Annotated in this window: 181 protein-coding genes, 2 rRNA genes, 1 pseudogene and 1 riboswitch (1 of these 185 only partly in view); of the genes and pseudogenes, 58 read left to right on the top strand and 126 right to left on the bottom strand. The window is 71.4% G+C overall.

What is annotated here, in order from left to right; all coding sequences use genetic code 11:
• The 9 genes from cobO to PKF00_RS16020 all read right to left on the bottom strand — a co-directional run.
• Positions 1-49: the start of a cob(I)yrinic acid a,c-diamide adenosyltransferase gene (gene cobO, locus PKF00_RS15980; protein ID WP_271218476.1), read on the bottom strand. 554 nt of this gene lie to the left of the window's left edge; the window shows 49 of its 603 coding nt (coding positions 1-49); the start codon lies at positions 47-49; its stop codon lies off the left edge, out of view.
• 73 nt (positions 50-122) lie between these two features.
• Entirely contained in the window at positions 123-2,261 is a 2,139-nt protein-coding gene (locus PKF00_RS15985; RefSeq protein ID WP_271218306.1) for a putative cobaltochelatase, read from the bottom strand.
• The gene (locus tag PKF00_RS15990; protein WP_271218307.1) at positions 2,258-2,818 is read right to left on the bottom strand and encodes a histidine phosphatase family protein; all 561 of its coding nucleotides are present in this window, start codon (positions 2,816-2,818) and stop codon (positions 2,258-2,260) included. The genes PKF00_RS15985 and PKF00_RS15990 overlap by 4 nt, the downstream gene beginning before the upstream one ends.
• Positions 2,818-3,564: a CbtA family protein gene (locus PKF00_RS15995; RefSeq protein WP_271218308.1), complete on the bottom strand. Its 747-nt coding sequence runs from the start codon at positions 3,562-3,564 to the stop codon at positions 2,818-2,820. Before PKF00_RS15995 ends, PKF00_RS15990 begins: the two co-directional genes overlap by 1 nt.
• A gap of 7 nt (positions 3,565-3,571) precedes the next feature.
• The gene (locus PKF00_RS16000; RefSeq protein WP_271218309.1) at positions 3,572-3,766 is read right to left on the bottom strand and encodes a CbtB domain-containing protein; all 195 of its coding nucleotides are present in this window, start codon (positions 3,764-3,766) and stop codon (positions 3,572-3,574) included.
• An 18-nt stretch (positions 3,767-3,784) separates the two neighbouring features.
• Positions 3,785-3,916, bottom strand: a riboswitch (adenosylcobalamin (AdoCbl) riboswitch).
• A gap of 179 nt (positions 3,917-4,095) precedes the next feature.
• Entirely contained in the window at positions 4,096-5,613 is a 1,518-nt protein-coding gene (dop, locus tag PKF00_RS16005; RefSeq protein WP_271218310.1) for a depupylase/deamidase Dop, read from the bottom strand.
• Positions 5,614-5,699: 86 nt separating this feature from the next.
• Entirely contained in the window at positions 5,700-6,878 is a 1,179-nt protein-coding gene (locus PKF00_RS16010; RefSeq protein ID WP_271218311.1) for an acyltransferase family protein, read from the bottom strand.
• A 217-nt stretch (positions 6,879-7,095) separates the two neighbouring features.
• Positions 7,096-8,859 carry a proteasome ATPase gene (gene arc / locus PKF00_RS16015; RefSeq protein WP_271218312.1) on the bottom strand — a complete coding sequence of 588 codons (1,764 nt, stop codon included), beginning with the start codon at positions 8,857-8,859 and terminating at the stop codon, positions 7,096-7,098.
• Positions 8,860-9,064: 205 nt separating this feature from the next.
• A complete protein-coding gene (locus PKF00_RS16020; protein ID WP_271218313.1) occupies positions 9,065-9,943 on the bottom strand; it encodes a tRNA (adenine-N1)-methyltransferase in 879 nt (292 codons plus the stop codon).
• Positions 9,944-10,082: 139 nt separating this feature from the next.
• On the opposite strand from PKF00_RS16020, the gene PKF00_RS16025 reads away from it, so the two are divergent.
• Positions 10,083-11,186, top strand: a complete 1,104-nt coding sequence (locus PKF00_RS16025; RefSeq protein ID WP_271218314.1) for a GNAT family N-acetyltransferase — start codon at positions 10,083-10,085, stop codon at positions 11,184-11,186.
• Between the two features lie 155 nt (positions 11,187-11,341).
• Here PKF00_RS16025 and PKF00_RS16030 read toward each other — a convergent pair whose 3' ends face one another.
• Complete coding sequence (locus PKF00_RS16030; RefSeq protein ID WP_271218315.1) at positions 11,342-12,565, bottom strand: aminotransferase class III-fold pyridoxal phosphate-dependent enzyme; 1,224 nt, start codon at positions 12,563-12,565, stop codon at positions 11,342-11,344.
• An 11-nt stretch (positions 12,566-12,576) separates the two neighbouring features.
• Positions 12,577-13,524: a carbohydrate kinase family protein gene (locus PKF00_RS16035; protein WP_271218316.1), complete on the bottom strand. Its 948-nt coding sequence runs from the start codon at positions 13,522-13,524 to the stop codon at positions 12,577-12,579.
• Between the two features lie 75 nt (positions 13,525-13,599).
• Between PKF00_RS16035 and PKF00_RS16040 the strand changes: the two genes are divergently transcribed.
• The gene (locus PKF00_RS16040) at positions 13,600-14,199 is read left to right on the top strand and encodes a TetR/AcrR family transcriptional regulator (protein ID WP_271218317.1); all 600 of its coding nucleotides are present in this window, start codon (positions 13,600-13,602) and stop codon (positions 14,197-14,199) included.
• Here PKF00_RS16040 and PKF00_RS16045 read toward each other — a convergent pair.
• A complete protein-coding gene (locus PKF00_RS16045; protein ID WP_271218318.1) occupies positions 14,181-14,969 on the bottom strand; it encodes a serine/threonine-protein kinase in 789 nt (262 codons plus the stop codon). The two genes, PKF00_RS16040 and PKF00_RS16045, sit on opposite strands and share 19 nt — an antisense overlap.
• Positions 14,970-15,080: 111 nt before the next feature.
• Here PKF00_RS16045 and PKF00_RS16050 point away from each other — a divergent pair, with 111 nt between their 5' ends.
• A complete protein-coding gene (locus PKF00_RS16050; RefSeq protein WP_271218319.1) occupies positions 15,081-17,144 on the top strand; it encodes a cation:proton antiporter in 2,064 nt (687 codons plus the stop codon).
• A gap of 73 nt (positions 17,145-17,217) precedes the next feature.
• Here PKF00_RS16050 and PKF00_RS16055 read toward each other — a convergent pair whose 3' ends face one another.
• The 4 genes from PKF00_RS16055 to PKF00_RS16070 form a co-directional block, all read right to left on the bottom strand.
• A complete protein-coding gene (locus PKF00_RS16055; protein ID WP_271218320.1) occupies positions 17,218-18,738 on the bottom strand; it encodes an FHA domain-containing protein in 1,521 nt (506 codons plus the stop codon).
• Positions 18,735-19,172, bottom strand: coding sequence for a hypothetical protein (locus tag PKF00_RS16060; protein WP_271218321.1), 438 nt, complete (start codon positions 19,170-19,172; stop codon positions 18,735-18,737). The genes PKF00_RS16055 and PKF00_RS16060 overlap by 4 nt, the downstream gene beginning before the upstream one ends.
• A 36-nt stretch (positions 19,173-19,208) precedes the next feature.
• Positions 19,209-20,744, bottom strand: a complete 1,536-nt coding sequence (locus PKF00_RS16065) for a hypothetical protein (RefSeq protein ID WP_271218322.1) — start codon at positions 20,742-20,744, stop codon at positions 19,209-19,211.
• 210 nt (positions 20,745-20,954) lie between these two features.
• Positions 20,955-22,046, bottom strand: coding sequence for a site-2 protease family protein (locus PKF00_RS16070; RefSeq protein WP_271218477.1), 1,092 nt, complete (start codon positions 22,044-22,046; stop codon positions 20,955-20,957).
• A gap of 169 nt (positions 22,047-22,215) precedes the next feature.
• On the opposite strand from PKF00_RS16070, the gene PKF00_RS16075 reads away from it, so the two are divergent.
• The 3 genes from PKF00_RS16075 to PKF00_RS16085 all read left to right on the top strand — a co-directional run bounded on the left by PKF00_RS16075 (position 22,216) and on the right by PKF00_RS16085 (position 25,064).
• The gene (locus PKF00_RS16075; RefSeq protein WP_271218323.1) at positions 22,216-23,085 is read left to right on the top strand and encodes a RecB family exonuclease; all 870 of its coding nucleotides are present in this window, start codon (positions 22,216-22,218) and stop codon (positions 23,083-23,085) included.
• Between the two features lie 96 nt (positions 23,086-23,181).
• A complete protein-coding gene (locus PKF00_RS16080) occupies positions 23,182-24,381 on the top strand; it encodes a sensor histidine kinase (RefSeq protein WP_271218324.1) in 1,200 nt (399 codons plus the stop codon).
• Positions 24,381-25,064, top strand: coding sequence for a response regulator (locus PKF00_RS16085; RefSeq protein WP_271218325.1), 684 nt, complete (start codon positions 24,381-24,383; stop codon positions 25,062-25,064). The genes PKF00_RS16080 and PKF00_RS16085 overlap by 1 nt, the downstream gene beginning before the upstream one ends.
• Positions 25,065-25,200: 136 nt before the next feature.
• Here PKF00_RS16085 and PKF00_RS16090 read toward each other — a convergent pair whose 3' ends face one another.
• The 11 genes from PKF00_RS16090 to metH form a co-directional block, all read right to left on the bottom strand.
• Positions 25,201-25,683 (bottom strand): hypothetical protein, encoded by a 483-nt coding sequence (locus PKF00_RS16090; protein ID WP_271218326.1) that lies wholly within the window; start codon positions 25,681-25,683, stop codon positions 25,201-25,203.
• A 139-nt stretch (positions 25,684-25,822) separates the two neighbouring features.
• Positions 25,823-26,050, bottom strand: coding sequence for a LysR substrate-binding domain-containing protein (locus PKF00_RS16095; protein ID WP_271218327.1), 228 nt, complete (start codon positions 26,048-26,050; stop codon positions 25,823-25,825).
• Positions 26,051-26,176: 126 nt separating this feature from the next.
• A complete protein-coding gene (locus PKF00_RS16100) occupies positions 26,177-26,461 on the bottom strand; it encodes a hypothetical protein (protein WP_271218328.1) in 285 nt (94 codons plus the stop codon).
• A gap of 88 nt (positions 26,462-26,549) precedes the next feature.
• Positions 26,550-27,602, bottom strand: a complete 1,053-nt coding sequence (locus PKF00_RS16105) for an ABC transporter ATP-binding protein (protein WP_271218329.1) — start codon at positions 27,600-27,602, stop codon at positions 26,550-26,552.
• A gap of 61 nt (positions 27,603-27,663) precedes the next feature.
• A complete protein-coding gene (locus PKF00_RS16110) occupies positions 27,664-28,707 on the bottom strand; it encodes an ABC transporter ATP-binding protein (protein ID WP_271218330.1) in 1,044 nt (347 codons plus the stop codon).
• Positions 28,704-29,717 carry an ABC transporter permease gene (locus PKF00_RS16115; protein ID WP_271218331.1) on the bottom strand — a complete coding sequence of 338 codons (1,014 nt, stop codon included), beginning with the start codon at positions 29,715-29,717 and terminating at the stop codon, positions 28,704-28,706. The genes PKF00_RS16110 and PKF00_RS16115 overlap by 4 nt, the downstream gene beginning before the upstream one ends.
• A 78-nt stretch (positions 29,718-29,795) precedes the next feature.
• On the bottom strand, positions 29,796-31,574 hold the full coding sequence (locus PKF00_RS16120; protein WP_271218332.1) for an ABC transporter substrate-binding protein: 1,779 nt from the start codon (positions 31,572-31,574) through the stop codon (positions 29,796-29,798).
• Positions 31,575-31,645: 71 nt separating this feature from the next.
• On the bottom strand, positions 31,646-32,656 hold the full coding sequence (locus tag PKF00_RS16125; protein WP_271218333.1) for an ABC transporter permease: 1,011 nt from the start codon (positions 32,654-32,656) through the stop codon (positions 31,646-31,648).
• A 262-nt stretch (positions 32,657-32,918) separates the two neighbouring features.
• The gene (locus PKF00_RS16130) at positions 32,919-33,443 is read right to left on the bottom strand and encodes a cellulose synthase (RefSeq protein ID WP_271218334.1); all 525 of its coding nucleotides are present in this window, start codon (positions 33,441-33,443) and stop codon (positions 32,919-32,921) included.
• Between the two features lie 132 nt (positions 33,444-33,575).
• The gene (locus PKF00_RS16135; protein ID WP_271218335.1) at positions 33,576-34,226 is read right to left on the bottom strand and encodes an HAD family hydrolase; all 651 of its coding nucleotides are present in this window, start codon (positions 34,224-34,226) and stop codon (positions 33,576-33,578) included.
• Positions 34,227-34,249: 23 nt separating this feature from the next.
• Positions 34,250-37,714, bottom strand: a complete 3,465-nt coding sequence (gene metH, locus PKF00_RS16140) for a methionine synthase (RefSeq protein WP_271218336.1) — start codon at positions 37,712-37,714, stop codon at positions 34,250-34,252.
• 324 nt (positions 37,715-38,038) lie between these two features.
• Here metH and PKF00_RS16145 point away from each other — a divergent pair, with 324 nt between their 5' ends.
• Together PKF00_RS16145 and PKF00_RS16150 are read left to right on the top strand one after the other, a co-directional pair.
• Positions 38,039-38,893, top strand: coding sequence for a PAC2 family protein (locus PKF00_RS16145; protein ID WP_271218337.1), 855 nt, complete (start codon positions 38,039-38,041; stop codon positions 38,891-38,893).
• Positions 38,894-39,082: 189 nt separating this feature from the next.
• Positions 39,083-39,730 carry a hypothetical protein gene (locus PKF00_RS16150; RefSeq protein ID WP_271218338.1) on the top strand — a complete coding sequence of 216 codons (648 nt, stop codon included), beginning with the start codon at positions 39,083-39,085 and terminating at the stop codon, positions 39,728-39,730.
• On the opposite strand, the gene PKF00_RS16155 is transcribed toward PKF00_RS16150, so the two are convergent.
• The 7 genes from PKF00_RS16155 to PKF00_RS16185 form a co-directional block, all read right to left on the bottom strand.
• On the bottom strand, positions 39,717-40,418 hold the full coding sequence (locus PKF00_RS16155) for a sirohydrochlorin chelatase (protein ID WP_271218339.1): 702 nt from the start codon (positions 40,416-40,418) through the stop codon (positions 39,717-39,719). The two genes, PKF00_RS16150 and PKF00_RS16155, sit on opposite strands and share 14 nt — an antisense overlap.
• 28 nt (positions 40,419-40,446) lie before the next feature.
• On the bottom strand, positions 40,447-41,616 hold the full coding sequence (locus PKF00_RS16160; protein WP_271218340.1) for a uroporphyrinogen-III synthase: 1,170 nt from the start codon (positions 41,614-41,616) through the stop codon (positions 40,447-40,449).
• Positions 41,613-41,966: a nitrite reductase small subunit NirD gene (gene nirD / locus PKF00_RS16165; RefSeq protein WP_271218341.1), complete on the bottom strand. Its 354-nt coding sequence runs from the start codon at positions 41,964-41,966 to the stop codon at positions 41,613-41,615. The genes PKF00_RS16160 and nirD overlap by 4 nt, the downstream gene beginning before the upstream one ends.
• A gap of 136 nt (positions 41,967-42,102) precedes the next feature.
• A complete protein-coding gene (gene nirB / locus PKF00_RS16170; RefSeq protein WP_271218342.1) occupies positions 42,103-44,547 on the bottom strand; it encodes a nitrite reductase large subunit NirB in 2,445 nt (814 codons plus the stop codon).
• Positions 44,544-45,947 (bottom strand): FAD-dependent oxidoreductase, encoded by a 1,404-nt coding sequence (locus PKF00_RS16175; protein WP_271218343.1) that lies wholly within the window; start codon positions 45,945-45,947, stop codon positions 44,544-44,546. Before PKF00_RS16175 ends, nirB begins: the two co-directional genes overlap by 4 nt.
• Positions 45,944-48,019: a molybdopterin oxidoreductase family protein gene (locus PKF00_RS16180; RefSeq protein ID WP_271218344.1), complete on the bottom strand. Its 2,076-nt coding sequence runs from the start codon at positions 48,017-48,019 to the stop codon at positions 45,944-45,946. Before PKF00_RS16180 ends, PKF00_RS16175 begins: the two co-directional genes overlap by 4 nt.
• Before the next feature lie 135 nt (positions 48,020-48,154).
• A complete protein-coding gene (locus PKF00_RS16185; protein ID WP_271218345.1) occupies positions 48,155-49,477 on the bottom strand; it encodes an MFS transporter in 1,323 nt (440 codons plus the stop codon).
• 233 nt (positions 49,478-49,710) lie between these two features.
• Between PKF00_RS16185 and PKF00_RS16190 the strand changes: the two genes are divergently transcribed.
• A complete protein-coding gene (locus tag PKF00_RS16190; RefSeq protein ID WP_271218346.1) occupies positions 49,711-50,187 on the top strand; it encodes a peptide deformylase in 477 nt (158 codons plus the stop codon).
• Positions 50,188-50,398: 211 nt separating this feature from the next.
• Positions 50,399-50,602, top strand: a complete 204-nt coding sequence (locus tag PKF00_RS16195) for a cold-shock protein (RefSeq protein WP_271218347.1) — start codon at positions 50,399-50,401, stop codon at positions 50,600-50,602.
• Between the two features lie 284 nt (positions 50,603-50,886).
• On the opposite strand, the gene mshC is transcribed toward PKF00_RS16195, so the two are convergent.
• The 5 genes from mshC to PKF00_RS16220 form a co-directional block, all read right to left on the bottom strand.
• Positions 50,887-52,110 (bottom strand): cysteine--1-D-myo-inosityl 2-amino-2-deoxy-alpha-D-glucopyranoside ligase, encoded by a 1,224-nt coding sequence (gene mshC, locus PKF00_RS16200; RefSeq protein WP_271218348.1) that lies wholly within the window; start codon positions 52,108-52,110, stop codon positions 50,887-50,889.
• 101 nt (positions 52,111-52,211) lie between these two features.
• Positions 52,212-52,928: an NRDE family protein gene (locus tag PKF00_RS16205; protein WP_271218349.1), complete on the bottom strand. Its 717-nt coding sequence runs from the start codon at positions 52,926-52,928 to the stop codon at positions 52,212-52,214.
• Between the two features lie 33 nt (positions 52,929-52,961).
• Positions 52,962-53,723, bottom strand: a complete 762-nt coding sequence (locus PKF00_RS16210) for an SCO1664 family protein (protein ID WP_271218350.1) — start codon at positions 53,721-53,723, stop codon at positions 52,962-52,964.
• Entirely contained in the window at positions 53,720-54,295 is a 576-nt protein-coding gene (locus PKF00_RS16215) for a DUF3090 domain-containing protein (protein WP_271218351.1), read from the bottom strand. The genes PKF00_RS16210 and PKF00_RS16215 overlap by 4 nt, the downstream gene beginning before the upstream one ends.
• Before the next feature lie 10 nt (positions 54,296-54,305).
• Positions 54,306-55,004, bottom strand: a complete 699-nt coding sequence (locus tag PKF00_RS16220) for a histidine phosphatase family protein (protein WP_271218352.1) — start codon at positions 55,002-55,004, stop codon at positions 54,306-54,308.
• A 65-nt stretch (positions 55,005-55,069) separates the two neighbouring features.
• Between PKF00_RS16220 and PKF00_RS16225 the strand changes: the two genes are divergently transcribed.
• Positions 55,070-56,014 carry an aldo/keto reductase gene (locus tag PKF00_RS16225; protein ID WP_271218353.1) on the top strand — a complete coding sequence of 315 codons (945 nt, stop codon included), beginning with the start codon at positions 55,070-55,072 and terminating at the stop codon, positions 56,012-56,014.
• Positions 56,015-56,179: 165 nt separating this feature from the next.
• The gene (locus PKF00_RS16230) at positions 56,180-57,157 is read left to right on the top strand and encodes a hypothetical protein (RefSeq protein WP_271218354.1); all 978 of its coding nucleotides are present in this window, start codon (positions 56,180-56,182) and stop codon (positions 57,155-57,157) included.
• Between the two features lie 7 nt (positions 57,158-57,164).
• On the opposite strand, the gene fabI is transcribed toward PKF00_RS16230, so the two are convergent.
• Both fabI and PKF00_RS16240 read right to left on the bottom strand, forming a co-directional pair.
• Positions 57,165-57,929: an enoyl-ACP reductase FabI gene (gene fabI, locus PKF00_RS16235; RefSeq protein WP_271218355.1), complete on the bottom strand. Its 765-nt coding sequence runs from the start codon at positions 57,927-57,929 to the stop codon at positions 57,165-57,167.
• Between the two features lie 2 nt (positions 57,930-57,931).
• The gene (locus tag PKF00_RS16240; protein ID WP_271218356.1) at positions 57,932-58,636 is read right to left on the bottom strand and encodes a beta-ketoacyl-ACP reductase; all 705 of its coding nucleotides are present in this window, start codon (positions 58,634-58,636) and stop codon (positions 57,932-57,934) included.
• A 77-nt stretch (positions 58,637-58,713) separates the two neighbouring features.
• On the opposite strand from PKF00_RS16240, the gene PKF00_RS16245 reads away from it, so the two are divergent.
• The gene (locus PKF00_RS16245) at positions 58,714-60,213 is read left to right on the top strand and encodes a TldD/PmbA family protein (RefSeq protein WP_271218357.1); all 1,500 of its coding nucleotides are present in this window, start codon (positions 58,714-58,716) and stop codon (positions 60,211-60,213) included.
• 136 nt (positions 60,214-60,349) lie between these two features.
• The gene (locus PKF00_RS16250; protein ID WP_271218358.1) at positions 60,350-61,717 is read left to right on the top strand and encodes a metallopeptidase TldD-related protein; all 1,368 of its coding nucleotides are present in this window, start codon (positions 60,350-60,352) and stop codon (positions 61,715-61,717) included.
• Between the two features lie 96 nt (positions 61,718-61,813).
• On the opposite strand, the gene PKF00_RS16255 is transcribed toward PKF00_RS16250, so the two are convergent.
• Positions 61,814-62,026, bottom strand: coding sequence for a dodecin (locus PKF00_RS16255; RefSeq protein WP_271218359.1), 213 nt, complete (start codon positions 62,024-62,026; stop codon positions 61,814-61,816).
• A gap of 109 nt (positions 62,027-62,135) precedes the next feature.
• Here PKF00_RS16255 and PKF00_RS16260 point away from each other — a divergent pair, with 109 nt between their 5' ends.
• Positions 62,136-62,411 (top strand): DUF3099 domain-containing protein, encoded by a 276-nt coding sequence (locus PKF00_RS16260; protein ID WP_271218360.1) that lies wholly within the window; start codon positions 62,136-62,138, stop codon positions 62,409-62,411.
• Between the two features lie 179 nt (positions 62,412-62,590).
• Here the strand turns inward: PKF00_RS16260 and PKF00_RS16265 are convergent, their stop codons facing one another.
• From PKF00_RS16265 to moaA, 3 genes are read right to left on the bottom strand one after another with little or no spacing between them, the layout of a single operon-like run.
• Complete coding sequence (locus PKF00_RS16265) at positions 62,591-62,839, bottom strand: DUF6457 domain-containing protein (RefSeq protein WP_271218361.1); 249 nt, start codon at positions 62,837-62,839, stop codon at positions 62,591-62,593.
• 51 nt (positions 62,840-62,890) lie between these two features.
• Positions 62,891-63,460 (bottom strand): molybdenum cofactor guanylyltransferase, encoded by a 570-nt coding sequence (mobA, locus tag PKF00_RS16270; protein ID WP_271218362.1) that lies wholly within the window; start codon positions 63,458-63,460, stop codon positions 62,891-62,893.
• Complete coding sequence (gene moaA, locus PKF00_RS16275; RefSeq protein ID WP_271218363.1) at positions 63,457-64,446, bottom strand: GTP 3',8-cyclase MoaA; 990 nt, start codon at positions 64,444-64,446, stop codon at positions 63,457-63,459. Before moaA ends, mobA begins: the two co-directional genes overlap by 4 nt.
• Before the next feature lie 698 nt (positions 64,447-65,144).
• Between moaA and PKF00_RS16280 the strand changes: the two genes are divergently transcribed.
• Complete coding sequence (locus PKF00_RS16280; RefSeq protein ID WP_271218364.1) at positions 65,145-65,537, top strand: hypothetical protein; 393 nt, start codon at positions 65,145-65,147, stop codon at positions 65,535-65,537.
• Positions 65,538-65,587: 50 nt separating this feature from the next.
• On the opposite strand, the gene PKF00_RS16285 is transcribed toward PKF00_RS16280, so the two are convergent.
• The 3 genes from PKF00_RS16285 to PKF00_RS16295 all read right to left on the bottom strand — a co-directional run bounded on the left by PKF00_RS16285 (position 65,588) and on the right by PKF00_RS16295 (position 70,051).
• Complete coding sequence (locus PKF00_RS16285; protein ID WP_271218365.1) at positions 65,588-66,775, bottom strand: RtcB family protein; 1,188 nt, start codon at positions 66,773-66,775, stop codon at positions 65,588-65,590.
• A 202-nt stretch (positions 66,776-66,977) separates the two neighbouring features.
• The gene (locus PKF00_RS16290; RefSeq protein ID WP_271218366.1) at positions 66,978-68,891 is read right to left on the bottom strand and encodes a WD40 repeat domain-containing protein; all 1,914 of its coding nucleotides are present in this window, start codon (positions 68,889-68,891) and stop codon (positions 66,978-66,980) included.
• 248 nt (positions 68,892-69,139) lie between these two features.
• Positions 69,140-70,051: a UbiA family prenyltransferase gene (locus tag PKF00_RS16295; protein ID WP_271218367.1), complete on the bottom strand. Its 912-nt coding sequence runs from the start codon at positions 70,049-70,051 to the stop codon at positions 69,140-69,142.
• A gap of 107 nt (positions 70,052-70,158) precedes the next feature.
• On the opposite strand from PKF00_RS16295, the gene PKF00_RS16300 reads away from it, so the two are divergent.
• From PKF00_RS16300 to PKF00_RS16310, 3 genes are read left to right on the top strand one after another with little or no spacing between them, the layout of a single operon-like run.
• Complete coding sequence (locus PKF00_RS16300) at positions 70,159-71,238, top strand: type III polyketide synthase (RefSeq protein WP_271218368.1); 1,080 nt, start codon at positions 70,159-70,161, stop codon at positions 71,236-71,238.
• A gap of 7 nt (positions 71,239-71,245) precedes the next feature.
• On the top strand, positions 71,246-71,791 hold the full coding sequence (locus tag PKF00_RS16305) for an isoprenylcysteine carboxyl methyltransferase family protein (RefSeq protein ID WP_271218369.1): 546 nt from the start codon (positions 71,246-71,248) through the stop codon (positions 71,789-71,791).
• The gene (locus PKF00_RS16310) at positions 71,788-72,801 is read left to right on the top strand and encodes an NAD(P)/FAD-dependent oxidoreductase (RefSeq protein WP_271218370.1); all 1,014 of its coding nucleotides are present in this window, start codon (positions 71,788-71,790) and stop codon (positions 72,799-72,801) included. The genes PKF00_RS16305 and PKF00_RS16310 overlap by 4 nt, the downstream gene beginning before the upstream one ends.
• 109 nt (positions 72,802-72,910) lie before the next feature.
• Here PKF00_RS16310 and PKF00_RS16315 read toward each other — a convergent pair whose 3' ends face one another.
• The 3 genes from PKF00_RS16315 to PKF00_RS16325 form a co-directional block, all read right to left on the bottom strand.
• Positions 72,911-73,402 (bottom strand): hypothetical protein, encoded by a 492-nt coding sequence (locus PKF00_RS16315; protein ID WP_271218371.1) that lies wholly within the window; start codon positions 73,400-73,402, stop codon positions 72,911-72,913.
• A gap of 162 nt (positions 73,403-73,564) precedes the next feature.
• Entirely contained in the window at positions 73,565-74,503 is a 939-nt protein-coding gene (locus tag PKF00_RS16320) for a hypothetical protein (protein WP_271218372.1), read from the bottom strand.
• 104 nt (positions 74,504-74,607) lie between these two features.
• Positions 74,608-76,443, bottom strand: coding sequence for an AMP-dependent synthetase/ligase (locus PKF00_RS16325; protein ID WP_271218373.1), 1,836 nt, complete (start codon positions 76,441-76,443; stop codon positions 74,608-74,610).
• Positions 76,444-76,621: 178 nt separating this feature from the next.
• On the opposite strand from PKF00_RS16325, the gene PKF00_RS16330 reads away from it, so the two are divergent.
• Positions 76,622-78,124 carry a peptide MFS transporter gene (locus tag PKF00_RS16330; RefSeq protein WP_271218374.1) on the top strand — a complete coding sequence of 501 codons (1,503 nt, stop codon included), beginning with the start codon at positions 76,622-76,624 and terminating at the stop codon, positions 78,122-78,124.
• 38 nt (positions 78,125-78,162) lie between these two features.
• Positions 78,163-78,774 carry a trimeric intracellular cation channel family protein gene (locus PKF00_RS16335; protein ID WP_271218375.1) on the top strand — a complete coding sequence of 204 codons (612 nt, stop codon included), beginning with the start codon at positions 78,163-78,165 and terminating at the stop codon, positions 78,772-78,774.
• Positions 78,775-78,798: 24 nt separating this feature from the next.
• On the opposite strand, the gene yczR is transcribed toward PKF00_RS16335, so the two are convergent.
• Positions 78,799-80,232, bottom strand: coding sequence for a MocR-like transcription factor YczR (gene yczR, locus PKF00_RS16340; RefSeq protein ID WP_271218376.1), 1,434 nt, complete (start codon positions 80,230-80,232; stop codon positions 78,799-78,801).
• Between the two features lie 75 nt (positions 80,233-80,307).
• Between yczR and yczE the strand changes: the two genes are divergently transcribed.
• From yczE to PKF00_RS16360, 4 genes are all read left to right on the top strand, one after another.
• Positions 80,308-80,913: a membrane protein YczE gene (gene yczE / locus PKF00_RS16345; protein WP_271218377.1), complete on the top strand. Its 606-nt coding sequence runs from the start codon at positions 80,308-80,310 to the stop codon at positions 80,911-80,913.
• Positions 80,913-82,715, top strand: coding sequence for a glycoside hydrolase family 15 protein (locus tag PKF00_RS16350; RefSeq protein ID WP_271218478.1), 1,803 nt, complete (start codon positions 80,913-80,915; stop codon positions 82,713-82,715). The genes yczE and PKF00_RS16350 overlap by 1 nt, the downstream gene beginning before the upstream one ends.
• A gap of 192 nt (positions 82,716-82,907) precedes the next feature.
• Entirely contained in the window at positions 82,908-83,156 is a 249-nt protein-coding gene (locus PKF00_RS16355; protein ID WP_271218378.1) for a hypothetical protein, read from the top strand.
• A 96-nt stretch (positions 83,157-83,252) separates the two neighbouring features.
• The gene (locus PKF00_RS16360) at positions 83,253-84,368 is read left to right on the top strand and encodes a nucleotide exchange factor GrpE (RefSeq protein WP_271218379.1); all 1,116 of its coding nucleotides are present in this window, start codon (positions 83,253-83,255) and stop codon (positions 84,366-84,368) included.
• 5 nt (positions 84,369-84,373) lie between these two features.
• Here PKF00_RS16360 and PKF00_RS16365 read toward each other — a convergent pair whose 3' ends face one another.
• Positions 84,374-84,922, bottom strand: coding sequence for an RNA polymerase sigma factor (locus PKF00_RS16365; RefSeq protein WP_271218380.1), 549 nt, complete (start codon positions 84,920-84,922; stop codon positions 84,374-84,376).
• Positions 84,923-85,001: 79 nt separating this feature from the next.
• On the opposite strand from PKF00_RS16365, the gene PKF00_RS16370 reads away from it, so the two are divergent.
• From PKF00_RS16370 to PKF00_RS16380, 3 genes are all read left to right on the top strand, one after another.
• Entirely contained in the window at positions 85,002-85,235 is a 234-nt protein-coding gene (locus tag PKF00_RS16370; RefSeq protein WP_271218381.1) for a hypothetical protein, read from the top strand.
• A complete protein-coding gene (locus tag PKF00_RS16375; RefSeq protein WP_271218382.1) occupies positions 85,232-87,058 on the top strand; it encodes a dynamin family protein in 1,827 nt (608 codons plus the stop codon). Before PKF00_RS16370 ends, PKF00_RS16375 begins: the two co-directional genes overlap by 4 nt.
• An 84-nt stretch (positions 87,059-87,142) precedes the next feature.
• Positions 87,143-89,068, top strand: coding sequence for a dynamin family protein (locus PKF00_RS16380; RefSeq protein ID WP_271218383.1), 1,926 nt, complete (start codon positions 87,143-87,145; stop codon positions 89,066-89,068).
• Between the two features lie 235 nt (positions 89,069-89,303).
• Here the strand turns inward: PKF00_RS16380 and PKF00_RS16385 are convergent, their stop codons facing one another.
• The 3 genes from PKF00_RS16385 to PKF00_RS16395 all read right to left on the bottom strand — a co-directional run bounded on the left by PKF00_RS16385 (position 89,304) and on the right by PKF00_RS16395 (position 94,034).
• Entirely contained in the window at positions 89,304-91,898 is a 2,595-nt protein-coding gene (locus PKF00_RS16385) for an Hsp70 family protein (protein WP_271218384.1), read from the bottom strand.
• A gap of 216 nt (positions 91,899-92,114) precedes the next feature.
• The gene (locus PKF00_RS16390) at positions 92,115-93,047 is read right to left on the bottom strand and encodes a hypothetical protein (RefSeq protein WP_271218385.1); all 933 of its coding nucleotides are present in this window, start codon (positions 93,045-93,047) and stop codon (positions 92,115-92,117) included.
• 39 nt (positions 93,048-93,086) lie between these two features.
• Positions 93,087-94,034 carry a S66 peptidase family protein gene (locus tag PKF00_RS16395; RefSeq protein WP_271218386.1) on the bottom strand — a complete coding sequence of 316 codons (948 nt, stop codon included), beginning with the start codon at positions 94,032-94,034 and terminating at the stop codon, positions 93,087-93,089.
• Between the two features lie 30 nt (positions 94,035-94,064).
• Between PKF00_RS16395 and PKF00_RS16400 the strand changes: the two genes are divergently transcribed.
• Entirely contained in the window at positions 94,065-94,946 is an 882-nt protein-coding gene (locus PKF00_RS16400; RefSeq protein ID WP_271218387.1) for a sulfotransferase, read from the top strand.
• Positions 94,947-94,956: 10 nt separating this feature from the next.
• Here the strand turns inward: PKF00_RS16400 and PKF00_RS16405 are convergent, their stop codons facing one another.
• The 5 genes from PKF00_RS16405 to PKF00_RS16425 all read right to left on the bottom strand — a co-directional run bounded on the left by PKF00_RS16405 (position 94,957) and on the right by PKF00_RS16425 (position 100,614).
• Positions 94,957-96,831 carry an ABC transporter ATP-binding protein gene (locus PKF00_RS16405; RefSeq protein ID WP_271218388.1) on the bottom strand — a complete coding sequence of 625 codons (1,875 nt, stop codon included), beginning with the start codon at positions 96,829-96,831 and terminating at the stop codon, positions 94,957-94,959.
• A gap of 51 nt (positions 96,832-96,882) precedes the next feature.
• On the bottom strand, positions 96,883-97,692 hold the full coding sequence (locus PKF00_RS16410; protein WP_271218389.1) for an enoyl-CoA hydratase/isomerase family protein: 810 nt from the start codon (positions 97,690-97,692) through the stop codon (positions 96,883-96,885).
• Positions 97,693-97,831: 139 nt separating this feature from the next.
• Positions 97,832-98,047, bottom strand: a complete 216-nt coding sequence (locus PKF00_RS16415; RefSeq protein ID WP_030507271.1) for a helix-turn-helix domain-containing protein — start codon at positions 98,045-98,047, stop codon at positions 97,832-97,834.
• Between the two features lie 114 nt (positions 98,048-98,161).
• Positions 98,162-99,760: an ABC-F family ATP-binding cassette domain-containing protein gene (locus PKF00_RS16420; RefSeq protein WP_271218390.1), complete on the bottom strand. Its 1,599-nt coding sequence runs from the start codon at positions 99,758-99,760 to the stop codon at positions 98,162-98,164.
• A gap of 239 nt (positions 99,761-99,999) precedes the next feature.
• Positions 100,000-100,614, bottom strand: a complete 615-nt coding sequence (locus PKF00_RS16425; protein ID WP_271218391.1) for an acVLRF1 family peptidyl-tRNA hydrolase — start codon at positions 100,612-100,614, stop codon at positions 100,000-100,002.
• Between the two features lie 178 nt (positions 100,615-100,792).
• Here PKF00_RS16425 and PKF00_RS16430 point away from each other — a divergent pair, with 178 nt between their 5' ends.
• Together PKF00_RS16430 and PKF00_RS16435 are read left to right on the top strand one after the other, a co-directional pair.
• Positions 100,793-101,893, top strand: coding sequence for an EAL domain-containing protein (locus PKF00_RS16430; protein ID WP_271218392.1), 1,101 nt, complete (start codon positions 100,793-100,795; stop codon positions 101,891-101,893).
• A gap of 276 nt (positions 101,894-102,169) precedes the next feature.
• Positions 102,170-103,024, top strand: coding sequence for a siderophore-interacting protein (locus tag PKF00_RS16435; RefSeq protein ID WP_425582216.1), 855 nt, complete (start codon positions 102,170-102,172; stop codon positions 103,022-103,024).
• A 192-nt stretch (positions 103,025-103,216) separates the two neighbouring features.
• On the opposite strand, the gene PKF00_RS16440 is transcribed toward PKF00_RS16435, so the two are convergent.
• The 17 genes from PKF00_RS16440 to PKF00_RS16520 all read right to left on the bottom strand — a co-directional run bounded on the left by PKF00_RS16440 (position 103,217) and on the right by PKF00_RS16520 (position 119,217).
• Complete coding sequence (locus tag PKF00_RS16440; RefSeq protein WP_271218393.1) at positions 103,217-103,822, bottom strand: response regulator transcription factor; 606 nt, start codon at positions 103,820-103,822, stop codon at positions 103,217-103,219.
• Positions 103,819-104,976 carry a sensor histidine kinase gene (locus PKF00_RS16445; RefSeq protein ID WP_271218394.1) on the bottom strand — a complete coding sequence of 386 codons (1,158 nt, stop codon included), beginning with the start codon at positions 104,974-104,976 and terminating at the stop codon, positions 103,819-103,821. Before PKF00_RS16445 ends, PKF00_RS16440 begins: the two co-directional genes overlap by 4 nt.
• Before the next feature lie 47 nt (positions 104,977-105,023).
• On the bottom strand, positions 105,024-105,761 hold the full coding sequence (locus PKF00_RS16450; RefSeq protein WP_271218395.1) for an ABC transporter permease: 738 nt from the start codon (positions 105,759-105,761) through the stop codon (positions 105,024-105,026).
• Positions 105,758-106,642, bottom strand: coding sequence for an ABC transporter ATP-binding protein (locus PKF00_RS16455; RefSeq protein ID WP_271218396.1), 885 nt, complete (start codon positions 106,640-106,642; stop codon positions 105,758-105,760). Before PKF00_RS16455 ends, PKF00_RS16450 begins: the two co-directional genes overlap by 4 nt.
• Positions 106,643-106,968: 326 nt before the next feature.
• A complete protein-coding gene (gene hisG, locus PKF00_RS16460; protein WP_271218397.1) occupies positions 106,969-107,814 on the bottom strand; it encodes an ATP phosphoribosyltransferase in 846 nt (281 codons plus the stop codon).
• 58 nt (positions 107,815-107,872) lie between these two features.
• Entirely contained in the window at positions 107,873-108,136 is a 264-nt protein-coding gene (locus PKF00_RS16465; RefSeq protein ID WP_110705733.1) for a phosphoribosyl-ATP diphosphatase, read from the bottom strand.
• A gap of 201 nt (positions 108,137-108,337) precedes the next feature.
• Positions 108,338-110,077: a DEAD/DEAH box helicase gene (locus PKF00_RS16470; RefSeq protein WP_271218398.1), complete on the bottom strand. Its 1,740-nt coding sequence runs from the start codon at positions 110,075-110,077 to the stop codon at positions 108,338-108,340.
• Positions 110,078-110,459: 382 nt separating this feature from the next.
• Positions 110,460-110,825 (bottom strand): metal-sulfur cluster assembly factor, encoded by a 366-nt coding sequence (locus PKF00_RS16475; protein WP_271218399.1) that lies wholly within the window; start codon positions 110,823-110,825, stop codon positions 110,460-110,462.
• Positions 110,822-111,259 (bottom strand): Fe-S cluster assembly sulfur transfer protein SufU, encoded by a 438-nt coding sequence (gene sufU / locus PKF00_RS16480; RefSeq protein WP_271218400.1) that lies wholly within the window; start codon positions 111,257-111,259, stop codon positions 110,822-110,824. Before sufU ends, PKF00_RS16475 begins: the two co-directional genes overlap by 4 nt.
• 19 nt (positions 111,260-111,278) lie before the next feature.
• Positions 111,279-112,538 (bottom strand): cysteine desulfurase, encoded by a 1,260-nt coding sequence (locus PKF00_RS16485; protein WP_271218401.1) that lies wholly within the window; start codon positions 112,536-112,538, stop codon positions 111,279-111,281.
• The gene (sufC, locus tag PKF00_RS16490) at positions 112,538-113,269 is read right to left on the bottom strand and encodes a Fe-S cluster assembly ATPase SufC (protein ID WP_271218480.1); all 732 of its coding nucleotides are present in this window, start codon (positions 113,267-113,269) and stop codon (positions 112,538-112,540) included. Before sufC ends, PKF00_RS16485 begins: the two co-directional genes overlap by 1 nt.
• 44 nt (positions 113,270-113,313) lie before the next feature.
• Positions 113,314-113,631, bottom strand: a complete 318-nt coding sequence (locus tag PKF00_RS16495) for a Rieske (2Fe-2S) protein (RefSeq protein ID WP_271218402.1) — start codon at positions 113,629-113,631, stop codon at positions 113,314-113,316.
• A complete protein-coding gene (gene sufD / locus PKF00_RS16500; RefSeq protein ID WP_271218403.1) occupies positions 113,628-114,746 on the bottom strand; it encodes a Fe-S cluster assembly protein SufD in 1,119 nt (372 codons plus the stop codon). Before sufD ends, PKF00_RS16495 begins: the two co-directional genes overlap by 4 nt.
• The gene (gene sufB / locus PKF00_RS16505; RefSeq protein ID WP_271218404.1) at positions 114,746-116,158 is read right to left on the bottom strand and encodes a Fe-S cluster assembly protein SufB; all 1,413 of its coding nucleotides are present in this window, start codon (positions 116,156-116,158) and stop codon (positions 114,746-114,748) included. Before sufB ends, sufD begins: the two co-directional genes overlap by 1 nt.
• A complete protein-coding gene (locus tag PKF00_RS16510; RefSeq protein ID WP_271218481.1) occupies positions 116,155-116,946 on the bottom strand; it encodes a helix-turn-helix transcriptional regulator in 792 nt (263 codons plus the stop codon). The genes sufB and PKF00_RS16510 overlap by 4 nt, the downstream gene beginning before the upstream one ends.
• Positions 116,947-117,051: 105 nt before the next feature.
• Positions 117,052-118,287, bottom strand: coding sequence for a multidrug effflux MFS transporter (locus tag PKF00_RS16515; RefSeq protein WP_271218405.1), 1,236 nt, complete (start codon positions 118,285-118,287; stop codon positions 117,052-117,054).
• Between the two features lie 114 nt (positions 118,288-118,401).
• Positions 118,402-119,217, bottom strand: coding sequence for a VOC family protein (locus PKF00_RS16520; RefSeq protein WP_271218406.1), 816 nt, complete (start codon positions 119,215-119,217; stop codon positions 118,402-118,404).
• A gap of 194 nt (positions 119,218-119,411) precedes the next feature.
• Here PKF00_RS16520 and PKF00_RS16525 point away from each other — a divergent pair, with 194 nt between their 5' ends.
• The 3 genes from PKF00_RS16525 to PKF00_RS16535 all read left to right on the top strand — a co-directional run bounded on the left by PKF00_RS16525 (position 119,412) and on the right by PKF00_RS16535 (position 122,149).
• Positions 119,412-120,320, top strand: coding sequence for an ABC transporter ATP-binding protein (locus PKF00_RS16525; protein ID WP_271218407.1), 909 nt, complete (start codon positions 119,412-119,414; stop codon positions 120,318-120,320).
• A 127-nt stretch (positions 120,321-120,447) separates the two neighbouring features.
• Positions 120,448-121,164 carry an ABC transporter permease gene (locus tag PKF00_RS16530; protein WP_271218482.1) on the top strand — a complete coding sequence of 239 codons (717 nt, stop codon included), beginning with the start codon at positions 120,448-120,450 and terminating at the stop codon, positions 121,162-121,164.
• A 55-nt stretch (positions 121,165-121,219) separates the two neighbouring features.
• Positions 121,220-122,149 (top strand): EamA family transporter, encoded by a 930-nt coding sequence (locus PKF00_RS16535; RefSeq protein ID WP_271218408.1) that lies wholly within the window; start codon positions 121,220-121,222, stop codon positions 122,147-122,149.
• A gap of 5 nt (positions 122,150-122,154) precedes the next feature.
• Here the strand turns inward: PKF00_RS16535 and PKF00_RS16540 are convergent, their stop codons facing one another.
• The 7 genes from PKF00_RS16540 to PKF00_RS16570 all read right to left on the bottom strand — a co-directional run bounded on the left by PKF00_RS16540 (position 122,155) and on the right by PKF00_RS16570 (position 129,461).
• Complete coding sequence (locus PKF00_RS16540; RefSeq protein WP_271218409.1) at positions 122,155-122,835, bottom strand: GntR family transcriptional regulator; 681 nt, start codon at positions 122,833-122,835, stop codon at positions 122,155-122,157.
• Between the two features lie 372 nt (positions 122,836-123,207).
• Positions 123,208-124,638 (bottom strand): aldehyde dehydrogenase family protein, encoded by a 1,431-nt coding sequence (locus tag PKF00_RS16545; protein ID WP_271218410.1) that lies wholly within the window; start codon positions 124,636-124,638, stop codon positions 123,208-123,210.
• Complete coding sequence (locus PKF00_RS16550; RefSeq protein ID WP_271218411.1) at positions 124,635-125,636, bottom strand: proline racemase family protein; 1,002 nt, start codon at positions 125,634-125,636, stop codon at positions 124,635-124,637. The genes PKF00_RS16545 and PKF00_RS16550 overlap by 4 nt, the downstream gene beginning before the upstream one ends.
• On the bottom strand, positions 125,633-126,541 hold the full coding sequence (locus PKF00_RS16555; RefSeq protein ID WP_271218412.1) for a dihydrodipicolinate synthase family protein: 909 nt from the start codon (positions 126,539-126,541) through the stop codon (positions 125,633-125,635). The genes PKF00_RS16550 and PKF00_RS16555 overlap by 4 nt, the downstream gene beginning before the upstream one ends.
• A 9-nt stretch (positions 126,542-126,550) precedes the next feature.
• Positions 126,551-127,921, bottom strand: coding sequence for an FAD/NAD(P)-dependent oxidoreductase (locus tag PKF00_RS16560; RefSeq protein ID WP_271218413.1), 1,371 nt, complete (start codon positions 127,919-127,921; stop codon positions 126,551-126,553).
• On the bottom strand, positions 127,918-128,322 hold the full coding sequence (locus PKF00_RS16565; RefSeq protein ID WP_271218414.1) for a (2Fe-2S)-binding protein: 405 nt from the start codon (positions 128,320-128,322) through the stop codon (positions 127,918-127,920). The genes PKF00_RS16560 and PKF00_RS16565 overlap by 4 nt, the downstream gene beginning before the upstream one ends.
• Positions 128,319-129,461: an NAD(P)/FAD-dependent oxidoreductase gene (locus PKF00_RS16570; protein ID WP_271218415.1), complete on the bottom strand. Its 1,143-nt coding sequence runs from the start codon at positions 129,459-129,461 to the stop codon at positions 128,319-128,321. Before PKF00_RS16570 ends, PKF00_RS16565 begins: the two co-directional genes overlap by 4 nt.
• Before the next feature lie 250 nt (positions 129,462-129,711).
• Between PKF00_RS16570 and PKF00_RS16575 the strand changes: the two genes are divergently transcribed.
• The gene (locus PKF00_RS16575) at positions 129,712-130,707 is read left to right on the top strand and encodes a COX15/CtaA family protein (RefSeq protein ID WP_271218416.1); all 996 of its coding nucleotides are present in this window, start codon (positions 129,712-129,714) and stop codon (positions 130,705-130,707) included.
• A gap of 100 nt (positions 130,708-130,807) precedes the next feature.
• Positions 130,808-131,539: a SanA/YdcF family protein gene (locus tag PKF00_RS16580; RefSeq protein ID WP_271218417.1), complete on the top strand. Its 732-nt coding sequence runs from the start codon at positions 130,808-130,810 to the stop codon at positions 131,537-131,539.
• Here the strand turns inward: PKF00_RS16580 and PKF00_RS16585 are convergent.
• Together PKF00_RS16585 and PKF00_RS16590 are read right to left on the bottom strand one after the other, a co-directional pair.
• Entirely contained in the window at positions 131,521-132,837 is a 1,317-nt protein-coding gene (locus PKF00_RS16585; RefSeq protein WP_271218418.1) for a PrsW family intramembrane metalloprotease, read from the bottom strand. The two genes, PKF00_RS16580 and PKF00_RS16585, sit on opposite strands and share 19 nt — an antisense overlap.
• A 280-nt stretch (positions 132,838-133,117) precedes the next feature.
• Positions 133,118-134,071 carry a heme o synthase gene (locus PKF00_RS16590; protein ID WP_271218419.1) on the bottom strand — a complete coding sequence of 318 codons (954 nt, stop codon included), beginning with the start codon at positions 134,069-134,071 and terminating at the stop codon, positions 133,118-133,120.
• A gap of 383 nt (positions 134,072-134,454) precedes the next feature.
• Between PKF00_RS16590 and tkt the strand changes: the two genes are divergently transcribed.
• The 6 genes from tkt (at position 134,455) to pgl (ending at position 142,857) form a co-directional block, all read left to right on the top strand.
• On the top strand, positions 134,455-136,488 hold the full coding sequence (tkt, locus tag PKF00_RS16595; protein WP_271218483.1) for a transketolase: 2,034 nt from the start codon (positions 134,455-134,457) through the stop codon (positions 136,486-136,488).
• Between the two features lie 2 nt (positions 136,489-136,490).
• Positions 136,491-137,594 (top strand): transaldolase, encoded by a 1,104-nt coding sequence (gene tal, locus PKF00_RS16600; protein ID WP_271218420.1) that lies wholly within the window; start codon positions 136,491-136,493, stop codon positions 137,592-137,594.
• Between the two features lie 5 nt (positions 137,595-137,599).
• Entirely contained in the window at positions 137,600-139,228 is a 1,629-nt protein-coding gene (locus tag PKF00_RS16605; protein WP_271218421.1) for a phosphoglucose isomerase-related protein, read from the top strand.
• Positions 139,229-140,932 carry a glucose-6-phosphate dehydrogenase gene (zwf, locus tag PKF00_RS16610; protein WP_271218422.1) on the top strand — a complete coding sequence of 568 codons (1,704 nt, stop codon included), beginning with the start codon at positions 139,229-139,231 and terminating at the stop codon, positions 140,930-140,932.
• The gene (locus tag PKF00_RS16615) at positions 140,933-141,844 is read left to right on the top strand and encodes a glucose-6-phosphate dehydrogenase assembly protein OpcA (protein WP_271218423.1); all 912 of its coding nucleotides are present in this window, start codon (positions 140,933-140,935) and stop codon (positions 141,842-141,844) included.
• Between the two features lie 239 nt (positions 141,845-142,083).
• Positions 142,084-142,857, top strand: coding sequence for a 6-phosphogluconolactonase (gene pgl / locus PKF00_RS16620; protein WP_271218424.1), 774 nt, complete (start codon positions 142,084-142,086; stop codon positions 142,855-142,857).
• Between the two features lie 142 nt (positions 142,858-142,999).
• Here the strand turns inward: pgl and PKF00_RS16625 are convergent, their stop codons facing one another.
• A complete protein-coding gene (locus PKF00_RS16625) occupies positions 143,000-144,229 on the bottom strand; it encodes an MFS transporter (protein ID WP_271218425.1) in 1,230 nt (409 codons plus the stop codon).
• Positions 144,226-144,492 carry a hypothetical protein gene (locus tag PKF00_RS16630; RefSeq protein ID WP_309298406.1) on the bottom strand — a complete coding sequence of 89 codons (267 nt, stop codon included), beginning with the start codon at positions 144,490-144,492 and terminating at the stop codon, positions 144,226-144,228. The genes PKF00_RS16625 and PKF00_RS16630 overlap by 4 nt, the downstream gene beginning before the upstream one ends.
• A gap of 112 nt (positions 144,493-144,604) precedes the next feature.
• On the opposite strand from PKF00_RS16630, the gene PKF00_RS16635 reads away from it, so the two are divergent.
• On the top strand, positions 144,605-145,204 hold the full coding sequence (locus tag PKF00_RS16635; RefSeq protein WP_271218426.1) for a helix-turn-helix domain-containing protein: 600 nt from the start codon (positions 144,605-144,607) through the stop codon (positions 145,202-145,204).
• A gap of 61 nt (positions 145,205-145,265) precedes the next feature.
• Here the strand turns inward: PKF00_RS16635 and add are convergent, their stop codons facing one another.
• Positions 145,266-146,276 carry an adenosine deaminase gene (gene add, locus PKF00_RS16640; RefSeq protein ID WP_271218427.1) on the bottom strand — a complete coding sequence of 337 codons (1,011 nt, stop codon included), beginning with the start codon at positions 146,274-146,276 and terminating at the stop codon, positions 145,266-145,268.
• A 232-nt stretch (positions 146,277-146,508) separates the two neighbouring features.
• On the opposite strand from add, the pseudogene PKF00_RS16645 reads away from it, so the two are divergent.
• Positions 146,509-146,934 (top strand): annotated as a pseudogene (locus PKF00_RS16645) (Clp protease N-terminal domain-containing protein); the annotation flags it as partial.
• A 195-nt stretch (positions 146,935-147,129) separates the two neighbouring features.
• On the opposite strand, the gene PKF00_RS16650 reads toward PKF00_RS16645, so the two are convergent.
• Positions 147,130-148,161 (bottom strand): GNAT family N-acetyltransferase, encoded by a 1,032-nt coding sequence (locus PKF00_RS16650; RefSeq protein ID WP_271218428.1) that lies wholly within the window; start codon positions 148,159-148,161, stop codon positions 147,130-147,132.
• A gap of 166 nt (positions 148,162-148,327) precedes the next feature.
• Here PKF00_RS16650 and PKF00_RS16655 point away from each other — a divergent pair, with 166 nt between their 5' ends.
• Complete coding sequence (locus tag PKF00_RS16655; RefSeq protein ID WP_271218429.1) at positions 148,328-149,728, top strand: NAD(P)/FAD-dependent oxidoreductase; 1,401 nt, start codon at positions 148,328-148,330, stop codon at positions 149,726-149,728.
• Between the two features lie 80 nt (positions 149,729-149,808).
• Positions 149,809-151,422 carry an amidohydrolase gene (locus tag PKF00_RS16660; RefSeq protein WP_271218430.1) on the top strand — a complete coding sequence of 538 codons (1,614 nt, stop codon included), beginning with the start codon at positions 149,809-149,811 and terminating at the stop codon, positions 151,420-151,422.
• 425 nt (positions 151,423-151,847) lie between these two features.
• Here PKF00_RS16660 and PKF00_RS16665 read toward each other — a convergent pair whose 3' ends face one another.
• Complete coding sequence (locus tag PKF00_RS16665; RefSeq protein WP_271218431.1) at positions 151,848-153,224, bottom strand: helix-turn-helix domain-containing protein; 1,377 nt, start codon at positions 153,222-153,224, stop codon at positions 151,848-151,850.
• A 248-nt stretch (positions 153,225-153,472) separates the two neighbouring features.
• Between PKF00_RS16665 and PKF00_RS16670 the strand changes: the two genes are divergently transcribed.
• The 3 genes from PKF00_RS16670 to PKF00_RS16680 all read left to right on the top strand — a co-directional run bounded on the left by PKF00_RS16670 (position 153,473) and on the right by PKF00_RS16680 (position 158,728).
• Positions 153,473-154,075, top strand: a complete 603-nt coding sequence (locus PKF00_RS16670; RefSeq protein ID WP_271218432.1) for an ATP-binding protein — start codon at positions 153,473-153,475, stop codon at positions 154,073-154,075.
• Between the two features lie 115 nt (positions 154,076-154,190).
• Positions 154,191-155,519, top strand: coding sequence for an SWIM zinc finger family protein (locus PKF00_RS16675; RefSeq protein ID WP_271218433.1), 1,329 nt, complete (start codon positions 154,191-154,193; stop codon positions 155,517-155,519).
• Entirely contained in the window at positions 155,516-158,728 is a 3,213-nt protein-coding gene (locus PKF00_RS16680) for a DUF6493 family protein (RefSeq protein ID WP_271218434.1), read from the top strand. The genes PKF00_RS16675 and PKF00_RS16680 overlap by 4 nt, the downstream gene beginning before the upstream one ends.
• Here the strand turns inward: PKF00_RS16680 and PKF00_RS16685 are convergent.
• Positions 158,698-158,940, bottom strand: coding sequence for a hypothetical protein (locus PKF00_RS16685; protein WP_271218435.1), 243 nt, complete (start codon positions 158,938-158,940; stop codon positions 158,698-158,700). The genes PKF00_RS16680 and PKF00_RS16685 overlap by 31 nt on opposite strands.
• A 167-nt stretch (positions 158,941-159,107) precedes the next feature.
• Here PKF00_RS16685 and PKF00_RS16690 point away from each other — a divergent pair, with 167 nt between their 5' ends.
• Positions 159,108-159,512 carry a transposase gene (locus PKF00_RS16690; protein WP_271218436.1) on the top strand — a complete coding sequence of 135 codons (405 nt, stop codon included), beginning with the start codon at positions 159,108-159,110 and terminating at the stop codon, positions 159,510-159,512.
• A 255-nt stretch (positions 159,513-159,767) separates the two neighbouring features.
• On the opposite strand, the gene PKF00_RS16695 is transcribed toward PKF00_RS16690, so the two are convergent.
• From PKF00_RS16695 to PKF00_RS16705, 3 genes are all read right to left on the bottom strand, one after another.
• Positions 159,768-160,520 carry a class I SAM-dependent methyltransferase gene (locus PKF00_RS16695; RefSeq protein ID WP_271218437.1) on the bottom strand — a complete coding sequence of 251 codons (753 nt, stop codon included), beginning with the start codon at positions 160,518-160,520 and terminating at the stop codon, positions 159,768-159,770.
• A 251-nt stretch (positions 160,521-160,771) separates the two neighbouring features.
• Entirely contained in the window at positions 160,772-161,941 is a 1,170-nt protein-coding gene (locus tag PKF00_RS16700) for a UDP-N-acetylglucosamine--N-acetylmuramyl-(pentapeptide) pyrophosphoryl-undecaprenol N-acetylglucosamine transferase (protein ID WP_271218438.1), read from the bottom strand.
• A 324-nt stretch (positions 161,942-162,265) separates the two neighbouring features.
• On the bottom strand, positions 162,266-163,006 hold the full coding sequence (locus PKF00_RS16705; RefSeq protein WP_271218439.1) for an SDR family NAD(P)-dependent oxidoreductase: 741 nt from the start codon (positions 163,004-163,006) through the stop codon (positions 162,266-162,268).
• Positions 163,007-163,146: 140 nt separating this feature from the next.
• Here PKF00_RS16705 and PKF00_RS16710 point away from each other — a divergent pair, with 140 nt between their 5' ends.
• Positions 163,147-163,773, top strand: coding sequence for a TetR/AcrR family transcriptional regulator (locus tag PKF00_RS16710; protein ID WP_271218440.1), 627 nt, complete (start codon positions 163,147-163,149; stop codon positions 163,771-163,773).
• A 121-nt stretch (positions 163,774-163,894) separates the two neighbouring features.
• Here the strand turns inward: PKF00_RS16710 and PKF00_RS16715 are convergent, their stop codons facing one another.
• The 6 genes from PKF00_RS16715 to sigJ form a co-directional block, all read right to left on the bottom strand.
• Positions 163,895-164,242, bottom strand: coding sequence for an RNA polymerase-binding protein RbpA (locus PKF00_RS16715; RefSeq protein WP_012892502.1), 348 nt, complete (start codon positions 164,240-164,242; stop codon positions 163,895-163,897).
• Positions 164,243-164,322: 80 nt separating this feature from the next.
• A complete protein-coding gene (secG, locus tag PKF00_RS16720; RefSeq protein ID WP_271218441.1) occupies positions 164,323-164,553 on the bottom strand; it encodes a preprotein translocase subunit SecG in 231 nt (76 codons plus the stop codon).
• 129 nt (positions 164,554-164,682) lie between these two features.
• Entirely contained in the window at positions 164,683-165,444 is a 762-nt protein-coding gene (gene tpiA / locus PKF00_RS16725) for a triose-phosphate isomerase (RefSeq protein ID WP_271218484.1), read from the bottom strand.
• A 157-nt stretch (positions 165,445-165,601) separates the two neighbouring features.
• Positions 165,602-166,789, bottom strand: a complete 1,188-nt coding sequence (locus tag PKF00_RS16730) for a phosphoglycerate kinase (RefSeq protein WP_271218442.1) — start codon at positions 166,787-166,789, stop codon at positions 165,602-165,604.
• Entirely contained in the window at positions 166,789-167,793 is a 1,005-nt protein-coding gene (gene gap / locus PKF00_RS16735; protein WP_271218443.1) for a type I glyceraldehyde-3-phosphate dehydrogenase, read from the bottom strand. The genes PKF00_RS16730 and gap overlap by 1 nt, the downstream gene beginning before the upstream one ends.
• Before the next feature lie 430 nt (positions 167,794-168,223).
• Positions 168,224-169,159, bottom strand: a complete 936-nt coding sequence (gene sigJ, locus PKF00_RS16740) for an RNA polymerase sigma factor SigJ (protein WP_271218444.1) — start codon at positions 169,157-169,159, stop codon at positions 168,224-168,226.
• 145 nt (positions 169,160-169,304) lie between these two features.
• Between sigJ and wrbA the strand changes: the two genes are divergently transcribed.
• The gene (gene wrbA / locus PKF00_RS16745; protein ID WP_271218445.1) at positions 169,305-169,913 is read left to right on the top strand and encodes an NAD(P)H:quinone oxidoreductase; all 609 of its coding nucleotides are present in this window, start codon (positions 169,305-169,307) and stop codon (positions 169,911-169,913) included.
• Between the two features lie 207 nt (positions 169,914-170,120).
• Here wrbA and whiA read toward each other — a convergent pair whose 3' ends face one another.
• From whiA to uvrA, 7 genes are all read right to left on the bottom strand, one after another.
• Entirely contained in the window at positions 170,121-171,101 is a 981-nt protein-coding gene (gene whiA / locus PKF00_RS16750; RefSeq protein ID WP_012892507.1) for a DNA-binding protein WhiA, read from the bottom strand.
• Between the two features lie 91 nt (positions 171,102-171,192).
• Positions 171,193-172,128: a gluconeogenesis factor YvcK family protein gene (locus PKF00_RS16755; protein ID WP_271218446.1), complete on the bottom strand. Its 936-nt coding sequence runs from the start codon at positions 172,126-172,128 to the stop codon at positions 171,193-171,195.
• Positions 172,125-172,997 carry an RNase adapter RapZ gene (gene rapZ / locus PKF00_RS16760; RefSeq protein ID WP_271218447.1) on the bottom strand — a complete coding sequence of 291 codons (873 nt, stop codon included), beginning with the start codon at positions 172,995-172,997 and terminating at the stop codon, positions 172,125-172,127. The genes PKF00_RS16755 and rapZ overlap by 4 nt, the downstream gene beginning before the upstream one ends.
• Positions 172,994-175,099 carry an excinuclease ABC subunit UvrC gene (gene uvrC, locus PKF00_RS16765; RefSeq protein WP_271218485.1) on the bottom strand — a complete coding sequence of 702 codons (2,106 nt, stop codon included), beginning with the start codon at positions 175,097-175,099 and terminating at the stop codon, positions 172,994-172,996. Before uvrC ends, rapZ begins: the two co-directional genes overlap by 4 nt.
• 256 nt (positions 175,100-175,355) lie before the next feature.
• Positions 175,356-175,820, bottom strand: a complete 465-nt coding sequence (locus PKF00_RS16770; protein WP_271218448.1) for a Rieske (2Fe-2S) protein — start codon at positions 175,818-175,820, stop codon at positions 175,356-175,358.
• A 133-nt stretch (positions 175,821-175,953) separates the two neighbouring features.
• Entirely contained in the window at positions 175,954-176,376 is a 423-nt protein-coding gene (locus PKF00_RS16775; protein WP_271218449.1) for a Rieske (2Fe-2S) protein, read from the bottom strand.
• Positions 176,377-176,460: 84 nt separating this feature from the next.
• The gene (gene uvrA / locus PKF00_RS16780) at positions 176,461-179,301 is read right to left on the bottom strand and encodes an excinuclease ABC subunit UvrA (protein ID WP_271218450.1); all 2,841 of its coding nucleotides are present in this window, start codon (positions 179,299-179,301) and stop codon (positions 176,461-176,463) included.
• Positions 179,302-179,524: 223 nt separating this feature from the next.
• Here uvrA and PKF00_RS16785 point away from each other — a divergent pair, with 223 nt between their 5' ends.
• Together PKF00_RS16785 and PKF00_RS16790 are read left to right on the top strand one after the other, a co-directional pair.
• On the top strand, positions 179,525-180,331 hold the full coding sequence (locus tag PKF00_RS16785; RefSeq protein ID WP_271218451.1) for a maleylpyruvate isomerase family mycothiol-dependent enzyme: 807 nt from the start codon (positions 179,525-179,527) through the stop codon (positions 180,329-180,331).
• A complete protein-coding gene (locus PKF00_RS16790) occupies positions 180,328-180,969 on the top strand; it encodes an MBL fold metallo-hydrolase (RefSeq protein WP_271218452.1) in 642 nt (213 codons plus the stop codon). Before PKF00_RS16785 ends, PKF00_RS16790 begins: the two co-directional genes overlap by 4 nt.
• A 79-nt stretch (positions 180,970-181,048) precedes the next feature.
• Here PKF00_RS16790 and pssA read toward each other — a convergent pair whose 3' ends face one another.
• The 12 genes from pssA to PKF00_RS16850 all read right to left on the bottom strand — a co-directional run bounded on the left by pssA (position 181,049) and on the right by PKF00_RS16850 (position 193,742).
• Positions 181,049-181,885: a CDP-diacylglycerol--serine O-phosphatidyltransferase gene (gene pssA / locus PKF00_RS16795; protein WP_271218453.1), complete on the bottom strand. Its 837-nt coding sequence runs from the start codon at positions 181,883-181,885 to the stop codon at positions 181,049-181,051.
• A complete protein-coding gene (locus PKF00_RS16800) occupies positions 181,872-182,519 on the bottom strand; it encodes a phosphatidylserine decarboxylase (protein ID WP_271218454.1) in 648 nt (215 codons plus the stop codon). Before PKF00_RS16800 ends, pssA begins: the two co-directional genes overlap by 14 nt.
• A 128-nt stretch (positions 182,520-182,647) precedes the next feature.
• On the bottom strand, positions 182,648-183,643 hold the full coding sequence (locus tag PKF00_RS16805; protein ID WP_271218486.1) for a TerC family protein: 996 nt from the start codon (positions 183,641-183,643) through the stop codon (positions 182,648-182,650).
• A gap of 226 nt (positions 183,644-183,869) precedes the next feature.
• Entirely contained in the window at positions 183,870-184,985 is a 1,116-nt protein-coding gene (locus PKF00_RS16810) for a glycosyltransferase family 4 protein (protein WP_271218455.1), read from the bottom strand.
• Positions 184,978-186,627, bottom strand: a complete 1,650-nt coding sequence (murJ, locus tag PKF00_RS16815; protein ID WP_271218456.1) for a murein biosynthesis integral membrane protein MurJ — start codon at positions 186,625-186,627, stop codon at positions 184,978-184,980. The genes PKF00_RS16810 and murJ overlap by 8 nt, the downstream gene beginning before the upstream one ends.
• Complete coding sequence (locus PKF00_RS16820; protein ID WP_271218457.1) at positions 186,627-187,490, bottom strand: hypothetical protein; 864 nt, start codon at positions 187,488-187,490, stop codon at positions 186,627-186,629. The genes murJ and PKF00_RS16820 overlap by 1 nt, the downstream gene beginning before the upstream one ends.
• A gap of 4 nt (positions 187,491-187,494) precedes the next feature.
• Positions 187,495-188,460, bottom strand: coding sequence for a copper transporter (locus PKF00_RS16825; RefSeq protein WP_271218458.1), 966 nt, complete (start codon positions 188,458-188,460; stop codon positions 187,495-187,497).
• Entirely contained in the window at positions 188,457-189,668 is a 1,212-nt protein-coding gene (gene steA / locus PKF00_RS16830; RefSeq protein ID WP_271218459.1) for a putative cytokinetic ring protein SteA, read from the bottom strand. The genes PKF00_RS16825 and steA overlap by 4 nt, the downstream gene beginning before the upstream one ends.
• Positions 189,669-189,975: 307 nt before the next feature.
• The gene (gene recN, locus PKF00_RS16835; RefSeq protein ID WP_271218460.1) at positions 189,976-191,688 is read right to left on the bottom strand and encodes a DNA repair protein RecN; all 1,713 of its coding nucleotides are present in this window, start codon (positions 191,686-191,688) and stop codon (positions 189,976-189,978) included.
• 133 nt (positions 191,689-191,821) lie between these two features.
• Positions 191,822-192,727 carry an NAD kinase gene (locus PKF00_RS16840; RefSeq protein WP_271218461.1) on the bottom strand — a complete coding sequence of 302 codons (906 nt, stop codon included), beginning with the start codon at positions 192,725-192,727 and terminating at the stop codon, positions 191,822-191,824.
• 26 nt (positions 192,728-192,753) lie between these two features.
• Positions 192,754-193,572, bottom strand: a complete 819-nt coding sequence (locus tag PKF00_RS16845; RefSeq protein WP_271218462.1) for a TlyA family RNA methyltransferase — start codon at positions 193,570-193,572, stop codon at positions 192,754-192,756.
• The gene (locus tag PKF00_RS16850; RefSeq protein WP_271218463.1) at positions 193,569-193,742 is read right to left on the bottom strand and encodes a hypothetical protein; all 174 of its coding nucleotides are present in this window, start codon (positions 193,740-193,742) and stop codon (positions 193,569-193,571) included. Before PKF00_RS16850 ends, PKF00_RS16845 begins: the two co-directional genes overlap by 4 nt.
• A 438-nt stretch (positions 193,743-194,180) precedes the next feature.
• Between PKF00_RS16850 and PKF00_RS16855 the strand changes: the two genes are divergently transcribed.
• Positions 194,181-194,528 (top strand): SCP2 sterol-binding domain-containing protein, encoded by a 348-nt coding sequence (locus PKF00_RS16855; protein WP_271218464.1) that lies wholly within the window; start codon positions 194,181-194,183, stop codon positions 194,526-194,528.
• Between the two features lie 130 nt (positions 194,529-194,658).
• Here the strand turns inward: PKF00_RS16855 and PKF00_RS16860 are convergent, their stop codons facing one another.
• Both PKF00_RS16860 and PKF00_RS16865 read right to left on the bottom strand, forming a co-directional pair.
• Positions 194,659-195,678: an HAD-IIA family hydrolase gene (locus PKF00_RS16860; protein WP_271218465.1), complete on the bottom strand. Its 1,020-nt coding sequence runs from the start codon at positions 195,676-195,678 to the stop codon at positions 194,659-194,661.
• Between the two features lie 25 nt (positions 195,679-195,703).
• Positions 195,704-196,045, bottom strand: coding sequence for a tetratricopeptide repeat protein (locus PKF00_RS16865; protein ID WP_271218466.1), 342 nt, complete (start codon positions 196,043-196,045; stop codon positions 195,704-195,706).
• 210 nt (positions 196,046-196,255) lie between these two features.
• Here PKF00_RS16865 and PKF00_RS16870 point away from each other — a divergent pair, with 210 nt between their 5' ends.
• Together PKF00_RS16870 and PKF00_RS16875 are read left to right on the top strand one after the other, a co-directional pair.
• Positions 196,256-197,842, top strand: coding sequence for a DUF1015 family protein (locus PKF00_RS16870; RefSeq protein ID WP_271218467.1), 1,587 nt, complete (start codon positions 196,256-196,258; stop codon positions 197,840-197,842).
• A gap of 795 nt (positions 197,843-198,637) precedes the next feature.
• Positions 198,638-199,591, top strand: a complete 954-nt coding sequence (locus PKF00_RS16875) for an MBL fold metallo-hydrolase (protein ID WP_425582215.1) — start codon at positions 198,638-198,640, stop codon at positions 199,589-199,591.
• Between the two features lie 52 nt (positions 199,592-199,643).
• On the opposite strand, the gene PKF00_RS16880 is transcribed toward PKF00_RS16875, so the two are convergent.
• Positions 199,644-200,630, bottom strand: coding sequence for a hypothetical protein (locus tag PKF00_RS16880; protein ID WP_271218469.1), 987 nt, complete (start codon positions 200,628-200,630; stop codon positions 199,644-199,646).
• Between PKF00_RS16880 and PKF00_RS16885 the strand changes: the two genes are divergently transcribed.
• Positions 200,577-202,172, top strand: coding sequence for a hypothetical protein (locus PKF00_RS16885; RefSeq protein ID WP_271218470.1), 1,596 nt, complete (start codon positions 200,577-200,579; stop codon positions 202,170-202,172). The two genes, PKF00_RS16880 and PKF00_RS16885, sit on opposite strands and share 54 nt — an antisense overlap.
• A gap of 557 nt (positions 202,173-202,729) precedes the next feature.
• On the opposite strand, the gene rrf is transcribed toward PKF00_RS16885, so the two are convergent.
• Both rrf and PKF00_RS16895 read right to left on the bottom strand, forming a co-directional pair.
• Positions 202,730-202,846, bottom strand: a 5S ribosomal RNA gene (gene rrf, locus PKF00_RS16890).
• Positions 202,847-203,024: 178 nt separating this feature from the next.
• A 23S ribosomal RNA gene (locus PKF00_RS16895) occupies positions 203,025-203,104 on the bottom strand; the annotation flags it as partial.

Here is a 203,104-nt window from a genome sequence, read left to right on the forward strand (position 1 = left end):
TGGTGGTCAGCCCGTCCTCGGGAACGCTGACCGGCTTGCCCTGCGGCATCGTCATCCGCCTTTCGGTCTCGTACGGTTCACTTCGGCGTCTCCGGCCGCGACCCCGGCCCTGAGGCTCCCCGTCATGCGGCGGACCTCCGTTCACGGACCATCCCGGCGAGGTCGGTGAGGTCGTCGAGACGCACGCTCTCGGCCCCCATCCGGCGCGCGAGGGTCCCGGCCAGGCCGAGGCGGACGTGCCCGCCCTCGCAGTCCACCACCACGGTGGCCACCCCGGTCAGCAGTCCCGCGGCCCTGTGGGCGTCCTCGACCGTGCCCGAGGTCGCCCGCCCGTCGGTGACCAGGACCAGCAGCGGGCGCCTGGACGGGTCGCGCAGGCGTTCGACCCGCAGCACCTCGGCGGCGCGCAGCAATCCGGCGGCCAGCGGGGTGCGGCCGCCCGTCGGCAGGTCGCGGAGCCTGGCCGCGCCCGCCTCGACCGAGGAGGTCGGCGGCAGCACCAGGTCGGCGCGGGCGCCGCGGAAGGTGACCAGCCCGACCTTGTCTCGGCGCTGGTAGGCGTCGAGGAGCAGGCCGAGCACGGCGCTCTTGACGGCGCGCATGCGCTGCCTGGCCGCCATGGATCCGCTCGCGTCGACGACGAACAGCACCAGGTTGCCCTCCCTGCCCTCGCGGGCCGCCTCCCTGAGGTCCTCGCGTCGCAGCAGCAGGCCCGGCCCGTTCCTGCCGCGCCCGGCCTGGTGCGGCGCGGCCGCCTCGACGGTCGCCCGCAGGTGGAGGGAGGAGGGCCGTCCCTGGGGCAGACGGGCCCCGGTGACACGGCCGAGGGGGGTGGCGGCCCTCGACCGGCGTCCGGGGGCTCCGGCCCCGAGCCCGGGGACGGTGAACAGCCTGGTCCGCCGCGCCGGATCGGCCGCCACGACCTGCTCGCGCCCCGCGACGGGTTCGGCGGGCGCTCCCGTGGAGGCGGTCGGTCTCCGTTCCCCGTCCTCGCCCGCGGGCGGGCCCGCGGGAGGCGCGCCGACGTCCCGGCCCGCGTCGGGGACGTCCGGCTCCGCGGAGGGCGGAGCGTCTCCTTGCGGAACGTCCGCGTCCGCGTTCCCGTCTCCGCCCTCGCCCGAGTCGCCTTCGCCGGGGCCGCCCTCAGAACCGCCCCCGGGACCGCCCTCGGGGCCGCCGGGACCGTCCTCGGGGTCCTCGGGGTCCTGGTTGAGGAGATCCTCGAGCTTGGCCTCGTCCAGGCCGGGCGCGTCGAAGGGGTCACGGCGGCGGCGGTGCGGGAGGGCGAGCCTGGCGGCCTCACGGACGTCGTCGGCGGTGACGGCGGCGCGCCCCTGCCAGGCGGCGTGCGCGATCGCCGCCCTCGCCGTGACCAGGTCGGCCCGCAGCCCGTCCACCTCGAACGCCGCGCAGACCGTGGCGATCCGCCGCAGCGCCGCGTCCGGCAGGACGACGTCGGCCACCCTGGCCCGCGCCTCGGCGACGCGTGCCGCGAGCGCCCGCTCCTCGCCGTCCCACAGGGCGGCGAAGGCGACGGGGTCGGCTTCGAACGCCAGCCTCCGCCGTATCACCTCGGCCCGCTGGGACACCTCCCTCGACGCCCTGACCTCCACGGTCAGCCCGAACCTGTCGAGCAGCTGAGGGCGCAGCTCGCCCTCCTCGGGGTTCATGGTCCCCACCAGCAGGAACCGGGCGGCGTGCCGTACCGAGACGCCCTCGCGTTCGACGTAGCAGGTGCCGAGTGCGGCGGCGTCGAGCAGCAGGTCGACCAGATGGTCGTGGAGCAGGTTGACCTCGTCGACGTACAGGACGCCCCGGTGGGCGGCGGCCAGGAGCCCCGGCTCGAACGCCTTCACCCCCTCGGTGAGGGCCCGTTCGAGGTCGAGCGAGCCCGCCAGCCTGTCCTCGGACGCTCCGACCGGCAGCTCGACCAGCCGTGCGGGCCGTACGGCGCCCGGCTGGGAGGCCCGCGAGGACCCCGTGCCCGCCTCGTGGGGCCCGTCGGGGCACTCGGGGTCGGGCGAGGCCGGGTCGCAGGAGAAACGACAGCCGCGGACCGTCTCGACCGGCGGCAGCAGCGCCGCGAGCGCCCGCACGATCGTGGACTTGGCCGTGCCCTTCTCCCCCCTGACCAGGACGCCGCCGACGCCGGGGGACACGGCGTTCAGGATGAGGGCGAGTTTGAGGTCCTCAGAGCCGACGATCGCGGTGAAGGGATAACGCGGGTCACGCACCTTCGGAGTCTCCTTGGGTTTCGTCATGCGGGGTGGCTCAGCCGCCAGCGCCCGCCGCGCCCGGTGAGCGTGACACGGGCGAGCGGCGCGACGTCGACGCGCCAGAAGGACTGGGCCGGGGCGCCGAGGGTGTGGACGACCGCGGCGCGAATGACCGCGGCGTGGGTGACCGCGACGGTACGGCCGGGCTCGAGGCCTGCCAGCCAGCCCGCCACCCTGCCGAGGAGCGCGACGATCGACTCCCCTCCGTGCGGCGCGGCGGCGGGATCGGTGAGCCAGGTCGCCAGCGCCTCGGGTTCGGCCGCCTCCACCTCGGCGAGCGTCCTGCCGCTCCACCTGCCGTAGTCGCAGTCGGCCAGCAGCGGCTCCGGCTCCGCCGGCAGGCCGAGCGCCTCGGCCGTCTGCGCGCAGCGCAGCTCGGCCGCGCGCACCGCTCGTCCCGGAAGGGTCAGCGGGGCCATGGCTCCGGCGCGGCGCAGGCCGTTCCCGTCGAGAGGCTCGTCTCCGGGAAACGCGGCCCGCGCCGTCGCCGGCGTCGAGGCATGGCAGACCAGCAGCAGGCGTGCGACCCCCGAGGGGGTCATCACACCGGGCTGCGCCTGCGCGCGGCGAAGGCGAAGAGCGCGCCGACGCCGAGCCAGAACACCGCCTGGGTCCCGAGGGAGGCGACGCGGAAGTCCCACAGGAGGTCGGCGGGGAAGCCCTCGGGCACCTCGCTGATCCCCGGCAGGAAGATCCAGGCCGCCGCGACCGGGACCAGCAGGGCGGCGCCTCCCGCCAGCCAGCGCAACCAGGGCTCGCTGGAGGAGGCGTACCGGTGGGCCGCGACGCCCGCGCCGACGGCGAGGATCCCGATGACCACCGTCGTCAGGTAGAGCACCGTGCGCTGGTTGATCGTCTCGGGGTCGCCGACGGCGGGCGGGTTCGCGGGATACTTCAGGAAGGGCACCAGGACGATCGCGACGAACGCCGCCGCCGCGAGGGCGACCGCGAGCACCGGTTCCGATCTGGGGCCGACCCTGCCGCGCACCGCCGCGTAGGCGAGGGCGAACAGGCCGCCGACGGCGAGGCCGTACAGGGCGAGGGCGAGGAAGAGCCCGAACCGCTGGCCGTCCCTGCTGACCAGCGCCTCCCCCTCATCGTGGGAATGGGCGGGTTCGGCCGCCTCGTGGGAGTGAGCCTGCGCGCTCTGGGGGGCGGCCGCGGCCGCCTCCTCGAGCGCGATGGCCCTGTCGATGCGCGGCTCGCCCGCGGTGTAGGCGAAGACCGCGGCGAGCAGCCCGGCGAGCAGCCCGACGAGCATGCCCCTTACAAGGAGTTTGGTGATCACTTGTGGCTCAGTGGCACGGAACGCCGAGCAGGTGACGACCGTCGTGCATGAGTTCGTGCAGGTAGTTACCGGTCTGCGAGATCGCTCCCTGGTCGAAGGCGACCAGGTAGGCGACGAGCAGCAGCACCGGCACGGCGAGAAGCCAGGGGGTGAGCGAGCTGAGCGGAATGGGCTGGGTGCGCGGAGCCGAGATCTGGCTCACGGCCACCTCCTTCGGGGATTGACGCGTCCCTCTTCGTAGGTCGGTGGCGGTCGAGTGACCTGGCTTCCAGCCCCGAGGGGCCAGTTACAGTGGCGCGACCGCACCGGAATCTCACCGGATTTCCCTCGCACCGCCACAAAACAACCGGAACGTACCCCGGTTTCCTACCGCCCGTCAATCCGGACGGGATCAAACATTCAGCCGAAACCCATTGCCGCCCCCGCCGTCACCGCGCGACGGCATGGCGACGACGGGGACGGCGGAAGCTTGCGCGGGCCGGCCGTCCCGCGCCGGACGCCCCTGGAGGGGCCTCCCGCGCGGGCGGCGGGTCACTGCTCGCCGGTGAGGGCGACCACCAGGTCCGAGGCGGTGCGGCAGCGGTCGAACAGCTCGCCGACGTGCGCCTTGGTCCCGCGCAGCGGCTCCATGGTCGGGACGCGTTGCAGGGACTCGCGCCCCGGGATGTCGAAGATGACCGAGTCCCAGGAGGCGGCCGCGACCGACTCGCTGAACTGGCTCAGGCACCGCCCCCTGAAGTAGGCCCGGGTGTCGCTGGGCGGCGCCTCGATGGCCCGCTGGACCTCGTCCTCGGTCACCAGGCGCTGCATCCGGCCTCTGGCGACCAGCCGGTTGTACAGCCCGCGGTCGGGACGGATGTCGGAGTACTGCAGATCGACGAGCTGCAGGCGCGGGTGGGACCAGGCGAGGCCGTCTCGCGTGCGGTAACCCTCGAGCAGTTCGAGCTTGGCGACCCAGTCGAGCTCCCGCGACAGCTGCATCGGGTCCTCCGCCAGGCGGGTGAGCACGGACTCCCAGCGGTCCAGGACGTCCTTGGTGAGCTCGTCGACGCCGTGCCCGCTGCGCTCCTCGGTGTACTTGCGCGCCAGCTCCAGATATTCCATCTGGAGCTGCACCGCCGTCAGCTTCCGGCCGTCGCGCATCGAGATCTCGTATTTGAGCGTCGGGTCGTGGGAGACCGCGCGCAGCGCCTGGACGGGGTTGTCGACCGCGAGGTCGCGGGTGAAGTAACCGTCCTCGATCATGGCGAGGACCAGCGCGGTCGAGCCCAGCTTCAGGTAGGTCGAGATCTCCGACATGTTGGCGTCGCCGATGATGACGTGCAGCCTGCGGTACTTCTCCGGGTCGGCGTGGGGCTCGTCCCTGGTGTTGATGATCGGCCGCTTGAGCGTCGTCTCCAGCCCCACCTCGACCTCGAAGAAGTCGGCCCGCTGGCTGATCTGGAAGCCCTCACCGCGCGAGTCCTGCCCGATGCCGACCTTTCCCGCGCCGGTGACGACCTGCCGGGAGACGAAGAACGGGGTCAGGTGCCTGACGATGTCGGCGAACGGCGTCGCCCGCCGCATCAGGTAGTTCTCGTGGCAGCCGTACGAGGCGCCCTTGTTGTCGGTGTTGTTCTTGTAGAGCTGGATCGGGGCGTTGGTGGGGATGGCCGAGGCTCGGACCGCCGCGTCGTGCATGACGCGCTCCCCCGCCTTGTCCCAGATCACCGCCGCTCGCGGATTGGTGCATTCGGGAGTGGAGTATTCGGGATGGGCGTGGTCCACGTACAGCCGTGCCCCGTTGGTGAGGATCACGTTGGCCAGCCCCAGGTCCTCGTCCGTGAGCTGGCTCTGGTCCGCCACCTCCCTGGACAGGTCGAAGCCCCGGGCGTCGCGCAGCGGGTTCTCCTCCTCGAAGTCCCATCGCGCCCGCCTGGCTCTGGCGGCCGAGGCCGCCAGGTAGGCGTTCACGACCTGAGAGGAGGTCACCATCGCGTTGGCCCCCGGCTGTCCGGGCACGGAGATGCCGTATTCGGTCTCGATGCCCATCACCCGCCGTACCGTCATGCGCACCCTCTGTTCATCCGGGACTGACTTCTCCGCCGTATATATCCCCGACCCTAGACCCTTCACTATCCCCGGTGGCCAGACAGTTATGGCACAGAGGCCTTTTCGCCCGTCGCGAAGGGGTCGGCCGCGGGCTCGGGGACAGGACCGGGAACAGCCGGGAAGCCGGGCGGGACGGCGGGTTCCGGGGCCCGCACGGCCCCGCGACGCCGCCTGGCCTTGACGAACTCCTGAACGGGCCGTTCGGCGAGCCGGTAAACCGCGTAGGACAGGGCCGTCGTGGCCAGCAGGGTGACCAGGGCGGTCAGCCAGGGCGGCAACGTGTCGCGCAGGACGGGCACGAGCACAGCCGCCACCGTCGAGTGGAACAGGTAGACGGGGTAGGTGAGCGCGCCGAGGACGACCAGGCCGCGCCAGCGCAGCCACCCGAGCCAGCCCAGCGCCACCAGCGCCATGAGCACGTAGAAGCCGACGACGACGGCGACCACCGTCCAGGGGGGCACCGGCATCGCGTCGTAGCCGACCGCCTTGATCCGGCCCGCGACCCTGGTCAGGGCCGCGTCGACGGCGAGCCCCCCGCTGATCCCGACCACGCACCACAGGACCAGCTTGGGCCCGTGCCTGGTCATCAGGAAGAAGGCCATGCCCGCGACGAAGTACGCCGCGTACTTCGGCATCACGATCAGCTGCACCCACTCGTTCTCACTGCCGGCGAAGAACCCCGCCGCCAGCAGCCACACGCCCATGAAGACCAGGCAGCGCGCGAACGTCACCCCGACGATCACGAGGACCGAGATCAGCAGGTAGAAGCGGAGCTCGGCCCAGAGCGACCAGTAGACGCCGTTGGCGTCGTAGACGTCGAAGGCGCGCTGGAGCATGGTCAGGTTGACCAGGTAGTCCCGCGCGCTCAGCTTGGGGTCGAGGGCGGTGGCCGCGCCCAGCCCGTAAACCACGGCGACGAGGCCCACGCTGATCCAGTAGGCGGGGAAGAGCCGCACCAGGCGGGAGAGCGCGAACGCGCCCAGGCTCCTGCCCCAGACGCTCATCAGGATCACGAAGCCGCTGATCATGAAGAACAGCTCGACGCCGAGGATGCCCAGGCCGGACAGCGTCGCCGTCGCCGGGAACAGCTTGGCCGGGCGCTCGCCCCAGACCGAGGCGAAGGCGACGAGGTAGTGGAAGGAGACGACCGCCAGCGCGGCGACGAACCGCAGGAGATCGAGCTCGGCGAGTCTGCCCTTCCCCCGGACCACCGTGCCGGTCATGTGACGACCGGGGCGAGATCTTCATGCACGCATCTTTGACGGCACTTCGATCATCCGGGTTCCCTCCCCGGAGGTTTCGTTTTCCGCCGTGTTCTCCGCGGAGCCCCGAAACTCCTCCCGCGCGGGCGCGGGGCCCCCGACGCGCGAAGGCGGCGCGTGCCCCGTTCCGGGGACCTGCGCCGCCTTCGGGCGCGACCGAGGCCGCTGGGGATTTCTGTCAGAGGTACTGGCCGGTGTTGGCGACCGTGTCGATGGACCGGCCCGCCTCGGTGCCCTGCTTGCCCGTCACGAGGGTGCGGATGTAGACGATCCGCTCACCCTTCTTGCCGGAGATGCGGGCCCAGTCGTCGGGGTTGGTGGTGTTGGGCAGGTCCTCGTTCTCGGAGAACTCGTCCACGCAGGCCGCCAGCAGATGCTGGATCCGCAGGCCCTTCTGCCCGGAGTCGAGGAACTGCTTGATCGCCATCTTCTTGCCCCGGTCCACGATGTTCTGGATCATCGCGCCGGAGTTGAAGTCCTTGAAGTACAGGACCTCCTTGTCTCCGTTGGCGTATGTCACCTCGAGGAAGCGGTTCTCCTCGCTCTCGGTGTACATCCGTTCGACCACCCGCTGGATCATGCCGGAGATGGTCCCCCCGCGACTGCCGCTGTGCTCGGCGAGGTCGTCGGGGTGCAGCGGAAGGTCCTCGATGAGGTACTTCGAGAAGATGTCCTTGGCCGCCTCGGCGTCGGGCCGCTCGATCTTGATCTTGACGTCCAGGCGGCCGGGCCGCAGGATCGCCGGGTCGATCATGTCCTCGCGGTTGGAGGCGCCGATCACGATGACGTTCTCCAGGCCCTCGACGCCGTCGATCTCCGAGAGCAGCTGGGGAACGATGGTGTTCTCGACGTCGGAGGAGACGCCCGAGCCTCGGGTCCGGAAGATCGAGTCCATCTCGTCGAAGAAGACGATCACCGGGGTGCCCTCGGAGGCCTTCTCCCTCGCGCGCTGGAAGACCAGGCGGATGTGCCGCTCGGTCTCGCCGACGTACTTGTTGAGAAGCTCGGGACCCTTGATGTTGAGGAAAAAGCTCTTGCCCGACTGGCCGGTCTTCTCCGCGACCTGCTTGGCCAGGGAGTTGGCGACGGCCTTGGCGATCAGCGTCTTGCCGCAGCCGGGCGGGCCGTACAGCAGCACGCCCTTCGGGGGACGGAGCTTGTGCTCGCGGAAGAGGTCGGCGTGCAGGTAGGGAAGCTCGATGGCGTCCCGGATCTGCTCAATCTGCCGCATGAGGCCGCCGATCTCCTCGTAGGAGATGTCGGGCACCTCCTCCAGCACGAGTTCCTCGACCTCGGACTTGGGAATGCGCTCGTAGACGTAGCCGGAGCGCGGCTCCAGCAGCAGTGAGTCGCCCGCCCGGATCGGCTGGTCGAGCAGCGACTCGGCCAGTCTCACCACCCGCTCCTCGTCGGCGTGCGAGATCACCAGCGCGCGCTGGCCGTCCTCAAGGAGCTCCTTGAGCATCACGATCTCGCCGAGCTCCTCGTATCCGAGGGCCTCGACCACGTTGAGCGCCTCGTTGAGCATGACCTCCTGGCCACGCTTCAGCGATTCGACGTCCACCGCTGGACTGACGTTCACTCGAAGTTTGCGACCGCCGGTGAAAACCTCCACCGTGCCGTCTTCCCTGGCCTCGAGGAACACGCCGAACCCGGATGGCGGCTGCGCCAACCGGTCGACCTCCTCCTTCAGTGCGACGATCTGGTCCCTGGCCTCCTTGAGGGTGGCCACCAGACGCTCGTTCTGGCCGGTTACGGCCGCGAGGTTCGCCTGCACTTCATGGAGACGCTCTTCGAGGATCCTGGCCTGCCGGGGAGACTCCGTCAGCTTCCGACGTAGCGCGGTGATCTCCTCCTGCAGGAAGGAGACCTGTGTTGTGAGGTCAGCGACCTCCCGTTCGCGCTGCGCGGCTCGAGCCTCAGCGTCGTCGCGAGCTGCCACGGCGTCACCTCCTTCCCAGTCGAGACCGACTACTCAAAACCCTACCCATCTGGGGGCTGTCCCTTACCTGGCCGAACAGTGTTCGTATGGCTACATTAAGTAGGCAATGAATAATCCCTTATGGTGCGTTTAGTCCATGGAGCATAAGAACACGGGAATCTGTTCCCGCGTCACGCCCTGACGCACCCTCGTGGCTGAATCGTCATCAAGTGGTGGAAGACGCGGAAGATGCGGCCTCTTCGCCATATGCCCCCTTTGCCGGACGCCTGCGACGGGGTGGTGGCGTCACCCCGTCCGCCATGCGACGTGCGGTGACGAGAAAGCCGGTGTGGCCGACCATCCGATGATCGGGCCGTACGGCGAGGCCCTCGACATGCCAGTCGCGAACCAGGGTCTCCCACGCATGGGGCTCGGTGAAACTCCCGTGTTCGCGGAGAGTTTCCACGGTGCGGGACAACTGGGTAGTAGTCGCCACATAACAGCAGATGACGCCACCCGGTGTGAGGGCCTTGGCCGCGGCGTCGACGCACTCCCACGGAGCGAGCATGTCCAGGATGATCCGGTCGACGTCACTCTCGTCGAGCGCGTCCACGAAGTCGCCGACGACCAGACGCCACTGGTCCATCGGCCCGCCGTAGAACTTCTCCACGTTCTTGGTGGCGACCTCGGCGAAGTCCTCGCGCCGCTCGTAGGAGGTGACCCTGCCCTCGGAGCCGACGGCGCGCAGCAGGAAGCAGGTCAGCGCGCCCGAGCCGACCCCGGCCTCGACGACGCGGGCGCCGGGGAAGATGTCGGCCATGGCGACGATCTGGGCCGAGTCCTTCGGATAGATGACCGCCGCGCCGCGGGGCATGGACAGCGTGTAGTCCTGGAGCAGGTGCCGGAACGCGAGATACTGGGTGCCGCCGGACGAACGCACCACCGAGCCCTCAGGCTGACCGATCAGGTCGCTGTGCGGGATGCCGCCCTTGTGCGTGTGGAAGACCCCGTCTTCCTTCAGCGTCACGGTGTGACGCTTGTTCTTGGGGTCGGTGAGCTGAACCTGATCCCCGGCCTGAAACGGCCCATGCCTGCGAAAACCCATGCCCGCAAGGTTATCGGCGCGTGGCCGTCGCCCGTCCCGTTCCCGGCGCGCGGCCGTGCGCCGCGACGCCGCCCCGGGCGGGGAGCGGCGGCCGGGAAATCATTGGTCCGGGTCCGTCATGAGCTGATAGCACTTGGGGATGTTTCCACGAGATGTGATCCTCGCCGGTCAGATCGTCCTGCGCCCGCTGACCCCCGGCGACGTCGGGGCGATGGTCCGCGCCTGCGCCGACCCGCAGATCCGGCGTTTCCTGCCGAGCCTGCCGGTGCCGTACACCCGTGACGACGCGCTCGCCTACCTGAGGACGGCCGAGCAGGACTGGGAGTCCGGCGGCGCCGCGTTCGCCGTCGCGGACGCCGAGACGGACGAGTGGCTGGGGAACGTCGGGCTCAAGCGGCTCGACCCCCGGGGCAACGGCGAGGTCGGCTACCTGGTCGCGCCCTGGGCTCGGGGGCGGGGGGTGGCGACGGCCGCGGCCAGGGCGCTGACCGACTGGGCCTTCGCCCTCGGGGTGCGGCGCATGGAGCTCCTGGCGAACGTGGAGAACCTCGCCAGCCAGCGGGTGGCGATGGCCGCGGGCTTCCAGCGCGAGGGCGTCCGGCACTCCGCGGAGGCCCTCAGGAACGGCGCCAGGGGCGACCTGGTGGCCTTCGCCAGGCTGTACGGAGACCCCGGCGAGCGGGTGCGCCCCTTCCTGCCCGGCTTTCCCGGCGGCTCGCTGTCCGACGGGGTGGTGCGGCTGACGCCGCTGGGCCCGCGCGACGCCCGTGACTACCACGCGCTGGAGAACCTGCCCGACGTCGTGCGTCACAGCGTTCCCCCCGAGGGACCCGACACGGCGAAGGCGGAGCGTCTCTGCCGCGAGGCGGGCATGCGCTGGCTGGCGGGCGAACGGGCCGAGGTGACGATCAGGGACGCCGAGACGGACGCCTTCGCCGGGCACATCCAGCTCACCTCGATCGTGCCGCCGCTGGGCCAGGCGATGACGGGCTACAGCGCGCTGCCGGAGTTCCGCGGCAGGGGCCTGACGACCAGGGCGGTGAACCTGCTGGTGAACTGGGCCTTCGAGCACACCCCCCTGACCAGGATCGTGGCGGGCACCTCCCCCGCCAACCTCGCCTCGCAGCGGGTGCTCGAGCGTGCGGGCTTCACCCGGGAGGCCCTCATCCGCGGCCTGCTGCCGGGTCCGGACGGCACGCGCCTGGACGACCTGCAGTGGTGCAGGCTGCGCCCGCGGGGGTAGGCCTCGTGGAAACGGCGTGGAGGCGGCGCGCGACCTGACCGCGCCGGCCGCCCGCCGCAGGAGGGGTCGCAGGACGGGGGCCCGTGGGCGCGGCGCGCGGCCGCCCCCGGTTCGGCCTGTGCTCAGTCGGCGCTCAGTCGGCGCTCAGTCGGCGCTCAGTCGGCGCCGAACTCGGCCCTGAGCCTGGCGAACGCGGCGTCCGTGCCCTGCAGGGCGCGGTCGATGTCGGCGTCGGTGTGGGCGGCGGAGAGGAACCAGTTGTGCCAGGGGTGGAGGTAGACGCCCTCCTGGAGGCAGGCGGAGGCCCAGAACACGCCCTTCTCCAGGGTCGCGTCCCCCTCGAAGGAGAGCCAGGGGATCTGCGCGGGACCCGTCTGGCTGACCGTGAACCCGTGTGAGGCCGCCTGCGCGGCCAGGCCCTCGCGCAGCCGGACGCCCGCGCGCTCCATCAGGGCGACGCCGCCGATGTCGCGCAGGGTCTCGATGGTGGCCTTGGCCGCGGCCATCGGGGCGGCGTTGAACCAGAAGGACCCGGTCGAGTAGATCGTCTGGGCGGGGCCCCGCAGCGCGTCGACGCCCGTGACCGCGGCGATCGGGTGTCCGTTGGCCATGGCCTTGCTGAAGGCGTACAGGTCGGGGCGGACTCCCAGCGGCTCCCACGAGCCGCCGAGGTCGAGCCTCCAGCCGCCCCGCACGTCGTCGATCACGAGCGCCGCGCCGATCCGGTCGGCCAGGGCCCGCAGGCCCAGGGCGAAGGCGGGGTCCGCGAGCTCCTGGTCCTCGAAGGAGTCGTGCTTGAAGGGCGTCACGATGATCGCGGCGACGTCGCCCTCGGCCCCCGCGGCGGCCTCGTGCGCGCTCGCCAGGTCGTTGTAGACGTATTCGACCAGGTCGGCGCGTTCGTTGGGCGTGGTGCCCGACGGGCTCGGCGTGCACCAGGGGTCGGCTCCGTGATAGGAGCCGTGGGCCACGAGCACCTTGGTCCTGCCCGTCGCGGCGCGGGCGACCATCAGGGCCTGGGTTGTGGCGTCGGTGCCGTTCTTGGAGAACATCACCCAGTCGGCCTGCGGGACGGTCTCCACCATCAGCTCGGCGAGCTCGACGTAGACGGGGCCGGGGCCGTTGAGGCAGTCTCCCGTGGCGAGGCTCGCGGCGACGGCCGCCTCGACGGCGGGGTGGCGGTGGCCGAGCACGACGGGACCCCACGAGCACATCAGGTCGACGTACTCGCGGCCGTCCGCGTCGATCTGCCTGCACCCCCGCCCCCCGACGAAGAACTGGGGGTAGCCGGGACCGTGCAGGGCCGCGTTGAGGTGGCCGTACATGCCGCCGGGAACGACCCTGGCGGCACGTTCCCTGAGGGTGGCGTCGATGGACATGTCTCGCCCTTTCAGAGTCTCTCGGAGCTTTCAGGGTCTTCCCCGCCGCTGGAGGCCCGCAGCCCGGCCGCCTCGCCGAGTCCCGCGTCGGAGCCGAGGCCCCCCGCGACGCGGGCGGCGACCGCGGCGCCGAGCCTGGCGGCCTCGACGACGTCGCCCCCGTCGACGAGGCCGGCGACGAAGCCCGCGCAGTAGGCGTCGCCGCAGCCCGTGGTGTCCACGACCGGGACGTCGAGGGCGGGGACGCGGGTGAGGCCCGAGGCGGTGGCGACGAGACTGCCCTCCTCGCCCATGGTGACGAGCACGGCCTTCGGCCCCTGGCGCAGCAGCGCGACGGCGGCCTCCTCGACGCCGGTCGCGCCGCTCATCGCGAGGGCCTGCTCCTCGTTGGGCAGCAGGTAGTCGACGTGCGGCAGGAAGACGTTCGCCGCCCGCAGCAGGTCGGGCATGTTGGACAGCGGGTCCATCGTGACGATCGCGCCCGCCGCGCGCGCCTCGTCCAGCAGGGCGAGGAAGCCGGGGTCGTGCAGACCCCAGGTCACGTCCATGCCGCCCAGGTGCACCGCCGCGGCGCCGACGACGCGCCCTCGGTCCACGTCGGCGGGAGACAGGCCCAGGTTCGCGCCGGGCACGTGGAAGGAGGGACGCCCTCCGTCCAGCCTGATCGGCAGGATCGAGGCGGCGGTCTGCTCGCCGGCCCTGCGGACGACCCCGGTGACGTCCACCCCGCGCCTCTTCATGATCATGAGGAGGAGGTCGCCGAGCTCGTCGTCGCCGACCGCTCCCACCGAGGCGACGGGGACGCCCAGCGCCGCCAGGTCGACGGCGGTCCCCGCGGCCGCGCCCGCGGCGGTGACGCGGATCTGCTCCAGCAGGTGGGTGTCCTGGCCTTCGGGAAGCGCCTCCACGGGTCTGGCGAGCACGTCCACGATGTGCACGCCGAGCGTGACGACGGTCATAGTGAGCCCTCCTCATGTCTTGAGCGGATAATAGACGGGCGACCGAATACCATGTCAACGACCGGGGAGGACGGATTGCCGAAGATCGTCGATCATGAGGGACGCCGCGAGGAGGTCGTCGAGGCCGCCCGCCGCGTCATCCTGCGCGAGGGCATCGAGGCGGCGACGACCAGGGCCATCGCCAGGGAGGCCGGCTACTCCAACGGCGTGCTGACCCACTACTTCGCCGACAAGGACGACATCATGCTCTCGGCGCTGCGCTCCTCGCACCGCCGCGTCGCCGAACGGCTGCGGGCCAAGCTGGGGGGCCTGCGCGGAATGGCCGCGCTGCGCGAGCTACTGCTGGACAACCTGCCGCTGGACGACGAGCGCGCCGGGGAGAGCGGGCTGGAGATCGGCTTCTGGAGCCGGAGCCTGAGCAGCCCGGCGATGCTGCGGGCCCAGCGGGCCGACGCCGAGGAGCTCCGCTATCTGGTGCGCAGCCTGCTCGGCGCGGCGGCCGAGGCCGGGGAGATCGAAACCTCCGAGGACCTCGGCGACGTCACGGAGCGGCTGCTGGCCCTGGTCGACGGGCTGAGCGTGCACCGGCTGCTGTACCCGGAAAGGCTCGGCGCGGAACGCGTGGAACGACTGCTCCGCGCCGAGCTGGACCGGCTTCAGGCCAGCAGCGCGTAGAGGCGGTCGGCGACCCCCCTGGCGGTCGGCCGCTTGGCCGCGTCCCCGATGCACGCCTGGACGAGCTCCGACAGTTCGGGCTCCAGGTCGCCGTTGACCGACGGCGGCGTGGCGTAGACCTTGCGCAGGGTCAGCAGCGGATCGTGGACGGGCAGCTCGCCGTACAGACCGGCGCGGGTCACCGCCCAGTGCAGCGTCGCGCCGAGCGACCACACGTCCCCCGCGGGGGCCGGCCGTTCCCCCTGCAGCAGCGCGGGGTCGGTGAACTCGACCGACCCGATGTCGCCCATCCCCGTCACCGTCGCCCCCGGCGACAGCACCTGCGACAGGCCCAGGTCGGACAGCTTGCCCCCGGTCTCGGTGAGCAGCACGTTGCCCGGGCGGATGTCACGGTGCACGATGCCCTCCTCGTGCAGCGCCTGGGCGGCGTGGGCCGCGCACGCGACCGCGCGCAGCACCCGCTCCCGCGACGGCGGCTCCGCGGGCCGCCCAAGGGAGCCGCCGGGGAGATACTCCATCGAGTAGTAGAACACCCCGCCCTGCTGCCCGGCGTCGTAGAGCGTCACGAGGTACGGCGAACGCACCGCGGCGAACGCCTTAAGCTCTCTGGTCGCCCGCCTGAAGGCGTCCGCTCCCGTTCCTCCGACCACTTTCACGGCCACCAGGTCGACCTCGACCGGCAGCCGCTTCGGCCTTCTCGCCAGATAGAACTCGCCATGGTTGCCCGCCCCCAGCGGACGGACGAACTCGTAGTCGGCGATGCCCTCCACCACGTCTCCCCTCGACGTATCACATGACGCTCGCGGCGACACTCCACAGACGGTAACGTCACCTTGGTCATTCTCAGGGCTTTTCGTTACTCAGGGGAAGCGGGCCGGTCAGTGCTCCACGTCGATCTGCTGCTGCTCGACCTCGTGGTCGTCCTCGTCTCCGCGCGGCTGTTCGGGGCCGTCGCCAGACGGCTCGGCCAGCCGCCGGTCGTCGGGGAGATCGTGGCGGGCATCCTGCTCGGGCCGACCCTGCTCGGCCCCGTCCTGGGCGAGCGGCTGTTCGGGCCCGAGATGCGGCCCCCGCTGCAGGCCCTGGCCAACGTCGGGCTGGTGCTGTTCATGTTCGTCGTCGGCCTCGAGCTGGATCAGAAGCTGGTCAGGGGCAAGGGCAGGATCGCGGTCACCATCGCGCTCGGCTCGACGATCGTGCCGTTCGTGCTCGGCTGCGCGCTGGCCTGGGGCATCTCGGGCGACCACGTGAGCGGTGGCAAGACGCTGCCGTTCGTGCTGTTCATGGGCGCCGCGATGGCGGCGACCGCCTTCCCCGTGCTGGCCCGCGTCCTCACCGACCGGGGCATGCAGCGCATCACCATCGGCGGTCTCTCCCTGGCCTCCGCCGCCGTCATCGACGTGCTCGCCTGGACCGTGCTGGCCGTGGTCGTCGGCCTCGCGGGCGCGGGAGAGGGCGAGGGGCAGTGGAAGGTCATGCTGGCCGTGCCGTACGCGCTGGTGATGTTCCTGGTGGTCAGGCCGCTGCTGGCCCGCATGGTGCCCGCCTACGAGAAGGCGGGCAGGCTGACTCCCGGGCTGCTGTCGCTGGTGCTCATCGGCCTCATCTCCTCGGCCTGGGCCACCGAGTGGATGCACGTGCACTTCATCTTCGGGGCCTTCGTCTTCGGCGCCGTGATGCCCCGCACGGGGGCGGAACGCCTCAACCACGAGATCCTGGAACGTCTCGAACAGCTCGCCGTGCTCCTGCTGCTGCCGATGTTCTTCGTGGTCGCCGGGCTCAACGTCGACCTCCGCGCGCTGGACCTGTCCAGCCTGGGGACGCTGGCCGCGATCCTGGCGGTCGCGATCGGCGGCAAGCTGCTGGGATCGTACGCCGCGGCGCGGACGCGGCTGCCCGGCCGCCAGGCGTGGGCGATCGCCACCCTGCTCAACACCCGGGGACTGACCGAGATCGTCATCCTCAGCGTCGGCCTGCAGAAGGGCGTGCTCGACAACGAGCTGTACTCGCTGATGGTGGTGATGGCGCTGCTCACCACGGCGATGACGGGGCCGCTGCTGCGCAGGATCTACCCCGACCGCCGGGTGGCCCGCGACCTCGAGGAGGCCGAGCGCGCCGCCCTCGGCGCGACCGCCGCCCACCGTGTGCTGCTCGTCGTGCCCGACGCTCCCGGCGAGCGGGCTCCGCTGGCCGAGCTGGCGGCCACCCTGGCGCGGGTCTCGTCCCCCTCAGAGGTGATCCTCGCCCACCTGCGGCCCTACCCGAACGGCCGTCTCGAGCTCGGGACGGGCCTGTCCTCCGAGCTCGCCGAGCTGGCCGAGAGCCTTCACGAGCTGGAGGCCCTCGCGGGCGTCGTCCGCGCGCACGGCTGCGAGGCCAGGGTGGTGAGCCGGTTCAGCGCCGACGTCGGCGCGGAGCTGCCCGAGCTGGTCGCCGGGGTCGGCCCCGACCTCGTGCTGCTGCCCGCGGGAACCCCCGGCCACGCCGAGATCCGCGACGGGGCCGTCTGTCCCGTGGTGACGGCGTCCTCGCCCGGATTCCCCTGGCCCTCACCCGGCCTGCCCGCGGGGCCGGTCGCGGTCCGTCACGGCTCCGGCGGCGAGAGCGCCGCTCGTGTGGCGCTCTCCCTCGCGCTCCTGGGCGGACGCCCGTTGGTCGTCGAGGGCGGAGGGCGGGCCTCCGCCCTGGCCAGGCGGCTGGCCAGACTCGGGGTCGCCGCGACCTCGGGACCGGTCCCCGACGGCGCGCTGGTCGTGGCCCCTGACCCGGGCGGGGCCGGCGGGGAGCCCGGTGAGGGCGCGCACCTGCTGGTCCGCGCCGAGCGGGACGCCGATCCGGTCGACTGGACGGCGTTCGTCTCCGCCCTCTCCGCCCCGCGTGCGCCGGCCACGCGGGACCAGGACGCAGCGGCCCCGGTTCCGGCGGACGTCTCTCGCGGAGGGTGATCCGCCGACGGGCCGCTGGACCCGCTGTGCCTCTGCGGGCCTCTGTCGGCCTCTGCGAGCCTTGCGGCGCCCGCTAGCGGTTGCGGTGCGACTCGTAGCGCATCGTGCGGGAGACGCCGATGCGGACGGTCGTACCGGGCAGGATGGCGACCGGTTCGTTCGGCGGGATGTCGTAGAAGTTGGGGTCGCCGGGCGGCTGGATCTGGGTGCCGTTCACCGAGCCCAGGTCCACCAGGTTGACGTCCCATCCGTCCAGGGCCACTCGCAGGTGACGCCGGGAGACCGAGCCGTCGGGGCTGGTGACCTTGGCGGGGCGCACGGAGCCGTCGGCGGTCTCGGGAGCCCGCTCCGGGTCGCGCCCGACCAGGTAGTCGGTGTCGAGGCGGAGCGTCATGCCGTCGTCGAGGAGGAGCACGCCCAGCGGCGGGCGCGGCCCCTTGTAGGGAACGAGCGTGCGCTGCACCAGCGCGATGCCGCAGACCGCGCAGTACGGCACGCGCGGGTCGTTGAAGTGGTCGTTCTTGCAGTCGACTCCGTAGACGAGCGGCCTCGACTCGGGCTGCTCGTCCTGCTGCCCCTGCGGGGCCGGGGAGTCCGCCGGGCTCTGCTGGGCGCCCGGCGTCAGCAGTTCGTACTCGAAGGGCTGGTCCCGGACGTCCGCCGGGTCGCCGCCCGCCCTGGCGGGCTCCACGTCCTCGTGCTGGATCATGCCGGAGCCGTGGCCGGGCGCGGTTCCCTGGAGGGGGAGCCCCGGCACGGGCTCGGAGTGCCACGACTGGGGCGCGGCGGGCTGCGGCGGAGCCGAGGCGTAGTGGTCGGCGGACCCCATCGGATAGGGGGCGGGCGGTGCGCTGTCCACCGGAGACGCCGACCACTCCGGGTAGGAAGAAGGAGCGGAGGAGGGGGCCGACCAGTCGGAGGGAGAGGAGGCGGGCGGAGGCGCCGACCAGTCGGAAGGGGAGGAGGCGGGCGCGGACGCCGCCTCCGGCTGTGCAGAGGACCGCTCCGCGGCGGGCGGGACGGCCTCCGCCTGGGGCGCCTGCGGCTGGGCGGCCTGCGGGACGGGCTCGGCCCGCGACTCCGCCCTGGGCTCGTGGCGCTGGACGCCCGGGGTCTGCGCTCCCGCCTCGGCGGGATCGCACACGACACCGCCGCCGGCGATCACGCCGCTGTCCAGCCGGACGAGCGGATGGGCCTCGCCGGCCTCCGGAAGGCGCAGCTCGACCCGGCTCACCGGACCGGGCACCAGCCGGTCGGACCAGGTGAGCGCGTCGCGCCCGGCCAGCTGGACCTCACCGGCCGAACCGGTGACCGAGGCGAACGCGGGACCGCTGACCAGGACGGCCACTCCTCCCGACACCGGACCCGCGACGGCGCACGCGACGGGCTCGCCCATCATGACCGCCAGGACCTGCGCGACGCGACGAGCCAGCGCACGACCGTCCCCTCCTGAGGCCGCGGTCTCCCTGAGCGCGCCCAGCAGGTCTTCCACGACGGCCTCGGCCGCGTCACACACCAGCAGCAGGCCACCCACATGGGCGACCAGGCCGTTGCCCGGAAGTGGACGCACCACTCCGAAGCCCTCGTCGGTCACAGAACTCTCCCTCCCCGAAAACGCCATCGGATGAACGGCACCCGCATCGGCCCGTTCGCCACCAGCCACACACAGATCCAGACGACGGTGAAATGCATCCAGAACGCGGCAGATGGGACCGGGTCAATGAAATCAACCGCACCGGACCGTAGCAAAAAGTACAGCAGAAGGCCTTCAGGAACGAGCGTCAGCAAACCGAACAGCGTCGGCCAGTCCTTCTCCCACCTGAACTGCATGAGGAAGTGATAGATCAGCTCCCAGACGACCCCTAGCACGGCCACCGCCAGCAGGATCAGCAACGCGTTGACGTAACGGCCGCCGAGCGGCCTCGCGGGGCCGGGCAGCAGGGGAACGATCAGCAGTGTGACGATGACGCCCACGGTGGCGAGCAGGAACAGGCGCGTCTGGATGCGCCCTGACAAAGTCGGAACCACGGGGGAACTACTCTCCTTACGGCGGCGTAGGACCGCTCACAGCGGCGTGTTGAAGGCCCATTTGAACCACTGCGACGTCGACCGCAACGGTCCCATCTTCCTGACGAAGCCCCGCCTCGCCAGATCGTCGGCGATCTCCTGGGCCGCGACCTGCAGCCCGAGGAAGGTGTCGACTCCGGGGAAGTAACCGCCGAGCGTGGCGGACCCCGAGGCGTAGAGGGCGCCGTCGCCGCTGGCCGTGCCCTTCACCTCGAAGTGACGCTCGACCTCGAGCCTGCCGACCGGGTTGCGGTGGGCGCCGCTGTTCTGGAGCAGGTCCGCGAAGATCCTGTGCTCGGAGATGTCGGCCTCGAGACCGGTGCAGTCGATGATGTAGTCGGAGACCGGCTCGCGGACGATGCCGTCGCCGCTGCGCACGTAGCTGACCAGCCGCCCGTCCTTCGAGCGTTCCACGCGGTCGACGGTGCCCTGCACGGGGTGGTAGTAGCCGCCGCTGCGGCCCGCGCGCATCTGCTCCTGCCAGTGCCTGCGGTAGGGGGTGTTGGTGCCGCCCATCTCCTTGTACTTCGCGGCGCGCTCGGCGCCCTCCAGCTTGCGCATCTGCGCCTTCAGCTGGCCGCCCCACACCGACTTGGGGTAGTTGAAGCCCTGGTAGGCCCAGCCGTCGCCGCCCTTGCGGCGGGCCCAGATGTGCGGGCCGTGCGAGCCGGAGACGAAGGTCCGGAAGATGTGCACGATCTGGGTCTGGAGACCGTACTTCTTCCTGTCGTCGAACAGACGTTGCAGCACCCGGGAGGCGACGATGCCGCCGCCCCTGATGACGACCGTGCCGGGGCGGGTCTTGAGGAACTCGTAGACCTGCTCATGGGGCTCGTAGGCGTTCACGACGTGCTGGTAGTCGTTGTGCTTGGTCCGGAACTCCTGCAGGTCCGGCAGGAACTTCAGGCCCGGGTAGCCGACCGCGAGGTGCACGAAGCGCGAGCGGAAGATGATGCGCTTGGTCGGCGCCGCGCCCTCGGGCGGGGTGACGACGGTGAAGTAGCCGCCGCCCACCCTGCGCCTGACCATCCGGACCTGGCCCTTGACCAGCATGTCCCAGTAGCCGATGCGCTTGGCCTCGCGTTCGAGGCTCTCGAAGACCGTGCCGGCGCGCGGCGTCCAGTAGTCGTTCAGCAGCGGCTCGGTCAGCAGCTGCCACAGGTAGGCGGGGGTCTTGTCCTTCCAGGTCTCCTGCAGGCCGTAGGAGGGGAAGCCCCAGATGTTGTCGGGGCGCGAGGCCGAGTCGGAGCGGATCCGCTCACTCCGGGGGATCTGCGAGCACCTGGTGAGGAACTCGTAGGTCTGCCACGGGGTGTCGATGTTGGAGACCACCTTCATCTGGGAGGTGGGGACCCCGTAGATCCGCAGGTAGTCGAGCGTCACGAAGGAGCCCATGCCTCCGCCGACCGTGAGGAAGGGGATGTCGTACATGGGGATCCCTGCGGCGGCGACCATCTGGTCGCTCCATTCGGCGGCGCCGAGCAGCTCCGGGGTCAGGTCACCGGCCGGGGCCGGCGTGTTGGGGGGTGCCAATTGTGCTTCCCTTGGATACATGGCAACCGGGTGGGTTGGCCAGAACACTAGTCGTGGTGCGCGCCGAAAACGAGAGGGCCGGACCTGTCCGACTCACTTCGGTCCGCCGTACCGTATCGGTGCACACCAAGTCAGACGTCCGAAGACCCTCAGTGGTTCGCGCTGGTCTTCTCGTCCTTCGGATGTTTCGCCCGCGCCGCGCAGCGGGGGCTAGACCCCGCTGAAGACCCGGTTCACGTCCGAGGTCGCCAGCACCCCGAAGATCTCACCGCCGCGCTCGACCAGGAGGTACTCCCCCGCGGGCGCCTCGCGCATGGCGTCGATCAGGGCCTCCCCCGACAGGTCGGCGGCCAGCACCAGGGACGGTTCGAGGTTGCGCGCCAGTGAGCCCGCCGTCACCCAGGGACGGCGGTTCTCCGGGGTGGCCTCGACCGCGACCTCGTTGACGATCCCCGTGGGGCGGCCCTCGTGGTCGACCACGACCATCGCCCCCGCCTGCGCCTCCGCGGCCCTTCGCAGCGCCTCGGCCAGCGGCACGTCACCGGTCACCGGGATGGCGCGCCTGGCCAGGGCACGGGCGTTCACCTGCGGGATGCGCGCCCGCACCCGGGCGCCGCGCAGCGACTGGGTCGCGCCGAGCCAGATGAAGGAGGCCAGCAGGATCGACCAGATGAGCATGCTCGGGCTCGGCGCCTGCCCGCTGATCAGCGCCAGGCCGACGGGCACCGCGACCAGGGCGACGGCCAGCACCCGGCCGACCCAGGCCGCGACCACGGTGCCCGAACCCGCGTTGCTGGTGGCCTTCCAGACTCCCGCCCGCAGCATGCGTCCGCCGTCGAGCGGCAGCCCCGGCAGCAGGTTGAAGATCCCGACGATCAGGTTGGCCCACCACAGCTGCAGGACGAGGACGCCCGTGATGCTGGCCGGGTCGATGAACCGGTAGGCGAAGAAGCCGACGGCGGCCAGCCCCAGGGAGAGCAGCGGCCCGGCGAAGGCGACCATGAACTCCCTGCCGGGGGTCTCCGGCTCGCGCTCGATCTCCGAGACGCCGCCGAGCAGGTAGAGGGTGATGCGGCGGACGGGCAGGCCGTACATCCTGGCGACCACGCAGTGCGCCAGCTCGTGCAGGAGCACCGAGAGGTACAGCAGCACCGCGAAGGCGAAGGAGACGACGTAGGTCAGCGGGGTGCTCAGGTCCGGCAGCCACGAGCTCACCAGCTGCTGGAAGGTGAAGGTGATGAACGCCGCCACGATGAACCAGGTCGGCGAGACGTAGACGGGAATGCCGAACGGCCGCCCCATCCGCAGTCCTGGGTTGTCCTGGCGTGGGCTGTCGCTGCTCACCGCTGGCTCACCGTTCCTCGCTCACTTCGCCTTCAGGCCTCGATGCTACGCGCCCTCGCGCCACCGGCAGACGTCCCGAGGCCAACCTCGGGCCCAAACTGTCGTCACCGTGACCTACAGTGCGGACATGTCACTGACCGAGCCCACGATCATCGGAGCGCTGTCGCCGTCCCGCGCCGGTGACTTCATGACGTGCCCGCTGCTCTACCGCTTCCGGGTGATCGACCGGCTGCCGGAGCCGCCGTCGCCGGCCGCGGTGCGCGGCACGATGGTCCACTCGGTGCTGGAGCGTCTCTACGACCTGCCCGCCGGGGAGCGCACGGTGGGCGCGGCGCTCGGGCTGCTCGAACCGCAGTGGCACAGGCTGCTGGCCGAGGAGCCCTCCTACGGCGACATGTTCGCCGACGAGGCGGAGCGGACGGAGTGGCTCTCCCAGGCCCGCGCCATGCTGGAGCGCTACTTCACGCTGGAGGACCCCACCTGTCTGGAGCCCGCGGAGCGGGAGCTCTACGTGCAGGCGGTGCTGGACAACGGCCTCATGCTGCGCGGCTACATCGACCGCCTCGACGTCGCGCCGACCGGCGAGGTGCGCGTGGTCGACTACAAGACGGGCAGCGCGCCCGGCCCCGCCTTCGAGGCCAAGGCGCTGTTCCAGATGAAGTTCTACGCGCTGACGCTGTGGCGGCTGCACGGGGCCGTGCCCCGCCTGCTGCAGCTGATGTACCTCGGCGGCGGAGGCGAGGTCCTGCGCTACGCCCCGGACGAGGCGGACCTGCTCGCCACCGAGCGCAAGGTGCGGGCCCTGTGGACGGCCATCGAACGGGCGATGGAGACCGGCGAGTGGCCCCCGAGGCCGAGCCGCCTGTGCGACTGGTGTCATTACAAGGACCTGTGCCCGCAGTACGGCGGCACTCCCCCGCCGCTGCCCGAACGGCAGCCCGGCGACACCGTGCGCAGCACCAGGCGCGCCCCCAGGGCCGCGACCGACGAACTCTGAGCGGCCGGGCCCGGCCCGCCGGGTCATCCGCGGGTATGAGGGCGATATCCACCCGCAGCAGGGTGGTCGCGGGGGTGGGACGCCTACATTGATTGTGTGCGCAACACCCCAGGCGGCCCGCGGGCCTGGCTCCGCGACCACCCGTTGGTCCCCGACGCGGCTTTGGCGGTGGTGTTGGCGGCGTCCGCGGCGCTCTACGCCTCCCCCCTCCCTCCCGCCGCCCAGGGGCGCCCAGGAGAGCCCGGCGGCCTGGGGCTGGGCCTGGCCGTGGCGGGCTGCCTGTCCCTGACCCTGCGCCGCCGCAGGCCGTTCCCCATGCTGCTCCTGGTCGGCCTGGCGAGTGTCGCCACGGCGTCGCTGGGCCTGGGCGCCCTTCCGCTCTGGCCCGCCGCGCTGGTGCTGGTCTACACCGTCGCCGCCCACCGCGGCCTGGCGCTCAGCCTGGGCGCGCTGGCGTGGAGCCTCGCCTGTCACGTCGCCTCCACGGCGGCCGACGGCGGGCTCGGCGACTGGACGGTCCACCTGCTGGCGGCCGTCCTCACCGTCACGGTATGGATCACCGGACGGAGCGCCAGGCTCCGCAGGGCCTACATGGCGGAGCTGCGCGACCGGGCCGAGCGCACGGAACGGGCCAGGGAGGCCGACACCCGGGCGGCCAGGGTCGAGGAGCGCTCCCGCATCGCCAGGGAACTGCACGACGTGGTCGCCCACCACGTGAGCGTGATGACCGTCCAGGCCTCGGCCGCGCGCCGGGTGCTGGCGACCAACCCCGACGGGGCCCTGGAGGCGCTGTCGGCGATCGAGGAGATGGGCCGGACCGCGATGGCGGAGATGCGCAACATCGTGGGCGTGCTCAGGACCGACGCCGCGCCCGCCGAGCGGAACCCTCAACCGGGGGTGGGCGAGATCCCCACGCTGGTCGAGCAGATGCGCGAGGCCGGCCTGCGGACGCAGCTGTGGATCGAGGGCGAGCGGGGAGCGTTGCCCCCCGGCGTCGACCTGGCCGCCTACAGGCTGGTCCAGGAGGCTCTGACCAACAGCCTGCGGCACGCGGGCCCCCTCGCCCGAGCCTGGGTCACGGTACGGCACGAGCACGGCCAGCTGGCCGTACGGGTCGAGGACGACGGTCAGGGGGCCGGCGGCGCGCGCCCCGGTGAGCAGACCGGCGAGCGGACCGGTCACGGGTTGGTCGGCATCCGCGAGCGCGTGGCCCTCTATGGTGGAGTCCTGAGGATCGGCCCGCGTCCAGAGGGTGGATTCGAGGTCAATGCCCGGTTTCCCCTCAAGGACGTGTGATGACGATCAGAGTGCTGCTGGTTGACGACCAGCCACTGCTGCGCACCGGTTTCCGCCTCATCCTCGAGGCCGAGCCCGACGTCACCGTGGTCGGCGAGGCCGGGGACGGCAAGGCGGCCCAGGAGCAGTCACGGGCGCTGCTGCCCGACGTGGTGCTGATGGACATCCGGATGCCGGGCGTCGACGGCATCGAGGCGACCCGGCGGATCGTCCGCGAGGCGACGGGCGGGGCGCACGTGCCCAGGGTGCTGGTGCTGACGACCTTCGACCTCGACGAGTACATCGTCGAGGCGCTGCGCGCCGGGGCCAGCGGCTTCCTGCTCAAGGACGTCCCGCCCGACGAGCTGGTCCAGGCCATCCGGGTGGTCGCGGCCGGGGAGGCCATCGTCGCGCCGAGCGTCACCCGCAGGCTGCTGGACAAGTTCGGGGCCCGCCTGCCCTCGGCCTACCAGCAGTCCACCCCCGCCCGCCTCGACCGGCTCACCGAACGCGAGCTCGAGGTGCTGCGGCTGATCGCCAGGGGCATGTCGAACGCGGAGATCGCCGCCACGCTGGTGGTGAGCGAGACGACGGTCAAGACCCACGTCGGCAACGTGCTGACCAAACTCGGCCTGCGCGACCGCGTCCAGGCCGTGGTCCTCGCCTACGAGACGGGCCTGATCACCCCGGGCGCCATCCCCTGAGGCGCTCCTTGGACCGGGCCGCCGCCGAAACCGACGGCCGCCGCACCGGAGGGGACGTTCGCGCCCGGCGCCGGGCCGTACGGGACCGAAGACGCGCAGGCGACGGAAACGACCTGCCACGGAGCCGGGGACCGGCCTATCGGGGAACCAGCGCGCGCAGTTCCTTCCGCGCGTAGAAGACCGACCCCGCCAGCAGCACCAGCCCCGACAGCACCCCACTCACGAACGGCACCCACTCCACGGCCTGCGTCCACACCATGACGAGTCCCGCGAGGCCGAGTGCCACGAGCCCGATCCCGGGGATCAGGATGCTGACCTCCCGCCATACCGGCCAGAGCGCGACGAAGTGCACGCCGACGACCAGCGCGGTCCAGGCCACCCCCGCCTGCGGCGCCCATCCCAGGAGGCGCAGCACCTGGATGCCGCCGAACAGGGCCACCGCCTCAAGCACGACGATCACGACATATCTGCGATTGAACATGCCGCCGCGGCTGTCGCCCCCGGCCTCTCCCGTCGCGGTCGCACCCCTGGTCCGCCGCCCCGCGAGGAACCACATGACGATCACGCTCACGAGCCCGAGGCCCGCACCCCAGCGAAGGACGGTTCCAACGACGGGCACAAGAGGATCATGCGCATTGATGGCTACAAATACCATCCCAAAGACGGCACCAATCAACACTCCACTCAAACGTTGCATGACTGGCGATCTTAGCGTCAATGTCCCCATCGGCCCGAAATCCTGTACGGCAGGCTTCGGATCAGAGGACGTCACCGCCGTCCAGAGCCTCCAGGGCACGGGCCAGCACAGGACGGGTGTCGCGCCGCCAGGCGACGGCGGTGGTGCACGTGAGGCCGCCTGACAGCAGCACGAAGACCACTCCGGCGCGAGCGTAGTGCTCGTCGGTCCCCTCGGAGAGCAGCGCGACGCCCCGGCCCGCCGCGACCAGTTCCAGGGTTTCCTCGATCGGGTCCGGGCTGCGCGGCACCACCCAGACTCTGCCGTCCAGGTCGGCGGCCGGCCACGGCGAGCCCGGCGAGCGGGTCGCCGACCGGCACGGCGACGGCGCGTCTGTCCTCGGCGAGGAGCCGCGTCTCCAGGCTGTCTCCCGTGATCAGCGGCGGCCACACCACGGCCACACCACGGCCAGGTCGCTGGCCCCCGTCAGCAGCCCGCAGGACGGGTCGTCGAAGTCGAAGCGGCGCAGCCGTATCTCCCTGCCGGAGGCGCGCCGTGCCCCGTCGAGCAGGCGGGAGGTGAGCGTGCCCGCGGCCTCGCCCATGAAGCCCACGGTCAGCCCGGAGGCCTCCCCCGCCAGAAGGGCCTCGAACTCGTCGACGACGGTCGTCACGACCACCGCGTGGGCGAGCAGCAGGCCGCCCAGCTCGGTCGGGCGCACGCCGTCGCGGTCGCGGACCAGGAGCCGCCGCCCCGGGAAAGCGGCCTGTCCCGTACGGCCGGGCCGTACGGGACAGACATGCGGCGGGTCAGGCGGAGACGGTCACCGCGGGCGTGGTCTCGCCCACGTCCGGAGCGTTCTCCGGGAAGTGGCAGGCCACCTGGTGCCGGGGGGCCAACTCGAGCAGCGGCGGCTCGACCGTCTTGCAGATCTCCTGCGCCTTCCAGCAGCGGGTGTGGAAGCGGCAGGCGGACGGCGGGTTGAGCGGGCTCGGCACGTCGCCCTGGAGCCGGATGCGCTCGCGGTCCTTGCGGCGGGCCGGGTCGGGCACCGGCACCGCCGACATCAGGGCGTTGGTGTAGGGGTGCATGGGCGAGTCGTACAGGGACTTGCGGTCCGCCAGCTCGACGATCTTGCCGAGGTACATGACCGCCACCCGGTCGCTGATGTGCCGGATGACCGACAGGTCGTGCGCGACGATGACGTAGGTCAGGTCGAGCTCGTTCTGCAGGTCCTCCAGGAGGTTGACCACCTGGGCCTGGATCGACACGTCCAGCGCGGAGACCGGCTCGTCGGCGATGATGAGCTTGGGCTTGAGCGCGAGCGTGCGGGCGATGCCGATGCGCTGACGCTGGCCGCCGGAGAACTCGTGCGGGTAGCGGTTGTAGTGCTCGGGGTTGAGGCCGACCAGCTCCAGGATGTCCTGGACCGCCTTCTTCGTGCCCTGCTCGGACTTGATCCCCTGGATGCGGAAGGGCGCGCCGACGATGGCGCCGACCGTGTGGCGGGGGTTGAGCGAGGAGTAGGGGTCCTGGAAGATCATTTGCACGTCGCGGCGGAGCGGGCGGATCTTCGACTGCGACATGTGGGTGAGGTCGTGCCCCTCGAAGAGGATCTTTCCGCCCGTCGGCTCGAGCAGGCGGGTGATCAGCCTGCCGGTGGTGCTCTTGCCGCAGCCGGACTCGCCGACCAGGCCGAGCGTCTCACCCTTGCGGACGTCGAAGCTGACCCCGTCGACGGCCTTGACCGCGCCGACCTGGCGGCGGAGCAGGCCCTTGGTCACCGGGAAGTGTTTCTGGAGCCCCTGGACGGACAGCAGGACCTCGGGACCGGCCGCGCCCTTCTCGTCTGCGGAGGTCACGCGCCCTCTCCCGTCACTCGCGGGCATCCCGTGCGCCCACCTGCTCGCTGGCTACGCTCGCTCACGTGCTCTCCATCATCGGCTTGATCTCGTTGTCCCAGATGGACCGCCGCTCCGTGCGGGGCAGGTGGCAGCGGACCAGGTGACCGCCCTCGGTCTCCAGCAGCTCGGGCACCTGCGAGGTGGACTTCCCCTCGGTACGGTCCGCGTAGACGCACCTGGGGTTGAAGGCGCAGCCGGACGGCACGTTGATCAGTGAGGGCGGGGTGCCCTTGATCGGGAGCAGGCGCTCGGTCGGCTCGCGGTCGAGGCGGGGCATCGATCCCAGCAGACCCCACGTGTAGGGGTGCTCGGGGCGGTAGAAGATGTCCTCGGCCGAGCCGTACTCGACGCACTTGCCGCCGTACATCACCAGGATGTCGTCGGACAGCTCGGCCACCACGCCGAGGTCGTGGGTGATGATGATCAACGCGGAGTTGAACTCGCGCTGGAGGTCGGTCATGAGGTCCAGGATCTGCGCCTGGACGGTCACGTCGAGGGCCGTGGTCGGCTCGTCGGCGATCAGCAGCTCGGGGTCGCAGGAGAGCGCCATGGCGATCATCGCGCGCTGGCGCATGCCGCCGGAGAACTGGTGGGGGAAGTCGTCGACCCGCCTGTCCGGCTGCGGGATGCCGACCCGGCCGAGCATGTCGATCGCGTGCTTGCGGGCGACCGCCTTGCTGACCTTGTGGTGGATCCGGTAGGCCTCGACGATCTGCGCCCCCACGGAGTAGTAGGGGTGCATCGCGGACAGCGGATCCTGGAAGATCATCGCCATCTTCTTGCCGCGCAGCGTCCGCACGTGGTCGGCGCTCGCGCCGACCAGCTCCTCGCCGTCCAGCCAGATCTCACCGGAGATCTTCGCCCTGCCCCCCTTGTGCAGGCCCAGGATGCCCAGGCTGGTCACGCTCTTGCCGGAGCCCGACTCGCCCACGATGCCGAGGGTCTTGCCCCGCTCCAGCTTGTACGACAGGCCGTCGACGGACTTGACCAGGCCGTCCTCGGTCGGGAAGTGGATGCGCAGGTCGCGCAGTTCGAGGAAGGCCTCGGGTGCCGGAGACGTCATGAGAGCCTCACCCTCGGGTCGACCACCGCGTACAGGATGTCCACGATGAGGTTGGCCAGGACGATGAAGAAGGCCGCGAACAGGGTCACGCCCAGCACCACGGGCAGGTCGTTGCCGCGGATCGCGTCGATGACCAGCTTGCCGACGCCCTGGATGGAGAAGGTGCTCTCGGTGAGCACCGCGCCGCCCAGCAGCAGGCCCAGATCGAGGCCGAAGATGGTGAGGATCGGGGTCAGCGTGGCGCGCAGGGCGTGCTTGGTGACGACCGTGCTCTCCTTGAGGCCCTTGGCGCGGGCCGTGCGGATGTAGTCCTCGCCCATCGTCTCCAGCATGCCGGCCCTGGTGAGCCGGGCGTAGAGGGCGGCGTAGAGGAAGGCCAGGGTGATCCAGGGCAGCACGAGCGCCTGGAACCACATGACGGGGTTCTCCGTGATCGGGGTGTAACTGCCGCCGCCGGGGAAGATGCCCAGCGTGTAGGCGAACACCGACAGGGAGACCAGGCCGGTGAAGTAGATCGGCAGCGACACGCCCGCCAGCGCCACCGTCATGGCCGCCCTGTCGAGGACGCTGCCGCGTTTCAGCGCGGAGACGACGCCGATGCTGACGCCGGTGACGAGCCACAGGACCGCCGCGCCCAGGGCGAGCGAGAGCGTCGCGGGAAGGCGGTCGACAAGCGTCGGCCAGACCGGCTGGTTGTTGTTGAAGGAGAAGCCGAAGCAGGGCGCGGGGCACTCGGCCTTCTTCGGGCCGAGGGAGTAATCCTCACCGGCGACGATGCCCTTGGCGAACCGTCCGTACTGGACGATGAGCGGATCATCCAGATGCAGCCGCTTGACTGCTCCCTGAATCGCCTCAGGTGTGGCGTCCCGCCCGACGTAACGCGACGCCATGCCCTCGGGGGTCTGCCCCAGGGCGCGCGGGATGAGGAAGAAGATCGCGAAGGTGGCCATGCTGACGACGGCGAGCATCAGCACGGCGGCGATCACGCGGCGGACGATGAAAGCGACCACGATCGTTCGGCCGGGGTGCCCGGGAGGATCGCTCCCGGGCACCGTCAGGCCTTCACCTGCCTTTGGCTTAGAGAAGGACTACTGCTTGACGCCGAGCCACGTGTAGTCGTACATCCCCCAGGCGGGGTGCACGTACACGTTGGTCAGGTTGGACGGACGGAAGATCAGCGTCTTCTCGTAGACGAACGGCATGAAGGCCGCCGACTCCATGACCTTCTGGTCGACCTGCGCCCAGATCTCGTTGCGAGCCGTGGCGTCGGTGGTCTGGATGCCCTTGTCGAGCAGCTCGTTCACCGACGGGTCGTTGAGCTCCATCATGTTGTAGTTGCCGGAGGCCTTGATGAAGCGGCCGTCGACGATCTGCGACAGGAAGCCGAAGCCGGACGGCCAGTCGGCGCCCCAGCCTGCGATCATGATGCCCAGGTTGTTCTTGTGCACGAAGTCCGGCTTGCCGGCGTACTGCGCGCTCCAGTCACCCGAGGGGTACTTCTTGATGGTCAGCTTGATGCCGACCCGGTCGAGCGAGGCCTGCAGGGCCTCGGCGACCTGGACCTCCTTGGTGCGGTCACCGCGGACCGCGACGTTGGCCTCGAAGCCGTTCGGCTGACCGCAGGCCGCCAGGGCCTCCTTGGCCTTGGCCAGGTCACCCTTGTGGTCGGCGCCGTTGGGGTACAGGTCGAACGCCTTGTAGCCGACCGTGGTCGGGGTCATCGCGGTGGTGCCGATCTCACCGCCGAGCGGGCCGCCCCACGGCGCCTGGGTGGCGACCTTGTCGGTGGCGTACTGCACGGCCTTGCGGCAGTCGATGTTGTCGAACGGCTTGACCTTCGTCGAGATCATCGCGTACCGGTTGAACGGCGTGAAGGGGTTGTCCGTGGAGTCCTTCAGCTTGGCGTCGTTGACGATCTTGGCGCGGCCCGCGGACTGCAGACCCGTGCCCGCCAGGTCGACCTGGATCTGCCCGGCGATCAGGCGGTTGTCGATGTCCTCGGCGTTCTGCTTGAACTGGACCTCGATGCGGTCGGGCAGCTGCTTGCGGACGCTGTCGGTCGCCGGGTCCCAGTTCGTGTTCCTGACGAGGTTGAGCTGCTTGCCGACCTCGTGGCTCTCGAACTTGTAGGGACCGGTCGAGACGACGGCCTTCTCGTAGTCGACGCCGGTGTCCTTGGCCTGCGGCACCGGAGCGGACTGCGGGTTGGCGGCCAGGAAGTCGAACTCGGAGAACGGCGCCTTCAGCTTGAAGACGACGGTGTAGTCGTCGGGGGTCTCGACGCCCTTGAAGTTGTTGAGGTCCTTGTCCTTGTAGGGACCCTTGTAGTCACCCGAGTCGAGGTACTGCGCGAAGTACTTCGGACCGTCGGTGAGCTCGTCGGTGAAGTTGCTGCGGGCGATGGCGTACTTGACGTCGGCGGCCTTGACCTCGGTGCCGTCGTCGTACTTGATGCCCTTCTTGAGCTTGTAGGTCCAGGTCTTGCCGTCGGCGCTGACCTCGCCGGGGGCCTCCGCCAGGTCGGGGACCAGCTTCAGGCCCGCCTCGCCGGGCTGGGCGGTGTAGGTCATCAGGGGACGGGAGTACAGACGCGAGAAGTTCCAGTTCCAGGCGTAGTAGGTGTTGCCCGGGTCCATCGAGTCCGGCTCGTCGGACAGCGCGTACTTGAGCGTGCCGCCCTTGGCGTCCGAGGGGTTGACGACCTTGGTGTAGGCGTCGTTGTGCTTGGCGGCCGAGGCCGCGTCACCAGTGGCGTTGTTCCCGGAGGACGTGTTGCCACCGCCACCGGCCGTGCCGCCGCAGGCGGCAAGCCCCATGGTCAGCACGGTACCCAGCGCGGCGAGCGCCAGGGCGTTGGTTTTCCTCATCGTGGTGGTACACCCCTTGTCATGAGTGGCGGTGATTTAGGGAGATGAGATGCGCGACGGTCGCGTTTCGACTACCGGGCGCGCGGGTCGAGGGCGTCCCGAAGCCCGTCGCCCAGCAGGTTGAAGGCCATCACGGTAATGAAGATCGCGAGACCCGGGACGATCATGAAGTGGGGAGCGATCTGGTAGTAGTCGACCGCCCGGGTGAGCATGCCTCCCCATGAGGCCTGGGGCTCGTTGACCCCGACGCCGAGGAACGACAGCGCGGCCTCGAAGAGGATGTTCGTAGGGATGAGCAGCGTCGCGTAGACGAGGATCGGAGCCACGAGGTTCGGCAGCATCTCACGGAAGATGATGTAGCCGTTGCCGGCCCCCAGCGACCGCGCGGCGTCCACGAACTCACGCTCGCGCAGCGACAGCGTCTGGCCTCGCACGATGCGCGCGATGTAGGGCCAGCTGAAGAAGCCGATGATGAACACGATGACCGCGATCCGCAGACCGTTGCCCGAGAGGCCGAGAGCCCGGTCGGGCAGCGCGCCCACGATGGCGATGGCGAACAGCAGCAGCGGGAAGGCCAGGAAGACGTCCATCAGCCTGCTGATGACCGTGTCGACCCAGCCGCCGAAGAACCCGGCGAGCACGCCCATCAGCGAGCCGACCACCACCGACAACAGCGTCGCCAGGAAGGCCACCAGCAGCGAGATCTGGGCGCCGGACAGGATCCTGGCGAAGAGGTCCCGCCCGTTGACCGGCTCGAGGCCGAACGGGTGCTCCAGGCTTATCCCGCCCCACGCTCCGATGGGGGCGCTGGTGAGCGGGTCGATGAGGTCGTTGTTCGGGATGTTCGGCGAGTCGCCGAACAGCGCGATCAGCCCGCCGAAGGGTCGCTCGGCGAAGATGGCGACCAGGGTCAGGAAGAGCACGACGAAGGCGCCGATGATCGCCGCCTTGTCGCGCTTGAGACGCATCCACGCGATGCGGCCGAGCGAACGGCCTTCGATGGCCTTTCCGCCCGCCCCTTCAAGAACGGCCTCGGGCTTGGCCTCCATGGCCTGCCCTGAGACATCGAGCGGTGCGGTCATACCAGTGGCCCCCTGGATCCCAGACGACATTGTCCGATAACGCGTCCCCGGGTCGGGTAGCGCGCCTGAAGTCTATGGGCCGTTTGACGGTCCCGTGACGCAGAATCTATGGGCTGATCTGCGCTGACTAGTCCCCTGGCACGCTATGTGGCTCAACTGTGATTCATGCGAAATTCATTTGTTTTGATCTTGAAGGGAATGTCTGGGAGCCGTTCTGCTTGTGTCTCGGATTCGTGACACTGCACCGGAAGGTGACGCTGAGTCATCCGATCCCGCGGCGCTTGAGAATGGCTTCGATATCGGAGAAATCGTCATCGGCGGCAGGCTTCGCCGCGGGCGCGGCCTTGCCCGCCCGGGGCTGGGGCTGGGGCTGGGGCTGCGAGCGTGATCCGGGCAGTGCCCCCGCGGCCCCCGCGGCCCCCGCGGACGCGGCGGCCCCCGGCTTGGCGGTCACGGAGGGCCCGGCGGCCGCGGGAGCGGGCGAACCGCGGCGGCGCAACACACCGGACACCAGGAAGAGCACCGCGGACAGCGCGGTCACGGCGACCCCCGCCCACACCAGCGGGCTGAGGACGAGACCGGCGAAGAACCCGACAACCGCGGTGCCGACCTGCCAGAGGGCGGGCAACGCGCCGGTCAGATAGGCCGCGAGGGGCAACAGCGACCAGGCCGCGCCACGCAACCCCGCCGCCGCCCCCCGGCGACGCAACAGCAGGAAACTCAGCACCAGCCCCACACCGGTCACCCCGGCGCAGAGCGGCAACCACGCGATCTGGTCGAACGACATAGCGGACCGCCCCTCGTATCGGCTTACCAGATCCATCCTGGCACGCGGGACGGGAGCCGTTCCTCCTCCCAGGGGAGGGATCATCCCCTAAGGGTCCTCCCCCGCCCTCTCAGGGACAAGACCCCCTTCCGCTCACAGTTCGGCGGCCGACAGCCTCCGCAGCACCTCGACGTCGACCTCCCGCAGGGAGCGGACGACCAGGCGGCCAGGCGCCGCCGGGATCGGCAGCACGCTGGGCACCGCCACCACCCGACAGCCCGCGGCCGTGGCCGAGGTCACCCCGTTCGGGGAGTCCTCGAGCACGACGCAACGGGCCGCGGCCACCCCCAGCAGGCGGGCGGCCCTCTCGTAGGGCTCGGGGTCGGGCTTGGTCCTCATGACGTCGTCGCCGGTCACCACGTGGTCGAAGTTGTGCCTGCCGATGCCGTCGAGGCACGCCTCGGCGATGGGCCTGACCGAGGAGGTGACCAGCGCGGTCGGCAGACCGGCGCGCCGTACGGACGACAGCAGCTCGGCCGCGCCCGGCATCATCTCGACCCCCTCGGCGAGCCTGGCGGTCATGCCCTCCAGCATCCACGCCGCCACGTCGCCGGGGTCGGCGTCGGAGCCGGAGGCCCTCAGCATGTAGGCGACGGTCGACGGCATGGAACCGCCGACCAGTTGTTCCTGGTCGGCGGGCCCCCAGTCGCCGCCGAGCCGTTCCATCACCTCGGTCTCGACCTGGAACCAGACCTTCTCGCTGTCGACGAGAAGCCCGTCCATGTCGAAGAGAACCGCGTCCATTCCCGGAGAACCCCCTGCGATCGTCAGACGTTGAAGTAACTGGCCTCGGGATGGTGGACGATGAGCGCGGAGGTCGACTGCTCCGGGTGGAGCTGGAACTCCTCCGACAGGCTCACGCCGATCCTGCCGGGATCGATCAGCTCCATGAGCTGGACCTGGTCCTCCAGGTTGGGACAGGCGGGGTAGCCGAAGGAGTAACGGCAGCCGGTGACGTTGACCTTCAGCATGTCCTCCAGCGACTCGTCGCCGCCGATGCCCAGCTCGGAGCGGACCCGCGCGTGCCAGTACTCGGCCAGCGCCTCGGTGAGCTGCACCGACAGACCGTGCAGCTCGAGGTAGTCGCGGTAGGCGTCCTTCGCGAACAGTTCGGCGGCGGCCTCGGAGACCCGGTTGCCCATCGTGGCGACCTGGAAGGCCACCACGTCGACCTCGCCCGAGTCCTTCGACCGGAAGAAGTCGGACAGGCACAGGTGCCGGTCACGACGCTGGCGCGGGAAGGTGAACCTGGTGCGCTCGTTGCCCGCCTCGTCCAGGATGATCAGCGAGTCGCCGTCGCTGACGCACGGGAAGTAGCCGTAGACGACGGCCGCCTCCAGCAGGCCCTCGGTCTGCATCCGCTCCAGCCACATCCGCAGGCGCGGCCTGCCCTCGGTCTCGACCAGCTCCTCGTAGGAGGGGCCGCTGCCGCCCCGGGCCGCCTTGAGGCCCCACTGGCCCATGAACGTCGCCCGTTCGTCCAGGAAGGCGGAGTAGTCGGCCAGGGAGACGCCCTTGACGACGCGGTCGCCGTAGAAGGGCGCCTTCGGCACCGGGTTGTCCGCGGCCACGTCCGAGCGGGCGGGCAGGTCCTCGACCGGGGTCCTGACCAGCTTCGCGCCGCTCTTGACGCGCCGCTCGCGCAGCACGGGCAGCGCCGCGCCCTCCTCGCCGCGTTTGACCGCCATGAAGGCGTCCATCAGGCGCAGGCCCTCGAAGGCGTCGCGGGCGTAGCGGACCTCGCCCTGGAAGAGCTCGGCGAGGTCCTGCTCGACGTAGGCGCGGGTCAGCGCGGCGCCGCCGAGCAGCACGGGGTACTTCTCCGAGATGCCCCTGGAGTTCATCTCCTCCAGGTTCTCCTTCATGATGACCGTGGACTTGACCAGCAGCCCCGACATGCCGATGACGTCGGCCCTGTTGTCCTCGGCCGCCTCGAGGATCGCCGAGACCGGCTGCTTGATGCCGAGGTTGACGACCTCATAGCCGTTGTTGGACAGGATGATGTCGACGAGGTTCTTGCCGATGTCGTGCACGTCGCCCTTGACGGTGGCCAGCACGATGCGGCCCTTGGTCTCGCCCTCGACCCGCTCCATGTGGGGCTCGAGGTAGGCGACGGAGGTCTTCATCACCTCCGCCGACTGGAGCACGAACGGCAGCTGCATCTGGCCTGAGCCGAACAGCTCGCCGACGGTCTTCATGCCGTCCAGCAGCACGTCGTTGACGATCTCCAGGGCGGGGCGCTGGGCGAGGGCCTCGTCGAGGTCGCCCTCGAGGCCCTTGCGCTCGCCGTCGACGATGCGGCGCTTGAGCCGCTCCCACAGCGGCAGGCCGAGCAGCTCGGCGGCCCTGTCGGCCTTGACGGAGGCTGCGTCGACGCCCTCGAACAGCTCCATGAACCGCTGCAGCGGGTCGTAGCCCTCGCGGCGACGGTCGTAGACCATGTCCAGGGCGACCTGGCGCTGCTCGTCCGGGATGCGTGACATCGGCAGGATCTTGGAGGCGTGCGCGATGGCCGAGTCGAGGCCCGCGTTGACGCACTCGTTGAGGAAGACGCTGTTGAGCACGATGCGCGCGGCCGGGTTGAGGCCGAAGGAGATGTTGGACAGGCCCAGGACGGTCTGGACGGCCGGGTAGCGCCGCTTGAGCTCCCTGATCGCCTCGATGGTCTCGACGCCGTCGCGCCGGGTCTCCTCCTGCCCGGTGGCGATGGGGAAGGTGAGGGTGTCGACGATGATGTCCTCGACCCTCATCCCCCACTCGTTGCGCAGGTCCTCGATGGTCCGGACGGCGATCCTGACCTTGTCCTCGGCTGTGCGGGCCTGGCCCTGCTCGTCGATGGCCATGACGGTCACCGCGGCGCCGTGCTCGCGGACCAGCTTCATGATCTTGTGGAAGCGGGAGTCGGGGCCGTCGCCGTCCTCGTAGTTGACCGAGTTGACGATCGCGCGACCGCCGAGCATCTCCAGACCGGCCTCGAGCACGGCGGGCTCGGTCGAGTCGAGCACGATCGGCAGGGTCGAGGCGGTGGCGAAGCGGAACGCCAGCTCCCGCATGTCGTCGGCGCCGTCGCGGCCGACGTAGTCGACGCACAGGTCCAGCATGTGGGCGCCGTCGCGGGCCTGCGCCCTGGCGATCTCGACGCACTCCTCCCAGTTGCCCGCCAGCATCGCCTCGCGGAAGGCCTTGGAGCCGTTGGCGTTGGTGCGCTCGCCGATGGCCAGGTAGGAGGTGTCCTGGCGGAAGGGGACGCTCTGGTAGAGCGAGGAGGCCCCCGCCTCGGGGCGGGGGCGGCGCGCGGCCACCTCGTGGCCGCGCACCCGCTCGACCACCTGGCGCAGGTGCTCGGGCGTGGTGCCGCAGCAGCCGCCGACGAGCGACAGGCCGTAGTCACGGGCGAAGGTCTCGTGGGCGGAGGCGAGCTCCTCCGGGGAGAGCGGGTAGTAGGCGCCGTCCGAGGTCAGCACGGGCAGGCCCGCGTTCGGCATGCAGGACAGACGCACGCGCGCGTGGTTGGCCAGGTAGCGCAGGTGCTCGCTCATCTCGGCGGGACCCGTGGCGCAGTTGAGCCCGATGACGTCGACGCCGAGGGGCTCGATCGCGGTGAGCGCCGCGCCGATCTCCGAGCCGAGCAGCATCGCGCCGTTGGTCTCGATGGTCACCTGGGCGATGATCGGCACGTCCCTGCCCGCGTCGGCGATGGCCCTCTTGGCCCCGACGACGGCGGCCTTGACCTGGAGCAGGTCCTGGGAGGTCTCGATGATCAGGGCGTCCGCCCCGCCGGAGATCAGCCCCGCCGCGTTGTCGTAGTAGGCGTCGCGCAGTTCGCGGTACGGCTTGTGCCCGAGCGTGGGCAGCTTGGTGCCGGGGCCGATGGAGCCGAGCACGTAGCGGGGCCGGTCCGGGGTGGCCCAGTGGTCGGCCGCCTGCCTCGCGACGCGGGCCCCCGCCTCGGAGTACTGGAAGACGCGTTCCGGGATGTCGTATTCGCCGAGGGCGGCAAGGTTGGCGCCGAAGGTGTTGGTCTCGACGCAGTCGACGCCGACCTCGAAGTAGGCGTCGTGCACGGCGCGGACGATGTCTGGACGGGTGACATTGAGAACCTCGTTGCAGCCCTCATGGCCCTCGAAGTCGTCGAGGGTGACGTCGTGGGCCTGAAGCATCGTCCCCATGGCCCCGTCGGCGACCATCACGCGCTCGGTCAGGACTTCACGGAAAGACGGAGTGCTTGTCATGGAGACAAGGGTACTGGGAACCGTTCAGCCGACACTGTTCATGATGACATTTGAGCATTTAGCACGATCAATCCCCTATGGGAGCCGCGACAACCCGTCGTGCCGTCGCCGCGGGGGGTCGGAACGCCTCGCCCCGGGCCCCGTCCGCCCTCTCAGTGCCCTCTCAGGGCCCCTGCCGGGCCCGCGCGACGGGCACGCCGCCCCCCTGGGACGGCCCGTGACGTCCTGATCGCGCGCACCGCTCCGGGAAGGTGACGTAAAGCCCCCCTCACCGCATAGGCTTAGCGGGATAGTACGGCGAGGAGAACCAGGAGGAGGCCGCGCGTGATCGAACTCGAAGGTCTACCCGAGCTCGTCGACCCGGTGCTGATCGCCGCGTTCGAGGGGTGGAACGACGCGGGCGAGGCTTCGAGCGGAGTGATCGCACACCTCGAGGACGAGTGGAAGGCGACCCCGCTGGTCTCCTTCGACCCCGAGGAGTACTACGACTTCCAGGTGACGCGCCCCATCGTGGAGATGGGCGAGGGCCTGACCCGGTCCATCACCTGGCCGACGACCAAGCTGTCCGTGGCCAGGCCGCCGGGCGTCGACCGGGACGTGGTGCTGCTGCGCGGCATCGAGCCCAACATGCGGTGGCGCGCGTTCTGCGAGGAGATCATCGTGATCTGCCGCGAGCTGGGGATCGAGCTGGCCGTGCTCCTCGGCGCCCTGCTCAACGACTCCCCCCACACCCGGCCCGTGCCGATCGTGGGTTCCGCGACCGACGAGGGCCTGGCCCGGGCGATCAACCTGGAGCTGAGCCGCTACGAGGGGCCGACCGGCATCGTCGGCGTGCTGCAGCACGCCCTCGGGACCGCCGGGGTGCACGCGGTCTCGCTGTGGGCCTCGGTGCCGCACTACGTCGCCCAGCCCCCCAACCCCAAGGCCACCATGGCGCTGCTGAGCCGCATGGAGGACCTGCTCGACATCCCGATGCCGATGGGCACCCTGGCCGAGGAGGCGCGGGCGTGGGAGCACGGCGTGGACGAGCTGGCCTCCCAGGACAGCGAGGTGGCCGACTACGTCAAGGAGCTCGAGGAGCGCAAGGACGCCGCAGAGCTGCCCGAGGCCAGCGGCGACGCCATCGCCGCGGAGTTCGAGCGTTACCTTCGCCGCAGGGACCGCGACGGCGACGGCTGAGACACGCGGCACATAGTTATAGTTATTTACTCCTTTCTCCACTGATTTAGAGTGATAATCGATGCCCACCCCGGTCCACCCGGATCACACCGGGTTGGAAGACCGGCTCGCAACGATTGGACCCGCAGCAGAAACACCGTTCTGTAAACACCGGTGAACGAGCCCGTCACCGCGCCGAACATTGTCCACGTGACAGCGCACGTTAGGGCGATCATGGCCACTCCACAGCTCGACCCGCACCAGAAAGCACAGGAGGCGCGACGCCGCGTCCTAGAGATGGCCGTATTCATGAAACGTGAGGACGGTGAGAACGCCCCCTCGTACCCACGGATGCGGGGCACCACCCCAGGGCAGGCGGTCGACATGTTCCTCGCCCTGCTGCAGGACCGGCTCCCGGTCTGGCTGCGCATTCTCGACGACCTGATGTACCTCGTCGGCAAGGGGAGAGTGAACGACAACCTGCTGCCCATCGTGCGCGCGGGCATCGACTACTACTCCGAGGTCCAGTCGGTGGCCCTGCCCGCCTTCACCTCGCCGTCGGTCACGGTCCGTTTCCGCGAGGCGATGCGCGACAGCGAGCTCGGCCCCATGTCCGAGGTCGTGCCGCTGGCCGAGTACCTCGCGGCGGAGCAGCGGATCGGCCGGATCTCGTCGGAGGCCGACCCGCTCGCCAGCGCCCGCCTGCTGCTGGCCGGATGTTTCCGCCACGCCTACTACGAGATGTTCGTCGGCGCGGGTTTCCTGCCCTCGCGGGACGACAGCGCCGAGGAGATCGTCCGGGAGCTGAGGCTGGAGCGCGCCCCCGGAGAGGGTGAGCCGCCCGTCACCCCGGGATGACCTCGCGGGCCGCCCTCCTTCGGAGAGCGCGGTCGAAACGGGCCCAGACCAGCGCGGCCAGGTCGGCGTGCGCGCCCAGCGGCGCGCCGACCAGGTCCGCGCCGCACGCCTTGAGGCGGTCCTGGAAGAAGCCCGGCGCCAGCAGGTAGGAGGCGACCGCGATCCGGGACGCGGAGCCCGCCCTCAGGCGTTCGACGGCCTGCTTTGGCGAGGGGCCGCCTGTGGCGGCGAACGCCGCGGCGACCGGGCGCGAAAGCCGTACGGCCAGCAGTCCGGCGGCGGCCCGCACGTGCGCCTGCGCCGCCGGGTCGGCGGATCCCGCGGCGGCCAGGACCACCGAGTCGGCGCGGCGCAGTCCCTCGGCCGCCAGCCGGGCGGCCAGGACCTCCGACAGCAGGGGGTGCGGCCCGAGCGGGCCCGCGACCGCCGCGTCGGGGCGGGCCCCCGCGACCACGGAGGGCAGGTCGACGTCGACGTGGTAGCCGCCCGTCAGCAGCAGCGGGACCACGACCACGGGACCCGGCAGCGCGGCGAGCGCGCCGGCGAGCGACGGCGAGCTGATCTCCAGGAAGGCCAGCTCGACCCGGACCTGCGGGCGGGCCCGCCGTACCAGGTCCCGCAGCCCGGCGAGCGTCTCCTCACCCCGCGCGCTGCGGGTCCCGTGCCCCGCGAGGACCAGCGTCGTCACCTCGCCCCCCGTCCCGCCGCGGGCCCGTTCACACCGTGTTCCCCGAGATGTTCCCCGAGAGGCAGGCCAGGCGGTAGCCCCGCTTGAAGACCGTCTCGACCACGCCGGAGGGGCCCAGGGCCCGGCGCAGGCGGGTCACGGCCATCTCGACGGCGTGTTCGGCGGAGTCGCGCGCGGGCCCGCCGGGAAGCACGCCCCGCAGCTCGGAGCGGGCCACCACGTGGCCCGGCCGGTCGGCCAGCCGTTTCAGCACCGCCATCGGGGCCGGCGGCAGCGGCCTGAGCTCGCCGTCGACGGTGACGGCGTGCCCGCGGATCTCCAGCTCGTGGCCGCCGGCGACCAGGCGGGTGACGCTGTGCTCGGGCAGGTGCCGGGCGATCGTGCGCGCCAGCGCGCCCAGGCGGGCGCGCTCGGGCTGTACGGCCCGCACGCCTCGCGCCAGCAGCGGCGCCGCGGTGACCGGGCCGACGCAGGCCACGACGACCGGCCCGGCGAGCGCCGCGACCAACGCCTCCTCGAGACCGTCCGCGCGCGCCGCGTCGAGTGTGGCCAGCACGGCGGGCGCGCTGGTGAAGGCCACCGCGTCGACCCCGCCGGAGATCACCTGACTGATCAGCCTGCGCAGCGGCGAGGTGTCCCGGTAGGGCAGCCACCGGTAGACCGGTATCTCGACGACCTCGGCGCCCGCCTCGCGAAGCGCCGCGGTGAACCCGGCCAGCGGCTCCCCGTGCAACTGCACGGCGACGCGGCGGCCGCGCAGGTCCTGTGCGAGCAGGTACCGCTTGACCTCCTCGCACGACTCGCCCGAGGGCGTCCAGTGGTCGTTCAGCCCGGCGGCCCTGACCGCGCCGCGCGCCTGCGGCCCCCGGGCCAGCAGGCGCGCGGCGGTCAGGTGCTCGACCAGGGCGCCGGACAGGCCCCAGCCCTCCGCGGCGGCCATCCAGCCGCGGAACCCGACACCGGTCGTGACGACCACGTCGTCGATCGGCCCTGACAGCGCGACCCGGGTCGCGGCCAGCAGGTCCGCGTCCTCGGCCAGCGGCACCAGCCGGATCGCCGGGGCGCGGACCACCCTCGCGCCCCGCCGCTCGAGCAGCGCGCAGAACTCCTCGCGCCGCCGGGTGGCGGTGACCCCGATCGTGAACCCGGCCAGCGCGTCCGGCGCGGTCTCGGGCGAGCCAGCGCGGTCGTGGCTCATCCGACGCCCACCTCGACCGTGCCGTGGGCGACCCTGACCGGATAGGTCGGCACCGCCGCCGAGGGGTCGTCCATGCAGACCCCGGTGGCCAGCGAGAACACCTGCTTGTGCATGGGCGAGGCGACGGTCGGCTCACCCGCCCTGGTGCCCACGATCCCCCGGGAGAGAACCTGGGCGCCGCTGAACGGGTCGTGGTTGCCGACGGCGAACAGCCGTCCTTCGAAGGTGCGGAACAGCGCGATCTGGCTGCGCCCCACGAGCGCGCAGACACCGCGCTCCGGCAGCAGGTCGGCGTAGGCGCACACCGGGGTCCAGCCGGTCGCCCGCACGTCCTCACGCGGAATCCTCATCGGGGAGAACACCATCCCTTTCTGGTCTCTTCGAGCGGCACGACGGCCCTTCGCCGGCGCGGCGGCCCTTTTCCGCCGACGGGCGGTCCCGGAGGGCCGGCGGGCGGCCTTCCGGGTCCGCGCGCCGGTCGGGACGTCAGGATCGGACCGCCTCGAGCGGGATCAGGACCGGCTTGACCTGGTCGCGTTCCCTCTCGAAGGCGATCGACGGGTCGGGGGTTGCGGGGGCGTTCACGAAGGAGACGAAACGCCTCAGCTTCTCCGGGTCCTCGATGGCCGCGCGCCACTCGTCGGCGTAGGCCGCGACGTGCCGTTCCATCTGGGCGTCCAGGTCCGCGCAGATCCCGAGGGAGTCCTCCAGGACCACCTTCCTGACGTGGTCGAGGCCCTGTTGCTCGAGCCAGGCCGAGGTGCGCTGCAACCGGTCGGCCGTGCGGACGTAGAACATCACGAAGCGGTCGATGGTCCGGACCAGCTCCTCGGTGCTCAGGTCCGCGGCGAACAGGTCGGCGTGCCGCGGGGTGAACCCGCCGTTGCCTCCGACGTAGAGGTTCCAGCCCCGCTCGGTTGCGATGACGCCGAAGTCCTTTCCGCGGGCCTCCGCGCACTCGCGGGCGCAGCCGGAGACGGCCGACTTCAGCTTGTGGGGCGAGCGGAGCCCCCGGTAGCGCAGCTCAAGGGAGACGGCCAGGCCCACGGCGTCCTGCACGCCGTACCTGCACCAGGTGGAGCCCACGCAGGACTTCACCGTGCGCAGCGCCTTGCCGTAGGCGTGCCCCGACTCGAACCCGGCGTCGACGAGGCGCTTCCAGATCAGCGGCAGCTGCTCGACGCGCGCCCCGAACAGGTCGATCCGCTGCCCGCCGGTGATCTTGGTGTAGAGCCCGAAGTCGCGGGCCACCTCGCCGATCACGATCAGCCTGTCCGGGGTGATCTCCCCACCCGGGATGCGCGGCACGACCGAGTAGGTTCCGTTGCGCTGGATGTTGGCGAGGAAGTGGTCGTTGGTGTCCTGCAGCGCGGCCTGCTCGCCGTCGAGGATGTGGCCGTTGCCGAGCGAGGCCAGGATCGAGGCGACGACGGGCTTGCACACCTCGCAGCCGCGCCCGGCGCCGTGTTCGGCGACGAGCTGGGAGAACGTCGTGACGCCGCGCACCCTGACGATGTCGAACAGCTCGGCCCTGCTGTGCTCGAAGTGCTCGCACAGCGCCTTGGAGGCCTCGACGCCGGCCTCGGCCAGGATCCGCCTGAGCGTCGGCACGCAGCTGCCGCAGGCGGTGCCCGCGCGGGTGCCGGCCTTGATCCCCGCCACGTCGGTGAGACCGTCCTCGGCGATGGCCGCGCACACCCGCCCCTTGGTGACGTTGTTGCACGAGCAGACCTGCGCGTCCTCGGGAAGGTCCGCGTTCGCCTGGCCCGCGCTGAACAGCAGCTCTCCGGGGACGCCCGGCAGATCGCGCCCCACGAAGGGCCTGAGGGTGTCGTACGGCGTGGCGTCGCCGACGCAGACGCCGCCGAGCAGGGTGCGGGCGTCGTCGCTGACGAACAGCTTCTGGTAGACCCCGCTCACCGGGTCCGTGAAGGTCACGTCGAGGGCGCCGTCCATGGCGCCGAACTGCGCGACCTCGACGCCCATGAGCTTGAGTTTGGTGGACGGGTCCGCGCGGGCGAAGACCGCTCCGCCGCCGAGGATGCGGTCCGCGGCGACCTCGGCCATCGTGAGGCACGGCCCGACCAGGCCGTAGAGCGTGCCGTCGTGCAGGGCGCACTCCCCCACCGCGTAGATCGCCGGGTCGCCGGTGCGCATCCCGTCGTCCACGGCGATCCCGCCGCGCGCGCCGACCTCGAGCCCCGCGGGCCCGGCCAGCTCGTCGCGTGGCCTGACCCCGGCGGAGAAGACGACGACCTGGGCCTCGACCGTCTCCCCGTCCGCCTTGACCAGGCCCGCGACCCGCCCGTCGGGTCCGGCGACGATCTCCTTCACCCCGGCTCCGGTGTGCACGCCCAGGCCGAGCGCCTCGATGTGGCCGCGCAGGACGGCGCCGCCGCCCTCGTCGACCTGGCGGGGCATGAGCCATCCGCCCATCTCCACGACGTGGGTCGTCAGGCCGAGCCCCCGCAGGGCGTCGGCGGCCTCGAGACCCAGCAGCCCGCCGCCGACGACGACGCCGCTCGTGGCCGCCGCCGAGGCCTCCCTGATCGCGTCCAGGTCGTCGATCGTGCGGTAGACGAAGCAGCCCTCCAGCTCCCCGCCCGGCACCGGCGGCACGAACGGGCTGGATCCGGTGGCCAGCACCAGCACGTCGTACGGCTCCACGTGCCCGTCGGCCGTGGTGACCTCCCGGCTCTCCCTGTCGATCCCGGTCACCCTGGAGCCGAGCCGCAGGACGACCCCCTCGGGCACCGGGTAGGTGAGGTCCTCCACGCTCCTGCCCGCCAGGTAGGAGGTCAGCGCCACCCGGTCGTAGGCGGCCCTGGGTTCCTCACCCAGGACGGTCATCCGTCCCTCGAACCCCCTGGCGGCCAGTGTCTCGACCAGCCGGCTCGACGTCGGCCCATGCCCGACCACGACGACTCTCATGCCGGGATCCCTTCCTGTTCGCAGAGCCAGCCGACGATGCCCTCGACGGCGTCGCGGCAGCCGCCGCAGCCGGTCGTGGCGCGCGTGGCGGCGGCCACCGCCTCGACGTCCCGGGCGCCTGACTCCCAGCAGCCCCGGATCTGGCCCTTGGTCACGTTGTTGCACTGACAGACCTTCGCCGCGTCCGGCATCCGCACCGGACTGTCGACGACCACGCCGCCGGAGACGCCGGGGAACAGCAGCCCCGTCCGGTCCGCCGGCACCGGCCCGCCCCGGTCGAAGAGCTGGGTGAGGGCGCCGACCGCCGACGTCTCGCCGAGGAGGATCGCGCCGACCAGGCGCCCCTCACGGATGACGAGCTTGCGGTAGGCGCCCCGCGCCCTGTGGCTGAACCGGACGATCTCGGCCTCGTCGTCGGTCAGGTGGGTCTCGCCCATCGCCGCGAGCTCGACGTTCCTGGCCTTCAGGCGGGTCACCAGCCTCGATCCCCGGTAGCGGGAGGTCTTGTCGGCCCCGGTCACGAGGTCGGCGACCACGGCCGCCTGTTCCCACACGGGGGCGACCAGGCCGTAGACCGTGCCGGCGTGCTCGGCGCACTCCCCGATCGCGAAGATCGACGGGTCGTCGGTCCGCATCTCGTCGTCGACGACGACGCCGTGCGCCACCTCGAGTCCCGCGTCCCTGGCCAGCCCGGTCACCGGGCGGACCCCGCAGGCGAGCACCACCAGGTCGGCCTCGACCGTCCCGCCTCCCGCGAGCCGTACGCCGCCGTCGAGGATCTCGGTCACGACCGCGCCGGTGCGGGTCTCGACGCCCAGCTCCGTGAGGGTCTCCTCCAACACCAGCCCCGCCTCCGCGTCGAGCTGGCGGTCCATCAGATGGCCCGCCCTGTGAAGCAGCGTCACCGGCAGCCCCCGTCCGGCCAGGCCCCTGGCGGCTTCGACGCCGAGCAGTCCGCCGCCGACCACCGCCGCGCGCCGTGCCGTTCGGGCGGCGTCGAGGATCGCCCCGCAGTCGTCCAGCGTCCTGAACGCGACGGCCCTGTCCGCCCCCGGCACCGGCGGCACCACGGGCCTGCTGCCGGTCGCCAGCACCAGGACGTCGTACGGCTCGCGCCTGCCGTCGGCGGTGAGCACGGCCCTGGTCTCCCTGTCGATCGCGGTCACCTCGACGCCGGGCACGGCCGTCACCGAGTGGTCGGCGTACCAGCCCCGGTCAAGCAGCCTCACCTGGTCCGGCGTCATCGTCCCGGCGACCACGTTCGACAGCAGCACCCGGTTGTACGGCTGCCACGGCTCGGCCCCGAACACCGTCACCCTGAGGCTCCCGTCCCTGGCGCGGACCTCGCTCACCAGGCGCGCGCCCGCCATCCCGTTCCCCACGACGACCAGTCCGCTCATCCGGCACGCTCCAGCCTCACCGCGCAGACCTTGAACTCCGGCATCCGCGACACCGGGTCGAGGGCGGGGTTGGTGAGCAGGTTGACGCCGGGCCAGTGGAACGGCATGAACACGGTGTCCGCCCGGATCGCCGGGTTGACTCTGGCCACGCCCTCGGTCACGCCCCTGCGGCCGACCACCCGCAGCCGGTCGCCGGACGAGACCTCCATGCGCTCGGCCAGGTCGGGGTGCAGCTCGACGAACGCCTCGGCGACCACCGCGTTCAGGGCGGCGACCCTGCGGGTCTGGACGCCGCTCTGGTAGTGCGCGAGCACCCGCCCCGTCGTCAGGTACAGGGGGTAGTCCCCGTCGACGTCCTCCCGCGGCGGCCGGTGCTCGACGGGGACGAACCTGGCGCGCCCGTCGGGGGTGGCGAAGCGGTCCAGGAAGGGCCTGGGGGTGCCGGGATGGTCCTCGGCGGGACACGGCCAGAACACGCCGGTCTCCGCGGCGATCCGTTCGTAGGTGATGCCCGCGTAGTCGGCGGTCCCTCCCGCCGAGGCCCGGCGCAGCTCGTCGAAGACCTCGCGCGGGTCCGTGGGGAACCCCTCGGCTCCGCGCAGCCGTACGGCCAGGCCCCTGAGGATCTCGAGGTCGCTGCGGACCCCGGCGGGAGGGACGGCCGCCTGGCGGCGGAGCAGGACCCGGCCCTCGAGGTTGGTCACGGTGCCGCTCTCCTCGGCCCACTGGGTCGTGGGCAGCACGACGTCGGCGAGCGCGGCCGTCTCCGACATGAAGAGGTCGGAGACCACGAGCAGGTCGAGGGAGCCGAGCCTCTCGGCGACGTGCCCGGCGCGGGGCGCCGAGACCACCGGGTTCGAGCCGAACAGCAGCAGGGCCCGGGGTCCGCCCCCGGCGCCGAGCGACTCCAGCAGCTCGTAGGCGGAACGGCCCGGCCCCGGCAGGTCCTCCGGCGCGATCCCCCAGACCCTCGCCACGTGGGCGCGGGCGGCGGGGTCGTCGATCCTCCGGTATCCCGGCAACTGGTCGGCCTTCTGACCGTGCTCGCGACCGCCCTGACCGTTGCCCTGCCCGGTGACGCAGCCGTAGCCCGAGCCCTCCCTGCCCGGCAGCCCGAGCGCGAGCGCGAGGTTGATGAACGCGCTCACCGTGTCGGTGCCCTTGGCGTGCTGCTCGGCGCCGCGCCCGGTGAGGATCGCCGCCCTGGCCGCGCCGCCGAGCATCTCGACGGCCAGGCGCATCCGGGCGACCGGCACGCCGGTGATCCGCTCGACCCGCTCGGGCCACCAGGCCGCGACCGAGGTGCGGACCGCGTCGAAGCCGCTCGTACGGCGGGTCACGTAGTCCTCGTCCACGTGCCCTTCGGCGATCACGATGTGCAGCAGGCCGAGCGCCAGCGCCAGGTCCGTGCCGGGGGTCGGCTGCAGGTGCAGGTCGGCCTGTCCGGCGGTCGCGGTGGCCCGGGGGTCGACGACGACCAGCCTGCCGCCCCTGTCGCGCATCGCGGCGAGGTGCCGGACGAAGGGCGGCATGGTCTCGGCCACGTTGCCGCCCGCGATCAGCACGGCGTCCGCCGCGGCCAGGTCGGTGATCGGGAAGGGCAGCCCCCGGTCCATGCCGAAGGCCCGGTTGGCGGCCGCGGCGGCCGAGGACATGCAGAACCTGCCGTTGTAGTCGATCTGGCTGGTCCGCAGCACCATCCGGGCGAACTTGCCGAGCTGGTAGGCCTTCTCGTTGGTGAGCCCGCCGCCGCCGAACACGGCCACGCCGTCGGGGCCGTGCTCCCGCTGGATCTCGCGGATCCGCTCCGCGACGACGTCGAGCGCCTCGTCCCAGGTGGCCGCCTCGCCGTACAGGAGCGGGGTGGTGAGCCGCTCGCCGCTGGTCAGCGGCTCGCCCGCGGTCCAGCCCTTCTGGCAGAGGCCGCCCGCGTTCGCGGGAACGTCCTGCCGGGGAACGATCGTGACCGTCTCCCCCACGGTGACGCGCATGCCGCACTGCAGCGCGCAGTAGGGGCAGTGCGTCGCCGCTCCCGCCTTCACAGGCGTTCCGGCGGAAAGTGAGATCGGCATGCGTCCGATGGTGCTTTCAGGCGGTTTCACTGCTGGGTCTCCCCTGTTACCGATGTGCTACAAGCCGCTAACCGTGTTCACATTCGCGATGGGCCAGGTGTGAGCCAGGTGTGAGCCGGGCGTCGGCCGAGGCCCTCACACGCGGGCGGTCACCAGGCTTGGAGCCGCGCCCGCGGTCCTCAGGTAGCAGGCCCAGGTGAGCGCCGCGCACGCCGCGTAGAAGCCGGCGAAGGCCGCCAGCGCGACGCCCGCGCCCCCGGTCGCGGCGATCGAGGCGCCGAATCCCCGGTTGACGAAGAAGCCGCCGAACGCGCCGATCGCGGAGACGATCCCGATCGCGACTGAGGCGTCCCGCCTGCCCGCGGCCAGCGCGGCGTCGTGGGCGGGCGTGCCCGGGGCGGCGCCCGCGGCGGCCCGGGCCAGGAAGACTGCCGGGATCATCCGGTAGGTGGAGCCGTTGCCGACGCCGGTGGTGGCGACCAGGAGCATGTACGCGCAGAAGAAGAGCGTGAAGTCGTGGCGGGCCAGACCCTGCCAGACCAGTGCCGCCGCGACCGCCATGGCCGCGAAGTTGACGAGCGTCACCCTGGCTCCGCCGAGCCTGTCGGACAGCCATCCTCCGGCGGGGCGGACCAGCGAGCCGAGCAGCGGGCCGAGGAAGGCCAGCGCGACCAGGGACGCCCGTTCGGGGAACTGGCTCTTGATGAGCAGTGGGAACGCCGTCGAGTATCCGATGAAGGAGCCGAAGGTGCCGATGTAGAGGACCGCCATGATCCAGGTCTGGGCCCGTCCCGCGACTCTCAGCTGGTCCCTCGGGTCGGCCTTGGCGCAGACCAGGTTGTCCATGAGGAAGTGGGCGCAGAGCGCGGCGGCCAGGATGAACGGCACCCAGAACAGTCCGGCGGCCGCCGGCCCGAAGGCGCCGATCACCAGCGGCATGAGCAGCTGCACTGAGCTGACGCCGATGTTGCCGCCCGCCGCGTTGAGGCCGAGCGCCGCCCCCTGCCTGGCCCGGGGGTAGAAGTGGGTGATGTTGGCCATGCTGGAGGCGAAGTTGCCGCCGCCCAGGCCCGCGGTGGCCGCGATCAGCAGGAACGCCCAGTAGGGCGTGCCGGGGTCGCTGACCGCGACGGCCAGCAGCACGGCGGGGACGAGCAGGAGCAGCACGCTGAGCACGGTGAAGTTCCCGCCGCCGAACCTGGCGGGGGCGAAGGTGTAGGGGATCCGCAGCGCGGAGCCGACCAGGCTGGGCAGCGAGACGATCCAGAAGAGCTGGTCGGTTGAGAACCCGTGGGAGCCGAGGTGCACGGCCACGATGCTCCACACCGTCCAGAGCGTGAAGCCGAGGTGCTCGGCGAAGATCGAGAAGACCAGGTTCCGCCGGGCCGTCCCGCGTCCCTCACGCTCCCAGAAGGCGGGGTCGTCGGGCCGCCATTCGCTGATCCAGCGCTTCGCCATCGTTCCTCCTGCGTTTTCCCGGGGGTTCGATCCCGAAAGCTAGGAGGGGGAGGTTACGCACATTCACTGTCTGTGATGGTGCGCGGGTTACATGTGACCAACCTCTGAAACGCGCGATGCACACGCCGCACGGACGCGACGCCCCGGAAACGTGTCGGACCCCTCGGCCAGGGTTGAGCCCGCGCGGCAGCGGGCATCGTGTGCGTGTCCGTCCGTCGCCTCGGGGAGTGTGTGTGGCCGTCCAGCCGATCCGACTGTTCGCCGATCCTGTGTTACGGGCCGTCGCCGAGCCGGTGACCGACTTCGACCGGGAGCTGCGCGGCCTGGTCAAATCGCTCCAGGCCACCCTGCGCGCGGGCGCGGGCCGCGCGGGCCTGGCCGCCCCGCAGATCGGCGTCTCGCTGCGGGTCGTCGTCTACGAGCTGGACGGCAGGTCGGGGCACCTGGTCAACCCGCGTCTCGAGCTGTCGGACAGGAGGATCGTGGCCGACGAGGCGTGCCTGTCCGCGCCCGGCGTCTGGTGGCCGCTGGAACGCTCCTACATGGCCACGGCGCGCGGCCGCGACATGTTCGGCAAACCCGTCACCCTCCGCGCCCTGGGGATGCTCGCCCGAGTCCTCCAGCACGAGGTCGACCATCTCGACGGCACTCTCTTCGTCGACCGCCTCCCCGAGGAGGAGCGGGAGCGCTTCCTGACCGCCCTCTCGTGACTTGCGCGTGAGGAAGGAGTTCGATAGAGTCAATTGGTTGCAGTCGTAGTTCTCAGTCAGCCTTATCATCTCAAGTGCTCAATGAGGTCCGCCGGCAGCGGGCGTTCCGGTTTCTCCCGATGGTTTCCGCGGGTGCAAGGCAAGGCCCGCCATGCAGCCCCGAACCGCCGACCTGGCGATTCGGTGAGGCTCCCAATGAGGAGAAGTAGTTTTGTCTGAAGGCACCGTCAAGTGGTTCAACGCCGAAAAGGGTTTCGGATTCATCGCGCCGGATGACGGCAGCGCCGATGTGTTCGTGCACTACTCGGCCATCAACTCCGGGGGCTACCGCTCCCTGGAGGAGAACCAGCGGGTCAGCTTCGTCACCACGCAGGGCCAGAAGGGCCCGCAGGCCGACCAGGTTCAGGTCATCTGACACTGGGCTGAAAACCCAGGTCCTGTGACCTGGTCCCATGCCTCGTTCCGGGCCCGCACCGCTTCGGCGGTGCGGGCCCGGTCGCTTTCACGCCCGCCCCCGCCGGGTCCTTGGACTTCCGGTGGGGGCGGCGCGAGGCCTGCGCCCGAGGGCCTCGCCCCCGGGCCGCAGCCCCCTCCGGGGCCCCGTGGGGCCCAAGCGCCCGCCAGACACGTCTGTCCGGCCTTTTCCCGCCGTCCTCGCCTATACTCCGCCCGGACCTCAGGAACCGCTCAGGCTCACGTTCAGAGCCCGACGCCGAGCAGCGCGTCCACGAAGGCCCTGACGAGAGCGGGAGCCTCCGGGTCGGTGCCGCCCTCCGCCAGCGCCCGCTCGGCCCAGCCGTCGACGACGGCGAGCGCGCCGGGAGCGTCCAGGTCGTCGGCCATCCTGGCCCTGACCTCGGCGAGAGCGCTCTCCGCCTCGGGGCCGGTCTGCAGCCCGGTCGCCGAACGCCAGCGGGCCAGCCGCACCTCGGCGGAGGCCAGCTGCTCCGCGGTCCACTCCCAGTCGGCGCGGTAGTGGCGCGCCAGCAGCGCCAGGCGGATGGCCATCGGGTCGGCCTGCCGGCGGAGCCGGGAGACGAAGACCAGGTTGCCCTTCGACTTGGACATCTTCTCGCCGTCGAGGGCGACCATGCCCGCGTGGACGTAGGCCTTGGCGAAGGGCCACTCGCCGCAGGCCACGTGACCCTCGTGGGCGCCGCACTCGTGGTGCGGGAAGATCAGGTCGGAGCCGCCGCCCGCGACGTCGAACCCGCTGCCCAGGTTGGCCAGGGCGATCGCGGTGCACTCGACGTGCCAGCCGGGCCTGCCCGGGCCGAGGCGCGATGGCCAGGACGGCTCGCCCGGGCGTTCCGCGCGCCAGAGCAGCCAGTCGAGCGGATGCTTCTTGCCTGGCCTTTCCGGGTCTCCCCCGCGCTCCCCGAACAGGGTGAGCATCAGCTCCTCCGGGTATCCGGAGACGGCCCCGAACTTGGGCGCGGCCGCGACGTCGAAGTAGACGTCGCCGTCGAGGTCGTAGGTCGCGCCCTTGTCACGCAGGCGCTCGATCAGCTCGGCGACCTGGTCGACGACCTCGGTCACGCCGACGTACTCGCGCGGCGGGAGGATGCGCAGCGCCTCCATGTCGGTCCTGAAGAGCTCGATCTCGCGCTCGGCCAGTCTGCGCCAGTCCTCCCCCGTCTGCTCGGCCCGCTCCAGGAGGGGATCGTCCACGTCGGTGGCGTTCTGGGTGTAGTGGACCTCGTGCCCGGCGTCCCGCCAGGCACGGTTGACCAGGTCGAAGGCGAGATAGGTGTTGGCGTGCCCCAGGTGGGTGGCGTCGTAGGGCGTGATGCCGCATACGTACATCCGCGCCGTGGGGCCCGGCCGGGTGAGGCTGACCTCTCCCGAGGCGGTGTCGAACAGCCTCAGCGGGACACCGGCACCGGCGAGCCGGGGGACTTTCGGCGCAGACCACGATCTCATGTGTTGAGCCTATCCAGCAGACAGACCGCCCCGGTCAGGCCGGGACGGTGGGCGGTACGGGGCACTTTCTCAACCGCGGGAAGCCCACGGATCATTCCGGCTCATTCCGGCAGGACGCGGCGGAAGGCCGCGGGGTCGCGGGGATCTCCGGTGAAGTCGTAGCGGACTCCCTGCGCGGACAGGCCGAGCAGGGAGACCGACAGGGAGCCGAAGACCCGCCCTTCGGGCAGTTCGTGTCTGACGATCATGGCCCGGGAGTCGTCGAAGGGCAGACCCGCCCCGGTGGCGAGCTCCCGCCACTCCTGCCAGGGACCGTCGATCGCGTCGGGCCTGCCCGCCTTGGCGAACAGCGGGCGGAAGAAGGCGACCCTCTCGTTCTCCTCACCCCGCTCCCAGCCGCTGTTGACGATGACGTGCGTCCCCTCGGGAAGCTCCTCCTCGCGCATCTCGATCCCGTCCCAGTGCCACAGACGCGCCCCCGCCGGATCGGCCATGACCAGGTGGAAGGGGTCGTAGGGGGCAGGGTCCAGGTCCGCCACGCCGCCCTCGGCCGCCACCGCCAGCGGCAGGCCCCCGCGCGACAGGCGGCCCCGCTCGGGAGCGAGCACACCCCGGCCGTTGAGCAGGGCTCCGACCCGCCTGGCCTCGGGGTCGACGGCCAGCCACGTCCCGCCGGCCAGAAGGTCGCGCCCGCCGACCAGGCCGGGCCAGTGCGGTCCCGGGGGAAGCCACGGCCTATCGGTGAACTCGTCGCGCACCCCGACCAGGATCAGGGGGATCTCCGCGCTCGGATCGATGCTGACGACAACCGTGCACATGCCCGGCAGGCTACGCCCCCGCCGGGAGCCGCCTCAGATCGGGGGCCAGGGAATGGCGGGCCAGTCCTGGGAGGGAAGGGGGTGCAGGCCGGTGTCGAGGAGCCTGCGGACCCGGGACCAGGTCGCCTCGACCTCCGCGAGGGTGAGGAGCTCGCGGAGGCGGCGGCCCAGACGTCCCTGCTCCAGGTCTCGCTCGAGGCGGGCCAGGACGTTCACGGCCTCGCGGGACAGCGGTTTGCCCCGCCACTGCCAGAGCACGGTGCGCAGCTTGTCCTCGGTGGAGAAGGAGACCCCGTGGTCGACGCCGTAGATGTGGCCGTCGGCGAGCGGCAGCAGATGGCCGCCCTTGCGGTCGGCGTTGTTGACGACGGCGTCGAAGACCGCCATCCGCCGCAGGGCGGGCTGGCGGCTGCGGATCAGGACCATCAGGTCGACCTCCGGGTCGGTGTCGACCCACAGCTGGCACATCCCCGGCCCGAAGGGGCCGTCCCGGTAGACGGTCGGCGGGACGATCCGCCAGCCGGTCGCCACGGAGACCTCGAAGGCCGCCACCTCGCGGGAGGCGAGGGTGCCGTCCGGGAAGTCCCAGAGCGGTCGCTCGCCGCGCACGGGCTTGTACACGCAGGCCGCCGAGAGGCCGCCGAGACGGACGGAACAGTAGAGCGTCATGTTGCTCGCCTCGACCAGGCGGCCCGCGACCTCGAGGTGACCGTCGCGGAGCAGGCGCAGAGCGGTCTCGTCGTCCAGTCCCGCCGCGGACGCCGCGCTCAGCGTGAACTCGCTCTCGGCACTCATTCGCCTCCCTCGCCCTGTGAAGTGCCACTACCCCGGTAACCATTGAGACGCACGCAAATATGCCCGTCCGCGTCGAGCGGCTGGCCGCAGAGCGGGCAGGGCGGACGCCCCGCCGCCACGAGGGCCATGGCGCGTTTGGAGAAGGCCCTGGCGACGCCGGGGTTGAGGTGCACGCGCAGGACCGCGGGCTCGGAGAGCGGGGACGGCTCGAAGTCCTCCTCGTCCTCCGCGACGGCCTCCTGCGCCTCGATGACCACCCGCGCGGTGTCGGCGTCCCAGGCGAGCGCCATGGTGCCCACTCTGAAGTCCTCGCTGATGGGCATGTCGAGCGGGTCGTTGTCCGTGAGCGCGGCGGGGGCGGTCGCGGGCACCTGGGCCCCGACGCCGCGCCGCACCACCTCGTCGAGCAGCTCGTCCAGGCGGTCGGCCAGCGCGGCGACCTGGAACTTCTCCAACGCGACGGTGGTCAACCGGCCCTGGCCGCGGGCCTGCAGGAAGAACGCGCGTGATCCCGGTTGCCCCACGGCACCGGCCACGAATCTCTCGGGTGGGTCGTAGTCGAAGACCGGCATAGCCCCGACCTTACGTGGTCCCGGCTCCGCCGCCGACCGCGGCGTCGCTCCCGGTGAGTTTTTGTCCCCCGTCCTCGCCGGGCGAACCCTCCGGGGGTCGCAGTCCGGCCACGTCTCCGCCCAGGTCGTTGAGCCTGAGCACGAAGGGACGCAGGGGGGTGTAGCGGATCGCGGTGAGCGACGCGGGGTCGGCGGTTATCCGCTGGAACTGGTCCAGGTGCAGGCCCATCGCGTCCGCCACGATGGCCTTGATCACGTCTCCGTGGCTGCAGACGAGGTAGACCGCGTCGGGGCCGAGGCGTTCGTTCCACTCCCTGACCGCGCTCACCGCCCGGTGCTGCACGGCGGCCAGCGACTCCCCTCCGGGGAAGGTCACGGCGCTCGGGTGGGTCTGCACGACCTTCCAGAGCGGATCCTTGGCGAGCTCTCCGATCGGGCGGCCCGTCCAGTCGCCGTAGCCGCACTCTCCGAACCGGTCGTCGGTCAGCACCTCGGTCTCCCGGCCCGCGGCGACGGCCTGGGCCGTCTCCTGGCAGCGTTCGAGCGGGCTGGAGACGATCGCGTCCAGCTCCAGCGAGGCCAGCCGCAGGGCCAGGGCCTCCGCCTGCGCCTGGCCCGCCTCGCTGAGATGGACGTCGGGGGTCCAGCCCGCCAGCACGGGACCGGTCAGGTGGGTCAGGCCGTGTCTGGCCAGCAACAGGGTCGTCACGCGGGCAAGTCTTGCAGGCCTCGCTCCACTACTTTTAACTGGCCGGGCGGTACCCTGGCCGGATCATGGAGCAGCGCTATGTGGGCCGGAGCGGCCTGTCGGTATCCCGTCTCGGACTGGGGACGATGACATGGGGACGTGACACCGGCGCGGAGGAGGCCGCGGCGCAGCTCCGGACGTTCGCCGAGGCCGGCGGCACCCTCATCGACACCGCGGACGTCTACACGGGCGGCGAGGCGGAGAGACTGCTCGGGCGGCTGATCCGCGACGCGGTGCCCCGCTCCGAGCTGGTGCTGTCGACCAAGGCCGTGCTCACCCCCACGGGACGCAGGCCGCGTGACGCCTCCAGGAAGCACCTGATCGCGGCGATCGACGCCTCGCTGGCCCGTCTCGGCGTCAACGAGGTGGACCTGTGGCAGCTGCACGCCTTCGATCCGGACGTTCCCCTCGAGGAGACCCTGGCCACGGTCGACGCCATCGTGTCCTCCGGCAGGGCGGCCTACGCCGGGGTCTGCGACTACACCGGCTGGCAGCTGGCGGCGGCGGCCGTCAGCCAGCGGGCGGTTCCCGGGCGGGTGCCGATCATCGCCGCCCAGGTCGAGTACTCCCTGCTGGCCCGGGAGGCGGAGCGCGAGCTGGTCGCGGCGGCCGAGCACGTCGGCGCCGGGGTGCTGGCCTGGTCCCCGCTGGGCAGGGGGGTGCTCACCGGCAAGTACCGCACGGGCATCCCCGCCGACTCCCGGGCGGCGACCCCGCACTTCGCCGACTTCGTCACGCCCTATCTGGACGAGAGGTGCCGCCGGGTCGTGGAGTCGGTGACGACCGCGGCCGAGGGGCTCGGCGTCTCGCCGCTGTCGGTCGCCCTGTCCTGGGTCCGCGACCAACCCGGGGTGACCTCGGCCATCGTCGGCGCCAGGACCTGCGCCCAGCTGACCGGAGCGCTCCAGGCGGAGGATCTCAGCCTGCCGGTGGAGATCAGGGAGGCGCTCGACGACGTCTCCGCCGAGTGAGGGCGGGACGACGGGCAGAACGAGAATCCATCTCGCGTATCACTACTCGATACCGAATGGCAACTTTACGTGGAAAAACCTGGCCTCCCCACAAAACTGTCAATGGTGACAGGAGGGGCGCCCAGGTGTCAGGGAAGTTCCGTCACCGATGTGCAAGGGGGACAGTTGCGAATTGCGATCTATGTCGGCGCCCTGGCGCTGACGCTGGGCGGCGGGCTGCCCGTTGTCGCGTTGACCCCCGTGAACGCCGCCCCCCGGGTGGGCGACTGCGAGGGCGGCGGGCTGCTGGGCGGGCTGACCGGCGGGCTCTGCAAGACGGTGGAGGCCGTGGGCGACACCGTGAACGGAATAGCCGGCACGCCGCCTCCGAGCACCGGCCCCGACTACGGCCATACCACGGAAACCACGATGAATGATGAAAAAGACAGGAAAGACAAAAAAGGCGGAAAAAGCGAGAAGCACGAGAAAAGCGGAAAAGGGTCGAGCGGCGCCGACGGCCTGAGCGGCACCGGCTACCTCGGCCAGGAGAACGGGCTCGAGGGCCCCCTGGGGCTCACGGCCCCGACGCTGACTCCCGAGATCTCCGCGGCCCCGGCGGCCGAGGAGGACGAGGGCGTCGACCTGCTGCCCAAGGACCTCGACAGTGTCTGCCCCCCGATGACGGGGTCACCGGAGTGCGCGAGCAGCACGGCGATCTCCACCCCGGAGGAGACGGTCTCCCCCTCGGCGGCCCCGCGTCCGAGCCCCTCGCACAAGGACAGGCCGGAGTTCAGGGGAGACCATGAGACGGCGCCTCTGCCGAAGGAGCCGCTGCGTCCCGTGGAGACCCGAAGGCACGCGGCCGACAGGGACCGCGACAGGGGCCGGCACGGGCGGCAGGAGGGCGACACCCCCTCCGACCCGGTGCCCGTGATCGACGCCGAGGCGCCCCGGCTCGAACTGCTGTGGCCGACGGGCCCGGTCATGCGGAAGTTCCAGCGGACCGTCACGCCGACCAGGTCTCCCGACCCGCTGGGCACGGCGCTCACCGCGGCCCTGCTGGTCGCGGCGATCCTCGCCGTCCGCCTGCTGTACGCCAGGCGGATCGGCGAGGAGTCCATGCCGCTGGAGCCGCTCAGGATGAGGCGGCAGCGCACGGCCTGAGGGTCGCTCAGGAGCCGACCGCGTGCACGCCGCCGTCGACGTGCACGATCTCACCGGTCGTGGCGGGGAACCAGTCGGACATCAGCGCCAGGCACGCCCTGGCCGCGGGCAGGGTGTCGTTCAGGTCCCAGCCGAGCGGGGCCTTCTCCGGCCAGCTGTCCTCGAACTCGGCGAAGCCCGGGATGCTCTTGGCCGCCATCGTGCGCAGCGGCCCCGCGGCCACCAGGTTGACGCGGATCCCGTGCTTGCCGAGGTCGCGGGCGAGGTAGCGGGAGCAGGACTCGAGACCGGCCTTGGCCACGCCCATCCAGTCGTAGACGGGCCAGGCCCTGCTGGCGTCGAAGTCGAGGCCGACGACCGCGCCGCCCTCCTTCATCAAAGGCAGGCAGGCGACGGCCAGCGACTTGAAGGAGTAGGTCGACACGTGCAGGGCGGTCGCCACGTCCTCCCACGAGGTGTTGAGGAAGTTTCCGCCGAGACAGCTCTGCGGGGCGAAGCCGATGGAGTGCACCACGCCGTCGAGGCCGTCCAGGTGCTCGCCGACCCGGTCGGCCAGCGAGTCGAGGTGCTCGGTGTTCTGCACGTCCAGCTCGATCACCGGCGGCGGCTCAGGCAGCCGCTTGGCGATGCGCTCGACCAGGCTGAGCCTGCCGAACCCGGTCAGCACGACCTGCGCGCCCTCCTGCTGGGCCAGCTTTGCGACCGAGAACGCGATCGAGGAGTCGGTCAGGACGCCGGTGACCAGAATGCGCTTGCCTTCGAGGATTCCCATTTTCAGTGCCCCATTCCCAGGCCGCCGTCGACGGGGATCACGGCCCCGGTGATGTAGGCGGCGTCCTCGCCGGCCAGGAACCTGACCACGCGTGCGATCTCCTCCGCGCTGGCGTAGCGGCCGAGCGGGATGCTCTTGCGGATCTGCTCCTGGTAGGCCTCCTCGAGCTCGGCCGTCATGTCGGTCTCGACGAACCCCGGGGAGACCACGTTGACCGTGATGCCCCGCGAGCCGAGCTCCCTGGCCACGGACCTGGCGAAGCCGATCAGCCCCGCCTTCGAGGCGGCGTAGTTGCTCTGCCCCGCCGAGCCGAGCATGGCGACCACCGAGGAGATGAGCACGATCCTGCCGCGCTTGAGCTTGAGCATGCCGCGCGTGGCGCGTTTGGCCACCCGGTAGGCGCCGGTCAGGTTGGCGTCGATGACGTCGGTGAAGGTCTCCTCCTTCATCATCGGCAGCAGCGTGTCCCTGGTGATGCCCGCGTTGGCGACGAGCACCTCGACCGGGCCGTGCTCGGCCTCGATCTTCCCGAACGCCGCGTCGACGTCGGCCGTGCTGGTCACATCGCACCGCACGCCGAACAGCCCCTCGGGGGGCTGTCCTGAGCGGTAGGTCACGGCGACGGCGTCACCGGCCTTGGCGAGTTCGCGGGCGATCGCGAGGCCGATGCCGCGATTGCCGCCGGTTACGAGAACAGATCGAGCCATGAAGCCGACGCTATCGGCTACCGGGGGGTAAACCTCTTGTCCGTGAGGGACAAGATCACAGGGCTAGGATCGTTGACATGCGCCAGATCGATCCCGACTTCCTCGCCCTGCCGATGAGACGGCTGGCGGACGCGGCCCTGCAACGCGCCCGTGACCTCGGCGTGGAGCACGCCGACTTCCGGTTCGAGCGCGTCCGCGCCGAGACCCTGCGCCTGTCCGACGCCGCGCTCGAGGGCTCGAGCGACGCCGACGACCTCGGCTACGCCGTACGGGTCGTCAAGAACGGCACGTGGGGTTTCGCAGCCGGGATCGAGCTCACCGCGGAGGCCGCGGCGCGGGTCGCGGAGCAGGCGGTCGAGGTGGCCGTCGTGTCGGCGGCGGTCAACCGTGAGCCCGTCGAGCTGGCCCCGGAACCGGTCCACTCCGACGTCACCTGGGTCTCCGCCTACGACGTCGACCCGTTCGACGTGCCGATGCGCGACAAGGTCGCCCTGCTCGCCGACTGGTCGGACGGCCTGCTGAGGGATCCGCGGGTCGACCACGTACAGGCCTCGCTGATGCAGGTCAAGGAGCAGAAGTTCTACGCCGACACGGCCGGGACCTCGACCACCCAGCAACGGGTGCGTCTGCATCCCCAGCTCGAGGCGATGCGGACCGAGGACGGCAGGTTCGACTCGATGCGCACGCTCGCCCCGCCGGTCGGCCGGGGGTACGAATATCTCACCGGCACCGGCTGGGACTTCCCAGGCGAGCTGGCCCGCATTCCCGAGCACCTGGCGGAGAAGCTCAGGGCCCCCTCCGTCGAGGCGGGGCGCTACGACCTGGTCGTCGACCCGTCCAACCTGTGGCTGACGATCCACGAGTCCGTCGGGCACGCCACCGAGCTCGACCGGGCCCTGGGCTACGAGGCTGCCTACGCGGGCACCAGCTTCGCCACCTTCGACCGGCTCGGCACGCTGGAGTACGGCTCGCAGGCGATGAACGTCGTCGGCGACCGCACGACCGAGCACGGCCTGGCGACGATCGGCTACGACGACGAGGGCGTGGCGACCAGGCGGTTCGACATCGTCTCCGAGGGCGTCCTGGTCGGCTACCAGCTCGACCGGCGGATGGCGCTGCTGAAGGGGCTCGGCGCCTCCAACGGCTGCGCCTTCGCCGACTCCCCCGGGCACACGCCGATCCAGCGGATGGCCAACGTCTCGCTGCTGCCCGCCCCTCAGGGGCCGTCGACCGAGGAGCTCATCTCCGGGGTCGAGCGCGGCGTCTACGTGGTCGGCGACAGGAGCTGGTCCATCGACATGCAGAGGTACAACTTCCAGTTCACGGGGCAGCGGTTTTACAAGATCGAGAACGGCAGGCTCGCCGGCCAGCTCCGCGACGTCGCCTACCAGGCGACGACCACCGACTTCTGGCGGTCGATGACGGCCGTCGGCGGCCCGCAGACCTACGTGCTGGGCGGAGCGTTCAACTGCGGCAAGGGCCAGCCTGGCCAGGTCGCCCCGGTCAGCCACGGCTGCCCCTCCGCGCTCTTCCGCGACGTGCGCGTTCTCAACACCCTCCAGGAGAGCGGCAAGTGAGCGGGCCGACCGGCGAGCGCGGCGTCCGTGACCGGGGGCTGCCCACCGCCGGTGGGGAGGCCGCGTCCGCGAACGGGTCACCGACGAACAGCGCGCTCCGGGGGACGACCCGGAACGCCACCCGGCAAGGAGTGGGATGAGTCCCCAGGAAATCATCGAGAAGGCCCTGGACCTCTCCACGGCCGACGACATCGTCGTGATCGTGGACGAGAGCTCCAGCGCGAACCTGCGGTTCGCGGGCAACACGCTCACCACCAACGGCGTGACCCGCTCCTCCCAGCTCACCGTGATCTCGATCGCGGGCCGGGGGGTCGGCGTGGTCTCGCGGGCCGCGGTCCGCCCCGAGCAGCTCGCCGACGTCGTCGCCGCCGCCGACCACGCGGCCGAGGACGCCCGGCCGTCCGAGGACGCCAGGCCCCTGGTCGAGGGCGGCCGCTCCGCGGACTGGGACGTGCCCGCCGAGCCCACCTCCATCGGGGTCTTCGGCGCGTTCGCCCCGGCGCTCGGCGAGACGTTCGCCACCGCGGAGGCGAACGGGCGCAAGCTGTACGGCTTCGCCGAGCACCTCGTCACCACGACCTTCGTGGGCTCCTCGACGGGGACCAGACTCCGCCACACCCAGCCCACGGGACGCCTGGAGCTCAACGCCAAGTCGCCCGACATGAAGCGTTCGGCGTGGACGGGCGTGGCCACCCGCGACTTCTCCGACGTGGACGTGGCCGCGCTCGACGCCTCGCTGGCCCGGCGCCTCGAGTGGGCGAGGAACCGCGTCGACCTGCCGGCGGGCCGCTACGAGACGCTGTTGCCGCCGACGGCCGTGGCCGACCTGATGATCTACCTGTACTGGACGGCGGGCGCCAGGGACGCCCTGGAGGGCCGTACGGTCTTCTCCGGGCCCGGCGGCGGCACCCGCGTCGGGGAGAGCCTCTCCCCCCTGCCGCTCCGCCTGCTCAGCGACCCCGCCGCGCCGGGCGTGGAGTGCACGCCGTTCGTGGTGGCGCACACCTCCAGCAGGCAGAGCTCGGTGTTCGACAACGGCCTGCCGCTGGCCTCCACCGACTGGATCGCCGACGGGAGGCTGGCGCACCTGCTGCAGACCAGGCACTCGGCGGAGCTGACCGCGCTGCCCGTCACCCCGGCGACGGACAACCTGATCATGACCGGGGCCGAGGGCGGCCGGTCGCTCGAGGAGATGATCGCCTCGACCGAGCGCGGTCTGCTGCTCACCTGCCTGTGGTACATCCGCGAGGTCGACCCGCAGAGCCTGCTGCTGACCGGTCTGACCCGTGACGGCGTCTACCTGGTGGAGAACGGCCGGGTCGTGGGCGAGGTGAACAACTTCCGTTTCAACGAGAGCCCGGTCGACCTGCTCGGCCGCGTCACCGAGGTCGGGGCCGCCGAACGGACCCTGCCCCGCGAGTGGAACGACTACTTCACCCGCGCGGTCATGCCCGCGCTCAGGATCCCCGACTTCAACATGTCGACGGTCAGCCAGGCCAGCTGACGGGGCGAGCGCCCCTCGGTCCTTTCCCTGACCGCCCTCCGCCCTCCGCCGGGGGCGGGGGGAGCCGGGCGAAGGGCTGTGGAGGCCCGTGACGGATCAGGTGTCCTCGAGGCGGAACCCGACCTTCATGCCGACCTGGAAGTGCCCGACCTCCCCGTCGACGATGTGCCCCCTGACCTCGGTCACCTCGAACCAGTCGAGGTGACGCAGGGTCTGCGAGGCGCGCCGGACGCCGTTGCGAACGGCCTCCTCGACGCTCTCCTCCGACGTTCCCACTATCTCGGTCACCCGGTACGTACGATCCGTCATCGCATCCTCCTTGCCGAAGGCCATGGTCGCACGCACTTTCACACCCGCCTGAGGCGAGGTCTAGGTTGGATGTGTGAAGAGATGGCACAGGCGGCAAGTGGTTCACCAGGTGACCGACGCGCGGCCTTCGCTGAGCGAGGACATCGGCAAACGGGAGAAGAGCTACTTCATCAAGATGGGAATCCGGCTGGTCTGCCTGGTTCTGGCCTTCACCGTGCCCGCTCCGCTGCCCGTCCGGCTGCTGCTCTTCGCCGGTGCGATCTTTTTGCCGTACGTTGCCGTGATCGGGGCCAACGCACCACGACGCGAGGCTCCGGATGCCTTCGACGTTACGGATGACAGCCAGAACGAGATTCCACGCCACCGACGCGAGATCGGGTCGTGACTAAGTCTTGACGCATCTCAGGGGTTGGAGGTGTACGCTTTAACCAAGTGCCCTGGTCCCCCGTCGGGGCACTGGTGCCGGCGTTCCGGGCCCCCGTCGGAACGCCGATGAAGCGACGCCGGGTGGTTTGCCCCCGTAACCACCCGGCGTCGCCCTTTTCTCCAGGCTTTCAGTGGCTCCTAGCTGTCGCTTCCCGCCTTGTTCTCCCAGTCCCGGGCCAGCGCGGTCAGCCGCTCCACCGCGTCCTCACCGGCCGAGCCCGCCCCCTGAGCCAGACCGAGCAGGTAGGCCGTCAACGGCGCCGCCGGACGCGTCACCCCGTGGGCGACCTCCTTCGTCAGGTCCAGCAGGGCGTCCCTGTCGACCTTCGCCGGGTCGATGCCCAGTTCCCGGCAGACCAGTTCGGTCCATTCCGCCAGCACGTTCACCGTTCGCTCCTCGTCTGCGACCTTCCGGCGGGGACCTCGTGTCCCCGCCGGTCACGCCCGCGCCGAGGCGTCCGGCTCGCCGCTTCTGGCGCGCCGTAGATCCTCGGGCGTGTCGCAATCGAACCACGGCGTTCCGGGAAGGGTGATCCTGACCGGGTCGAGGGGGGCGAGCAGCCCGTGCAGCGACCGTCCCTCGTAACGGGCCAGCGCCCGTGTGAGCTCCGCCGTGCGCCAGACGCCGACGAGCCACTGCTCCCTGCCGTCGCCGTCGACGAGCACCGCCCCCGTCCCCGCCGCCTCCAGCAGTGCGCGGACGTGCTCCGGGGCCAGGAACGGCAGGTCCGCCGCGAGCAGCGCCACCCACGGCGCGCTCACCGCGGTCAGCCCCGCCCGCAGCGCGGGCACGGGCCCTCCTCCGGGCGGGTCCTCGCGCAGGAAGAGCGCCCCCGGCAGCCCCGGACGGGGGGATCCGACGACGATCAGCCTCCCGGCGTCGGGCACGGCCGCCGCGACCCGCTCGACCAGCGGGCGTCCGCCGACGCGCAGACCCGGCTTGTCACACCCTCCGAGCCGTCTGGCGAGGCCGCCCGCCAGGATGCACGCGTCGTGACGGACGCTCATCCGCCGATGGCCGACATCGGGCGGGACGGCTGCAGGAAGGACGGGTCGTCGATGCCGTGCCCGGCCTTCTTGCCCCGGACCGCGGCCAGCCAGCGCCCGGCGAGCTCGTCGTCGTCCGCGCCCGAGCGCATCGCGGCCCTCAGGTCCGACTCCTCCGTGGCGAACAGGCAGTTGCGGATCTGGCCGTCGGCGGTGAGCCGGACCCGGTCGCAGGCCCCGCAGAACGGGCGGGTGACCGAGCCGATCACCCCGACCCTGGCCGGTCCGCCGTCGACCAGGAACAGCTCCGCCGGGGCGCTGCCGCGTTCCACGGGGTCGTCGGCGGTCAGGTCGAAGGCCTCCCGCAGGCTTCCGAGGATCTCGTCAGCGGTGATCATGTTCTCTCTGCGCCAGCCGTGCTGGGCGTCGAGCGGCATCTGCTCGATGAAGCGCTGCTCGTATCCCCGTTCCAGGCAGTGGCGCAGCAACGCGACGGCCTCGTGGTCGTTGACCCCGCGCATCAGGACCGTGTTGACCTTGACCGGGCGCAGCCCCGCGGCGTCGGCGGCGGCCAGGCCCTCCAGCACGTCGGCCAGCCGGTCGCGGTGGGCGAGCCTCACGAACGTCTCCCGGTCGAGGGTGTCGAGGGAGACGTTGACCCGGTGCAGCCCGGCGGCGGCGAGAGGCTCGGCCAGCCGGGCCAGCCCGATGCCGTTCGTGGTCAGCGAGACCTGCGGCGCGGGACGGAGCCCGGCCGTGCGCGCCACGATGTCCACCAGCTCGCGGCGCAGCAGCGGCTCGCCGCCCGTGTAACGGACCTCGGTGATGCCCAGCCGTTCCACACCGATGGTCACCAGCCTGACGATCTCGTCGGCGGTCAGCAGCTCGGGTTTCGGCAGCCAGTCGAGGCCCTCCGGAGGCATGCAGTACGAACAGCGCAGGTTGCAGCGGTCCGTGAGGGAAACCCGCAGATCAGTCGCCACCCGGCCGAACGAGTCACGCAACACGGGCGTCACCTCCTCACATCCATCCGCTCCGGGCAGGGGGCCCAGCCTAAGGCCCGCTCCCGTCAAGCCCACAAGCCAGGCTCCCTCCGGCGACAACATCATCACCGGGTGGTTGATTCCTCGAAGGCAGGGCCTGTCGCGTCTCACGGGGTCCCCGGTCCCGCTCAGGGCCGCGGCGGGAGGACGGCCGCCGGGAGCGCCGTCCTCTGCCCCGCCGCCTCCTGCCACCCCCACGAATGCGGAGATAAGTTCACAGGAAACCATTCAGGTGATTCATGGATATATGTCTAATTATCGCATAACGCTTTGATGCCAAGGACCTACAAGGTCACGGAAATCCCGACAGTCGCGTTCATAATCCGTAGCGACAACCTCCGGAACGTGAAAGGAGCCGGACCTACGTGAGCCTGGTACCGGACAAACGCATACGCGGGCTGATCCTCGCGGCGCCTCTGCTCGTGACCATTCCATGCACTCCCGCCAACGCGGCCGGCGCTCCTTCCGGCCTGTTCACAGGGGCCCTGCCCGTCGTGAGCGGCGATCGCGTCCCCGTCGCCCCCGGAGAGCCCGGCTTCGTGAGAACGGCACCGCTGACCCCTCCCGCGGAAACCACGGCGAACTCTCCGGGGAAATTCACGGGAAGGCTCGGCGTCATTTCGGAGAGACGACGTCCCGCGAGGACTTCTCAGGGGAGTCCCGTGGCCGCCGGGCACGTGGCCGCCGCGGAGGACACGGGCGGCACGGCGGGCGGCCCGACGGCCACGCGTGCGCGCCCGGGCACGGCGGGAAGAGCGGCCGCGGCACCGCGGGACACCGCGCCGCGAAGCGCCGGGAACGGCGAGGAGTCGATCCAGACCGTGCCCTTCCTCGTCGGTTCCGGACTGATCCTCCTCACCGTGGCCCTGGTGTTCCACGGGACGCTGCACGCCGACCGGAAGATGGAACGCACCAGGAGGTCCCGTCTGCGGCGGAGGTTGGAACGTTCGAACGACGGGCTCGCCCGGCCGGTCTCCGCGGGGGAGGAACCACGTGAGCTCGACGCCCCCGAGTCCGAGGCGGAGCCGGGAGCGCAGCCGGGGCCCGTCGCCTGAAGGCTCCGGCCTGCCGCCCCGGGCCGCGACGGCCCCGGGCGGCAGGCGGGTCAGCCCTTGACGCAGACGAGCTGCCGCAGGTGGGCGACCACCTCGACCAGGTCGGTCTGCGCCGCCATGACCGACTGGATGTCCTTGTAGGCGCCCGGGATCTCGTCGATCACTCCGCTGTCCTTACGGCACTCGACGCCGTCCGTCTGCGCCTTGAGGTCCGCCAGCGTGAACGTCTTCTTCGCCTTGGTCCTGCTCATCCTGCGGCCCGCGCCGTGCGAGGCGGAGTTGAACGCCTCGGCGTTCCCCAGGCCCTTCACGATGTAGGTGCCGGTCGCCATCGAGCCGGGGATGATGCCGAACTCGCCCGATCCCGCGCGGATCGCGCCCTTGCGGGTGACGAGCACGTCCACGCCGTCGTAGCGCTCCTCCGCGACGTAGTTGTGGTGGCAGGAGATCGGCGCCTCGAAGGCGATGCCGCGCAGGTGCCGCCGCAGGACGTCGCACACCAGGGCCATCATGACCGCCCTGTTGCGCCGTGCGTAGTCCTGCGCCCAGAACAGGTCCCTGCGGTAGGCGTCCATCTGCGGCGTGCCGCCGACGAACACCGCGAGGTTGCGGTCGGGCAGGTCCTGGTTGTGCGGCAGCCTCTGGGCCTGACCGATGTGGAACTCGGCGAGTTCCTTGCCGATGTTGCGCGACCCCGAGTGCAGCACGACCCAGACGGCCCCCTCGTCGTCGGCGCAGATCTCCAGGAAGTGGTTGCCGCCGCCCAGGGTGCCCATCTGGACCTCGGCGCGCTCCCTCCTGGAGCGCACGGCCGGAGCGAGGGTCTCGAAGTCCCTCCAGAAGTCCGCCCAGTCGGCGGTCTTGAACCCGTGCAGCCTGGTCGGGTCGACCGGCGTCCTGTGGTGTCCGAACCCGACGGGAACGGCCTGCTCCAGCTTCGAGCGCAGGTGTCCCAGGTCGTCCGGCAGGTTCTCCGCCCTGAAGGAGGTCTTCACCGCGGTCATCCCGCACCCGATGTCGACGCCGACCGCCGCCGGCGAGACCGCGTCCCGCATCGCGATGACCGAGCCGACCGTCGCGCCCATCCCGTGGTGCACGTCCGGCATCACCGCGACCCCCTGCACCCACGGCAGGTTGGCGACGTTGCGCAGCTGCTGCATCACGTTCGGCTCGACCTCGGCGGGGTCGGCCCACATGCGGATCGGCGCGCGGCCCCCCATCACCTCGTTGTACGTCATCGTCGCGTCGCCTCCCTCCGACCGGACCTGATCCGGATCTCCGCCGGCCGACCGGCCGACGACGTCAATGACGCCAGAACCCCCTGACGCCTCGCAACCCAATTAAGATCTTCCGTCCGCCGGGAGGGCCCGTCGAGCGGCGCGGCCGCCCCTGACCGCCGCCCGGCCACGCGGGGCGCGGCCCCCTCCGCGGCCCGCCGCCTCACCCCGTGAGGCAGGGCGGGCGCACGGCGGCCACGTCGTGGCCGAAGGCGACCAGCAGGACGCCGCGGGGAGCCCAGGCGAGGGCCCGCACCGGCTCGGGGAAGCGCGCCGCGGGGCAGAGCCGCTCACGGGTGCGCAGGTCCCACAGGCTGACCTCCCCGTAGGCGCCCGCACGGGCTCCGGTGGCCAGGACGGGCAGGCCGTCCACCTCCGTCACGGCCAGCGCGTTCACCTCGCCCGCGTCGACGGGCGGGTGCAGCCGCCGTCGGGCGCGCAGGTCCCAGACCCATACTGGACCGCCTCCGCCACCGGTCACCCCGACGGGCCCGCCGTCCAGCGTCGCGGCCGTCACCGCGCCGACCTCGCCGGCCGCCCCCTCGAGCCCCGGCGCCAGCCGCTCACCGGTCCGCACGTCCCACAGGCCGACCGATCCCGCGCGGTCGCCGGTGAAGGCCGCCAGGACGCCGTCCAGATCGATGAGGGCCACCTTGGGCGTGCCCGCGAAGGGGCCGAGAGGAGGGCCGAGGGCGGGACCGGGCCGCGGCCCGCCGAGAGCGGCGTGCAGGGTCACTCTCCGGCCCTCGCCGACCACGACGCGCACGGCCAGGTCCTCCGCCTCCGTCGCGGCCACCGGCTCCGCCCGGCCGACGGGCTCGGCGAGGTCGACGGGGTGCCCGGTCAGCGCGTCGCGGACGCACACCCCGCCCTCGCCGTCCCTGCTCACGACCGTCGTACGGCCGTCCCCCGCCACGGCCAGCTCGCGCACCTCCGCGGTGTGGCCGGGCAGGGGCAGCTCGGGCAGCCGGTCCGCCTCGACGTCCCACACCCGGATCCGGCCGTCGGAGCCGCCGGTGACGACGACCGCGCGACCGTCGCAGGTGGCGGGGTGGACGCCCCACGACAGGCTCGCGTACGGGATCGGCGGCCCCGAAGGGCCGCCGGTGCGGGGGTCGCGCAGCCGCAGGCCGCCCTCGCACTCGACGGCGACGTCGCACCAGGCGGGTGCGGGGACCGGACCCTCCGCGGGAATGAGCGGGTCGCCCGCGCGCAGCCACCAGACCCGCCTGCCTCCCTTCCCGTGGGTGGTCACGACGACCGCCCTGCCGTGACGGACGGCCGTGGCGGCGTGCACCGTGTCGGTGCCCAGCAGCGGGGGGCAGATCTCCTCCCCGGTGAGCAGGTCGCGCACCTCGACCGCGCGCTCCCAGCCTGTGGTGACGACCACGGCCCGCCCGTCCACGACGGCGGTGGCCACACCGGTCAGGCCCGCGGCGTGCCCGGTCGGGACCGAGCCCACGTGCTCCCCCGTGCCCGCGTCCCACATCTCGACCGTGGGCACGCGCCCGTCGGGGGCACGGCCGTCGGCCACCACGACGGGGCGTCCCGCCACCTCGGCCACGGCGACGGAGGTCAGGGCGGGCGGCGGGCCCGGCGGTGTGAGACGCCTGCCGACGCTCTCACCGGTCCTGAGGTCGCGCAACGAGGCCGTGTCCCTGCCTCCGGCCACGACGAGCGTCCGGCCGTCGACCGTGACCACCGCCTCCGCCGAGGCCCCCCATGACGCCTCGAGCCACGTCAGCCGAAGGCGGCCGTCGACCCTGGCCCCCGTGGCCCACAGGGGACGCCATCCCCTCCGTTCCCCGGTCGGCTCACAGGTCGGCTCACAGGTCGGCTCGGAGGTCAGCTCGGAGGTCAGCTCGGAGAGCAGGTCCGTGGCGCCCCAGCGGGCCGAGTCCAGGCTGAGCAGCCACCTGCGGTCGCGGGGATGGGCCGAGTGGGCGTCGAGCGAGGTGCGGTAGACGGCGGCCTCGAGCCTGGCCCGCGGGCCGCCGACGAGGTCCAGCAGGGGCGACAGGATGCGTGGGTCGGCGTGCAGCAGCGCGTCCAGATCCCACGGTCGATCGTCGGACATGAGCTCCCTGATCGGTCTGTCGGGTGGGGCGACGGATCCACGCCACGTGCGGCACGGACGAGCTCGTGTGATCCGTGCGGACTCATGAGCCTCCGTGGGGACGTGGGTGATCCGGTGCGTGTCCGTACGACTCCGTACGGACACCGAAGGGCGGATTCGTGAGATATTGCCGTGTCGATCGCTCCCCTGCAATATCGCGAGAACCCGGCGCCCGGAAGCGCGCGCCACGCCCCGGCGGCGGGCGCGGCTCACGGCGATGTGATCACGGGGCCCAGGGCCAGCAGGAGCACGACGTCGACGGCCGCGACGGCGACGGCCGCGGCGAAGGGGGCCCTGGGCGAGCGCCCTTCCAGCAGCAGGCCCCCCAGGGCGAACGCCGCCGCCGCGGCGAGCGCCCCCCACCCCCACGGCCCCGGCGGCCGCCCAGGCCCGAAGACGAGCAGCCCGGTCGCCAGCAGCAGGGGCAGCGGGACCAGGGCGCGCACCCGGGCGGCGCCGAGCCGTTGCGGCCAGCCCCGGACCCCGGTCGCGAGATCGCCGGGGATGTCGGGCAGCACGTTGGCCAGGTGTCCCCCGCACCCCAGCAGCGCGGCGGCGGAAACCGCCCACCACGCGGGCCACGGCTCCCCCGGCAGGCCGAGGGTCACGAACGGCGGCAGGACGCCGAAACCCACGACGTAGGGCAGCCACGACAGGACGGTGGCCTTCAGCCAGAGGTCGTAGGCCCAGGCCGCGGCGACGCCGGCGAGGTGGACGGCCCCCGCGGCGAGCCCCGAGGCCAGCGAGAGCGGCACACAGAGCGCGAGGGCCGCCAGGGCCGCGGCCCACACCGTGCGCGCGCCCACCGCGCCTTCGGCGACCGGCTTGCCCGAACGGCCCGCGGCGGCGTCCCGCGCCGCGTCCACCGCGTCGTTGCACCAGCCGATCGACAGCTGGCCCGCCAGCACGGCGGCCGCCACCAGGACGCATCCCGCCGCGTCGCGTCCGCAGGCCACGGCCAGGGCGGTCACCAGCGCGGTGACCGCCACGGTGGGCCCCGGATGGCATGCCGACGCCAGCGCCACGGCGGCCGCGAACCCGGCCCTTCCGCGTGCCCCTTCCCCCGTTCCCGGCCGTCTTTCCCCGGTCGCCCGCTCCCGGCCCCGCTGTCGGCTCGTCACGGAACCGATGCTAAGCGTGCCAACGGCTCTCCAGGAGGCATGCCGTACGCGCAGACGGGCAAAAGCCAGGTGTCCGCGCCTTTCTTACGCCTGGGAGTAATCCTCATATGACGCGAATCGCCGCTGTCCGCGGTGCGCTCCCGCCGAACCGCCATTCCCAGGCCGAGATCACCGACGCGTTCGCGCGGCTGTGTCTTCCTGAGGGCGCCGACCGGCGGCTGCTCGACCGGCTGCACGCGGGCGCCCGGGTGGAGTTCCGCCACCTGGCGCTGCCGCTCGACCAGTACGCCAAGCTTGACGGGTTCGGGGCGGCCAACGACGCCTTCGTCGAGTCCGCCGTCGGGCTGGGGGCGGAGGCGGTCGGCGGGGCACTCGAGGCGGCGGGGCTCGCCCCCGAGGACGTGGACATGATCATGTTCACGTCGGTGACCGGCATCGCCGCCCCGTCCGTCGACGCCAGGCTGGCGGGCCGCCTGGGTCTGCGCCCCGACGTGAAGCGGGTTCCGGTGTTCGGGCTCGGCTGCGTGGCGGGGGCGGCCGGGATCTCCCGGCTGCACGACTACCTGCGCGGCTGGCCCGGCCACGTGGCCGTGCTGCTCTCGGTCGAGCTGTGCTCCCTCACCCTGCAGCGCGGCGACGCCTCCGTCGCCAACCTGGTGGCGGGAGCGCTGTTCGGCGACGGCGCGGCCGCCGTCGTCGCCTGCGGCGACGAGCGGCCCGCGACCGGCGCGGACGCGGGAAGCGGGCCGCCGGGCCCCTCGGTCGTGGCCACCCGCAGCCGCCTGTATCCCGGTTCCGAGCACGTGATGGGCTGGGAGGTGGGCGACACCGGCTTCCGGGTCGTGCTCGACGCGAGCGTCCCCGACGTGGTGCGGACCCATCTGGCGGACGACGTGGACGGCTTCCTGGCCGACCACGGGCTGACGAGGGGGGACGTGACGGCCTGGGTGTGCCATCCGGGCGGCCCGAGGGTGCTCGAGGCCGTGGCGGAGACGCTCCGCCTGCCCTCCGGCGCGCTGGACCTCACCTGGCGCTCGCTGGCGGAGGTCGGCAACCTGTCCTCCTCCTCCGTCCTGCACGTCCTGCGGGACACCCTCGCGACGCGTCCGCCGCCCCGGGACACGCCGGGGCTGCTCATCGCGATGGGGCCCGGTTTCTGTTCCGAGCTCGTCCTGTTGCGCTGGTAGGAGAACGGTGACCTGGTACCTGCTGCTCGTCATGCTCGTCGGGGTCGAACGGCTCGCCGAGCTGGTGGTCGCCCGCCGCAACGCGCGCTGGAGCCTGGCCAGGGGCGGGGTGGTCCACGGACGCGGCCACTATCCGTGGATGGTCGCCCTGCACACCGGGCTGCTTGCCGGGTGCCTGCTCGAGGCGGCCCTGGCCGGACGGCCCTTCGTCCCCGCCCTCGGCTGGCCGATGCTGGCCCTGGTCGTCGCCGCGCAGGGGCTGCGCTGGTGGTGCGTCGTCACGCTCGGCAGGCAGTGGAACACCGAGGTGATCGTGGTGCCCGGCCTGCCGCCCGTGACGCGCGGCCCCTACCGGCTGTCCTGGCTGCGGCATCCCAACTACGTGGCGGTGGCCCTCGAGGGCGTGGCGCTGCCGCTGGTGTACGGCGCCTGGATCACCGCGCTGACCTTCACCGCGCTGAACGGGGTGCTCATGGTCGTGAGGATCCGCTGTGAGGAGGCCGCCCTCGGCGCTCTCGCCCCCGCGCCGTCTCCCGGACGGACCCCGGCGTGATCGACGTCCTGGTCTCGGGCGGGGGTCCCGCGGGCCTGGCGACCGCCATCCACGCGGCGCTGGCCGGCATGGAGGCCGTGGTGGTCGAGCCGAGGCCTGGGCCCGTCGACAAGGCGTGCGGCGAGGGGCTCATGCCCAGCGGGGTCGCCGCGCTGCGGTCACTGGGCGTGCGGGTCGAGGGCAGGGCGCTCGCGGGGATCCGCTACGTGGACGGCCTCGTCCAGGCCCAGGCGGCGTTCAGGGAGGGCCACGGCCTCGGGGTGCGACGCACCGCGCTGCACACCGCCCTGTCACGGCGCGCCGCCGAGCTGGGGGTCCGGGTCGTGCGGGGCAGGGTGGACGGGGTACGGCAGAGCCACGACGGCGTCGAGGCCGCGGGGCTGCGGGCCAGGTGGCTGGTGGCGGCCGACGGCCTGCACTCCCCGCTGCGCGCCCAGCTCGGGCTCCAGCTGCCGGATCACCGGCCGAGGCGGTACGGCCTGCGACGGCACTACTCCGTCGCCCCCTGGACGGACTTCGTCGAGGTGCACTGGGCGCGGGACGGCGAGGCGTACGTGACGCCGGTGAGCGAGAACCTGGTCGGGATCGCGGTGCTGAGCTCACGGCGGCGCGGTTACCTAGAGCACCTGGCGGACTTCCCCGACCTCGCCGACCGGCTCGAGGCGCCGGCCGCCACCCGGGTCAGAGGGGCGGGACCGCTGCGCCAGCGGGTGCGCTCCCGGGTCGCGGGACGGGTGCTGCTGGTCGGCGACGCGGCGGGCTACACCGACGCCCTCACCGGCGAGGGCGTCTCGCTCGCGCTGTTGTCCGCGCAGACGCTGATCGGCTGCCTGCGGGCGGGCGCGCCCCATGCCTACGAGAGCGCCTGGCTGCGCCTGTCCCGCAGGCACAGGCTGCTCACCGGGGCGCTGCTGGAGACACGGCGGCACAGGGGGGCCGCTCGCCTGATCGTCCCCGCGGCCAGGCGGCTGCCCGCCCTGTTCGGAGCCGTGGTGCACGCGCTGGCGTGAGGGACGGCGCGCGGAGGCAGGGCGTGAGAGAGCGGACCGCCCGGCCCCTGGGGTTCACCGAGGGGCCGGGCGGTCCTGGATCTCGCCGAGACGCTCGGCGGGCGTCAGGTCAGCGGAAGACCTTGACCCAGTCGCTGTCCTCCGAGGGGGACAGACCCCTGGCGCCCTCGAAGACGACGCGCCAGGTGCCGGAGGTGTAGACCGGGACCTTCGTGAAGAAACGCCCGTCACGACCGGTCTCGATCGTGTCGACGAACTCCCACTTGCTCCTGCCGCCCGCGCGGAACAGCACCACGATCTTCTGCCAGCCGGCCGAGCCGGTCCACTGCGTCCTGCTGTCGCCGCACGGGTTGTGGCGGGTCGCCAGGCCCGAGCCGCGCTCGTGCGGGTTGCAGTCCTCGCCGACCTGAAGCTGCCCCTGCAGCGAGATGTGCTGGTGCCTGCGGGCCGGGTTGGGGGCCGCGTGGAAACCCGCGATGCGGGTCTCGGTGTAGGCCCGGTCCGCGACCTGGGCCGACGCGGCCTGCGCCGGCACGGTGACGGCGAGCGCCGTGGCGCTCAGCGTCGCCGCCGCCAGAACCGCGGCGATGCGTCGCAACATGTGAGAACTTCCTTCCCCGTTGAAGAGCGCACTCCGAGACGGAGCGCGCCTACCGTCAAAGACGCTTCAACATAGGGAAAAGTTGCCAGAAAAGAGAAATAACCAGGTCCCAATTTGAAAACAAATGCGGAGATTTGTCCTGATTAATGCATCAAAAGCGACTTATAGGGTTGTTGGGTGGATGATGCTGCGCCTGGCGGCGTAGCGTCCCGTCCCGCCGAACCGGATCCGCCACTCCCCCTCCCCCGTGTCCGGCACGTTCCTGGCGAAATGGCCCCGCTCGTCGGTGGTGGCCGAGGCCACGTTCTCCCAGGCGTCTCCCCTCGCCCGCCGGTACATGATGTCGAGGGGCCGGCCGGGGAAGGGGGCGTAGTCCAGGTACCCCTGCGGGTCGACCCGGTTCAGGACCCCGCTGACCCGGACGCCCGATCCCCTGCCGACCGCCTGGACCGCGCTGAACCTGGTCTCACGCCTCAGCCAGAAGGCGGTGCGCTCGGTGGCCACCGCGCCGTCCGCGCCCCTGGCCCGCACGGTGACGGTCCAGCGTCCCGCCGGGTACCAGCGGGTGAGCTCCTTGTCCGGCAGGAACCTCCAGGTCTCCCACTCCCGCCCGGCACGCCGCGCGACTTCCTGAGCCGGGACCCCGGTCGCCCGCCTCCCCGGCGCCCCCGGAGAGAGCGGCCCTCCGGTCCAGGAGACGGAGGCGGGGGCCGTCTCCTCCGCCCCCCGCGGCTCGCCTGCCGCCGGACCCGGGCCGACGCCGGGAACGGGCGCGGGCGCGGGAACGGGTGCGGGAACGGGGACAGGAGCAGTGCCCGGATCGGGGAGGGGAACGGGAGCCGGGAGCGGGGCGGGCGCGGGGGCCGGCTTCGCCCCGCCCTTGGGGGGCACGCCCGGTTCGACCTGGACGGTCACCCCGTCCGGCCCCGTGACCCCGGCGGCGACCACCTCGATCACCAGCCGCACGGCCCCGACCGGCCCGACGACGGGAGCGTCCGGGCTCAGGGTCACGGAGCGGATCACCGGATCCTCCGCCACGGCCCCGGCGGGCACGGGCAGGACGGTGGCCCCCGCCACCAGCATCGCGATAAGGACTCTCATGAACCAGGACGCTAAAAACCGTCCGGTAATGGCCGAGGAGAAGACACGCGCCCGGTTGGGCAAAACGCCGCCGTCCGTCGCGGGGAACCGTCCCCGTAGAGCGGTCAGCTCGAGTACAGGCCGTCGATGACCTCGGCGTATCTCGCGTGGACGACCCGGCGCTTGAGCTTCAGGCTCGGCGTGAGCTCCTGGGTCTCCGGCGTCCATTCGACCGGCAGCAGCCGCCATCGCTTGACCTGCTGGACACGGGCGAGCCTCTCGTTCGCGGCGGCGACCGCGCCCTCGATCTCCTTCAGGACCTCGGGATGCTCGGCGAGCCCGGCCAGGGTGGTGAACTCGATGCCCCTGCTCAGCGCCCAGCCGGGGGCGAAGTCGCCGTCGAGGGTGAGGATCGCCACGGGGTACGGCCTGCCGTCGCCGTACGCGAGGGCCTGGCCGACGAGCGGGTGCTCCTTGAGGTGGTTCTCGATGTTGGCCGGGGAGATGTTCTCGCCGCCCGCGGTGATGATGAGCTCCTTCTTGCGGTCGAGGATGCTGACGAAGCCGTCCTCGTCGACGGACCCCACGTCGCCGGTGTGCAGCCAGCCGTCCTCGTCCAGCAGTTCGGCGGTCGCCTCGGGGCGGTTGAGGTAGCCGCGGGCGTTCGCCGGGCTCCGGGTGACGATCTCCCCGTCGTCGGCGATGCGGACCTCGACGCCGGGCCCCGCCTGACCGACCGTGCCGAGCTTGAAGCGGTCCGGGGCGTTGGCGGTGAACGCCCCCGACGTCTCCGTCATGCCGTAGACGTCGAGCACGCACAGGCCGAGTCCGGCGAAGAAGCGCTGGACCTCCGGCGGCATCGGCGCCGCCGCGCTGCCCAGCCAGCTCGCGTTGTCGAGGCCGATGAGCGAGCGGACGACGGACAGCAGCTCGGCGTCGGCCCGCTCGTACGCCGCAAGAACCTCGGGGGAGGGCGTGCGCCCGTACTGACGGGCCTCGACGTAGGCCAGGCCCGCCGCCATGGCCTGCCGCGCGCCCTCCTGCCGCTCCTGCGGCTGGGTGGAGGTCAGGGCCTGCAACCGGGCCATCATCTTCTCCCAGACCCGGGGGACCCCGAAGAACAGCACCGGCCTGACCTGGCCGAGGACGGCGCCGAGCTGGGCGAGGTCGGTGCAGAAGTAGGTGTGGGAGAACTTGAACAGCGGCAGGTAGAGGCTGAGCACCCGCTCGGCGATGTGCGCGTAGGTCAGGTAGGAGATCTGGGTCCCCCGCTCCGGCAGGCCGGCCATCCGGTCGGTCATGGCGACCTCGAAGAACACGTTGGCGTGGGTCAGCGGCACGCCCTTCGGATTGCCGGTCGTGCCGGAGGTGTAGAGCACCGTCAGGGCGTCGTCCGCGGTCACCGTGCGCCAGCGGGCCTCGATCGAGGCCGGGTCCTCGGCGAGCCGCTCGCGGCCCAGGGCCAGGAAGTCGTCCCAGCCGACGAAGCGGTCGTCGGCCGGCGCGCCCTCAAGCATGACGATCCTGCGGAGCCCGGGAAGGTCCTGGAGCACCGGTTCCCACCTGGCCAGGTCCTCGGGGCCGCCGAGCACCGCGATCCTCGCGCCCACGTCGCCCGCGACGAAGGCCACCTGCTCCGGAGCGAAGGTGGGGTAGACCGAGCACGAGACACCGCCCGCGTGCACCGCGCCCAGGTCCGCCAGGACGTGCTCGCTGCGGTTGACCATCATCAGCGCGACCGCCTCGCCCCGCCCGAGCCCCAGGGCCACGAAACCCGCGGCGATCTCCAGGACCCGCCGCCTGGCCTCGGCGTAGCTCAGGGTCGTCCAGCCCCCCTCGACGGGGTCGGAGTAGGCGGGGGCGTCCGCGTCGCGCTCGGCCGCCTCCTCCAGCTGGGCGCAGACGGTACGGCCCGCGATCTCCCGCTCGATCGCCGCACGCTCTTCAAGGACACCGGCCATGGACGCGCCTTTCGGAAGTGCTCATTTGCACGAGTGGCATGCATCGCATCACACGGGATACGGAGGAACAAGCCCCGCGGCCAGAAGAGGCCGCCACGACGCGCGGCCTCCCTTCGAGCCGTACAGGAATGCACACGTAGAGTTGTGATGCGATCACATCGCGATGCCGGGAGGCGACATGACATCGAGGACACGCGCTCACGAGAAGACCTTCTTCGGGCATCCGCGCGGTCTGGCGACTTTGTTCGGCACCGAGATGTGGGAGCGCTTCAGCTGGTACGGCCTGCGGGCCATCCTGGCCACCTTCATGGCCGCCTCCCCCGCCGTCGGCGGCCTCGGGCTGAGTCAGGGGACCGCCCAGGCGATCGTCGGCGTCTACGGCGCCCTGATCTATCTGGTCGCCCTGCCCGGCGGCTGGGTCGCCGACCGTATCCTCGGCGCCCGCAGGGCGGTGCTGTGGGGCGGCTTCGTCATCATGTGCGGCCACATCAGCATGGCGGTGCCCGCCAGGTCGGGCGTGTTCGTCGCCCTGGGCCTGCTGCTCATCATCGCGGGAACGGGACTGCTGAAGCCGAACATCTCCGCCATGGTCGGCAAGCTCTACCCCGAGGACGCCGACGCGCGCAGGGACGCGGGCTTCTCCATCTTCTACCTCGGCATCAACCTGGGCGCCTTCATCGCCCCCATCGTGGTCGGCCAGCTCGCCGAGGGCAACCGGTGGCACCTGGGCTTCGGGGCCGCGGCGGTCGGCATGGCCCTGGGCCTGGTCCAGTACGTGCTCGGCCGCTCCCACCTCAGGGGCGTCGGCGACGAGCCCGGACACCGGCTGACGCCCGGCGAGCGCAGGCACTTCGGCGTCGTCTCGATCGCCGCCGTCGTCGTGGTCGCCGCCGCCCTGGCGCTCTGGGCGGCCTCGGGCACCCTCACCCTCGACGCCTTCGCGCTGGCGGTGACGGTGGTGATCCTGATCGTCCCGGTGGCCTACTTCGGCTACATCCTGCTGGGCAGCCACAACCTGACCCCGGAGGAGCGCGCCGGGATGCGAGCCTACATCTGGCTGTTCGTCGCGGCCGCCATCTTCTGGATGATCTACGACCTGGCCCCCACCGTGCTGCTGTTCTTCGCCCAGGACCACACGGACCTGTCGCTGTTCGGGATCCAGATCACCGCCGCGACCACGCAGTCGTTCAACCCGCTGTTCATCATGATCTTCGTGCCGGTCTTCGCGGCCCTGTGGGTCAAGCTGGGCAACCGGGTGACCGCCCCGCAGAAGTTCGCCTTCGCGCTGCTCATGGTGGGCCTGAGCTTCGTCATCATGGCGGCGGCCTCCCGGCTGGCCGGGAGCGGGAAGGTCTCGGTGTGGTGGCTGGTGCTGGTCTACCTCGTGCAGGTCTTCGGCGAGCTGGCGCTGAGCCCGGTCGGCCTCTCGGTCACCAGCAAGCTCGCCCCCCAGGCGTTCAAGGGGCAGATGCTCGGGATCTGGTTCATCGCCACCTCGGTCGGCGACGCGGTGGGCGGGCAGACCGGCAGACTGAGGGAGTACATGTCCGACCCCGCGTACTTCCTCGTCCTGGCCGCGATCGCCCTGGTGGCGGGCGTGCTGCTGTTCCTGTTCACCCCCCGGCTGCGCACCCTGATGCGGGAGCACGACCACGTGCCCGCCGGGACATCGCAGACATAAGGGAAAATGCATAGAGCGGGTCATGGGATGATTTACCGGTGAACCAGCTGCTCGACCTTGTCGGAATCTTCGTCTTCGCGCTCTCCGGGGCTCTCGTGGGCGTCCGCAAGCGGCTGGACGTGGTCGGCATGGCCGTGCTGGCGGAGATGACCGCGCTGGGCGGCGGGATCCTGCGCGACCTGATCCTCAACGTACGGCCCGCCGCCTTCTTCAGCGTGGGATACGTGCTCGTCCCCGTGGCCGCCACGGCGATCGTGTTCTTCTGGCACCCCCACGTGGAGCGGGTGATGCCCGCCGTCAACGTGCTCGACGCGGCGGGCCTCGGCCTGTTCTGCGTGGTCGGCACGGAGAAGGCGATGAACTACGGCCTCAGCCCGCTGCACGCGACGCTGCTCGGGGTCACCACGGGGGTGGGCGGCGGCGTGCTGCGCGACGTCCTCGCCGGGCAGATCCCCAACCTGCTGTACGACCGCCAGCTCTACGCGGTGCCGGCCATGCTCGGCTCGGCGATGATGGCCACGCTCTACACCTTCGACCTGCACGGCTGGCCCGCCACGCTGGCCGCGGCCGTGCTCGCCTTCGGGCTGCGCATCGCCGCCATGCGGCTGAGGTGGCGCGCGCCGCTGGCCAGAGGCGTCGCGCCGGAGTAGCCCCGGCGTCCGCGGCCGGGGGTGTCAGAGCGTCGGGGTGAGCGGCAGAGCCGGGCGGGCGCCGTACGCCCCCCTGAGCCTGGCCTCCGCGATGCGGCCGACCGCCTCGGTGACGACCTGCGGGGGCTGGGTGAAGGGCAGTCTGATCCTGCCCTCGAGCGTCCCGTCGACGCCGAACCAGGTGCCGGGTGCGAGCCGTACGCCGTGACAGGCCGCCGCGTCGGCCAGCGCGCTGCCGGAGAGCTCGGGCAGCCGCACCCACAGCGAGCCTCCGCCCGAGGGCACGGTGAAGCTCCAGTCGGGCATGTGCTCGGCCAGCGCGGCCACCAGGGCGGCCCGGGAGGCCCCGAGGGTGCGGCGGCGTTCCGCCCTGGTCTCCTCGATGTCCTCGAACAGCCTGGCCACCACCAGTTGCTCGAACAGGGCACTGGCGATGTCCACCGTGGAGCGGAGCACGGCCAGCCGGCGGACCATGGCGGCGCTGGTGCGGATCCAGCCGATGCGCAGGCCTCCCCACCACAGCTTGGAGGCCGACCCGACGCTGATCACCCGCCCGTCGGTGTCGAACGCCGCCAGCGGCGCGATCCTGGGCATCTCGTCGATGTCCAGTTCGCTCCAGGTCTCGTCCACGATCAGCGTGGTGTCGTACTTCCTGGCGGCGCTGACCAGTCCGGCGCGGGTCGCGTCGTCCATCAGGTGCCCTGTCGGGTTCTGGAAGTCGGGGATGACGTAGGCGAGGCGGGCGGCCGACTGGCGCATCGCGCTGGTGAGGAGGTCGAGGTGCCAGCCGTCGTCGGGGATGCCGACCGGGACGATCCTGGCGCCGCGCAGCCTGGCCGCGTCGATCGCGTGCGGGTAGGTCGGCGACTCGAGCAGCATCGGGTCTCCCGGCGACAGCAACGCCGTCGTCAGCAGGTGGAGCGCGTGCTGGGCGCCCGCGGTGACCAGGATCTGTTCGGGCCTGGTCGCCAGGCCGCGCGCGGTGTAGCGGGCGGCGACCGCCTGCCGCAGCGGCGCCAGGCCGACGGTGTCGTAGCCCATGCCGAGGGCGTAGCGCGGGTAGTGCTCGCTCGCGGCGGCGACCGCCTCGGGGAGCGCCCTGGTCGCCAGGGGGGCGGCGCAGTGCAGCGGCAGCAGTCCGTCGTCCTCCGTGACGATCCAGGGGTTCTCCGTGCCCAGCGAGCCCGCGTCGGGCAGCGCCGTCCAGCTTCCCGCGCCCTGCCTGCTCTCCAGGTATCCCTGCTCGCGGAGCCGGTCGTAGGCGGCGGTCACGGTGGTGCGGCTGACGCCCAGCGCCTCGGCGAGGTGCCTCTCGGCGGGGACCCGCACCCGCACGGGCAGCCTTCCGTCGAGGATCAGCGACCGCACGGTCTCGGCCAGCGCCCTGTAGTACGGCCTGGCGTCGGGGTCGATCGCCAGGAGGCGGGCGAGCTGGACGCCACTCAGATACCGGTCCATGCAGACCACTATAAGGCCACTTATCGTGATTGGCCCTTTTGCTAGAAGACAATGGCCTGAAGGATAAGGGCCATCATGAGCGAAATCTCCCTTCCCACCCTCGGCTCGTTCCCCATCCGCCTCCTGCGTCTGTACGCCGGCCTGGCGCTCTACGGGGTGGGCATAGCCCTGCAGATCGAGTCCCACCTCGGCGGCAGCCCCTGGGACGTGTTCCACCAGGGCCTGTCCATCCACATGGGCCTGTCGATCGGCATGTGGATCATCCTGGTCGGCGCCCTGGTCATGCTGCTGTGGATCCCGCTGAGGCAGCGTCCCGGCATCGGCACCGTCAGCAACGTCCTGTTCCTCGGCGTGTTCGCCGACGCCGCCATGTGGCTGGCCCCCACCCCGGAACCGCTGGTCGCGCGCTGGGCCTACCTGCTGCTCGGCGTCGTCGCCACCGGCGCGGCGACCGGCATGTACATCGGCGCGGGCCTCGGCCCCGGACCGCGCGACGGGCTGATGACCGGCCTCAACCGCCTCGGCCTGTCCATCCGCTCGGCCAGGACGATCATCGAGGCCACCGTGCTGGCCGCAGGCTGGCTGCTCGGCGGCACCGTGGGACTCGGAACCGTGGTCTTCGCCCTGGCGATCGGGCCGCTGAGCCAGTTCTTCATGCCCCTGATGCGTCCCAGAGGCTGATCCGGGCCGCGTGGACGCGTGGAGGAGTTAGCGTCAAGCACATGCGGATCGAGGACTACGCGCTCATAGGCGACATGCAGTCGGCGGCCCTGGTCGGCCGCAACGGCTCCATCGACTGGCTCTGCCTCCCCCAGTTCGACTCCCCCGCGTGCTTCGCGGCGCTGCTCGGCGACAAGCACCACGGGCAGTGGTGGCTCGGCCCCGCCGACGCCCAGCGGCCTGAGGCGACCCGGCGGGGATACAAGGGCGAGTCCCTGGTGCTGGAGAGCGAGTGGGACACCCCGGACGGCACGGTCCGGGTCACGGACTTCATGCCGACCAGGCACGTCAACCCCGATCTGGTCAGAATCGTCGAGGGCGTCTCGGGCACGGTCGAGATGGCCACCGAGATCCGCATCCGCTTCGACTACGGCCGGATCGTGCCCTGGGTGCGCCGCACCGACGGCCTGCTGCAGGCCGTCGGCGGCCCCGACTCGGTCTGGCTGCACTCCCCCGTGCCGCTGCACGGCGGTGACTACGCCCACAAGGCGAGGTTCCGCGTCTCCGAGGGCGACCGTCTGGCCTTCGTCTTCACCTGGCATCCCTCCCACCAGAGCAGGCCCGTCGAGATCGACCCCTTCGAGCAGCTGGCGGAGACCGAGGCGCTGTGGAAGGAGTGGGTGGCGCAGTGCACCTACCAGGGCCCGTGGCGTGAGGCCGTGGTCCGCTCGCTCATCACGCTCAAGGCGCTCACCTACGCCCCGACCGGCGGCATCGTCGCCGCTCCGACCACCTCGCTGCCCGAGGACCTCGGCGGAGTCCGCAACTGGGACTACCGCTACTGCTGGCTGCGCGACGCCACCATGACGCTGGAGGCCCTCATCGGCGGCGGTTACCTGGACGAGGCCCGCGCCTGGCGCGCGTGGCTGCTGCGCGCCATCGCGGGCCGCGCGCAGGACCTGCAGATCATGTACAGCGTGACCGGCGAGCGCAGGCTGACGGAGCTCGAGCTGTCCTGGCTGCCCGGATACGAGGCCTCCCGCCCGGTCAGGATCGGCAACGACGCGGTCACCCAGCTCCAGCTGGACGTCTACGGGGAGGTGATGAACTCCCTGTACCTCTCGCGCGCCTCGGGCATGGAGCCCGACCACCGGGCGTGGACCATCCAGCGTGAGCTCATCGGATACGTGGAGACCCACTGGGACGAGCCCGACGAGGGCCTGTGGGAGGTCAGAGGGCCGCGCAGGCACTTCACCCACTCCAAGGTGATGTGCTGGGTCGCCCTGGACCGGGCCATCAAGCAGGTGGAGCAGTTCGGCAGGACGGGACCGGTCGAGCGCTGGCGGGAGCTGCGCGACCGGATCCACGCCGAGGTCTGCCACAAGGCCTTCGACTCCGCGCGCGGCACCTTCACCCAGTCGTACGGCTCCGCCGAGCTGGACGCCTCGCTGCTGCTGATCCCGATGGTCGGCTTCCTTCCGCCGGAGGACCCCAGGGTGGTCGGCACCGTGGAGGCCGTCCAGCGCGAGCTGACGGTCGACGGCTTCGTGCTGCGTTATCCGGTGGACGAGGACAACGACGTGGACGGGTTGCCGGGACGCGAGGGCGCGTTCCTGGCCTGCAGCTTCTGGATGGCCGAGGCGCTGGCGATGATCGGCCGCAAGGAGGAGGCCGTCGAGCTGTTCGAACGCCTGCTGTCGCTGCGCAACGACCTCGGCCTGCTCGCCGAGGAGTACGACCCCCGCTACGGCCGCATGGTCGGCAACTTCCCGCAGGCCTTCAGCCACGTCCCGCTGATCCACACGGCCCGCGCACTGAGCTGAGACCCCGCCCCTCACCGCCCCTCACCGCCCCTCACCGCCCCGCCCCGCCCCTCACCGGCCGCGTCCGCGGGGCGGGAGATCGGGCAGGTCCGGAAGTCCCGAAAAGTCGTGAAAAAATTTTTCCCCTCAGGTGCAACTAATCCCGGCGCAGGCCACTCTCATCTGTTGAACACCACCTGAAAGGAACGAACCATGAGCGACTTCGCCACCTCCGACCTGGTCGACTACGACGGCGACGGCGGCACCGACGCCCAGCTGATCGACTACGACGGCGACGGCTACGCCGACGAGGAGCGCTACGACACCGACGGCGACGGCGTGACCGACGTCGTCTACCTCGACAACGACGGCGACGGCTACATCGACGAGGCGCGGGTCGACATCGACGGCGACGGGATCTCCGACTACACCCAGACCCAGGGGCCCTTCCCGACCGCCTGAGCGCACGACCCGGCCCAGCCCGTGTGATCCAATGTGATCTCACCAGGGGGGAACCCGGTCTCTGATCACACGGGCCGCCGACGAGGAAGACAACCGATGAAACACCGACGTGTGCTCCTGCCTCTGCTGCCGCTCCTGGTCGGCTTGGCGCTGACCGGCTGCGGTCTGCTGGGGGGAGGGACAGGCGGGGAGGCGGCGCCGGCCGCCACGTCATCGGAACAGGCCAGGACCGGCGTCACGGGCAAGGATCCCGCCCGGCCCCTGCGCGAGAAGGGGCAGGGGATCACCCCCGTCGAGGCGGGGACGCCGGGCGGAGCGAAGAAGACGTCGCCGGTGCCGCCGCCGTCGCTGCCGATCCCGCTGCCACTGGCACTCGCGCTGGCGGCGGGTGTCATCGTGGCGGCCGCCGCGGCCGTCTACCTGTGGGCGCGCAACCGGCAGGCGGGAGGGCGAACGACCGCCTGGCAGGGCGGTCCCGGAACGTCGGGACCCGCGGGCGTTCCCGGAGCCCCGGGCCCTTCCGGCTTCCCCGGGACGCCGGGACCCTCGAACCTCCCGGGAGCACCGGGCCTCTCCGGCCCTCAGGAGCCACCCGGCCCCGCAGGCTCAGCGGGCGCGTCCGTCACGTCACCCGTGCCACCGCCCGGCATCGCGCCGACGCCCATGCCGCCCGCGCCGCCGGACAACGCGCCGACCGCGGCGTACCCCGTTCCGGGGGCGCAGCGGCCCCCGTGGCAGCCACCGGCCGCCGTACCACCGTCCGGACCTCCGGCGCGGGCCGGGGAGGGACAGCCTCCGCCCGCGTCCGACCCGCTGGCGGACGCCCTGGTGGAGGTCGCGGGCAGCGGGATCAGTCAGGCGCTCACCCAACAGGTGGAGCGCCTCTTCGCCGAGGGCCATCCGGGGCGGGAGGCCCTGGTCGAGGCCTGCATCGGCTGTCGGGACCAGATCGCCGAGCGCCACCCCCAGCTGTCCGGGACGCTCCTGGACGGGCTGAACAGGGCCGGGATCCAGGAGATCGTCGCGGACGGGCAGCGCTTCGACCCTCGGCTGCACGAGGCCTTCGGCACCGAGCCGACCGACCGGCCGGAACTGCACGACGTCGTGGCGGAGACCGTCAAGCGAGGGTACGCCGACGGCGGCCGGATGATCCGGGTGCCGAAGGTCGCCGTCTACCGTCACGAGACTCCAGGGAGCGAGACCTCGCCGTGAGGCGCTCAGTCTCCGGTGAGTCCGGTCCGAAGCCGCCGCCTGGCCCGGTGGATCCAGGCCCTCACCGTGTTGACCGGCGCCCCGAGCGAGAGGGCCACCTGCTCGTAGGTGAGCCCGCCGGCCCACAGCAGCAGCGCCTCCCGCTGGGAGACGGGCAGCGTGGCCAGCGCCGCGCGAAGGTCGGCCAGCCGGGCGACCGAGTCCTCGAAGGGCTCGACGACCATGACCTCCTCCGCCAGCTCCGCCAGGAACTCCGCGTGGGGAGGACGGCGCCGGATCACCGCGTGGGCGGCGTTGCGCGCGATGACCAGGACCCAGGCCCTGAAGGGCGCCCTGCCCTGGAAGGCCGCCAGGCCCCGCCACGCGGCGAGCTGCGTCTCCTGCAGCGCGTCGAGCGCGTCGGCGCGGTTCCCGGTCAGGTGATAGCAGACGCCGAAGGCCTGGCGTCGCGCCGCCGACCACAGCTGGGCGAAGGCGGTCTCGTCACCCGCCCGCGCGGCGGCGACGAGAAGGCTCTCGTCTTCCACGGCACTGCTCAGCGACACGCTCGTCATCGGTCACCCATCCTCCCGGGGTGGAAAAATCAGCCAATGACATCACGTCGCACGATCGCCCGGTATGAGGTGGTCTGCCATGATATTGGACCGTGATAATCCAAGCTTCCGGGCAACCGGTGACGAGTCAGACGACCTGACCAACCTGCGTCGACTTCTCTTCGAGGCGGCCGGGGAACCTACCGAGGAGGAGAACCTGTACATGCTGGCGCGGACGTTCTCGTCGGATGACGCCGACCTCTCCCTGCTGCCCGATCCCGCCGTCTTCGCCCTCGCCCGCCGCGGGTGGCGCGTCCGCGGCGGTGACGCGTGACCACGGGACCCGCCGACCTGCTGCGCCGTCTGTGCGACACCACCGCGGCCAAGCTCGCGGGGGCGGAGCTGCGTGAGCGGGTCTCGCAGGTGCGCGCGAGCCTCGACGCGCCACTGCGGGTCGCGGTCGCGGGCGCGGTGAGCAGCGGGAAGTCGACGCTGGTCAACGCGCTGCTCGGGCTGCCCGTCGCCCCGGTGGACGCGGGCGAGTGCACCTTCGTCGTCACCCAGTACGAGTACGGCGAGGACGACGGCCGCATCACGATCGAGCTGACCGACGGCGGCGTGGCCCACTCCCGCCTGCTGCCCGGCCACCGGCTCCCCTCCGAACTGGGCGTGGACGTGGCCCGGATCCGGCGGCTGCGCGTCACGCTGAACCTGCCGTCGCTGCGCACCGTCACGATCGTCGACACCCCCGGCATGAACACGGTGACGGCCGCGAACGAGCGGGCCGCCCGGAGCATGCTGTTCGGCTCAGGGGACGAGGACGACCGCGCCCAGGCGATGATCTACGTGCTGCGTTACGTGCAGAAATTCGACGACACCACCCTCGCCGAGTTCCGCGGCCTCACCGACGCGTGCGGCATGAGCTGCGTCAACACCCTCGCCGTGCTCGGCCAGGTCGACCGGCGCGGCGACGAGGACGACCCGTGGCCGACCGCCCGCAGACTGGCGGCCAAGGGCTACCAGGACCTGCGGACCTCCGTCTTCGACGTGGTCCCGGTGATCGGCCTGCTGGCCGAGACCGCGCGGGCGTGCCCGCCCGGCGCCGACGAGTTCGAGGCCCTGTCCGTGCTGGCCGGACTCGACGAGGACGACCTCGAGGACTACCTCCTCGACCTGAACGACTTCCGCTCGGCCTCCGACCTGCCCGTCCCCGCCGAGATACGGCAGCGCCTGGTCGAGCGACTGCACCGCTACGGCATCGCGACCGCGGTCGAGGCCCTGCGGGCCGGCGAGGTCTCCGACGCCGCCGCGCTCGCCGCCCACCTGCTGGAACGGTCGGGATACTCCTCGGCGGGACGGGCGGCGACCGGCTCCGTGGCCGCGGGCATCGCCCACTTCGCCCGCCGCGCCGACCAGCTGAAGGCGCTGGACGCCCTGACCCGGCTCCGTGGGATCGCCCGCACGCCCGCGCTGGGCTCCGACCGCGCCACGCTGGACGCGCTGGCGGCCCAGCTCGACGAGAACAGGCCGATCGCGACCGCGCTGGGCAGCCTGCGGATCTTCGCCGCGGCGGAGGCCCTCGGCAGGGGAACGCTCGTCCTGAACGAGGAGATGACGGCGGAGCTCCTGCGCATGGCCCGCCACGACGAGCCCGCCGGACAGCTCGGCCTGCCCAGGGAGGCCTCGAAGACGGAGATCGCCGCCGAGGCCACCGCGGCCTCGATGCGCTGGCGCACGCTCGCCATGATGAGCGAGGGCCGCACCGGCGGGCACCGGGCCAGGGACGTGCTGACCGTCCTCGAGGACATCGTGGGCGACGCCCTGGCGGAGGACTCAGGCCCCGCCGTCGGGGGCGGCGACCCGCTTCCCCCGGTCAGCGTGGACCGTGGGGCGGTCGAGGCGTTGCGCGCCTCCCCGATGGTCCCCGCGGCCGACCGGCAGGCTCTGGAGCTCCTGCTCGCGGGCGCCGAGCTCGCGACCCAGCTCGGCGCGCCCCCCTCGTCCCCGCGCGCCGAGGTCGCGGGCTACGCCGCCGCGCTGGCCGCCAGGTTCCGCGTCCTGACCCACAGGCCGCTCCCCATCCGGCAGCGCAGGGCCGCGGAGACCCTCTGCGAGGCCTACGAGGCCATCTGGTCGCACTGCCAGAACGGCTCCTAGAGACCCCCTCGAACAACGCGCCGCCGGAACGGCTCCCGCGCGCGACGTGCCACCAGCAGATCCCCCGACAGGAGAGAACGGCAGATGACGACCCCCGACCCGACGAGCCCGGTGGCCCGGCTGCTGCGCTACGCCAACGAGGTCCACGCGCTGGCGGGCCGGTGCGGCAGGCCCGACCTGGCCGAGGTGCTGGCCGCGAGCGCGGCCAGGTGGAAGGACGAGTGCACCGACATCGTGGTCGCCGGAGCGCAGAAGCGGGGCAAGAGCCGGCTGCTCAACACCCTGGTCGGCCACCCCGACCTGGTCCCCGTCGACGCCGACGTCGCGACCAACTGTTTCCTGTCGCTGCGGCGCGGCCCCCGTCTGACCGCCGTCGTACACCGCAGCACCGACAAGGGCCCCGTCCAGACCCCGATCACCGTCGAGTCGATTCCCGACTACGCCTCGATGCGCGGCGACGCGGGAAAGCGGCGCGACGTCGTCAGCGTGGACATCACCCTCGACAACCCGCTGCTCGACGGCCTGCGGCTGCTCGACACCCCGGGCGTCGACAGTCTGACCGTCGGCCACCGGCAGGTGACCGTGGCCATGCTCCAGCGGGCCGACGCCCTGCTGTTCACCCTCAGCGCGCAGGACCAGCCGGTGCTCAGGCACGAGCTGGAGTTCCTCGCCGAGGCCGCCGAGCGGGTCCAGGCGATCGTGTTCGTGCTGACCAAGGTGGAGGACTCCACCAACTGGCTGAGCCTGCAGGAGGAGAACAAGGCCCGTCTGAGGACCTTCGTCACCGAGGCGATCACCGCGAACCCCGACAGGACCGCGACGCTCGCGCCGCTGCTCGAGGCCCCCTGGATCCCGGTGAGCTCCAAGCTCGCCGAGGCGGCGGCGGCCAAGCGGCGGGAGGGACGCGTCGAGCGCGCGGACACGCTGCGGGCCCGCAGCGGCATGGACGTGCTGGAGCGGCACCTGCGCGGGTTCGCGGAGGGCAGGGAGTCCGCGCGCGGCGCCACCGTGGTCGCCGCCGCGCTGTCGGTGCTCGGCTCGCTGACGACGGGGGCGAAGGACGACGTCGCCGTGGGCTCGGACGACGAGGGCGACCTCACGACCCGGCTCGCCGAGGTCGACGCCGAGCTGGAGGCCCTCACCGAGCTGGCGGGCCGCCGCAGGGCCGGGATGGTGGCCAACACCTTCCTCGGGCGCGAGGTGGGCGGGATCGTGGCGGCGCGGGTCGCCGAGATCCGCCAGCCGTACGAGAACGTGATCGCCACGCTGAAGAAGCAGGAGCAGGTCGACAGATACATGGCGGAGCTGCCGGAGAGCGTGCAGCGATCGCTGGAGGCCGCCTGGTCGCAGATCGTCTACGACGTGGAGACTCTGGCGAGGACCACGCTGAACTCCTTCGCCCGCGACCTCGGGCTCGACCCGGTCGAGTTCGCCGCCGACAGGCGGACGATGCCCAACCTGACGCAGGTCCAGATCAAGGGAGACCAGTCCGCCAACGAGCCGGTCAACGTCGACATGGTGCGGGACGTGCTGCCCTCGGTCTCGATGGGAGTGTCGTTCGGCGGCCTCGCCGCGGCCATGCTGGGGCCGATCGGCTTCCTGCTCATCGCCCCCGCCATCGGCGCGGCCATCTTCATGGGGCGGCGCTCGCTGGAGAAGGTGCAGCGCAGTCAGGCCGCGGTCAGGGGAGCGCTGCGCGACCAGTTCTCGGTGATCGCCAGGGAGATGACCCTCGACCTGGAGCGGATGGTGGCCACCTGGCGGGTCGGCGTCGAACAGGCCGCCGACGACAGCCTGCTGCGGCGGCGCAAGGAGCTGGAGACCAGGCGCGCCGAGCTGAAGTCCGCCTCGGCCCGCTCGGCCGCCGACCGCCAGAAGGCGCGGCAGTCGGGCCAGGACCGCATCACGGCGATCAACACCCTCACCGCGCGCGGCCACGAGCTCCGCAGCGAGCTCGCCGCCGCGGTGGCCGCCCTCGGCGCGGGCCCGGCCACGGCGCCGCAGGCCTGAGGCCGTCTCGCGGCGGCGAGGTCTCCAGGACAGGTCTCTGAAAGGCCCGGGGACGTTCTCGGACGGTCCGGGGACGTCTCCGGCCCCGGCCCTCCGGACGGGGCCGGTTCCCCTTCCCCAGGGCCGTCGCCTTCCCCGGGCCGTCACCGGCGTGACGGCCGCCAGGAGGCCGGTGCCACGGCGGCCGGTGTCGCGACGGGCGGTGTCGCGACGGGCGGTGTCGCGACGGGCGGTGTCACAGCGGCAGGTGCACCAGGACGGCGGGCTGGTCGCGCGTCGCCCCCGTCGTGTCACCGGGACGGTGCAGGCAGAGCAGGCCCGTCGAGACCCGGGCGACCGGCTCGAACATCCCCTGGGTGCGGTGCACCTCCCGCGCTCCCGTGGGAGTGACGTGCAGGAGCCTGCTGCGGCCCGCGTCCAGCATGGTCATCCACATCGAGTCGCCGTCGGCGACCAGGCGCGGGCGCTCCCAGCGGTGGCGGGAGGTGAGGTGACCGGCCAGGGTCGCCGACTGCTTGCCCATCAGGAACTCCAGCGTGTGCGTCCGCTGGTCGAAGATCCCCACGGACCAGCCCCTGGCGGGGCTCACCTGGTCGGTGCCGACCGCGTAGATCTGGCCGCCCGCGGGGACCCAGCGCAGAGCGCCCGTCCTGGGACGCGGCATGACCAGCTTGGTCCTGCCGTCGGCGGTGTCCGCCTCAAGGCCCGCCGAGCTCGAGGTGAACCACCTGCCGTTGTGCAGGACGACCTGGTGGAGCCAGCTGCGCCCCGGCTCCCGCACCGTCGGGCGCACGACGCCGCCCGGGTCGACCAGGCACAGCACCTGCCACGGCCTGAAGTCGTGGTGCCTGTTCTGGAACATCGGCTTGTTGCTGTTGAACTGCCCGAGAACCACCGTGCAACCCGGCGCGCCCACCGAGGGCGACGGCTCGTTGCCGCTCGGCCCCTCCTGGTCGACCAGCCGCCGCAGCCTGTTGTCCTCGTTGAGGAACCACTGGGCGTAGGGCCCCAGGTCGCGCGGCTGGGGCGGCTGGAACATGAACCCCCCGCCCAGGTCGAGCTCGATCATCGCCAGGTGCCCGATCTCCCCCCAGGGCAGGCCGACCGAGGTGTCGACGGGGGTGGCCTGCCGGGGCTGGAAGAAGACCCACGCGGCACGGCCCTGCGCGATCACGGTGGGGTTCCCCCACACCTGGAGCGGGTGGGTGCCGCGGATGGCGAGGTCCGGGGTGAGCGTGCGGACCAGCACCTGGGCGGGCCCGACCTGCTCGACGGCGGCGACGCCATCGCGCGACACGGCCCACTCGACCAGTCTGCCGAAGCCGAGCTCGCGGTCGTACCTGCCCTCGATCCCGTCGAGCCTGCGCAGGAAATGGCCGGTCTCGAAGGCCTGGTGAACGAAGACCCTGCCGGCCTCCGCCCGCGCCTCGAGCACGCCGTCCATCACCTTCTCGACCCCGGCGACGACGGGTCCCGCGGCGGGGGCGCCGCCCGCGCCCCTCTGCCCGGGGCCCTGGCCGTCCCCCTGCGCGCCGAACGTCCGGTGACCTCCGGTGTGGCCGCCGTCGGGGCCGGTGAAGGCCCGGTGGCCCTCGGCCGGCCCCGCCTGCGTCCCGGCGGGGAACTGCTGGGCGCCGGTGGGCCCGCCGGTGAAGGCCTGCTGGGGGACCTGCTGGGAAACACGGTTGCCCGAGACGCTCTGGCCCGTCGTGCCCGTCGCGAGGCCGACGCTCTGCTCCGGGTCGCGGTGCTCGACCTTGAGCTTCCAGGCGAGCTGGGCCGCGCCGTACGCGACGACGATCTTCGGGTCGTCGTAGGTCCGCACCCGGTCTCCGAGCCGGTCGCGCACGGCCTGCTGGACCAGGGGCATCCGGCTGGCGCCCCCGGTCATGAACACCGCGGCCAGCTCGTCCTGCGGGATGCCGGCCCCGCGGATCGTCTCCTCCAGGATGTCGACCGTCTTGACGATCTCGTTGCCGATGAGGTCCTCGAGGTCCCCCCTGGCGATGTGCACGTCCTCGTTGATGCCGACCACGTAGTGGGAGGAGGTCTCGAACTTCGACAGGGCCTCCTTCGCCTCCCTGGCCATCTTGAGCAGGTCGGCGGCATAGCTCACGTAGCGGCGTTCCGGGTTGGTGGTCACCTGCTCCCACCACTCGGCGTCGAGCCGCTCGATCTGCGCCCCGATGAAGGCGAACACCTGCTCGTCGAACACCTCCCCGCCGATCTCGTCGCTGCCGCCGGGCTCCCCGACGACCTTGAAGTCGCTTCCGTCGACGGTGAGCACGGCCGCGTCGAACGTGCCGCCGCCGAGGTCGTAGACGGCGAGGTGCGACCCGCCCGTGGCACGCCCCGCGGAGGCGAAGTAGCGGGCGGAGGCGACGGGCTCGTCGATGAGCACGATCCGCACGCCGCGCACGACCTGCCTGGCCGCCTCGAGCAGCACGGCCTTGCGGTCCGGGCCCCAGGCGACCGGATGGGTCAGCGCGATGCAGTCGGGCGCCGCCCCGTCGAACCGCCGCCTGCCCTCGCTCACGAACAGCTCCAGCAGCGCGGCCATGGCGTCGGCCACGGCGACCGGCACCCCGCCGAGCAGCATCCGGCCCCGGCCCACGTAGCGCTTGGGGTTGCGCTCGACGCGTTCGGGGCTGATCGCGATCCCTCGCTGGGCGATCCGGCCCGCGACCAGCGTCCCGCGCTCGTCGAGCATGACGGCTGAGGGAATGCGCCGCTCTCCCTCGACCTCCAGGATGTCGAAGCGCCCTTCGGCGGCTATGACCCCGGCGGAGAAACTCGTCCCGAGATCGACACCGAGGCACCACTGCGCCATTTGCCACTCCTCGTAGATGCGAACCCGATCATCCCGCACTCACAGGCCGTGTCCCGATCGCGAGGGGCGCACCAGGAACGATCCAGGGTGCGCGGGAGGATCATCGGGGTGAGTACGGGGCGGGAAGGCACCATCTTACGGTTCCCAGCGGGTCCACGGGGGGCCGCGGCCGGTCCGCGGGAGTCCGTGAGGGCGCCGCCGCCCCGCGGGACGGTGTCAGCTCCCGGGATCGCCGGTCTGCGGACGGGCCGCCAGGGCGGCGAGCACCTGAGCGAACTCCTGGGGCGGAGCGACGACCAGGCGCGTCTGGCCCTCCTGGGTGACGAGGTCGGCTTTGATGAGGGTGAGTCTGTCCTCGTGCCACCAGTAGACCTGGGAGCTGAGCCCGCCGGCCCGCAGGTCGCACTCGCGCTGGGCGAACAGCCGCAACCGCTCGATCGCGCGGACGACGCCGATGCCCTCGACCGGATGGACGACCATCGTGGCGGGGTCGGGCAGCGCCACGAGCACGCCGTCCGCGGGCACGGGCAGGTGGTCGCCCAGGTGACGCAGGTGGGCCGCGACGCTCGCGGTCGCACCGCTCAGCCTCAGGACCGCGACGCCGCCGAGGTCGGCCTCGGTGACGGAGAGCCGCTCATGACGGTGGGCGTTGCGCAGGGCCTCCTCGAGCGCCTGCGCCGCGGTGATCGGCCAGCAGCCGACCTCCTCCGGACGGACCGGCCTGGCGGCCTCGCCGTGTCCGACGGTGAGCACCTCGACCAGGTCGGCGGTGAGATGACGGCCGACCACGCCCGCCGCGCCCAGTTCGTCGTCGAGCTGGAGCCTGGTGCGCAGCAGCGGGCGGGCCTGGAACAGGTCACAGGCGTCGAAGGGCTCGTCCGCCGTGGCCAGGACGTGGGACAGGTGCTCGGAGACGAGCACCGGCCAGTCCTCCCTCGAGCGTCTGCGCGCCTCCGCCCGCAGTCCGGCCAGCCGCACGGTGAACCGGCGGGGGCCGGAGAGGGTCAGCGTGCCGCCGTCGGCGGCGAAGGCGCAGGTGTAGCCGAGGGTGTCGGCGACCAGGGCGAGGAGGGAGTCGAGATCGACGTCTTCGACCGGACGCGCGGGTCTCCTGGTCTGCCGGTCACGATGCCGCCGGAACAGCCTCACGCGTCCATCCTCTCTGCCGGTTTCCTCCTAGGTCCGCACCTAGACTGCCTCCACGGAGACGGTGATTGAGCCGGTCAGAGAGCACAATTGTGCATCAATAGCACCAAGTGCCCCCAGTAGCACACTGAACTGTGGTGTCCCGTGCCCGATCGGAAGACCCGCGATCACCGGCACTCCGAGCGGCGCGAGCCGCTCCTCCAGCGTCGGGTACGGGTCTCCGCAGCCGACCCAGGAGCCCAGGACGAAGCCCGCGGCCCCGTCGAGCGCCCCCGACATGATCAGCTGGGTGAGCATCCTGTCGATCCGGTAGGGCGCCTCCGCGACGTCCTCGAGCAGCACGATCATGTCCCGCGCCTGCAGTTGGTACGGCGTGCCGCACAGCGCGGCCAGCAGGCTGAGGTTACCGCCGGTGAGCGGGGCGACGACATCGCCGGGAACGATGACCCGGTCGCCGAAGACCGGCGAGGGGGCGTCGAACAGGGCCGAGGCGAAATGCTCGAACGTACGGGGCTCCGGTCCGCCCGGGTCGCTGATCGTGGAGCAGGCGGGCATCGGGCCGAACAGCGAGGCGACCCCCAGCTCGACGGCGAACGCCCTGTGCAGCGCGGTGACGTCGCTGGAGCCGACCAGCGTCTTGGGGCCCGCGGCCCGCATGACGTCCCAGTCGAGCAGGTCCACGGTCCGGGTCGCGCCGTAACCGCCCCTGGCGCAGAACACCGCGGCCACGGCCGGGTCGCACCACGCCTCCTGCAGGTCCGCCGCCCGCGCCGCGTCCGAGCCCGCCAGGTAGCGGTCCCGGTCGAGCACATGGGCCCCGGTGACGACCTCCAGTCCCAGCTCCCGCAGGATCCGGACGCCGCGCTCCAGGCGCACCTGGTCGGGAGGACCGCAGGGGGCGACGACCGCCACCACGTCGCCGGGACGCAGCCTGGGCGGGACGACCGCGCCCTCCGACGAGATGGGAATGGGCGTGGCCGGTTCGTTCATCCACCAAACGGTGCCACACTGGGCTCACATATGCGACCTCCGACCCACATCCTCGTGGTCAACGGCATCAAGGTCCGCAAGCCGGTGTTCGTGCTCGCCGCCCCCCACTCCGGCTCGGACCTGCTCGCCCGCGCCCTGAAACGCTCCCCCGGCTTCCACGTCACAATGGGGCGCGCCTCGGTGGCGCACGTCGTGTACGCCTTCGCCAGGCGCCCGTCCATCGCGGGGCGGGGCACGGGCGCGACCCGGGTGCTGCGCGACGCGCTGGCCGAGTCGTGGCAGATCGTCCCCGGCGCGTGCATGGAGTGTCCCGCCCCCTGCAGGGAGGCGGGAGGGGTGACCGGGGCGGGCCCGTGCGCCGCCTCCGGCGCCGTCGCCAGGTTCGGCGACGCCAGCCCCGACCTGCTCTACAGCGCCTCCGTGCTGCTGCAGGCCTTTCCCGACGCCAGGTTCGTCCAGCTCATCAGGGACGGCCGCGACGTGGCCGCCGACATGCTGGCCGACCCCGCGGCGCTGTCGTGGTTCAGGCCCGCCATGCTGAGCGAGGAGACGGAGTTCCCCAACCCCTTCCTCGGCGTCAAGTCCGGTGAGCACGGCGACCGCTGGAAGGCCATGCCGACGGCGGGCAAGTGCGCGCTGCGCTGGCGCAGCGCGGTCCGCCTGTCGGCCGCGCTCCACCAGGAGCTTCCCCGCGAGCAGCTGATGACCCTGCGCTACGAGGACCTGGCCGCCGACCCCGCGGAGGCGGTCCGGGGACTGTCCGACTTCCTGGAGACCAGGGTCTCCAGGGTCGCCCTGTACGGCAGGAACGCGCCGAAGGTCGGCATCTGGCGCAGCAGGCTGCGCGGCTCGGACGCCGAGCTCGTGGAGAAGGTCGCCCGCGAGGAGCTGGCCCGGCTGGGCTACCGGTGACCCCGCGAGGTCAGGCCCCCGAGTCGAACTGGGTGCGGTAGAGCTCGGCGTACACCGTGCCCATGGCCAGCAGCTCCTCGTGGCGGCCACGCTCGACGACACGGCCGTCCTGGACCACCAGGATCTGGTCGGCCTCACGGATGGTGGACAGCCGGTGGGCGATGACCAGCGAGGTCCGCCCGGCCAGCGCCGTCTTGAGGGCCTGCTGCACCGCGGCCTCCGACTCGGAGTCCAGGTGCGCGGTCGCCTCGTCGAGCACCACCACCCTGGGCGCCTTGAGCAGCAGCCTGGCCAGTGCCAGACGCTGCTTCTCACCGCCGGACAGGCGGTAGCCCCGGTCTCCGACCACGGTCTCCAGCCCCTCGGGGAGCCCCTCGACCAGGTCGGCGATCTGCGCGGCGCGCAGGGCGTCCCAGATCTCCTCCTCCGTCGCCTCCGGTCTGGCGTAGGCGAGGTTGGCCCCGATGGTGTCGTGGAACAGATGGGCGTCCTGCATGACCACGCCCACGGTCTCGCGGAGGGACTCGAGAGTGGCCTCGCGCACGTCGAGCCCGTTGATCCGGACCGCGCCCTCGTCGACGTCGTAGAGCCGGGAGACCAGACTCGTGATGGTCGTCTTGCCCGCCCCCGAGTGGCCGACGAGCGCGATCATCTCGCCGGGGCGGGCGGTGAAGGAGACGCCGTCCAGCACCTGCTGTCCCGGCCCGGTGTCGGGACGGGCCACCGCCTCCAGCGAGGCCAGCGAGACCTCCGAGGCCGCGGGATAGCCGAACCGGACGTCCTCGAACTCGACGGCGGCCGGCCCCACGGGGAGGGCGACCGCTCCCGGCCTCTCGGCGACCATCGGCTTGAGGTCGAGCACCTCGAAGACCCGGTCGAAGCTCACCAGCGCGGTCATAACGTCCACGTGGACGTTGGACAGGCTCGTCAGCGGGCCGTACAGGCGCATCAGGAGGGCGGCGAGCGCGACCAGGGTGCCCAGTTCGAAGGCGTCGTCGACGGCCAGCACACCGCCCACGCCGTAGACCAGGGCGGTGGCCAGCGAGGCGACCAGGCCGAGCGCGACCCGGAACACCGTCCCGTACATGCCGACGGTGACGCCGACGTCGCGCACCCGTCCCGCCCTGCGCCCGAAGGCCGCCGCCTCCTCCTCGGGCCTGCCGTACAGCTTGGCGACCGTCGCGCCCGCGACGTTGAACCGCTCGGTCATCATGGAGCTCATCTCGGCGTCGAGCTCCATCTGCTCACGGGCGAGACCGGACATCTTCCTGCCCACCCACTTGGCGGGGAAGACGAAGATCGGCAGCAGCACGAGCGCGACGACCGTGATCTGCCAGGACAGCACCAGCATGGCGCCGAGCACGAGCACCAGCATGACCACGTTGGACACGACGGACGACAGCGTGCTCGTCAGCGCCCGCTGCGCGCCGATCACGTCGCTGTTGAGCCGGGAGACCAGCGCCCCGGTCTGCGTGCGCATGAAGAAGGCGACGGGCATCCGCTGGACATGGTCGAAGACCTCGGTGCGCAGGTTGTAGATCAGGCCCTCGCCGACCCGGGCGGAGAACCAGCGCTGCGCCAGCGTCAGCGCGGCGTCGACGACCGCCAGGGCCGCGATGACCACCGCGAGGGCGATCACGACGCCCGCCCGCTTCGGGGTGATGCCCTCGTCGATGATCGCCTTCATCAGCAGCGGATTGGCGATCACGATGACGGAGCCGACGACCACCAGGGCGAGGAAGGCGGAGATGTGGCGGGCGAAGGGCCGCGCGTAGCGCGCGACGCGCCGCACCGTGCCGGGCGTGAGACGCTCCTTCGTCACCGAGCTGTCACGCCGCAGGGAACGCATCATCTGGGGACCGAATCCCCCGCCCATCATCGCCATCTGGCCTCCTTCGCCGGTGCGAGCACCGGGACGGGCCGTCGCATTCCCTGGTCAGCTTCCGGCGAACAACGCCCTGACCCGCGCGACCTGCTCGCGGCGTTCCGCCGCGCTCTGTTCCTCCAGTGTGCGCTCCCGCGCCGCCTGGAGCAGCCGCTTGGTCGCCGTCGCCGCTCCCCTGTCGGTCGCCAGCAGCGCGGCGGCCAGATCGCTCACGGCCCCGGCCAGATCCTCGGGGGCGACGACCAGCTCTGCCAGTCCGATGGTGGCGGCCTCCCGCGCCCCCACGACGCGGGCGGTGAGGCAGATCTCGACGGCCCTGGCCGGCCCGACCAGGTCGACCAGCGGCTTCGTGCCGGTCAGGTCGGGAACGAGCCCGAGCGCGGGCTCTTTCATGCACAGTTGGGCGTCTTCGGCGAGGACCCTCAGATCACAGGCCAGCGCCAGCTGGAACCCGGCGCCGATCGCGTGCCCGTGCACGGCGGCGATGGAGACGACGTCGGGGCGTCTCAGCCACAGGAACCCCCGTTGGGCCTGGGCTATCTGCTGTTCGAAGGTCGCTTCGTCGAGCCTCGCCGAGGCCGCGAAGGATCCTTCGCCTGGAATTCCCTCGGGGGTGAACATCCGCAGGTCGATGCCTGCCGAGAAGGACGGCCCCTCACCTCGGACCACGACGACCCTCACCTGCTGCGGCAGGGTGTCACCGATGCGAGCCAGCGCCGACCAGGTGGCGAACGTCTGTGCGTTACGCCTGTCCGGCCGGTCCAGCGTGATCGTCGCGATCTCGCCGTCCACCTCGAAGCGCAGACCGGCCTCCTCGTAAGAGGCCCATTCCGCGCTCCCCCCGATCGCCGCTTCCGCCATCGCCCGCTCCCAGCTGTCGTTTGCGTCTCGCCCGAGCCTATCGATTCTCCAGAACGACGTTCTAGAGGGTTCTACAGGCCCGAGCGGGACGTCTCAGCGTGGAGGACGAGCGGCTGCGGTCGCGCGTTCCGAGGCGGGGTCAGCGCTTCGACTTGCCTCGGGTGGCGCCGCCGCGCCCGCGCAGAGTCACACCGGACTCGCTCAGGATGCGGTGGATGAAGCCGTACGACCGGCCGGTCGAAGCGGCCAGGGCGCGGATGCTCTCACCCGCGCTGTAGCGCTTCTTGAGATCGGCGGCCAGCTTTTCACGGTCGGCCCCGGTCACCCGGGTGCCCTTCTTAAGAGTCTCGGCCACGAGTACCTCCTGTAGTGCCAGACTTCCGCAGCGTTACTCACGCCATGATCAGTCATTTCTGCGAGATCGGCTACCTACTCCATGGGAAAAGATCCGTACCCGCTCAAATTAAGATCAGGCAAGTGCCACAAGATCGGAAAATTCATCGCTCCAAGCGTCTTCGACTCCGTCCGGTAGCAAGATCACCCTATCGGGTTGTAGAGCCTCCACAGCACCCTCATCGTGCGTGACGAGCACAATTGCCCCAGAATAGGACCTTAGGGCAGAAAGCACCTGCTCTCGGCTGGCCGGATCGAGGTTGTTGGTGGGCTCGTCGAGCAGCAGGACGTTGGCGGCGGAGAGCACCAGCGTGGCCAGGGCGAGCCGCGTCTTCTCCCCGCCGGAGAGCACTCCCGCGGGTTTGTCCACGTCATCCCCGGTGAACAGGAAGGACCCCAGCACCTTGCGCAGCTCGACGTCCGCGAGTTCCCCACCGGCGGAACGCATGTTCTCCAGCACGGTCCGCCCGGGGTCGATCGTCTCGTGCTCCTGGGCGTAGTAGCCCAGTTTGAGGCCGTGCCCCGGCTTGACGAGCCCGGTGTCCGGCTGCTCGATGCCGCCCAGGATGCGCAGCAGGGTGGTCTTGCCCGCGCCGTTCAGGCCCAGGATGACGACCCTGCTGCCCTTGTCGACGGCCGCGGCGACGTCGGTGAAGACCTCCAGCGAGCCGTAGGACTTCGACAGGCCCTCGGCGCTGATCGGCGTGCGGCCGCAGGGCGCGGGCTCGGGGAAGCGCAGCTTGGCGACCCTGTCGCTGCGCCGCTCGACCTCCAGGCCGGAGAGCAGACGCTCGGCGCGGCGCTGCATGTCCTGGGCGGCCTTGGCCTTGGTGGCCTTGGCCCGCATCTTGTCGGCCTGCGACATCAGCGCCGAGGCCTGCTTCTCCGCGTTGGCCCGCTCGCGCCTCCTGCGCTTCTCGTCGGTCTCCCGCTGGGCCAGATAGGCCTTCCAGCCGACGTTGTAGGTGTCGATCACCGCACGGTTGGCGTCGAGGTGGAGGACCCTGTTTACCGTCGCTTCAAGAAGCCCGACATCGTGGCTGATTATGATCAAGCCGCCCTGATGCGATCGTAAAAAATCACGAAGCCACCCGATTGAGTCTGCATCGAGGTGGTTTGTCGGCTCGTCAAGCAGGAGAGTCTCCGCTCCGCTGAACAGGATGCGGGCCAGTTCGACCCGTCTGCGCTGGCCTCCGGACAGCGTCTCCAGCGGCTGGCCCAGCACCCGGTCCGGCAGCCCCAGACTGGAGGCGATCGAGGCCGCCTCCGACTCGGCCGCGTATCCGCCCAGGACGTGCAGCCGGTCCTCGAGACGCCCGTAGGCGCGCACCGCGCGGTCCCTGGCCCGCTGGTCCTCCGAGGCCATGCCGAGCTCGGCCACGCGCAGCTCACGGAGCACCTCGTCGAGGCCGCGCGCCGACAGGATCCGGTCGCGGGCAAGGACCTGCAGGTCGCCGGTGCGCGGGTCCTGCGGCAGGTAGCCGACGGCGCCGGTGGTGGAGACGGTGCCCGCGGCGGGGATGCCCTCACCCGCCAGCACCCTGGTCAGGGTGGTCTTGCCCGCGCCGTTGCGGCCGACAAGACCGATCTTGTCGCCGGGGTTCACCCGGAACGAGGCCCCTTCGATGAGCAGGCGGGCCCCGGCGCGAAGTTCGATGTCAGAAGCTAGGATCATGGTTGGAGAACACTCCCAGAGTGGAAATACACAGGCTCACCTCACTGGCCGAACCCGCCGCCGCCCTGTGTCTTTCCGGCTCTCGGCTCGGCTGTCTCGCCTATCCGGGCGGCGTCAATCGGAAGTGCGCATACCGATCAGTGTACGGCGCGCCGACGCCCTGTCCGCCCCTGCTCAGCAGGTGATCAGCCACGACGGCCCGCCGCCGCCCTGTCCGCCCCGCTGTCCGCCCGCGGCGGTCAGTCCGGGTCGGTGACCCTGATGCGGACCGCGCGGAACTCCGCGGGTGTGCCCGCGAGCACGACCAGGCGGGGGTCGGGGACCGTCAGGAAGGGACCGGTCTCCAGGGCGAAGATCGACGCCAGCCTGCGGTCGGGCCGCAGCGCGTCGACCGCGCGCCTGTCACCTCCGAGGATCACCGCCTCCAGCTCGGCCACGTGCGGGCCGAGGACGCGCAGCGCCACCTCGGCCGCCGCGTCGTGCGCCTGCCCGGCCTGCTTCTCCCTGCGCCTGGCGAACCTCCGCTGGGACCAGCCGCCCGCCGCGCTGCGGCCGTGCACCGGTCTCGAGCCGACCTTGGAGGACAACAGCTCGTCTCCGTGGAAGATTCCCGCCGCGTGACCGCCGAGCCGCACCAGCAGGACCCCGACCCGCCGCTCGGTGCGCGCGTGGGTGATGAGACGCGCCAGCGGCCCGCCTCCTGAGGAGGTCAGGGGCGGGAACGGCACCTGGCACTCGGCGACCGCGCCGTCCGCCCCCTGGAGCCGCACGACCTCGTCGGCGGCCGTCACGCTCGGCGGCCCGTGCCGCTCGACGAAGCCGTCGACCCAGCGGCCGAGGCGCGTGGGTCCCACGGAGACCCAGCGACCTCCCCCCTTCGCCGGTCGTGACGTCATGGAACGGGACACTACCGGTTGATCACCCCGCGCCCCAGCCTCATCTACACGGATCATCTTCAACGAACGGCGAAATATCGGTGAACATCGCTGAACGATACTTATGCGGCCGCTGACAATGATTCATTCTCTGTACGTGTCGAGCAGAACGCATCTCCTCCCGCCGGCCTCCGCAGCGGCCACCGTGGACGTCACCCCGATCGTCGACCTCGACACTGGAGGCGTCATCGCCCTCCAAGCTCCCGGCGACGGTCACGGCAACCTCTCCTCCGCCATCAGGACGGTCACACAGGTCTCCAGGAGCGAGGCTCTCCTGCCCCTGGTGCTTCCGGTGCCGTCGTCAGCGGTCATCGGCGGCTCCGCCGCCCTGGCCCCCCTCCACGAGGCCCTGCGCACCGTGGGCAGACGGCCCCGTGAGGTCATCCTCATGGTCAGGGGCGACTTCGCGCAGGTCGAACGCCAGTCCCTGCTCACCGGACTCGACGGGTTGCGGGCCATCGGCTACCTGATCGCGGTGGGCGACCTGGGCACCGCGCACATCCCGCTGGACCTCCTCACCGACGCGGCGCCGTACCTCGCCGTGATCTCTCCCGACCTGATCGCCAGGATGCCCCGCGACCCCCGCCGCGCGGCGCTCGCCGAGTCGCTGGCCGCGCTCGCCCGCGGGGTCGGCGCCCACGTCCTGGCCCCGGGCGTGGCGGAGGAGGCGCAGCTGTCCGCGGTGCGCAGCTGGGGCGTGCGGCTGGCCCAGGGGCCGATGCTGATCCCGGGGCCCTCGGGGCGGGTCCACGTGCCGATCCCCGTCGTCCAGCAGGAGCCGACGCAGGCACTGCTCGGTCCCCGCGTCCAGGAGTTCCTGCTGCCCGCGGTGACCCTCCCCGCCGAGGCCACCGCCGAGGAGGCGGTCGACGCCTTCGGCACCGAGCCGTCCATCACCAGCGTGATCCTGGTCGACGAGTACCAGCGCCCGAAGGGCAGCCTCGACCGCAGCCGCTTCCTGCTGTCCATCGCCACCAGGTTCGGTCACGCCCTGTACGGCAAGAAGCCCGCCCTGCGCCTGGCGGACTCGGTCCGCAGCGCCCCCAAGACCACGCCGGCCATCGCCGCCATGCAGGTCGCCGGGCGTGACGCCGAGCGCGTCTACGACGACCTGGTCGTCATCGACGAGTTCGGCCGCTGCATGGGGATCGTCCGGGTCGCCGACCTGATCCGGCAGGTCGCGGCGATGCAGCGCTAGACCGGGAGCGGCGGGCGCCCCGGGCGCCGGGGCCGCGAGGCCTGTCCCAGGCCGTGCCGTCTCAGCGGCACGGCCTGTTGCCTTTACATTGTAGATTCATTTCTTGACGCCCGCCCCGCCCGGCGGCGCCGGCGAGCCGGAACGGCCTCCGCCCCGAGACCGCGCCGGACAGGACACAGCGTGTCAACCATTTCCGGCGAACCGGCCTGCCCGTAAGTCGGCCATATCACTTAAATAACCGTATGCTACGACTTAGGTCCACCTAACTTGATGAGCATGGGAGTGACCATGGCAGAGGGCAAACCAACACGTAAAGCCATCCGCGGCGAGGTGATCCGGGTAGAGCGGCTCACCCCCCACATGATTCGCGTGGTGCTCGGCGGCGACGGCCTCGCGGGGTTCGGCGTGGGCGAGTTCACCGACCACTATGTGAAGCTACTGTTCCCCCCGCAGGGGGTGACCTACCCGCCTCCCTTCGACCTGGAGCGGATCCAGCGTGAGCTGCCCCGCGACCAGTGGCCGACCACCCGGACCTACACCGTCCGCGCGTGGGACCCCGAGACGCTCGAGCTGACCATCGACTTCGTCCACCACGGTGACAGCGGCCTCGCAGGGCCGTGGGCCGCGGCCGTCCAGCCGGGCGAGGAGATCCACTTCTTCGGCCCCGGCGGCGCGTACGCCCCCGACCACGAGGCGGACTGGCACCTGCTGGTCGGTGACGAGAGCGCGCTTCCCGCCATCGCCGCGGCCCTGGAACGGCTGCCCGCCGGAGCCCCCGCCCACGTGTTCGTCGAGGTGGAGGGACCCGAGGACGAGCAGCCGCTGGACTCCCCCGGCGACGCGAAGATCGTCTGGTTCCACCGGCGCGGCGCGGAGGTCGGCGAGTCGCTGGTCACCGCCGTGCGCGAACTCGACTTCCCCGAGGGCGCCCTGCACGCCTTCGTCCACGGCGAGGCGGCCTTCGTCAAGACGCTCCGCCGCCACCTGCGGACCGAACGCGGGATCCCGCTCTCGCAGCTGTCCATCTCCGGCTACTGGCGTGTCGGTCGCGACGACGAGACCTGGCGCGCCTCCAAGCAGGAGTGGAACAGGAGGATCGAGGAGGAAGAGGCCGCGGCGCTCTCCTCGTGACCCTTCCGGGGCCTGGCACGGCGCGCGTGCCGGGCCTGGGGCGACATCCGCGCGAAGGACCCGGTGCGGCACACGTGTGCCGGGCCGTCCCTCGCGCCCGGGTTCGACGCCCTCTCCGCCGCCGACCTGGTCAGGGCGTGTGCCGTCGAGGTCAAGGACAAGCCGGAGGAGCGGGTCGCGGCCCCGGACGCCTCAGAGCCAGCCCTGGGCCTGGGCGCGCTGCACGGCCTCGATGCGGTTACGCGCCCTGGTCTTCTGGATGGCCGAGGACAGGTAGTTGCGGACCGTGCCCTCCGACAGGTGGAGCCGTACGGCGATGTCGCCCACGGTGGAGCCGTCGACCGCGGCGGCCAGGACGTCGCACTCCCTGGGGGACAGGGGGTTGGGGCCCGCGCTGAGCGCGGCGGCCGCGAGACCGGGGTCGATGACCCGCTCACCGTCACGGACCCGGCGGATGGCCGCCGCGAGCTCGCGGGCGGGGCTGTCCTTGACCAGGAAGGCGACGGCTCCGGCCTCCATCGCCCGCCTCAGGTAGCCGGGGCGGCCGAAGGTGGTCAGGATCATGACCTGGCAGGCGGGCAGGGCCTCGCGGATCCGCGCGCCCGCGGTGATGCCGTCCCCGCCGGGCATCTCGATGTCGAGCAGCACCACGTCCGGCTTGGTCTCGAGCGCCACCGTGAGCGCCTCCTGGCCCGAGGCCGCCTCCCCGACCACCTCTATGTCGGGTTCGAGGCCGAGCAACGAGACCAGGGCGCCCCTGACCATCGCCTGATCCTCGACCAGCAGGACTTTGATCACACTTTCCCTCTCCCCGCCGGGACCTCGACCCTCAGCGCGAACCCGCCCTCGCTCGGCCCGGCGGACACCGTACCGCCCGCCGCCTCGACCCGCTCGGTCAGCCCGGTCAGGCCGTTGCCCGACGCGCGGGACCGCCCACCGCCCTGTTCGCGCGGCACCGCCCCGCACCCGTCGTCCACGATCTCCAGGACGCCGACCCCGCCGTCGTAGCGCACGTCGATCTCGCACCTGGCCGCCCGCGCGTGCCGGATGACGTTGGTGACGCCCTCGCGCACCGCCCAGCCGAACAGGCCGTCCACGTCGTCGGGCAGCGGAGTCCCCGCCAGCCTGACCCTGACCTGCGTCCCCGCCGCCTCCAGCGCGACGCGGGCGCCGTCCAGCTCACCGGACAGGCCGCGCTGCCGATACCCGGCGACGGCGTCGCGCACCTCGACCAGCGCCTGTCTGGCCACGGACTCGATGTCGCGGATCTCCGGCAGGGCCCGCTCTGAGCCGCCCTCCGCCAGCCGCCCCGCCAGCTCGCTCTTCAGCACGATCAGCGACAGGCTGTGGCCGAGCAGGTCGTGCAGGTCGCGGGCGATGCGCAGACGCTCCTCGCTCGCGGCCAGCCTCGCCACCTCGTCCCGCGCCTGGCGCAGCTGCGCCACCAGCATCCTGGTCCTGCGCACCCGGGTGAACAGCACTGCGAGGGTGAACACCTGCAGGACGAGCACGACGGTGCTGCCGAGGTCGTGATCCCTCAGCAGGCCGATCAGCAGGACGACGACGCCCATCACGGCGGCGCCGGCCGCGGCCAGACGCGGACGCAGCACCATGCTGTAGATCACCGTCGTGTAGATCGCCAGGGTCAGCCATCCGCCGCCGAAGGCGACGGAGAGGATGACGGCCATGGCCGTGGTGAGCGCCAGCAGGGCGTAGGTCAGCGGTGAGGGGTCCTCGTCGTTGCTGTGGCTCAGCGCGGTCGCGAGGTAGCAGCCCACGAAGACCACCAGGCCGGGGACGCCCCACACGGCCTGGGCGTCCCGCAGCTTCCCCGTCACGACCTCCATCGCAGGGAAGAACAGGTAGACCAGGCCGATGGAGAGCCAGGCCAGCTTTCTCCAGCGGGACCGGGGACCCTGCCCCCAGTCCAGGCCGTCGTCGACCCAGCCCACGGGACCCACGGAGCCCACAGGGCCCGTGTGGGCCGTCACGGCCCGTTTCATGCCCGCGCTGTCGCCCGGCGGTAGGCGAGCACCGCCGCGGCTCCGAGCGCCACGGTCCAGGCCAGGATCGTCACCACGTCCTGGAGGGGCGGAGTTTCGCCGGCGACGAGGTGCCAGCCGATGTCGGCGTACGGGAAGGAGGGCAGCGCGTGGGCGATGGCCTGCATGGTCGTGGGCATGTTGTCCACAGGGAACCACAGACCGCCCAGGATGGCCAGACCGAACATGCCGATCATCGCTGCGGGCTGGGCGGTGTCCGGGGGCACCAGGGAGCCGACCGCCAGGCCGAGCGCGGCGAACGGCAGGGTGCCGATCCACATGGCGGGCACCAGCCCGATCCACTGGCCGGGCTCCAGCGAGACGTCCTGCGTGAGGACTGCGGCCAGGAAGACCAGCAGCAGCGACGGCAGCGTCAGCAGCAGCGCGGCGGCCAGCTTGGTCAGGATGATCGTCCGGTTCGGCAGCGGGGTGATCTGCAGCTGGCGGAGCCAGCCCGACTGCCGTTCCTGCGCCCATGGCACGGCGGTGCTCATGATGGAGGCCGCGAGCGAGCCGTACGCGCTCATGGACACCATCAGGTAGGCGCTCGCCCCGATCCCGCCGGGGGCGGTTTCGCCGCCGAGGACGTTGCAGAAGAGCAGGTAGAAGATCACCGGGAAGGCCACCACGAAGACGATGTAGCGCTTGTTGCGCAGCATCCTGAGAGCTTCGATCCTGATGTAGTTCGGCATCATGACTCCCTGGTCAAGGCGAGGAAGGCGTCTTCGAGGTCGGCTCCGGTGACCTTGAGGTCGCGGATCTCCAGGGAGGTGCCCCGGTAGAGCGCGGTCACGGTGGCGTCGAGGTCGGTGGTGCGGAGCGTGGCGGCGCCCGCGGAGACCTCGACGGCGGAGACGCCGGGCAGCGCGTCCAGTCCCGCGGCGGGCTGCCCGCCGAGGGTGAAGCTGACGGTGTATCCGCCGGCCCCGGCCTTGATCTGCGCGGCGGTGCCGTCGGCGACGACCCTGCCCTTGGCGACCACGATCACCCGGTCGGAGTTCTCGTCCGCCTCCTCCAGGTAGTGGGTGGCGAACAGGACCGTGCGTCCCCCGGCCGCGTAGTCGCGCATACTCGCCCAGAACCGCTGCCGCGACTCCACGTCCATGGCCGCGGTCGGCTCGTCCAGCACCAGGAGCCTGGGCGCGCCCGCGATGGCCAGGGCGAACCTGACCCGCTGCGTCTGCCCGCCGGACAGCTTGCTCGCCCGGCGCTTCACCAGGTCGGACAGATCCGCCATCTTCAGGATCTCGTCCAGGTCCAACGGCCGGGGATAGAGCCTGCGGACGAAGTCCACGAGTTCCATGACGGTGAGCTCGGGGATGAGCTCACCGCTCTGCAGCATGGCTCCGACCTCGCCCCGGGCGACCGCCTCGTCGGGAAGGTGGCCGAAGACCTCGATCCGGCCTCCGCTCGGGCGGACCAGACCCAGCAGCATGTTGATCGAGGTGGACTTGCCCGCCCCGTTGGGGCCGAGGAGGGCGACCGTTCTGCCTGCCTCGACGGTGAGGTTCAGGCCGTCGACGGCAAGAACGTCCCCGTAGTTCTTGCGTACGTCGGTGAAGGCGATGGCGTTCATGGGCCCAACGCTAGAAGCGCGGTGACGGGATCATCAGTGCCGTCGATCCGGGCTTGACGGTGACATTTGTCAGACGACCGGCTCGGCGCGTCAGGCCGGGAACCTCGCACGCCTCGGCGCACCGGTTCGATCGGGCCGGGACCGGGGACCGAGCGCGTCCCGGCGCGCCGGTCCGAGCCGGGCGCACCCGGTGCGCCGGTCCGGGGATCCCGGCCGGATCCGTCTCCTTCGCGGCCCGCCCCTCACGCGCGACGGCCCCGGAGCCGCCGTGAGGCGACGCCGGGGCCGTGAGAGGTCTGGGTGCGGAAGGTCCGGCGCGGGCTCGCTCAGACGCGGCAGGCGAAGATGGCGGTGACCAGGATGGCCTTCGCGCCGATCTCCCAGAGCTGGTCCATCACCTGCTGGTGCCCCTTGCGGGGGACCATGGCGCGAACCGCGACCCAGCCCTCCCTGTGCAGCGGGGAGACGGTGGGGCCCTCCATGCCCGGGGTCAGGGCGATGGCCTCCTCGATCCGCTCGGCCCTGATGTCGTAGTCCATCATCACGTAGTCGCGCGCCATCAGAACGCCCTGCAGGCGGCGGACGAGCTGCTGCAGGCCGGGGCTCTCCCCGGCGCCGGTCCGCTTGATCAGGACGCCTTCAGAGCGGGCGATCGGCTCGCCGAAGACCTCGAGCCCGATGTTGCGCAGCGTGGTGCCGGTCTCCACGACGTCGGCGACCGCGTCGGCGACCCCCAGCCTGATGGCCGTCTCGACCGCGCCGTCAAGCTTGATCACCCGGGCTTCGACTCCCTGCTCGGTGAGGTAGGAGTTCAGCAGGCCGGCGTAGGAGGTGGCGACGCGCTTGCCCTTGAGGTCGGTGACGGAGGCGAACTCGCCCGGGTTGGCCGCGAAGCGGAAGGTGGACCTGCCGAAGCCGAGCGGAATGATCTCCTCGACCTGCGCGCCGGAGTCGTGGAGCATGTCACGGCCCGTGATGCCCGCGTCCAGGGTGCCCTCGCCGACATAGACGGCGATGTCCTTCGGACGCAGGAAGAACAGCTCACAGGAGTTGTCGGGGTCGACGACCACGAGCTCCTTGCTGTCCTTGCGGGAACGGTATCCGGCTTCCTTGAGGATGGTCTGGGCGGCCTCCGTGAGGGCGCCCTTGTTGGGAACGGCGAGGCGGAGCATGGCGTGGGCTTCCTTACGTGGATGACGGTCTGCGAAGGCTGAAGCCGGGCGCACCGGCTCACAGATGCTTGTAGACCTCGTCCAGCCCGATCCCCTTGGCGATCATGAGAACCTGCACGTGGTAGAGGAGCTGGGAGATCTCCTCAGCGGCCCGGTCGTTCGACTCGTGCTCGGCCGCCATCCAGCTCTCTGCGGCCTCCTCGACGACCTTCTTGCCGATGGCATGGACCCCGGCGTCCAGCGCGGCCACGGTTCCCGAGCCCTCGGGCCGGGTGCGCGCCTTGTCTGACAGCTCGGCGTACAGCTCTTCGAAGGTCTTCATGATCTCTCTCGGCGTCGTGGGATGTCCTTGCCAAGCCTAACGGGCCCGCGGACCGTCCATGGTGCACGTCCATGCTCTGGACACCGGCCGGTCCCCGACCGCTGCGCCCTCTCTTCTGCCCGGGCAGCCGGAAAAGGCCGGTACGGCGTGCCGTACCGGCCTTTTCCAAGGGGTTGTCAGCGCCCCGAACGTGCGGGACGGTCAGCGGCCGTAGTGGCCGCCGCGCTGGCCACGCCCTTCGGAACGACCCCCGGCGCGGAACTCGCCGCCGCGGAAGCCGCCCTGGCGCTCGCCGCGGAAGGGCTCCCTGCGCTCGCCGCGGAAGCCCTCACGGTCGCCGGAGGGGCGCTCGGAGCGGAAACCGCCGCCGCTGGGACGGTCGCCGCGGAAGGGCTCCCTGCGCTCGCCACCGCGGTAGCCGCCCGTGCCCCGGCTGTCGAAACGGTTGTCGGGACGGCTGTCCGGGCGGCCGTCGAAGCGGCGCTCGGGACGCTCGGCGCGGTACTGCCCGCGGAAGTCGCCGTTGCCGCCGCGCTCGCCGCCACGCTCTCCGCCGCGGCCGCCGTCACCGGCGGAACGCTCGCGGGGCTGGTGGCCCTCGCCTCCGCCGTGACCGGGACGGTCACGGAACCGGCGCGGGCCGCGGCCGCCGCCGCCTCCGAAGCCGCCACGCCGCTCACGCTGCTTGGCGACCGGGGCCGAGGGCTCCCAGACCGGGATCGACTCGCCGCTGGGCTGGCGCGCTCCGGCGACCTCCTCCAGGCGCGGGTGACCGGGAGTGGCCTTCAGACGGAAGGGCTTGATGCCCGCGCGGCGGGTCATCGCGTCGGTCGAGCGGCGCTCGTTGGGGAGCACCAGCGTCATGACGGTGCCCTTCTCCCCCGCGCGCGCGGTACGGCCGCCGCGGTGCAGGTAGCTCTTGTGGTCCTGCGGCGGGTCGACGTGCAGCACGAGGCTGATGTTGTCGACGTGGATGCCGCGGGCCGCGACGTCGGTGCAGACCAGGACGCTGATCTCGCCTTCCTTGAACTCGGCGAGGATGCGGGTCCGCTGGTTCTGGCGCTTGCCGCCGTGCAGGCCGCCCGCCTTCACACCGACCTGGGCGAGCTGCTTGCACAGCCGGTCGACCCCGTGCTGGGTGCGCACGAAGATGATGGTCCTGCCCTCGCGGTTGGCGATCTCGGCGGTCACCGGGAACTTGTCGTCGCGGTGGACCTCCAGCACGTGGTGCTCCATCGTGTCGACGGAGGAGGCCGCGGGAGCCATCGAGTGGGTGATCGGGTCGGTGAGGAAGCGCCGCACCAGCTTGTCCACGTCACCGTCGAGGGTGGCGGAGAACAGCAGGCGCTGGCTGTCGGCCGGGGTCTGCTGCAGGATCGCGCTGACCACCGGGAAGAAGCCGAGGTCGCACATGTGGTCGGCCTCGTCCAGGATGGTCACCTGGACCTCGTCCAGCGTGCACTCGCCCTGCTGGATCAGGTCGGTCAGGCGGCCCGGCGTGGCGACGACGACCTCGACGCCACGGCGCAGCGCCTCGATCTGGCGGCCCATGGACATGCCGCCGACGACGGTCTTCATCCGCAGCGACAGGCCTCGGCCCAGCGGTTCGAGCGCGTCGGTGACCTGCATGGCGAGCTCGCGGGTCGGCACGAGGACGACGGCCAGCGGACGTCCGGGGCGGGCCTTGCCGCCGGCGATGCGGGCCATCATGGGCAGGCCGAAGGCCAGCGTCTTGCCCGAGCCGGTCTGGCCGCGCCCGAGGACGTCGTTACCGGCGAGGATGTCGGGGATGGTGGCCCGCTGGATGGGGAAGGGGGAGTCGATGCCCTGGCGGGAAAGCCCGTTCACCAGCGGCTTGGGCAGGCCGAGAAGGGTGAACTCGGACGTGCCGGAGGGGGCCTGCGAGACCTCGGTGATTTCGGGCAGGACAGCGTCAAGCATGGTCACGAAGATTCGTGCCTTTCGATAGAAGAACGGGGCACGTCACTTCTGCGAAAGGACGAGCCTGGAACGCGCGGCCTGAGGCCGCGCTCGATCAACGCCCACTGTGGGGGCGGTGGTGCGGTGCAAGTCGAGGCGCACCGCACGGGGCGGGTGAAGCTTACCCGCACGCAGTCAAACCACGATCAAGCATACCCGGCGTTCGCAGTGCCGGGTTCGGTCGGGGCGTCCAGCACTATGGCAGACGCTTGTCCGTCGATGGAGCCAACGCTCCGCACCGGGCTTTTCTTCCCGGCACCGGGCATTCTCTCACACAATCCGGTGCGCACAATCCAGTACGGCCCGCGCCCCGTCGGGGCGCGGGCCGTACGGCGGCGACCGGTCAGACGTTGAACCCGAGCATGCGCAGCTGCTCGCGCCCCTCGTCGGTGATCTTGTCGGGACCCCACGGCGGGAGCCAGACCCAGTTGATCTTCACATCGGAGACCATGCCCTCCAGGGCGGAGTGCGCCTGGTCCTCGATGACGTCGGTCAGCGGGCAGGCCGCGCTGGTCAGCGTCATGTCGATGGTGGCGATCGGCGGCGCGCCCGCCTCCGCGTCGTCCAGGTTGATCCCGTAGATCAGGCCGAGGTCCACGACGTTGATGCCGAGCTCGGGGTCGACGACGTCCTTGAGGGCCTCCATGACCTCGTCAAGAGTCGTCTCCCCGTCATAGGCCGAGGTCGGCGTCTCAACAGGCTTGCTCATTCCGTACTCCTCACGACCGCGTCCTTGTAGGCCATCCAGGCCAGGAGCGCGCACTTCACCCGGGCGGGGAACTTGGCGACCCCGGCGAACGCGACGGCGTCGCCGAGCACGTCCTCGTCCGCCTCGATCTGGCCTCGGCTCTGCATGAGCCGGGTGAACTCCTCGACCACGGCGAGGGTCTCCTCGACCGTCGAACCGGTGGTCAGCTCGTACAGCACCGAGGCGGCCGCCTGACTGATCGAGCAGCCCTGGCCGTCGTAGGAGACGTCCTCGACCTTGCCGCCGTCGCCCACTTTCACACGCATGGTGATCTCGTCGCCGCACGTCGGGTTCACATGGTGGACCTCGGCGTCGTACGGGTCTCGCAGACCGCGCCCCTGGGGGTGCTTGTAGTGCTCCAGGATCAGCTCCTGGTACATGGACTCGGCGATCATCTGGGCTGCTCCGGCATGGCTAGGCGAACACCTTCTGCACGTGGTGGAGGCCGCGGACCAGGGCGTCGATCTCGGCCGGGGTGTTGTAAAGATAGAAGGACGCCCGTGTGGTGGCGGGAATCCCGAACCTCAGGTGCAGCGGGCGGGCGCAGTGGTGCCCCACCCGCACGGCCACCCCGAAGTTGTCATCGAGGATCTGCCCGACATCGTGCGGGTGAATCCCCTCGAGGGTGAAGGAGACCGTGCCGCCGCGCTCCTCCAGGGTCTGCGGGCCGATCACCCTCAGCCCGGGGATCTCCCCCAGGGCCTCGAGCGCGTAGCCGGTGAGCTCGCGCTCGTGCTCGGCGATGGCCTCCATGCCGATCCCGGACAGGTAGTCGACCGCCGCGCCGAGACCGACGGCCTCGACGATGGGCGGGGTGCCCGCCTCGAACTTGTGGGGCGCGGGCGCATAGGTCGAGCGGTCCATCCAGACCGCCTCGATCATCTCCCCGCCGCCCAGGAACGGCGGCATGGCGTCGAGCAGCTCGCCCCGGGCCCACAGCACACCGATCCCGGAGGGGCCGACGGCCTTGTGCCCGGTGAAGGCCAGGAAGTCGACGCCGAGGGCGGCGACGTCCACCGGCCTGTGGGGCACCGACTGCGAGCCGTCGAGCATCGTCAGCGCGCCGACCTGGCGAGCCCTGGCGAGCACCTGGGCGACCGGGTTGACCGTGCCGAGCACGTTGGACTGGTGCGCGATCGAAACGATCTTCGTGCGCTCGGTGACGAGCTCGTCGAGGTTCGACAGGTCCAGGCGGCCCTCGTCGGTGACGGAGAACCACCTCAGCGTGACGCCGGTGCGCTGCGCGAGCAGCTGCCACGGCACGATGTTGGAGTGGTGCTCCATCTCGGAGATGACGATCTCGTCGCCCGGCTCGATCCGGAACCGGGGATCGGTGTTCATCGGGTTGCCGAAGGCGTAGGCCACCAGGTTGAGCGCCTCGGAGGCGTTCTTGGTGAAGACGATCTCGTCACGGCTCGGCGCGCCCACGAAGGCCGCGATCTTGTCGCGGGCCGCCTCGTAGGCCTCGGTCGACTCGGAGCCCAGCACGTGCATGGCGCGGCCGACGTTGGCGTAGTGGACGGCCAGGTGCTCGCGCATGACGTCGATGACCTGCGTGGGCTTCTGCGCGGAGTTGCCCGAGTCGAGATAGACCAGCGGCCTGCCTCCCGGCAGCTCTCGGGAGAGGACCGGGAAGTCCTTCCTGACCCTCTCCACGTCAAAGCCTGTGTTCATCAGGCGGTTGCCTTCGTGTAGGACTCGTAACCCTCGGCTTCCAGCTTGTCGGCGAGCTCGGGACCGCCCTGCTCGACGATCCGGCCGCCCGCGAAGACGTGGACGAAGTCCGGCTTCACGTAGCGCAGGATGCGGGTGTAGTGGGTGATGAGCAGCACGCCGGTCTCGCCGGAGGAGCGGAAGCGGTTGATGCCCTCGGAGACCACCCGCAGCGCGTCGACGTCGAGGCCCGAGTCGGTCTCGTCGAGAACGGCGATCTTCGGCTTGAGCAGCTCGAGCTGGAGGATCTCGTGACGCTTCTTCTCACCGCCGGAGAAGCCCTCGTTCAGGTTGCGCTGGGCGAAGGCGGCGTCGATGGACAGCGCGTCCATGCCGGCCTTCAGGTCCTTGGCGAACTCGCGGAGCTTGGGCGCCTCGCCGCGCACCGAGGTGACCGCGGAGCGCAGGAAGTTGGAGACGCTGACGCCCGGGACCTCGACGGGGTACTGCATGGCGAGGAAGAGGCCGGCGCGGGCGCGCTCGTCGACCGACATGTCCAGCAGGTCGGCGCCGTCCAGCAGGACCTGGCCGCCGGTGACGGTGTACTTCGGGTGGCCGGCGATCGCGTAGGCGAGCGTGGACTTGCCCGAGCCGTTGGGGCCCATGATGGCGTGGGTCTCGCCGGCCCTCACGGTGAGGTTGACCCCGCGCAGGATCTCCTTGTCCTCGACGGCGACCTGCAGGTCACGGATCTCAAGGGTGGAACCCGGGCGGACTCGGCTCGAATCAGACACTGTTACGACTCCTTCGAGAGCGAGACGAGGACGTCATCGCCGTCGATCTTGACTTGGTAGACGGGGACGGGCTTGGTCGCGGGCGGCCCCGTGGGCTTGCCCGAACGCAGGTCGAAGCACGAGCCGTGCAGCCAGCACTCCAGGCTGTCGTCGTAGACCTCGCCCTCGCTGAGCTTCACCTCGGCGTGCGAGCACACGTCGTGCAGGGCGTTGACCTCGGAGCCCCTGCGGACGAGGGCGACCGGCGTTTCGCCGACCTCGACGCCGATCACGCCGCCTTCGGGGATGTCCGTGAGCTTGCAGACCTTCTCGAACGTCACTTCTCGAGCTCCGCCTCAACCTTGGCGAACACCCGCTCGCGCAGCTCGTCGAGCTCGATCTTCTCCAGGAGCTGCGCGAAGAAGCCCCTGATGACCAGGCGGCGGGCGTCCTCGAACGGGATGCCGCGGGCCTGGAGGTAGAAGATGTGCTCGTCGTCGAGACGGCCGGAGGCGCTGGCGTGGCCCGCTCCCGCGACCTCCCCGGTGAGGATCTCCAGGTTCGGCACCGAGTCGGCGCGGGCGCCGTCGGTGAGCAGGAGGTTCCGGTTGAGCTCGTAGGTGTCGGTGCCCTCGGCCTCGACCCGGATGATGACGTCGCCGATCCACACGGCGTGGGCGTCCTCGCCCTGCAGCGCGCCCTTGTAGACGACGTTGCTCCTGCAGTTGGGCGTGGAGTGGTCGACCAGCAGGCGGTGCTCCAGGTGCTGTCCGGCGTCCACGAAGTACAGGCCGGTCAGGTCGGCGTCGCCGCCGGGGCCCTCGTAGGAGACCGACGGCGAAAGGCGCACCAGGTCTCCGCCCAGGGTGACCACGAAGCTGCGGAAGGTCGCGTCCTTGCCGAGCAGGGCGTGGTGGTGGGAGACGTGCACGGCGTCGTCGGCCCAGTCCTGCAGGCTGACGACCTTGAGCGTGGCGCCCTCGCCCACGACGAACTCGACGTTGTCGGCGTACACGGCGCTGCCCTGGTGCTCCAGGACGACGACGGCCTCGGCCATCGGCTCGAGCTTGACCAGGGTGTGGCCGTAGGCCGCGCCCTCGCCCGTCCCGGTCACGGTGATCACGGTCGGCTTCGAGGCGACCGCCTCACGCGGGACCGTGACGACGACGGCCTTCTCGAAGGCGGCGTAGGCCTGGGCGCTGACCCGGTCGGCGGGCACGTAGGCCCTGCCGAGCCGCTGGTCGTCGCGGCCCACGGTCTCGACGACGGCCTCGGGGGCCGCGTCGACCTGGACCGCGACGCCGCCGGAGGCGGCGGCGCCGGTGTGCAGGCCCTTCAGGCGCGACAGAGGCGTGAAGCGCCACTCCTCCTCGCGTCCCGTCGGAACCGGGAAGTCCGCGACGTCGTAGGAGGCCTTGTCGTGGAGGGTCGACAGGGGCTTGGTTTCGAGACCCATCAGCCGACGGCTCCTTCCATCTGCAGCTCGATCAGGCGGTTCAGCTCGAGGGCGTACTCCATCGGCAGCTCGCGCGCGATGGGCTCGACGAAGCCGCGCACGATCATCGCCATGGCCTCGTCCTCGTTCAGGCCGCGGCTCATCAGGTAGAACAGCTGGTCGTCGGAGACCTTGGAGACGGTGGCCTCGTGTCCCATCGAGACGTCGTCCTCGCGCACGTCCACGTAGGGGTAGGTGTCGGAGCGGCTGATCTGGTCGACCAGCAGCGCGTCGCACTTGACCGTGCTGGCGCTGCCGTGCGCGCCCTCCTCGATCTGGACCAGACCGCGGTAGGAGGTGCGGCCGCCGCCGCGGGCGACGGACTTGGAGATCACGGTGGAGCTGGTGTTCGGCGCCAGGTGGACCATCTTGGCCCCGGCGTCCTGGTGCTGGCCCTCGCCCGCGAAGGCGACGCTCAGCGTCTCGCCCTTGGCGTGCTCGCCCATCAGGTAGACGGCGGGGTACTTCATCGTGACCTTGGAGCCGATGTTGCCGTCGATCCACTCCATGGTCGCGCCCTCGTAGGCGACGGCGCGCTTGGTGACCAGGTTGTAGACGTTGTTCGACCAGTTCTGGATGGTCGTGTAACGGCAGCGGGCGCCCTTCTTCACGACGATCTCGACGACCGCGCTGTGCAGCGAGTCGGAGGAGTAGATCGGCGCGGTGCAGCCCTCGACGTAGTGGACGTAGGAGTTCTCGTCGACGATGATCAGGGTCCGCTCGAACTGGCCCATGTTCTCGGTGTTGATCCGGAAGTAGGCCTGCAGCGGGATCTCGACGTTGACGTTCGGCGGCACGTAGATGAAGCTGCCGCCGCTCCAGGTGGCGGTGTTCAGCGCGGCGAACTTGTTGTCGCCGACCGGGATCACCGTGCCGAAGTACTCCTTGAAGAGCTCCTCGTGCTCCTTGAGCGCGGTGTCGGTGTCGACGAAGACGACGCCTTTCTCCTCGAGGTCCTCACGGATCTTGTGGTAGACGACCTCGGATTCGTACTGGGCGGCGACACCCGCGATCAGGCGCTGCTTCTCGGCCTCGGGGATGCCGAGCTTGTCGTAGGTGTTCTTGATGTCCTCGGGCAGTTCCTCCCAGGAAGCGGCCTGCTTCTCGGTGGAACGCACGAAGTACTTGATGTTGTCGAAGTCGATCCCGCTGAGGTCGGAGCCCCAGTTCGGCATGGGCTTCTTGCCGAACAGGCGCAGGCCCTTCAGGCGAAGGTCCAGCATCCACTCCGGCTCGTTCTTGAGCGCGGAGATGTTACGGACGACCTCCTCGGACAGGCCGCGACGGGCCGCGGCTCCGGCGGTGTCGGAGTCGGCCCAGCCGAACTTGTAATTCCCGAGGCCTTCCAGCTCCGGGCGGTCGGTGACAGTCACCTTCCGGTCTCCTTGCTCGTTTCGTCGATCGCTTCATGGGTTGCCGAGGGCGATGCCCCGGGTGCAAGTCGCGGCGCCTGCCGCGCCGCCGCACCGGGCTCGGCCGCCCCCCTGGGGGGGCTGACGTGGGTGGTGCACACCCCGTCTCCGTGGGCGATGGTCGCCAGCCTCTGCACCGGGGTGCCGAGGATCTGCGCGAACGCCTCCGTCTCCGCCTCGCAGAGCTGCGGGAACTCCGCGGCCACGTGCGCCACCGGGCAGTGGTGCTGGCACAGCTGCTCGCCGCCGAGGCTCGCCCTGCTGGCCGAGGCGGCGTAGCCGTCCGCGGACAGGGCCTCGGCCAGGACGCGCACCCGCTGGTCCTCGGGGACCTCGCGCATCTCCCGCTGCAGGCGCCCGACGAGGCCGGCCACCTGTGACCGGGCGAACTCGGCCACGGCGTGCTCCCCGACCCGCTCGGCCAGGAAGCGCAGCGCGCTTCCCGCGAGCCCGTCGTAGGCGTGCTCGAAGGCGCTGCGGCCCGCGTCGGTTATGGCGAAAAGCTTCGCCGGCCGTCCCCGTCCGCGCTGGCCGCGAGGGCGGGCCGTACGGGGCTCGATCATCCCGTCGGCGAGCAGCGCGTCCAGATGGCGGCGGACGGCGGCGGGGGTGAGCCCGAGCCGCTCGCCGAGGGCGGGGGCGGTGATCGGTCCGTGTTCCAGGATGAGCCGGGCGACACGCGCGCGCGTGCTGCGCTCGGCGGACACGCCGGAGAGCCGCACGGGGGCGGTCTCCTCTGTGCCTGACATCTCGGTCACGTATTTCACAACATCAGTGTGCCTTAATTGCTTCCCCGCTTACAAACCGTTGTCCGTCTTGCGGAGAATGCGATTTGTCACGCAGGTTAGCCTTGCCTAACCTGCGGAAACGTCATCCGAGGCTCCGCGCAGGCCGGCGAAGACCGCGAGGGCCCCGAGGCTGAGCCCGGCCAGGACGAGGGTCATCGGCAGCGCGGAATCCTGGTCGCCGAGACCGACCAGCGGCGCCGCGACCGCGCCGATCGCGAACTGCAGCACGCCCGTCAGGGCGGAGGCGCTTCCGGCGACCTGCCGGGGCTGGCCCGCCAGGGCCAGCGCGCCCGCGCTCGGCAGGGCCAGCCCCGAGCCGCCCAGCATCACGAACAGCGCGGCGGCCAGCGCCACGAGGGGCAGGCCGGCGAGCGCGACGGCGACCAGCGCCCCGGCGCCGACGACCGAGACGACCAGGCCGACGCGGACGAGCCGCACCGGGGTGACCCCGCGCTCGGTCAGGCGGCCGCCGATCTGCGAGATGACGGTCATGCCGACCGCGTTCAGGCCGAACACCAGCGAGAAGGCCTGCGGCGAGGCGCCGTACACCTCCTGGAGCACGAACGGCGAGCCGGAGATGTAGGCGAACATGGCGCCGAAGCCCAGGCCGCCGGCCAGCGAGCAGGCCATGAAGGAGCGGTCGCGCAGCAGGTGCCCGAAGGTGACGAGGGTGTGCCGCAGCCCGCCCCTCTCACGCCGCCCCGCGGGAAGCGTCTCGCCGACGGTGTACAGCGAGGCGGCGAGCAGCAGGAGCCCGGCCGCGCTCAGGAAGACGAACACCCCGCGCCAGGAGGTGTAGGCGAGCAACTGCGCGCCCCCGATCGGGGCCAGGACCGGGGCGAGGCCGCTGACGAGCATGAGGACGGCGAAGATGCGGGCGATGGCGGCGCCCTCGTAGAGGTCCCTGACGACCGCGCGGACGATCACCAGGGCCGCGCCGCCCGCGATCCCCTGCAGCAGGCGGAAGCCGACCAGCCCGTACACCGAGGGCGAGAACGCGCACAACAGCGAGGCCGCGGCGTAGGCGGCGATGCCGGCGAGCAGCGGCCCCCGCCTGCCGCGCACGTCGCTGAGCGGACCCGCGACGACCTGGCCGATCGACAGGCCGACGAGGCAGGAGGTCAGGGTGAGCTGCACCTGCGACTGACCTGTGCCCATCTCCCCCGCGATGGCGGGCAGGGCGGGCAGGTACATGTCAATCGAGAGCGGACCGATCGCGGACAGAGCGCCCAGCACGAGCAGCAGCAGTCTCCTGCGCCGCGCCTCGGGCGCGACCTCCACCTCGGCGACGGCCGCGGTCATATCCGATCCCCCTCATCCCCTCACAGGCCATGACGACCCCATGAGGGCCAGGGGTTCAGAACCGGGATCAGGTCAGCCGAATTCCCGAATATGGAAAATTTCCACAAAGAAAATTTACCATCTGCGATGTTCCTCGGTGGGAGCGGACCGCCCGAGCACTCCGAAGACCGCGAACTGCGGATCGGCCACCACCGCCCTCGTCCCCCTGGGCGTCGGCGAGGGCGGCACGAGCACACGACCGCCCAGATCCCCGACCCTCGCCACGACGGCCTCGACGTCGCCGACCGCGAAACAGGTCCTCCAGTGCGGCGGCGTGTCCCGCGACAGGCGCGGGTCCGTCTCGACCGCTCCCGCCACGGGACGGCCGTGCAGGTGCCATTCGACGTACGGCGTGCCCGCCAGGTCCGCGCCCTTCGCGCCCCAGTCGAAGACGGCCCGGTAGAAGGCCTCACACCCGGCGACGTCAGAGGTGACCAGCTCGTTCCACACGAGCGCGTCCCGCCCCGCGCCGGTCCCCGGCACCGGCGTCACCGGCCGCTCCACCGGCCGCTCCACCGGCTGCCACACCGCGAGGAACGCCCCGGAAGGGTCCTGGAAGGCGGCCACGATCCCCCCGCCGAGGGCCCGCGCGGGCTCCAGCACGACCCTGCCCCCGGCCGCGAGGACCGCGGAAGCCGTGGCCTCGGCGTCGGCGGTGGCGACGTGGGCGTTCCAGGCCGAGGGGACGCCGTCGCCGAGAGCGGGGCCGATCCCCGCGACGGTCTCGCCGTCCAGCGTGAAACGGCCGTGCCCGCCGGACTCGGGACGCGGGTCGAAGACCGCCTCCCACCCGAAGATCTCCCGGTAGAACCTGACAGAAAGGGTGACGTCGGTGCTCGACAGATCCACCCGGCACGGGACGCCTGGTTCGCAGCCACTCCGCTCGGACACGCCGAACCTCCTCATGTCGTGATTCGAGGACACGCTCAGCGTGGCACGCGGGGATCGGGACGCCCCGGGAAGATCCAAAAGCCTTGGCGGGATCCGGCCCAAGCCTTTCACCGGACATGGTCGCCGAAGACGGCCGTCTCCTCCACGCAGGTCCGGCAACATGACCGAGCGGCGCAGTCCCTAAACTCGTGGCCATGGAATCCCCAGCCGTCGAGATCAGCGATCTGGTCAAAAGGTACGGCCGAACGACCGCGATCGACGGCCTCACGCTCAGCGCGGCCCGTGGCGCGGTGACCGCGATCCTCGGCCCGAACGGCGCGGGCAAGACCTCGACCATCGAGATCTGCGAGGGGTTCCGCAAGCCGGACGGCGGTTCCGTCAGGGTGCTCGGGCTCACCCCGGAAAGGCCCGAGCTCCGCGCCAGGGTCGGGGTGATGCTCCAGGCCGGAGGCGTGCCCCCCGCGGCGCGCTGCGGGGAGTGGCTGCGCCTGATGTCCCGCTTCCACGCCGCCCCGCTCGACCCCGCGGCGTTGCTCGAGCGGCTCGGCCTGACCGAGCACGCCCGCACGCCGTACCGCAGGATGTCGGGCGGCCAGCAGCAGCGCGTCTCACTGGCCGCGGCCGTCGTCGGCCGTCCGGAGCTGGTCTTCCTCGACGAGCCGACCGCGGGCCTCGACCCCCAGGCGCGGCACGCGTGCTGGGAGCTGGTCGGCGACCTGCGCGCGGCCGGGGTCGCCGTCGTGCTCACCACCCACCACATGGACGAGGCGGAGAAGCTCTCGGACCGGGTCGTGATCATCGATCACGGCAGGGTCGTCGCCGAGGGCACGCCCGCCTCGCTCACCGGAGCCGAGCGGCAGCTGCGCTTCCGCGCCCGCCCGGGACTCGCCCTGGACGAGCTGCTCACCGCGCTGCCCGCGGGCAGCGCGGCCAAGGAGTCGCCCTCCGGGCACTACATCATCGAGGGGCAGGTCGCGCCCGAGCTGCTGGCGACCGTGACGGCCTGGTGCGCCGCGGAGGGCGTCACCGCCGACGACCTGAGCATCGAGCGCCGCACCCTGGAGGACGTCTTCCTCGAGCTGACAGGCCGTGAGCTCCGGTGACCCCTCCTCTCCGCGCCTTCGAACGTCCCCCCAAGCACGCCGGGCGCCGCCCGCGCAGGATCCGCAGGAGAACCCAGTGACGCCCCTCGACCTCACCCCCGCCCCCGGCGCCGCGCCGCTGCGCAGGATGGTGCTGGCGCAGACGGGGGCGGAGGTCAGGGCGACGCTCCGCAACGGCGAACAGCTGTTGCTGACGCTGATCATCCCGGTGCTGCTGCTCGTCGGGTTCTCCGCCGCCCCGCTGGTCAACGTCGGCGGCGGCCCCAGGGTGGACTTCATCACCCCGGGGGTGCTCGCGCTGGCCGTGATGTCGACGGCCTTCACCGGGCAGGCCATCGCGACCGGCTTCGAGCGCCGGTACGGCGTGCTGAAGCGGCTGGGCGCGACCCCCCTGTCGCGGACCGGGCTGATGCTGTCCAAGACGCTCGCCGTGATCGCCGTCGAGGTCTTCCAGGTCGTCGTCATCAGCGCGGTGGCCCTCGCCCTCGGCTGGCGTCCCGCCGGCTCCCCGGCCGCCGCCCTGCTGCTGATCCTGCTGGGCACCGCGGCCTTCAGCGGCCTCGGGCTGCTGATGGCGGGCACCCTGCGCGCGGAGGCGACGCTGGCCGGGGCCAATCTGGTCTACCTGGTCCTGCTCGGCTGCGGCGGGGTCGTCTTCCCGCTGTCCGTCTTCCCCGACTCGGTCGAGCCGTTGCTGGAGCTGCTGCCGATCACCGCGCTGACCGGCGGGCTCCGCTCGGTCCTGAGCGACGGGACGGGGCTGCCCCTCGGGGCGGTGCTCGTGCTGGCCGCCTGGGCCGTCCTCACCCTCGGTCTCGCATCCCGGACGTTCCGCTGGGAATGACACCGCCGCCAGGTAAGGTGTGAACGCCCGTGTGATTCGTGACGCGAGGAGTTCCATGACCGCCGAAGCCCTTCAGGGGCCTGCGGAGCCGTACAAGTCCGGCCTGCCCAGGCCGGGGGCGCTGCTGCGGACCGCCTCGGACGCCGTCCCTCCCTCGGGGCTGGTGCTTCTGGCGATCCTGTCGGTGCAGGTGGGCGCGGGCTTCGCCAAGGATCTGTTCGCCCAGCTGCCGCCGAGCGGCGTGGTGTTCCTGCGGATCGCGACGGGCGCGCTGGTCATGGGCCTGATCGCCAGGCCCAGGCTGAGGGGGCTGACCCGCGCGGACGTCGGGGTCGGCGTGGCGTTCGGCGTGACGCTGGGCGTGATGAACCTGTCGTTCTACGAGGCGCTGGCCCAGCTGCCCATGGGCATCGCGGTCGCGATCGAGTTCCTCGGCCCGCTCGGAGTGGCGGTGGCCGCCTCGCACCGCCGCCTGGACCTGCTGTGGGTCGCCCTCGCGGGCTCCGGCGTCGCACTGCTGGCCCCATGGGGAGGCTCGGCCTCACGGATCAGCTGGGCCGGGATCGGCTTCGCCCTGGTCGCGGCGGTCTGCTGGGCGGGCTACATCCTGCTGTCGTCCGCCGCGGGCCGCCGCTTCCCCGGGGCCACGGGCCTGTCCCTCGCGATGATCGTTTCGTTCCTGGTGGTCGCCCCGATGGGCATCGGCAGCGGCGGCGGCGACCTGCTGCACCCCGAGGTGCTGCTGATCGGGCTGGGGGTCGGCCTGCTGTCGTCGGTGATCCCCTACTCGATCGAGCTCGAGGCGCTGCGCAGGATGCCGAAACGGGTGTTCGGCATCCTGATGAGCCTGGAGCCCGCGGTTGCCGCGCTGGTCGGGCTTGTGGTGCTGGGTGAGGTGCTCGACGTGCGCGAGTGGGCCGCCATCGGCTGCGTGGTCGTCGCCAGCGTGGGCGCGACCCGCACCTCCCGCGGGACGCCGGGGTGAGCGGCCTACTCGGGGCCGCCGGCCCAGATGCCCCTGACATGCTGGATGTGGTCGCGCATCAGCCGCTCTGAACCCGCGGTGTCGCCTGCGGACAGCAGGTCGAGCAGCTGGAGGTGCTCCCGGGCGGAGTCGATCAGGGCGCCGCGCGCGTAGAGCGCGGACAGGCCGTAGAGGCGGGCGCGCTTGCGCAGGTCGCGCACCACGTCCACGAGGTGCGCGTTGCCCGCCAGAGCCAGCAGGTCCACGTGGAAGCGGATGTCGGCGTCCACGTAGGCGAGCAGGTCTCCGCGCTCCGCCGCGTCGACGATCTCCTGGGCGACGGGACGGAGCGCCTCGAAGCTCTCCGCGCGGCTCGCGTCGGCCAGCCGCGCGACCGTGGGCACCTCGATGAGCCTGCGGATCTCGGTGAGCTCGTCCAGGTCGCGCTCGGACAGCTCGGTGACGCGGAAGCCCTTGTTCCGCACCGCCTCGACCAGGCCCTCCTTGGCCAGGTCGAGCATCGCCTCGCGCACCGGGGTCGCGGAGACGCCGAACTGGGCGGCGAGCACCGGCGCCGAGTAGACCACCCCCGGCCGCATCTCGCCGGTGATCAGAGCGGCCCGCAGCGCGTGCGCCACCTGCTCGCGCAGGCTCTGCCGCTCGCCGACGGGCGGCAGGTCGAGCCGGTCCTCCGCCGAAGGAACCATTCCAGCGCCTCTCATCTCGCACTCGTCCACGCCCGGTGAGCGCCGACCGCCGTCACCGGGTCCTGCCACGCCATGCTCAAGCTCTCGAACACCCCGGGTTCCCGGGCCGTGAGGCACGGAACCGGCGACCGGTTACCCGAGGTTTCCGGCCTGATGACCGGTGGCGATCGTACCGTTCCGCAACGGGATGATCAGGTCCCCGCCTCGGCGGGGTGGCGCTGCGAGCCTCGACGACCGCGGCGGCCCGCGCCGCGGGACCGTCACCGGCCTCTCCGCGGGCGTCGGGTTCGTGGGAGCCGACCGCGACCACGGTAGCGTCGTCGCGGGCCAGCCTACCGCCGAACAGGGGAATTCCGGCGGGAGCGGCGAGACTCAGCGGGACGGGCTGACGGTGACGGTGTGGGAGGAGGTGTAGAAGTCCTGCGCCGCCTTGCCCTGCTCCCTGCCGCCGTAGCCGGAGTCCTTCTCCCCGCCGAAGGGCAGGTAGAAGTCGACGCCGCTGGTCGGGGCGTTCACCCTGACCAGCCCGGTGTCGAGGCGCGCGCTCAGGTCCAGGGCGCGGTCCAGGTCACGGGTGTAGACGGCGGACGCCAGGCCGTAGCGGACGCCGTTGGCCAGCGCGACCGCCTCGTCGGCCGAGGCCGCGTCCTGCACCACGCAGATCGGTCCGAACACCTCCTCACGGGCGAGGGGGTGGTCGGCGAACAGGCCGTCGACGACCGTCGGCTCGACGTACCAGCCGCCGAGCCCGCCGAAGGCCTGCCTGCTTCCCGCCCTGCTTCCCGCGCCGCCCTCCCCCGTGCCTCCCGCGATCCGGCCGCCCGCCAGGATCCGGCCGCCCGCGGCGGCGGCGCTCGCCGCCGCGTCCGTCACCCGGTCACGGGCCGCCTCGTCGATCAGCGGGCCGACGACGGTGCCCGGGTCGGACGGATCCCCGAACCCGAGCCTCGCCACGGCCGCCAGCACCGCCTGGCGCACCTCGTCGCCGTTGCCGACCGCGATGATCCGCCTGGTGGCCGTGCACTTCTGCCCGGCGAACCCCATCGCCGCCGCCGCGATCTGGGCCGCGGCGCTCTCCAGGTCGGCGTCGGGCAGCACGATGGCGGCGTTGTGCCCGCCCATCTCCGTCTGCACGGGCACGCCGCGCCGTACGGCGGCGGCACGCACCAGCGCGCCGGCCGCGGCGGACCCGGTGAAGGAGACCACGTCCGCCGTCTCGGCCAGCGCGGCGCCCTCCTCCGCGCCGCCGGGCACGACCTGGAACTCGTTGAGGTCGAGCAGCTCGGCCAGGCGCAGCGCGCACGCCAGGGCCTGCGGCGCGGGCTTGAGCACGACGGTGTTGCCGAACGCCAGCGCGGGCGCGGCCTTCCACAGCGGGATGGCGAGCGGGAAGTTCCACGGCGTGATCAGCCCGGCGACGCCGAGCGGGCGGCGCCGGGTGAACAGCAGCCCGGCGCCCGACGGCTCGTGGACCGCGCCCACCGGGTCGAAGACCTGCTGGGCGTAGTAGCGCAGGATCGAGACCGAGCGGGCGACCTCGGCCCTGGCCTCGGTGACCGGCTTGCCGACCTCGCGGACCACCAGGGCCGCCAGCTCGTCGGCCGCCCCCTCGACCGCGTCCGCGGCTCTGGCCAGCGCCGTGGCCCTGGCGGAGGCGTTCCTCGCCGCCCAGTCGTGTTGCACGGCCTGGGCCAGCAGGACTGCGGCCTGCACGCCCGCCTCGCCGGCGGCGGGAAAGGAGGCGACGACGTCGGCGGGCGCGTGCGGGGAGCGGCTCTCGATGAGGCTGATCGCGGGAATCACAGCAGGAAACCTTCGGGGAACGGGTCGGTGGGGTCGAGGAAGTACTGGGCGGTTCCGGTGATCCATGCCCTCCCCGTGACGGTCGGAACCACCGCGGGCAGGTTCGCGACGGTCGTCTCCCCGACGAGCCGTCCGACGAAGCGGGTGCCGATGAACGACTCGTTCACGAAGTCGCTCTCCAGCCCCAGCTCACCTCTGGCGTGCAGCTGGGCCATCCTGGCGCTGGTGCCGGTGCCGCACGGCGAACGGTCGAACCAGCCGGGGTGGATGGCCATGGCGTGCCGGGAGTGCCCGGCGTCGGAGCCCGGGGCGGTGAACTGCACGTGGTGGCAGCCTCTGATGGCGGGGTCGAGGGGATGGACGGGCTCGTCCAGCTCGTTGATCGCGTCCATGATCGCCAGGCCCGCATCGAGGATGCGCCGCCCGTGCGAGCGGTCGAAGGGCAGGCCGACGGACTCCACGGGCAGGATCGCGTAGTGGTTGCCGCCGTAGGCCATGTCGTAGACGACCTCGCCGAGGCCCGGCACCTTGACCGCTCGGTCGAGGCCGACCGTGAAGGAGGGGACGTTGGTGATGGTCACCGCGACCGCGGCGCCGTCCTCGACCCGCACCTCGGCGACGACCAGCCCCGCCGGGGTGTCGAGCCTGACGACGGTGACGGGCTCGACGACCTCGACCATCCCCGTCTCGACCAGGACGGTCGCGACGCCGATGGTGCCGTGGCCGCACATCGGCAGGCAACCCGAGACCTCGATGAAGAGCACCCCGTAGTCGGCGTCCTGACGGGTCGGCGGTTGCAGGACGGCCCCGCTCATCGCCGAGTGTCCGCGCGGCTCGTACATGAGGAGGGTCCTGACGTGGTCCATCCCGGCCATGAAGCGCAGGCGGCGTTCGGCCATGGTCGCGCCGGGGACGACGCCGACTCCTCCGGTGATCACGCGGGTCGGCATGCCCTCCGTGTGGGAGTCCACCGCATGGAAAACCCGTCTTGTCCTCATCTGTCCTCCTGTCCCAGCCCCTCGGCCAGGATCTTCTCCGTCGCGGCGCGCACGGCGGCCTCCTCCTCGGGGGCCAGCGGCGTCCTGGGCGGACGGCTCGGGCCTCCCCTGAGCCCGGCCAGGTCCATGGACAGCTTGATGGCCTGTACGAACACGGGCCTGGAGTCCCAGCGCAGCAGCGGGTGCAGCGCCCGGTAGAGCGGGAGCGCGCTCCGCGTGTCGCCCGCGACGGCCGCCCTGTACAGGGCCACGCAGGCGTGGGGCAGCGCGTTGGGGTATCCCGCGACCCAGCCGACCGCGCCCGCGACGGCCAGCTCGAGCAGCACGTCGTCCGCGCCAGCCAGCAGGTCGAGGCCGGGGGCCGCCTCGGCGATCTCGTAGGCCCTGCGGACGTCGCCGCTGAACTCCTTGACCGCGACGATCAGGCCCTCCGCGTGCAGCCTGGCCAGCAGCGCGGGGGTGAGGTCGACCCTGGTGTCGAAGGGGTTGTTGTACGCGACGACGGGCAGGCCCGCCCTCGCCACCTCACGGTAGTGCTCGAGCACACCGCGCTCGTCGGCGCGGTAGGCGTTCGGCGGGAGCAGCATCACCGCCCCGCATCCGGCCTCCCCCGCCCGTTCCGCCCAGCGACGGGCCTCGAGGGCCCCGTAGGCGGAGACTCCCGGCATGACCCGGTCGCCGCCGACGGCCGCGACCGCCGTCTCGACGACCCGGATCCTCTCCTGCTCGGTCAGCGTCTGGTACTCGCCCAGCGACCCGTTCGGCACCACGCCGTCACAGCCGCCGTCCACCAGCCACCGGCAGTGCGCGGCGTAGCCGTCCAGGTCGATCGAGAGATCCTCCTCAAGGGGCAACGCGGTGGCCGTCATCACGCCGTGCCACGGCTTCACACGGGTCCTCGTCATCTCGGTCGATCATCCTTCCTCGGGGGATTCGGTCATGGCGGCGAGGTCGCCGAGCCTGACGGGCTGGGCGATCGGACGCCGGGGCGGCGCGGGATCCTCGCCGGCGAGCCACGCGACGGCGTGGGAGCACATCCGCCCCTGGCACCAGCCCATGCCCGGGCGGGCCAGCAGTTTCACGGACCGCGCGTCGGTCGCGCCCAGCTCCAGGGCCTCCCGCACGGCCGACAGCGGCACCTCCTCGCAGCGGCAGACCAGCGTGTCCCCGCGGAGCCAGCCCTGCCAGCCGGGCCGTACCGGGTAGGCCTCGAGCAGCGCTCCGGCGAAGGCGGACAGCCGGTCGACACGGCGTGAGAGGGCGGGCAGGGGCGGGACGCGACGGCCCAGGTCCGCGGCCACGGCCCGGCCCGCGACACGCCCCTCGGCCTCCGCCAGCGCCGCTCCGCCGACGCCGGTGGTCTCCCCCGCCGCGTAGACGCCGGGCACACTGGTGCGCATGCCCGCGTCCACGGCGACGACGGGAGCGCCGTCCAGGCCGTGGCGGGTCTCGCAGCCGAGCTGGACCGGCAGTTCCAGCTGGGGGACGAACCCGTACCCGTAGGCGAGGGTGTCGCACTCGAGGGTCCTGGTGGCGACGGGCCGCCAGTGCGCGTCCAGTCTCGCGACCGTGACGTGGGTCAGGCGGTCCTCACCGTGCGCCTCGACCACCGCGTGGCGCCCCCGGTAGGGCACCCGGCGCCTGGCCAGGCTCGCGCCGTACCCGAGGGCCTCGGCGACCCTGGACGCGGCGAGCAGCGGATGCCCGGCGAGCCCGAAGCGGCTGTTGGCCTCGTAGACGCCGAGCACGTCCGCGCCCGCCTCCGCGAGTCCGGCGGCGACCGGCAGCAGGAAGGGGCCGGTCCCCGCGACCACGACCTCGTGTCCCGCGACGACGAGATCGCCCTTGAGCAGGGCCTGCGCCCCTCCGGCCGTGAGCACGCCGGGCAGGTCCCAGCCGGGGAACGGCAGCGGCCTGTCGTGGGCGCCCGTGGCGATCAGCAGCGTGCGGGCGGCGACCGTGCGGGGCCGCTCCTCGCGATCCCCCTCCAGGCACCGCACGACCAGCGTCCCGGCGCGTTCCACCGCCCAGACCCGGTGGCCGAGCAGCACGGTCGCGCGCTCACCGAGGGCCTCCCACTGCCGGGCGAACCTGTCGAGCCCGTGGTGGAGCGCCCCCTGCCGGCGGGCGCCGAACCCCTCCGGCAGGTGGCGGAAGTACTGGCCGCCCGGCCTGGCGGCCGCGTCGACCAGCACGACGTCCAGCCCGGCCAGGCAGGCGCTGAGCGCGCCGGCCACTCCCGCGGGGCCCGCGCCGATGACGGCGAGGTCGTACACGGCGCTCACCCGTCGCCCTCCCCCGCCGCGTCCCGCGACCCGTCGGCGCCGTCCCCGGACGCCTGCGTTCCGCGCAGGGCCGCCTCTCCCGCCGCGTCCTGCGGCCCGCCGGTGCTCACCCTGTCCCCCGGGCGCGCCTCGGTGACGCAGGCCCGCAGGGACGGGCTGTCGTTGACCGTGACCAGGCAGTCGAAGCAGACGCCGATGCCGCAGAACAGTCCTCGCGGGCGTCCCGCGATCCTGGTGGTGCGCCAGGACCGGATGCCCGCGCCGTGCATGGCCGCGCCGACGGTCTGACCGGGGACCACGGGAACGGGGACGCCGTCCACGCTGATCTCGAACCCGGGCTCGGGGTCGGCCCGCACGAGGTCGTACGGCCGCCGCACCCGCCCCTGTCGTCGAGGCCTCATCGGCGCTCCTCCTTGAAGCGGTCCGGACGGAAGGGGCGCAGGTCCAGGTCAGGGGTGAGACCCGCCAGCACCTGGGCGAGCAGGTGGCCGGTCGCGGGGGCCAGGCCGATGCCCGCACCCTCGTGACCGCAGGCATGGTGGAGCCCGGGAGCCCTGGGGTCCGCCCCGATCACCGGGAGGTGGTCGGGGCAGTAGGGCCGAAACCCGCAGTAGGCCCGTATCACCCTGCGCCCAGCCAGCACGGGGAACAGCGCGACCGCCTGGCGGGCGAGGCGTTCGAGCACCGGGACCGACGTCGTGCGGTCGAAGCCCACCCGCTCGCGGCTGGCGCCGACGAGCACCGGGCCCGACGGGGTCGCCTCGACGACGGCGGACGTCTCCAGTTCCTCCGATTCGCTGGCCACGTTGGCGACGTAGGCGGCGGTGTAGACCTTGTGCCTGATCACAGGCTCCGGGATCGGCTCGGTGACCAGCACGAACCCTCTCCTGGGCAGGATCGGGACGCGCACCCCCGCCAGCGCGGCGACCTGCCCGCCCCAGACGCCCGCGGCGTTGGCGACGGCTCCGGCGAGGATGTCCCCGTGGTCGGTCCTGACGCCGGTGACGCGGTCGCCGCCGCGGAGGAAGCCGGTGACGGCGACGCCGGTGCGCAACATCAGGGCGCCGCGGCCGAAGCGCTCCGCGCCCCGCCGGATCAGCGTGGCCGCCGCCAGCATGGGCTGGACCTGGGCGTCCCGTGGGTAGAACACGCCTCCGGCGAGCCCCCGCGCCAGGTGGGGCTCGTACTCGCCGAGTTCCCGCGCGGCGACCGCCGTGTGCTCGACCCCCTGGCCGGCGGCGAGGCCGGTGAGGGCCTCGAGGTCCCGCGCGGTCTCGGCCACCACCAGGCCGCCCTTCGGCTCGAACTCGAACCCGTCGTGTTCGGCCAGGTCACGCCAGAGGCCGTCGGACAGCAGCGCCAGGTCCAGTTCGGGCCCCGGCGCCTTGTCGGAGACCAGGACGTTCCCCTCTCCCGCGCCGGTCGTGCCGCCCGCCACGGGCCCGCGGTCGACGACGACGACGTCCAGCCCCGCGCGTGCCGCGTAGTAGGCGCAGGCTGCCCCGACGGCGCCCGCGCCGATCACCACGACGTCCGGCATCACCCACCTCGCTCCCGCAACCCGGCACGTCAGTAATATGTCACATATTTATAAGGGGATCAATCGTCTCTCGCCCGCGTCTCTCCAGTTCAGCCGATCCGTACCCGGCGGTCCGCCCGGTAAGCCGTACGGGCTCACCCCCTCAGGCGCCGCCACGCCGGGAGGGGACCGCCCCGCTCGCGTCCGCCCCACCCCGCCCACACCCGGGTCACCGGCGGGACCACCGCCCTCGCCGCCTAGCATGTGAGCCGTGAACCAGCTCCTTGACCAGGCACGTCTGCGCGCCGTGAACCTCCCGTCCAGCGTGTGGTCCCCCACGCCCCGCACCCTGCGCCGGTGGGCGCTGGCGGCCGTGGTCGTCAACGCGGGCATCACGGTGACCGGCGCGGCCGTGCGGGTCACCGGATCGGGACTCGGCTGCCCGACCTGGCCGAGGTGCACCCCGGACAGCTTCGTCCCGGTGGCCCACCCCGAGATCTCCCCGGTCAACATGGCGGTGGAGTTCGGCAACCGACTGCTGACCTTCGTGATCCTGGTCGTCGGCCTGGCCTGCCTCGTGGCCGCGTTGAGGCTGCTGCCGCGCCGCAAGGACCTGGTCAGGCTGGCCTGGATCCAGCCGCTCGGCGTGGCCGCGCAGGGGCTCTGGGGCGGTCTGGTCGTGCGCAGCGCGCTCAACCCGGTCACCGTGAGCGTGCACTTCCTGATCTCCATCGGCATGCTCGCCGCCGCCGTCGCGCTCCACACCCGGGCCGGGGAGGGCGACGGTCCGCCCGAGCCGCTGGTCCACCGCGACATCCGGAGGCTCGGCTTCGCCCTCGTCGCGGCGGTGGCCGTCCTGCTCGTCGCGGGAGTCGTGGTGACCGGGACCGGTCCGCACTCCGGGGACGCGGTGGCCTCCCGGTTCGCCTTCGACATCGAGACCGTGGCCAGGATCCACGCCGACGTCGTCTACCTCGTGGTCGGGCTCACGTTCGCGCTGGTGTTCGCGCTCCACATCACCAGGGCGCCCGCGGCCGCGCGGCGGGCCGCGCTGACGCTGCTCGGCGTGGAGCTGGCCCAGGGCGTCATCGGATACGTCCAGTACTTCCTGGCGGTGCCCGCCTTCCTGGTCGGCCTGCACGTGCTCGGCTCGACGCTGGTGTGGATCTGCACGCTGCGGGCGGTGTACGCGCTGCGGTCGCGGGGGCCGCTGGAGAGCACGGCGGACGCCCGCGACGCGCTCGGCTCGGCCACCGCGCGGGCCTGACGGCCCGACGGCGTCCGGCCGCCCGGGGATCCCGGCTCCGCCTGTCTTGATTTGCCCAAAGATCACGACACATCGGGTGAATCGTGGCGACAATGGCCGTATGTATGACCGTTTACCGCTGTCACGTCAGGTCCTCCGGCGCCTCTACCAGGGCGCCGTCCTGCTGAGCGTGCTGGCGATCGCCCCGCTGACCTGGGCCTGGCTGTCCAGCTCGGGACACACGGCGGTCGCGGGCTCCTCCCCCCGATGGGTGGCCGAGGTCCCCGAGGCGCCCGCCGCGCTGGTCCTGGGGGCGGCCGTCTTCGGAGACCAGCCGTCCAGCATGCTGGCCAGGCGGCTGGACATCTCCGCCGAGCTGTACCGGGCGGGCAAGGTGAAGGCGCTTCTGCTGTCCGGCGACAACGGACGGGCGGGCTACGACGAGCCCACCGCCATGCGGGACTACCTGCTCGCCCGCGGCGTACCGGGCGACGCCCTCGTGCTGGACTACGCGGGCTTCGACACCTGGGACTCGTGCGTGCGGGCCCGTGACGTGTTCGGGGCCACCCGGGTGACCGTGGTCACCCAGCTGTTCCACCTGCCGAGGGCCGTCACGCTGTGCCGTACGGCGGGCCTCGAGGCCTTCGGCGTCGGCGACGACTCCTCCAGGCAGTGGGCGGCCCTCACCTACGGCTACGCCGCCCGGGAGTTCCTCGCCTCGGCGAAGGGCTTCGCCGACTCCGTGCTCCTCGACTCCGCCCCCGTCTTTCCCGGGCCGCGCGAGACCACCCTGGACGCCGCGCTCCGCTCGGCGGCCGGGCAGGGGCGCCCGCCCTATCCGGGCAACGGGTAGTGCCCGGGGCCCTGCGGGGGCTGCGGCGGATGGGGGTCCGGCCACTGCCCGGCCCCCCATGACTGCGGCGGCGCGTCGGAGGCGCCCCACTGCGCACGGGGCGGACCGGGAGGATGCCCCGGCGGCGCGGAGGAGGCGGCGTACGGCGGGGCGTTCCCGCCGGGCGTCTGCCCGTGGGTCACCGTAAACGCCGCGCGCGCGGCGGCCATGCACTGCAGCAGCGCCCGCTGCTCCTCGTTGAACGTGCGCTCGTCGAGCATGCCGCGTCTGGCGCGTTCGTGCAGCAGGCCGAGCTCGGTGGCCGCGAGCTGGTAGTCGCTCATCGCCCGCGCCCCCGCCTTGCCGCCGTTCGTCCTGGCCCACTGCCGCGCGTGGCGACGTCCGGGCAGCGAGGCGAGCATGGCCACGTCGTAGGGGCCGACCAGTCCGGTCGCCCCGTAGGCGGGCAGGTAGGCGGTGATCAGGCCGATGATTCGCTTGCGGTCGCGGAAGACGATCCAGATCAGGACGATCAGCACGACCAGCAGCAGCAGGTAGGCGACGGCCAGGCCGCCGATGCCGACGTAGGAGGCGAAGCCGTTCCAGATGCCGTGCAGCAGCATCGCGCCGACCCAGCCCGCCGCGACCACCCAGACGCGTCCCGGGCCCTGGCGCTGGGCGGCGTAGGCGACCGCGACGCCGATCATCGAGGTGAACAGCGGGTGGGCGAACGGCGACAGGATGCCCCGCAGCACCACGGTCACGGCCAGGCCCTTGGCGCCCGTCTCGTGGAGCGCGGCCACGTAGTAGCTGACGTTCTCACTCATCGCGAAGCCGAGGCCGACCATGCTGGCGTAGATGACGCCGTCGGTCGGCCCGTCGAGCTCGGCCCGCCTGAACCTGAGCAGGCCCAGCAGGACCAGGCCCTTCATCGTCTCCTCGACCACCGGCGCGCCGAAGGTCGCCGCGATGTTGCGCGCGGTGTCATAGCCCAGTCTGGCGGTGTTCTCGATGTAGACCAGGTTGAAGGAGTTGACCAGGCCCGCGACCAGCACCGCGACGCCCGCCCCCCAGGCGAAGGCGAAGATCAGGTTGCTGCGGGGCTCGGGTTCCATCCGGTCGAGCGCCAGCACCGCGGCCAGCAGCACCGGCACCGGGGCGAGGGCCAGCGCCAGCGCGATGAAGAAGTAGACCGGATCGCCGTTGAACAGGTCGAAGGAGAACGACGCCAGCGCGCACAGACCGGCCAGGACGAGCCCGGCGATCAGCCCGACGGAGGGTCGGTCCCTCAGGACCCAGCGGGGATCACGGCTCGCCATGCGGCAACCGTAACCGATCAACCACGACGTGTCCCCTCTCACCTCTCAGTGGGCCGTAACCGGCCACGAGGAGGTATTGCCGGACATGACAGTGTGAAAACGGCGGGAACATCTCCCTGCCGGAAGGGAAAGCGCGCGCCTCCGCCGGTGACGGCTCACCGGGGCGTCGCGGGGCCGCCCCAAGGGGTTCCGGCGGGCGCGAGGGGTGCCTGCCCGACGTTCCTGCGGGCAGGAGGCGCACGGGCCCGGCGGGCGGAGCGCGTGGCGGCTCCGACGGGCCTCAGACGAGCATGGAGTCGACGGCGACGGCGAGGAAGAGCAGCGCCAGGTAGGCGTTCGACCAGTGGAAGAAGCGCATCGGGCGCAGGTCGACGCCGGTCTTGCCCGCGTTGACCCGGCCCAGGAGGCGGTAGACCTCCCACAGGCAGGCGCCGCCGAGGACGGCCGCCACGACGGGGTAGAGCAGCGTGGTCCCGGCGATCGGCCACAGCAGCAGCGAGCACAGCACGGTCGCCCAGGTGTAGGCGAGGCTCTCCAGCACCACGCGGCGCTCGGTCGCCACCACGGGGAGCATCGGGACCTTCGCCGCCGCGTAGTCCTCCTTGTAGCGCATGGCCAGGGTCCAGGTGTGCGGGGGCGTCCAGAAGAACACCACGCCGAAGAGCACCACGGGGGCCCAGTCGAGGCTGCCGGTGACGCCCGCCCAGCCGATGAGCACCGGCATGCAGCCCGCGATGCCGCCCCACACCACGTTCTGGGAGGTCCGCCGCTTGAGGATCATCGAGTAGACGAGCACGTAGAAGAGGTTCGCGGCCAGCGACAGGCCGGCCGCGAGCCAATTCACCGTCAACCCGAGGCCAAGAGTCGACAACACGCCGAGGATGACGCCGAAGATCAGAGCGTTGGCCGGCGGGACCTGATCGCGGGCCAGCGGGCGGCGGCGGGTCCTGCGCATCGCGGCGTCGATGTCGCGGTCGATGTAGCAGTTCAGCGCGTTGGCGCTGCCTGCGGAGAGGGTGCCGAACACCAGCGTGCAGACGGCGATCCACAGCGGGGGCAGGCCTTTGGCGGCCAGGAACATCACCGGCAGCGTCGTGATCAGCAGCAGCTCGATGATCCGCGGCTTGGTGAGGGCGACATAGGCCTTCACGACGTCGCCGAACGAGCGCGGCACGGTGATCGCGGTCGCTTCCGTCGCGGACGGGGCCGTCGATTGCTTGTCGGTCAGCACCATTAAGGCGCTTCCAGCACGTGCGGGGTCAACGCGTAACCTCTGATTAGAGCGAATCCGTGGATGCGGGCACCAGCCAGCCTTGAGCACTCAACTGTAGTTGTTGGGGTGGCCGGTTCCGGCATGGGGTGGGGAAGCGGCGTGATGTGACGCCTTCAAGGGGGTTATGTCCGGACTGTTCCGACTCCCATGGAGTCGCCCGGCTCAGCCTGCGCAACGGTAGCGAGGCCGAACCGTTAGGGTCCGGTGTGGGCGGGAAAAGCCAAACCGGCGCCACCATCACACGACTAGATCCGGAGATCGAGCAGTTGAGCAGCGAACTCGTGCCAGCCCTTGAGTGGAGCGACCTGGACCGTAAGGCGGTCGACGTCGTCCGGGCCCTGGCGATGGACGCGGTAGAGAAGGCGGGGTCGGGCCACCCCGGCACCGCGATGAGCCTGGCTCCCGCCGCCTATCTGCTTTTTCAGCGGATGATGCGACACGATCCCTCCGACCCCTCCTGGGCGGGCCGGGATCGCTTCGTCCTCTCGGCCGGGCACTCCAGTCTGACCCTGTACATCCAGCTGTTCCTGTCGGGGTACGGCCTGTCCCTCGACGACCTGAAGAGCCTGCGCCAGTGGGACAGCCTGACACCCGGGCACCCCGAGCACGGCCACACCGTCGGCGTCGAGACCACCACCGGCCCGCTGGGGCAGGGCATCGGCAACGCCGTCGGCATGGCCATGGCCGCCCGCCGCGAGCGCGGCCTGTTCGACCCCGACGCCGCCCCCGGCGCCAGCCCGTTCGACCACACGATCTGGTGCATCGCCTCCGAGGGCGACATCGAGGAGGGCGTCAGCCACGAGGTCAGCGCCATCGCGGGTCACCAGAAGCTCGGCAACCTGGTCGTCGTCTTCGACAGCAACCACATCTCCATCGAGGACGACACCCAGATCGCGCTGAGCGAGGACATCGTCAAGCGCTACGAGGCGTACGGCTGGCACGTCCAGACCGTCGACTGGACGGCGGGCGGCGAGTACTCCGAGGACGTCGAGGCGCTGCACCAGGCCCTCGAGGCCGCCCGCGCCGAGAGCGACAGGCCCTCCTTCATCCGCCTGCGCACCATCATCGGCTGGCCCGCGCCCAACAAGCAGAACACCGGCAAGGCCCACGGCTCCGCCCTGGGCGCCGACGAGGTCTCCGCGACCAAGACGGTCATGGGCCAGGACCCCGCCAAGAGCTTCGACGTCCCCGACGACGTGCTGGAGCACGCCCGCGCCGTGGTCGAGCGGGGCCGGGCCGCCCGCGCCGAGTGGGACAAGGCCTTCGCCAACTGGCGCGAGGCCAACCCGGAGCGCGCCGCGGAGTTCGACCGCATCTCCGAGCGGCTGCTGCCCGCGGGGTGGACCGAGGCGCTTCCCGCCTTCGAGGTCGGCGCCTCCGTGGCCACCCGCAAGGCCTCCGGCGAGGTGCTCAACAGCCTGGCGCCGGTGCTGCCCGAGCTGTGGGGCGGCTCGGCCGACCTGGCCGAGTCGAACAACACCACGATGAAGGGTGAGCCGTCCTTCATCCCCGAGGAGTACCAGACCAAGGAGTTCCCCGGGAACCGCTACGGCCGCACGCTGCACTTCGGCATCCGCGAGCACGGCATGGGGTCCATCCTCAACGGCATCGCGCTGCACGGCGGCACCCGCCCCTACGGTGGCACGTTCCTGGTCTTCAGCGACTACATGCGCCCCGCCGTACGGCTCGCGGCGCTGATGAAGCTCCCGGTCATCTACGTGTGGACCCACGACTCCATCGGCCTGGGCGAGGACGGCCCGACCCACCAGCCGGTCGAGCACCTGTGGGCGCTGCGCGCCATCCCCGGCCTCGACGTCGTCCGCCCCGCGGACGCCAACGAGACCGCCGCCGCGTGGCGGGCCGTGATCGAGCACAACGACCGCCCAGCCGCGCTGGCGCTGACCCGGCAGAACCTCCCGGTCTACGAGGGCACGGGCGACGCGGCGAAGGTCGCCCGCGGCGCCTACGTCCTGCAGGACGCCTCGAACGGGCAGCCCGCCGTCATCCTGATCGGCACCGGCTCCGAGGTCGAGCTGGCCGTGGGGGCCCGCAAGCTCCTCGAGGAGCAGGGCATCCCGGCCCGGGTCGTGTCGATGCCGTGCGTCGAGTGGTTCCACGCACAGGACGCCGCCTACCGGCAGACCGTGCTGCCCTCGACGGTCCGCGCGCGCGTCGCCGTCGAGGCGGGAATCGGACTGGGCTGGCGGGAGTTCGTGGGAGATGAAGGGGAAGTGGTCAGCCTGGAGCACTTCGGCGCTTCGGCCCCCTACAAGACCCTTTACGAGCAGTTCGGCCTCACCGCCGAGCGAGTGGCAGCCGCCGCCAAGGCGAGCCTCGCCCGGACCGGGGCCGACAAGGGCGAGACGACGGGAAACTGATCATGAGTGAGATCCTGAAGAGCCTATCTGACCAGGGCGTCTCCATCTGGCTTGACGACATCAGCCGCGAGCGTCTGCGCACCGGCAACCTGGAGTCGCTGATCCGCGACAAGCACGTGGTCGGCGTCACCTCCAACCCGACGATCTTCGCCTCCGCGCTGAGCAAGGGCGACGCCTACGACACCCAGCTGCACGACCTGGCCGTTCGGGGGGTGGAGGTCGAGGAGGCGGTGCGCGCCATCACCACCTACGACATCCGCTGGGCCGCCGACGTGCTCAGGCCGGTCTACGACGCCACCGGCGGCGCGGACGGCCGGGTCTCGATCGAGGTCGACCCGCGCCTGGCCAGGAGCACCGACAAGACCGTCGCCGAGGCGCGCGCGCTGTGGTGGATGGTCGATCGGCCCAACCTGTTCATCAAGATCCCCGCGACCGTCGAGGGCCTGCCCGCGATCACGCAGGCGATCTCGGAGGGCATCAGCGTCAACGTCACGCTGATCTTCTCCCTCGAGCGCTACCGCGCGGTCATGGACGCCTGGCTGACCGGCCTGGAGCGGGCGAAGGCCAACGGCCTGAACCTGGCCGGCATCGAGTCGGTCGCCTCCTTCTTCGTCAGCCGGGTGGACACCGAGATCGACAAGCGCCTGGACAAGCTCGGCACGCCCGAGGCCAAGGCGCTCAAGGGCAAGGCGGCGGTCGCCAACGCCCGCCTGGCCTTCGCCGCCTACGAGGACGTGGTCAACTCGCCGCGCTGGCAGGCCCTGAAGGCCGCCGGGGCGCGTCCGCAGCGTCCGCTGTGGGCCTCGACCGGCACCAAGGACCCCAGCTACCCCGACACCCTCTACGTCGACGAGCTGGTCACCGCGGGCACGGTCAACACGCTGCCGGAGAAGACCCTCGACGCGGCGGCGGACCACGGCCGCGTCACCGGCGACACGATCCGCCCCTTCTACGAGGACGCCTGGAACGCCATGGCCGCCCTCAAGGAGATCGGCATCGACTACGACGACGTGGTCCGGGTCCTGGAGGAGGAGGGCGTGGAGAAGTTCGAGGCGTCCTGGAACGAACTACTGGCCACCGTCTCCGCCGAGCTCCGGAAGGCGTGAACCACATGTCGGTTTCCGTAACGTTCGGCGAGGACAACCTGGCCGAGCAGGCTTCGGAGACGGCCGGCCGGCTCGTCTCCGAAGGGGTTCACGAGGCTCTCGCCAACGGCGACCCCACCCTGTGGGGCCCCGAGGCCGAGCCCGAGGCGGCGATCCGTCTCGGCTGGCTCACCCTCCCGCTGACCAGCAGGGAGCTGCTCCCGGAGATCGGCAAACTGGTCGAGCGAGCCCGTGCCGAAGGCCTGGACCACGTGGTCCTGGCCGGCATGGGCGGCTCCTCGCTCGCCCCCGAGGTCATCACCACGACCGCCGACGTGCCGTTGACGGTGCTCGACACGACCGACCCCGGCCAGGTGCTCCGCGCGCTGCGGGACCGCCTCGACCGCACGATCCTGGTGGTCGCCAGCAAGAGCGGCGGCACGGTCGAGACCGACAGCCACCGGCGGATCTACGAGAAGGCCTTCCGCGACGCGGGGATCGACCCGGCGGAGCGGATCGTCGTGGTCACCGACCCGGGGTCGCCGCTGGAGCAGACCGCGCTCGAGGCCGGTTACCCGGTCATCCTGGCCGACCCCAACGTCGGCGGCCGCTACAGCGCCCTGTCGGCGTTCGGCCTGGTGCCCAGCGCGCTGGCCGGGGCCGACGTGCGGCAGCTGCTCGACGACGCCGCCGCCGTGCAGCCGCTGCTGGCGCAGGCCGAGGGCAACCCCGGCCTGGACCTGGGCGCCGTCCTCGGCGCCGCCGCGGCCGCGGGGCGCGACAAGCTCGTGCTCGAGGACGGCCTCTCCGAGATCAACGGGCTGCCCGACTGGATCGAGCAGCTGGTCGCCGAGTCCACCGGCAAGTCCGGCAAGGGCATCCTGCCGGTCGTCGGCGCGGAGCCGGGCGAGGCGGAGGACGAGCTGGTCGTCGGGATCGACTCCGACGGCGTGGTCACCGTCAGCGGCCCGCTGGGGGCGCAGTTCCTCGTGTGGGAGTACGCCACCGCCGTCGCGGGCCGCGTCCTGGGCATCGACCCCTTCAACCAGCCGAACGTGGCCGAGTCCAAGGAGAACACCGGCAAGCTGCTGGACCTGGCGGAGCTGCCCGTCGGCACGCCGATCCTGGTCGACGGGCCGGTCGAGGTGTACGGCGAGCTGCCCGGCGGGCATGACGCCAAGGACCTGTCCGACGTGTTCACCCGGCTGCTCGAGGCCGTCCCCTCCGACGGCTATCTCGCGATCATGGCGTACCTCGACAGGGAGGCAGCCTTCGACGCCCCCCACGCCGAGGGCGCCTCGTTCGAGGAGATGACCGACGCGTGGAGCGCGGCCGACCCGGCCACGCTGCGCGCGCAGCTGGCGGTGCGCACCGAGCGGCCGATCACCTTCGGGTGGGGCCCCCGGTTCCTGCACTCCACCGGCCAGTACCACAAGGGCGGGCCGCAGAACGGCGTGTTCCTGCAGATCACCGGAGTCGTCGAGGAGGACGTCGAGGTTCCCGGCAGGCCGTACACCCTGGGCCGTCTGCAGCTGGCGCAGGCTCTGGGAGACCTGGGCGCGCTGGCCAGCCGAGGCCGCCCCGCCGTGCGGCTGCACCTGACCGATCGCGCCGCCGGGGTCGCACGTCTGCTCGAGGCAGCGCGGGAGGTCTGAATGAGCGACAAGCAGTCCGAGGCTCAGCCCCTCGACGCGCACGCCGTCGAGCCGGGCTCAGACGGCGTGCACGACGGGAAGGGCGGGGCGCTCGGCGAGAAGACGCGCCCCGCGACGGTGCACGGCGACGAGTCGACGGCCGCCGCCTCGGCCGCCGCGACCGTCGGCACCACCGAGGCGCTGGTCGAGTCCAACCCGCTGCGCGACCCTCGTGACAAGCGTCTGCCGCGCGTCGCGGGGCCGTGCGTGCTGGTGCTGTTCGGCGTGACGGGTGACCTCGCGCGCAAGAAGCTGCTGCCGGCGATCTACGACCTGGCGAACCGGGGGCTGCTGCCCCCCGGTTTCTCCCTGGTCGGCTTCGCCCGCCGCGACTGGAAGGACCAGGACTTCGCGCAGCTCACCCATGACGCCGTCAAGGAGCACGCGCGGACGCCGTTCCGCGAGGAGGTCTGGAAGCAGCTGGCCGAGGGCATCTTCTTCTGCCCCGGGGAGTTCACCGACGACGGCGCGTTCGACGCGCTGGCCATGATGCTCAAGGAGATCGACCAGACCCGGGGCACGGGCGGCAACTACGGCTTCTACCTGTCGGTGCCGCCGAAGTTCTTCCCGGTCGTGGTCGAGCAGCTCAAGCGCACCGGGCTGGCCAACGGTCCCGAGGGCGCCTGGCGCAGGGTCGTGATCGAAAAGCCCTTCGGGCACGACCTGCGGAGCGCCCAGGAGCTCAACGCGATCACCAGCGCGGTCTTCCCCGAGAGCTCGGTGTTCCGCATCGACCACTACCTGGGCAAGGAGACCGTCCAGAACATCCTGGCGCTGCGGTTCGCCAACAACCTGTTCGAGCCGATCTGGAACCGGGGGTACGTCGACCACGTCCAGATCACGATGGCCGAGGACATCGGCATCGGCGGCCGGGCGGGATACTACGACGGCATCGGCGCGGCTCGTGACGTGATCCAGAACCACCTGCTGCAGTTGCTGGCGCTGGTGGCGATGGAGGACCCGACGTCCTTCGGGGCCGACTCGTTGCGCAGGGAGAAGGAGAAGGTCCTCAAGGCGGTGCAGCTGCCGCCGGACCTCTCGCTGTCCACCGCCAGGGGCCGCTACGGGCCCGGCTGGCAGGGCGGCGAGCCGGTCGCGGGCTACACCCAGGAGGACGGCATCTCGCCGGACTCCATCACCGAGACCTACGCCGCGGTGAAGCTGGAGATCGCCAACCGCCGCTGGGCGGGGGTGCCGTTCTACCTTCGCACCGGCAAGCGGCTCAGCCGCAGGGTGACCGAGGTGGCCGTGATCTTCCAGCGCGCGCCGCACCTGCCCTTCAGCAAGGACGACACCGAGATCCTGGGCCAGAACGCCCTGGTCATCCGGGTCCAGCCGGACGAGGGCATCACGGTGCGCTTCGGTTCGAAGGTGCCCGGCACCGCCATGGAGGTCAGGGACGTCTCGATGGACTTCGCCTACGGCGAGTCGTTCATGGAGTCCTCTCCCGAGGCCTACGAGCGGCTGCTGCTGGACGTGCTGATCGGCGACCCGCCGCTCTTCCCGCACCAGCGCGAGGTCGAGCTGTCGTGGAAGATCCTCGACCCGATCGAGGAGTTCTGGACCACCCAGGGTGCGCCGGAGGAGTACCCCGCGGGCACGTGGGGCCCCTCCTCGGCCGACGAGATGATGGCCCGTGACGGGCGCGCGTGGAGGAGGCTGTAGATGACGAGCTTCATGCTCACCGGCACGACCGCGTCGAAGATCTCCTCCCAGCTCACCCAGCTGCGGCACCAGATGGGCACCCCCGCGGTCGGCATGGTGCTGACCCTGGTGGTGGTCTCCGACGAGAGCACCCAGTACGACGCGGTCAGGGCGGCGACCGAGGCGGCCAGGGAGCACCCCTCCCGGATACTGGTCGTCATCCCCCGCGACCCGAGGGAGCCGAACCGCCTCGACGCCGAGATCCGCTTCGGCGAGTCGACGCCGGGCGAGGTGATCCTGCTCCGTCTGTACGGCGAGCTCACCGAGCACGCCGACTCGGTGGTCGGGCCGCTGCTGCTGACCGACACCCCGGTGGTGGCCTGGTGGCCCGGCGACTGCCCCGAGGTGCCCGCCAAGGACCCCATCGGCCTGCTCGCCCTGCGCCGCATCGTCGACGCGCGTTCCGCGCCCGACTCGGTGAAGGCGATCACGGGCCGGTCGAAGGACTACCTCCCCGGTGACACCGACCTGGCCTGGACCCGGCTGACGACGTGGCGGAGCCTGCTGGCCGCCGCGTTCGACCAGCCGGTCGGCAAGGTCAAGAAGGGCGTCGTCGAGGCCGTGCCCGGCCACGCCAGCGCGGTGCTGCTGGCGGCCTGGCTGAGCGAGCGCCTGGGCGCGCCGGTGAAGGTGACCGAGTCCGACGGCCCCGGCCTGACCGCGGTCAAGCTGACCACCGCCGACGGCGACATCACCATCACCCGGGGCGACGGCCGCCTGGCCACGCTGTCGCGCCCCGGCCAGCCCGACCGCCAGGTCGCCCTCACCCGGCGTCCTACCTCGGAGCTGCTGGCCGAGGAGCTCCGCCGCCTGGACCCCGACGAGATCTACGAGGCGGCGATCCGGCGGATCTCCCGCGGCCACAAGTCCTGACCGCGCGAGGCGCCCCACGGTCCGCCGTGGGGCGCCTCGTCCGTCTTCGCCGAGAGGCCCGTTCGTCTTCACCGAGACTCGTTCGTTGCGAGACTCGTCCGTCGCCGAGGCCCGTCCAGGATTCTGGACGGGCCTCCTCGCCGGAAGTCCCATCGGAAGATCCAAAGATCCGCTGACGCGGTCGCCGCGCCGGAAGACGGTTGCGGGATCCGTCGAGAGTTCGTTGAGAGAGAAGTCCTGTGAGCGTTCCCACTGTGATCATCCATCGCGACGCAGACGTGCTCGCCAAAGCGGTCGCCGCCCGAGTGATCACCAGCCTCGTCGACGTCCAGTCGGGCAAGGGCTCGGCCTCCCTGGTGCTGACCGGCGGCACCGTCGGCATCGCCACCCTGGCCGAGATCGCGGCCACTCCCGCCCACGACGCGGTCGACTGGCGCAACCTGGACATCTGGTGGGGCGACGAGCGCTTCCTGCCGTCGGGCGACCCCGAGCGCAACGAGACCGGCGCCAGGCGGGCCCTCCTCGACCACGTCGACGTCGACCCCGCCCGCGTCCACGTGATGCGCGGTCCCGACTCGGGCATGACCGCGGAGGAGTCGGCCGAGGCCTACGCCGAGGAGCTCCGCCGGGCCGCGCGGCCCGAGGACCACGGACCCACGCCCTCGTTCGACGTCCTCATGCTCGGCATGGGCCCCGACGGCCATGTGGCGTCGCTGTTCCCCGGCATGCCCGCGCTCTACGACACGCGGCCCGTGGTCGCGGTGCACGGCTCGCCCAAGCCTCCGCCCACCCGGATCTCCCTGACGCTTCCGGTCATCCAGAGCGCGCGCGAGGTGTGGGTGATCGCGGCCGGTGAGGAGAAGGCGGGGGCCGTACGGCTGGCGCTGTCGGAGTCGGGGCAGATGCAGGTCCCGGCGGCGGGCGCCCGTGGCCGCCGGCGCACGCTGTTCCTGCTGGACCGGGCCGCCGCCTCCAAGATCCCCGCCTCCCTGGGCCGCATCTCCTCTCCCTGATTCCGCTTTCTCCGTCAGGCCCCGTGAACGGAAGATCCGTTCCCGGGGCTTTTCTCGTAAAGAACCGCCTTATGATTACCGCCACGGCGGCAGGGGCGGAGGGGAACAGGACCGGACGTGCCCTCGGGCGAAGACGCCGGGGTCAGCCCGGCGAACCCACCCCGTTCACCGTCGTCCGCGACCGGCGGCGAGAGATCGTCCGGTCAAGAAGGACGGCCGGCACGATGGCCGCCGCCAGGCCTGCGCCGATCCATGTGACGGAGACGATGCCCGCGCCCGCGTTCAGGGCGGCTCCGGCGAGCGCCGGAACAAGGCTGATGCCGAGCTGGAACGCGGAGACGGTGGTGGCTCCGGCGAGTGTCGGCGCCTGTGACGCGATGGCGAACACCCGCGCGTAGATGGCCGGGTTCAGCACGAATCCGGCGATCCCGAGGAGGAGAACGAGGGGAACGACGGCCAGCGCGTGCCGGGCTAGGACCGCGAGCAGGACAGAACAGGTCAGTATCCCGAGCGCTCCGATCAGGAGTGCCCGAGAGGGCCGCCGGTCGGCGATCCTGCCCCCGATGGACAGACCGATGAGGGCACCGACGCCGAACAGCGCGAGGACCGCGGGAATCCAGACGTCGGGAACACCGGTGATGCCGGCCAGGAACGCCGCGAGGTAGTTGAACGAGATCATGTAGGCGGCGGTGCTCAGAATGGTCGCGGCGTAGACGACCCACAGTTGCGGTCGCCGCATGGTGCGAAGCTCACGCCGTACACTGGGCTCCCCGTCCGCGCTCGTCGCCGGCATCGCGAGCAGGCTCAAGATCGCACCGGCGACGGTCAGGGCGACCACACCCCAGAATCCACCCCGCCATCCGATGAAATAGCTGATCAACGCGCCTGCCGGGCCACCGGCGATCATCGCGAGGCTGAGGCCGCTGACGACGACCCCGGAGGCGCGTGCGGTCCGATCGGGCGTGACGAGGCTGATCGCGGTGACCGCCGCGACCGCCCAGTACCCCGCGTAGGCGAGGCCGCAGACGAAGCGGGTGACCAGGAGCACCACGTAACCGTCGGTCAGAAGGCCGATCGTCACCGAGGCGGCGAAGACGGCCTGGGTGGTCACCAGCGTGGTCCGTCGCCGCCAGCGCAGCGTCATGATGGCGAAGGGAGGCCCGCCGATCACGACGCCGACGGCGAATGCCGAGATCAGCGCACCGGCGGAGGACAGACTGATCCGCAGGTCGTCGGCGATCTCCGGCAGGACCCCCGCCAGCAGGAACTCCGCGCTGCCCATCGCGAACAGGCTGAACGCGAGCAGGTAGACGCCGAGCGGCAGTCTCCCCCGGGAGACCGGCACCCGCCGCTGCGCGGTTTCCGTGCTCACCGGCCATCACCCCGCACCACGGCGGCGACGCGGCGCTGTTCGACGGCGCGGTCGACGCCCATCTCCGCCAGGGCGATGTCGACGGCGGAGGCGGGCGCGTTGCCCGGCTCGCCGACGTCTGTCATCACCACCTGGCGGCGGGCCCGCGCGGGAAACAGGTGGGCGTCCAGCCCTGCCGCTCCGGTACCGGCCACCACGTCGTAGGCCCCGTCACCGGCGGCGCGCGGTGCGCCGCCGTCCGGGGCGTTCATCGCCTTGATCATGGCGATCACCTCCGTGCCCGATGGTGTGCGCCCCGGCGGGGAACCGACAATTTCCGTTGCTGATTCCGGGACGCAGGTGCTGATTCCGGGACGCGGGAGGTGAAATGAGGAGATGAATGATCAGTCCCCGATCGCCGCCACGCTGGCCCAGGTCGGCCCCCGTCTCAAGCACATCCGCACCCGGCGCGGCATGGCCCTGTCGGCGCTGGCCGAGGCCACCCGCATATCCAAGAGCACCCTGTCGAGGCTGGAGACGGGCCAGCGCCGCCCGAGCCTGGAACTCCTGCTGCCCATCGCGCAGGCCCACCAGCTCCCGCTGGACGAGCTGGTCGGGGCGCCGGAGGTCGGCGATCCACGGATCCGCTGTAAACCCCGCGTCCGCAACGGCCGCACGGTGATCCCTCTGACCGTCCACCCGGGACCCCTGCAGGCGTGGAAGTCGATCGTCCCGGCCGGGCAGAACCGGCCCGAACCGGTCACGCACGAGGGTTACGAGTGGCTGTACGTCCTGTCCGGGCGCCTGCGGCTCATCGTGGCCGACCACGACCTGATCATGGGACCGGGCGAGGCCGCCGAGTTCGACACCCGCCTGCCGCACTGGTTCGGCCCCGCGGGTGAGTCCTCGGTGGAGATCCTCAACCTGTTCGGCCGCCAGGGTGAACGCATGCACACCCGCGCCAGGCCACGCCCCCGCCAGGAGCCCGCGTCCTGAGCCGTGTCCTGGTCCGCGTCCACACCTGTATCCGCCTGCGTGCCCGCAGCCCGGAAGGTGGTCAGGTCAGCGCGTCGATCTCGGTGAGGATGCGCCGCTTGCCCGCCGGGTCCAGGTAGGAGGCGTTGACGGCGTTGCGGGCCAGTGCGGCGAGCGCCTCCCGGTCGAGGTCGAGGGAATGGGCGGCGACGCGGTACTCCCCGCTGAGGGTGGTGGCGAACATCGGCGGGTCGTCGCTGTTCAGCGTGACGAACAGGCCCTCCTTCAGCAGCCGGGGCAGCGGGTGCTCCTCGATCACGGCGACCTGGCCCGTGCACACGTTGGAGGTGGGGCAGACCTCCAGGGGGATCTGGGTCTCGCGGAGGTGGGCGACCAGGCGGGGGTCGTCCAGGCAGGCGATGCCGTGGCCGATCCGTTCGGCGCCGTAGCCGTCGAGAACCTCCCAGATGGTCTCGGGTCCGGTCATCTCCCCGGCGTGCGGGACGCTGTGCAGTCCGGCGGCGGTGGCGGCCCTGAAGGCGTCGCGGTAGACGTCGCGGTGCTTCAGGCGCTCCTGCTCGATCCCGCCGATGCCGAAACCTACCAAAGCATGGGGAGGTTCTTCGAGTGCGTGGTCCAGGGTCACCCGAGCCGCCTCCTCCCCGTACTCGCCCGCGATGTCGAAGACGTAGGCGACCTGGACCCCGTGCTCGTCGAGGGACCGCGCCGCGGCCAGGTCGAGCGCCTCGGTGACCGCCCGCATGGGCATGCCCGCGACGTGGTGGCCGTACGGCGTGACCGTCAGCTCGACGTAACGCGCGTTCTGCGCGGCGAGGTCCCCGGCCAGCCCCGTCACCAGGGTCGCCACGTCCTCGGGGTCGCGGACCAGGGAGTTGACCGCCAGGTAGACCTCCGCGAAGTGCGGGAAGTCGCGGAAGGCGTAGAAGGCCCGCAGTTCCTCCTCCGTGGTGGGCACGGGGCCGCCGGGGTGGCGGCGGGCGAGCTCCAGGACCGTGGGGACGGAGGCGGAGCCGATCAGGTGGACGTGGAGCTCGACCTTGGGAAGCGCGTCTATGAAGGCGTCGATCGTCATGCGGCGACCCTACGCAGGCCGTACCGGCGGGCGATAGACATCGCCTGCTAATCTCACGGAGAAATGTCAGATTCTACAGAAGGCGTCGCGTCGGCGTGGCGCCCCAGCGGGAAGAGCGGTCGAACACGCGTCGCCGGACGAAGAGGATTTCGCACCGGCATCTCCTCCCCTTTCACCGGCAACCTGTCGCATAGTGGGTACAAGCACCTCGATCCCCTCACGGAGGCCTCCCGTGTTCGAGCGCTTCACCGACCGCGCCCGCCGCGTCGTGGTTCTGGCCCAGGAAGAGGCACTGCGGCTCGGTCACGGCCACATCGGCACCGAGCACCTGCTTCTCGGCCTGGTCGGCGAGGAGGAGGGCGTCGCGGGCCGTGCCCTGCGGAGCTTCGGCATCGGCGGCGAACAGGTGCGCGCCGAAATCGAGGAGACCGTCGGCCGGGGTGACAGGGAGCCGGTCGGCCACATCCCGTTCACCCCGCGCGCCAAGAAGGTGCTGGAGCTGGCGCTGCGGGAGGCCCTGGGCCTGCACCACGCCTACATCGGCACCGAGCACATCCTGCTCGGCCTGATCCGGGAGGGCGAGGGGGTGGCGGCCCAGGTGCTCGTCAACCGGGGAGCGCACCTCGAGGCCGTGCGCGGCCAGGTGGTCGCGCTGCTCGGACGGCGCGACCTGGATCCCTCCCCGTTGACGAGCGACGAGAGGTTCCACATCGCGCTCTCGTACGTCGCGAAGCTGGACCGCCTCCAGGAGACCCTGGACCGGATCGAACGCAGGCTGGACGCCCTGGGGGCGCCGCCGGATCCGGAGACGCCCGGCGGGACGTCCTGAGGGGGCTCCGGACAGAGGCGGGGGTCAGCTCGGGCAGGCGGCCACCAGCGCGCCCACGGCCAGCCTCGCCTCCACCACACCGGGGTCCTCGGTGTACCCCAGGGTCGCGCCCAGCGAGGTCAGCAACCTGCGCATGCGGACGTTGTCGGCCAGCAGACTGGCCCTGACCTCGGCGAACCCCAGGTCGCGGGCCTCGGAGACGACCATCCTGGCCAGCGCGGCGCCCAGCCCCATGCCCTGCCAGCGGTCCTCGACGAGGAAAGCCATCTCGGCGATTCCCGGGTCGGGGGTGAACATCAGGTTGGCCATGGCGATGACCTGGCCGTCGTGACCGGCGACCAGCGAGTTGCCCCGGCTCCGGTCGCAGAGCCGGTCGAAGGCGCGGGGCGGCAGCGCGGGCATCGCGGTGAAGTAGCGGAAGCGGCGGGCCTCGGGCGAGCAGCGGTCGTGCAGGTCGCGGACCGCCTCGCGGTAGAGCCGCGTGAGCGGGCGGATCTGGGTCTCGGTGCCGTCCGACAGCTTGACGACCCGGTCGCCGCCGACCGGCTGGGGCGCGGGCTGGGCCAGCCGTACGAAGGAGGCGGCCCTGGCGGCCTCGGTCAGCGTGAAGGGCAGATCGGCCCGGCGCAGCCGGATGGAACGGCGCGGAGCGACCGGCACGGTCAGCAGCGTCGGATCCGGAAGATCACTCATGTCAGAACCGTAGACCCAGCGGGCGTCGTCGGCGCGCAGCAACTCCCCGAGCAGTTCGGGAAGCCGCCAGGGCATCGCGCGCAGCCGGGAGGCGAGCAGGAGCGCGCGGGTCGGCTCGTCGGTCAGCTCGTGGGCGGTGGCCGCGACGACCTGGACCTGGCGGCCGCCCGCCGCCTCCAGCGCCTCGCGCACCGCCTCGGGGCCCGCGGGGATGTCTGCGACGAACTCGTCGACGGTGCCGTCGGTGTTGGACTGGACGCTCAGGCCCAGGATGTTGCCGCCCTTTTCCGCGAGTGCGGCGGCCAGCGAGGCCAGCCGTCCCGGACGCTCGTCAACCGTGGTGCGAATCCTCAGAAACCCCATCAGAACACTCCCTCCGTCAAGCACAGCCTGGCGCGCGGCTGTTACGGGACTGCTACACGGGAGTGAGATCATCGTTACGTCACGAAAGGTGGCCGATGATGCTTTTGTGCAACGGTTTCCGTTGGAAGGTGTGCCGTAACTGACGGATATAGCAGGATATGTGCCCATGAGCACGCGTGTTCCCCTGTCCAGGGATTTCGTCAACGGGGACGTCTCCTTCTGGTATCGCTCCCTCGGCCTTCCCCCGGCGGGCGAACCCCTCGGCGGCGACCGTGACGCCGACGTGGCGATCGTCGGCGCGGGCTACACCGGGCTGTGGACCGCCTACTACCTGAAGAAGGCCGACCCGGGCCTGCGGGTGGTCGTGCTGGAGAAGGAGTTCGCCGGTTACGGCGCGTCGGGACGCAACGGCGGCTGGCTGGTCGGCGAGCTCGCGGGCACCCCCGAGCGCTACGCCAGGACGCACGGCGTGGACGCGGCCAAGCGGCTGCAGCGGGTGATGTTCGAGGCGATCGACGAGGTCGTGTCCGTCGCCGAGAAGGAGGGCGTCGACGCCGACATCGTCAAGGGCGGCGTCACCACGGTCGCGACCAACGCCGCCCAGGACCGGCGGCTGCGCGAGCTCCTCGCCCACGAGCGGCACTGGGGCTGGACCGAGGAGGACGTCAGGCTGCTCGACCCGGCCGAGCGGGAGGGCCGCCTGCGGGTCGACGGCGCGGTCAGCGCGATCTGGAGCCCGCACTGCGCCCGGATCCAGCCGGCCAAGCTGGCCCGTGGCCTGGCGCGGACCGTACGGGACCTCGGGGTCGAGATCTTCGAGCGCACCCCGGTCACCGAGATCGCCCCGCGCGAGGCCCGCACGCCGTACGGGACCGTCCGCGCCGAGTACGTCATCCGGGCGACGGAGGGCTTCACCGCCGGGCTGAGGCAGTACCACCGGGCCTGGCTGCCGATGAACAGTTCGATGATCGTCACCGAGCCGCTGGGCGACCTGTGGGACGCGATCGGGTGGGAGGGCTGCGAGCTGCTCGGCGACATGGCGCACTACTACATGTACGCCCAGCGCACCGCCGACGGCCGGATCGCGTTCGGCGGGCGCGGCAAGCCCTACCTGTACGGCTCGCGCGTGGACGACAGGGGCCACACCCACACCTGGACGATCGAGGCGCTGTGGGAGCTGCTGACCGGCATGTTCCCCGCGGTCAGGGCCTCCAGGGTGGCGCACGCCTGGTCCGGGGTGCTCGGCGTGCCGCGCGACTGGTGCGCGACCGTGCACGTCGACCACGCCACCGGCGTCGGCTGGGCGGGCGGCTACACGGGCCACGGGGTGACGACCACGAACCTGGCGGGCCGCACGCTGCGCGACCTGATCCTGCGCGAGGACACGGAGCTGGCCTCGCTGCCCTGGGTGGGCCGCAGGGTGCGAGGCTGGGAGGTGGAGCCCCTGCGGTGGATCGGGGTGCACGCCATGTACGACCTGTACCGCCGCGCCGACGCCAGGGAGAAAGCGGGCCTGGACCGTACCTCCGTCCTGGCCCGCGTCGCCGACTCCATCACCGGACGCTGAGTCCGAGGACATCACCGCACATCGAGGAGAGCCATGATCCATCTGTCCGACGCCTCCGCCCGCACGCCGGTGGGGGTCAGGTGAACGACATCCTGTTCCGCGGCGGCCGGGCGTTCCTGGCCGCCGGAGCCTTCGCCGAGGCGGTGCTCGTCCGCGAGGGCCGCATCGCCGCCGTGGGGTCGGAGACCGAGGTCGTACGGCGCGCGGCCCCCGGCCACGACACCGTGGACCTCGGCGGCGGCCTGCTGATCCCCGGCATCACCGACTCCCACATGCACCCGGTGATGGCGGGCCTGGAACGGGCCAGGTGCGATCTGTCGCAGGTCAGCGGCCTGCCGGCGTACCTGGAGCGGATCGTCGCCTACGCCGAGGCCCATCCGGACCGCGAGTGGGTCGACGGCGGCGGCTGGGACATGGCGGCCTTCCCCGGCGGCCTCCCGCACCGCTCGCAGCTCGACTTCCTCGACCGGCCCGCCTACATCATCCAGCGCGACCACCACGCGGCCTGGGTCAACAGCGCGGCGCTGCGGCGCGCGGGCGTCACCCGCGACACCCCCGACCCCGCCGACGGCAGGATCGAGCGCGATCCGGACGGCACCCCGAGCGGCGTGCTGCACGAGGGCGCGATGGACCTGGTCGGCCTGCTCACCCCGCGCCCCACGGCGCAGGACCTCACCGACGCGCTGCTCGACGCCCAGAACCACCTGTTCTCCCTGGGGATCACCGGCTGGCAGGACGCCATCGTCGGCTCGTACGCGGGTTCCGACGACCAGCTGCCCACCTACGTCTCGGCGGCCGCCTCCGGCAGGCTGAGGGCCAGGGTCGTCGGCGCGCTGTGGTGGGACCGCACGCGCGGCGCCGAGCAGATCCCCGAGCTGCTCGAGCGCCGAAGGTCGGCCGAGAACCTGGAACGGTTCCGCGCCACCTCCGTGAAGATCATGCAGGACGGCATCACCGAGAACTTCACCGCCGCGGTGATCGAGCCCTACTGCCGCTGCGGCGGCACGGGCCTGTCCTACGTGGACCCCGCGCTGCTGAAGGGGTACGTCGCCGAGCTGGACCGGCACGGCTTCCAGGTGCACTTCCACGCGATCGGCGAACGCGCGGTCCGGGAGGCGCTCGACAGCTTCGAGGGAACCGACCCGGCCAACCGCCACCACATCGCGCACCTGCAGATCGTCGAGCCGTCCGACGTGCCGCGTTTCGCCGCCCTGGGCGTGACCGCCAACCTGCAGCCGCTGTGGGCCACCCACCAGCCCCAGATGGACGAGCTGACGATCCCGTTCCTGGGCGAGGAGCGCGCGTCCTGGCAGTACCCCTTCGCCGACCTGCTGCGCACGGGCGCCCGCCTCTGCGCGGGCAGCGACTGGCCGGTCTCGACCGCCGACCCCTTCCAGGGCATGCACGTGGCCGTCAACCGCACGGAGCCGGGCGGCTCGGCCCACGCGGACTACCCGACCGCCCAGACCCCGTTCCTGCCCGGCCAGAGCCTGGACCTGGCCGCCGTGCTGACGGCCTACACGGCGGGCTCGGCCCGGATCAACCACGACGACGAGGCGGGGACCATCACCCCCGGCAACCGCGCCGACCTGGTCGTCCTCGACCGCGACCCGTTCGCCGAACCGGCCGCCGAGATCTGGCGCACCCGGGTGGCGGCGACCTTCGTCGGCGGCGAGGAGGTCTACCGCCGCTGACCGGGTCACCCCGCCGAAGAACGAGGCGGCGACCCCACACCTTCACCGGATTCGGAGTCTCCGGGACCCTTCACCGCTCCCAGAGTCTTCCGGCTCCCACCATGCCCGAGGCCTTCGAACCCCCTCACCGGGTTCGAAGCCTCCGGCACCCCTCACGATGCTCGGAGCCTCCCGGAACTCCTCACCATGCCCAAGGCCTCCGGCCCCCTCACCCGGTTCGAAGCCTTCCGAACCCCCTCGCCACACCCGAGGCCTCCGAACCCTTCACCATGCCCGAGGCCTCCGAACCCCCTCAGCACGCCCGAGGCCCGGCCCCTCTCACCGGCTTTGGAGCCTTTCGGGACGCCGGTACGGCGAGCGGGGACGTGGACCTGATCGGCGTCGATGAACGGTGAGGAGCCCGGTGAAGGTCGGCGGTCGCCGCGCTAGGAGGCGAGCTCGCCGTCCAGATGGGCGCGGAACTCCCTGACCTGGATGGTCGTGCCGTACGGCTCCAGTTTGGCGGAGAACTTCCGCAGGCGGTCGACCGAGCGGGCGGAGGTCAGCGACCTGGCCATGGGGATCGCGGCCCGCGCCGCGTCGACGGCCTGTTCCACCTCGCCCATGCAGAGGTATGCCTCGGCGGCGTTCACTTGGTTGAGCTGGGCGGCGCGAGGCCGCTTTCCCACGAAGGCCCGCACCGCCAGTTCAGCGCAGTCGGCCGCCTTCCGGTGGTCGCCGAGCAGCTTCCAGCACCTGCTCATCCGGCCTGTCAGCTCCGGCTCGTCCTCCCAGGCGACCCAGGCGGGATCGCGGTCGGTGTGCCCTTGAGCGTAGGCCCGCTCGGCCTCGACGAGCAGCCGCTCGACCCGCTTGGCGCTGTGCCTGTCGCCAGTCTCGGCTGGCCGGGTCTGGAGAGCCGTCGCCCGTGCCTCGTCGACCAGCAGCATCGCCATGACGCGGGGCGGCGCCTCGGCCCGACGGGCGGTGTCGACGGCGGCACGGGCCAGCCAGACCGCCTGTGCCCCCTGCTTCAGATGGATCGCCTGGTGCGTCATGGTCGCGAGCACCCAGGCGCCGGTCAGCGGGTCATTCCCGATCTTCGCCAAGGTGAGCGCCTGACCGAAGTAATGCTGGGCCTGGCCGTGGTGGTTGAGGTCGAAGGCGGTCCAGCCCGCCATCTGGGTCATCCCGGCCGCCGCCGTCATCAGCTCGGCCCCGACCTTCTCGTCGTAGCGCCCGCGCAGCAGCGGGGCGACGGCGGTGTTGAGGTAGTCGACCACGGCCGGGCGCACCAGCCCCGCTCCGAACTGATGATCCATCTGCTCAAAGGCCTGCCGCGCCTCGACGACCCGCCGGACGTCGGAGAGACCGACCGCCGCACCCGACCCCTGGTAAGCCGCCGACGTCTCCGAGGTGCCGTAGCTCCACGCCGACAGCCAGCTCCCAAAAGCCCCGGGCACGAACGGGAGCGCGGCCAGCAGATGACGCCGGTCCGGATCCACGTCACACCTCCACAGTCGCTCGGCCGTCTTGACCGTAGCCGCGAGCGAGAGGTCGCTGAAGTCCGGAAGCAGCCAGGCTTGGGTGTCGACGGGGGCTCTTCCCTCTACCCACCGCTCGACCTCGGCCGGGTGGACGCCGAACACCTCGGCCATCCGCGCCCGGTAGACCGGGCGGATCTCCTGCCGCCCCCGCTCCCACCGGCTCCACGTCGTCGGCGACACCCACAGCGCCTCCGCCATGGCGTCCTGGCTCATCCCCATCCGCTTGCGGGCGCGCACCAGCTCAGGCCGTCCCTCACCGTGCACCGTGTCATCCATGACCACCTCCGTCACACATCGCTTCCGCACGTGAACCGATTGTCACCGGGCACGCCCCACTCCTCCACCCGCCAGAGGAAACGACCGGGAAACGACCACCTGGCACGATGATCCACGCGACGGCCGACGCGGACCGTCCGCGCCTCGCTCTCCACAGCGAACGGCGACGCCCGCCCAGGGCCCTCGCCGTCGACCGTCCGGTCGCGTCTGCTGTCGACCACAGTCACCGACAGCGATGGAGCGAGCACATGCGGCCACCCCCCTACGGTCCTGCGAACCCGTTCGGCGTCCGCGTGGAGCGCCTGGACGACTCCACCCGCAGGACAGGACTTCCGGGGAAAGGCAGGGGCGACGTCCACATGCTGGTCAGGCTCCTGCGGCCCGGGACGGTCTCCCGCCGCGCCCGCGCCGTCGTGCGCGAGGTGCTCCAGGCCGAGGGGATCTCCGGAGACGGGATCGCCGACGCCGAGACCGTCGTGGCCGAGCTCGCGGCCAACTGCGAGCGGCACGCGCGCCCGCCGTACGAGATCCGCGTCTTCAGCCTGTTCGGCATCCCCACCTGGTGCGAGCTGGTCGACTGCTCCCCCGACCTCGGCTGGATTCCCGCCGTCCTGGACCTGCCTCGCGCCCATCCGCCGCTGGACCTGTTCGCCGAGAACGGCCGGGGTCTGACGCTGGTCCGCGAACTGTCCCTGGGGCACTGCCGGGCCTACCCGACGACGACCTTCACCACCGACGCCCCCGCCAAGGCCGTGGCCTTCGCCCTCCCCACCCGCTCGGGCGCCCGCATGACCTGCCCGCCCCTGCTGCGCCTGGGCCGCCGCTCGGCCCGCCTCCGGCTGGAGCCGTGAGCCCGAGGGAATTCGACCACCGGCATCGGTCCCGATCTTTCCGGGGTCGTGGATCGCGCGAGCCCTCGACATCTGCCGCGCCGGTTTGTCGGTGGAGTGATCTAACGTCCCGGCCATGACTTCAGCGACGCAGGCGTACACGTACGCCGCGCCCTCCTCCCTTGTCGACGGTCGTCTCGGATTGGCGACCTCCGGCGGTCGTGCCCTGTCCGGCCCGGCCGTGGCCCCCCGGTTCTTCAGCGGCGTGGTGACCCAGGCGGCCCCCGCCGCGGCGGCCCTGCTCGGCGTCGCCGACGTGGCGCTGGCCCGCTACCACCAACCGCAGGCGCGGCCCGGCTGGGTGCGCGACCCGGTGGTGACGTGCAATGGAGACCGGTTGCGGTTCGAGTCGTTCTCGGCGTGTGGCGGGGTGTACGCCCGGCTTGATCTGCTGAACGGCGCGCTCGACGGCGAGGTGTTCGACCGGGGCACCACCAACGTCGACGTGAACGCGCCGCTCCGGGAGGCGCTGGCGCGCATCGGCGCGCGTGACCCGTTGCACCTGGGGGTCGGGCTCGACGAGCTGGTCGTGACCACGATGGACGGCGCGGTGGTGGAGAAGAAGGTGCCGCTGCCCGAGCGCTGGCTACGCGGCTTCGCCGAGGTGCAGGTCATCGCCTCGGGCATGGACCAGCGCGGCGAGCTGACCGGCATGGCGGCGGTGCGGTTCCTGCGCGGGCTGCCCAAGAAGGGCACGGTGTGGGTGGCGCAGGCGGGGCGGGAGCTGAAGGTCTCCCACCGTCAGGTTCCAGGCTCGGTCCAGCTCGCCGGCCCCAACCGGCTCGGCACCCTCCTGCCGCTGCTGCGCTTCGCGAAGTCCCTCCGGGTGTACGGCCCGGCCGACGCCGCCTCCAGCGCCTGGGAGCTGGAGCTCCCCGGCATGCGCTACACGCTCACCCTCTCGCCCGAGCGCTGGCGCGGCTTCTCCGGCGAGGGCGCGGTGCTCGACGACCTGGCCACCGACGAGGCCGAGAACGACGCCGACGTGGTGGGCATGCTGCTCAACTTCGAGCCCGAGGTCGAGATCGGCCTGCTGGCCGACCGCGCGGGCATGCCCGCCGACCGGGTGCGGGCCGCGCTGACGCAGCTCGGCGTCGCCGGCCGGGTCGGCTACGACCTGTCTGAGGCCGCCCACTTCCACCGTGAGCTGCCCTATGACAAGGACAACGTGATCCTGCTCAACCCGCGGCTGGCCAAGGCGCGCAAGCTCGTCGACGCGGGCGCCGTGCGCCTCGAAGGCGAGTTGGCCACCGTCCACACCTCGGGCGGCGCGCGCCGGGTCTCGCTGACCGACGGATCCTGCACCTGTGAGTGGTGGTGGGACCATCGCGGCTCCCGTGGGCCGTGCAAACACGTGCTGGCCGCCCGGATCGTCGCTCGCGCCGCCGTGGAGGTCTCCCGATGACCCTCTGGACGGAGATCTGTGATCTGGTCACCCGCAACCAGGTCACCCGCCTGGCCGACCGCCTGGTCACGCTCACCGAGGAGGAGCGCGCCGAGCTGGGCGGGCGGTTGCCCGGCCTCGTCAAGGAGCTGCGCCGTGTCCGCACCGAGCAGGTGCGCGCCCATCATCCCGACGACTTCGAGGAGATGGCCTCCTGGGAGGTCGGCGACCTGCTCGACAGACTGGCCGACGCGCTGCTGCTGACCGGTGTCGGCGTCATCACCGGCCCGGCGGCCGCGGTGACGTGGATGACCGGTCGCGACGTCAACCGCCGCTGGGCCGAGGACCCCGACGTCGCCCAGGTCTGCCGGGTGGCGGCCACCCGCCCCCGGGAGTGGCGTCGTGATGTCGCGGTCCGGCTGGCCCAGCGGGTGCGCCGTCCCGCCGACCGCATCGCGCCGCTGGCCGTGGCGCTGCTGCGTGAGTCCGGCGCCGTGCCGCCCGACCATGACCCGCTGGTGGCCGCCTGGCTGGCCGCGCCGAGCGTGGCCGCTGACCCGCTGACCCCCGTGCTGCTGCCTCGGGTCTTCGACGCCGACGGCGCGGGCCGCGCCCTCCGTGACGAACGGCTGGAGCCCCGGCCGACCCGCTGGCTGGCCGCCGCCGCCCGCGAGCTGCCCAGGGAGCAGGTGCTCGATGGCTGCGTGAGCCGTTTCCTGCGCGGCGGCGAGGCGCAGGACCTGCGGTTCTTCGTCCGGCTGCACATGCTCCTCGACCCCAAGCCCGCGGAGTCCGCGCCCCGCCTGCGTGACTACCTGCGGTTGTTGCCGTCGGCTCCGGGCACGGTCGCCGAGCTGGCCGCCGGGCAGGTGCGCGGGGCGATGCCACTCGACCACGCCGACCTGGTCGAGGCGGTCGACGCGCTCACCTTCCGGGACGAGGCCAAGCTCGCCGCCACGGGCCTGCGCTGGCTCGACCAGGCGATCCGGGCCACGCCCGAGGCGGCCGCCGATTTCGTGACCGCGCTGACCACGGCGTACGCGCACAAGTCCTTCGACGTGCGCAACCGCGCGGCCGAGCTGACCCTGAAATACGCCGACCTGTTCGCCGACCACACCGAGGCGATCCTCGACGGCGTCCGCCACCTCCCCGCCGACCTGGGCGCGAAGCTGGCCGAGCGGTTCGGCGGGGAGACTCCGGTCGAGGAACTGCTGGAGCAGAAGGAGTTCCCGCCGCTGCCCGAGCTGCCGGAGGCGCGGCGGTTCCCCGAGCCGTCGATCTCCCCCGACCACCACGAGCGTTGGATCGGCCAGGAGCGCTGGCTGGCGGCCTTCGTCGCCGGGATCGCCGACGACCGGGCGGAACTGCGCCGCAGGCTCAAGCCTCACGTCGAGCAGGACCAGGGTTACCGGCGGTCCGGGGACGTGCGCCTCGACCCCGACGACTGGCAGTCGGCGCTGTCCGCCGAGCTCGTCACTCCCGGGAGCGTGCCGGAGCTGCCGCCGATCGAACCGGAGAAGTTCTGGGACGACGCGAGCCACTCCGTGGGAGTACGCGCCCTCACCCGCGGCGAGGAGCCCGCCCCGGAGCCGAGGCCCCGGCGGATCACGGTGGGCGGCGTCTACCGGCCTGGCCGCTACCTCGACGACGACGCCCCGCTGCGCGCCTTCTTCATCACCTGGACCAGCGACGACGGCCCGGACGGGGCGGTGGCCCACGAGGGCGACCGGCGGATCCCCTTCGCCAGGGGCCGGATCCACCTGTACGGCTCCCCCGCCGACGTCGAGCAGCCGCGGCATCTCGGCACCGACGACGAGGACGAGGAGATCCACGACGACAGACTGCCGGATCGTCTCCGCCCGGTGCGGACGAGGCCTGGCGTCTTGTACGACGACTCCGTGGAGGCCATGCCGTCCTTCATCCTCGACCACGCCTACGAGCGCATGGCCGAGCTCGGCGTGGATCCTGCCCGGATCGCGGCGATGCGGGCAGGGAAGCAGGTACCCCCGCCAGGCCCAAGCGAGCCGCTCGTGGAGGTGACCGTCGTCTTCGTCCCACCCCGGCTGCGTTCCTTCATGCGTAAGGAGTTGCCCGAGCACGACGAGTGGCGGCGGCGCAACCGGCTGCCCCACCCCAATCGCGTCTCCCCGCCCCACGATTTCCTGCTGCACCGCTACGCGGAACTCGCCGAGGCCCTCCGGAACGGCGCCCTGCCACCCGTGTTGCTGGCCACGCCGACCTGGATGAGCGGCCACCTCGACCCCGACGTGCTGGTCGACCGGCTGGAGACCTGCGCCGCCGCCGGGGTGGAGCCGCCCCCGGCCGACCTGGCGCAGGCGCTGCTGCGGTTGCCCGGGGGCAGCCACCAGGCCGCGGCCGACCGGGCCGCCAAGGTCGACTCGGAGGCGGCGCGCTCGGCCGCCCGCTGGTTCGCCGGTGACGGCATGGCCGACCCCGAGTGCGGCCACGTGTGGCGCCACATGGTCGACGCGTCCATGGTCGAGTTCGGCGACGGCGAACCAGAGCACTTCACCGAGGTCAGACTGCAGCCGGTGTTGCGGGTGACGGCCCCGACCGGCCATCGGCTGATCGACGAGGTGCTGCTGCGTCAGCCGTTCGATTGGACGGTCGACGAGTCCGGCAACATGGCCCGGGCGTGGCCCGCCATGCTGCCCTCGCACCGCGAGGTCGTGGCCGTCAACCTCCTGCCCTTCCTGCTGCGCGGCTACTACTGGGGCGCGTGGGTGACGCCCACGGAGATCACCGGTCTGGAGATCGCCCAGGGCCCGATGGGCGAGTCCACGGCGGTGATCCTCGCCTTTCTCCTGGCCGACAGCGTCCCCGGCATGATCCCGCTGGTCCTGAGCATGGCCGCCAGGGGCGAGCTGCCCGCCGAGGCGATCGGCCGCCAGCTCGCGCTGGTGCTGCGCCGCACCTGGCGGGAGACCCGCCCCGCCATCGCGGCCCTGACCGAGCTGGCCGACGCCGGAGGCCACCACGAGGTGTGGCGCATCCTGCGCGCTCTGCTGCCCGGGATGTTGCCGGGCGAGGGGCGGCGCATCACCGTGACCCACGCCGAACTCGTCGCCTTCGCCGCCGACGTGGCACGCTGGACCGGCGCGCGCGGGGAGATCCCGATCGTCGCCGAGTTCGCGCGCAGCCGCCGGACGATCCGCTTCGTCCACGAGTGCAAGCGCCTTCACGCCCAGCTCACCGGAGTCACGTCATGACCCTTGAACGGGGCGCCCTCGTAGGTCCACCGGTAGGGCCTCGCGGTCTCGTCGTGCTCGACTGCGTACGCCTCCAGCTTCTCGATCAGATCGTCACGGCCGGCGAAGCCGCCGTGTCGCAGGACACGGCGGGTCAGGGTGGAGGACAGTTCGACGACGCTCCTCCACGAACTTCCGCGGAGCGGCACCAGCCCCTGCCGCACGGAACCCATCTCGATGAGACGAAGCTCGTCAGGGTGGATCTGCGGACCGAAATCGGTCAGCCGTGTCCTCCGTGACCTGGAACCTTCCACATCGCCGCTGACGGCGGCGACACGCCGTCGACGTCCTGGCGCTGTCCGGTGGATCCGCGGGCCCCGATGGTGTAGATGATGTGATCGTGGAGAACGGGCTGAAGCGTCATGATCTGACCGAGGACGAGTGGGTACGGCTGGCACCGCTGTTACCCGCCCAGTCCCGGCGGGGACAGCGATGGGCCGACCACCGAATGATCATCAACGGAGTGTTCTTCCGGAACAGGGCCGACTGTTCCTGGCGTGCCCTGCCGGAGATCTACGGCAGGTGGAAGACGGTCTACAACCGCCACCGCCGCTGGTCGGCGGACGGCACCTGGGAAGCGATCCTGGAGGCGTTGAGAGCGGACGACGACACGACCGGGGAGCCCGGCCTGCTCGACCACGCCACCGCCACCACCGCCGGACCCCTCTGCGGCTCCTCCGGCAGTCGGCCGACTCCGCGCCAGGACATCCGCCCCGGGAAGATGTTCGAGCTCTCGAACTGGTGATCGGGGAGCGCCACCCGCCTCCGTGATCCGTCCGCACCTGCGAGCCCGCCTCCTACGGCGATCCGACGCCGTGCCGCAACAGCCGCAGCAACCGTCGCGCGTGCGGGACTCGGTGTCAGGGCCGACGGCACGTGCGGCAGTGTGACCTACGAGGACACGGTCTCTCGCGGCGAGCAGGGCTGGCGCATCGGCCACCGCAGGGTCCTCGCCCGGCGGGCTCCCCTGGGCGCCGGGCGGGCCGGCGGGGCGATCCCGTCAGCGTGAGCGCGCGACCAGCGCGAAACGGTGGCTGCGCGCCCTCAGCGGCCTGCCCCGCCGCATGTTCTCGTGCAGGGCGCGCAGGCGATCGGCGTACCTTTCCACGTCGAACCCGGGAGCCTGCCAGGGGGTGATCCGCAGGAACAGCACCAGGGCCCCGATGTCGCGGAACTCCGCGGGGACATGAGCCTCGGCGCTCCAGACGACGTCCAGTCCGGCGTCGGCGATCCGGGGGGAGGCGGAGGCCAGATCCCAGTCACGGTAGTCGTGCCACGGCGCCCCCAGAGCCTGGTTGAGCTCCTCGACGTCCCGTCCGCCGACCTGCTGCGTGACGAAGACGCCTCCCGGGGCGAGAACGCGCCAGATCTCCCGGGGGTCGTAGGACTCGTGCCGGTTGACGACGAGGTCGAACGAGCCGTCGGGGAACGGCAGCACGTCGTCCTCGCCGATCTCGGCGACCTCGACGCCCAACGGCTCCAGGCGTCGCCTGGCGACGGGGACGTTGGGTTCGTAGCCCTCGGTGGCCGCGGTCCTGGGCGGCAGCGGGGCCAGCGACGCCAGGAACTCGCCGCCTCCCGTGCCGAGGTCGAGCAACGCCTCCGCCCGCGGCAGCCGTTCCCGCACGAGCCGCTCGTAGCTCCACGGCGGGTCCTCCTCGACGAAACGCCCCTCGAACACGCCGAAGTCCCACCCCTCGAACGGGGTCGTCAGCGCCTCGGCGATCAGGTCGTCGTACTCTACGGCCCCCACGCGCCCCACCGTCTCCCGTTGCCGGCCGGTTCCACTCGTCCAGGACAGCCATGACCGCCTCGCGGCGGTCGGTCGTCCGTCCCCGCTCTCCGGATGTTCGACGACATACGGATCAGCGTACGGCGCACCAGGAGGACCGGATTCGCCGAACCGCAGGACCTGCGACGGCTGTCGGCGCACCTGGCGGGTGAACGCCTCGTTCCCCGAGCGGACCCGCGCGCCCGAGCAGGCCGTACGTCTTCACCGGCCGGTCAGCCGATCCGGTCGACGTCCGCCTCCTGGAGGACGACCTGGGCCAGGGCGTCGGCGGCGTCGAGACGGCCGAGGGACCTGGCGGCCTTGGCCATGGTGACGCGGGCCTGCGAGTCGGCGAGCAGGGCGTCGAGTTCGGCGAGGAGCTGCTCCGGGGCCGGCCCGGATTCGAGGAGTGCCCTGGCGGCCCCCGCCTCGACCAGGTAACGGGCGTTCTGGCGCTGTTCGTCTCCCGCCGACGGGATCAGGGGGATCAGGACGGACGGCTTGCCGATCGCGGTCAGCTCGGCGACGGTGCCCGCGCCGCTGCGGGAGACGACGATGTCGGCGGCGGCGAACACGTGGGCCAGTTCCTCGCCGACGTAGGAGACCGGCTGGTAACGCCCCGCCAGCTCAGGGGGAAGGCCGGCGGCGATCCCCGTGAGCCTGTCGAGCCAGTCGGGGCCGCACTGGTGGAGCACCTGCGCCCGGCCGAGCAGCGAGGGCAGGATCGCCTCGACCATGGTGTTGATCTGGCGGCTCCCCTGGGCGCCGCCGGTCACGTAGACGAGGGGAAGCTCGGGCGAGAAACGGAAGTGCCAGCGCCCCGACGGGGCGTTGCCGTTCAGCAGGTGGGGACGGACGGGGTTGCCGGTGACGACGGCCCGTTCCCGCGCCGAGGCGGGCAGATGCTCGACCGAGGAGGGGTGGGTGAGCGCGATCCGGGTGGCGAAGCGCGCCAGGATGCGGTTGGCCAGGCCGAGCGCGGTGATCTGCTCGTGCATCACCAGCGGACGGCCGAGCAGCCGGGAGGCGAGCCCCAGCGGCACGCACACGTATCCTCCGGTGGACAGCACCACGTCGGGACGGTACTTGGCGGCGACGCCGAAGGCCTGCAGGACGCCGACGGGGATCCGGAACATGTCGGCGAGGTTGGTCAACAGCTCGCGGGGGCTGGGCGAGCGCCGAAGCTTGCCCGCCTTGATCACCCGGAACGGGATGTCGTGCTCGGCCGCGATGCGGGCCTCCAGGCCGTTCGCCGTACCCACCCAGAGCACGTCGAGGTCGAGTCCGCGGGCGGCGGCCTGCTCGCGGACGGCCGCGACGGTGGTCAGCGCGGGGTAGGTGTGACCGCCGGTCCCGCCTCCGGTGACGAGCATCCGCAGCGGGCGACGGTTTCCGGCGTTCATGTGTGCGTGTCCTTCCAGCGTTGCGGTCATCGGTGTCCTCGGCCGCACCGACGTGTTCGGCGGCCTCGCACGCTACCCGGAGTCCCGATGGAGATCCAATTCATCGGAGGCGCCGCCGCCGCCCGTCACGCGGGGACGGAGGCCGGAGGGCGTCCTCCTGTCACGCGTGACAGACGACCGCCCCGCCCTCGTCTCGGGCTCCCAGGAGCACCGGAAACGATATTCGGCTTCAGGCCCGCACAGCAGCTTATCTTCCCGTTTTACCCGAACCTCCCCTTCGCTTTCCCCGTCGGCGGCGCGCCCGCCGTCGTACGGTCCTGTCGCTCACGCCGCGAAGCCGCCGTCCACGGCGATGGCCGCGCCGGTGACGAAGGCCCCTCCCTCGCCCGCCAGGTGGACCACCATGGCGGCGACGTCGCCGACCGTGCCGTAGCGGCCGACCGCCGCGAAGGCCTTCTCCGCCTCGGCGTCGGGGCCGTCCGCGGGGTTCATCTCGGTGTCGGTCGAGCCGGGGTGGACGACGTTGGCGGTGATGCCGCGCGGGCCGAGGTCACGGGCCAGCCCCTTGGTCAGCCCGTTGAGCGCCGCCTTGCTCATCGCGTACAGGGTGAATCCGGGGTAGGGCACGCGCTCGGCGAGGCTGCTGCCGATGCTGATGATCCGGCCGCCCGCGCCCATGTGCCGAGCGGCCGCCTGCGAGGTCAGGAAGGCCGCCCGGGTGTGGACGGCCAGTGTGTGGTCGACCTCCTCGATCGTGGCCTGCTCCAACGGCCCGTAGTGGAGCACGCCCGCGTTGTTGACCAGGACGTCGATGCGGCCGAACTCCGCCACGGTGCGCTCGACCGCGTGGGCCGCGGAGGCGGGGTCCGCGGCGTCGGCCTCGATCGCCAGGCCGCCCCGGCCCAGGGCCCGGATCTCGGCCACGACGTCCCGCGCCCGGTCGGCCGAGCGCGCGTAGGTGAGCGCCACGTCGGCGCCCGCCTCGGCGAGCCGCAGGGCGACGGCCGCGCCGATGCCGCGGCTGCCGCCGGTGACCAGCGCCGTCCTGCCCGCGAGTGATGACATGGGAACCTCCGTGAATGTGAACGCGCACGTGGGCGTGAGCGTGGATACGATCATGAACATGGAGACGGACGTCGACGCGAGATCCGGAAGCGCCTCTGATGGCCGCACTTCGTGAACCTGAGCTGTCGGGGAGGAAGGGAATGCAGTCGTCGGGGGCCAAGAGAGAGTTGCCGCTCATCGGGGGGCCGCCGCGGGAGCGGGCCGACGCCGCGGAGAACAGGAGGAAGATCCTCTCCGCCGCCCGGCGCATCGCGGCCACCGGAGGCGTGGAGAGCCTGTCCATGGACGAGGTGGCGCAGACCGCGGGCGTGGGGGTGGGCACGGTCTACCGGCGGTTCGGCGACCGCGCGGGGCTCGCCTACGCGCTGATCGACGAGCGCGAGCGCGTCCTGCAGGCCGCTTTCCTGCACGGGCCGCCGCCGCTCGGGCCTGGCGCGGAGCCGATCGAACGCATCGGCGCCTTCCTGTCCGCACTGGTCGACCGCACCGAGGAGCAGGCCGACCTGCTGCTGTTCGCGGAGACCAGCTCGCCGGAGGCGCGCTACGCGGGCGGCGCCTACGCCGCCTACCATCTGCACCTCGCCACGCTGATCCTCCGCCTTCGCCCGGACGCCGACGCGCACTACCTGGCCGACGCGCTGCTCGCCCCGTTGGCCGCCAATCTCTATCTGCACCAGCGCCGAACGCTCGGCATGGACGTCGAACGCGTCAAGGCCGGCCTGGACGCGCTCATCCGCAACCTGGGGCGGACGGACCCCGCGACCTGAGAGAGGCGGCAAACGGAACCATCTCCACTTATATAACCGGAATGGGTTCCGTTTATCAACTTCCTTGCGGCACGCGAAAGGCCCCCGTGGAACCGTCCACGGGGGCCTTTCGCGTGCCGTACTAGTAAATGGGTCGCGAGGAGGAGCGCAGCCGCTCCAGGGCTTCGGCCAGGATCTGGGCGCCGTCCTTGTCGCTACGACGCTCCTTCACGTAGGCCAGGTGCGTCTTGTAAGGCTCGTTACGCGGCGGCGCGGGCGGGTTGGCCTCGTCCTGACCCGCCGGCAGACCGCAGCGAGGGCAGTCCCAGAACTCCGGCACGGCGGCGTCGCTGGCGAAGCTGGGACGCGTCTCATGCATGTTCGCGCACCAGAACGGAACCCTTACACGGGGAGCCGCCTCGCCGCGCTCCGCCTCCCCCATCGGGCCGGCGCCGACACGGCTGCCACGGATCGCGTTGCCACTACCCACGGATGAACTCCTCGCTCGATGGCCCCTGCGCTCTGTTGGATGCGAGGGGCTGAACCACTGTCACGCTCGTCGTAGCCGGGTCAGGGCTTGAGAACCAGGCCCAGCGCGATGATGCACACGAACCAGACCACACCGGTGATGACGGTGAGCCGGTCAAGGTTGCGCTCCACCACGGAGGAGCCGCCGAACGACGACGAGAATCCGCCGCCGAACAGATCCGACAGACCACCGCCCTTGCCCTTGTGAAGCAGAACAAGCAGCACCATCAGCAAGCTCGCCAGAATGAGGGCGATGGAGATTCCGATTGTCACCGTGACCTGTCCCTGTGTGCGCGACCCGCGTCCGGGTGCGTCCCTTGTATGACGCCTGTGGCGTGACGATTCAAACTTGCTCTAAGAGGGTACGACCTGTTGTCAAGTCGTACCCTCCGAACGGCCCAGTCAGCCAGACATTTCGCTAAAGCGACAGATCTTGGCGAACTCCCCCGGGTCGAGGCTTGCGCCCCCCACCAGGGCTCCGTCCACGTCAGGCTGAGCCATGATGCCGGCGATGTTGTCAGATTTGACCGAGCCACCGTAAAGGATACGGACAGCCGCGGCCACCTCGCCGTCATACAGCTCGGCGAGTCGGGAACGCAGTGCCGAGCAGACCTCCTGAGCGTCGGCCGGGGTGGCCACCTCTCCGGTGCCGATCGCCCAGACCGGCTCGTAGGCCAGCACGATCGACCTGACCTGCTCGGCGGAGACCTTCCTGAGCGCCCCGTCGAGCTGCGAGACGCTGTGGGCCACCTGCCCGCCCGCCTGGCGGACCTCAAGCCCCTCCCCCACGCACAGGATCGGCGTGAGCGAGTTGCGGTAGGCCGCCTGCACCTTGGCGTTGACCAGGTCGTCGTCCTCGTGGTGGTACTGCCGCCGCTCCGAGTGCCCGATCACGACGAAGGTGCACCCGAGCTTGGCGAGCATCGCCCCGGAGACGTCCCCGGTGTAGGCGCCCGCGTCGTGCTGGGACAGGTCCTGCCCGCCGTACAGGATCCGCAGCTTGTCACCGTCGACCAGGGTCTGCACGCTGCGCAGATCCGTGAACGGCGGCAACACGGCCACGTCGACCTTGTCGAAGTCCTTGTCGTTGAGGGCGAACGCCAGCTTCTGGGTGGTGGCGATGGCCTCGAGGTGGTTGAGGTTCATCTTCCAGTTGCCGGCCATGAGTGGCTTGCGTGCCGTGCTCACCTGTCGCTCACCGCTCTCTGTCCGCCTTCGTTTCCGTCATGCTCCCCGCCTGTCGCCCTGCCCGTCGCCGGTGGCCCGGCGTGCCCGGGGCACGCGCGGCGCGCACCGGCGCGCTCACTGCGTCGATCCACTCCTATGCCTCCAGGGCGACGAGCCCGGGCAGGGTCTTGCCCTCCAGGTATTCGAGGCTGGCCCCGCCACCGGTGGAGATGTGCGAGAAGCCGTCCTCGGGGAGGCCGAGCTGCCGCACGGCGGCGGCGGAGTCACCGCCTCCGACGACCGTGAAGGCCTCCGACCTGATCAACGCCTCGGCGACGGCACGGGTTCCCTCGGAGAACGCCTCGAACTCGAAGACGCCCATCGGGCCGTTCCAGAACACGGTCCTGGCGTCCGCGAGCTTCGTGGCGAAAAGCTCGCGGCTCCGCGGACCGATGTCCAGACCCTGCCGGTCCGCCGGGATCGCGGTGGCGTCGACGACCTCGTGCTCCGCGTCCTCGGCGAAGTGCGTGGCCGCCAGCACGTCGACCGGGAGGACGATCTCGACGCCGCGCTTGACCGCCTCGTTGAGGAAGTCGCGCACCTGGTCGAGCTGGTCGCGCTGCAGCAGCGACTGGCCGACCTCGTGGCCCTGGGCGGCCAGGAAGGTGTAGGCCATGCCGCCGCCGATGAGCAGCCGGTCGACCTTGGTGAGCAGGTTGCCGATGACGCCGAGCTTGTCGGAGACCTTGGCGCCGCCGAGCACGACGACGTACGGCCTCGCGGGGTTCTCGGTCAGCTTCCTGAGGACCTCGACCTCGGCCGCGACGAGCTTGCCCGCCGCGTGCGGCAGCAGCAGCGGCACGTCGTAGACGCTGGCGTGCTTGCGGTGGACCGCGCCGAAGCCGTCGCCGACGTAGACCTCGCCGAAGGCCGCCAGCTTCTCGGCGAACGCGGCGCGCTCGGCGTCGTCCTTGGACTCCTCGCCCGGCTCGAAGCGCAGGTTCTCCAGCAGGGCCACCTGGCCGTCCTGGAGCCCCTCCACGACCGACTGGGCCGACTGCCCGACGACGTCGCCCGCGAAGGCGACCTCGGCGCCCAGGAGCTCGCCGAGGCGCTTGGCGACGGGCGCCAGGGAGTACTTCGGGTTGGGCTCGCCCTTCGGACGGCCCAGGTGGGCGCAGGCGATCACGCGCGCGCCCTTCTCGGCCAGCTCCTTGATCGTCGGAAGCGAGGCCCTGATACGGCCGTCGTCGGTGATGACGTCCCCGTCCAGGGGAACGTTGAGGTCGACGCGTACGAGGACGCGCCGACCCTTCACGTCGAACTCAGACAGGTCCTTCATCAGAGGTCGGCGCCGACCAGCTCGATGAGGTCCGCGAGACGGTTGGAGTATCCCCACTCGTTGTCGTACCAGCCGACGACCTTGACCTGGTTGCCGATCACCTTGGTCAGGCCGGCGTCGAAGATGCAGGAGGAGGGGTCGGTGACGATGTCGGAGGAGACGATCGGGTCCTCGGTGTAGGTCAGGTAGCCCTTGAGCTCGCCCTCCGCGGCGGCCTTCAGCGCGGCGTTGACCTCCTCGGCGGTGGTCTCACGGCTGACGTCGACGGTCAGGTCGGTCGCCGAGCCGGTGGGGATCGGCACGCGCAGCGCGAAGCCGTCGAGCTTGCCCTTCAGCTCCGGCAGCACCAGGCCGATGGCCTTGGCCGCGCCGGTGGAGGTCGGCACGATGTTCAGCGCGGCGGCGCGGGCGCGGCGCAGGTCGCTGTGCGGGCCGTCCTGCAGGTTCTGGTCCTGCGTGTAGGCGTGGATCGTGGTCATCAGACCCTTCTCGATGCCGAAGGTGTCGTTGATGACCTTGGCCATGGGGGCCAGGCAGTTGGTGGTGCACGACGCGTTGGAGATGATCGTGTGGTTGGCCGGGTCGTACTTGTCGTGGTTGACGCCCAGCACGATGGTGACGTCCTCGTTCTTGGCCGGGGCCGAGATGATGACCTTCTTCGCGCCGTTCTCTGCGTGCACCCGGGCCTTGTTGGCGTCGGTGAAGAAGCCGGTCGACTCGACCACGACGTCGACGCCCAGGTCCCCCCAGGGCAGCTTGGCGGGGTCGCGCTCGGCGAACGCCTTGATCGCCTTACCGTCCACGATGATCTCGTCGGCGGTGCTCTTCACCTCGTACGGCAGGCGGCCGAGGATGCTGTCGTACTTGAGCAGGTGGGCGAGCGTGGCGTTGTCGGTCAGGTCGTTGACCGCAACGATCTCGATGTCCTTGCCGCTGGCAGCGACCGCACGCCAGAAGTTGCGACCGATGCGGCCGAATCCGTTGACGCCTACGCGGATGGTCACGGTGCCGATCTCCTCGTACGTCGTGCGCCGGCCAGACGGACCGGCGACTTGGGCGGGCTGAAACCTCAACCACGAACCCTATCGGACCCAAATTGGTTTAGACCACTCGCGGGGGCCGGTCTGTTCTTCCTCATCCCATGTGTAGGTATCGCACTATTCAAGTCGAGTGCCCGACTTGTCACTGTAAATCCGTGTAACACCACGATGACCTGCTATGACATTTTTAATTGACAGCCGTTAGGAGCGGTCGCCGGTAAACGACCGCCGGAGTCGGCGTGACGGGGACCGGATGTCCCAGCGGCAGCGGGGTCCCGCTCGGCGGACGGGTACGCGGACGGTGACGAACGCGGCGGCCGGGCAGAGGCGGGAGCCGACGACTCCGCCGTCGCGTTCGAAGCGGCGGGCGGAGCCGATGGCGCGCAGGCGCGTGTCAGCCCGTCGCCCACGGCCGGAGCTTGTCGGGGTTGAGCACTGCCCAGACATGCTTGATCCGGTCGCCTGCGACGTCGAACGCCAGCACCGACACGGTGACGCCGTCCAGCTGGGCCACCAGACCAGGATGACCGTTGACCGCGCGCTCCAGGATCGTCATGTTGGATGCCGCACCGGCCCGGTCGGCGAAGAAACGTGCGACCTGCTCGGCGCCTTCGACCGGACGGATCTCGGCTCTGACGAGTCCGCCGCCGTCGCCGGTCGCCGTCGCGTCGGGGTCGAGGAGGCCGACGAGGGCGTGGAGGTCCTTGGCCTCCCATGCCCGCTTGAAGGCTCTGACGACGTCGGCGCGCTGGGCCGCCGGGGTCGCGGGAGCCCGCGACGCGCGAATGCGGCGGCGGGCGGAGGAGGCCAGCTGGCGGCACGCCGTCGGCGTACGGCCGACGATCTCGGCCACTTCGGCGAAGGGGTAGCGGAAGACGTCGTGGAGGACGAACGTGACCCGCTCGGCCGGGGTCATCGAGTCGAGCACGACGAGGAAGGCCATGTTGACCGACTCGTCGAGGGTGACCCGGTCGGCCGGGTCGGCCGTGCCGCTGCCCGACCCTCCGTCGCTCCACTCCGCACGGTCGGGCAGCGGCTCGGGGATCCATTCACCCACGTAGCGCTCCCGCCTGACCCGTGCCGAGCCGAGCAGGTCGAGACAGATGCGACTGGCGACGGTCGTCAGCCAGCCGCCGGGGGACTCGACGCCCTCCTGCCGCTGCCGGGACATGGCGTACCAGCGGGCGTAGGTCTCCTGTACGACGTCCTCGGCGTCGGCCAGGGAGCCGAGGAGCCGGTAGGCGAGATTGGTCAGCTGACGCCGCTCGCTCATGATCGCGCTCAGGCCCGGATCGGGCCTGCCGTCTCCCGGCTCGGATGGGGTGGTCACGGTGTCGCCGGCTCCCTTGGTCGCGTCTTCCCTCACCCGGTTCGACGAGACAGCGCACCGAAGTGTGAGGTCGGCCCGTCGCCTCACATTCCGAGGGGTCGCATCGTCGAACCGCTGAGACGAACGCCAGGGAAGGAACCCGATCATGGAACCCGTCAACGTCGCGATCATTTACTACAGCGCCACAGGCACCGTGCACGCCTTGGCGCAGGCCGCCGCCGAGGGCGCGGAAAAGGCCGGCGCGCGCGTGCGACTGCGCAAGGTCGCCGAACTGGCCCCGCCGGAGGCGATCAGCGCCAGGCCGGACTGGGCGCAGCACCTCCAGGACACCGCCGACGTCGCCGAGGTCGGCCTCGACGACCTGGTCTGGGCCGACGCGGTGCTGTTCGGCACCCCCACCCGCTTCGGCAACCCGGCCAGCCAGCTCAGGGCGTTCATCGACACCACCGGCGGCCTGTGGTACCACGGCAAGCTCGCGGACAAGGTGTACTCGGCTTTCACCGCCTCCAACACCGCCCACGGCGGACAGGAGTCCACCCTCCTGGCGCTAGGGAACACGTTCTACCACTGGGGCGGCGTCATCGTGCCCCCCGGCTACACCGACCCCGTCCAGTTCCAGTCAGGCAATCCCTACGGCGCCTCCCACGTGGCCGGCGACGGGCCGCCCGGTGAGGTGGCCCTGCAGGCGGCCCGTCACCAGGCCCGCCGCGTCGTCGACACCGCGGCCTCGCTCAAGGCCGGCCGCGCCGCCTGATCCGGCGCAGGACGCCAACGGGACACCCGGCCTCCGTCACGCCGACTCCGGCGACCGTCCACCGGCGGCCGCTCCAAAGCCGTCGGAACGGGACCCCACTCACCGGACGGACGTCCCCGGACCGGCGGCGAACGCCCGCGGCGGGCAAGCGGGAGGGCGGGCTTCGCGCGCTCCCGGCGACGGCGGGAGCACGCAGGGCGACGCGGCCTACGGCGCCAGCATGTCCACCGTGAGGTTGGCCTCGGTGTTGGGGATGCCGATGTCCTGGGCGCGCTTGTCGGCCATCGCGAGCAGGCGGCGGATGCGTCCGGCGATGGCGTCCTTGGTCAGCGGCGGGTCGGCGAGCTGACCGAGCTCCTCAAGAGAGGCCTGCTTGTGCTCGACGCGCAGGCGGCCCGCGATCACCAGGTGCTCAGGAGCCTCCTCCCCGAGGATCTCCAGGGCCCGTTGCACCCTGGCCCCCGCCGCGACCGCCGCGCGGGCCGAGCGCCGCAGGTTGGCGTCGTCGAAGTTGGCCAGCCGGTTGGCCGTCGCCCGCACCTCGCGGCGCATCCGCCGCTCCTCCCAGGCGAGGACGCTGTCGTGGGCGCCGAGCCGGGTCAGCAGCGCGCTGATCGCGTCTCCGTCGCGGACCACGACGCGGTCGACGCCGCGGACCTCACGGGCCTTGGCGTGGATCTTCAGCCGCCTCGCGGAGCCGACCAGGGCGAGCGCCGCCTCAGGACCGGGGCAGGTGACCTCGAGCGACATGGAACGGCCCGGCTCGGTGAGCGAGCCGTGGGCCAGGAACGCGCCCCGCCAGGCGGCCTCCGCGTCACAGGTCGCCCCCGCGACCACCTGACGCGGCAGGCCGCGGACCGGACGGCCGTGGTTGTCGATCAGGCCGGTCTGCCGGGCCAGCGCCTCCCCGTCGCGGTAGACCCTGACCACGTAGCGCGAGCCCTTGCGCAACCCCGCGGGGGCCAGGACGAGCACTTCCGCCTTGTGTCCGAAAACCTCGCCGATGTCCTTGATGAGCCTTCTGGCGGTGACGTTGGTGTCCAGCTCCGCCTCGATCACGATCCGCCCGCCCACCAGGTGCAGCCCGCTCGCGAACCGCAGCAGCGTCGAAACCTCGGCCTTACGGCAGCAAGGCTTCAGGACTGGCAAGCGACTCAGCTCGTCTTTCACCACACCTGTCATCGCCATGCGCGTTCGTCCTCCCCCATACAGACCTCATGCAGCCCGAGAAACCAGGCTCATAGAAGTTTCTCGCACTCCTGAGCACCGCTGACCAGGATCAACGCTTCTCACGGAAAATCTCGTCCAGGACGGAGGCAAGACGTTGCGCATCGTGCCGCGGCGAGCCGTCCTCGTCGGCCACCGAGGCCAGGACGAGCCGCCCGCCCAGCTCGGCGGCGGCCTTCTCCAACTCCTCCCCGTCCTCGGCCACGCCGGTGTCGGCGAGCACCACGTCGATCTCCAGGGAGGGCGCGTGCGCTCGCAGGACCTCCAGGTGTTTCTGGGGCGAGAAGCCGTCGGTCTCCCCTGGCTGGGGGGCCAGGTTGAGCGCGACCAGGCGGCGCGCCCGGGTCCGGTGCAGGGCGTCGGCAAGCTCCGGCACCTTGAGATGGGGCAGCACGCTGGTGAACCACGACCCGGGGCCGAAGATCACCCAGTCGGCCTCCATCACCGCCTCGACCGCCTGGGGGCAGGCCGGCGGATCCTCGGGCAGCAGCGAGATGGCCCGAACCCTGCCCGGGGTGAGGGCGCACGCCACCTGGCCGTACACGGTGCTCACCTGGCCGTCCAGCTCGACCTCCGCGGCGATGTCGAGCGGCACCGAGGACATCGGCAGGACCCGCCCGTGCGCGCCCAGCAGCCGTCCGACCCAGTCGAGCCCGGCGACCGTGTCTCCCAGCCGCTCCCACAGCGCCACGATCAGCAGGTTGCCGACCGCGTGCCCGTGCAGCTCGCCCTCGCTGCGGAAACGGTGCTGGGCCACCTCGCTCCAGGTCCGCCCCCACTCGTCGTCACCGCACAGCGCGGCGAGCGCCATCCGCAGGTCTCCCGGGGGCAGCACGCCGAGCTCGCGGCGCAGCCGCCCGCTCGACCCCCCGTCGTCCGCCACGGTGACCACGGCTGTCAGCTCGGAGGTGACCCTGCGCAGCGCCGACAGCGAGGCGTACAGCCCGTGTCCTCCGCCCAGGGCGACGACCTTGAGATCCTCGCTCACTCCCGGCCCACATCCCGGTGGCTCACCTGCACCTCCATGCCTCCCCGATCTCGCAATCGACCGCCGATCTGCTCGGCCATGGCGACGCTGCGGTGCTTGCCGCCGGTACAGCCGACGGCGAGCGTGGCGTAGCCCTTGCCCTCGCGGGTGTAGCCGGCCGCGATGATGCCGACCACCTCCTCGTAGGCGTCGAGGAGCTCCTTGGCCCCGGCCTGGTTGAGAACGTAATCGCGCACCGGGGCGTCGAGGCCGTTCATCGGGCGGAGCTCGGGAACCCAGTGGGGATTGGGCAGGAAACGGCAGTCGACGACCAGGTCGGCGTCGACGGGCAGGCCGTACTTGTAGCCGAAGGAGACCACGTTGACCCGCAGCCCGGGGCGGTCCTCACCGCCGAAGAAAGCGACGATCTTGCCGCGGAGCTCGTGGACGTTGAGGTTGGAGGTGTCGATCACCAGGTCGGCGTTGGCCCTGACCTCGCGCAGGATGCCGCGCTCGCGGGCGATCCCGTCGACCAGCCTGCCGTCTCCCTGCAGCGGGTGCGGGCGGCGGACGTTCTCGAACCTGCGGACCAGCTCCTCGTCGCTGGCCTCGAGGAACACCACCCGCACCGCGACGCCGCGCCCCTCGAGCTCCTCGATCGCGGCGTTGAGGTCGGTGGTGAAGGCCAGGCTGCGAACGTCGACCACCGCGGCCACCTTGTCGGCGGCCAGTTTGACCCGTCCCGCCTCCTCCGCCATGGCGAACAGCAGGCCTGGAGGCAGGTTGTCGATGACGAACCAGCCCAGGTCCTCCAGGGCCTTGGCCGCCGTGCTCCGTCCCGCCCCCGACATACCGGTGACGATGACGAACGCGGACTCTCTTTCGTTCATGGGTTCTCCCCCTTCAACGCCGACACGATCGTCTCGGCCGTAGCGGGGCCGATCCCGGGAACCTCGCAGATCTGGGAAGCGGTCGCCTCCCGCAGCCGCTTCACCGATCCGAAATGCTTGATCAGGGCCTGCCTGCGGGCAGGACCGAGCCCGGGAACCTCGTCCAGGGCGCTTTCCTTCACGCTCTTCGACCGCTTCGACCGATGGTAGGTGATGGCGAACCGGTGGGCCTCGTCACGCACACGCTGGAGGAGGTAAAGGGCCTCGCTGGAGCGGGGAAGGATCACGGGCAGGTCCTCGCCGGGGAGCCAGACCTCCTCCAGCCTCTTGGCCAGGCCGCAGACCGCCACGTCGTCGACTCCCAGCTCGTCCAGCGCCCGCTGGGCGGCGGCCGCCTGGGCCGGGCCACCGTCCACCACGACCAGGTTGGGGGCGTATGCGAACTTACGCGGCCTGCCGGTCTCCGGGTCGACCCCCGCCCCCGCGCCTGGCCCCCCGCCCATCTCCGAGTCCGCTCCCAGGCCCGCCCCGGGAACCGCTCCCGGGCCGCTCTCCCCGTTCACCCCCGGGTCCGCCCCGGGAACCGCTCCCGGGCCCGTCTCCCCAACCGTCCCCAGGCCCTTCGCCGGGCCCGTCTCCCCGACCGTCCCCAGGCCCGCCCCGGGGACCGCTCCCGGGCCCACTTCGGTGTCGAGCTCTCCGGTGGCCGAGCGCTCCTCCAGGTAGCGCTTGAACCTGCGGGAGATCACCTCGTGTATCGAGGCGACGTCGCCCTCGGTGGAGTTGACGGAGAACCTGCGGTACTCGCTCTTGCGGGCCAGGCCGTCCTCGAAGACCACCATGGAGGCCACCACGTTGGTGCCCTGCGTGTGCGAGACGTCGTAGCACTCGATCCGCAGCGGCGCCTGGTCGAGACCGAGGGCGTCCGCGACCTCCTGCAGCGCCTTGCTGCGCGAGGTCAGGTCGCTGGCCCGCTTGAGCTTGTGCTGAGTGAGCGCCTCCTTGGCGTTGCGCTCGACGGTCTCCATCAGCGCCTTCTTGTCACCGCGCTGTGGGACCCGGACCTCCACCCGGGCCCCTCTGTGCTCGCTGAGCAGCTCGGTCACCGCCCCGACGTCGGGCGGCAGCGCGGGCACCAGCACCTCCCTGGGCAGCGCGTCGGGGGCCGCCTCGCCGTACATCTGCAGCAGGAACTGCTCGACCAGCTCGCCGGGCCCCGCGTCCTCGACCTTGTCGACCACCCATCCGCGCTGTCCCCTGATGCGCCCGCCGCGGACGTAGAAGACCTGGACGGCGGCCTCGAGCGGATCCTCGACCAGCGCGACCACGTCGCAGTCGGTGTTGTCGGCCAGCACGACCGCCTGCTTCTCCATCGCCCGCTGCAGGGCCTGGACGTCGTCACGCAGCCGGGCGGCCCGTTCGTACTCCTGCTCGGCGGCGGCCTGGCGCATCTCGCGCTCGAGACGCTTGGTGAACCGTCCTGTGTTCCCGGCCATGAAGTCGCAGAAGTCGTCGGCCAGCGCCCGGTGCTCCTGCTCGGTGACCCTGCCGACGCAGGGCGCGGAGCACTTGTCGATGTAACCCAGCAGGCAGGGCCGGTCGATCTGGGCGGCGCGCCGGAACACCCCCGCCGAGCAGCTCCTGATCGGGAAGACCCGCAGCAGCAGGTCGACCGTCTCCCTGATCGCCCACGCGTGGGAGTAGGGACCGAAGTAGCGGGTGCCCTTGCGCTTGGCCCCGCGCAGCACCTGGACCCTGGGGAACTCCTCCCCCATGGTGACCGCGAGGTAGGGGTAGGACTTGTCGTCGCGGTATTTGACGTTGAAGCGGGGGTCGTACTCCTTGATCCAGGAGTATTCGAGCTGGAGCGCCTCGACCTCGGTGCCGACGACCGTCCAGTCGACGTCCGCGGCGGTCGTGAGCATGGTCTGGGTGCGTGGGTGCAACCCGGCGAAGTCGGCGAAGTAGGAGTTCAGCCGCTGGCGCAGGCTCTTGGCCTTGCCCACGTAGATGACCCTGCCTCCGGCGTCCCTGAACCGGTAGACGCCGGGGGACTCGGGGATCGACCCCGGCTTCGGCCGGAAACTCGCCGGACCACCCATAGATCTCGCCACATTCGAAAGCCTATAGGCCTTCGCCGACAGGATTCCTTCTCGAAGAACGCCCGTTTCTCCCGGCGCACCGGGGACACGGGCCCCCGTCCCCCGTGCCGGGCCCGCGCGCCCCGGCACGCGGGGCGGCGGACAACCGGAGCCGAGCGCCCCTCTCGGCGCCGGAGCCTGCGGACAGCGTCCAGGCAGCGTCCAGGCAGTGTTCAGGCAGTGTTCAGGCAGTGCCCAAGCAGTGCCCGGCCGGTGCTCAGCCGAGGGTGATGGAGTCGCCCTCGACCTTGATGGTCTTCTCGGGGAGAGGCTTGTTCGCCGGGCCGTTGGTCACGGCGCCGTCCGCGATGGCGAACTTGCTGCCGTGGCAGGGGCAGTTGATCGTGCCGTTGGAGACGCTCGCCACGTCACACCCCTGGTGGGGGCAGACGGAGGAGAACGCCTTGAACTCTCCGGCCTTCGGCTGGGTCACCACGACCTTCTCCGCCTTGAAGACCTTGCCGCCCCCCACCGGGATGTCAGCGGTCTTGGTCAGGGCGCCCGCGCTCGAGCCCTCCCCCGAACTCGCGCCCGATCCCGAACTCGCGCCGGTCTCCGGCGCGGCGGGCGCGGTGGAGACGCTTCCCGAGGTCGGCTCGCTGCTGCCGCACGCGGTCAGCAGCGCCGCCACTCCCACGCCTCCCGCGCCCAGCACCACCGCGCGACGTGTCGTCTCTGTCATGGTCACCCCTCCAGGATCCTCTTCTTCGGGTACGGCCGGCACACCGGCGCCGGTTCAGCATGCCGTACCCGACATCAAGAGACTGTGAAGAATTACGCGCGCGGAAGGTTTCGAGGGTGTAACAAAGCTGCCCTCAGATCATGACGATGCCGTCGCCCTCGACCCTCAGGGCGTACTCGGCCAGCGGAGCCTCCGCCGGACCCTTGAGGCACTTGCCGGAGTCGACGGCGAACTCGCTGCCGTGGCAGGGGCAGCGGATGACCCCGTCGGAGATCCGGCCGACCGCGCACCCCCTGTGCGGGCAGCTCGCGCTGAACGCCTTGAACACCCCCGCGGCCGGCTGGGTGATCACGATCTTCCATTTGGCGATGACCTTGCCGCCCCCCACCGGGATGTCGGCGGCCTGGGCGATGACCTGCCCCTTGACGCCGGGCGGCACGACGGCCGGGCCGGGCTCACCCGCGGCGCATCCGGTGAGCGCCGCCCCGCACGCCACCACGGCGGCGCCGATCACATGCCTGCGCGTGGGCATGGCGGAATCGTCACTGCTGCTCATCACGGCCCTTCCGCAACGTCGCCCGTCGAAGGCGGGCGTCCGCGTCAAGGGTATTGACGCGGACGCCCGCCCCCGAATCCGGCCTCAGGTGCCGAGGATCTTGCGCAGGAAGCGGCCGGTGTGGCTGGCGTCGACCAGGGCGACCTCCTCCGGCGTGCCCGTGGCCAGCACGGTGCCACCCCTGGAGCCGCCTTCGGGACCCATGTCGATCAGCCAGTCGGCGGTCTTGATCACGTCGAGGTTGTGCTCGATGACGATCACCGTGTTGCCCCCGTCGACGAGCTTTCCCAGCACGCCCAGCAGCCTGCGGATGTCCTCGAAGTGCAGGCCCGTGGTCGGCTCGTCCAGCACGTAGATCGTCCGGCCCGTGGAGCGGCGCTGCAGCTCGGAGGCGAGCTTGACGCGCTGCGCCTCGCCTCCCGACAGGGTGGTCGCGGGCTGGCCGAGACGGACGTAGCCCAGACCGACGTCGTTGAGCGTCTTGAGGTAGCGCTTGATGGACGGGATGGCGTCGAAGAAGCCCAGCGCCTCCTCGATCGGCATGTCGAGCACCTCGGAGATCGTCTTGCCCTTGTAGTGGACCTCCAGGGTCTCCCGGTTGTATCGCGCCCCGTGACAGACCTCACACGGCACGTAGACGTCGGGCAGGAAGTTCATCTCGATCTTGATGGTGCCGTCGCCCGAGCAGGCCTCGCACCGGCCGCCCTTGACGTTGAAGCTGAAGCGGCCCTTCTGGTATCCGCGGACCTTGGCCTCCGTGGTCTGCGCGAACAGGTCGCGCACCTTGTCGAAGACGCCGGTGTAGGTCGCCGGGTTCGAGCGCGGGGTGCGGCCGATCGGCGACTGGTCGACGTGCACGACCTTGTCGACGAGGTCCATCCCGTTGACCCGCGCGTGACGCCCGGGGACGGTGCGCGCGCCGTTCAGCTCCTTGGCCAGGGCGTTGTAGAGGATGTCGTTGACGAGCGTGGACTTGCCCGACCCCGAGACGCCGGTGACCGCGGTGAACAGCCCGAGGGGGAACTCCACGTCGACGCCCTTGAGGTTGTGCTCGCGAGCGCCCTTCACGGTGATCTGCCGCTTCCTGTCGCGCTTGCGACGGTTGGCGGGGATGGCGATGGTCCTGCGGCCCGACAGGTAGGCGCCGGTCATCGACTCCTCGGAGGCCAGCAGGTCGGCCACGGTGCCGGAGACGACGACCTGGCCACCGTGCTCGCCCGCGCCGGGGCCGATGTCGACCACCCAGTCCGCAGCGGCGATGGTGTCCTCGTCGTGCTCGACCACGATGAGCGTGTTGCCCATGTCGCGCAGTCTGATCAGGGTCTCCAGCAGCCGCTGGTTGTCGCGCTGGTGCAGGCCGATGGACGGCTCGTCGAGCACGTAGAGCACGCCGACGAGCCCCGAGCCGATCTGGGTGGCCAGGCGGATGCGCTGCGCCTCACCGCCGGCGAGGGTGCCGGAGGCGCGGTCCATGGTCAGGTAGTCCAGGCCCACGTCGAGCAGGAAGCCCATCCGGGCGTTGATCTCCTTGACCACCCGCTCGGCGATCTGCATGTCCCGGTCCGACAGCGTGAGCCCGGCGAGGAACCCGGCGCAGTCGCCGATCGACATCGCCGAGACGTCGGCGATCGAGCGGCCGTCCACCGTGACGGCCAGCGAGACCGGCTTGAGCCTGGCTCCTCGGCAGGCGGGGCAGGGGATCTCCCGCATGTAGCCTTCGTACTTCTCCCGCATGCCGTCGCTCTCCGACTCGGCATGACGGCGCTGCACCCAGGGGATGACCCCCTCGAAGGTGGTGTAGTAGGAGCGCTGGCGGCCGTAGCGGTTGCTGTAGCGGACGTGGACCTGCTCGTCGTGACCGTACAGCAGCGCCTTCTGGGCCTTCTTCGGGAGCTTCTCCCAGGGGGTCTCGAGCTTGAACCCCGTCGCCAGGCCGAGCGCCTCGATGAGACGGACGAAGTAGTCGCTGGTGTGCCCGCCCGCCCACGGCGAGATGGCGCCGTCGTCCAGGGTCTTCTCCGGGTCGGGCACGACGAGCTCGGGGTCGACCTCCATCCGCACTCCGAGGCCCGTGCACTCGGGACAGGCGCCGAAGGGCGAGTTGAAGGAGAACGAGCGGGGCTCCAGCTCCTCGAACGACAGGTCGTCGTAGGGGCAGTAGAGGTGCTCGGAGTAGAAGCGCTCCCGGTTCGGGTCGCTCTCCGGGAGGTCGACGAACTCCAGTGTGATCGTGCCGCCGGACAGCTGCAGGGCGGTCTCGACCGAGCCGGTCAGGCGGCTGCGCGAGCTCTCCTTCACCGCGAGCCGGTCGACGATCACCTCGATGTCGTGCTTCTCCTGCTTCTTCAGCGTCGGCGGCTCGTCGAGGCGGACCACCGTGCCGTCGACGCGGGCCCTGGCGAAGCCCTTGGCCTGGAGCTGGCCGAAGAGCTCGACGTATTCGCCCTTGCGACCTCGGACGACCGGGGCGAGCACCTGGAAACGGGTGCCTTCCTGAAGCTCCATCACCCGGTCGACGATCTGCTCGGGACTCTGCCTGGCGATCGGGCGGGCGCAGCTGGGACAGTGCGGCTTGCCGATGCGCGCCCACAGCAGCCGCAGGTAGTCGTAGACCTCGGTGATCGTGCCGACCGTCGAGCGCGGGTTGCGGCTCGTCGACTTCTGGTCGATCGAGACGGCGGGGGAGAGTCCTTCGATGAAGTCGACGTCCGGCTTGTCCATCTGCCCGAGGAACTGCCTGGCGTAGGCGGACAGCGACTCGACATAGCGGCGCTGGCCCTCGGCGAAGATGGTGTCGAAGGCCAGGCTCGACTTGCCGGAACCCGACAGTCCGGTGAAGACGATCAGAGAGTCTCGCGGCAGGTCCAGCGAGACGTCCTTGAGGTTGTGTTCGCGTGCGCCACGCACGATGAGGCGGTCAGCCACTGCAATCCCGACGTCGATGTAGAAGGTTGAGAAGCGGTCGCGGGAAGACTAGCCACGGGGTCCGACAAATTTTCGGAGCGACATCTGGGGGCTGGTGGATTTCCCCGCCCTCTCCAGCCTAGGGCCTTCCCGTGCGCCCTACGGGCCGCTTGAGTTTTCAACCACGCGAACACCCCGGTTTATGCCCTGGCCCGATCCCCGTGTCCGGTGATGGAGTAGGAGGATGGATGTCACAGACGCGTTCAAGGCGGAGTTGACCGCCTCAGACGACCGCCTCGCGGCCACCGCCGCCAAACTGTCCGACGCGGACGTGACGGCCGCGTCCCGGCTGCCCGGCTGGAGCAGGGGGCACGTCCTGACCCACCTCGCCCGCAACGCCGACAGCCTCGTCAACCTGCTGACGTGGGCGAGGACAGGCGTGAAGACCCCGCAGTACCCCCGTCCGGAGGCGCGCGACGCGGAGATCGAGGCGGGGGCGGGAAGGCCCGCGAAGGAGCAGCTGGCCGATCTGGAGAACAGCACGGCACGGCTGGCCGAGGCCGTCGCCGCGCTGCCCGCGAGCGCGTGGGCGGCGACGGTCAGCGCGACTCGCCCGCCTGTCCACCCCGCCTGGTACGTGCTGGTGCGCCGCCTGCGTGAGGTCGAGCTGCACCACGTGGACCTGGGGGCGGGCTACGAGGGAGCCGACTGGCCCGAGGCGTTCGTGCGCAGGGAGCTGCACGACGCGATGGTGTGCTGGCCCCGCGACTCGGGGACGGTCAGCGAGATCGTGGTCGAGGAGGTCAAGGACGGTGAGAAGCATCACCAGGTCTGGCGGGAGCTCGGAACCGGGCCGGTGCTGCAGGGGGACGCGTGGAGCCTGCTGGGCTGGCTGACCGGGCGTTCGCCGGGAGCCGGGCTTAGGGTTATGCCGGAGGGCGCCGCGGGCAACCGTCCGGCGGTCGCGGGGCCGCTGCCCACGCCGCCGCCGTGGCCCGCGTCGTCCGCTCCCCCAGGCCTTCCCGCGTCACCGCCAGAGGAGTATCCATGACATACACCGGCGACGTCCGGGTCGGCGGCCCCGCCGACGTGCGCGAGCTGCCCGCCCTGACGATCTCCAAGCTGGCCGTCGGCCCGTTCGACAACAACGCCTACCTCGTGCGCTGCAACGAGACCGGCGACGGCCTGCTCATCGACGCCGCCGCCGAGGCGGACCGGCTCCTCGAGCTCGTCGGCGACCGGCCGATCAGCAAGATCGTCACCACCCACCAGCACCGTGACCACTGGCAGGCCCTGCAGGAGGTCGCGGACGCGACGGGCGCGACGGTCGTGGCGCACCCGCTCGACGCCGCCGCGCTGCCGGTGCCGGTCGGTCTGGAGGTGGAGCACGGCGACGGGGTCACCGTCGGCGTGACGACCCTGGAGGTGATCCACCTGCGCGGGCACACGCCCGGCTCGATCGCCCTGCACCGCCCCGGTCACCTGTTCACCGGCGACTCGCTCTTCCCCGGCGGCGTGGGCAACACCAACAAGGACCCCGAGCGGTTCGAGCGGCTGTTCACAGACGTGTCCGAACGGATCTTCGACCGGCTGCCCGACGAGACCTGGGTCTATCCGGGACACGGCAGGGACACCACGCTGGGCGCGGAGCGCCCCTCGCTGCCGGAGTGGCGCGAACGCGGCTGGTGACCGCGAAGACGCCTTCGCCGGGGATCGTGGCACGATCCCCGGCGAAGGCGGCGTGGTACGGGCTCCGGCGGTCCGGCTGTCAGAAGGAGGAGAGGCTCTCGGCCTCCTTGCGCTCCTTGCGCTTCTCCCTCTTGAACATCAGCACGCGCAGCGGGATCGCGGACACCATGGCGATCTGCATGATGGCGCCGACCTTGATCAGCGTGTCGCCGCCCGCCAGGCCTGCGGCCCAGATGGTCAGGCAGGCGACATTGATCATCATCCAGGCCAGGACCGCGGCGGCCAGGTTGCCCTTCGGCTTGGGGTACTCGATCCGGCTGACCATGAGGTAGGCGACGCCGAAGACAGGCATCACCGCCCAGACCGACGGCGCGAACAGCAACACGATCGCGACCACCGTCATGGCGCCCATCGGGATGGGCAACCCCATGAAGTCACCGCTCTTGGTCTTCACGCAGGCGAACCTGGCGAGCCGGATGACGCCCGCCAGCAGCACCGAGGCCGCGGCGACCATCACCAGCGGGAACGGGACCTGCGGGTTGAACCCCGCCCAGATGACGACCATGAAGGCGGGGGCGAAGCCGAAGCTGATCACGTCGGCCAGGTTGTCCAGCTCGGCGCCCATGGCGGAGGCGCGGAACTTGCGCGCCACCAGGCCGTCGAACAGGTCGCAGGTCGCGCCGATCAGCAGCAGCACGACCGCGGTGCCGAAGAACCGCGGGTCGGCCGCGAAGGGCTTGTCCTCCTGCAACGCGCGGATCGCCGACCAGGCGAGGACGCAGACGGACAGGAACCCGCACAGCGCGTTGCCGAGCGAGAGCGAGTCCGCGGCGGAGAGCCGGAACGCCTTGCCGACGGGCCCTCTGGGCTCGTCGTCCGTCTCGTCGAGAGGCCAGCTCGCGTCAGCCGTGGTCAAGACCGGTCACCCCCGCGACGGTCCGCTGGCCGACCGACACGGCGGGCTCGATCCCCTCGGGCAGGTAGACGTCGACCCGGGAACCGAGCCGGATGAGCCCGATCCGCTCGGCCCTGGCCACCTTGGCGCCCGCGGTCAGATAGGGAACGATGCGCCGCGCCACCGCGCCCGCGATCTGGACCAGCTCGACGTCGCCGAGCTCGGTGTCCAGGTGCCACACCACCCGCTCGTTCTTGTCGCTGTCCTTGTTGAAGGCGGGGACGAACCCTCCGGCGACGTGCTCGACCGAGGTCACCGTACCGGCCAGGGGCGCGCGGTTGACGTGCACGTCGAGCGGGCTCATGAAGATGGCCACGCGTGTGCGGCCGTCGGGCCACGGGTCGACGCTCTGCACCACGCCGTCCGCGGGCGACAGGATCCTCGCCGGACCGGGTGTGCGCTCCGGGTCCCGGAAGAACCAGAGCATGCCACCGGTGAGAGCGGTCAACGGGACCGCCGCCAGCGCCCAGCGCCGGTCACGGCGGCTGAGCAGCGACGTCACCGCGGCTGCGGTCACGGTCGGAAGCAACCACGGGGAGACGCCACGTGCCAGCCGTACGCGGCCCGACTGATGGCTTACTGAATCGTGGGACACAGGGAACCTTTTGTGATGTCTTACGGCATTAGACCGGTATGTCTACCCGCCCTGGGGCAGGATGCTACCCATCTCTCAGCCCTTATACGGCGTAACGAGACAAGCAAACCGCGTCACATGCCAAACCGCTAGCCCTGCTCGGCACTCGCGGAGGTGGTGATTTGGTTGCTTTCACGTCCGTCACGACGGGCCTTGATCAGGCTGGCTCCGACAGTGATCACCATGGTGACGCCGATGACCGACAACGACAGCCAGATGGGCACCTCGGGCGCCCAGGACACGCCACTGGAGTGCAGCGCCTCGGCAATCAGCTTAACCCCGATGAATCCAAGGATGAACGCGAGCCCGTAGCTGAGGTAGGCCAGGCGCTGCAGCAGATCGCCCAGCAGGAAGTAGAGCTGACGCAGGCCCATCAGGGCGAACGCGTTGGCGGTGAAGACGATGAAGGCGTCGGTCGTGAGGCCGAAGATGGCCGGAATCGAGTCGAGGGCGAACAGCAGGTCGGTGGTGCCGATGGCGACCATCACGATGAGCAGCGGGGTGACCATGCGCCTGCCGTCGACCTTGACGACGACCTTGGAGCCCACGTAGTCGTCGGTGTGCGGCAGCACCTTGCGCGCCCAGCGCAGGACGGCGTTCTCCTTGACCTCGTCGTCGTCGTTGTGGCCGTGCTGACGGATCATCTGAACGGCCGTGTAGATGAGGAACAGGCCGAAGACGTAGAACAGCCAGCTGAAGCGCGACAGCGCGGCCGCGCCGACGGCGATGAAGGCCCCTCTCATGACCAGGGCCATCAGGATGCCGACCAGCAGCACCTTGTGCTGGTGGACCTTCGGCACCGCGAAGCGGGTCATGATGACGTAGAAGACGAAGAGGTTGTCGACACTCAGGCTGTACTCGGTCAGATAACCGGCGAAGAACTGTCCCGCCGAGGTCGGGCCGGCGAAGATCCACAACACGATGCCGAAGATCACTGCGAGCGTCACATAGAAGGCGACCCAGAAACTGGCCTGCTTCGGCGAGAACTCCCGGGGCTCGCCCCGGTCGACGATCCACAGATCAAAGGCCAGGACGACAAGAAGACCACCAATGACGGCAATCCATGCCCATACGGGAACAATCACAACAAAACCTCCGGCGGCGCGCACGACTGACTGCCGGAGGTCTCTCCCGCCCGCGCGTCACCGCCGCGAACCGACAGCCCCGGGGGCCTCGTGGAGCGAGGCAACACCGTGATGACGAGACTGTCGCGAAGGGATACTCCCCCCCTAACCAAGCCAGTATAGGTGTGGGGCTTGGTGACACCTAATCCAACAGTCAGCCGCAGGCGCGTGTTCCCCGGCTTTCGTGTCACTTTCGAGGCAGTTTCGGCAGGCCGTCGTAGACCGCCAGCACGGCCTCCAGCGCCTGTGCCTCGTCCGGCAGCTCCCTGCCCCGCCTGGCGGCCGCCTCGCCCAGGGCGACGGCGAGGTCGTCGTCCGCCAGCACCCTGCTCACCGCCTCACGCATCGCCTCGACGTCGCCGTAGGGCACCAGCAGCCCCGCCTCGCCCACCATCGGCGGGATCCCGCCGACCGCCGTGGCGACCACCGGCGTCCCCGCCCGCAGGGCCTCCTGCACGGTGAGCGGCTGCCCCTCCCAGCGGCTGGGAACCACCAGGGCCCTGGCGATCCCGAGCAGGTCCGCCACGTCGTCCCGGTTGCCCAGCAGCCGCACCGGGAGGTTCTCCCGGTCGACGCGCTCCTGCAACGACCCGCGCAGCGGCCCCTCGCCCGCGATCAGGAACACCGCCCGCCGTGAGGGGTCACCCGCGCCCGGCCTGAGGGCCGCCGCGACGTCCAGGAGGGTCTCCAGTCCCTTCTGCTGGGCGAGCCTGGCGACCGTCAGGAGCACCGGCCCGCCGCCCGTGCCCAGCTCGGCCGCGACCTCCTCCGGACGACGCCCCGAGGAGCGCAGGACGGGAGCCGGGACGACCGCCGCCTCGACATGCCCGGCGCCCAGCCGCCCCATCCGGTCCCCCAGGTCCGGCGAGACCACCAGGATCCGGTCCGCGCGGCGCGCGACCATCCGTTCGAGGACACCGTGGACCGCGCCGATCGCCCCGCCCGCGGTGGCCGCGTTGTGCAGGGTCACGACCAGCCCTGTGCGGGTCCCGGCCAGCGCGAGCGCGGCCAGCGCTCCCGCCCGAAGCCCGTGGGCGTGCACGGCTCGCGCTCCGCGCAGCGCCCGCAACGCCCGCACGGCGCGCAGATCGTTCAGCGGGCGAGGCCTGTCGGAGATCGGAACGGGCACGAACACGGCCCCGAGCCGCCGGAACCCGAAAGCCTCCTCCGTGCCGGGCGGCCCCGCCACGACCACCCGGTGCCCCCCGCGCACAAGACCACCGGCCAGCATGGCCACGTGCCGTCCCACACCGCCCGCGCTGGTGCCCAGCACCAGCGCGATCCGCGACCCCGGATCAGTCATCGGCACAGTTCCCTCCCGAAGGGGACACCCGCCTGAACCGCGCCAGCAGCGCCTGGGCGTCCGGTCTGTCGATCACCGCGGCCACGACCGCGAAAGCCGCCGAACCGGCCAGCGCCGCCCCCAGCCCGACCGGCACGCACATCCATCTGGGCACCTCGGCGAAGGCCTCGACGACGGCCAGGCCCGTCGCGTAGGCCGCCGCCCCGCCCGCCACGGCGGCGAGCAACCCCCGCCACGTCCCGCGCAGCGCCGCCGCGCCCCTGGCCCTCAGTACGGCGAACACCAGCAACGCCCCGCCGACGGTCATGCCGACGGTGCTGCCCAGCGCCAGCCCGCCCACCACGTCGACCGGCTCGGCCACGGTGCGGGCCAGCAGGATCTGGGCCACCAGCGCGACCGTCCAGCCCGCGACGGAGGCGACGGCGGCCGACCTGCCCCTGCCGCAGGCGTACAGGACGCGGGCGAGGTGGAACATCAACGCGTATCCCACCAGGCCCGGTGCGAACAACGTGACGGCCCCCGCCATCTCCGCGGGGTCGCCGCCCGGCGTGCCCTCGACGAACACCCGGGAAACAGGCACGGCCACGGCCGCCATCACACCGGCGGCCAGCCCCGTGACCAGCAGGACGACCCGGCTGGTCGAGGAGGCGAGGTCGTCGAACCCGGTCAGGTCCCCCTCGCTCGCCCGGGTGGACAGCACGGGGAAGGAACTGGTGGCGACCGGCACCACGAGCACCGCGAAGGGAAGCTGGTACAGCGCCCAGGCGTAGGTGTAGACGCCCGTCGCCCCCGCCCCGCCGAGGTCGTTGGCCAGCCGTACCACCACGGTCAGCGCGATCTGCTGCGCGACGAGGACGGCGACGCCCGCGGTCGCGAGCCGCCGCGCGCGGGCGGCCACCCCGGGAGGGAAGGACAGCGAGGGCCGCAACCGCAGCCGCAGCCGGGCCACGGGGCCGATCACCGTGAGGACCATCGCGGCGGCGGCGACCGTGGCCCCCAGGGAGAGCGTCAGCTGTCCGGCCGTGGTGAGAGCCGACAGGTCCTGCGCGGCTCCGTTCGCGACCGGCTGGAAGAGCAGGTAGGAGCCGACGATGAGCAGGCTCGAGACCAACGGCGCCAGGGCGGGGCCCATGAAGCGCCGGTGGGCCTGGAGCACGCCGTACAGGATGACGGCCAGACCGAAGAAGATCATCCGAGGGGCGAAGACGACCAGCATCTCCGCGCCGACCTCGACGACCCGCGTCACGTCGCAGTCGCCCACGTCGCCGACCAGCAACGTGACGATCGGCCCCGCGAACGCGGCGATGAGCAGGGTCAGCGGAACCAGCGCCAGCAGCACCCAGGTCAGCAGCGCGGAGGTGGTCCGGCCCACCTCCGCCCTGGCCTCGGGGTCGTCATCGGACCTGGAGGCCGCCGAGGCCAGCACCGGCACCACCGTGCCGGCCAGCGCGCCGCCCGCCACCAGCTCGAAGACGATGTTGGGCACGTAGTTGGCGGTGTTGTACGCCGTGCTCAGGCAGAGGTTGCCGACGGTCTGGGACTGGACGAGATAGCGGCCGAATCCCACGATCCGGGCTACGACGGTCACGATCCCGATGAGGAGCGCCGCCCCGGCGACCCCCTGCCCGATCTTTCTGATCATCAGTCGGCTGGCGCCTGCTCCACGGGACGGCGGCCGAGCATGTCGATGCGGTTGAGCACCGGATTGGCGGCGATGACCCTGGTGAAACTGATCCGCTCCGAGGCCGCGGTCAGCGCGACCACGGTGCCGAGCACGGCCAGGCGGCCCGGCCTGCCGAGCGTGACGGCGGCGGTCAGGCCGAGCAGCGCGCCCAGCGCGTTCGCCCCCGCGTCACCCAGCATCGCCCGCTCACCGAGGTCCTCGGGCAGCAGCGCGACGGCGGCGCCCGCGGGCAGCGCGGCCAGCGTGGCGGAGACCGGATCGTCACGGCGCAGACCCACCGCCAGCAGCGGGGCGCCGGCCAGCAGGCCCACCTTGATGGCGCGCCCGGGCCGCAGGTCGAAGAGGTTGGCGAGGTTGGCCGCGCCCGCGACGAGAGCCCCGTCGACCATGACGTCGACGGGCTTTCCCGAGGTCAGCGCCGCGGCGGCCAGTCCGGTGACGCCGATGCCGAAGAGCTTCACCGCGCCGCTGGTGACCTCGCCCTTGGCCAGGGCGTTCAGGTGCCCCCTGAACCCCTTCGAGGACGTGGCGCCGTACAGGTCGTCATAGGCCCCGAGGCCGCCGCTGCCGGCCACGGCCAGCAGGACGGCGGCGCGGATCCTGGCGGGCAGCCCGGGAAGCACCGCCGCGGCCGCCGCCGCGCCCGCGACGAACGCGGGCCCCTCGAGCAGGGTGATCGGCTCTTCCCTGTGGTTGGTCCTCGTCCAGGTCTCGGCGTCGCCGACCGGCGGCCTGCGGGTGAAGGCCGCGTAGGCGGCACGGGCGGCCGCCGCGCCGACGAGCGCGCCTGCCAGAGCGCCGAGAAGAGCGCGACGAGCCATGGGGTCATCCTCCGGAGGTGGGCGTGGGGGTCGGGGGCGCGCTGGGCTCGATACCCGAGACGCCGGGGCCCATGCCGTACTGCCCCGAGGTGCCGGACAGTTGCTCCCGCAGAGCGTAGACCACCACGACCCTGCCCGCGGGCATATCGGCGTTGTCGACGGTGGAGACCTTCTCCGCGGCGACGGTGTCGTCCCTGAGCGCGGCGACGACGCCGCCCGCCGCGCTGCTGCTCAGGGGTCCGGTCAGCACGGTTCCCCGACCCGCCACGTCCAGCCCGGTGGCCATCGAGACGACCGCGCCCGCCTGCGTGACGGCGCCGTCGCCGGTGTACGGCTCGGCAGGGGCGATCAGCACCGCCAGGTCGGCGCGCTTGGCGGGCTGCTCGGTGACGGTGATCAGGCCGCCGCGCTGGAAGGCCTCCAGCACCCCGGCCGCGACCGGGTTCGTCTTGCCCACCTGGGCGGGGTCGCCGGTCACGATCGCGCCCGCGAGCACCGCGGCCGCCTTGTCGTAGGGGGTGTCCTCGGGCAGGAAGGTCGTCTCGATCGGCTTGACCTCGGTGGCCACCTTCTCCACGAAGAGCGCCTGGGCGGCGTCGACGTACTTGTCGGTGAGGGTGACCCTGCCGCTCACGGTCGCCCCGGACTCGGTGATCACCTGCTGCACCGCCTCACGCATGCTCACCGAGCCGCCCGGGGCCTCCACGATCACGACGCGCTCTCCGGCGAGGGCGTCGCGCACCAGCCTGGGGGTGTCGGCTGTGACGAAGGCGTCGTTGGCGACGTCTCGGCCCTGCACCGTCTTCAGCTCGGCGCGGAGCTCGTTGTTGCTCACCCTCAGCTGGTTCGCGAGGGTCTCCGCCGTGTCGATGGCGGGCTCCTTCAGCAGGGTCGTGCCCAGCACGATGCCGACGGAGAGCGCGAGGAAGATCGCGACGATGGAGACGAGGTGATAGCGGAAATCGATCACGAGAAGAGTCCGACCAGCCAGAAGATGAAGCCGTTCCAGACGTCGCGGACGCTGTCCAGCCAGATCTTGCCCACCGGGGAGACGATGATGGCCAGCCCCATGGTGATCAGCGCGGTGGCGACGAGCAGGAGCAGAGACGGAGTTGAGATCCGGCTGCGGTAGAGCCGGCTGACGCCTTTCGCGTCGATGAGCTTGCCGCCCAGCCTCAGGCGGGTGAGGAAGGTGCTGGCCATGCCGGAGCGCCCCTTGTCGAGGAACTCGACCAGGGTCGCGTGGGTGCCGACGGCGACGATCAGGTCGGCGCCCTTGTCGTCGGCGAGCAGCATGGCGATGTCCTCGCTGGTGCCGATCGCCGGGAAGACCACGGCGTTGCAGCCGAGCTGCTGGACCCGCTCGAGACCGGGCGCCCTGCCGTCCCGATAGGCGTGCACGACCAGCTCGGCTCCGCAGGTCAACGCCTTGGCGGAGACGGAGTCGAAGTCTCCGACGATGACGTCCGGCATGTAGCCGGCCTCCATGAGGGCGTCCGCGCCGCCGTCGACCCCGATCATGACCGGGCGGCACTCGCGGATGTAGGGACGCAGGGTGGCGATGTCCTCCTTGTAGTGGTAACCGCGCACCACGATGAGGACGTGCCTGCCCTCCATGACGGTCTTGATGTTGGGAACGCCCACCCCGTCGATGAGCAGGTCGCGCTCACGCTGGACGTACTCCATGGTGTTGACCGCGAAGGCCTCGATCTGGACGGTCAGCCCGGCGCGCGCCTCGGCCATCGCCGCCTCGACCGACTCGGGCGTCTGCACGTCGCCCTTGCCGATCACCTCGTCGTCGAAGTAGACGACGCCCTCGTGGAGCCTGACCAGGTCGCCGTCCTTGACCCGGTCGAACAGCTCCGCGGTCGCGTTGTCGACGAACGGCACACCCGCCTCGACGAGGATCTGCGGGCCCAGGTTGGGATAGCGGCCGCTGATGCCGGCGGCGATGTTGACCACGCCTGCCGCGCCGCACGCGACAAGCGCCTCCGCGCTCACCCGGTCAACGTCAACGTGATCGATAATCGCGATTTCCCCGGCCCTGAGGCGTTTGGTCAGCCTCTTGGTCCGCCGATCGATTCTCGCCACTGCCGTCACCCCGGGAAGGTCCGTGACCTTCCTGCGGCGGAGGTAACCGTTGAGCTTGCGTTGAAGCCCGTCCGTCGGCACCTTCATCACGACCATCCTGCCAGAGGGAGAGACCAGCGGAGCCACGCGGTTGACAGCGTGTCAGGTTCGTCACTGAAGATCCCCACGCAACCTCGCTCCCCCGAGCTATCCAAAACGGTCCTTGTTATTCCTTCTCACCAGCCGGTGAAAGTCGTCCTCACGCCCCCCGCGCGCGACGCAACCCTCTCATGTCCTGGCGGCGACGGTGGCCTCCTCTGTCTTACCTGTGCCGGGAGACTCCTCACACACCGGCGGTGACAGCCGTCTCCGGCGACTCCTGCGCCGTCTCGCCCCGCGCGGACGGAGGCCTCCCTCAGGCCTTGTCCGCGGCGGCGATCGCCAGCAGCTCCTCCGCGTGCGCCCTGCCCAGCTCGGAATCCTCGAGTCCGGCGAGCATGCGCGACAGCTCGCGAGCCCGGCCGTCCTTGTCCAGGGCGACCACCCCGCTGCGCACCACGCTGCCGTCACCGGCCTTCTCCACCACGAGATGCTGGTCGGCGAAGGCCGCGACCTGGGGCAGATGAGTGACGACTATCACCTGCGCCGTGCGCGCCAGGCGCGCCAGCCTGCGGCCGATCTCCACCGCGGCCTTGCCGCCGACGCCCGCGTCGACCTCGTCGAAGACGAACGTGGGAACCGGGTCGGCGCCGGCGAAGACGACCTCGATGGCGAGCATGACCCGGCTCAGCTCACCTCCCGAGGCCCCCTTGTTCAGCGGAAGCGGCGGTGAGGCCGGGTGTGGGGACATCCGCAGCTCGACCTCGTCGATCCCGTGGGGGCCGAAGTCGTCGGCGGCGGTGAGGGTGACGACCACCCTGGCGTGCGGCATGGCCAGCGCGGTGAGCTCCTCGGTGACCGCCTGCCCGAACCGCTCGGCCGCCGCGGTCCTGACCCGGGTCAGCTCCGCGGCCAGGTCGGTGAGGCGGCCCGTGAGCTCCTCGTGCTCGCGGGCGAGGTCGCCGATCCGCTCGTCGTCCCCCTCAAGCTCGGTGACGCGCAGGGCGGCCTGCGCGGCCCAGGCGAGCACGACGCCGGTGTCCTCGCCGTACTTGCGGACGAGGTGGGTGAGCACAGCCTGGCGTTCCTGCACGATCGCCAGCCGCATCGGGTCGGCCTCGACCGACTCGGCGTAGGCGGCCAGCTCGGTGGCGACGTCGGAGATGAGGTATCCCGCCTCGGCGAGACGGTCGGCGATCTCCGCGAGCGCCGGGTCGAAGTCGCGCACCGCCTCGACGGCGGCGCGCGCCTGGCCGACCAGCGCGATGGCGTCCTGCATCTCCTGCTCGCCGGACATCGGGTCGCCGAGCAGCGCCCGGTGCGCGGTCTCCGCCGCGCTTCTCAGGGAGTCGGCGTGCGAGAGCCGCTCCTCCTCCTCACGCAGCTCGGCCTCCTCCCCCTGCCGGGGGTCGGCCTGCTCGACCTCCTGGAGCCCGAACCTGAGCAGGTCCGCCTCCTGGGCGCGCTCCTTCGCCCTGGCGGTGAGCTCGGTCAGCTGGTCGGCGACCTGCTTGTGCCGCTTGTAGGCCTGCTCGTAGGCGCGCAGCGGCTTGACCAGCTCCTCCCCCGCGTAACGGTCGAGGGCGGCGCGCTGGCGCCCCGGCTGGAGCAGGCGCTGCTGGTCCATCTGGCCGTGCACGGCGACCAGGTCCTCGGCCAGATAGGTGAGGGTGCCGACGGGGACGCTGCGCCCGCCGAGCCAGGCCCGGCTGCGGCCCTCGGCCGAGACGGTGCGCGAGATGATCAGCTCGCCGTCCTCGACCTCGCCGCCCACGTCCTGCACCTGCTGAGCCACCCGGCCCGCCGGGTCGACCACGAGCGTGCCCTCGACGGTCGCCCTGTCGGAGCCGGGGCGGACACGGGCCGGGTCCGCCCTGCCGCCGAACAGCAGTCCCAGACCGGTCACCACCATGGTCTTGCCCGCACCGGTTTCGCCCGTGAGCACGGTGAATCCCGGCGAGAGCACCAGAACGGCCTCGTCGATCACACCGAGCCCTTGGATGCGGACCTCCTCGACCCTGGGTCGCACTGGTCCCTCCCGTCACATCGAATTCACCGAACATCAGTGCGGTGCGCGGGCACGATCCTACGCGCTCGAGACGGCGATCGCCCGAACGAGCCGGGCCCTGTCGCGCGGAGGCCGCCTACGCTGGGGGCAGGGTCTACGGCCGCGTCCGGCCGCGCCATCCCTGGACCGGAAGGTCGAACTTGGCGACCAGCCTGTCGGTGAACGGCGCCCCGGTTTCCTCCACTCCGTGCAGCCGCGCCAGCCGTACGGGAAGCTCCGCCCTGCGGACCTCGACACGCGTTCCCGCGGGCAGGTCGAACCGGCGGCGGCCGTCGCACCACAGCACCGCCCCCGCCGTCGCGGGCTGGACCTCCAGGGCCAGCGCGGACCGGGGAGAGACCACCAGCGGCCTGGCGAACAGCGCGTGGGCGCTGATCGGCACCAGCAGCATCGCCTCGACCTCCGGCCACACCACGGGGCCGCCCGCGGAGAAGGCGTAGGCGGTCGAACCCGTCGGCGTGGCGCAGATGACCCCGTCGCACCCCCACCGCGACAACGGCCGCCCGTCGATCTCGGCGACCACCTCGAGCATCCGCTCGCGCTTCTCCACCGTGGCCTCGTTGAGCGCCCAGGTGTCGGCCAGCAGCTGTCCGTTGAGGCGGGCGGTGACCTCGATGGTCATCCGCTCCTCCACGTCGTAGCGGCCCCGCACCACGGAGTCGACCGCCTCGGCGAGATCCTCGACCTCGGCCTCGGCGAGGAAGCCGACATGCCCGAGGTTGACGCCGAGCAGCGGCACCCCGGCGGGCCGGGCGAGCTCCGCGGCCCGCAGAAGGCTGCCGTCGCCGCCCAGCACGATCATCATCTCGGCGTCCTGCACCGCCGCCTCGCTCGCGGGCATCACGTCGGCGCCCGCGCAGGCGATCGACTCGGCCTCCGCCCGCAGGACGCGCACGTTCAGCCCCGCGTCGACCAACTGGCCGATCACCAGGCGAGCACTGTCGACGGCCGCTCCCCGCCCGGTGTGTGCGGTGACCAGCACGGTGCGCTTGGCAGTCATTTTCCACTCTTTCGGAGGGGTGGGCACTACTGGGGGCCTTCCGCCACCGCGCGTTCGATCTCGGCGGCGAGGTCCTCGACCGGCGGCGCGCCCTCCCCCTTGCCCAGCCAGATGACGTACTCCACGTTGCCCGACGGGCCCGGCAGCGGACTCGCGGTGACACCCCGCACGGTCAGGCCGAGCGTCCGCGCGGCCTCGGCGACATCCTGCACGGCCTGGGCCCGCAGCGCGGGGTCGCGGACGACCCCTCCCGCGCCGACCCGCTCCCTGCCGACCTCGAACTGGGGCTTGACCAGCATCGCGAAATCCGCCCGCTCGGCCGCGCACGCGGACAGGGCGGGCAGCACCAGGCGCAGCGAGATGAACGACAGGTCGCCGACGACCAGGGTGGGCGGCCGCCCCACCATGTCGGGCGTCAGATCCCTGACGTTGACCCGCTCCATGACCGTGACCCGCTCGTCGGTGCGCAGCGACCAGGCGAGCTGGCCGTATCCGACGTCGACGGCGAGCACGTGCTCGGCGCCGTTGCGCAACAGCACGTCGGTGAAACCTCCGGTCGAGGCCCCCGCGTCCAGGCAGCGGCGCCCCGCCACGGTCAGCCCCGCCGGGCCGAACGCCTCAAGCGCGCCGAGAAGCTTGTGCGCCCCCCTCGAGACGTAGTCGGGCCCCTCGGCCGCCTCGGCGACCACGATCGCGGAGGCGGTCTCCACCTGGGTCGCGGGCTTGGCGGCGGGCCTGCCGCCCACGGTGACCCGGCCTGCCTCGATGAGCTGGGCCGCCTGCTCCCGGGAGCGGGCGAGACCTCGTCGCACCAGCTCGCTGTCGAGACGCGTGCGCCGGCTCACCGGTGCTGGCCCGTGACGCCGTCCACCGAGGCGAGCGCCTGCTCGAACCCGGCGAACACCTCCTCGAACACACCCGCGTGCGCCGAGACGGGCAGCGCCTCCAGCCGGGCGAGCCCGCCCAGGGCGACGTCCACCCGCTCCTCGCCGGTCTCTTCCGGCAGGTCCGTCATGCGCCCCCTCCGGAGCTGCTCTTCGCCGACTTGGTGGTCGCACGGGCGCGCGGCGCGCGGGCCGCCCCGCCCGTTGACGCCTTGACCGTATCGGAAGCGACGGCGCTCGTCGCCTCGACGGCCCCGCCCGTGTCCGCGACCGCTCTCCCGCCCCTCCCTCCGCCCCGGCCAGGCGTTCGGGACGGACCGGTTTCCCGGAAGGCCGGCGATCCGCGAACTACCACGGGCGTCCCGCTCGTTGACATCCCAGTGAGACCGGTAGCCGCCCGCACACGTCCCCGTGATGTGCCGAACACCATGACACAAGCCCCCTTCTCCGCCGCACCCCCCGTGCGGCGGATCACATGCCGTGTTCATGTGGAACGCTACCGTCCGTAGAGACAAGGGATTCGGGCCGGTCCGAACAGAGCCGGCCCGAGCAGAAGGGAGCGCCACGCGATGGCGACCGTCGAAGAGTGCCGGGTGGCACTGCGCAAGCTCGGCGAGCAGTTCGACGAGCTCGACCAGGCAAGTCGGGCCAAGCATGTGGTCGAACGCAGCATCAGCTGCCACATCAGCGACCTGGGCGTCACCTTCTACGGCCGGATTCACCACGGGGGGCTCGGCCCCTTCGCCGACCTGCCCCCCACCGACGGCCGGCCCGCCAACGTGAAGCTGACCATCGGCAGCGACGACCTGATCGCGCTGGTCAACGGCGAACTCGACATGGGACGCGCGGTGTTCGGCGGCCGGGTCAAGGTCGACGCCAGTTTCGGCGACCTGCTGCGCCTGCGCAAGCTCCTGTGATCGCCTCCCCGGGAAGGGGACGGCCGATACGGCTCGCCGACCGTGACGCGTGAGTCACAGGATGTGGAAGACGGTGCGCGAGCCGTGACACACGAACGGCGGCGTGGGAGCCGCGACACGCGGTCACGGCTCACCCCCGGGAGGACGCGCGCCTCGAGAACCAGGAGTCGAGGACGGCCTTCACGGCGTCCTCGTCCGCCCTGCCGTCACCGGCCGCCTCCCAGGTCGCGGCGCAGGCCGCCCTGAGCCCGTCGACGGGATCCCCCGCGCCGTCGAGGTGGAGGTGGCCACCGGCCCAGCGGGCCTTCCACCCCTGGCACGCCCAGCCGTCCCCGTCCCGCCGTACCCGGGGATAGGGCTGGTGCAGGGCCGACAGACCGGCGGCGACGTACGTGGGCCGGTGCCGGGGAGCGGCGGTCAGCAGGTCGAGCGGACTCGCCACGCCGGTCAGCACCAGCAGGCCGTCCACTCCGGCGTTCGTCGCCCCCTCGATGTCGGTGTCGAGCCGGTCTCCGACGACCAGCGGTCGTCTCGACCCGGTCCGCAGCATCGACTCCCGGTGCAGCGGCGGCTCCGGCTTTCCCGCGACGATCGGTTCGACGCCGGTCGCCGTGGCGATGACCCGGGTCATCGCGCCGTTTCCGGGGAGCTCGCCTCGCCCCGTCGGCATGGTCGAGTCCGCGTTCGCGGCCACGAACAGGGCCCCCTGACGCACGGCCAGCGTCCCCTCGGCCAGCAGGCCGTAGGAGAGATGGGGGGCGATCCCCTGCACCACGGCCACCGGGGCGTCCATCGCGGTGCTGACCGGCCGCAGTCCGTGGGCGCGCAGGGCGCTGCGCAGCCCCATTCCTCCGACCACCAGCACGGCCGCGCCGGGCTCGACCCGTTCGGCCACCAGCCTCGCGGCCGCCTGAGCGGAGGTGACCACGTCGTCGGGAGAGGCCGGAGCGCCCAGCGCGCTCAGGTGCTGGGCGATCGCGCCGGGGGTACGCGAGGCGTTGTTGGTGACGTAGGCGAGTCGCACACCGCGATCCGCCGCCTCGCGCAACGCCTCAGGAGCCCCCGGCACGGCATCGTGCCCGAGATAGACCACCCCGTCGAGGTCGAGGAGAAGGGTGTCATATGGGTCGATCAGCGTCTGTGTGTCCACCCGCCCATTTCACCACCCGCAAGAATCACATCCGGCGGGCACGCAGGGTCGCCCGGACGCTTTTCAGCGCCGACACGTAGTGTCTCTGGTCGGGACGCATGGCGGCGGCGATGGCCAGAGGTTCCTGCGCCCCCTCCATGTCACCGGTCCGCCACAGGGAGAGGCCCAGTCCGAAATAGGCGTAGTCTTCGGCCGGATTGGCGTCGATGATCCACCGGAAGCTGTCGGCGGCATCGGCGTACTGCCTGGAGTTGAATTGCGCGCGGGCAAGCGCCTCGCGGATGCTCCGCGACTCAGGTTCGGCGCCGGCGGCGCGTTCCAGCAGCGCGGCGGCGGCGGCAGGGCTGCCCTCGCCCAGGAGCTTCATTCCTCGTTGAAACCATTCGTAGACGTCCCCGACCGGAGCGCCCGTCTCGGGGTTGGGGGAATCAGACGGACCGCTACGTCCTTGGACCATACGTGAGGCCTCCTTCATCGACAGACGACAGATCTGGCCGATTCCCTGACGGACCGGGGCGCCGCCGCGCCATCGAGGCGACCCCTGGACGTTTCAGGCCTTTATGGCAGCATGCCCTATATGGCGAATCCTGAACTGCCGATACCCGACGGGCTCGTGCTTCGCCCGTTTCGCGGCGTACGGTTCGCGGTCGACAATCCGGCCGAGGTGACCTCTCCCCCCTACGATCTCATCGAAGAAACCAGCGTTCGGGAACTGCTCGACTCACATCCCAACAACGTGGTGCGGCTTATCCTTCCCGGAGCGGACCGTCATCGGTACGCCGAGGCACGGCAGACCCTGGACGCCTGGCTCTCCTCGGGGGTGCTGGTCGCCGACGAGACACCCGCCGTCTACGTCTACGAGCAGACGGGACCCGGGCTCCTCCAGCGCGGGCTCATCGGCGACGTCGGCCTCGCCCGTCCCGAACAACGCGTCATCCTGCCCCACGAGGACGTGATGCCGGGTCCGGTCTCCGACCGGCTGGCCCTGATGCGCGTGACCGAGGCCAACCTGGAGCCGATCTTCCTGCTCTACGAAGGCGGGAACGGCGCCGCCACCCGTCTTGTCGACCGGGTCTCCGCCTCCCTGCCGCCCCTGATGGAAACGGAGACCCGCGACGGTGTCAGACACCGCCTGTGGGCTGTCACCGACCCCGGCGAGCTCGCCTCCGTCAACGCCGACCTCCGCACCCGCCAGGCCCTCATCGCGGACGGCCACCACCGTTACGCCACCTATCTCGCCCTCCAGCGCGAACACCACGCCACGGCACACTCGCAAGCCCAGGCTCCCCACACCTCCGAAGCAGGCGTCCCGAACCCGCAGCCTCCTGACGCGGCCTCCCCGACCTCTGACGCGGCCTCCCCGAACCTGTCCGGCGCCGACTCCCCGAACCCGCAGCTCCTCCACGCCGGCGCGCCGGGCACGAACGCCTCGAACCCGCGCACCTCCAAAGGCACCCCGAGCGCGACGCCCCCGAACTCACGAACTCCCGGCACGGGCGCCACGGCCCCCCACGCTCCGAAGGCAGACACTCCGGGCGCGGAAACTCCAGGCGAGGACCTCCCAGCCGTGAGCCCTCCCCACCGACCGGTGGAGCCGGGGCCCTGGGACTTCGGTTTGGCGCTCCTGGTGGACTCCAGCTCCTATCCGCCCGACCTCAAGGCCATCCATCGGGTGATCCCGAAACTGCCGCTGGAGCAGGCAGTGGCCAAGGCCAAGGGAGCCTGGCAGGTGCGCGAGCACGCCGATCTCGCGGAGGGAATGGCGGCGCTGGCCGACGCCACGGGACCCGCCTTCCTCCTGTCCGCCGGAGGCGCCGCGCATCTGCTCACCGACCCCGACCCCGAACAACTCGAGCACGCCATGCCCACCGACCGGTCCAGCCGGTGGCGCTCCTTGAACACCGCCGTCCTCGCCGAGTTCCTGCTCCCCAGGATCTGGGGGATGCGGGACGACGAACAGTCGGTCCGCATCGTGCACCACGATCCCGCGGCGGCCGTACGGCTCGCGCGCGCGTCGGGAGGGACGGCTGTGCTGCTCAACCCGCTGGCGGTCGACGACGTCCTCACCGTCGCGGCCCAGGGGGAACGGGTGCCGCGCAAGTCCACCTCCTTCGGCCCCAAACCCCGCACGGGACTGGTGTTGCGCACCCTGACCCTCGGCTGACAGCGCCTGCCGCCTTCGCTCCCCCGGCAACCGGAGGAAGGGAGAGACACCTCGTCTGAGAGACGGGCCCGCTCGTTCTCCGGTTGGCCGCTCGCTTCGCGGCCTACCCGCCCCTTGCCTTCTGTGGCTTCTGTGTCTCCCGGCGAGGCCCCGTCTTCCCCGGAGAATGCGCCATCGCGACTCGCGGAACGGATGATCCGTCTTCCGGGAGAGCGGAAGCCGAGGTGACGGCCGGACCTGCCTCTTTCCCTGCCTCTTTCCCTGCCTCTTTCTCGCTCTGCCGGTCCGCTCCGGCGGGAGAGGCCTCCCCCCTCGGGGGAAGCAGAAGGGACCGAACCGGCCTGGGGGAGGCGGGAGCGATCGCCGTGCCGCTTCCGTCATCGCCCGGCACAGGGGCGGCCGGACGTTCGAGGCGCTTCGCCGAACGGACCTCGACCTCATAGCCGGACGACTTCGTCCCGTCGCTTCCCCACCATCGGCGACGCAGCGAGCCGACCACCTCGACCATGTCGTCGGGAAGCCACTCGGCAACGGTCACGGTGACCTCCGGCTCGAACGACGCGCACGGAATGGTGTCCACCCGGGTCCCACGGCCGTGATGCCGCCGTCGGACGATCATCCGCCAGGTGCCGAGCGTGCTTCCGCTCTGCAACGACCTGATGCGCACCGCCTCGGGCAGGCGGCCCACCAGGATGACCTCGTTGCGATCCATCGTTTCCTCCCTCGCTCTCTGCCGACAGGGACGACTCTTTACGATGTGAGCTGTGCCGGAACGGCTCGAACGCCGTTCTGGGGATGTCCGTTCCAGTTCTGAGGTGGCCTGTGGACAACATCACCGCTCTCGGCGGAGAGGTCTATGAGATCGACACGAGGATGGCGGGGTACTCCGGCATCACCGCCGGATATCTGATCCTCGGAGACCGGCCCTGCCTGGTGGAGACCGGCACCGCCACCTCGGCCCCCGTGGTGCGCGACGCCCTGACCTCCCTGGGCGTCGGCCCGGGGGACCTGGCGACGATCGTCGTGACGCACATCCATCTGGACCACGCCGGTGGAGTCGGGGACATCGCCGCGTTCTACCCGGATGCGGAGATCGTGGTCCACGAGAAGGGCGCGCGGCATCTCGCCGATCCCTCCCGGTTGATGGCCAGTGCCCGAATGGTCTGGGGAGACAAGCTGGATGTCCTGTTCGGTGAACTGTCCCCCACCGAATCCTCGCGAATCCGCGCGCTCGGCGACACGGGAGCCATCGATCTCGGGAACGGACGCACGCTGAGCAGCCACTACTCCCCCGGCCACGCCAAACACCACGTCGGCTTGATCGATTCGGGTACGGGTGACCTCTACGTCGGCGACGCGGCAGGGGTGTACCTCCCACAGACAGGCGACCTGCGTCCGGCCACACCGCCTCCGGACTTCGACCTGGAGACCGCGCTGAACTCGATCACGCTGTTCGGGGCACTGGGCCCGCAGCGGCTGCTGTTCAGTCACTACGGACCCGTCACGGACGTGGAGGAGACCCTGGGGCGCTCGGCCGAGGAACTACGCGTCTGGGTCGACCTGACCCGCCAGGCGCGCTCGGAGGGGATGGACCTGGATCACGCCGTGGCGATGGTCAGGGAACGCACACGCGAACGGTACGCGGCGCTGACAGCAGACGAGGCGACCGCCGAGCAGTTCGAACTCCTCAGCGGCGCCCCGTCCAACGTGGCGGGCATCCTGCACTGGCTGGACCGCGTCCAGCCGTAGGACGCCGTCCTTCCCGGGTGAAGCATCGCGTTCGCCCGGGAAGGACGCCGGATTACTTCTTCTTGGTCTCGTTCTTGGTCTCGACCGCGCTCTCGTCCACGTCGTCGTCTTCGCCGTCGAGGTCGCCTTCAAGGGAGTCGTCCAGGATGTCACCGAAGTCAGGCTCGATGAAGGCGGGACCGACGCCGGACTCGACCTTGTCCTCAGCCTTGTCCTGGGCCTCCTCCTCGAGAAGAAGAGGAGGCTCTTCCTCCGCGAGTTCGCCGATGACGGGCTCCAGCTCGTCGAGGTCGTCCTCGGCCTCGATCTCCGCGTCGAGCTCGGCGGCGTCGTCGATGCCCGTGTCGTCGAGGTCCTCTTCGTCTTCGTCGAGGCCCTCTTCGTCGTCCTCGTCGAGAGCGGCCGCCTCTTCGCCGGCGTCGGACTCGTCGAGGTCGAGGTCCTCGTCGTCTTCGTCGTCCTCTTCGATGTCCTCGATGATCGCGCCGGTCAGCTCCGCGTAACGCTCGGCCGCGTCGGTCTCGCCTTCCTCGTCGAAGGCCATGGCGCGGCCGAACCACTCGGTGGCGGGCCCCTCGTGACCCGCGTCGGCCAGGGCGTCCGCGTAGGCGAAGGCCAGCCTGGCCGACCAGGGCTGCGGACGGGTGTCACGCAACTCCGGCAGACGCTGGAGAGTGATCACCGCAGCGTCCTTCTGGTGAAGGTCCCGGCGGGCACCGGACTCCACGATGGCGAGCTCGATCTTGCCCACCCGGTCGAGACGTTCGGCCTCCTTGGAGCGGACCAGGTCCAGAGCGCGTTCGGGACGGCCGAGACCACGCTCGCAGTCCGCCATGATCGGCAGGAAGGAGTCGGAGCCGGTCATGCGACGGGCCGCACGCAGGTCGCTGAGCGCCTCGGCGAAGTGGCCCGCCCGGTAGGCGGCGATACCGACGGCCTCGCGAATCACCCCGATCCGAGCGGCGAAACGACGTGCGACCTTGGTGTGCTCGTAGGCCTGCTCGGCATCGTCCTCACTGAGGGCCCGCTCGGCGGCCACGAGATGACGGGAGATCAGGTCCGCGAGGTCGAGCGGGAGAGAACGCAGCTCCTCCCTGACCTCCTTGTCGAGTTCCTCGGCGGTGATGTCGGGAGCGAGCGGGGGCAGTTCCTCGCGCTGCCGGGTCGGAGCCTCATCGCGGTCGTTGGCGCCGTCGTTCCTGCTGTAGCGGGTACGGGAACCCTCGCCCTCGCCGCGGAACGCGCCGTCTCGGTCTCCGAAAGGCCGTTCGCCACGGTCGTCTCGGCTGTAGGAGGGACGCCGGTCGCTGTCGCGGTCACCGTACGAGGGACGGTCACCACCGCGGTTGTCGCGGTAGCCACCACCGGGACGGTCGTCGCGGTTGTAGGAAGGCCTGCCACCGCCGGGACGGTCGTCACGGTTGAACGGACGACGCTCACCCCGGTCACGCGAACCGTACTGACTACGCGCCTGGTCACGGTCACCGTACGAACGACGCTCACCACCACCGGGACGGTCATCCCGACCATACGACGGACGGTCACCACCGCCGGGACGGTCGTCACGGTTGAACGGACGACGCTCACCACCGGAGCGGTCATCCCGGCCGTAGGACGGACGGTCACCACCGCGGTTGTCGCGGTAGCCGCCGCCCGGACGGTCGTCGCGGTTGTAGGAAGGCCTGCCACCGCCGGGACGGTCGTCGCGGTTGTAGGAAGGCCTGCCACCGCCGGGACGGTCGTCACGGTTGAACGGACGACGCTCACCCCGGTCACGCGAACCGTACTGACTACGCGCCTGGTCACGGTCACCGTACGAACGACGCTCACCACCACCGGGACGGTCATCACGGTTGAACGGACGACGCTCACCACCGGAGCGGTCATCCCGGCCGTAGGACGGACGGTCACCACCGCGGTTGTCGCGGTAGCCGCCGCCCGGACGGTCGTCGCGGTTGTAGGAAGGCCTGCCACCGCCGGGACGGTCGTCACGGTTGAACGGACGACGCTCACCCCGGTCACGCGAACCGTACTGACTACGCGCCTGGTCACGGTCACCGTACGAACGACGCTCACCACCACCGGGACGGTCATCCCGACCATACGACGGACGGTCACCACCACGGTTGTCGCGGTCACCGTAGGGACGACGCTCACCGCCACGGTTGTCGCGGTAGCCACCACCGGGACGGTCGTCGCGGTTGTAGGAGGGCCTGCCACCGCCGGGACGGTCATCACGGTTGAACGGACGACGCTCACCACCGGAGCGGTCATCCCGGCCGTACGAGGGACGGTCACCACCGCGGTTGTCGCGGTAGCCGCCGCCCGGACGGTCGTCGCGGTTGTAGGAAGGCCTGCCACCGCCAGGACGCTCACCCCGGTCACGCGAACCGTACTGACTACGCGCCTGGTCACGGTCACCGTACGAACGACGCTCACCACCACCGGGACGGTCATCCCGACCATACGACGGACGGTCACCACCACGGTTGTCGCGGTCACCGTAGGAACGACCCTCACCACCACGGTTGTCGCGGTAACCGCCGCCCGGCCGGTCACCTCGATCGCGGGAACCGTATGAACCCCCCGAACGCCCTTCTCGGCGCTCGCCGTATCGAGGACCGTCCCCCGGACGTCCCCTGTCGCCACCCGCGCGATCGCCGCGGTAGCCTCCCTGACCGCCAGATCCGCGGTTCTCGCCTTCTTCGCGCCGGCCCGCGCCGTCACGCCCGTTGTCACTGTTCACTTCTGGTTCCATTCGTTTTGCTCACTCGGCGAGCGCGCCCCGTCTTCCAAGCGGAAGGGACGATTCGCTGTGCGGGCGGTCTCTGGCCGCGGGATGCGCCCCGTTCGCTATCGCTGCCCCGCCCTATCGTGGTCTGGCGCGACGAAGGCCACCCTCGGTGGGGCGGCCCGGCCCCTCCAGCCTAGCAAGCCGCTCAAAGTCCGTACGCCTTATGCCATTGCGTCTGTAAACGATCAACTACAACTCTCTCCGAAGATCCCTGCCCGCCCCTCAGCTGGCCTCCTCGCACGAAAAGCATCCTCACGAGCACCACCAGGCTGAGTTTTCACAGGAAAAGTCCCGGAAACGCAAAGAAGGGCCACCCCGAACGGGGTGACCCTCCTTGAAAGATTGTCCGGCGGCGACCTACTCTCCCACACCGTCCCCGGTGCAGTACCATCGGCGCTGAAGAGCTTAACTTCCGGGTTCGGAATGTAACCGGGTGTTTCCCCTTCGCCATAACCGCCGTAACACTATGAAACTGTCAAACACGCAGCCGCACCACGGCCGTGCTTGTTGTTTCAGAATTGCCTAGTGGACGCGAGCACACACTCACACAGCTCGCAGGACCCTCCCGCGCAGCTCCACACCCAGCCAGGATGCAAAGCGCTGCAGGGAAAAAATCCCACAACCAGCAGGAGTTGCTTTATGGTCAAGTCCTCGGCCTATTAGTACCGGTCAGCTCCACACATTACTGCGCTTCCACCTCCGGCCTATCAACCCGGTCG

The organism is Streptosporangium carneum, from assembly GCF_027922005.1.
GTDB lineage: Bacteria > Actinomycetota > Actinomycetes > Streptosporangiales > Streptosporangiaceae > Streptosporangium > Streptosporangium carneum.

Excerpts from the sequence above, each read along its gene's own strand:
- PKF00_RS16585 (WP_271218418.1), bottom strand. The coding sequence starts at position 132,837 with ATGGCGAGCCGTGATCCCCGCTGGGTCCTGAGGGACCGACCCTCCGTC.
- PKF00_RS16665 (WP_271218431.1), bottom strand. The coding sequence starts at position 153,224 with ATGGATGACACGGTGCACGGTGAGGGACGGCCTGAGCTGGTGCGCGCC.
- PKF00_RS16840 (WP_271218461.1), bottom strand. The coding sequence starts at position 192,727 with ATGACTGCCAAGCGCACCGTGCTGGTCACCGCACACACCGGGCGGGGA.
- PKF00_RS16550 (WP_271218411.1), bottom strand. The coding sequence starts at position 125,636 with ATGAGGACAAGACGGGTTTTCCATGCGGTGGACTCCCACACGGAGGGC.
- PKF00_RS16590 (WP_271218419.1), bottom strand. The coding sequence starts at position 134,071 with ATGGTGCTGACCGACAAGCAATCGACGGCCCCGTCCGCGACGGAAGCG.
- murJ (WP_271218456.1), bottom strand. The coding sequence starts at position 186,627 with ATGATCAGAAAGATCGGGCAGGGGGTCGCCGGGGCGGCGCTCCTCATC.
- fabI (WP_271218355.1), bottom strand. The coding sequence starts at position 57,929 with ATGGGAATCCTCGAAGGCAAGCGCATTCTGGTCACCGGCGTCCTGACC.
- PKF00_RS16175 (WP_271218343.1), bottom strand. The coding sequence starts at position 45,947 with ATGAGCGGACTGGTCGTCGTGGGGAACGGGATGGCGGGCGCGCGCCTG.
- PKF00_RS16730 (WP_271218442.1), bottom strand. The coding sequence starts at position 166,789 with ATGAAGGACCTGTCTGAGTTCGACGTGAAGGGTCGGCGCGTCCTCGTA.
- hisG (WP_271218397.1), bottom strand. The coding sequence starts at position 107,814 with ATGCTCCGCCTCGCCGTTCCCAACAAGGGCGCCCTCACGGAGGCCGCC.
- PKF00_RS16630 (WP_309298406.1), bottom strand. The coding sequence starts at position 144,492 with ATGATCAAGGCGATGAACGCCCCGGACGGCGGCGCACCGCGCGCCGCC.
- PKF00_RS16355 (WP_271218378.1), top strand. The coding sequence starts at position 82,908 with ATGAGCGACTTCGCCACCTCCGACCTGGTCGACTACGACGGCGACGGC.
- tkt (WP_271218483.1), top strand. The coding sequence starts at position 134,455 with ATGGACGCGGTAGAGAAGGCGGGGTCGGGCCACCCCGGCACCGCGATG.
- PKF00_RS16785 (WP_271218451.1), top strand. The coding sequence starts at position 179,525 with ATGGATGTCACAGACGCGTTCAAGGCGGAGTTGACCGCCTCAGACGAC.
- PKF00_RS16580 (WP_271218417.1), top strand. The coding sequence starts at position 130,808 with ATGTATGACCGTTTACCGCTGTCACGTCAGGTCCTCCGGCGCCTCTAC.
- PKF00_RS16290 (WP_271218366.1), bottom strand. The coding sequence starts at position 68,891 with ATGTCCGACGATCGACCGTGGGATCTGGACGCGCTGCTGCACGCCGAC.
- PKF00_RS16395 (WP_271218386.1), bottom strand. The coding sequence starts at position 94,034 with ATGAACGAACCGGCCACGCCCATTCCCATCTCGTCGGAGGGCGCGGTC.
- PKF00_RS16330 (WP_271218374.1), top strand. The coding sequence starts at position 76,622 with ATGACATCGAGGACACGCGCTCACGAGAAGACCTTCTTCGGGCATCCG.
- PKF00_RS16540 (WP_271218409.1), bottom strand. The coding sequence starts at position 122,835 with ATGGTTCCTTCGGCGGAGGACCGGCTCGACCTGCCGCCCGTCGGCGAG.
- PKF00_RS16110 (WP_271218330.1), bottom strand. The coding sequence starts at position 28,707 with ATGACGTCTCCGGCACCCGAGGCCTTCCTCGAACTGCGCGACCTGCGC.
- PKF00_RS16530 (WP_271218482.1), top strand. The coding sequence starts at position 120,448 with ATGGTGCTGGCGCAGACGGGGGCGGAGGTCAGGGCGACGCTCCGCAAC.
- PKF00_RS16365 (WP_271218380.1), bottom strand. The coding sequence starts at position 84,922 with ATGACGAGCGTGTCGCTGAGCAGTGCCGTGGAAGACGAGAGCCTTCTC.
- PKF00_RS16130 (WP_271218334.1), bottom strand. The coding sequence starts at position 33,443 with ATGTCGTTCGACCAGATCGCGTGGTTGCCGCTCTGCGCCGGGGTGACC.
- PKF00_RS16210 (WP_271218350.1), bottom strand. The coding sequence starts at position 53,723 with ATGAGTGCCGAGAGCGAGTTCACGCTGAGCGCGGCGTCCGCGGCGGGA.
- yczR (WP_271218376.1), bottom strand. The coding sequence starts at position 80,232 with ATGGACCGGTATCTGAGTGGCGTCCAGCTCGCCCGCCTCCTGGCGATC.
- tal (WP_271218420.1), top strand. The coding sequence starts at position 136,491 with ATGAGTGAGATCCTGAAGAGCCTATCTGACCAGGGCGTCTCCATCTGG.
- PKF00_RS16185 (WP_271218345.1), bottom strand. The coding sequence starts at position 49,477 with ATGGCGAAGCGCTGGATCAGCGAATGGCGGCCCGACGACCCCGCCTTC.
- tpiA (WP_271218484.1), bottom strand. The coding sequence starts at position 165,444 with ATGGCCGGCAACTGGAAGATGAACCTCAACCACCTCGAGGCCATCGCC.
- PKF00_RS16450 (WP_271218395.1), bottom strand. The coding sequence starts at position 105,761 with ATGATGCCGAACTACATCAGGATCGAAGCTCTCAGGATGCTGCGCAAC.
- PKF00_RS16285 (WP_271218365.1), bottom strand. The coding sequence starts at position 66,775 with ATGACGTACAACGAGGTGATGGGGGGCCGCGCGCCGATCCGCATGTGG.
- sufD (WP_271218403.1), bottom strand. The coding sequence starts at position 114,746 with ATGGGTCTCGAAACCAAGCCCCTGTCGACCCTCCACGACAAGGCCTCC.
- zwf (WP_271218422.1), top strand. The coding sequence starts at position 139,229 with ATGAGCGACAAGCAGTCCGAGGCTCAGCCCCTCGACGCGCACGCCGTC.
- PKF00_RS16475 (WP_271218399.1), bottom strand. The coding sequence starts at position 110,825 with ATGAGCAAGCCTGTTGAGACGCCGACCTCGGCCTATGACGGGGAGACG.
- PKF00_RS16205 (WP_271218349.1), bottom strand. The coding sequence starts at position 52,928 with ATGTGCACGGTTGTCGTCAGCATCGATCCGAGCGCGGAGATCCCCCTG.
- PKF00_RS16510 (WP_271218481.1), bottom strand. The coding sequence starts at position 116,946 with ATGTCAGGCACAGAGGAGACCGCCCCCGTGCGGCTCTCCGGCGTGTCC.
- PKF00_RS16325 (WP_271218373.1), bottom strand. The coding sequence starts at position 76,443 with ATGGCCGGTGTCCTTGAAGAGCGTGCGGCGATCGAGCGGGAGATCGCG.
- PKF00_RS16025 (WP_271218314.1), top strand. The coding sequence starts at position 10,083 with ATGTTTCCACGAGATGTGATCCTCGCCGGTCAGATCGTCCTGCGCCCG.
- PKF00_RS16570 (WP_271218415.1), bottom strand. The coding sequence starts at position 129,461 with ATGCCGGACGTCGTGGTGATCGGCGCGGGCGCCGTCGGGGCAGCCTGC.
- PKF00_RS16360 (WP_271218379.1), top strand. The coding sequence starts at position 83,253 with ATGAAACACCGACGTGTGCTCCTGCCTCTGCTGCCGCTCCTGGTCGGC.
- PKF00_RS16455 (WP_271218396.1), bottom strand. The coding sequence starts at position 106,642 with ATGAACGCCATCGCCTTCACCGACGTACGCAAGAACTACGGGGACGTT.
- PKF00_RS16215 (WP_271218351.1), bottom strand. The coding sequence starts at position 54,295 with ATGCCGGTCTTCGACTACGACCCACCCGAGAGATTCGTGGCCGGTGCC.
- PKF00_RS16125 (WP_271218333.1), bottom strand. The coding sequence starts at position 32,656 with ATGACCGCACCGCTCGATGTCTCAGGGCAGGCCATGGAGGCCAAGCCC.
- mshC (WP_271218348.1), bottom strand. The coding sequence starts at position 52,110 with ATGAGATCGTGGTCTGCGCCGAAAGTCCCCCGGCTCGCCGGTGCCGGT.
- PKF00_RS16035 (WP_271218316.1), bottom strand. The coding sequence starts at position 13,524 with ATGACCGTCGTCACGCTCGGCGTGCACATCGTGGACGTGCTCGCCAGA.
- yczE (WP_271218377.1), top strand. The coding sequence starts at position 80,308 with ATGAGCGAAATCTCCCTTCCCACCCTCGGCTCGTTCCCCATCCGCCTC.
- mobA (WP_271218362.1), bottom strand. The coding sequence starts at position 63,460 with ATGAGCGTCCGTCACGACGCGTGCATCCTGGCGGGCGGCCTCGCCAGA.
- PKF00_RS16635 (WP_271218426.1), top strand. The coding sequence starts at position 144,605 with ATGAATGATCAGTCCCCGATCGCCGCCACGCTGGCCCAGGTCGGCCCC.
- PKF00_RS16030 (WP_271218315.1), bottom strand. The coding sequence starts at position 12,565 with ATGTCCATCGACGCCACCCTCAGGGAACGTGCCGCCAGGGTCGTTCCC.
- PKF00_RS16020 (WP_271218313.1), bottom strand. The coding sequence starts at position 9,943 with ATGGGTTTTCGCAGGCATGGGCCGTTTCAGGCCGGGGATCAGGTTCAG.
- PKF00_RS16410 (WP_271218389.1), bottom strand. The coding sequence starts at position 97,692 with ATGGCGGAAGCGGCGATCGGGGGGAGCGCGGAATGGGCCTCTTACGAG.
- PKF00_RS16435 (WP_425582216.1), top strand. The coding sequence starts at position 102,170 with ATGGGAGTGACCATGGCAGAGGGCAAACCAACACGTAAAGCCATCCGC.
- PKF00_RS16535 (WP_271218408.1), top strand. The coding sequence starts at position 121,220 with ATGACCGCCGAAGCCCTTCAGGGGCCTGCGGAGCCGTACAAGTCCGGC.
- PKF00_RS16565 (WP_271218414.1), bottom strand. The coding sequence starts at position 128,322 with ATGAGGCCTCGACGACAGGGGCGGGTGCGGCGGCCGTACGACCTCGTG.
- PKF00_RS16255 (WP_271218359.1), bottom strand. The coding sequence starts at position 62,026 with ATGACGGATCGTACGTACCGGGTGACCGAGATAGTGGGAACGTCGGAG.
- PKF00_RS16420 (WP_271218390.1), bottom strand. The coding sequence starts at position 99,760 with ATGATCCTAGCTTCTGACATCGAACTTCGCGCCGGGGCCCGCCTGCTC.
- PKF00_RS15990 (WP_271218307.1), bottom strand. The coding sequence starts at position 2,818 with ATGACCCCCTCGGGGGTCGCACGCCTGCTGCTGGTCTGCCATGCCTCG.
- PKF00_RS16810 (WP_271218455.1), bottom strand. The coding sequence starts at position 184,985 with ATGACTGATCCGGGGTCGCGGATCGCGCTGGTGCTGGGCACCAGCGCG.
- PKF00_RS16135 (WP_271218335.1), bottom strand. The coding sequence starts at position 34,226 with ATGGACGCGGTTCTCTTCGACATGGACGGGCTTCTCGTCGACAGCGAG.
- PKF00_RS16555 (WP_271218412.1), bottom strand. The coding sequence starts at position 126,541 with ATGACGAGGACCCGTGTGAAGCCGTGGCACGGCGTGATGACGGCCACC.
- PKF00_RS16385 (WP_271218384.1), bottom strand. The coding sequence starts at position 91,898 with ATGGCGCAGTGGTGCCTCGGTGTCGATCTCGGGACGAGTTTCTCCGCC.
- nirB (WP_271218342.1), bottom strand. The coding sequence starts at position 44,547 with ATGAGAGTCGTCGTGGTCGGGCATGGGCCGACGTCGAGCCGGCTGGTC.
- PKF00_RS16655 (WP_271218429.1), top strand. The coding sequence starts at position 148,328 with ATGAGCACGCGTGTTCCCCTGTCCAGGGATTTCGTCAACGGGGACGTC.
- PKF00_RS16465 (WP_110705733.1), bottom strand. The coding sequence starts at position 108,136 with ATGAAGACCTTCGAAGAGCTGTACGCCGAGCTGTCAGACAAGGCGCGC.
- uvrC (WP_271218485.1), bottom strand. The coding sequence starts at position 175,099 with ATGGGTGGTCCGGCGAGTTTCCGGCCGAAGCCGGGGTCGATCCCCGAG.
- PKF00_RS16685 (WP_271218435.1), bottom strand. The coding sequence starts at position 158,940 with ATGGGTTCCGTGCGGCAGGGGCTGGTGCCGCTCCGCGGAAGTTCGTGG.
- PKF00_RS16710 (WP_271218440.1), top strand. The coding sequence starts at position 163,147 with ATGCAGTCGTCGGGGGCCAAGAGAGAGTTGCCGCTCATCGGGGGGCCG.
- wrbA (WP_271218445.1), top strand. The coding sequence starts at position 169,305 with ATGGAACCCGTCAACGTCGCGATCATTTACTACAGCGCCACAGGCACC.
- PKF00_RS16010 (WP_271218311.1), bottom strand. The coding sequence starts at position 6,878 with ATGACCGGCACGGTGGTCCGGGGGAAGGGCAGACTCGCCGAGCTCGAT.
- PKF00_RS16485 (WP_271218401.1), bottom strand. The coding sequence starts at position 112,538 with ATGAACACAGGCTTTGACGTGGAGAGGGTCAGGAAGGACTTCCCGGTC.
- PKF00_RS15985 (WP_271218306.1), bottom strand. The coding sequence starts at position 2,261 with ATGACGAAACCCAAGGAGACTCCGAAGGTGCGTGACCCGCGTTATCCC.
- PKF00_RS16225 (WP_271218353.1), top strand. The coding sequence starts at position 55,070 with ATGGAGCAGCGCTATGTGGGCCGGAGCGGCCTGTCGGTATCCCGTCTC.
- PKF00_RS16680 (WP_271218434.1), top strand. The coding sequence starts at position 155,516 with ATGACCCTCTGGACGGAGATCTGTGATCTGGTCACCCGCAACCAGGTC.
- whiA (WP_012892507.1), bottom strand. The coding sequence starts at position 171,101 with ATGGCGATGACAGGTGTGGTGAAAGACGAGCTGAGTCGCTTGCCAGTC.
- PKF00_RS16070 (WP_271218477.1), bottom strand. The coding sequence starts at position 22,046 with ATGGGGCGGCCGTTCGGCATTCCCGTCTACGTCTCGCCGACCTGGTTC.
- PKF00_RS16650 (WP_271218428.1), bottom strand. The coding sequence starts at position 148,161 with ATGGGGTTTCTGAGGATTCGCACCACGGTTGACGAGCGTCCGGGACGG.
- PKF00_RS16790 (WP_271218452.1), top strand. The coding sequence starts at position 180,328 with ATGACATACACCGGCGACGTCCGGGTCGGCGGCCCCGCCGACGTGCGC.
- PKF00_RS16240 (WP_271218356.1), bottom strand. The coding sequence starts at position 58,636 with ATGGCTCGATCTGTTCTCGTAACCGGCGGCAATCGCGGCATCGGCCTC.
- PKF00_RS16400 (WP_271218387.1), top strand. The coding sequence starts at position 94,065 with ATGCGACCTCCGACCCACATCCTCGTGGTCAACGGCATCAAGGTCCGC.
- steA (WP_271218459.1), bottom strand. The coding sequence starts at position 189,668 with ATGAAGGTGCCGACGGACGGGCTTCAACGCAAGCTCAACGGTTACCTC.
- PKF00_RS16770 (WP_271218448.1), bottom strand. The coding sequence starts at position 175,820 with ATGACAGAGACGACACGTCGCGCGGTGGTGCTGGGCGCGGGAGGCGTG.
- PKF00_RS16820 (WP_271218457.1), bottom strand. The coding sequence starts at position 187,490 with ATGGCTCGTCGCGCTCTTCTCGGCGCTCTGGCAGGCGCGCTCGTCGGC.
- PKF00_RS16675 (WP_271218433.1), top strand. The coding sequence starts at position 154,191 with ATGACTTCAGCGACGCAGGCGTACACGTACGCCGCGCCCTCCTCCCTT.
- nirD (WP_271218341.1), bottom strand. The coding sequence starts at position 41,966 with ATGAGGATTCCGCGTGAGGACGTGCGGGCGACCGGCTGGACCCCGGTG.
- PKF00_RS16180 (WP_271218344.1), bottom strand. The coding sequence starts at position 48,019 with ATGCCGATCTCACTTTCCGCCGGAACGCCTGTGAAGGCGGGAGCGGCG.
- PKF00_RS16875 (WP_425582215.1), top strand. The coding sequence starts at position 198,638 with ATGTCCGTTCCAGTTCTGAGGTGGCCTGTGGACAACATCACCGCTCTC.
- PKF00_RS16300 (WP_271218368.1), top strand. The coding sequence starts at position 70,159 with ATGACGCGAATCGCCGCTGTCCGCGGTGCGCTCCCGCCGAACCGCCAT.
- PKF00_RS16315 (WP_271218371.1), bottom strand. The coding sequence starts at position 73,402 with ATGTTGCGACGCATCGCCGCGGTTCTGGCGGCGGCGACGCTGAGCGCC.
- PKF00_RS16245 (WP_271218357.1), top strand. The coding sequence starts at position 58,714 with ATGCGCCAGATCGATCCCGACTTCCTCGCCCTGCCGATGAGACGGCTG.
- PKF00_RS16320 (WP_271218372.1), bottom strand. The coding sequence starts at position 74,503 with ATGAGAGTCCTTATCGCGATGCTGGTGGCGGGGGCCACCGTCCTGCCC.
- PKF00_RS16670 (WP_271218432.1), top strand. The coding sequence starts at position 153,473 with ATGCGGCCACCCCCCTACGGTCCTGCGAACCCGTTCGGCGTCCGCGTG.
- PKF00_RS16615 (WP_271218423.1), top strand. The coding sequence starts at position 140,933 with ATGACGAGCTTCATGCTCACCGGCACGACCGCGTCGAAGATCTCCTCC.
- PKF00_RS16525 (WP_271218407.1), top strand. The coding sequence starts at position 119,412 with ATGGAATCCCCAGCCGTCGAGATCAGCGATCTGGTCAAAAGGTACGGC.
- PKF00_RS16405 (WP_271218388.1), bottom strand. The coding sequence starts at position 96,831 with ATGGCGATGATGGGCGGGGGATTCGGTCCCCAGATGATGCGTTCCCTG.
- PKF00_RS16775 (WP_271218449.1), bottom strand. The coding sequence starts at position 176,376 with ATGAGCAGCAGTGACGATTCCGCCATGCCCACGCGCAGGCATGTGATC.
- PKF00_RS16470 (WP_271218398.1), bottom strand. The coding sequence starts at position 110,077 with ATGCTTGACGCTGTCCTGCCCGAAATCACCGAGGTCTCGCAGGCCCCC.
- PKF00_RS16085 (WP_271218325.1), top strand. The coding sequence starts at position 24,381 with ATGACGATCAGAGTGCTGCTGGTTGACGACCAGCCACTGCTGCGCACC.
- dop (WP_271218310.1), bottom strand. The coding sequence starts at position 5,613 with ATGACGGTACGGCGGGTGATGGGCATCGAGACCGAATACGGCATCTCC.
- PKF00_RS16075 (WP_271218323.1), top strand. The coding sequence starts at position 22,216 with ATGTCACTGACCGAGCCCACGATCATCGGAGCGCTGTCGCCGTCCCGC.
- PKF00_RS16855 (WP_271218464.1), top strand. The coding sequence starts at position 194,181 with ATGGCGACCGTCGAAGAGTGCCGGGTGGCACTGCGCAAGCTCGGCGAG.
- PKF00_RS16700 (WP_271218438.1), bottom strand. The coding sequence starts at position 161,941 with ATGAACGCCGGAAACCGTCGCCCGCTGCGGATGCTCGTCACCGGAGGC.
- PKF00_RS16850 (WP_271218463.1), bottom strand. The coding sequence starts at position 193,742 with ATGACGGACCTGCCGGAAGAGACCGGCGAGGAGCGGGTGGACGTCGCC.
- PKF00_RS16120 (WP_271218332.1), bottom strand. The coding sequence starts at position 31,574 with ATGAGGAAAACCAACGCCCTGGCGCTCGCCGCGCTGGGTACCGTGCTG.
- PKF00_RS16870 (WP_271218467.1), top strand. The coding sequence starts at position 196,256 with ATGGCGAATCCTGAACTGCCGATACCCGACGGGCTCGTGCTTCGCCCG.
- rapZ (WP_271218447.1), bottom strand. The coding sequence starts at position 172,997 with ATGAACGAAAGAGAGTCCGCGTTCGTCATCGTCACCGGTATGTCGGGG.
- PKF00_RS16380 (WP_271218383.1), top strand. The coding sequence starts at position 87,143 with ATGACGACCCCCGACCCGACGAGCCCGGTGGCCCGGCTGCTGCGCTAC.
- PKF00_RS16515 (WP_271218405.1), bottom strand. The coding sequence starts at position 118,287 with ATGACCGCGGCCGTCGCCGAGGTGGAGGTCGCGCCCGAGGCGCGGCGC.
- PKF00_RS16605 (WP_271218421.1), top strand. The coding sequence starts at position 137,600 with ATGTCGGTTTCCGTAACGTTCGGCGAGGACAACCTGGCCGAGCAGGCT.
- PKF00_RS16865 (WP_271218466.1), bottom strand. The coding sequence starts at position 196,045 with ATGAAGCTCCTGGGCGAGGGCAGCCCTGCCGCCGCCGCCGCGCTGCTG.
- PKF00_RS16370 (WP_271218381.1), top strand. The coding sequence starts at position 85,002 with ATGATATTGGACCGTGATAATCCAAGCTTCCGGGCAACCGGTGACGAG.
- PKF00_RS16705 (WP_271218439.1), bottom strand. The coding sequence starts at position 163,006 with ATGTCATCACTCGCGGGCAGGACGGCGCTGGTCACCGGCGGCAGCCGC.
- sufU (WP_271218400.1), bottom strand. The coding sequence starts at position 111,259 with ATGATCGCCGAGTCCATGTACCAGGAGCTGATCCTGGAGCACTACAAG.
- PKF00_RS16160 (WP_271218340.1), bottom strand. The coding sequence starts at position 41,616 with ATGAGCCACGACCGCGCTGGCTCGCCCGAGACCGCGCCGGACGCGCTG.
- add (WP_271218427.1), bottom strand. The coding sequence starts at position 146,276 with ATGACGATCGACGCCTTCATAGACGCGCTTCCCAAGGTCGAGCTCCAC.
- metH (WP_271218336.1), bottom strand. The coding sequence starts at position 37,714 with ATGACAAGCACTCCGTCTTTCCGTGAAGTCCTGACCGAGCGCGTGATG.
- PKF00_RS16250 (WP_271218358.1), top strand. The coding sequence starts at position 60,350 with ATGAGTCCCCAGGAAATCATCGAGAAGGCCCTGGACCTCTCCACGGCC.